Annotated in this window: 225 protein-coding genes and 3 pseudogenes (2 of these 228 running past the window's edge); 124 read left to right on the top strand and 104 right to left on the bottom strand. The window is 49.1% G+C overall.

The genetic code is table 11. The annotated features are described in order from the left end of the window. The 4 genes from virB11 to mobC all read left to right on the top strand — a co-directional run. Positions 1-905 carry the 3' portion of a P-type DNA transfer ATPase VirB11 gene (gene virB11, locus AB8809_RS08400; protein ID WP_349856204.1) on the top strand. 112 nt of this gene lie to the left of the window's left edge, so only the last 905 of its 1,017 coding nucleotides appear in the window; the start codon falls outside the window, past its left edge; its stop codon occupies positions 903-905. 43 nt (positions 906-948) lie between these two features. Further along, the gene (locus AB8809_RS08395; RefSeq protein WP_349856205.1) at positions 949-1,251 is read left to right on the top strand and encodes a TrbM/KikA/MpfK family conjugal transfer protein; all 303 of its coding nucleotides are present in this window, start codon (positions 949-951) and stop codon (positions 1,249-1,251) included. Positions 1,252-1,976: 725 nt separating this feature from the next. Next, positions 1,977-3,839 (top strand): type IV secretion system DNA-binding domain-containing protein, encoded by a 1,863-nt coding sequence (locus AB8809_RS08390; protein ID WP_349856207.1) that lies wholly within the window; start codon positions 1,977-1,979, stop codon positions 3,837-3,839. An 8-nt stretch (positions 3,840-3,847) separates the two neighbouring features. Beyond that, a complete protein-coding gene (gene mobC, locus AB8809_RS08385; RefSeq protein WP_349856208.1) occupies positions 3,848-4,594 on the top strand; it encodes a MobC family replication-relaxation protein in 747 nt (248 codons plus the stop codon). Between the two features lie 163 nt (positions 4,595-4,757). On the opposite strand, the gene AB8809_RS08380 is transcribed toward mobC, so the two are convergent. Next, complete coding sequence (locus AB8809_RS08380; RefSeq protein WP_349856209.1) at positions 4,758-5,477, bottom strand: hypothetical protein; 720 nt, start codon at positions 5,475-5,477, stop codon at positions 4,758-4,760. A gap of 18 nt (positions 5,478-5,495) precedes the next feature. Further along, positions 5,496-6,173 carry a hypothetical protein gene (locus AB8809_RS08375; protein ID WP_349856210.1) on the bottom strand — a complete coding sequence of 226 codons (678 nt, stop codon included), beginning with the start codon at positions 6,171-6,173 and terminating at the stop codon, positions 5,496-5,498. A 289-nt stretch (positions 6,174-6,462) separates the two neighbouring features. Here AB8809_RS08375 and AB8809_RS08370 point away from each other — a divergent pair. Further along, positions 6,463-6,609 (top strand): annotated as a pseudogene (locus AB8809_RS08370) (mobilization protein mobC); the annotation flags it as partial. 93 nt (positions 6,610-6,702) lie between these two features. On the opposite strand, the gene AB8809_RS08365 reads toward AB8809_RS08370, so the two are convergent. The 3 genes from AB8809_RS08365 to AB8809_RS08355 form a co-directional block, all read right to left on the bottom strand. Beyond that, positions 6,703-7,017 carry a CcdB family protein gene (locus AB8809_RS08365; protein ID WP_323665784.1) on the bottom strand — a complete coding sequence of 105 codons (315 nt, stop codon included), beginning with the start codon at positions 7,015-7,017 and terminating at the stop codon, positions 6,703-6,705. 2 nt (positions 7,018-7,019) lie between these two features. After that, positions 7,020-7,256 carry a type II toxin-antitoxin system CcdA family antitoxin gene (locus AB8809_RS08360; protein ID WP_029729596.1) on the bottom strand — a complete coding sequence of 79 codons (237 nt, stop codon included), beginning with the start codon at positions 7,254-7,256 and terminating at the stop codon, positions 7,020-7,022. Between the two features lie 327 nt (positions 7,257-7,583). Further along, the gene (locus tag AB8809_RS08355; RefSeq protein ID WP_349856211.1) at positions 7,584-8,528 is read right to left on the bottom strand and encodes a zincin-like metallopeptidase domain-containing protein; all 945 of its coding nucleotides are present in this window, start codon (positions 8,526-8,528) and stop codon (positions 7,584-7,586) included. Between AB8809_RS08355 and AB8809_RS08350 the strand changes: the two genes are divergently transcribed. The 3 genes from AB8809_RS08350 (at position 8,527) to AB8809_RS08340 (ending at position 12,669) form a co-directional block, all read left to right on the top strand. Then, positions 8,527-8,676 carry a hypothetical protein gene (locus tag AB8809_RS08350; RefSeq protein WP_323665782.1) on the top strand — a complete coding sequence of 50 codons (150 nt, stop codon included), beginning with the start codon at positions 8,527-8,529 and terminating at the stop codon, positions 8,674-8,676. The genes AB8809_RS08355 and AB8809_RS08350 overlap by 2 nt on opposite strands. 394 nt (positions 8,677-9,070) lie before the next feature. Continuing rightward, positions 9,071-10,996: an AAA family ATPase gene (locus AB8809_RS08345; RefSeq protein ID WP_349856212.1), complete on the top strand. Its 1,926-nt coding sequence runs from the start codon at positions 9,071-9,073 to the stop codon at positions 10,994-10,996. Next, entirely contained in the window at positions 10,993-12,669 is a 1,677-nt protein-coding gene (locus AB8809_RS08340) for an ATP-dependent helicase (RefSeq protein WP_323665780.1), read from the top strand. Before AB8809_RS08345 ends, AB8809_RS08340 begins: the two co-directional genes overlap by 4 nt. Before the next feature lie 280 nt (positions 12,670-12,949). Here the strand turns inward: AB8809_RS08340 and AB8809_RS08335 are convergent. From AB8809_RS08335 to AB8809_RS08315, 5 genes are all read right to left on the bottom strand, one after another. After that, positions 12,950-14,061 (bottom strand): IS3 family transposase gene (locus AB8809_RS08335; RefSeq protein ID WP_369987348.1). Its coding sequence is split into 2 segments (ribosomal slippage): positions 12,950-13,800 and positions 13,800-14,061, totalling 1,113 coding nucleotides; the frame shifts between segments, so codons are not numbered across the junction. Beyond that, positions 14,054-14,911 (bottom strand): ATP-binding protein, encoded by an 858-nt coding sequence (locus AB8809_RS08330; RefSeq protein WP_349856214.1) that lies wholly within the window; start codon positions 14,909-14,911, stop codon positions 14,054-14,056. Before AB8809_RS08330 ends, AB8809_RS08335 begins: the two co-directional genes overlap by 8 nt. A gap of 343 nt (positions 14,912-15,254) precedes the next feature. Beyond that, positions 15,255-16,520 carry a DUF4427 domain-containing protein gene (locus AB8809_RS08325; protein WP_349856215.1) on the bottom strand — a complete coding sequence of 422 codons (1,266 nt, stop codon included), beginning with the start codon at positions 16,518-16,520 and terminating at the stop codon, positions 15,255-15,257. Between the two features lie 248 nt (positions 16,521-16,768). Beyond that, positions 16,769-18,085 (bottom strand): hypothetical protein, encoded by a 1,317-nt coding sequence (locus AB8809_RS08320; RefSeq protein WP_323665777.1) that lies wholly within the window; start codon positions 18,083-18,085, stop codon positions 16,769-16,771. A gap of 11 nt (positions 18,086-18,096) precedes the next feature. Then, complete coding sequence (locus AB8809_RS08315) at positions 18,097-19,140, bottom strand: hypothetical protein (protein ID WP_323665776.1); 1,044 nt, start codon at positions 19,138-19,140, stop codon at positions 18,097-18,099. A 690-nt stretch (positions 19,141-19,830) separates the two neighbouring features. Here AB8809_RS08315 and AB8809_RS08310 point away from each other — a divergent pair. From AB8809_RS08310 to AB8809_RS08300, 3 genes are all read left to right on the top strand, one after another. Next, entirely contained in the window at positions 19,831-21,108 is a 1,278-nt protein-coding gene (locus tag AB8809_RS08310; protein WP_349856216.1) for an integrase arm-type DNA-binding domain-containing protein, read from the top strand. Between the two features lie 19 nt (positions 21,109-21,127). Then, a complete protein-coding gene (locus tag AB8809_RS08305; protein ID WP_349856217.1) occupies positions 21,128-22,678 on the top strand; it encodes an SEFIR domain-containing protein in 1,551 nt (516 codons plus the stop codon). 564 nt (positions 22,679-23,242) lie between these two features. Continuing rightward, entirely contained in the window at positions 23,243-23,422 is a 180-nt protein-coding gene (locus AB8809_RS08300; protein WP_119880498.1) for a hypothetical protein, read from the top strand. Positions 23,423-23,570: 148 nt separating this feature from the next. On the opposite strand, the gene AB8809_RS08295 is transcribed toward AB8809_RS08300, so the two are convergent. From AB8809_RS08295 to AB8809_RS08270, 6 genes are all read right to left on the bottom strand, one after another. Continuing rightward, positions 23,571-23,780, bottom strand: coding sequence for a DUF4926 domain-containing protein (locus AB8809_RS08295; protein WP_349856218.1), 210 nt, complete (start codon positions 23,778-23,780; stop codon positions 23,571-23,573). Positions 23,781-23,797: 17 nt separating this feature from the next. Beyond that, positions 23,798-23,992, bottom strand: a complete 195-nt coding sequence (locus AB8809_RS08290) for a CPCC family cysteine-rich protein (protein WP_005969660.1) — start codon at positions 23,990-23,992, stop codon at positions 23,798-23,800. After that, complete coding sequence (locus tag AB8809_RS08285) at positions 23,989-25,704, bottom strand: type VI secretion system PAAR protein (RefSeq protein WP_349856219.1); 1,716 nt, start codon at positions 25,702-25,704, stop codon at positions 23,989-23,991. The genes AB8809_RS08290 and AB8809_RS08285 overlap by 4 nt, the downstream gene beginning before the upstream one ends. A gap of 188 nt (positions 25,705-25,892) precedes the next feature. Next, positions 25,893-27,377 carry a shufflon system plasmid conjugative transfer pilus tip adhesin PilV gene (gene pilV / locus AB8809_RS08280; RefSeq protein ID WP_369987342.1) on the bottom strand — a complete coding sequence of 495 codons (1,485 nt, stop codon included), beginning with the start codon at positions 27,375-27,377 and terminating at the stop codon, positions 25,893-25,895. Between the two features lie 117 nt (positions 27,378-27,494). Next, entirely contained in the window at positions 27,495-28,043 is a 549-nt protein-coding gene (locus AB8809_RS08275; protein WP_349856220.1) for a type 4 pilus major pilin, read from the bottom strand. Between the two features lie 78 nt (positions 28,044-28,121). Further along, positions 28,122-28,358, bottom strand: a complete 237-nt coding sequence (locus AB8809_RS08270; protein WP_349856221.1) for a hypothetical protein — start codon at positions 28,356-28,358, stop codon at positions 28,122-28,124. A 102-nt stretch (positions 28,359-28,460) separates the two neighbouring features. Here AB8809_RS08270 and AB8809_RS08265 point away from each other — a divergent pair, with 102 nt between their 5' ends. Beyond that, positions 28,461-28,862: an H-NS family nucleoid-associated regulatory protein gene (locus AB8809_RS08265; RefSeq protein ID WP_349856222.1), complete on the top strand. Its 402-nt coding sequence runs from the start codon at positions 28,461-28,463 to the stop codon at positions 28,860-28,862. A 59-nt stretch (positions 28,863-28,921) separates the two neighbouring features. Here AB8809_RS08265 and AB8809_RS08260 read toward each other — a convergent pair whose 3' ends face one another. From AB8809_RS08260 to AB8809_RS08250, 3 genes are all read right to left on the bottom strand, one after another. Continuing rightward, positions 28,922-29,401: a DUF2501 domain-containing protein gene (locus AB8809_RS08260; protein WP_249642808.1), complete on the bottom strand. Its 480-nt coding sequence runs from the start codon at positions 29,399-29,401 to the stop codon at positions 28,922-28,924. Between the two features lie 197 nt (positions 29,402-29,598). Continuing rightward, positions 29,599-29,883 carry a conjugal transfer protein TraD gene (locus AB8809_RS08255; protein ID WP_349856223.1) on the bottom strand — a complete coding sequence of 95 codons (285 nt, stop codon included), beginning with the start codon at positions 29,881-29,883 and terminating at the stop codon, positions 29,599-29,601. After that, a complete protein-coding gene (locus AB8809_RS08250) occupies positions 29,880-30,134 on the bottom strand; it encodes a hypothetical protein (RefSeq protein WP_349856224.1) in 255 nt (84 codons plus the stop codon). Before AB8809_RS08250 ends, AB8809_RS08255 begins: the two co-directional genes overlap by 4 nt. 509 nt (positions 30,135-30,643) lie before the next feature. Between AB8809_RS08250 and AB8809_RS08245 the strand changes: the two genes are divergently transcribed. Further along, a complete protein-coding gene (locus tag AB8809_RS08245; RefSeq protein ID WP_349856225.1) occupies positions 30,644-31,330 on the top strand; it encodes a hypothetical protein in 687 nt (228 codons plus the stop codon). Between the two features lie 43 nt (positions 31,331-31,373). Here AB8809_RS08245 and AB8809_RS08240 read toward each other — a convergent pair whose 3' ends face one another. Continuing rightward, a complete protein-coding gene (locus AB8809_RS08240; RefSeq protein ID WP_349856226.1) occupies positions 31,374-32,126 on the bottom strand; it encodes a hypothetical protein in 753 nt (250 codons plus the stop codon). A gap of 640 nt (positions 32,127-32,766) precedes the next feature. Here AB8809_RS08240 and mobQ point away from each other — a divergent pair. From mobQ to AB8809_RS08225, 3 genes are all read left to right on the top strand, one after another. Then, positions 32,767-34,164: a MobQ family relaxase gene (gene mobQ, locus AB8809_RS08235; RefSeq protein ID WP_349856227.1), complete on the top strand. Its 1,398-nt coding sequence runs from the start codon at positions 32,767-32,769 to the stop codon at positions 34,162-34,164. A gap of 463 nt (positions 34,165-34,627) precedes the next feature. Then, complete coding sequence (locus AB8809_RS08230) at positions 34,628-35,551, top strand: S-4TM family putative pore-forming effector (protein WP_349856228.1); 924 nt, start codon at positions 34,628-34,630, stop codon at positions 35,549-35,551. 140 nt (positions 35,552-35,691) lie between these two features. Continuing rightward, the gene (locus tag AB8809_RS08225; protein ID WP_349856229.1) at positions 35,692-36,564 is read left to right on the top strand and encodes a hypothetical protein; all 873 of its coding nucleotides are present in this window, start codon (positions 35,692-35,694) and stop codon (positions 36,562-36,564) included. Between the two features lie 145 nt (positions 36,565-36,709). On the opposite strand, the gene AB8809_RS08220 is transcribed toward AB8809_RS08225, so the two are convergent. Both AB8809_RS08220 and AB8809_RS08215 read right to left on the bottom strand, forming a co-directional pair. Then, positions 36,710-37,366 carry a hypothetical protein gene (locus tag AB8809_RS08220; RefSeq protein ID WP_349856230.1) on the bottom strand — a complete coding sequence of 219 codons (657 nt, stop codon included), beginning with the start codon at positions 37,364-37,366 and terminating at the stop codon, positions 36,710-36,712. Between the two features lie 16 nt (positions 37,367-37,382). Beyond that, a complete protein-coding gene (locus AB8809_RS08215) occupies positions 37,383-37,937 on the bottom strand; it encodes a lipoprotein (RefSeq protein WP_349856231.1) in 555 nt (184 codons plus the stop codon). 632 nt (positions 37,938-38,569) lie between these two features. On the opposite strand from AB8809_RS08215, the gene AB8809_RS08210 reads away from it, so the two are divergent. Further along, positions 38,570-38,947, top strand: a complete 378-nt coding sequence (locus tag AB8809_RS08210; protein ID WP_349856232.1) for a hypothetical protein — start codon at positions 38,570-38,572, stop codon at positions 38,945-38,947. Positions 38,948-39,181: 234 nt separating this feature from the next. Here AB8809_RS08210 and AB8809_RS08205 read toward each other — a convergent pair whose 3' ends face one another. Beyond that, positions 39,182-39,916, bottom strand: a complete 735-nt coding sequence (locus tag AB8809_RS08205; RefSeq protein ID WP_349856233.1) for a hypothetical protein — start codon at positions 39,914-39,916, stop codon at positions 39,182-39,184. 98 nt (positions 39,917-40,014) lie between these two features. Between AB8809_RS08205 and AB8809_RS08200 the strand changes: the two are divergent. The 3 genes and pseudogenes from AB8809_RS08200 to AB8809_RS08190 form a co-directional block, all read left to right on the top strand. Beyond that, a pseudogene (locus AB8809_RS08200) lies at positions 40,015-40,250 on the top strand (hypothetical protein); the annotation flags it as partial. Positions 40,251-40,399: 149 nt separating this feature from the next. Next, positions 40,400-40,609, top strand: coding sequence for a hypothetical protein (locus AB8809_RS08195; protein ID WP_127158138.1), 210 nt, complete (start codon positions 40,400-40,402; stop codon positions 40,607-40,609). A gap of 28 nt (positions 40,610-40,637) precedes the next feature. Beyond that, positions 40,638-41,117, top strand: a complete 480-nt coding sequence (locus AB8809_RS08190; RefSeq protein WP_127158139.1) for an Hcp family type VI secretion system effector — start codon at positions 40,638-40,640, stop codon at positions 41,115-41,117. A gap of 330 nt (positions 41,118-41,447) precedes the next feature. Here the strand turns inward: AB8809_RS08190 and AB8809_RS08185 are convergent, their stop codons facing one another. The 3 genes from AB8809_RS08185 to AB8809_RS08175 all read right to left on the bottom strand — a co-directional run bounded on the left by AB8809_RS08185 (position 41,448) and on the right by AB8809_RS08175 (position 44,031). After that, on the bottom strand, positions 41,448-42,182 hold the full coding sequence (locus tag AB8809_RS08185; RefSeq protein WP_349856234.1) for a hypothetical protein: 735 nt from the start codon (positions 42,180-42,182) through the stop codon (positions 41,448-41,450). Between the two features lie 242 nt (positions 42,183-42,424). Beyond that, positions 42,425-43,105: a hypothetical protein gene (locus AB8809_RS08180; protein ID WP_349856235.1), complete on the bottom strand. Its 681-nt coding sequence runs from the start codon at positions 43,103-43,105 to the stop codon at positions 42,425-42,427. A gap of 68 nt (positions 43,106-43,173) precedes the next feature. Then, complete coding sequence (locus AB8809_RS08175; protein ID WP_349856274.1) at positions 43,174-44,031, bottom strand: hypothetical protein; 858 nt, start codon at positions 44,029-44,031, stop codon at positions 43,174-43,176. Between the two features lie 1,603 nt (positions 44,032-45,634). Between AB8809_RS08175 and AB8809_RS08170 the strand changes: the two genes are divergently transcribed. The 3 genes from AB8809_RS08170 (at position 45,635) to AB8809_RS08160 (ending at position 48,339) form a co-directional block, all read left to right on the top strand. Next, complete coding sequence (locus AB8809_RS08170) at positions 45,635-46,369, top strand: DNA-binding protein (RefSeq protein ID WP_349856236.1); 735 nt, start codon at positions 45,635-45,637, stop codon at positions 46,367-46,369. A gap of 24 nt (positions 46,370-46,393) precedes the next feature. Further along, positions 46,394-46,621: a hypothetical protein gene (locus AB8809_RS08165; protein WP_349856280.1), complete on the top strand. Its 228-nt coding sequence runs from the start codon at positions 46,394-46,396 to the stop codon at positions 46,619-46,621. Between the two features lie 344 nt (positions 46,622-46,965). Next, positions 46,966-48,339, top strand: coding sequence for a hypothetical protein (locus tag AB8809_RS08160; RefSeq protein WP_349856237.1), 1,374 nt, complete (start codon positions 46,966-46,968; stop codon positions 48,337-48,339). A 171-nt stretch (positions 48,340-48,510) separates the two neighbouring features. On the opposite strand, the gene AB8809_RS08155 is transcribed toward AB8809_RS08160, so the two are convergent. The 8 genes from AB8809_RS08155 to AB8809_RS08120 all read right to left on the bottom strand — a co-directional run bounded on the left by AB8809_RS08155 (position 48,511) and on the right by AB8809_RS08120 (position 51,941). Next, positions 48,511-48,909, bottom strand: a complete 399-nt coding sequence (locus tag AB8809_RS08155; RefSeq protein ID WP_349856238.1) for a hypothetical protein — start codon at positions 48,907-48,909, stop codon at positions 48,511-48,513. A 49-nt stretch (positions 48,910-48,958) separates the two neighbouring features. Continuing rightward, positions 48,959-49,201 (bottom strand): DNA-binding protein, encoded by a 243-nt coding sequence (locus tag AB8809_RS08150; protein WP_349856275.1) that lies wholly within the window; start codon positions 49,199-49,201, stop codon positions 48,959-48,961. Between the two features lie 69 nt (positions 49,202-49,270). Continuing rightward, positions 49,271-49,621, bottom strand: a complete 351-nt coding sequence (locus AB8809_RS08145) for a hypothetical protein (protein WP_349856239.1) — start codon at positions 49,619-49,621, stop codon at positions 49,271-49,273. A 39-nt stretch (positions 49,622-49,660) separates the two neighbouring features. Next, positions 49,661-49,897 carry a hypothetical protein gene (locus tag AB8809_RS08140; protein ID WP_349856276.1) on the bottom strand — a complete coding sequence of 79 codons (237 nt, stop codon included), beginning with the start codon at positions 49,895-49,897 and terminating at the stop codon, positions 49,661-49,663. Between the two features lie 79 nt (positions 49,898-49,976). After that, entirely contained in the window at positions 49,977-50,273 is a 297-nt protein-coding gene (locus tag AB8809_RS08135; protein WP_349856240.1) for a hypothetical protein, read from the bottom strand. Positions 50,274-50,352: 79 nt separating this feature from the next. Then, positions 50,353-50,667 (bottom strand): hypothetical protein, encoded by a 315-nt coding sequence (locus AB8809_RS08130; protein ID WP_349856241.1) that lies wholly within the window; start codon positions 50,665-50,667, stop codon positions 50,353-50,355. A 30-nt stretch (positions 50,668-50,697) separates the two neighbouring features. Next, positions 50,698-50,916, bottom strand: a complete 219-nt coding sequence (locus AB8809_RS08125) for an AlpA family transcriptional regulator (RefSeq protein ID WP_349856242.1) — start codon at positions 50,914-50,916, stop codon at positions 50,698-50,700. A gap of 149 nt (positions 50,917-51,065) precedes the next feature. Continuing rightward, positions 51,066-51,941: a DUF6387 family protein gene (locus AB8809_RS08120; RefSeq protein WP_349856243.1), complete on the bottom strand. Its 876-nt coding sequence runs from the start codon at positions 51,939-51,941 to the stop codon at positions 51,066-51,068. A gap of 325 nt (positions 51,942-52,266) precedes the next feature. Here AB8809_RS08120 and AB8809_RS08115 point away from each other — a divergent pair, with 325 nt between their 5' ends. Together AB8809_RS08115 and AB8809_RS08110 are read left to right on the top strand one after the other, a co-directional pair. After that, positions 52,267-52,977 (top strand): hypothetical protein, encoded by a 711-nt coding sequence (locus AB8809_RS08115; RefSeq protein WP_349856244.1) that lies wholly within the window; start codon positions 52,267-52,269, stop codon positions 52,975-52,977. A gap of 925 nt (positions 52,978-53,902) precedes the next feature. Further along, positions 53,903-55,075, top strand: a complete 1,173-nt coding sequence (locus AB8809_RS08110; RefSeq protein WP_349856245.1) for a CocE/NonD family hydrolase — start codon at positions 53,903-53,905, stop codon at positions 55,073-55,075. Between the two features lie 120 nt (positions 55,076-55,195). Here AB8809_RS08110 and AB8809_RS08105 read toward each other — a convergent pair whose 3' ends face one another. From AB8809_RS08105 to AB8809_RS08090, 4 genes are all read right to left on the bottom strand, one after another. Next, complete coding sequence (locus tag AB8809_RS08105) at positions 55,196-56,419, bottom strand: multidrug effflux MFS transporter (protein ID WP_349856277.1); 1,224 nt, start codon at positions 56,417-56,419, stop codon at positions 55,196-55,198. Between the two features lie 115 nt (positions 56,420-56,534). After that, positions 56,535-59,624, bottom strand: coding sequence for an efflux RND transporter permease subunit (locus tag AB8809_RS08100; protein WP_349856246.1), 3,090 nt, complete (start codon positions 59,622-59,624; stop codon positions 56,535-56,537). Further along, a complete protein-coding gene (locus tag AB8809_RS08095) occupies positions 59,621-60,730 on the bottom strand; it encodes an efflux RND transporter periplasmic adaptor subunit (RefSeq protein WP_225182316.1) in 1,110 nt (369 codons plus the stop codon). The genes AB8809_RS08100 and AB8809_RS08095 overlap by 4 nt, the downstream gene beginning before the upstream one ends. Before the next feature lie 75 nt (positions 60,731-60,805). After that, positions 60,806-61,420, bottom strand: coding sequence for a TetR/AcrR family transcriptional regulator (locus AB8809_RS08090; RefSeq protein WP_349856247.1), 615 nt, complete (start codon positions 61,418-61,420; stop codon positions 60,806-60,808). Positions 61,421-61,507: 87 nt separating this feature from the next. Between AB8809_RS08090 and AB8809_RS08085 the strand changes: the two genes are divergently transcribed. The 6 genes from AB8809_RS08085 (at position 61,508) to AB8809_RS08060 (ending at position 69,037) form a co-directional block, all read left to right on the top strand. Continuing rightward, positions 61,508-62,980 carry an efflux transporter outer membrane subunit gene (locus tag AB8809_RS08085; protein WP_349856248.1) on the top strand — a complete coding sequence of 491 codons (1,473 nt, stop codon included), beginning with the start codon at positions 61,508-61,510 and terminating at the stop codon, positions 62,978-62,980. A gap of 72 nt (positions 62,981-63,052) precedes the next feature. After that, a complete protein-coding gene (locus tag AB8809_RS08080) occupies positions 63,053-63,379 on the top strand; it encodes an EthD family reductase (protein WP_349856249.1) in 327 nt (108 codons plus the stop codon). A gap of 188 nt (positions 63,380-63,567) precedes the next feature. Then, the gene (gene lepA, locus AB8809_RS08075; RefSeq protein WP_349856250.1) at positions 63,568-65,367 is read left to right on the top strand and encodes a translation elongation factor 4; all 1,800 of its coding nucleotides are present in this window, start codon (positions 63,568-63,570) and stop codon (positions 65,365-65,367) included. A gap of 171 nt (positions 65,368-65,538) precedes the next feature. Then, positions 65,539-67,038, top strand: coding sequence for a SulP family inorganic anion transporter (locus AB8809_RS08070; protein ID WP_349856251.1), 1,500 nt, complete (start codon positions 65,539-65,541; stop codon positions 67,036-67,038). Positions 67,039-67,235: 197 nt separating this feature from the next. After that, entirely contained in the window at positions 67,236-67,814 is a 579-nt protein-coding gene (locus AB8809_RS08065; RefSeq protein WP_349856252.1) for an alpha/beta fold hydrolase, read from the top strand. A gap of 41 nt (positions 67,815-67,855) precedes the next feature. Continuing rightward, positions 67,856-69,037 carry a mandelate racemase/muconate lactonizing enzyme family protein gene (locus AB8809_RS08060; protein ID WP_015840886.1) on the top strand — a complete coding sequence of 394 codons (1,182 nt, stop codon included), beginning with the start codon at positions 67,856-67,858 and terminating at the stop codon, positions 69,035-69,037. Between the two features lie 57 nt (positions 69,038-69,094). On the opposite strand, the gene AB8809_RS08055 is transcribed toward AB8809_RS08060, so the two are convergent. The 3 genes from AB8809_RS08055 to AB8809_RS08045 are packed head-to-tail and all read right to left on the bottom strand — an operon-like array spanning position 69,095 to position 74,099. Next, positions 69,095-72,175: an efflux RND transporter permease subunit gene (locus AB8809_RS08055; protein ID WP_349856253.1), complete on the bottom strand. Its 3,081-nt coding sequence runs from the start codon at positions 72,173-72,175 to the stop codon at positions 69,095-69,097. After that, positions 72,175-73,257 (bottom strand): efflux RND transporter periplasmic adaptor subunit, encoded by a 1,083-nt coding sequence (locus tag AB8809_RS08050; protein WP_181844648.1) that lies wholly within the window; start codon positions 73,255-73,257, stop codon positions 72,175-72,177. The genes AB8809_RS08055 and AB8809_RS08050 overlap by 1 nt, the downstream gene beginning before the upstream one ends. Positions 73,258-73,283: 26 nt before the next feature. Further along, on the bottom strand, positions 73,284-74,099 hold the full coding sequence (locus tag AB8809_RS08045) for a MipA/OmpV family protein (protein ID WP_349856254.1): 816 nt from the start codon (positions 74,097-74,099) through the stop codon (positions 73,284-73,286). 153 nt (positions 74,100-74,252) lie between these two features. Between AB8809_RS08045 and AB8809_RS08040 the strand changes: the two genes are divergently transcribed. The 3 genes from AB8809_RS08040 (at position 74,253) to AB8809_RS08030 (ending at position 77,328) form a co-directional block, all read left to right on the top strand. Next, positions 74,253-74,942, top strand: coding sequence for a response regulator transcription factor (locus AB8809_RS08040; protein WP_015840890.1), 690 nt, complete (start codon positions 74,253-74,255; stop codon positions 74,940-74,942). 5 nt (positions 74,943-74,947) lie between these two features. Then, positions 74,948-76,147, top strand: a complete 1,200-nt coding sequence (locus tag AB8809_RS08035) for an ATP-binding protein (RefSeq protein ID WP_349856255.1) — start codon at positions 74,948-74,950, stop codon at positions 76,145-76,147. A gap of 347 nt (positions 76,148-76,494) precedes the next feature. Next, positions 76,495-77,328, top strand: a complete 834-nt coding sequence (locus tag AB8809_RS08030) for a transporter substrate-binding domain-containing protein (protein WP_015840892.1) — start codon at positions 76,495-76,497, stop codon at positions 77,326-77,328. 35 nt (positions 77,329-77,363) lie between these two features. On the opposite strand, the gene AB8809_RS08025 is transcribed toward AB8809_RS08030, so the two are convergent. Then, on the bottom strand, positions 77,364-78,773 hold the full coding sequence (locus tag AB8809_RS08025; RefSeq protein WP_349856278.1) for an MmgE/PrpD family protein: 1,410 nt from the start codon (positions 78,771-78,773) through the stop codon (positions 77,364-77,366). A 150-nt stretch (positions 78,774-78,923) separates the two neighbouring features. On the opposite strand from AB8809_RS08025, the gene AB8809_RS08020 reads away from it, so the two are divergent. The 6 genes from AB8809_RS08020 to AB8809_RS07995 all read left to right on the top strand — a co-directional run bounded on the left by AB8809_RS08020 (position 78,924) and on the right by AB8809_RS07995 (position 88,540). Continuing rightward, positions 78,924-79,601 (top strand): amino acid ABC transporter permease, encoded by a 678-nt coding sequence (locus tag AB8809_RS08020; protein ID WP_181844644.1) that lies wholly within the window; start codon positions 78,924-78,926, stop codon positions 79,599-79,601. Between the two features lie 8 nt (positions 79,602-79,609). Continuing rightward, entirely contained in the window at positions 79,610-80,275 is a 666-nt protein-coding gene (locus tag AB8809_RS08015; protein ID WP_015840895.1) for an amino acid ABC transporter permease, read from the top strand. 23 nt (positions 80,276-80,298) lie between these two features. Continuing rightward, a complete protein-coding gene (locus tag AB8809_RS08010) occupies positions 80,299-81,111 on the top strand; it encodes an amino acid ABC transporter ATP-binding protein (protein WP_349856256.1) in 813 nt (270 codons plus the stop codon). Positions 81,112-81,133: 22 nt separating this feature from the next. Next, the gene (locus AB8809_RS08005) at positions 81,134-82,051 is read left to right on the top strand and encodes an aminotransferase class IV (protein WP_349856257.1); all 918 of its coding nucleotides are present in this window, start codon (positions 81,134-81,136) and stop codon (positions 82,049-82,051) included. 103 nt (positions 82,052-82,154) lie between these two features. Then, positions 82,155-84,209: a hypothetical protein gene (locus AB8809_RS08000; protein ID WP_349856258.1), complete on the top strand. Its 2,055-nt coding sequence runs from the start codon at positions 82,155-82,157 to the stop codon at positions 84,207-84,209. A 494-nt stretch (positions 84,210-84,703) separates the two neighbouring features. Further along, positions 84,704-88,540 (top strand): DNA-binding protein, encoded by a 3,837-nt coding sequence (locus AB8809_RS07995; protein ID WP_349856259.1) that lies wholly within the window; start codon positions 84,704-84,706, stop codon positions 88,538-88,540. Between the two features lie 109 nt (positions 88,541-88,649). Here the strand turns inward: AB8809_RS07995 and AB8809_RS07990 are convergent. Further along, a protein-coding gene (locus AB8809_RS07990; protein WP_349855655.1) for an IS3 family transposase occupies positions 88,650-89,770 on the bottom strand; the annotation gives its coding sequence in 2 pieces (ribosomal slippage) (positions 88,650-89,512 and positions 89,512-89,770; 1,122 coding nt in all). A 12-nt stretch (positions 89,771-89,782) separates the two neighbouring features. Between AB8809_RS07990 and AB8809_RS07985 the strand changes: the two genes are divergently transcribed. Beyond that, positions 89,783-90,316 carry a DUF4238 domain-containing protein gene (locus AB8809_RS07985; protein WP_349855657.1) on the top strand — a complete coding sequence of 178 codons (534 nt, stop codon included), beginning with the start codon at positions 89,783-89,785 and terminating at the stop codon, positions 90,314-90,316. A 188-nt stretch (positions 90,317-90,504) separates the two neighbouring features. Here AB8809_RS07985 and AB8809_RS07980 read toward each other — a convergent pair whose 3' ends face one another. Continuing rightward, complete coding sequence (locus tag AB8809_RS07980; protein WP_182099918.1) at positions 90,505-91,854, bottom strand: phospholipase D family protein; 1,350 nt, start codon at positions 91,852-91,854, stop codon at positions 90,505-90,507. Positions 91,855-92,345: 491 nt separating this feature from the next. Here AB8809_RS07980 and AB8809_RS07975 point away from each other — a divergent pair, with 491 nt between their 5' ends. Then, complete coding sequence (locus AB8809_RS07975; RefSeq protein WP_349855659.1) at positions 92,346-92,966, top strand: TauD/TfdA family dioxygenase; 621 nt, start codon at positions 92,346-92,348, stop codon at positions 92,964-92,966. Positions 92,967-92,969: 3 nt separating this feature from the next. Continuing rightward, the gene (locus AB8809_RS07970) at positions 92,970-93,923 is read left to right on the top strand and encodes a hypothetical protein (RefSeq protein WP_349855660.1); all 954 of its coding nucleotides are present in this window, start codon (positions 92,970-92,972) and stop codon (positions 93,921-93,923) included. A gap of 161 nt (positions 93,924-94,084) precedes the next feature. Here AB8809_RS07970 and AB8809_RS07965 read toward each other — a convergent pair whose 3' ends face one another. Then, entirely contained in the window at positions 94,085-94,708 is a 624-nt protein-coding gene (locus AB8809_RS07965; RefSeq protein ID WP_181845305.1) for a histidine phosphatase family protein, read from the bottom strand. Positions 94,709-94,906: 198 nt separating this feature from the next. Continuing rightward, positions 94,907-95,251 carry a DUF1294 domain-containing protein gene (locus AB8809_RS07960; protein ID WP_182100281.1) on the bottom strand — a complete coding sequence of 115 codons (345 nt, stop codon included), beginning with the start codon at positions 95,249-95,251 and terminating at the stop codon, positions 94,907-94,909. 215 nt (positions 95,252-95,466) lie between these two features. Between AB8809_RS07960 and AB8809_RS07955 the strand changes: the two genes are divergently transcribed. Both AB8809_RS07955 and AB8809_RS07950 read left to right on the top strand, forming a co-directional pair. Further along, a complete protein-coding gene (locus tag AB8809_RS07955) occupies positions 95,467-95,922 on the top strand; it encodes a GNAT family N-acetyltransferase (RefSeq protein WP_349855661.1) in 456 nt (151 codons plus the stop codon). Between the two features lie 104 nt (positions 95,923-96,026). Beyond that, the gene (locus AB8809_RS07950; protein ID WP_349855663.1) at positions 96,027-96,422 is read left to right on the top strand and encodes an Imm63 family immunity protein; all 396 of its coding nucleotides are present in this window, start codon (positions 96,027-96,029) and stop codon (positions 96,420-96,422) included. 209 nt (positions 96,423-96,631) lie between these two features. Here the strand turns inward: AB8809_RS07950 and AB8809_RS07945 are convergent, their stop codons facing one another. Then, on the bottom strand, positions 96,632-97,540 hold the full coding sequence (locus AB8809_RS07945; RefSeq protein WP_349855665.1) for an SIR2 family protein: 909 nt from the start codon (positions 97,538-97,540) through the stop codon (positions 96,632-96,634). Positions 97,541-97,880: 340 nt separating this feature from the next. Continuing rightward, entirely contained in the window at positions 97,881-98,708 is an 828-nt protein-coding gene (locus tag AB8809_RS07940) for a LysR family transcriptional regulator (RefSeq protein WP_182099916.1), read from the bottom strand. Between the two features lie 8 nt (positions 98,709-98,716). Here AB8809_RS07940 and AB8809_RS07935 point away from each other — a divergent pair. Further along, positions 98,717-99,295 (top strand): annotated as a pseudogene (locus AB8809_RS07935) (SMP-30/gluconolactonase/LRE family protein); the annotation flags it as partial. Positions 99,296-99,385: 90 nt separating this feature from the next. On the opposite strand, the gene AB8809_RS07930 reads toward AB8809_RS07935, so the two are convergent. Continuing rightward, entirely contained in the window at positions 99,386-100,774 is a 1,389-nt protein-coding gene (locus AB8809_RS07930) for an ATP-binding protein (RefSeq protein ID WP_349855667.1), read from the bottom strand. Beyond that, positions 100,774-101,451: a response regulator transcription factor gene (locus tag AB8809_RS07925; RefSeq protein WP_015840899.1), complete on the bottom strand. Its 678-nt coding sequence runs from the start codon at positions 101,449-101,451 to the stop codon at positions 100,774-100,776. Before AB8809_RS07925 ends, AB8809_RS07930 begins: the two co-directional genes overlap by 1 nt. Before the next feature lie 204 nt (positions 101,452-101,655). On the opposite strand from AB8809_RS07925, the gene AB8809_RS07920 reads away from it, so the two are divergent. Next, positions 101,656-102,492 (top strand): MipA/OmpV family protein, encoded by an 837-nt coding sequence (locus tag AB8809_RS07920; protein WP_349855669.1) that lies wholly within the window; start codon positions 101,656-101,658, stop codon positions 102,490-102,492. A gap of 256 nt (positions 102,493-102,748) precedes the next feature. Here the strand turns inward: AB8809_RS07920 and AB8809_RS07915 are convergent, their stop codons facing one another. Further along, positions 102,749-102,940: a hypothetical protein gene (locus AB8809_RS07915; protein WP_349855670.1), complete on the bottom strand. Its 192-nt coding sequence runs from the start codon at positions 102,938-102,940 to the stop codon at positions 102,749-102,751. A 129-nt stretch (positions 102,941-103,069) separates the two neighbouring features. On the opposite strand from AB8809_RS07915, the gene AB8809_RS07910 reads away from it, so the two are divergent. The 5 genes from AB8809_RS07910 to AB8809_RS07890 are packed head-to-tail and all read left to right on the top strand — an operon-like array spanning position 103,070 to position 106,135. Beyond that, the gene (locus AB8809_RS07910; RefSeq protein ID WP_349855671.1) at positions 103,070-103,876 is read left to right on the top strand and encodes a MipA/OmpV family protein; all 807 of its coding nucleotides are present in this window, start codon (positions 103,070-103,072) and stop codon (positions 103,874-103,876) included. Positions 103,877-103,887: 11 nt separating this feature from the next. Next, the gene (locus AB8809_RS07905; protein WP_349855672.1) at positions 103,888-105,003 is read left to right on the top strand and encodes a serine hydrolase domain-containing protein; all 1,116 of its coding nucleotides are present in this window, start codon (positions 103,888-103,890) and stop codon (positions 105,001-105,003) included. After that, positions 104,990-105,337, top strand: coding sequence for a hypothetical protein (locus AB8809_RS07900; protein ID WP_182099910.1), 348 nt, complete (start codon positions 104,990-104,992; stop codon positions 105,335-105,337). Before AB8809_RS07905 ends, AB8809_RS07900 begins: the two co-directional genes overlap by 14 nt. A 25-nt stretch (positions 105,338-105,362) precedes the next feature. Then, positions 105,363-105,896: a DUF2975 domain-containing protein gene (locus AB8809_RS07895; RefSeq protein WP_300993301.1), complete on the top strand. Its 534-nt coding sequence runs from the start codon at positions 105,363-105,365 to the stop codon at positions 105,894-105,896. A 2-nt stretch (positions 105,897-105,898) separates the two neighbouring features. Beyond that, the gene (locus AB8809_RS07890; protein WP_015840905.1) at positions 105,899-106,135 is read left to right on the top strand and encodes a helix-turn-helix transcriptional regulator; all 237 of its coding nucleotides are present in this window, start codon (positions 105,899-105,901) and stop codon (positions 106,133-106,135) included. 204 nt (positions 106,136-106,339) lie between these two features. Here the strand turns inward: AB8809_RS07890 and AB8809_RS07885 are convergent, their stop codons facing one another. After that, positions 106,340-107,191, bottom strand: a complete 852-nt coding sequence (locus tag AB8809_RS07885; RefSeq protein ID WP_349855673.1) for a hypothetical protein — start codon at positions 107,189-107,191, stop codon at positions 106,340-106,342. Positions 107,192-107,431: 240 nt separating this feature from the next. Between AB8809_RS07885 and AB8809_RS07880 the strand changes: the two genes are divergently transcribed. Beyond that, complete coding sequence (locus AB8809_RS07880; RefSeq protein ID WP_300993309.1) at positions 107,432-107,908, top strand: GNAT family N-acetyltransferase; 477 nt, start codon at positions 107,432-107,434, stop codon at positions 107,906-107,908. Positions 107,909-108,146: 238 nt separating this feature from the next. On the opposite strand, the gene AB8809_RS07875 is transcribed toward AB8809_RS07880, so the two are convergent. Then, on the bottom strand, positions 108,147-108,914 hold the full coding sequence (locus AB8809_RS07875; RefSeq protein ID WP_349855886.1) for a helix-turn-helix transcriptional regulator: 768 nt from the start codon (positions 108,912-108,914) through the stop codon (positions 108,147-108,149). Between the two features lie 116 nt (positions 108,915-109,030). Here AB8809_RS07875 and AB8809_RS07870 point away from each other — a divergent pair, with 116 nt between their 5' ends. Continuing rightward, positions 109,031-109,756: a type 1 glutamine amidotransferase gene (locus tag AB8809_RS07870; RefSeq protein ID WP_349855674.1), complete on the top strand. Its 726-nt coding sequence runs from the start codon at positions 109,031-109,033 to the stop codon at positions 109,754-109,756. 123 nt (positions 109,757-109,879) lie between these two features. On the opposite strand, the gene AB8809_RS07865 is transcribed toward AB8809_RS07870, so the two are convergent. The 3 genes from AB8809_RS07865 to AB8809_RS07855 form a co-directional block, all read right to left on the bottom strand. Then, the gene (locus AB8809_RS07865; protein WP_014915971.1) at positions 109,880-110,356 is read right to left on the bottom strand and encodes a nuclear transport factor 2 family protein; all 477 of its coding nucleotides are present in this window, start codon (positions 110,354-110,356) and stop codon (positions 109,880-109,882) included. Positions 110,357-110,542: 186 nt separating this feature from the next. Continuing rightward, complete coding sequence (locus AB8809_RS07860) at positions 110,543-111,112, bottom strand: TetR/AcrR family transcriptional regulator (RefSeq protein ID WP_181847807.1); 570 nt, start codon at positions 111,110-111,112, stop codon at positions 110,543-110,545. A 233-nt stretch (positions 111,113-111,345) separates the two neighbouring features. Next, positions 111,346-112,434: an NADH:flavin oxidoreductase/NADH oxidase gene (locus tag AB8809_RS07855; RefSeq protein WP_194430442.1), complete on the bottom strand. Its 1,089-nt coding sequence runs from the start codon at positions 112,432-112,434 to the stop codon at positions 111,346-111,348. A 95-nt stretch (positions 112,435-112,529) separates the two neighbouring features. On the opposite strand from AB8809_RS07855, the gene AB8809_RS07850 reads away from it, so the two are divergent. From AB8809_RS07850 to AB8809_RS07840, 3 genes are all read left to right on the top strand, one after another. Next, positions 112,530-112,835 carry a helix-turn-helix transcriptional regulator gene (locus AB8809_RS07850; RefSeq protein ID WP_043881797.1) on the top strand — a complete coding sequence of 102 codons (306 nt, stop codon included), beginning with the start codon at positions 112,530-112,532 and terminating at the stop codon, positions 112,833-112,835. 162 nt (positions 112,836-112,997) lie between these two features. Continuing rightward, entirely contained in the window at positions 112,998-114,545 is a 1,548-nt protein-coding gene (locus AB8809_RS07845) for an FGGY-family carbohydrate kinase (protein ID WP_349855675.1), read from the top strand. After that, on the top strand, positions 114,542-115,570 hold the full coding sequence (locus AB8809_RS07840; RefSeq protein ID WP_349855676.1) for a 2-hydroxyacid dehydrogenase: 1,029 nt from the start codon (positions 114,542-114,544) through the stop codon (positions 115,568-115,570). The genes AB8809_RS07845 and AB8809_RS07840 overlap by 4 nt, the downstream gene beginning before the upstream one ends. Before the next feature lie 31 nt (positions 115,571-115,601). On the opposite strand, the gene AB8809_RS07835 is transcribed toward AB8809_RS07840, so the two are convergent. The 6 genes from AB8809_RS07835 to AB8809_RS07810 form a co-directional block, all read right to left on the bottom strand. Continuing rightward, complete coding sequence (locus AB8809_RS07835; RefSeq protein WP_349855678.1) at positions 115,602-116,543, bottom strand: sugar kinase; 942 nt, start codon at positions 116,541-116,543, stop codon at positions 115,602-115,604. Positions 116,544-116,587: 44 nt separating this feature from the next. Then, positions 116,588-117,586, bottom strand: a complete 999-nt coding sequence (locus tag AB8809_RS07830; RefSeq protein ID WP_320703767.1) for an ABC transporter permease — start codon at positions 117,584-117,586, stop codon at positions 116,588-116,590. Further along, positions 117,583-118,575 carry an ABC transporter permease gene (locus tag AB8809_RS07825; RefSeq protein ID WP_349855680.1) on the bottom strand — a complete coding sequence of 331 codons (993 nt, stop codon included), beginning with the start codon at positions 118,573-118,575 and terminating at the stop codon, positions 117,583-117,585. The genes AB8809_RS07830 and AB8809_RS07825 overlap by 4 nt, the downstream gene beginning before the upstream one ends. Beyond that, positions 118,572-120,119 (bottom strand): sugar ABC transporter ATP-binding protein, encoded by a 1,548-nt coding sequence (locus AB8809_RS07820; protein WP_349855681.1) that lies wholly within the window; start codon positions 120,117-120,119, stop codon positions 118,572-118,574. The genes AB8809_RS07825 and AB8809_RS07820 overlap by 4 nt, the downstream gene beginning before the upstream one ends. Before the next feature lie 3 nt (positions 120,120-120,122). After that, positions 120,123-121,052 carry a sugar ABC transporter substrate-binding protein gene (locus AB8809_RS07815; RefSeq protein WP_349855683.1) on the bottom strand — a complete coding sequence of 310 codons (930 nt, stop codon included), beginning with the start codon at positions 121,050-121,052 and terminating at the stop codon, positions 120,123-120,125. A 254-nt stretch (positions 121,053-121,306) separates the two neighbouring features. Further along, complete coding sequence (locus tag AB8809_RS07810; RefSeq protein WP_349855685.1) at positions 121,307-122,032, bottom strand: helix-turn-helix transcriptional regulator; 726 nt, start codon at positions 122,030-122,032, stop codon at positions 121,307-121,309. A gap of 131 nt (positions 122,033-122,163) precedes the next feature. Between AB8809_RS07810 and AB8809_RS07805 the strand changes: the two genes are divergently transcribed. From AB8809_RS07805 to AB8809_RS07575, 47 genes are all read left to right on the top strand, one after another. Beyond that, complete coding sequence (locus tag AB8809_RS07805) at positions 122,164-122,418, top strand: helix-turn-helix domain-containing protein (RefSeq protein WP_181846673.1); 255 nt, start codon at positions 122,164-122,166, stop codon at positions 122,416-122,418. Then, positions 122,415-124,427 carry a transposase domain-containing protein gene (locus AB8809_RS07800; RefSeq protein ID WP_349855686.1) on the top strand — a complete coding sequence of 671 codons (2,013 nt, stop codon included), beginning with the start codon at positions 122,415-122,417 and terminating at the stop codon, positions 124,425-124,427. Before AB8809_RS07805 ends, AB8809_RS07800 begins: the two co-directional genes overlap by 4 nt. A gap of 16 nt (positions 124,428-124,443) precedes the next feature. Continuing rightward, positions 124,444-125,400: an AAA family ATPase gene (locus AB8809_RS07795; RefSeq protein ID WP_349855688.1), complete on the top strand. Its 957-nt coding sequence runs from the start codon at positions 124,444-124,446 to the stop codon at positions 125,398-125,400. Then, the gene (locus tag AB8809_RS07790; RefSeq protein WP_349855689.1) at positions 125,397-125,648 is read left to right on the top strand and encodes a hypothetical protein; all 252 of its coding nucleotides are present in this window, start codon (positions 125,397-125,399) and stop codon (positions 125,646-125,648) included. Before AB8809_RS07795 ends, AB8809_RS07790 begins: the two co-directional genes overlap by 4 nt. After that, the gene (locus AB8809_RS07785; protein ID WP_369987311.1) at positions 125,596-125,883 is read left to right on the top strand and encodes a host nuclease inhibitor protein; all 288 of its coding nucleotides are present in this window, start codon (positions 125,596-125,598) and stop codon (positions 125,881-125,883) included. The genes AB8809_RS07790 and AB8809_RS07785 overlap by 53 nt, the downstream gene beginning before the upstream one ends. Continuing rightward, a complete protein-coding gene (locus AB8809_RS07780; RefSeq protein WP_349855690.1) occupies positions 125,868-126,095 on the top strand; it encodes a hypothetical protein in 228 nt (75 codons plus the stop codon). The genes AB8809_RS07785 and AB8809_RS07780 overlap by 16 nt, the downstream gene beginning before the upstream one ends. An 11-nt stretch (positions 126,096-126,106) precedes the next feature. Next, positions 126,107-126,721, top strand: a complete 615-nt coding sequence (locus AB8809_RS07775; RefSeq protein WP_349855691.1) for a DUF3164 family protein — start codon at positions 126,107-126,109, stop codon at positions 126,719-126,721. 2 nt (positions 126,722-126,723) lie between these two features. Then, positions 126,724-126,918 (top strand): hypothetical protein, encoded by a 195-nt coding sequence (locus AB8809_RS07770; RefSeq protein WP_349855693.1) that lies wholly within the window; start codon positions 126,724-126,726, stop codon positions 126,916-126,918. 86 nt (positions 126,919-127,004) lie between these two features. Continuing rightward, on the top strand, positions 127,005-127,559 hold the full coding sequence (locus tag AB8809_RS07765) for a regulatory protein GemA (RefSeq protein ID WP_349855695.1): 555 nt from the start codon (positions 127,005-127,007) through the stop codon (positions 127,557-127,559). Beyond that, complete coding sequence (locus AB8809_RS07760) at positions 127,556-128,086, top strand: hypothetical protein (RefSeq protein ID WP_349855696.1); 531 nt, start codon at positions 127,556-127,558, stop codon at positions 128,084-128,086. The genes AB8809_RS07765 and AB8809_RS07760 overlap by 4 nt, the downstream gene beginning before the upstream one ends. After that, positions 128,076-128,471 (top strand): Mor transcription activator family protein, encoded by a 396-nt coding sequence (locus AB8809_RS07755; RefSeq protein WP_349855698.1) that lies wholly within the window; start codon positions 128,076-128,078, stop codon positions 128,469-128,471. The genes AB8809_RS07760 and AB8809_RS07755 overlap by 11 nt, the downstream gene beginning before the upstream one ends. 8 nt (positions 128,472-128,479) lie before the next feature. Continuing rightward, complete coding sequence (locus AB8809_RS07750) at positions 128,480-128,992, top strand: hypothetical protein (protein ID WP_349855699.1); 513 nt, start codon at positions 128,480-128,482, stop codon at positions 128,990-128,992. Positions 128,993-129,082: 90 nt separating this feature from the next. Next, on the top strand, positions 129,083-129,664 hold the full coding sequence (locus AB8809_RS07745) for a glycosyl hydrolase 108 family protein (RefSeq protein WP_349855701.1): 582 nt from the start codon (positions 129,083-129,085) through the stop codon (positions 129,662-129,664). After that, positions 129,664-129,900, top strand: coding sequence for a hypothetical protein (locus AB8809_RS07740; protein ID WP_349855887.1), 237 nt, complete (start codon positions 129,664-129,666; stop codon positions 129,898-129,900). The genes AB8809_RS07745 and AB8809_RS07740 overlap by 1 nt, the downstream gene beginning before the upstream one ends. Then, positions 129,875-130,249 (top strand): hypothetical protein, encoded by a 375-nt coding sequence (locus AB8809_RS07735; protein ID WP_349855702.1) that lies wholly within the window; start codon positions 129,875-129,877, stop codon positions 130,247-130,249. The genes AB8809_RS07740 and AB8809_RS07735 overlap by 26 nt, the downstream gene beginning before the upstream one ends. After that, a complete protein-coding gene (locus AB8809_RS07730; RefSeq protein ID WP_181846687.1) occupies positions 130,237-130,845 on the top strand; it encodes a hypothetical protein in 609 nt (202 codons plus the stop codon). The genes AB8809_RS07735 and AB8809_RS07730 overlap by 13 nt, the downstream gene beginning before the upstream one ends. Continuing rightward, a complete protein-coding gene (locus tag AB8809_RS07725; protein ID WP_369987309.1) occupies positions 130,838-131,068 on the top strand; it encodes a TraR/DksA family transcriptional regulator in 231 nt (76 codons plus the stop codon). The genes AB8809_RS07730 and AB8809_RS07725 overlap by 8 nt, the downstream gene beginning before the upstream one ends. Beyond that, the gene (locus AB8809_RS07720; RefSeq protein WP_349855705.1) at positions 131,049-131,351 is read left to right on the top strand and encodes a DUF2730 family protein; all 303 of its coding nucleotides are present in this window, start codon (positions 131,049-131,051) and stop codon (positions 131,349-131,351) included. Before AB8809_RS07725 ends, AB8809_RS07720 begins: the two co-directional genes overlap by 20 nt. Positions 131,352-131,361: 10 nt before the next feature. Continuing rightward, the gene (locus tag AB8809_RS07715) at positions 131,362-131,649 is read left to right on the top strand and encodes an ArsR family transcriptional regulator (RefSeq protein ID WP_339097228.1); all 288 of its coding nucleotides are present in this window, start codon (positions 131,362-131,364) and stop codon (positions 131,647-131,649) included. A gap of 2 nt (positions 131,650-131,651) precedes the next feature. Then, positions 131,652-131,927, top strand: coding sequence for a hypothetical protein (locus AB8809_RS07710; protein ID WP_349855706.1), 276 nt, complete (start codon positions 131,652-131,654; stop codon positions 131,925-131,927). Beyond that, on the top strand, positions 131,917-132,492 hold the full coding sequence (locus tag AB8809_RS07705) for a DUF3486 family protein (RefSeq protein WP_349855708.1): 576 nt from the start codon (positions 131,917-131,919) through the stop codon (positions 132,490-132,492). The genes AB8809_RS07710 and AB8809_RS07705 overlap by 11 nt, the downstream gene beginning before the upstream one ends. Beyond that, positions 132,492-134,063, top strand: coding sequence for a hypothetical protein (locus tag AB8809_RS07700; RefSeq protein ID WP_369987581.1), 1,572 nt, complete (start codon positions 132,492-132,494; stop codon positions 134,061-134,063). The genes AB8809_RS07705 and AB8809_RS07700 overlap by 1 nt, the downstream gene beginning before the upstream one ends. Next, positions 134,063-135,643 (top strand): DUF935 domain-containing protein, encoded by a 1,581-nt coding sequence (locus AB8809_RS07695; protein ID WP_349855711.1) that lies wholly within the window; start codon positions 134,063-134,065, stop codon positions 135,641-135,643. The genes AB8809_RS07700 and AB8809_RS07695 overlap by 1 nt, the downstream gene beginning before the upstream one ends. 87 nt (positions 135,644-135,730) lie before the next feature. Further along, positions 135,731-135,949 carry a hypothetical protein gene (locus AB8809_RS07690; protein WP_349855712.1) on the top strand — a complete coding sequence of 73 codons (219 nt, stop codon included), beginning with the start codon at positions 135,731-135,733 and terminating at the stop codon, positions 135,947-135,949. Positions 135,950-136,053: 104 nt separating this feature from the next. Further along, on the top strand, positions 136,054-136,896 hold the full coding sequence (locus AB8809_RS07685; RefSeq protein WP_349855713.1) for a phage minor head protein: 843 nt from the start codon (positions 136,054-136,056) through the stop codon (positions 136,894-136,896). Positions 136,897-137,107: 211 nt separating this feature from the next. Then, on the top strand, positions 137,108-138,073 hold the full coding sequence (locus AB8809_RS07680; RefSeq protein ID WP_349855714.1) for a phage protease: 966 nt from the start codon (positions 137,108-137,110) through the stop codon (positions 138,071-138,073). Next, positions 138,073-138,972 (top strand): Mu-like prophage major head subunit gpT family protein, encoded by a 900-nt coding sequence (locus AB8809_RS07675; RefSeq protein ID WP_349855715.1) that lies wholly within the window; start codon positions 138,073-138,075, stop codon positions 138,970-138,972. Before AB8809_RS07680 ends, AB8809_RS07675 begins: the two co-directional genes overlap by 1 nt. Before the next feature lie 64 nt (positions 138,973-139,036). Then, positions 139,037-139,510 carry a hypothetical protein gene (locus AB8809_RS07670; protein WP_349855716.1) on the top strand — a complete coding sequence of 158 codons (474 nt, stop codon included), beginning with the start codon at positions 139,037-139,039 and terminating at the stop codon, positions 139,508-139,510. Further along, positions 139,510-139,944, top strand: coding sequence for a DUF1320 domain-containing protein (locus tag AB8809_RS07665; RefSeq protein ID WP_349855718.1), 435 nt, complete (start codon positions 139,510-139,512; stop codon positions 139,942-139,944). Before AB8809_RS07670 ends, AB8809_RS07665 begins: the two co-directional genes overlap by 1 nt. Next, positions 139,944-140,486, top strand: coding sequence for a phage virion morphogenesis protein (locus AB8809_RS07660; RefSeq protein WP_349855720.1), 543 nt, complete (start codon positions 139,944-139,946; stop codon positions 140,484-140,486). Before AB8809_RS07665 ends, AB8809_RS07660 begins: the two co-directional genes overlap by 1 nt. Then, complete coding sequence (locus AB8809_RS07655; RefSeq protein WP_349855721.1) at positions 140,483-141,106, top strand: hypothetical protein; 624 nt, start codon at positions 140,483-140,485, stop codon at positions 141,104-141,106. Before AB8809_RS07660 ends, AB8809_RS07655 begins: the two co-directional genes overlap by 4 nt. Further along, positions 141,087-141,293: a DUF2635 domain-containing protein gene (locus tag AB8809_RS07650; RefSeq protein ID WP_349855722.1), complete on the top strand. Its 207-nt coding sequence runs from the start codon at positions 141,087-141,089 to the stop codon at positions 141,291-141,293. Before AB8809_RS07655 ends, AB8809_RS07650 begins: the two co-directional genes overlap by 20 nt. Positions 141,294-141,296: 3 nt before the next feature. After that, entirely contained in the window at positions 141,297-142,775 is a 1,479-nt protein-coding gene (locus AB8809_RS07645) for a phage tail sheath subtilisin-like domain-containing protein (protein WP_349855724.1), read from the top strand. 10 nt (positions 142,776-142,785) lie between these two features. Beyond that, positions 142,786-143,136 (top strand): phage tail tube protein, encoded by a 351-nt coding sequence (locus tag AB8809_RS07640; RefSeq protein WP_181846702.1) that lies wholly within the window; start codon positions 142,786-142,788, stop codon positions 143,134-143,136. A gap of 3 nt (positions 143,137-143,139) precedes the next feature. Next, complete coding sequence (locus AB8809_RS07635; protein WP_349855726.1) at positions 143,140-143,523, top strand: phage tail assembly protein; 384 nt, start codon at positions 143,140-143,142, stop codon at positions 143,521-143,523. Between the two features lie 98 nt (positions 143,524-143,621). Next, a complete protein-coding gene (locus AB8809_RS07630; RefSeq protein ID WP_349855727.1) occupies positions 143,622-145,397 on the top strand; it encodes a phage tail tape measure protein in 1,776 nt (591 codons plus the stop codon). After that, positions 145,397-146,656: a DNA circularization N-terminal domain-containing protein gene (locus AB8809_RS07625; RefSeq protein ID WP_349855729.1), complete on the top strand. Its 1,260-nt coding sequence runs from the start codon at positions 145,397-145,399 to the stop codon at positions 146,654-146,656. Before AB8809_RS07630 ends, AB8809_RS07625 begins: the two co-directional genes overlap by 1 nt. Next, positions 146,649-147,728 carry a phage baseplate assembly protein gene (locus AB8809_RS07620; protein ID WP_349855731.1) on the top strand — a complete coding sequence of 360 codons (1,080 nt, stop codon included), beginning with the start codon at positions 146,649-146,651 and terminating at the stop codon, positions 147,726-147,728. The genes AB8809_RS07625 and AB8809_RS07620 overlap by 8 nt, the downstream gene beginning before the upstream one ends. Further along, positions 147,719-148,258 (top strand): phage baseplate assembly protein V, encoded by a 540-nt coding sequence (locus AB8809_RS07615; protein WP_349855732.1) that lies wholly within the window; start codon positions 147,719-147,721, stop codon positions 148,256-148,258. The genes AB8809_RS07620 and AB8809_RS07615 overlap by 10 nt, the downstream gene beginning before the upstream one ends. Continuing rightward, a complete protein-coding gene (locus AB8809_RS07610; protein ID WP_349855733.1) occupies positions 148,255-148,704 on the top strand; it encodes a phage GP46 family protein in 450 nt (149 codons plus the stop codon). Before AB8809_RS07615 ends, AB8809_RS07610 begins: the two co-directional genes overlap by 4 nt. Next, positions 148,694-149,767 (top strand): baseplate J/gp47 family protein, encoded by a 1,074-nt coding sequence (locus AB8809_RS07605; protein WP_349855735.1) that lies wholly within the window; start codon positions 148,694-148,696, stop codon positions 149,765-149,767. The genes AB8809_RS07610 and AB8809_RS07605 overlap by 11 nt, the downstream gene beginning before the upstream one ends. Beyond that, a complete protein-coding gene (locus AB8809_RS07600) occupies positions 149,752-150,336 on the top strand; it encodes a YmfQ family protein (RefSeq protein ID WP_349855737.1) in 585 nt (194 codons plus the stop codon). Before AB8809_RS07605 ends, AB8809_RS07600 begins: the two co-directional genes overlap by 16 nt. A gap of 2 nt (positions 150,337-150,338) precedes the next feature. Further along, positions 150,339-151,097, top strand: coding sequence for a tail fiber protein (locus AB8809_RS07595; RefSeq protein ID WP_349855739.1), 759 nt, complete (start codon positions 150,339-150,341; stop codon positions 151,095-151,097). Continuing rightward, a complete protein-coding gene (locus tag AB8809_RS07590; RefSeq protein WP_349855741.1) occupies positions 151,097-151,981 on the top strand; it encodes a tail fiber assembly protein in 885 nt (294 codons plus the stop codon). The genes AB8809_RS07595 and AB8809_RS07590 overlap by 1 nt, the downstream gene beginning before the upstream one ends. Positions 151,982-151,989: 8 nt before the next feature. Next, positions 151,990-153,975, top strand: a complete 1,986-nt coding sequence (locus tag AB8809_RS07585) for an SGNH/GDSL hydrolase family protein (protein ID WP_349855743.1) — start codon at positions 151,990-151,992, stop codon at positions 153,973-153,975. Positions 153,976-154,320: 345 nt separating this feature from the next. Beyond that, positions 154,321-154,842, top strand: coding sequence for an acireductone dioxygenase (locus AB8809_RS07580; protein ID WP_015840923.1), 522 nt, complete (start codon positions 154,321-154,323; stop codon positions 154,840-154,842). A gap of 84 nt (positions 154,843-154,926) precedes the next feature. Further along, positions 154,927-155,391 carry a DUF1456 family protein gene (locus AB8809_RS07575; RefSeq protein WP_015840924.1) on the top strand — a complete coding sequence of 155 codons (465 nt, stop codon included), beginning with the start codon at positions 154,927-154,929 and terminating at the stop codon, positions 155,389-155,391. Between the two features lie 104 nt (positions 155,392-155,495). Here AB8809_RS07575 and AB8809_RS07570 read toward each other — a convergent pair whose 3' ends face one another. The 8 genes from AB8809_RS07570 to AB8809_RS07535 form a co-directional block, all read right to left on the bottom strand. Next, on the bottom strand, positions 155,496-156,440 hold the full coding sequence (locus tag AB8809_RS07570; protein ID WP_181845319.1) for an Rpn family recombination-promoting nuclease/putative transposase: 945 nt from the start codon (positions 156,438-156,440) through the stop codon (positions 155,496-155,498). Between the two features lie 156 nt (positions 156,441-156,596). Continuing rightward, positions 156,597-157,430 (bottom strand): uroporphyrinogen-III C-methyltransferase, encoded by an 834-nt coding sequence (gene cobA / locus AB8809_RS07565; protein ID WP_180777658.1) that lies wholly within the window; start codon positions 157,428-157,430, stop codon positions 156,597-156,599. A 25-nt stretch (positions 157,431-157,455) separates the two neighbouring features. Then, a complete protein-coding gene (locus AB8809_RS07560) occupies positions 157,456-160,164 on the bottom strand; it encodes a nitrate reductase (protein WP_349855744.1) in 2,709 nt (902 codons plus the stop codon). Then, complete coding sequence (gene nirB / locus AB8809_RS07555; RefSeq protein WP_349855889.1) at positions 160,161-164,348, bottom strand: nitrite reductase large subunit NirB; 4,188 nt, start codon at positions 164,346-164,348, stop codon at positions 160,161-160,163. The genes AB8809_RS07560 and nirB overlap by 4 nt, the downstream gene beginning before the upstream one ends. 19 nt (positions 164,349-164,367) lie before the next feature. Then, positions 164,368-165,162 (bottom strand): ABC transporter ATP-binding protein, encoded by a 795-nt coding sequence (locus AB8809_RS07550; protein WP_015840929.1) that lies wholly within the window; start codon positions 165,160-165,162, stop codon positions 164,368-164,370. Between the two features lie 10 nt (positions 165,163-165,172). Further along, a complete protein-coding gene (gene ntrB, locus AB8809_RS07545; protein WP_181845407.1) occupies positions 165,173-166,087 on the bottom strand; it encodes a nitrate ABC transporter permease in 915 nt (304 codons plus the stop codon). Positions 166,088-166,099: 12 nt separating this feature from the next. Then, complete coding sequence (locus tag AB8809_RS07540; RefSeq protein ID WP_256554549.1) at positions 166,100-167,359, bottom strand: CmpA/NrtA family ABC transporter substrate-binding protein; 1,260 nt, start codon at positions 167,357-167,359, stop codon at positions 166,100-166,102. 932 nt (positions 167,360-168,291) lie between these two features. Next, a complete protein-coding gene (locus tag AB8809_RS07535) occupies positions 168,292-169,581 on the bottom strand; it encodes a nitrate regulatory protein (protein ID WP_180777655.1) in 1,290 nt (429 codons plus the stop codon). Positions 169,582-169,881: 300 nt separating this feature from the next. Between AB8809_RS07535 and AB8809_RS07530 the strand changes: the two genes are divergently transcribed. From AB8809_RS07530 to AB8809_RS07500, 7 genes are all read left to right on the top strand, one after another. Continuing rightward, complete coding sequence (locus AB8809_RS07530) at positions 169,882-171,717, top strand: phage tail protein (protein ID WP_349855747.1); 1,836 nt, start codon at positions 169,882-169,884, stop codon at positions 171,715-171,717. Further along, positions 171,717-172,334, top strand: coding sequence for a tail fiber assembly protein (locus tag AB8809_RS07525; protein ID WP_015840935.1), 618 nt, complete (start codon positions 171,717-171,719; stop codon positions 172,332-172,334). Before AB8809_RS07530 ends, AB8809_RS07525 begins: the two co-directional genes overlap by 1 nt. A 534-nt stretch (positions 172,335-172,868) precedes the next feature. Next, entirely contained in the window at positions 172,869-174,446 is a 1,578-nt protein-coding gene (cydA, locus tag AB8809_RS07520) for a cytochrome ubiquinol oxidase subunit I (RefSeq protein ID WP_181828986.1), read from the top strand. A 14-nt stretch (positions 174,447-174,460) separates the two neighbouring features. Next, positions 174,461-175,600, top strand: a complete 1,140-nt coding sequence (cydB, locus tag AB8809_RS07515; RefSeq protein ID WP_349855748.1) for a cytochrome d ubiquinol oxidase subunit II — start codon at positions 174,461-174,463, stop codon at positions 175,598-175,600. Between the two features lie 19 nt (positions 175,601-175,619). Beyond that, positions 175,620-175,724: a cytochrome bd-I oxidase subunit CydX gene (gene cydX / locus AB8809_RS07510; RefSeq protein ID WP_010278781.1), complete on the top strand. Its 105-nt coding sequence runs from the start codon at positions 175,620-175,622 to the stop codon at positions 175,722-175,724. 139 nt (positions 175,725-175,863) lie between these two features. Continuing rightward, positions 175,864-176,229, top strand: a complete 366-nt coding sequence (locus AB8809_RS07505) for a YidH family protein (protein ID WP_043881955.1) — start codon at positions 175,864-175,866, stop codon at positions 176,227-176,229. 3 nt (positions 176,230-176,232) lie between these two features. Continuing rightward, a complete protein-coding gene (locus AB8809_RS07500; RefSeq protein ID WP_349855750.1) occupies positions 176,233-176,553 on the top strand; it encodes a DUF202 domain-containing protein in 321 nt (106 codons plus the stop codon). 88 nt (positions 176,554-176,641) lie between these two features. On the opposite strand, the gene fdhE is transcribed toward AB8809_RS07500, so the two are convergent. From fdhE to hutW, 8 genes are all read right to left on the bottom strand, one after another. After that, positions 176,642-177,571 carry a formate dehydrogenase accessory protein FdhE gene (gene fdhE, locus AB8809_RS07495; protein ID WP_015840940.1) on the bottom strand — a complete coding sequence of 310 codons (930 nt, stop codon included), beginning with the start codon at positions 177,569-177,571 and terminating at the stop codon, positions 176,642-176,644. 235 nt (positions 177,572-177,806) lie between these two features. Next, positions 177,807-179,258, bottom strand: a complete 1,452-nt coding sequence (locus AB8809_RS07490) for a PLP-dependent aminotransferase family protein (RefSeq protein WP_349855752.1) — start codon at positions 179,256-179,258, stop codon at positions 177,807-177,809. Between the two features lie 108 nt (positions 179,259-179,366). Continuing rightward, entirely contained in the window at positions 179,367-180,089 is a 723-nt protein-coding gene (locus tag AB8809_RS07485) for a glutamine amidotransferase (RefSeq protein WP_349855753.1), read from the bottom strand. Between the two features lie 226 nt (positions 180,090-180,315). Then, positions 180,316-182,745: a membrane-bound PQQ-dependent dehydrogenase, glucose/quinate/shikimate family gene (locus AB8809_RS07480; protein WP_180777649.1), complete on the bottom strand. Its 2,430-nt coding sequence runs from the start codon at positions 182,743-182,745 to the stop codon at positions 180,316-180,318. Between the two features lie 513 nt (positions 182,746-183,258). Further along, positions 183,259-183,735 carry a YlaC family protein gene (locus tag AB8809_RS07475; protein WP_225182289.1) on the bottom strand — a complete coding sequence of 159 codons (477 nt, stop codon included), beginning with the start codon at positions 183,733-183,735 and terminating at the stop codon, positions 183,259-183,261. Positions 183,736-183,896: 161 nt separating this feature from the next. After that, positions 183,897-184,526 (bottom strand): NAD(P)H-binding protein, encoded by a 630-nt coding sequence (locus AB8809_RS07470; RefSeq protein WP_349855756.1) that lies wholly within the window; start codon positions 184,524-184,526, stop codon positions 183,897-183,899. Next, on the bottom strand, positions 184,523-185,023 hold the full coding sequence (gene hutX, locus AB8809_RS07465; RefSeq protein ID WP_015840946.1) for a heme utilization cystosolic carrier protein HutX: 501 nt from the start codon (positions 185,021-185,023) through the stop codon (positions 184,523-184,525). Before hutX ends, AB8809_RS07470 begins: the two co-directional genes overlap by 4 nt. 14 nt (positions 185,024-185,037) lie before the next feature. After that, on the bottom strand, positions 185,038-186,351 hold the full coding sequence (gene hutW, locus AB8809_RS07460; RefSeq protein ID WP_349855758.1) for a heme anaerobic degradation radical SAM methyltransferase ChuW/HutW: 1,314 nt from the start codon (positions 186,349-186,351) through the stop codon (positions 185,038-185,040). Positions 186,352-186,759: 408 nt separating this feature from the next. On the opposite strand from hutW, the gene AB8809_RS07455 reads away from it, so the two are divergent. Both AB8809_RS07455 and AB8809_RS07450 read left to right on the top strand, forming a co-directional pair. Continuing rightward, positions 186,760-188,928, top strand: coding sequence for a TonB-dependent receptor (locus AB8809_RS07455; RefSeq protein WP_349855759.1), 2,169 nt, complete (start codon positions 186,760-186,762; stop codon positions 188,926-188,928). Between the two features lie 17 nt (positions 188,929-188,945). Continuing rightward, on the top strand, positions 188,946-189,770 hold the full coding sequence (locus AB8809_RS07450; RefSeq protein ID WP_349855890.1) for an ABC transporter substrate-binding protein: 825 nt from the start codon (positions 188,946-188,948) through the stop codon (positions 189,768-189,770). 239 nt (positions 189,771-190,009) lie between these two features. On the opposite strand, the gene AB8809_RS07445 is transcribed toward AB8809_RS07450, so the two are convergent. Continuing rightward, on the bottom strand, positions 190,010-191,602 hold the full coding sequence (locus tag AB8809_RS07445) for an ABC-F family ATPase (protein ID WP_349855761.1): 1,593 nt from the start codon (positions 191,600-191,602) through the stop codon (positions 190,010-190,012). Positions 191,603-191,719: 117 nt separating this feature from the next. On the opposite strand from AB8809_RS07445, the gene AB8809_RS07440 reads away from it, so the two are divergent. The 4 genes from AB8809_RS07440 to treC all read left to right on the top strand — a co-directional run bounded on the left by AB8809_RS07440 (position 191,720) and on the right by treC (position 197,028). Next, positions 191,720-192,616: a PhzF family phenazine biosynthesis protein gene (locus AB8809_RS07440; RefSeq protein WP_181828997.1), complete on the top strand. Its 897-nt coding sequence runs from the start codon at positions 191,720-191,722 to the stop codon at positions 192,614-192,616. Positions 192,617-192,628: 12 nt separating this feature from the next. Further along, positions 192,629-193,189 carry a GNAT family N-acetyltransferase gene (locus AB8809_RS07435; protein WP_349855762.1) on the top strand — a complete coding sequence of 187 codons (561 nt, stop codon included), beginning with the start codon at positions 192,629-192,631 and terminating at the stop codon, positions 193,187-193,189. 699 nt (positions 193,190-193,888) lie between these two features. Next, a complete protein-coding gene (gene treB, locus AB8809_RS07430) occupies positions 193,889-195,307 on the top strand; it encodes a PTS trehalose transporter subunit IIBC (RefSeq protein ID WP_349855764.1) in 1,419 nt (472 codons plus the stop codon). 29 nt (positions 195,308-195,336) lie between these two features. Further along, positions 195,337-197,028, top strand: a complete 1,692-nt coding sequence (treC, locus tag AB8809_RS07425; RefSeq protein ID WP_349855766.1) for an alpha,alpha-phosphotrehalase — start codon at positions 195,337-195,339, stop codon at positions 197,026-197,028. Positions 197,029-197,076: 48 nt separating this feature from the next. Here treC and elaB read toward each other — a convergent pair whose 3' ends face one another. The 15 genes from elaB to lrhA all read right to left on the bottom strand — a co-directional run bounded on the left by elaB (position 197,077) and on the right by lrhA (position 214,394). Further along, positions 197,077-197,388, bottom strand: a complete 312-nt coding sequence (gene elaB, locus AB8809_RS07420; protein WP_015840956.1) for a stress response protein ElaB — start codon at positions 197,386-197,388, stop codon at positions 197,077-197,079. Between the two features lie 224 nt (positions 197,389-197,612). Next, positions 197,613-199,070: an NADH-quinone oxidoreductase subunit NuoN gene (gene nuoN, locus AB8809_RS07415; RefSeq protein WP_349855767.1), complete on the bottom strand. Its 1,458-nt coding sequence runs from the start codon at positions 199,068-199,070 to the stop codon at positions 197,613-197,615. A 6-nt stretch (positions 199,071-199,076) separates the two neighbouring features. Further along, positions 199,077-200,612 (bottom strand): NADH-quinone oxidoreductase subunit M, encoded by a 1,536-nt coding sequence (nuoM, locus tag AB8809_RS07410; RefSeq protein ID WP_015840958.1) that lies wholly within the window; start codon positions 200,610-200,612, stop codon positions 199,077-199,079. Between the two features lie 100 nt (positions 200,613-200,712). Further along, complete coding sequence (gene nuoL, locus AB8809_RS07405; RefSeq protein ID WP_015840959.1) at positions 200,713-202,560, bottom strand: NADH-quinone oxidoreductase subunit L; 1,848 nt, start codon at positions 202,558-202,560, stop codon at positions 200,713-200,715. Then, complete coding sequence (nuoK, locus tag AB8809_RS07400) at positions 202,557-202,859, bottom strand: NADH-quinone oxidoreductase subunit NuoK (RefSeq protein WP_005969835.1); 303 nt, start codon at positions 202,857-202,859, stop codon at positions 202,557-202,559. Before nuoK ends, nuoL begins: the two co-directional genes overlap by 4 nt. Continuing rightward, positions 202,856-203,416, bottom strand: coding sequence for an NADH-quinone oxidoreductase subunit J (gene nuoJ, locus AB8809_RS07395; protein ID WP_015840960.1), 561 nt, complete (start codon positions 203,414-203,416; stop codon positions 202,856-202,858). Before nuoJ ends, nuoK begins: the two co-directional genes overlap by 4 nt. 9 nt (positions 203,417-203,425) lie before the next feature. Further along, positions 203,426-203,968 (bottom strand): NADH-quinone oxidoreductase subunit NuoI, encoded by a 543-nt coding sequence (nuoI, locus tag AB8809_RS07390; protein ID WP_015840961.1) that lies wholly within the window; start codon positions 203,966-203,968, stop codon positions 203,426-203,428. A 17-nt stretch (positions 203,969-203,985) separates the two neighbouring features. After that, on the bottom strand, positions 203,986-204,960 hold the full coding sequence (gene nuoH, locus AB8809_RS07385) for an NADH-quinone oxidoreductase subunit NuoH (protein ID WP_015840962.1): 975 nt from the start codon (positions 204,958-204,960) through the stop codon (positions 203,986-203,988). After that, positions 204,957-207,683 (bottom strand): NADH-quinone oxidoreductase subunit NuoG, encoded by a 2,727-nt coding sequence (nuoG, locus tag AB8809_RS07380; protein ID WP_349855770.1) that lies wholly within the window; start codon positions 207,681-207,683, stop codon positions 204,957-204,959. Before nuoG ends, nuoH begins: the two co-directional genes overlap by 4 nt. Positions 207,684-207,871: 188 nt before the next feature. Then, a complete protein-coding gene (gene nuoF / locus AB8809_RS07375; protein ID WP_180777642.1) occupies positions 207,872-209,221 on the bottom strand; it encodes an NADH-quinone oxidoreductase subunit NuoF in 1,350 nt (449 codons plus the stop codon). Then, positions 209,218-209,733: an NADH-quinone oxidoreductase subunit NuoE gene (gene nuoE, locus AB8809_RS07370; RefSeq protein ID WP_015840965.1), complete on the bottom strand. Its 516-nt coding sequence runs from the start codon at positions 209,731-209,733 to the stop codon at positions 209,218-209,220. Before nuoE ends, nuoF begins: the two co-directional genes overlap by 4 nt. Positions 209,734-209,735: 2 nt before the next feature. Continuing rightward, positions 209,736-211,535, bottom strand: coding sequence for an NADH-quinone oxidoreductase subunit C/D (nuoC, locus tag AB8809_RS07365; protein ID WP_015840966.1), 1,800 nt, complete (start codon positions 211,533-211,535; stop codon positions 209,736-209,738). A 98-nt stretch (positions 211,536-211,633) separates the two neighbouring features. Beyond that, positions 211,634-212,308, bottom strand: coding sequence for an NADH-quinone oxidoreductase subunit B family protein (locus tag AB8809_RS07360; protein ID WP_005969846.1), 675 nt, complete (start codon positions 212,306-212,308; stop codon positions 211,634-211,636). A 17-nt stretch (positions 212,309-212,325) separates the two neighbouring features. After that, positions 212,326-212,766: an NADH-quinone oxidoreductase subunit A gene (locus AB8809_RS07355; protein ID WP_015840967.1), complete on the bottom strand. Its 441-nt coding sequence runs from the start codon at positions 212,764-212,766 to the stop codon at positions 212,326-212,328. A gap of 677 nt (positions 212,767-213,443) precedes the next feature. Then, positions 213,444-214,394 (bottom strand): transcriptional regulator LrhA, encoded by a 951-nt coding sequence (gene lrhA / locus AB8809_RS07350; RefSeq protein WP_015840968.1) that lies wholly within the window; start codon positions 214,392-214,394, stop codon positions 213,444-213,446. Between the two features lie 501 nt (positions 214,395-214,895). On the opposite strand from lrhA, the gene AB8809_RS07345 reads away from it, so the two are divergent. Both AB8809_RS07345 and yfbR read left to right on the top strand, forming a co-directional pair. Beyond that, positions 214,896-216,110 carry a pyridoxal phosphate-dependent aminotransferase gene (locus AB8809_RS07345; RefSeq protein ID WP_014916029.1) on the top strand — a complete coding sequence of 405 codons (1,215 nt, stop codon included), beginning with the start codon at positions 214,896-214,898 and terminating at the stop codon, positions 216,108-216,110. A gap of 144 nt (positions 216,111-216,254) precedes the next feature. Beyond that, positions 216,255-216,854 (top strand): 5'-deoxynucleotidase, encoded by a 600-nt coding sequence (gene yfbR / locus AB8809_RS07340; protein WP_015840969.1) that lies wholly within the window; start codon positions 216,255-216,257, stop codon positions 216,852-216,854. Positions 216,855-216,883: 29 nt separating this feature from the next. On the opposite strand, the gene AB8809_RS07335 is transcribed toward yfbR, so the two are convergent. The 4 genes from AB8809_RS07335 to yfbV form a co-directional block, all read right to left on the bottom strand. Further along, positions 216,884-218,716, bottom strand: coding sequence for an SLC13 family permease (locus tag AB8809_RS07335; RefSeq protein ID WP_043881801.1), 1,833 nt, complete (start codon positions 218,714-218,716; stop codon positions 216,884-216,886). A gap of 176 nt (positions 218,717-218,892) precedes the next feature. Next, on the bottom strand, positions 218,893-219,549 hold the full coding sequence (locus AB8809_RS07330) for a sugar phosphatase (protein WP_043881802.1): 657 nt from the start codon (positions 219,547-219,549) through the stop codon (positions 218,893-218,895). A gap of 21 nt (positions 219,550-219,570) precedes the next feature. Next, positions 219,571-220,065, bottom strand: coding sequence for a YfbU family protein (locus AB8809_RS07325; RefSeq protein ID WP_010295396.1), 495 nt, complete (start codon positions 220,063-220,065; stop codon positions 219,571-219,573). 165 nt (positions 220,066-220,230) lie between these two features. Further along, the gene (gene yfbV, locus AB8809_RS07320; protein WP_320703712.1) at positions 220,231-220,686 is read right to left on the bottom strand and encodes a terminus macrodomain insulation protein YfbV; all 456 of its coding nucleotides are present in this window, start codon (positions 220,684-220,686) and stop codon (positions 220,231-220,233) included. A gap of 457 nt (positions 220,687-221,143) precedes the next feature. Here yfbV and ackA point away from each other — a divergent pair, with 457 nt between their 5' ends. Together ackA and pta are read left to right on the top strand one after the other, a co-directional pair. After that, entirely contained in the window at positions 221,144-222,346 is a 1,203-nt protein-coding gene (ackA, locus tag AB8809_RS07315) for an acetate kinase (protein ID WP_015840972.1), read from the top strand. Between the two features lie 79 nt (positions 222,347-222,425). Next, positions 222,426-224,564, top strand: coding sequence for a phosphate acetyltransferase (pta, locus tag AB8809_RS07310; protein WP_015840973.1), 2,139 nt, complete (start codon positions 222,426-222,428; stop codon positions 224,562-224,564). 104 nt (positions 224,565-224,668) lie between these two features. Here pta and yfcD read toward each other — a convergent pair whose 3' ends face one another. Beyond that, positions 224,669-225,319 carry an NUDIX hydrolase YfcD gene (gene yfcD, locus AB8809_RS07305; protein WP_015840974.1) on the bottom strand — a complete coding sequence of 217 codons (651 nt, stop codon included), beginning with the start codon at positions 225,317-225,319 and terminating at the stop codon, positions 224,669-224,671. 121 nt (positions 225,320-225,440) lie between these two features. Further along, positions 225,441-225,992 (bottom strand): phosphodiesterase, encoded by a 552-nt coding sequence (yfcE, locus tag AB8809_RS07300; protein WP_181829002.1) that lies wholly within the window; start codon positions 225,990-225,992, stop codon positions 225,441-225,443. A 248-nt stretch (positions 225,993-226,240) separates the two neighbouring features. On the opposite strand from yfcE, the gene yfcG reads away from it, so the two are divergent. From yfcG to AB8809_RS07285, 3 genes are all read left to right on the top strand, one after another. Next, a complete protein-coding gene (gene yfcG / locus AB8809_RS07295; protein WP_225182274.1) occupies positions 226,241-226,867 on the top strand; it encodes a GSH-dependent disulfide bond oxidoreductase in 627 nt (208 codons plus the stop codon). Between the two features lie 123 nt (positions 226,868-226,990). After that, positions 226,991-227,362, top strand: a complete 372-nt coding sequence (gene folX, locus AB8809_RS07290; RefSeq protein ID WP_015840977.1) for a dihydroneopterin triphosphate 2'-epimerase — start codon at positions 226,991-226,993, stop codon at positions 227,360-227,362. 19 nt (positions 227,363-227,381) lie between these two features. Then, positions 227,382-228,287: a TIGR01777 family oxidoreductase gene (locus AB8809_RS07285; protein WP_015840978.1), complete on the top strand. Its 906-nt coding sequence runs from the start codon at positions 227,382-227,384 to the stop codon at positions 228,285-228,287. Between the two features lie 49 nt (positions 228,288-228,336). On the opposite strand, the gene hisP is transcribed toward AB8809_RS07285, so the two are convergent. The 4 genes from hisP to AB8809_RS07265 form a co-directional block, all read right to left on the bottom strand. Then, positions 228,337-229,110, bottom strand: a complete 774-nt coding sequence (hisP, locus tag AB8809_RS07280; protein WP_015840979.1) for a histidine ABC transporter ATP-binding protein HisP — start codon at positions 229,108-229,110, stop codon at positions 228,337-228,339. 15 nt (positions 229,111-229,125) lie between these two features. Continuing rightward, positions 229,126-229,842: an ABC transporter permease gene (locus tag AB8809_RS07275; protein ID WP_015840980.1), complete on the bottom strand. Its 717-nt coding sequence runs from the start codon at positions 229,840-229,842 to the stop codon at positions 229,126-229,128. Further along, positions 229,835-230,524, bottom strand: coding sequence for a histidine ABC transporter permease HisQ (locus AB8809_RS07270; RefSeq protein ID WP_180777638.1), 690 nt, complete (start codon positions 230,522-230,524; stop codon positions 229,835-229,837). The genes AB8809_RS07275 and AB8809_RS07270 overlap by 8 nt, the downstream gene beginning before the upstream one ends. Positions 230,525-230,651: 127 nt before the next feature. Further along, on the bottom strand, positions 230,652-230,686 hold the final stretch of the coding sequence (locus AB8809_RS07265; RefSeq protein ID WP_015840982.1) for a lysine/arginine/ornithine ABC transporter substrate-binding protein. Its footprint extends 745 nt past the window's final position; the window shows 35 of its 780 coding nt (coding positions 746-780); the start codon falls outside the window, past its right edge; its stop codon occupies positions 230,652-230,654.

Below are 230,686 nucleotides of genomic sequence, written 5' to 3'. Positions count from 1 at the left end.
CCAAAATAAACGGTCGATGGCAGAAGCATGATTCTCCGGTTACGTTGCGTCAGTGTCATGCTTTTGCCAAAGCGTTGGCCTCATGGAATGAGGACAATATTGATGATACCTCCCCTATCCTTTCCGCCACATTGGGATCAGGTGAACGTGTCCAGACCATTATTCCCCCGGCCTGCGAGCGGAATACCGTATCTATTACGCTGCGAAATCCGTCATTTGAGCAGAAAACACATCAGTCCTGGATTGATGCCGGGTTTTATAACCGGATAGCGGGTAAGGAGAGAAACGAAAGCAAAGATGATGAACTGATCCGCTGCTATGACAATGGTGATATTCCCCACTTTATCGAAAAGGCCGTCGAGTACGGCAAAACCCTCTTTATTGTGGGTGAAACCGGCTCCGGTAAAACCACCTATATGAAGACACTGCTGCACTATATTCCAGCACATCTCAGGCTGACCACTATTGAAGATAACCCCGAAATCCGGTTTTACCGTCACGCCAATTATGTGCATTTGTTTTACCCGGCAGATGCCGGAGACGAGGCGATTATCACACCCGGAAGACTTATCAGAGCGAATTATCGAATGAATCCAGATCGGATTCTGCTGGCGGAAATTCGTGGGCGGGAAGCGTGGGATGCGCTGAAAATTATCGGCTCTGGGCATGAAGGTCTTATCACCTCCCTGCACGCAGGCAGCCCGGAAGAATGTATTGAAGGGATCATTGACCGCTGTTATGAAAATCCAGATTGCAAAAATATCCCGTTCGATGTGCTGTTACGCAAGGTGCTTAAATGCGTGGATATCATCGTCAGCGTAGATATTCACGGTGATATTCGTCGGATGGGGGATATTTATTTCAAACCGATACACCTTCATCAAATGCAGAAAGCATTCAGATAGACGAACAATTAAATCCTCCTCACTCCCAACAAAGGTATTTAATATGAAAACGGTCCTATTCACCGCCTGTCTTTTCTGCATGAGTTTATTACTTCCCTCTTCCGTAATGGCCGCTGATGCCTGCGAGATTGTTTTATGCCTGTACGGTAAAACAACCGGTAATGGCGGAGGAAATGAATGTCAGTCTGCTGAACGCTCTTTCTTTAATATTGTAAAAAAGAACAGACACGGATTTCACCCCAACCGTACCGCCGACGCCCGAAGAAACTTATTGATCGAATGCAAATCAGCCGACCCGAAAATTATCAACCAGATAATTAATAAATTTGGCCGCGTGCGTAATTGAAATCAATGAAAAACGGTAATAACAATATCCGGATTATTACCGATTCCCCTGTCAACTCAGGATGGCAAACTCGGCACTGGTCGTGACGGTTTTAGGCTTTTAAATTTATGCGAATAGCAGAAATTTAAAAGTGGCGTAAGGCAAGTAAATTCAATTTCAAAGAAATTGCTAATTTGCGTCGCCGAACCCATCTGCAAACAGCCGCGCCCACGCGGATTTTGCAGACCGGGGGGAGCCGAATAAATTTCGCCGCCCCAGCGAGCGAAAAGCTATCGCCCACGATAGCGGTTTATTTGGGGGGCTTGCCCCGCACACCGTCGCAGCTAAGTCTCCGGCCAAAAGCCGGTAGCGTGGCGCGACCACCCGCTTTGAAGGCGTTTTCCCATTTTTTCGCTTGGCCGGAACGGACAAAAGAAAAAATAGGCGAAAAACGGCGTCTCAAAGGGGGTGGTCGCGCGTAGCGGGCGACGGTGTGCCGCCGTTAACCTTGGGGGTTTTGGCGCGGCGTCCAGCAGCGACATTACCCCCATGCGCCAGGCAATAAGGGCGTCCAGCCCGCATGAACTGGCGCACACTGTTTCGTGTCAGGAAGCATGCTTTCTGACACATGACCGCAGAGCGGTCACCTTCTTCGCCCCAGACGTTCGCCCCGCCTTTTCGCCCAATACCGTGGGGCGAATTGATGGGGCGATGCGTTGGGGCGAGTCTCTGGCGAAGGAGGCATCATGATGTTAAATAAGCTTGCCGTTTCACTGTCGCCGATAGTGAATGGTGCGCTGGCCTTTATTGATGTTATGCAACAGCATCAATTGATGCTGGCGCTATTATCGGGCCTGACCCTGCCATTTTTTGCCTCAATGAAAAACGATGAACGGCAGAAAGCTCCGCTATGGAAAAAGCTGATTATCAGTTTTTCCCTGCTGTGTTTTCTGTTTGGCACAATGGGACCATTACTCATTAGTGTTTTTCAGTGGCTTTATAACGGTCGGATACTGACCCGCACTCCCATTCTGGACTGGTCAATATTAATTATATTTACCGTGGCCGGGTTTATTTTACATATTCTGCTGCGCAGGGTATTAACCCCTGAATTAGACAAAATAAAGAAACGCCTCGTCAGAAAAACCACGCTTGAACGGGAATTGCGCACCGATGTCCGCACGGTGAAATCGCTGCTGCCGGAAACACTGCATTATGACCCACTGGATTACATCGATCTAAACAAGGGCATTTTTATCGGGATAGACCGTGATGAAAAACCGATGTATCTGCCGTTAGGAGACTGGCAAAAACAACACGCGGATATTATCGGCACCACCGGGGCTGGTAAAGGGGTTGCAACCGGTATATTGCTTTACCAAAGTATCCTTGCAGGTGAAGGGGTATTTATTATGGACCCCAAGGATGATGAATGGGCACCGCATCTTTATCGGAAAGCCTGCGAGGATGCAGGTAAACCCTTTTGCTTAATTGACCTGCGAAAACCGCAATACCAATTAAATCTGATTGAAAACATTACGCCTGACGAGCTGGAAGAATTGTTTGTTGCGGGATTCAGCTTGGCGGAAAAAGGTCAGGAATCCGATTTTTATCGTATCGACGACCGAAAAGCGGCACGTATGGCGGCACAATTTGTCAGCAGTCATCCCTCTTCTACTATCCGCAATATTTATAACGGCGAATATGTTCAAGGTATCGCGGAGGATATCAAAGCCTTTTTCGGCAAGATTGAAGAGCTGGCATTGCTCAATGCCATCAACGCGCCGACAGGATTTTCACTCCAATCGGTTTTTGATGAAGGTGGCTGCTGCTATGTCATCGGCTCAATGCGCAACAGCAAAATCATTACTGCGCAGCGTATGCTGCTGGTACGTCTGTACCAGTTAGCAGAACGGCGCGACCGGGTAAAAGAAACGCCCCGCCCCATAGCCATCTTTCTCGACGAACTGAAATACCATCTGTCAAAACCAGCACTGGAGGGGTTAGGCGCAGCACGGGATAAAGGCATACATATCATCATGGCCCATCAGTCCGTCGCCGATTTGAAAGACTGCCCGGCGGATTTAAAAGGCGATGCGGTTGTCGGTGCGGTCGTTGAAAACGCCAAATTCAAGCTAGTTTACCGCGTTATGGACCCGGATACGGCGGAATGGGTGGCGAGAATGTCCGGCACCATCTTAGTGGATGATGAAATCCGCAAAGCCAAAACTGATGTCGTACTGACGGAAACCATCGACGGTGAACGTACGATTAGACAGGCCGAGCGTTTCTTTATCGACAGCAATATGATCCTGAACCTACCCGATTTTGTCAGCTTTATCTTTACAACGAGAACGCTTCCCTCAGCCTCACTGATTTCCCCCATCAAGGTACAAAAACGCGAGCTGGAGATTTATTCCGTGTCTCCGGATATTTCCGCGTCGGCAACACCGGTAAAAATTGCGCTGGACTTCGACGAGGAAGAAGAGCCTCCCGCTTCAACGCCCACTGTCACGGCAACCCGGCCAGAACTTTTCTTTGAAGAGGAAAGTAAATCAGCAAAACCGAGATCTGATGATGACGAAACACCGTCCTTGCTCAATTTTTAGGAGGTTTCATGCTTATCGCAACGTATAGCGAGCGCATCGCTCGCAATAGCGAGAAGATAAAAAGGCTGCTGAATTTCCTGAAGGAAGAAACCTACAGCGACTTTAAAACACTGATGCTGCTGTTTGGCTTCAGGGATCATAAATCGCTGTATACGCTGCTGACAAAAATTGAGCGAATGGGGTTAATACAAAAGTATGTATTTGAATCACGGACGATGAAAATGTCATTGTGGGGCATAACCAGCGACGGACTGGCCGTCGTTTTAACGCCGGACGATGATATTTTCCCCGCGCGCTTTGAACCCTCAAAAATTACCGGCTGGACACTGGAACACCATCTTGATAATCAGGTGGCTAGGCTGCTCCTGGAGAAAAAAGGCGCATCCGGATGGATAAACGGCGATCGCTCAACCTTCCTAAGCCAGTATCAGGTCAAACACCGTCCGGATGGACTCATCACACTCCCTGACGGACAGGTCATCGCAGTAGAAACCGAGCGTCGCCTAAAGACCAAAGCACGCTATCAGTCAATCATCGCCAGCCATTTGCTGGCCCGGACACAAAAGCACTGGATTTACGTCTTTTATATCGTACCGGACCTACAGAAAAAACTCGCTCTTGAACTACTGTTCGCCAACATCAAACACGTCATCGTTAATCATCAACCTATCTCTCTGGAAGCACGTCACCGCAATGTTTTTCGCATTTATACTCTCGACGAGTTGCGGCAACTGGAGTTGAGGCAATATTCATAAGCTGAATCTGGCGTTGCCAAATCTCATGGTCGGCTAAGAGCGAGGAGCGGACGTTACTTTAGATGCCTATTCCTCCAGATGCGACATGACTTGTTTCACGTGTAGCAACTGATTGTAGCGGCCTTCCTTGTCATTGAGCACCGTTATAGTTCAAATGAAACAGTCAGTCGTATATATCGGTATTTTTTTTCAGAAGCAAAAGAGCTTCATCCATATGCTTCTTATGAAAGTTAGCCTTCCGCATAAACTCAATGAAGGAATCGGCTTCAAATCGGTTGAAATCATTATCCAACCCATCAAGCAGCCTTGAAAGCTGGGACTGGTTCAGTCGTGCGAGGAAAGCCCGTGCCCTTATTTCAGGAATAGGACGTGTAATATGGCAGGTAGAACACAGCGCCCGAAATGCACTAAGTGGATACTCCCATGGCTCATAACCCAGACTCATCGTCGTGTAATAGCAGTGATGAGCTTCGAGACATACACGCGCTCCACAATCCTCGCACCGGTGTCCAGCCTCATCCTTAACTAGGACTGCTTTCCTTAACCATCTCGGATCCCGAAGTTTGGATGTGTAGGTACCACTTAGCCTGCTGTAATCATAATTGTCAGTAGGGTAAAAGCCCAGGCTCCAGCTATACCCCTGTTCATACCAGAAGCCAAAGGACTCAACTAGATCCTCAAATTCGGTTGTGTCACAACCGTTGTTCAATAAACTAAATAACCCGCTACCGTCAATCACTAGGACCAGTAGTGCATCGTTATGGAGTTTTTCTCCACGGTCGTTCCATTCCTTCTGAGTAAAAAAAGTAGCATCATCAAGCATGCTTTCTTTGATAGCCCATTCCGTAAGGGCATGTTTCATCCTCGCTAAATTTTTAAGCATGTGGGCCTCATAATATATTCAGTTTTGTGAAATTATTATATAACCTTCAGTAGTGAGAAATGGGACCTCTCCGGCATGACAGAATAGATTGAGTTTATCTATATTATTTGCACTGGTATATGTTTCATCTAAAGTAGTAATACATTCTTTGGTCGAAAGCTCGGGTATGTCACGACAGATGTCAGCAATAATATTTGTAATGTTATAAACGCATTTGTAAATGTCAAACCCTGGATAGTATTTTTTATCTTTATTAATGAGATGTCGCTCTTCAGAAAAAAACGAAGCCCTCTCTGAAATATGCTCAAAGTTATCGATGAACTCTGATATTTCTTTGATCTCCTTTTCTCCAATAGGTCTTTTTTTTGCGTTAACAATCGCTTTAGCAACTACGAATAACGGGATAATAATCATCTCAGAATGGCTAAATGAAAATTCATTCCTAGTATTAAAAACCCTGAATTCATCAACGTCGCCGACGTGATGATGATAGTTTCTGATTATTCGCAGTAATTTAAACTCTGGGTGCTGTGAAATAGTTTTTCCAAACTGCTCACGGACTCTGTCCTGTAAGGAGTGTAAATTATTTAGAAAGCTGAATAATGTATTAATATCACGCTCACCAGTCTTCCTGAAATCTGTGAGCTCATAGCTGCTGTGGAAAAATCGGTCAACAAAAGTGTTCTGCTCCATCATCGTATACCCTAACTGAACTCTATGAACCATTTTAACCCATTACAAAAAACAGTGTTGTTTCTCAGAAGCAACCGAATGCTATCAGTGTAGGCTCAAAGATTCGACCCAAAAATGAAAGTGAGCACATAAGTCCGTTCTCGACTATGTGTTCTGAGAAGAGTCTGCCAAGACCGGATCTTCAAACTGATTCTCAGTTGGAGTGGAAGGCGGGTTGTTTGTTCCTGACCGACTAATGCAAGCAAAGCTTGTAATGTCTGCTCCTGGCACGGAGCGGACAGAGAGTAAAGTCACCAAGCACCTTGAACAGCGCCGTCTGATGCTGCAATGGTGGGCTAATTTTCTGGATGCTAACAGCAGCGGTCTGGTTAGACTGTTTGACAGTAACAGGACGGTGGTAAGGAACGGAATTTCGGTTCCTTTTGATGCGAAAAACTAGGAGATGTTTCTCTTCCGCACGATAGACGAACTTGAACAGATGCCCGCAAGCCACGATTAAAGGCATGCCTGTTTAACAGCATAGAAAGAAACGTCAGAACCCGTCGATGAGGAAGTCTATTGCAGCCTTTACCTGAGTACGGTACTGCGAAGCATCACAAAACACCGTACCCAGAGCCTGGACAGGGATACTTGCCAGTTCGTGGGTCATTACGGCGTATTCTTTGCCGTCCGTCAGCCTGACGACGGGGACAAGACGATCTGGTCGGCGGCCTGCCGGATACTTTTCAATTGGGAGCAATGGGATCATTATCCGACGATTCAATTGCCCAATGATATCGCTCGTGACATCGAGCAACAGCGGGTAAACGACGCTTTTCCCGGTATTACCGTATACAGTGAATTGCATGGTTAAAACGTCCTGTATTCATCGCTGAAACAACCCTGCTCATCATGAAAACGATTGAGTGCTGCGAGAGCCTCCCTGTTTTCTTCCTGCCATTTTTTCGCTTCATGAGAGCGAAGCTCTGCATCCAGAGCGGTTGTCAGGGTAGCACTCAGATTGATGCCCGCTTCACGCGCTCTTACCAGTAAGGCACGCTCTACTGTCATGGTCACGCTCTGCGTGTTGCGTTGTTTCGCGGTCATGGTTTCTCTCCTGTATGAAATACGTGTGCATTACACGGCATAATACACTTATCATAACACCAATGACAGGCTCTGCTACCCTTGCAGTCCTGCAAACTTCACAGCCAGTCGTCATACCTGAGCCGTCGTTTACAAAAATTACCGCTGTACAAACGCCGTTTGCGGGATGCGCGGGCTCTTTGCCGCCCGCACCCGCAGCCTGCGAATTTTCCGGGCATTCGATGCCCAGAAAATTCGCAGGGAAATTAATCTCCTTGAGACTTCTGTCACTCTGCCGCCCCGCAATAAGGTTAAAGCCGCACTCCTTTGCGGCTTATCATCTCCGACTCAAATTTTATCCATCAGGTAACGATGCGCTTTTGAGGCGGCACTGGCCGCTTTGAAAACATAGCGCTTGTCATTTTTCAGCGCCTGAAGCCATGAGGCAATATAGCTTTCATGCTGCACCTCTCCAACAATCCCCAAATCCGCCATCAGAAAGGCACTTCCCAGCTCCGCCACTAATTCCTCCTCCGCATAATCTGCACTGCCAAATTTCCCTTTCATTTCACGGTTAAGTCGTTTTTTACCACCACTCCAGTGAACCAGCTCATGCAAGCCAGTAGCGTAGAAATTAGCTGCATCTGAAAACAGATGGCGCTCCGGCAACCAGACCTCATCAGTTGAGGGTCTGAAAAAGGCGTTTTGTCCTTTCTCAATGATGTTTGCGCCGCTCTTCTGGAACAGATTTTCAGCCTCCGGCAACGGGTCAAAGGTTGCTTCCGGGCTGACTGTTTCAGTTGTCAGAGGCAAACCGTCAATTTGCTGAACGTTAAACACGTTGAAAGTTTTCAGCATCGGGATCTGGTCGATTTCGCCGTCTTCGTTTTCCTTCTCTAAGGTTGTATAGAAAATGGCTGTCGTGCCGTGTTCACCTTTTCGAACCTGCCCACCTACTGCCTGCGCCTGTTTGTAGGTCATCCAACGTGAATCACCGAAACCCTGTTTTGACGCACTGCACCACAACAGCATGATATTCATTCCGCTATACGCGATTCCGGTTGCGAAGTTGGAAGGCAACCCAGACATGCCTGGCACTCGTTGCCACGGACAAGACCACGGTTTTACACCAGCTTCAAGCGCTGCAATGATGTTGTCTGTTACGGTCTGATAAATATCTGTTGGGGTTTGAGAAAATTTCGTTTTTGAGGAGCCTGACTGCTCCAGCGGGGATACGCTGGTCGCCGCTGCGGTGTTAGTGGCGCTAGTCTGGGTATGCAGGGAAATGATCATGTTTTTCTCCGTCAGTGGTGTGATTTTCGTCTTCGTATCGCCTGACGGTTCGCTTTCCCGACATCGTTCCGGTCAGCAAGGGCGCAGAATGCGTGCCATTTACCCTTGCGGAACGGATTATGTTGGGGAACGATTAGCCGGAAGCTGATACGGGGAACGGAAAACGCGCTGGTGAAAAAAACTGACCCTGCATAGTCGGACGTAGCGCCCCTTAGGCCGCAGCGGTGAAACAGTTTTTGGAGTTATAGCGGTTTAATGAATTTCGGCATAATGTAATGTTCTCAGAGCAAACTAAAACTGGTCATAGATTTACAGTTTTTCAGCACAATTTTTCTTTATTGCATCAGACACAATTACAATCGCAGGGATCGTCACGGAATGAATAGCAGCCAAAACCCCATAGCCTCGCGACGGGCTTTGCCCATTAACAACTATCTTTAAAGTCTACATGAGAGCAACGACAGAATGGCTACCGTATTATTGGCAACAAATGAACTAACTCATCAATTCATTGGATAACTTGTACTAAGGGAGGAGCTAGAATGAAGCTTGAGGCAATTCGATTATCTGGTTTCCAGTCATTTGGCAAAGTACCAACCGAATTGAGCTTGGAAGATGTTACCTATCTCATTGGTCCTAATGGATCTGGTAAAACAGCAGTACTTCAGGCTTTATGTCGACTTTTTGCGTTTGAACCAACATTGCGTCGTGTCCAACGATCAGATTTCCATGTCCATTTTGATGAAGGTGAAGTTCCTCCTGAGAGACAGTTGTGGATTGAAGCCGACTTCCTGTTTCACGAGCTTGCTGAGGATGAGGATAACAGTACCGTGGCTCCTCATTTTGGTCATATGCGACTTGATGAGCCAGAAGGTATTCCACGTGTGCGTTTTCGCCTCACTGCAACTATGGGAATGGATGGGGATATTGAGGAAAACTTAGTATATGTATTGGATGTCAATCCTGATAGTTCACCTCAAACCACAGCTCAAGTAACAAGGGCAGAGCGTAATAATATCCAAATTCACTATTTGCCAGCCAGACGAGATCCTGCAGACCATATTGCTTACGGTGCTAACGCATTACTCGGACGTTTACTTCGTGCAGTACGTTGGGATGATGAGCGTACAGCGATTAAGGAATTAACCAAGCAGATAAGCGAGAGCTTAGCAGCTAACCCCTCCATCAATGCTTTCAGTGAAAGTTTGAAATTAACCTGGGCAACACTACACAAAGGCAAATTTTTCTCTGATCCTAAAATTACATTTGTGGCTTCGGAGATTGAAGCATTACTACGACATTTATCGGTTTCATTTACTCCCGGCCATGATGGCTCGCTTGTCGATTTTTCTCGGTTGAGCGATGGTCAAAAATCGATGCTTTACCTTTCTCTTGTTCTGTCATCTCAAGCGATCGGTAGAGCTGTGCTCGCAGAGGAAGATGTTACATTTGATCCCGACAAGTTACGCCCTCCGATTTTTACGCTGGTCGCAGTAGAAGAACCGGAGAATAGCCTTTCCCCCCATTACTTGGGACGTATTGTCAGTGCCTTGAATACCATGGCAAAGAATATTGATGCGCAAGCCTTAATTGCTACTCATGCACCATCAATGTTACGAAGAGTTGATCCTAAGTTTATACGTTACCTAAGACTTACTGAGGAAAGAAAAACACGAGTTGCGTGTATCAAATTGCCACCTAAAGCAGATGAAGCACATAAATTTGTGAGAGAGGCTGTACAAGCATTCCCTGAGATTTATTTCTCACGCTTGGTTGTTCTTGGCGAAGGAGATAGTGAAGAAATAGTGCTGCCGCGTTTGCTCCAAGTTAAAGGTACTCCTGTTGATGAATCAGCTATTACAGTAGCACCATTAGGTGGTAGGCATGTAAATCATTTCTGGCGGTTGCTTTCCGCACTGCAGATTCCTTATCTGACTTTGCTTGATCTGGATGTAGCTCGGTACGGTGCAGGATGGGGGCGAATTAAATACGTTAACGATCAGCTTGCTGCATTTGAGCCGGAGAAAATACTCCCTACAGAATGGAAAATTACAAGATGGAATGATGAAGCTACACCAGTAAGAACTCACCATTTTTTTAATAAAGGCACACAAGACATTTTTGAAGAACTTGAAAACAGATCTGTGTTTTTTTCCTTTCCCATGGATTTGGACTTTTCCATGTTGCTAGCTTATCCCGAAGCTTATGGAGTGGAAGAAGATGAGCCGGACGAGTCAACAATAAAAGCAGTCCTTGGCAAAAACTATAACAATGTTTCTCAATATAGTGCAGATGAACAGAGCTTGTTCGCTACTTACCATCAACGTTTTAAATTAGGTAGTAAGCCAGCCGCACACATTGATGCTTTAGCGAAACTAAGCGACAGAGAATTAATTGCGAATATTCCAGAATCACTGAATAGACTAGTTGATGCCGTTATTGCCAAACTTGGAGAATTACCTGAATGATTCCTATTGAAGCATGGCAACCCGCCGATGGATTAACACTGGAACCGAATGCAAAACGAGCAGCAAAAGCCCGTAACCGTTGTTTAGCTCTTACCGCGGGTCCTGGCGCTGGTAAAACTGAAATGCTAGCACAGCGGGCAGATTTCCTATTACGGACAGGCACATGTCGGTATCCGAAGCGGATTCTCGCTATCTCCTTCAAAGTTGATGCAAGTAGAAATTTAAAAGAGCGCGTCGAACGGCGCTGTGGTGCAGACCTTGCCTCCCGTTTCGACAGCTATACTTTCCATGCATTTGCCAAGCGAATAATCGATCGCTTTAGACCAGTCCTGAAAGGAAGAGATGCATTGGATCCCGGCTATACGATCGTTGAAAAGAAAATCGGTATATCTAGCACCCAAATAGAGTTTAGTGATCTTGTTCCATTGGCTATCAAGATATTGCAAAACTCAAGTATTGCCCGTAATGCAATTCGTCAGGCTTACAGTGATATTTTTCTTGATGAATTTCAGGATTGTACAAATTTGCAGTATGAATTAGTTAAGCTTGCTTTTCTAGGGACTAAAATCCGCCTTACTGCTGTAGGCGATACTAAGCAAAAAATTATGGGTTGGGCGGGAGCGATGGATGGGATTTTTCAAAAGTTTACTAATGATTTTAATGCAGTACCACTAAACATGTACCGTAATTTCCGATCAAAACCGCAATTACTAAAAGTCCAGAACGAAATAATTCGGGAGCTTGATCCGACCTCAGCCATGCCAAATGAACAACTGAATGGTGACGGAGGTGAGATTCATGTCGAGAGTTTCGAAAACAGCCAAGAAGAAGCCATTTATTTAGCGAATATTATTAATAACTGGATCAATAAAGAACAATTACCACCAACCGAGATTGCTGTCTTAGTTTCTAAACAGTTAGATCTCTATGCTGACCATTTAATGATGGAGCTGGAATTACGTGGTATCCCATATCGAAATGAACAGCAAATGCAGGATATTACTGTCGAGCCCGCTGCACGTTTAATCGTAGATTATCTTTCATGCCTCTATGGAAAACGTGAACCTAAGGCTTGGATCCGTTTGATGAATCAGTTGATTCCTTTTGCCGATGAAGAAGTACAGTCTAGCGCGCGAAAGGACCTTGATCGTTTGTTAAAAAAACAGCGCAAAGAAGCAGCTAGTGCTGAACAGCTTGATTCACCTTTTTCTTGTTGGTGGAAGTTTGTGAAGGCGTTTTTAAAGCATATTGGCTCTGATACGATCGTAGCCTTATCACCTGATTACGAATCCCACAAACGTTTACAGGAAGTTTTTCGTGATACCAAAGCACGGATTGAGGAGTTGCTTAAAATTGAATCAGATTTGCCGCAAGCGCTCGGGCGATTTACGGATGACCAAGCAGTCCGGATTCTGACCATTCACAAAAGCAAAGGACTAGAGTTCGATTCTGTAATTATAATGGCGGTTGAAAACGAGATTTTCTTTGGTGACCAAGATGACAATCGATGTGCATTTTTCGTTGGTGTTTCACGTGCGAAAAGACGATTGATATTAACGCATGCAGACGAGCGACAACGTCCTGCTAACGCCAAACGTTGGGATGTTCACAGGACCGCTCAATCTGAGTATTTTAGTTATGTTACACCGTTTATAACAGCAGCAATAAAGTGAAGAATTGATATGCCACATTGATTAATTTCATAATATTTCTCGTATTGTTAAACTCGCAGTTGCCATTCGATTTGCTTTCGAGCGGTTGAAATAATTTGATTGAATAGCATAACACTCACCTCAGGTTCTCGATTATTAACAGGAAAGTCAGGAGAACGACTCCCACCAACAAGCAAAACCTTTATAGGTAAATCCACATATTTTAACAGTTCATGTCTATAGGCTATAGCTTGAACATAGTCTCCATGGTTAAGTGCATGATCATGTAAGTAGACCCATTTTAGTTCCACACACTTTTTGAGGTTTCCGGTTTTTCAGCCATCAGCCGGTATTCTTCCGGTGTCAGGTTATTCAGGGATTCATGAGGCCGCTCGCTGTTGTATTCCGTCAGCCAGCGCTCTGTAATTTCCCGTGCTTCATTCAGCGTTCTGAACAGATAAAAATCCAGGATTTCTGTCCGGTACGTCCGGTTAAAGCGTTCGATAAAGGCATTCTGTGTCGGTTTGCCTGGCTTGATAAATTCCAGCATCACGCCATGGTCCTCAGCCCATTGTGCCAGAGTCAGTGATATCAGCTCCGGTCCGTTATCCATCCGCATCTTCACCGGATATCCACGGTTTGCCACTATCCTGTCCAGCACCCGCACAACCCGCTGCGCCGGGATATTCAGGTCAATTTCGATGGCCAGAGCCTCGCGGTTAAAATCATCCACGACGTTGAAGGTCCGAAAACGTCGACCACATGTCAACGCGTCGTGCATAAAATCAATCGACCAGCTCTGATTGAGTGCTTCCGGCGTCGCCAGCGGAACCGGATTGCGCACCGGCAGGCGTTGCTTTCCCTTACGACGAAAATTGAGTTTCAGCAGGCAGTAAATCCGGTGTATACGCTTGTGGTTCCAGACGTGTCCCTGCCTGCGAAGCACCTGAAAAAGCTTCTTAAATCCGTAGCGCGGATAGCGTTCTGCCAGTTCAGTCAACGCCAGGATCACTGGTTCATCACGCCGGGTATCGGTCTGATAAAAATACACCGTCCTGCTCAGCGATACTGTCCTGCATGCCTGGCGGATGCTCATGGAAAATTGTGTAGTCAGATAGCTGACAAGCTCCCGCTTTATCGCTGGTTTTAGAGCTTTTTTTCGATAACGTCCCTCAGCGCCCGGCATTCCAGACTCAGATCGGCAAACATCTGCTTCAGACGACGATTCTCGTCCTCAAGATCTTTGATTTTTTTGATATCAGCGGCTTCCATCCCGCCATATTTCGCCTTCCAGTTGTAGTAGCTGGCTTCGGAAATAGCGGCCTCGCGACACACATCTTTGACGGTGCGCCCGGCTTCGACAGACTTCAGAACGGCGATGATCTGGTGCTCAGTGAATCGGATCTTACGCATAGCTATCTCCACAGGTGACATAATCAGTATGTCGGAAGATCTCTAAAAGTGAATGGGCCGTTTTGCCGGGATGCTTACAAAAGAATCTTGGTCGTCCAACAGACTTTCCATCGACACGTAGTGTCACACCCGGCTGACGTAATCCAGCTTTAGCATCACTGATAGTAAAACGCAGTCTAACACTACCAACATTTGCGAGTTCAGTCTCAAATTCTGCGTAATTACCCGATACATCATCAACATCCAGGTATTTTTCATTAACATTGATGGAAAAATCGTCTTGACGTCCGTAATCCTGTAGGAGGATTTGACGTAGTTTATTAGCATCAGGAAAACTTAGGCCCTGATGCAGTTCACTCAGGGTAATCGTTGTTCCATGCTGGTTTACATCACATGAATCACTGTGCAAGTCGATATTTAGCCTCTCAATATCATCTACCTGCGAAAGCTCGTCCAAACGCAATATAAAGCGGCACACACGTCCACGAGCTCGGGTTTCAAGAGTCATGACTGATGCAGCCATCAAACCAGCAAACTTACCTATACCCTTTCGCCCTTTAACCAATCGATTTTTTAAGGCGGTTCGTTCGCCGCGATGTGAACGTCGGTCAGTTGCAATGAATAAATAATGTCGCCTCAATTCCTCTTCAGTCATGCCAGTGCCATTGTCTTTAATGACAATGGGGTCGCCACTGAGTGGCTTAGGGAGCAGGATAGTGACACCTTCTGCATCTGCATCCCATGCATTGTCTACAAGCTCCTTCAATGCACGTTCAGAGGACGGATATTCCTGACTTAATAAAGTGGCAATACGAGAATCAACCTGAAATCTCAAATGAGACTTACTCATATCAAAACCTCTCTGACCGATAGTAACTAAAACCTGAATACTACATTTTCATTACAACTCATGTTTACCTTGCTTATGAAAACCACGAAAAAATTCTATAAATATTAATTTAATGAACATTTTCATATATTTATTATTAGAAACTCTTTGAGTTGATTTTTTCATCTATCTTTAAATTAGCATCGCTCCCCAATTTTAACCCTGCGAGAACTTACTTCACTACTCGTAACTTAATTACTATTCTATAAATCCCTAAGACATTAATCATTTAGAATATCAATTTAATTTATATCACTAGTAAAAGTGAAAACCGGAAATTTAAACTCACCACTTAATCCTCGAATTACCAATCGACAGAAATTGTTTCATTATAGAATGGGTGTTCTTCGTCTAACGAATCAACATAATAAGGTAGTTCATCGAAATCATGAGAACCAGCAACAGAAAATGACGTTGCAAGAAGCCCAAACCTATTGTTTATCCATTCTGCAACATGGTTAGCAAAATCTTCCTTTTTGCGAAGGGACCAGCCTTTTTCATTTAATTTAATATCTATCAAGTAACGCCCCTCCTTATTAACAGAGATTATACCTGATTGAAGTAATACCCTAACAAATGCAGATTGATTATCTTGAACCCAGATCCATGAATTCCCATATTCGTAGGGATAAGAACTGCTTAGAAAATATTTGTCTTTATATAGTTCATCTACATAATCTAATAGTGGTTTGACATAAAGATTAACTTCATCAGATGAAAAATTGAAATATCCATCAAAATCAAAAGCACAACTATTAATATGATTTGACAACTCTAACGGTTCTAAAATCTGTGAAAATGAACTTATATTTTCAATTGCTATTATAAATTTAAAGAAATTCTTATGTATTACCCCTCTATCAATAAGCGTTAAAATATCATGGGAAATAATAGAGACATCATTTGCATAAGGAACAATTACGCCCGCACCTCCCACATCAACTTTACTAAAGTCCAACCCGGGTATATTAGAAATGTCATCTATGATACCGAATTCCTTAATCATTTTATCTAAATATTCCGTATCACCGCGGTACGGCCAACGCCATTCTCTTTCATGAGTCCAGTCAATGCGGTTAGGAACATACGTAACATATCTATATTGCTCAATTAAAGGAAGAACATCAGTATTTATTATTCTTTCATCGCCAAAATCAGAATCGAAACAAATTGAATTATCGGAATCGAGAGCATAAATAACTGGCCTTGCTCCAACCTGAAACATTTTATCTTTCGGAAAAACAAGAGCATATAACCCAATATTTTCCCTATTATTCATGCGATTAAAACCCGACTCCAGATAAGCAGAAATCGGCATGTCCGTATAACAAATTGCGGGAGAGCAACCATAAATAGTTCTTATATTATTTCTATAAGACCACGAGGCCGATAATTTATTGTTACGCAATGCCAAACGAAGTAAATACCTAGCATCAATTAATGTATTATGATGATTACAGTTAAATCCGCAATGCTCTGGTAATAATATGTGACTACCGCTATCTAAATTAACATCACGGTAAAAATGAATTAAATAATCTGACAAATCAAACCTTATGTTGTTCTTCATAAATAACGCCCTAAATTAAATTATATTTAACCATGCGAGTTATAGAGGAGTGCACCAAGATACTTGTATATATATCTTGATAAAATCAAAAATGATAAAAACGCACTTACACAAAGCAACCTTGAGTATTCCATTTGAATTCAATGAAACTAAAAATATATTACAACCACACCCATAAGGCGTGGTTTCAGGTTAATTTTTAATAAAATACCATAATGACATTCTTGAATTAAGAAATATTTCTAAGTTCATTTTCGCATATCCGACAGTAATTTTTCAGCGGATACTCTTATCCCATCACTATCACCTTTGATACTTGCATCTAGTAACTTAGTTAGATTTCTATTTTTAAAACTCTTTGATGCAAGGTCAAAATCTTTTACAAGATTAGCCCACCTAGATTGAGGTTTACCATACCATGCTAATTTTTGTAGAATTAACTCATCTCCTGGTAAACATTCCTTCAGATAATACTCCCACTGATTGGCAGTTAAACGTTCTAACAAGTTAATAGCATCAGTCTGAGCTGCTGTTGATACCCCATAATTATTGCCTAACCGAACAGCTAAAATTGCAGACATACTGATTGGAAAAGCAGGCCATGGTATAGTTGTTCCTAATTTTGCAAGTGCGGTTATTGCCGCTGGTTCATTATAAAAATTATTCATCTCGGTATGAACACTAATAACATTTGATGCCGCTGCTGCAAATGTCTGGGAACGTAATGATTCAGGTACGAAATCAAAACCTTGAGTAGCCGTTAATGCCTTTTTAAGTGCAGTAACTGCCGGAGAATGACCAGAATTCACTGCTTCAGCATAAGATTGGCCGATCGACCATTTCTCTGCATCTCTTAAACTTTCCCAAAGAAAAGGCACAAGTACTACTATATTACCTAAGGTATGTTCAAACTGAGCCCCAGTCTTAGATTTAACTCCTGAAAGGAGAATACTTAGTGTGGTTTTTTTAAAAAAATAAGGTGCTGCTTGTAACGTAGCAACTTCTGCATCAGATATTTTAAACGTACGACCTTCAAGTTCTGAACGAAAATCCATAAATTCTGCGGGAGCGATATTTCCATTTCTACCTAGCACAGCATTGACGCATGTTCTCAAAAAAGAGAGAGCCTCTTCCCTAGACATTTCTTCTGCTTCTGAGTCTTCTATATTTAGACTATCGAAATGAGCAAGTAACTCTAGATGTTGAGTTAAACGTGTTGCGTCAGTAGAGTTTATTAGTCCTAACTCTCGGGCTAGAGTAATTGCTTCATAGTTTGAGATGCTTACGGTCGGTACAGAATCTTCAGTAAGATCTGCTCGTCCAAGCATTTCCCCCACAAATGCCATACCAAGAGAAGCAAGGGCTCTTTTGAGCTGTGATAATGCCTTATTAAGCACAAATCCAGCCATCATCTCATAAGCATCAGAATTAAATGCAGTTACAATTTGTTTTTGATCTCGGGTGCTTAAATTCTGGGCAACCCTAGTAATATCAATAGCTGTAGAGGCAGCTTTGGGGACTATTGCTCCGATAGGTTCACGCCAAATAACAACGGAATTACTCATTTTCACTAACCTCAATATATAGTATGAAGATCAGTACGCCCATCTTGAGAACGAAAAAAGGCCGCTGATAATTCTGATCCAATAAGTTGCTTCATCGATTCAAATGCGCGACTTCTCGCCCCACCAGAAATATTGGACATTTCATCATTACGAATAAAAGCTCGATATCCTAAAACACATCCCGATTTGTTAAATATAGTTATGCCATCACTGTTAATAAATCCCGATACTAATTCCGCTGCTGCTTGTAATCTGCTTACGGAGATCGCTGTTTTCCCTTCGTCAGTATGTAATTTGACCTTATCAAAGAGATTTATTGAAGGACTCAGAAGAACAGCATCTTGCAGTGATACTGGCAATATATCTGTATCAGAAGAAATAACTGCAATTAATGTCCCATGGCTGTTGTTCACAGCAGAACTTAGCAATCTTTCAACGAAGCTTGAGAAGATTTCAGAATCGTCGCCCAAATTAGCCGAGATGGCATTTGCAAGTCCATGTATATGAGCTTCAGAATTTAATTCTGACATGTCATTATCATTATTAAAGCGGAACTCTATTTTGCTACCTGAATTTGTTCTGACTTCAACTTTATTGACTGCGCTTTGTGCAATTTTTATTACAGGGAAACCATGCGAAAAACTATCTAATACAACCTCATCAACAGTTAAAGATGAAGGGTCACTACTTCCACAAAAAACACCGAACTTGCACGTTTGTCCTGTGCTAGAGCGTTCGATATATATTCTCCAGTTATCGCGGCAAAGAGGTGCCGCTGCCTTTAGTATTTTAGGGCCAGCAGTATCACTCGCAATATCACCTGAAAGAGGGATATACTCGCCCACACCAGCTCTTTGCAATAAAGCCGAAATTGAGTTACATATAAAAACAGCAGGTTTTAATGGCACCCCTTCTTCTGTATAAGCGGCTAGTTGAGATACGATCCCTGAAATTAATTTAGAAGTTAAGCTACATTCAAGATCAATTTCAGCCATAAGATCTAATGTATTAGAAAGTAGGTGAGTCCTGAAAGATACACTTTTAGATGAAGCCATTTATATTGCCCCAACAAAATATAATACATATCATTTTATAAAATGAAGCATAGAAGACAGGCATCCCATACATCCTCTAGTCAGAATTGCAAACCACATTACGTGAACCACATCTCTAGAATATAACCTTACCATTAGAAATCAATAAATTATTGAAAATTAATTTGACCACCACCCTGCTAAGACGTACGCCAAAGTTCTAGACACTACGTGTGGCACCGTTGACGAGGTCGCCGTTGATCACCGTATTGTTACTTTTGGAACGAGCAGACAGTTAGACCTCTTTAGAGTCAGTTCCATTAGGATAGTCTCGTCGTTGCCCTCTCTAACTGTTCTTCCTTTTCAGGGAACACCATAATAACGATCATCATATGCCGTGGATTGCTCAAACAAAATTTATATAACCCACAACTACTGGTGGTCATTCTGGTGGTCTTGACAGAAAGTGAATTCAGGTTTAGCTTAATTATTAGCCAGTTACTGGCAAAGGCGATCCCAGTCAGAGGAGCCAATTTAAAGAAAGTAGACGTTCACTGACGTCTGCTTTTTTGCTTTTTATCAATTGGTTATCCCCTTCTTCAGGTTCGCCCTCGTTCACTCAAAAACACTCGAAGCCATACCCTTTTGCTGGTAAAAATACTGGTAAAGCTGGTTCGATTTCGTTTTTACCAGCAATCGGAGGGAGCCGTCATGTCACTTACTGATACTAAAGTAAAAAATGCCAAGCCGTCAGAAAAGGTGGTTAAGCTCACTGACGGGTTCGGCCTCTACTTGCTGGTACATCCCAACGGTTCCAAATACTGGCAGTTAGGCTATCGCTTTGAAGGGAAACAGAAGGTGTTTTCCATCGGCGTCTACCCTGCTGTTTCTCTGGCTGATGCCAGACAACGACGAGATGAAGCAAAAAAGCTGTTAGCGGCGGGAATCGACCCCAGCGCCAAAAAACAGGCTGACAACAAAATCGTTCAAGAGCGGCGTAACAACACCCGCGCTTTCAAAACGGTTGCCAAAAGCTGGTTTGCCACCAAAACCAAATGGTCGGAAGATTATCAGCGTTCGGTCTGGACACGACTGGAAACCTATCTGTTCCCTGACATTGGTGAAAAAGATATTGCTGAACTGGATACAGGCGACCTACTGGTTCCCATCAAAAAGATAGAGAAGCTGGGTTATCTGGAAATCGCTATGCGGGTGAAACAGTACGCCACAGCCATCATGCGTTATGCCGTCCAGCAAAAGATGATCCGTTTCAATCCTGCCTATGATTTAGAAGGCGCGGTTCAGAAGCCCCAGACCGAACACCGCCCCGCTATCGAACTTGAAGAGATACCAGTCCTACTGGAACGTATTGAATCTTATAGAGGCCGTAGCAGACTGACCCAATTGGCGATAAAACTCAATTTGCTGATTTTTGTCCGTTCCAGTGAACTCCGCTTTGCCCGTTGGTCAGAGATCGATTTCAAAAGTGCTTTATGGGTTATCCCTGAACAACGTCAATCCATTGAAGGGATCAAGCATTCAGGCCGTGGTGCAAAAATGCGCAGGAAACATTATGTTTCTCTATGCGATCAAGCACTGGCAATTTTGGAAGAGCTTAAAGACCTCACCTATGATGTTAACGGTGATGACGGCTTTATCCTGACTGGCTGTTATGATGCGATGAAGCCTATGAGTGAAAACACCATCAACAAGGCACTGCGCAAAATGGGCTATGACACCAAAATCGATCTATGCGGTCATGGTTTCCGAACGCTGGCGTGTAGCGCACTAATCGAATCGGGTATCTGGCCTGAAGATGTGGTTGAACTTCAGATGAGCCACATGGAAAAGAACAACGTTCGCGCTGCCTACACTCACAAGGCCAAACACCTTGAACAACGCCGCCTAATGCTGCAATGGTGGGCTGATTTTCTGGATGCTAACAGCAACGGGATGGTTAGGCCGTTTGAGTTTGGGCAGAAGGGATAAATTTTAGCTAAGGTCATGGATGACTGATAAAAATCTGTTAATGTTATTATCAAGAAAGGCTCATGATATCAACCGTTACAACTCACAGCACACTAACGGCAAAGTTATCCACTCATTAAGGATTTACGCACAAATGGAAAATCCCAAATTATTCATTTCTTATAGTTGGTCTAACCCAACCCATGAACAATGGGTAATTGATTTGGCTAATGAGCTAACAGAATCTGGTATCCATGTAATTCTTGATAAATGGGATCTAAAAGAAGGCCATGACTCGGTTGCCTTCATGGAAAAAATGGTTACAGACCCCCAGATAACCAAAGTAGCAATTATATGCGATGAAATTTACGCATCAAAGGCAGATGGTCGAGCTGGTGGTGTCGGTACAGAAACCCAAATTATCTCACGTGAAGTTTATGAAAATCAGGAGCAAGGGAAGTTTGTAGCAATTATTTCAGAAAAAGATTCACAAGGAAAAGCATTTCTACCCACTTATTACAAATCACGTATATATATTGATTTAAGTGAACCAGATAACTATACCGATAATTTTGATAAATTATTGCGCTGGATATACGACAAACCCTTATATACTAGACCAGCGATAGGAAATCGCCCTTCATTTTTAGATGAATCAGATAGTATATCTCTGGGAACAACTGCTATATACAAAAGAGCCGTATCAGCTATCAAAGAAAACAAAATTTTTGCTTCGGGTGCCTTAGATGAGTATTTATCTACATTTGTTAGTAACCTTGAGAGATTTAGAATTACCGAAAAAGAAGGTGAGTTTGATGATCAAGTTGTTGAGAATATAGATAAATTCACGCCATACAGAAATGAAGCAATTACATTATTCATTACTCTCTCTCAATATGCATCAACAGAAGAAAATATTCTCAAATTACATCGTTTCTTTGAAGCCCTGATCCCATACATGAGCAGACCAGAAAATGTAAGCAGTTGTAGTACGTGGGATTTTGATAATTTTAAATTTATCATTCATGAACTTTTTCTATATGCGGTTGCCATTTTAACGAAGTATGAAAGATTTAGAGAAGTTAACGTTTTATTGACACAACAGTATTATATAGCAGGGAGAAATGATTATGGAAAGGATGCAATGGTTGGATACGAAGTTTTTCGAGAGTATTTACGCTCTTTAGAACATCGGAATAATAGATTAGAGCTAAGGCGTTTATCTATCCATGCGGATTTACTTGAGCAAAGAAGTAAGACTTCTGGCATAGAATTTCGCTATTTAATGCAAGCTGACTTTATACTTTTTCTGCGAAATGGTATACATCAAACTGATTCTTATACCAGTTGGTTTCCAGACACTTTACTGTATGTTGGTCATTTTCATAGTGCATTTGAAGTTTTCGCAAGGTCTTCATCAAAGTCATACTTTGAAAAGGCAAAATATGTTTTAGGCATAGATAAACTATCAGATCTTAATGAATTGATGAACGCTTATAATACTGGCCGGAAAAAGTTACCAACATGGCAGTTCGAGTCATTCAGTCCTTCCGTATTACTTGGCTTTGAACGACTAGCTCAGAAGGTATAATTGAGATGTTGCTATCGGATAATTTTTATTGAATCCAAAATATTTTCAAAGCACAATCGTAGCATCTGATTTATCCATAGCAGCCTGTAATGACAGGTTGCTATTTTATTGATATCCCTTCTCTCCGCACCATTTTCTATAAATAATCCTAAGCCAGAAAAATACGCCGTACAATCTTTTTATTTCCTGTAGAAGTAACTCATTGAACCAGTTCCCCCAGACTCATACCTGTATTCGTATTCGCCTCATCCAACTGTTCACGTAGGTCTGGGACTATATGTACCAGAAAGCTTTGGGATTTACCCGACGTGGATTTTTTGTATCACGTTTAGCAATTGACTAGCACCAATCCTAGCTTTACATTGCAGCCAAGCAGGTACACACCTTAACACAAAGCTATTCATCAAATAATCGCCCCTGAAAGGTACTTGCAATACCAGACAAGGGCTAACCTCAACGTTATAAGGACTAACGCTATGGCTGTCTGTCAGTTTACCTATTCCCTTCCTGAAAATCTGCATCTGGCTACTGCTTTTTTGCCATATCCAGCAGCGGGGGCTTATCATGTTCGATAACACCCCACTGGAACTGGAAGAAATCATCGATCAGTGTCGGGCATTAATTTACGCCGTTGTTGAACTGGATGAACCCAAGGCAAAAGAGATTTTGATCTTCGTTCTTTGGGAACGACTTGATCTGTTATTCCGTACTTTTCATACGCCAGAAGTGATTCCAGTAGGCTAAGGAAACGGGCATGAGGATTACGCATTAAGGCCACGGCTTTAATTGTGTGGGAAGTTGAGCAGCACATACAGATAGTTGTGCTGCTATTTAATTTTTTGATTACAGTTCATCGTTATGAGATTTTTATTTTAATGAGTGAATCATCAAACTATTTTTTAAAATCAACATTACTAAAACAGTCTGGTTTTAATGTGATACAGGCCAGTGTCTCACCATTATCATCACAAAATTCTATCTCATATGCAGGGAATGGCTCATTATAAATGTGAACAATAGTCCCTAACATTCCTTTTTTTAACCCTTTATCTGGAAGATCATTTTTTAAATAAATAACATCAAATAAAAAACAACTCGCCATGTATCCCTACTATTACATCATTTAATTTTTTGGCCATTTTTAAAAGCTTCTCTGGCTTCATTTAAACTCATCTGATTTGCCCCTCCTGCACAATCAGGTTCTCGCGACTGCACTGGGTCATCTTCCCAATTACATACAGGACAAATTTCATAATCGCCCAAAGCGTAAATTGTTCTCTCCCCACAACATGGACACAAGAATTTGTTGCTCATTGCTTCTCCCAATATAACATTTTATTCTTTGGCTTAAACATTGTCTTCGGAACACCATGTTTATTCATTACAGCGAATGTATTTGATTCTGGATGATAATATAAAGTATCACCATTGCCACGTTTTTTTATTAAAACCCCCGCAGGAGGATTGTTAACAAAATCATGTGTATCGTTAACATATTCCTTAGAATTGTTATAGTTTTTTTCAGAAAACTCCTTCCGATGTTTTATCCAATGCGTATAAGCATTAGATACTGGGGTTAAATCTTCCGTTTTTGTCCAAATAGGCGTATCAATCTTTTTACTCAAATAAACATAAATCGGTGGAAACGCATTCTCTGGGAACACCAGAATGTAGTCCCGAAAATCCTTCTCGTCCGGCATCGGTGTTGCAAGAATGCTGACATCATCCATTTCGGGAATTTCAAATCCCGGCACTGCTGACGGAATAACAGGCTGTTCACCGTGTGCCGTGTCTGTAGGTAATTCCATACCCGGATTATCCGGTGTCCATAAAATCGTCGGTCCTGTTGCGCCCTCTTCCCAGAACTCGTAACGGTTATTGGGGAAATCATGTTTCAGTAATCTGACGCGCACCTGATCGCGACCACTTTCCATACTGGTGTGGTAGCCAACCACCTTCAGCCTGCCTGTTTCCTCATCTTCCACCCACTGATAGCGAACACGACTGGGCACCGTTCCCTGTTTCTTCGCTACCTCCAGTAGCTTTTCCTGTGTCAGCAGATCGTCTTTTTCACCTTTCAGATGGTGCTGAATCAACGCTCCCATCAGCAAGAAACTTTGCGCCATCTGCAACTGGCCTTGCCAGATTGATGGACCAGAAAGGCGTTTCATCTGATGTGTCAGTGCCTTTGCTGCATCCTGATTGGCCTGCGCTACAGCGCCACCCGTAGCAGCGGTCGCACCCGCCTGTGCTGCCGTACCTGCCATGACCACTTGTTGAGGTGGCGGCAACATTGCCGCATCCGCTTTACCCACTAACAGGTCGAATACCGTTTTATACCACGGCTCCATCGGGGGTATCTGAGGCTTGTTAGTCGCACCAGACGGGGTGTTGGGTAACGGTTCGTTTTTTCCGGCAAATGACTGAGGAGGAGAAACAGCAGAAGACGAATTTTTCTTTTTCGCCGCCTGCGCATACTGTTTCACTTCACCCGGTTTATCAGCCGGAGTGATAGATTTACCAACAGGCTCGGCGACATAAAAGCTCATCTCCCCGATATTGCCCTGTGGCTCTTCTTCCTTTCCCGCACCAGTACAACCCGCTCCACGTAAACAGGATTTGGCAAAAACAGGCTCAACTGCCAGCATCGGTGTTAATGCCAGCAATGGCGCACGGGTTAATGCTGCCTGTTTAGCGCATTCCTGAACGGGAGAACGATGGGGTGTATCACCAATAATGACGTTGCCACTGCCGGAGACAATGACACCACCGCAATTGATACCATCTCCAATACGCGCAGCAGGTTTACCGTTAATAATGACGGTGGATGAACCTTCGGCGATTTTTCGGGAATGAACACCATGTGGTGCATTGGGACAGGGACAACCGTGAAGCAGAACAGCATCACCTTGTCGGGCAGCAGGCTGACCATTAATAATGACATCAGAACTGCCTTCGATTATCGGGGTTTCAGGGAAACAGTCATGACCACTTCCGATGTCATTAAGACGGGCAGCACCCGGCATTGTCATTTTCCTTTGACAGTAAAACATTCCTTTGAGGGCTGAATGTTGGGCGCTTTTTATGGATGATTCAATACCGAAACCCGTATCAGGCGTCGATACAGAAATGATGAATGAGATTTTTATTTAGGGTCAGATATTATTTCTTATTAAGTCATAAACCTGTCAAAAAATCCCTATTCCCCCTACGCTTACTGAGATAATGAAACGCTGATATCACTGCTGCTATGAAATCCAGCACTTGCCATAACCACCTGAACAACATCGCCCTGTTTTACTGCTGTCGCAAACATACGCAATGTCGCGCCCGTATTTTCATAACCCCAGTAATGTCCACGACTCCCCGCTTTCCAGACCGTAATTGAAGTCGTGATTTGTCCCACCATCTTGCCCCCTACCAGAACATTAAACGTAGCTGAACCGGTGTGTGTACCATCTGCCGGATAAAATTTTGACGCCACAAACACATTAAGATAGTTAAAATCCCCCGTGGACTGAAGACGTAAACTGTCAGTGGCTGTTCGGGTGATACTTCCTCCTCCGATGCCCCTCCATTCCCCATTCTGGCAGTATAGGATTGATCCCTCACTATTTTTACTTATCAATCCGTCTGAAGCGCACGATGATCCGGCTACAGATGTTGATGTGGGTTGAAAATATTGACCAGATACCGTTCCTGATGAAGTTATGTTTCCACCTGCTGAAATATGCCTCGAAGCGCCGATATCTCCATGACTATTTAAGTAAGATTTAATTGTTTTATCAGAACCTGTTGCTATAGTTCCAACGGCATAAATATCCCATGTTCTTATACCACCTCCCCATCCATCAGGTAAATCATGAGGATTTAATCCATTAGTAGCGATCCTACCACCAAAATAACCCTCATTTTTTACAGTTAAATGATTATTAGAAATAAGTTCTTGTCCAGCAGAAACCACACCAGCAATACTTAAGCTTCCAGAAGCTGTTATATCTCTTGCGTTATTAATACTATGACCTCCCATATTCAGATCACCCGTCATTGGTAATGTTCCATCACGACGTAGATAAACCGAATACATAGAACTGTCATATCCAACACGGTAGGCCAGCAATCCTGCTGCATTAATCCCACTGTAGCTATTTTGGTTCTCAGCCCATTGGCCAGCGGTTCCAGATGCCACCGTAGCGGATTGCGTCATACCACTATCAATGCCAGCCGCCTGCATAGCACGGCCTAATAAGTCATAGCGAACACGGTTCCCTTCTGACCACGGCAACGTAGTGATAACCAGCCCGTTAATAACGTAATTAGGTGAACCCCCATCGCGCTTTAACAGGATCTTGTAGGAAGAATTCTGCGCGTTTACACCCGTATAGGTAGAGGGTAATAGCCCTTCATTTACCAGCGTCTGATACGTAATTTCACAACCATTAGCCGAACAGGTTCGTGGTCCCGGATCGCTGCTCTGGCTACTACTGGAAGTCAGGGTTGAAAGTTTGTCATATCGAATGCTGATATAACGATTAACCGCCTCACCCATCTGTTTCATTTGCTGACCAACAGCAGAGGCCAGAATATTTTCTTGTTCTGTTTTCATATCCTGAAACTTAATGAAAGTCATTGCTGTGCCGATACCTAACACCAGTGTTATTTCCAATAGGGAAAACCCTTTTTGATTTGTTATTTTCATTTTCATCGTCCTTTTTTATTTACATGCATGTTAATTAGCAAAAATAAAAAATCGGTCAAGATATCATTTATCTTTATTGACCAAAGGAGGAACATAGAAAATATTAATAGCAGTTAATTATAATGAAATGAATGTGATCCTGTTGCTTGTTGTTGAACTGCATCGCCTTGAAGAAAATTCATAATCGTCTTGAGGAACAGCTACCCTGTTTATCAACACAGAGTAAAAATTATTGCGAACAGCATAAATCAACCTGATACATTCAGCACTTGGTACACCATAATAAGTTATAGAAAAAGCAGCATCGGCAATAATATTGCCATTCTGATTGATCCCCGAAGCAACCAGCTCAACATCACCGTTGAATGAATTTACAACCTTTCTTTCATCTCCCTCACTACTTAACATGCTGTCAGGAAAAATACTGGCATTAAGCGCAACGGTATTGTTCAATCCACTGTAATCAGGCGCAGAGGCATAGAATGCTTTCACTCCGGCTTGAATTGCAGCGATGTTCTTACTTTCCATTTCTACACGTTGTGCTGCCTGAACCTTAGGGTAAACAATAAACGCACTGACAACCAACCCGGCAACAATACCTAAAACTAAAAGCAACTCCAGCAGAGAAAACCCTTTTCTATATTTTCTGTTTTTTAATAGCACCATGTTTAACTCCTTTTCACCGAAACGATGAAAAACAGATAAACGATTACATAGGATAAGACAATAGATAGCGGTATGTAATTAGCGGGTTAACTGACGAACGGCTGATGCGAGAGAAATAGGTTCTATATTCAGATTTTTCACACACTCTATTCTTCCATCAGGATACACTTTTACCAGTTTTCCTTCTGAAATACAGTGGATAGGCATTCCAGCCCTGAATGCCTCGTTGATCGCTTTCTGTGAGGCGTTTTTGGCAATTCGACTTAACACTGCCGTATCCTCAAGCGGATTTTTCTTTAATTTCTTCTTTTTCATTATTTCCTCCGTCTCCATACTGATATATAATTTATTATTGACATGTGTCAAATTTCGATATACCCCATCAATGATTCTTTATCACCATCAGGATAATAAGCTATGAGTGAAGCTCTCAAAGTATTAAATAACATTCGTACCCTGCGTGCTCAGGCACGAGAAACCGATCTGGCGACACTGGAAGAAATGCTGGAAAAGCTCACCGTTATTGTTGAAGAGCGCCGCGAAGAAGAAACCAAAGTTCAACAAGAACAGGCTGAACGTCTGGCAAAAATTGAAGCCCTTCGTGCCAAACTGTTAGAAGATGGTATCGATCCGGCTGAACTGCTTGGTTCTGTTTCTGCCACTAAGTCAGCAAAATCTAAACGTGCTCCTCGTCCAGCCAAATATAAATATGTCGATGAAAACGGCAGTGAAAAATTATGGACAGGTCAGGGCCGTACACCAAAAGCTATCGCCGCTGCACTTGAAAATGGTAAGACTTTGGAAGATTTTGAAATTTGATCGTTTCTACTTCGCTAGAAATAATAAGGGCCAACCAATTGAAATGGCCCTTAAGCATGTCAGGAAATAAATTTTATCCCCTGCTTTAGCACCAGATCGCAAGCCTTGGTTTTGACTTTTTCAGCCAATGGCGTATTTCCGATATTGTTCAGGTTCAACTGTTTTCCATCACGGGTATTCAAAAGGCCAGCCAGTCCCTGTGTGTAATCTGTCTGTTTTTTCTCATCCTGAGAGCTTAAACCAAGCTTGTCCAGCAATTGATTTTTGATATTTTCCGTGTTGGTTGCAGAAACCAGTTTCTGTTTCAGGCAATATTGCAAAATCCCAGCAGCATTATTCATATTGCCAGCACTCAGCGCCTGATTACCGTTTGTAAGAAGTCCAGAAAGTCCACTCAACGCTTCAGATGAAGAGTTATTTTGACTGAATTGACCAACTGCATTGGAAAGCGAGTCCTGTAGACTTGCTGCCTGAACATAACCCGACACTATAAAAGTAGCCAAACCAACGACACCTACTGCGTTTCTGACTGATTTCATGACACTCTTGCTCTCTGCTTGATTAAGATACCGTAAACGATATCGCGAAGTATATTACTGAAAAAGTAGAAACCTCTGTGTTTTTTATATCTTTTTATTTAAATTAGCTACCGCGCCCTCAGGGGCTTGCTCAACAGTTCACCGACCTAAAAACAAGTTTTAGGTCGGCTCACCGTTCGGACGTGAAAAAGGAAAATTTACTGTTTGGATTTATTTATAACATTTTCGATATAAGTTTGGCCTTGTGCTTTATACCTTTCAATATCGCTTTCATGAAGATTTGGGATATCAAGCAGAATCCCAAAGACCAATTCCTTATCTACATAACCAATATCACATCCTAATACTTTGGCAACCTCTGCACCGAAAATAATTTTCTGACGTGTGTTTTCTTTTTTTGTTTGTTGTTTCTTTTTTGCTTCCAAGAAGTATAAGCGTTCTTGTACTGAAGCAATTTGTTGTTTAATTGTTTTTGTTGTCATATGTCATTCCCCCAATATTTTCTATTTTTATCATAAGGAATATTCGCATAGTCATCATTATTCAGTTTTTTCTTGATTGATTTTATCTTCAATTTAAATTGCTGTTTAACCTGATACTCTCTGAATTTATCCCTTATCTTATTCACTCGTTTTTCTGCTTCTAAATAGGCTTGTTCTGTATCGGTATAAACACCTTCATCAAGCAGTTTTTTCGCTTCCCAATCAATGGCTTCATCGTTATTTTTATACATTACACCTCCTTGTATTTGTTGTATATTCTCCTTTACCATATTTTTAATAATTATCAATACAGGCAACTCATTTTATTTTATAAAAAAACTCATCAAACCGATGTTGATACCCCACATAACAGCATTAATACCTATCGAAAGGCTTTGTTGAATAATTCCCTTTTTCTCGATTCATGAAGCAAATAGCACACTGCTAACAACGACAGATCAATCAGTTACAGAATGCCACACATCGTTAGAACGCTCTAAAATCACGGGAATTCGATTTACTCAACAAAGCCCTATCGAGATTAATATTATTTCATCCAACTAACCTAAATAGCTTTTCACATTGATGCTTCACTTCTCATCGCGCGAGGCGAAAACTTATACGTGAGAGCTATCAACCTAAAATCATGTTATTTCCATTTTAAGTCTGCTATTATTCCTGATGTTTCAAAACATATAAACTATCACAAGCATTTAACAACAAGTAGAAAATTGACACTCATAATTATTAAGGACTATAAATGAGTTACGAAAGGCTAAATATTTCTATCGATGACTACAATGAATTAAAAACGAAATTACATGCTGAACTTACAAAAATCACTAATATTTTTACAAGGGAAAATTATAGACAAGAGGATGATTTCTTCGCTGCATTTTGCGCTGGGTTATCATTAGCAGAGATATCTTTTGGTAATGGATATTATTTACGCTTTAAGACATCAAAAACTGCACATAAGGGAAAAAATTCTCCTGAACACAGATTCGGATGTGATTTTGGGATTAAGATAGAATGGATTTCTACATCCGATAAAAGCCTTCAAAAAGGTATCATAGGTCAGGCCAAAAATAACACGTTAAAAAGCTCTGATACTAAAGATCTCTCAGTACAATGCGCGAAGATGGCGAGAGTCACTGAACATTATATCGTGATTTTAAGATATAACAGCCATCAGATTCCTGTCGTTCATATAGGAGATCGTGAAAAGAAGTATTTCCATGAAGATAGTATAATTTTCGATGATTATCTTATAGACCATGTTATGGCTTGTTTACATGGAGAAACTAATACAGATGACATTGATACAATGTTAAAAAGTGGTCTTGATGAGTTCAATAGGTTTCTTATCGAGATAGAAACAAACTTACCTAAGCCAAAAATAACGCTAAAACCTAAGCGTCAGAATAAACCTAAAAATAGGCCTTAACGCATAGAATATGCATGGCAACATCAACCGTTGCCATGTTCAATTATCGCCCATTTGACTCGAATAGCCCCCACGAAATCTTATCATTTTTAGTCAGGAGGTTTTCCTTTTCTAAGTAAGCCTTCAATATATCGAATCCATACTCACCATCAGAGCGGGAATAAAAATCCCACCTCGGATATTTAACTCTTAGCTTGAAATATTCAGGTTTAACTAAATTACCATCAAAAAAAGAACGAATGATATCAAATGTGTCACGGCCTTTAAGATCAATAACCTCTACATTTTCATCATATAATGCATTTATATTCTTAAGTTCCTTGAGCTTAAGAATATCTCTTAAATAAACGAAAGGTACATTATGAGATAAGCGAACAAGATCACTCTCTGTAAACATAACACCCTCTTTAAGCATTTTTATGACTATCGGATTAGACATTAGGTTGTAAGTCAAAAAATGCAAATTGCTTGAAAAGTCGCTCACCGAAAATGCCACATTTTTTCTATAATCAAAGAAGTTGATTCCATACCAGACAGGAGCTAGAAAGCTATTCCCACACACATAATCAAACGTTGTCTTTGAGAACCTTCTTTCAAATTTATCGATAACATCATCCCTGCTGAGTTTCATGTATTTCCTTTGAGGTGATATTTTTATGCTTGGAGAAATCTTTTTCATTTCCTTAATAAAATCATCTTGTCTCAAGACAAGGTTAAAGTCATTGTTGGTATAGTGCCTAAAGCTTACAACTGTACCATCTTTAAGGCGTGCTGCTGTTGTTATCAACCCTCCCATTCTGAATCCTCTCTTGTTAATTAATAATTGTTATATATTAACTATTCTATTTTTTATTCTTTGTCAAAAATCATAAAAAACCCACAAAAGCAAAGTAAAATAAAAATCAACAACACAACATGATAATAACCACTAACTATTTCATCTAATACTCTCCGCGTTACTTATTTTTGTTTGTTAGTAATTTTCATTTCATCTGTTAAATTTTCACTCTTATTTTTATGGTTAACCTGTGAATTGTGCAACAGGGAAAACCACTTATAAAAGCTACTATTTTCTTGTTTTAGTGCTTTCCCGCCTTACGGCGGGATAAATTAACACTTTTCTTGTCCTTCGGACGCTATCTAAAACCCATTCATGTAATATCGCGGAATACTTCAGCCGTTTATCCAGATTGCGCCGCTTAATTTGGCGTTTTGTTTGGCTCTGATTTTACAGACGTTAATATATTTCGTATTAATTAAGTAGGGATTTTACATTGTTCAAAAAAACAATGCCCACTTATACACTCACTTCGTGAGCGTGTGGGGTCTACCGACGGTTGCCTGCCGCAGGCTAAAAGAAAAACCAAGGTCAACACATAGAGTTTTTCTTGCGAAAAACTAACAGCAGCATAGTTATATTTGAGGGTATTTGTTATATGGCGATTTTTCATCTGGAGTTTAAAATTGTGAAGCGCTCTGAGGGCATGTCTTCCTGTAGGAAAGCTGCTTATCATGCGCGTTGCAGAATAACAGATGATCGCACTGGAAACACATATGATTTCAGCCACAGGACAGATTTATTCCATCATCAGATATTAGCGCCCGTTTCCGCACCTGCTCATATTATTGAAAGCTCTACCGCTCTTTGGAATGAAGTCGAAAGGGTTGAACGTCAGAAAGACGGTCAAACAGCCCGTTATTTTGATGTCGCTATCCCTTGTGAGCTTAACAATGAAGATAAGATAAAACTGGTTGTTGAATACTGTCAGAAGAATTTTGTCGATAAAGGCATGATTGCTGATATCGCATATCATGATCTCAATAGTAAAAATCCCCATGCTCATGTAATGTTGACATTAAAACCGATCACCGCTGATGGCTTCGGTAAAAAAGAAAGAAGCTGGAACGATAAGAAGAACGTAATCCTTTGGCGCGAATCATGGTCAGTGATTGCCAATCGCTATCTTACTGCTGCTGGCAGTAATGAACGTATTGATCATCGTTCTATTGAGGCTCAACACAATGAAGCCTTGGAAAATGCCGCTATTACCTTGGATGTTGAAGAAAAAGCGCTATGGCTTGCCAAAGCAACGTTAACCAGTCGTCCGCCAATGCAACGTGTTCATCGTGCCAAGTGGAACAGTAAGAGCGCTCAGAAAAAACGTGCTGCTGAACAGGCTGTTTGTCATGAGATGAAACAAGAAGCTCAGGCCACATATGGTGTCTTCAAAGATTTGGATCTACAGATCGTTGTTGACCTTAGAAGCTTCACCGTATCAGAAATGCCTGAGCCTGTTGAAATCGTATTACCGAAAACGGGTTCGCAGTCGTCGTCATCAGAAGATCAACATCCTGTTCTGGTTGCCCCTACGCCTCATACACGCACTAAATTGAAAACCCCATCATCTCCAACTGCCAGAGCGGATAAACGCGCTCCTGTTAAAAGTAAGAGGAAGCAAGTTAAGCCTTATCAGACTGGTTTGTTCAAGCGTTTCACCCTACTGGTGGTTGAATATATAAGGGAGAAATTCGTCTGGGCCAAGAAGAAGCCCGTTGCCTCTGATGTTGAGCACGATCAACGTATTTCAGAAAACTACGTGTTTGATGAGGTGCTGGGTATCTATGTGCCACGCGCTGAGCACGAAAGACGCGCAAGGTTTAACAGTGATACTTATAGTCCAACCAAAGAGGAGATCGGGCGTTTTCCAAGTCGTCCGCAGCACAAACAGTCAGAGGCCATGATTGTCCCCGACCTCACTCTATCTAAACAACCAGAAAATCTCAAGAAAGGTAACACGTATAGGTTTAAACCACCGGGTTATCGCGAAAGCTAAAGTAAATCTAAATAGCTTTGCACAATAGCGCTACACTTGATGAAGGCAGTCCCTGCCAGTACTAGCCGCCTTGCACGATGAGAAGTGAAGCATCAATGTGCGTAGTTATTTAGGTTATACAGCCTACTAATAGTTTTACATGATAATGCTGGGTAAGATCATATCTCCATATTGGTAGCACTCGCTTCACGTAATTAGCAGTTAAGAAACAATGTGAAATTTATTTTTCACTCATTCATTGACAAACCTAATGCTATTGTGTTCATATTTAATAAATTTGTGATTTAAATACCATTGTATATAATTTTTTATTTGACAACACAAGATGATTTTTCACAAAGATCTAACAATTTAGAGAATATAATGATTATTCTCATTACCCTAAAAGACCAGTCTGACAATGTCAGTAGCTTTTGATAAAAACTAAATCTTTTATTATATAAATCATTATGAGATTTTGAATATGGAAATCAACTCTGTTTATAAAAAGCAAAATAAAAACGATAATATTGAAATGTTAATGGCTGTCAGGAGATTATATTCCAAGGCTAAGTTTATTAACAAAATTAATTTCTTATTCAGTGTGATTGTTCCAGTTGTTATTTCTCTAGTAAAAGTTTTCATCGATAAATATGAGCTATTACAGATTAACAAATTCATACCATATTTAGGTTATTATGGTATTGCAATATTAGCCTTTACAATTATTACAAATGGGATGGTTTCAGATCTAAAAAAGAAAGCGGCTCTAATCCAAGAGATGTTCGACTGCGATGTTTTATCAATCAGATGGAATGATATCAAAGTAGGGAAAAAGCCTAGTTACAGTATAATATATAAATCATCGCTCTATCACAAAAACAAAAATAGACATAGTGAGTTCCAAAATTGGTATTTTGATCAAGAGTATAAATTCAAAACCAGCACTGCTGCTATTTTGTGTCAAAATGAAAATGTAGGTTGGGATCTATCTCAGAGAATTGTTTTAAGCAAAATTCTTATTTCAATATTATGTCTATCTTTCCTTTCGCTACTGGGTGTAGGATTCTATTTCCAAATGAAGGTAGATGAGTTTTTTTTCTACATTGTTTTTTTACTACCTTTACTTAGGCATTTTTATATACAATTTAAAGAAAATAAAGCCACGATAGAAAAATGCACTCGAATTAATGAAGCTATTGAGAAAGTAATCGACACATTGGCATCCCAAAAAGAAATTGAAAATCAAGAGTTAACATTTACCATTAGGACCATTCAAGATGAAATATATTCTCATAGAGCTAGCAATCAACCTGTACCTGATCTAATGCACAAATTATTTCGGAAAAAAAATGAAGAACAATATAAAAGACATTTTAATTATTATCTTGATAAACTAGATTGTTAATTATTAAACATATCTTTATATAGAACAAAGAGATAAAAATAAAATTTCCATAGAAGAAATTGATAAGAATGTTTTTTATAATATATCTTCACCCACTAAGTAATTTTATTATTTTTCTAACCTAGAGTAGAGGATAAAAAATGCCGCGAACAATAGAAGAGGGATTCAGTGATTTCCATGATAAACTTAAAACTACGGCTGCTGAAACCGCAGCAGCAAAGTCACACAGAGCATCAATAGAGTCATGTTTAAAAGATAAGTTTAATTTAACACAATTCTTCAGAATAGGTTCATTTGGTAATGGAACTAATATCTCAGGATATAGTGATGTTGATTATTTAGCCAGCATCCCAACAGAAAATTTAAAAAAAAGATCCTCGGTATCTCTCAGTAATGTTAAAGAGGCATTAGCCACCCGATTTCCTAACACAGGAGTAAGAGTGAGTTGCCCAGCCGTTGTCTGTCCTTTTGGTAAAGACGGTTCAGAGACAACTGAAATTGTTGTTGCTGACTATATTAAAGAAGAAAATAATTTTAGTGTATATGAGATTGCAGATGGCAATGATGAATGGATGAGAATTAGTCCAGAAGCACATAACGATTATGTGAGAAAAATTGATAATAAACACGATGGAAAGGTGAAAAAGTTAATTCGTTTCATCAAAGCATGGAAATACTTCCGGGATGTTCCTATAAAATCATTTTATTTAGAAATGAGGGTTGCAAAATATGCGGAATCTGAGCAATCTATTGTATTTGATATAGATGTTAATTGTATTCTAAATTTACTTTTAAATAGCGAACTTTCTGCAATGCAGGATCCAATGGGAATAGCTGGTTACATATACCCATGCCAGACAGATTCACAAAAGAATGATGTCATATCCAAGTTAAAAACTGCTGTTTCGAGATCAGAAAAAGCAAGGAATTTAACTCGAGAGGATAAAATACAAGAAGCTTTCGAGTGCTGGCGATTGCTTTATAATGATAAGTTCCCAAGTTATTATAGGTAGTCTTAAAATATTTAACGTAAATATATCGTTCGATGATAAAAAGCGACGATTTTAATCGTAATACATTTATAGTTAATAGAAAAACAATGTATGGATAGTTTAATGCATCGAACTATCCATATATGTTAATCCCACATGATGATTATTAACCGCCGGGGTGTGTTTCATCTAATCTATCTTGATAACGCTGCCGTTCCACGATACTCAGATTGGGATCAGACAGAACGCTCCGCCCCTTCACAGCAATATCATAATCGATTTGTGATTGTGTCTCGTACTCTTTGGCCGGTTTAAAATAATCTGATTGCGGTACAGATGACGGCGCAGAATAACCAGAATATGTTTTACTCCCAGTACAACCGAGAGAAGCCAACAGGCAGGCAAACAGAAAGAACAATGTCCACACCGTATTGTATCCATTAACTGTGTAGCCACTGCCGTTCACATCTGAAAACACGCCATGAAATCTGACGGCATAGACAATCAGGAATGATGACAGGATAACAGCCCTGCTTTTACCTACGGTTAAATACTTACGTATAAATTTTATCGTTGGCACCAGCGTGACCGCAAACAGCCCAATAGCAGCAACAACCAGCCATATAGGGAATAGTCCGTATTTTTGCGTGGTGTTCTGCGATACCGTCACAACAGAAAGTACCAAGAAGGCATTCAGCAGAAAAAGTCTCAGGGCCATCGATACCTTCACCTTCTTCGATATCTTATGTAGAAACAGCACCGGAGCCAGTGATGGTATGTTTATCAGCAGACCGATGAAAAACACCCAATAGATAGAGTTCATAGCATTCTTCCTGTAATTACCGAGCGGCCCAGCCGTTATTGGTTTTCACCAGAACAATTTTGGCCTCTTCTGGTTCAGCCATTCCCCTGACGCCAGAAAAGGCTTTCTTATCAACCCAACCCGGAACGCCATCGAGCTTCCACGTATAGGTCACTTGCGTGATTTTAGCACCAGCTCCATCACTCGGTTCAGTCCAGCTTGTGATCTCAGCAACAACACGATGACCAACACAGGCACCTTCCTCACGGTCCCAAAACTCAACTTGTTGGCCTTTATCGGTAACTTCCAGAACATCAACACTGCTAAATCCGTTAGGCTGCTGCGAAACAGTGAGTAGCCCCTGTTCAACAAGCCCGTTCAGGATTTCATCACTGGCATTGTATCCGGCAGAACGGTAGCCATGATTAACTTTTACCGGAAAACCTTTGTTGAACACAATGTCATTATCCTGCAGTGAGTAGCACACCTTTGATTTTGAAATTTTCGCATTTATCACTTTTTCAAAGTCACCTTTCTCACCACATCCCGCCAACAAAAGAGCAGCAGAAGCAACGAGTAAAATCTTCTTCATCTTCCTATCCATCCTGATAATCATAAAAGCTGTTATGTTTTGATGCCTTTCGGGTTGCCTGAAGACGTTACAGCTTGCTCTTACAGGACGACCACAGAAAAGCCACCTGATTAACCAATTGATAGGATTCAATTATTTTTGAGGGTCGTCATATCGTTTGTAACGATCAAAAACAAAATAATAATAGTTAATATCTATCAAATATTATTATTCGATCGATTAAATCAATTAAAATGCCGATCGATAAAGCATTATCAATCGCTATAAACTATTAATATTAATTTATCGATCTGTTATATCGATCATTTTCTTGCTAGAAGAATCGTTACTGGATAAAGTGAGAGGAAGAGCCACAGAGCTGTTTACGAGTGGGTTCAAGGAGATGGAGCTACTGGCCGTAAGACAAACGCCTAAAGCTGTTTTATGGCATTTGCGCCGCTTCTATTAATGCTACATCAGGGAAAACAACCATGAGGGATGCCGTTAGCGGATTAGATAAAAAGACTCACAACATCTGATAAGCGGCTTTCTTCGCCAGCCATTAACACAAATTGTAATAGCCAGATTCGACATACCTCTGGCCCCGGCTTCTTTACGCCTGTTTCTACGTTTACTGTTTATATGGAGTTAACATGAAAAAAATGTTTATCGCAGCACTGGTGATCCTGCCTCTTTCCGCCTGCACGACTTATGGCAATAAATCCCTGAAAGACGAATCCCAACAAACCGTAAAAACCAAAATCGTTAAGGGGAAAACGACACCGCAAGATGTTATTAACGCATTCGGGGAACCACAAACACGAGCTACAAATGATGGTCAGGAAATGTGGTCCTACTCCAGCATGTCAGGCGAGAGTCAGATCTCGAACTACATCCCCGGTCTGGCCCTGCTGAAGAACAGCAATACCGCTCACATGAAATCCTTAGACATTTGGTTCAAAGGGAATGTTGTTGACCGATATAATTTCAGTCAGACTGCGAGTAAGGTTTCGAAAGGATTGTTGGATTAACGAATAACAACAAAATATATTTTGGCTTTTTTATCAGGTTTTATTTATTGGTGCCTTTAAAATGGCACCTATCTATTTCATTACTTTATGGAATAATTTATTACATGCCCAATGACCTCAAGATGTAGGTTTATTTGGTATATACGTATAAAAAAGCCAGAAGATAAACTCTGGCTTTTTAAACATAATTTCTATTATTCTATACTTTAGTAATCGGTATCAAAAGGGAGCAATCTATGCAGATATCCCCTCATCATTTTCAGTATCCTTTTTGATCCTTATTGCCAGTTCGACAATTTCTTTGAGGTATAACTGATGATTCGCGACTTTCTTCAACATTAACGCCCCTAGCGATATTCCTAGCAAAAGTGCCAATCCGAACATGATAAAAACATTAGTAGTATCTGAAGAAAAATAACCACTAGTGAATATTTTACTTAATTTATTAAAGCCAATAGATGATTGTACTGCTGAATAGCAAAGCCCCAATATCGATAATACTGCCGTCTTTTCACCGAAGAAATTACTAACCCTTATAATTATTCTGTTTACCTTCATTTGTAGCCAATGAATTGCGTATAATAATTCTTTTTCTGAGTAAGCTAAGAGAAGCCTCGCATTTTCCTCATCATGAGATATTTCACAAACAAAATCGTTAAATGCTTCTCTTTTCCAATATGCCAAGTATTTTATTGCTACAAAATGAGGTAATATCATAATAATTACTCCTGTTAGCGTCGTAATAAAATACATAAAAAAGATGGCGTATATAATAAAATCTGTTTTAAATAAATTAGTCAATTTATAAAAAATGACTAATAAAACAAGTGCAGACATAAATACAAGCCCAACCATTACTAATCTACCATGTATCTTATCTATCACTTTTTCCGTTTTGCTTTTGTATGTATGAGGGGCATACGGCCTTATATCACTAAGAATTTTTATTATCTGATTAATCCTTAACACTTTATCTCCTAGCTAATAATTTATATGAATATTTCAGATCCCATTTTTACACAATATTAGAATTGATAAAATAAAAAACATCTAACCAGAAAAACACCTTAAATAGCTTCGGTGAGCTAAAAACACGAGCAACCAATGATGGTCAGGAGAGCTGGCCCTATTCCAGTATGTCAGGCAAGGATCAGATTTAGAACTATATTCCCGATCTACCTCTGTTGAAGAACAGCAACACAGCTCACATGAAATCCTTAGACATTTGGTTCAAAGGAAATGTAGTTAACCGATATAATTTAAGCCAAAGGAGAGTAAGGTTTTTCGTAGACTACTGGATTGAATGAATATTGAAAAGCTCATAATTAAGTTGTACTATTGAAACCTGAGAGCGAGAACCAACTCGTATCAATCATCAGACTGCATTTTACTCCGTATTTGGGATAGCTGATTTTAAGTTAGGAATAGTGGATTAACACATGGAGAGAGAATATGGGAAATAAAGAAGAATTAACTACTCAACTTAATGAACAATTAAAAAGCAGCCTTCTTAATAGTTCATTACCTCCTGAAGAAATATTAGCATTGATGATGAGGTTATGCCTTTCTCTGATGCAAGTTACCCAAAGCAATCTTGTTGAAATGAAAACATCAGATGGGCGAAAACTTTCACTCAAGCTTGATACACCATCAATACACTAATAAATTTACTTCTTGAGGTTATTGAAAAATGTCTAGCATTATTTATTTAGAACTTACAGGTGATAAGCAAGGATTAATTTCTTCTGGTTGTTCATCACTGCAATCAATTGGCAACAGAAGTCAACTCGGTCATGAAGACCAAATACAAGTATTGAGTCTCAATCACTCAATGAGTTATGATGATAACCTGTCCTGTCACCCTGTTGAGTTAATTAAATTTATTGATAAATCATCGCCGTTACTTGGTGTTTCAACCTCTTCAAATGAGCGGTTAACAGCTAACTTTTTCTTATACAGAGTGAATGCCGCTGGTCAATTGGAACTTTTTTACGAAATTAAATTAACAGATGCGCGTATTGTTGACATCTCCTGTAATTACCCACACTCAATAAATAACAATGAAATGATGCCATATGAAAAAGTGCATCTAAAATACGGCTCTATATCATGGGAGCATAAGGTAGCAGGAACATCTGGCTATAGTATCTGGAATGAAAGTATTTTGTGATTAAATAAAAACACAGGCACAGATAATCATTTTGTTAGTGTCTGTGCCTTATTTTTCCTACTAAGTGATAATTTATCTAAAGTGATAACATTACCCCCCCAGAAAGACATAAAAAAATCTACATTTTGAACATTATTCATTTATCTTAGTTTATTTATTAATCGATTGCTAAGCCAAAATGAGAATATCATGCCAAATACGGATGATGGAAATAAAAAATCTTCAGGAAAAATCTTCCCACAAATGTAAATTGATAGGATTGAAAAAATTATTGTCAGAAAAATAGCAGCAATGTCTAAAAATACCGATCTTATTGATTTTAACATGACATCACCAGTCGTAGAAAATATCAGCAAGTACATTTATAAGTTCATCAGCGTTAGTATGATCGTTTAATTTTGTCACAACAATCAAAGGATCTATTTTTTTCGCTACGATGAAGTAAAACATTTCAGTATTTTTTGAGTAAAGCATGTTATATATTACTCTATCATCACGTCTTAATTTTCGTGCGGATTGAGCTGCTTTTTCAACGTAACTATATATTTGAAATGCTGTTATGACACCTTTTGACATTTGATCGGCAGTGAGTTTTGTAATTGGTTCATTTGATATTTTTGTTGCAATTAATTTTGACAACCCTTCAATTATTGCTATTTTCGTAGCTTGTTTAATAGCCTGCTCTGCGATTACATTGGATACTTTACTACCCAACTCCCGATATCTCTCCGATAGGTTTCTTTGTGTTTTTTCTGGCATTTTTGAAAATAAATAATCTACAATGGTTTTTACCATATCATAAATTAAATTAGGGTTTGCGATCAGAGATAAAATACAAACCATCATTCTTTTATCTTCCTGAATGACTAAATGTCTAAATTCTGAAATTAATTTTGAATACTTTGGATCTACAGATAACATTGCATTTGGTGATATCCAAACTGACATTCTCACTGCACCCGTGCCAATATCCTCTGCCGTTTCCTGAATGATACCACTTGTTCTTTTTATAAAAGCATCATAATATCTGGCAAGAACTTTATTAGATGATTCGATATATTCCATTTTCATCATTCTCCATGTAAAACGACTTCATCGCTTGTTAGCTTCTTTGTTGTTAAATATCACAGCAATGCTAAACATAACGCATTACCTGTATTTTTAAAAGCATATAAATAATAAAAATGAGGAACAACCAAAGAAAATAATTTGCACGATAATTATTATTTAGCGTATTTTAACGACTCTAATTATTTTCCACTACCAATAGATAAAACATAAGGAGGGAAGGATTTCACTTTAATGACTCATTCATTCTCATACAATGCAACAGCGATCTTAAACCTATCAACAGCCTGAGATAACGCCTCATAGAGATCGCCCTCAAACTCATGCTCGAACTCACCGTTCCTGAACATTACCACATAGCCATTGGTCAGCATATGGGCAAAGCTTATCGGTTCTATAGCTATTCTGATGTCTGTACCTTTGTATTCCGCTACTGGATACCCCCTGTCAATGTGAAGCACGATACCGCCAGAGACTTCCAGTTCAGATAAGAAGTTATCTTCAGCTATCACTTCACGCAGATCCTGTAGGCCAAGCGCATTCATCAATGCGGGTTCATCTGAGGTATTGGCTTTCACCCTGCCACAGTAATAGTAATCATCCAGAACACTAACGGGCGTGTTGGGATGCTGACTGTTATAGGCTTTGGTTTCTGACATCAGAGATCTTATTGTTTCTTCGCTTACTTGGCTGAGTTCAGAAATCAATCTCCCATACACATTTACCATTCGTCCTTTATCGCAATCATTTGCTGATTCAGACAGGAAGAAAGAATCGTAATCTTTAACATAAATGTTATTGTTGTTTTCGAGGGTAAGCTTTATCCCATATTCATTCTCTTCAACATCTTTAACAACACAAGTCATAAATGGTATTTTATCATTAGTATTAAATAGTGTGATGATTTTAATATTAGTCATTATTTATTTTCCTTTTTGTTTTATTTTTAATACCATATTTATTTTAGGGAAATCAAATTTAACCCAGCTCATTTAAATAATATTTCCCTTGAGATTCCACTTGAAATATTTTCATGCATCATATTTACTGAATCACTGAACATCATCTTTGTAAATGAAACATCGCCCTGAATATTATCCCAATCTAACGGCTCTTCTGGTGGTAAAAGAGTTACTTCTTCAGTAGCGGCACATCCATCCATGTTTTTACTCATCATTCTCGCTTGGGATTTCTTAGCCTGTAATCTTGCGATTAACAAATCTATGTCTTCTTGGTTATTCACGTCTTCTATGACTGACTCAATTGACTTGTTTTTTCCTTTAACATTTCTACCACCATTACTGACCATGCTTTCGGGTTGTTCTTCCATTGCTTCTTTCTTTTTTATAATCTCTGAAACAAAGCGAGCACGATCACCATTGAAGACAATAGCAGGGTTTACGAAATACCAGTTTTTCTCATTGGTTTTCGCAATAATACGTTTTTCGATGAGTTCTTTTATCCCTCTGTAAAAGATTGATTCAGACAAGACGAAATGATCTATCTTTTCCGCAAGCGACATCGCTTTTTTACAACTCAGATAAAAGTGATCTTTTCCTATCGCATCCTGATAAATACGTAAAAAGATAAAAAATACTTTATAGGCGGTTTTCGTGAGATCAAAGTACGCTTTTATCTGAGAGGTATAGAGTTTAATAAACTCTTCTTTATCGACCTCTTGTGTATGTACGATATTGGCGAAGTAGCTTTTACTGGTATCTTTTCTTTCAATAAGTTCCGTTCCTCTTGAAACGGTCAGATTTTTCTTTCGTGTTTCAATCTTTAACTCGGTCTCAAAACAAAAAGGATTTAAGCCTAAATCCAAGTCAACGTCTATTTCATTCATCATGTATTTCCTCTTGTTATTTTATTTATAATAAATTAAATACCATGCACAAAATAGATATCAAGTTTTTTGCATATTTTTTTGCGAAAATATTTTAAAAATCGCAACTATTCCAGTGACGATAATTTAAATCACTGTCGTTTTTAAGCTATAAAATGACATAGAAACTGACTGCAAAGTCAGGAAAGCTGACCACGCAGTCAGGAATACTGACTATAGAGTCAGGAGCACTGACTGTACGGTCAGTCGCCTGTTTTCGTTCTAGTCCTTATACTACAAGGGCTACAGGCTGATTTTTCTTAATTTAATTTTGCAAGAAGTAAGAGATAATACTTAATAGGATTAAAAGAAACCGGGCGATTTTTATGATCGCCATGAGGGGTTTCGACATTAAAAATGATTAGTTGTTTATGAATGAAGTTTATATTTTTTATTGTGAAGCTTTCCTTCTTGTTTCATTAAAACCCTTTTTTGAAAATCACTGCCCTCTATGAGCTAACGCTCATGTGCTGTCGAAAACGATGAACCTGTATTCATAAGCACGGCTACGCCCTAACTCTGAAATATGTATTTTTATCTTGATGAAGTACGTTTTTAGTATTGATAGCAAAAAGAGGAAAGATGTTTTTCAGATCGTTTAATCATAAAAAACAAAATTGATCTTATTCTTGAACACAGAATTACCGCGATAACATATAGCATTTGCTCTTAAACGTATAGAAAAACTATATTCAAAGAAGCAGCACTGAGTGATTGTCCAAAAAAATCACATTGCTGAAACAGGGTTCATCCCTGTTAATGATGGATTTATCCATAAATAATTTCGGCGATAGCCGATAAAGAAGAAATAGTATGATTAATCTTACGACTTCATGTACGGTTTAGTTTTTAAGATATTATATATACCAGATTTACCCTATAATTAATTAAAACTTCATATTGAAAAACAAATCCTTTCTTATGAGCTATCGCTCATGGCTTCGCCCTTTGTCATTATATTAACTAGAAATTCATCAAGGCTATAGCATTTGCTCTTAAACACATAGGAAAACTATATTCAGATAAGCAGCACTAAGTGATTGTCCAAAACAATCACATTGCTGGAACAGGGCTTGCCCCTGTTAATGATGGATTTATCCATAGAGAATTGCGGCGATAGCCGCCAATATAATATAAGAAAAACAATTGCAGTATCCCTAAAACACCAGCAGCGCTTCGTGATTGTATGAAACAATCACGAAACTGAAAATAAGTATCAAGAAAACCACATATTCGCACGTAAAACACCCTGCATATAAGAAAAAAGGAAAACTGGACTCTCTTAACTTCTTACTAATTATTTAATTATAAGCACTGTCCCAGCCCAATGAAATCAAGGCTTCACAACTTTTTTTGCTATGTTCGAACATAGCAAACTCCTATGTGCGCACATAGATCCGTCCTATGTTCGAACATAGCAAGATCTATGTTTGAACATAGGTTTTTTAACATATAACAATAGCATAATAATAAAATCCCTATTTTATTTATAGTTTAACTATTGACTTTTATTTTTCTGCATAGTATTTAAAATAACATAATAAAAATTATAAGAGAGAATAATATGAATACTAATGACACTGAACTACTTAGCCTATTTGAAACATTAACCACTGAACAAAAGATTGATATCGCAAGACACTTACTACAAAACAGAGATATAAAATCGACCACTGTTATTGCAACAGAAGAAGATAAAGCAATCTCATTTGCACAGCCTTATGTTTTTGCTTTCACTTCCAACTTTCGTGTTTTTTCTGATTTGGATATATCTAAGAATGAATTCCGTGTCTTGACTTATATCTTAGAATATATGGAGTTTGGAAACCTTATCAATCTGTCGCAATCATCACTCTGTAAAGCATTGAATATCGCATCCGGCAATATGTCCAACATATTCAAAAAGCTTAAACAGAAAGGCATTCTCGTTGAACATCATGGGCATCTGTATATTAATTCGAACATTTTCGCCAAAGGTCTAAGCCATCAACTTGATGAAAAGCGTAAAGAGCATTTAAGCAATGCCAGAAGTCTTCATGCTGAGCTTGAAAAATATCCAGAAAACTATACTGATTACTCAAAACAAGAAAGACGAAACCTAGCTTTAGAAAGAGAAACGAAAGAGATCTACACGGATGCTTTTATTTTTAGTAAGAAGAAAAAGAATAATGCTGTTCCTAATGCTAAAAACAGTATCAAGATCGATAAGCCCCGAAAGGTATACAAACGAACGAAGGAAAATGAAGCGGCAAGAAAAGACTTAGCTGATGCCACAAACCATTTGAAAGCAGTATCATGATAAAAATAACAATAAGGAAAAAAAATGAAAAAACTCCCCGGTTCACTTGAAATCAAACTTCATGAAAAACTATCCAAAAATGACATTCTGAATGTCTTAGCAGAACAGATGACTATGCTTGAGGATACATCACCCTCTGTCAGTATAGTTGACACCCTATCGCAAATGCTAATGACAAGGTGGGGTCAGAGCGTGAAGCGTATTGCACCAGAACGTAAATCAGCCTCACCAGCTAAATTACTACCGCCCTAGAACATGACCATCGCTGCCGTTACACAGAGAGAAGTAGTATCGGAAACGCCTCTTAATCAGGCAAAAGCAGAGGGGAAAAGTGATTCTTTCGGACGGTCGTTCACGCTTCACCAGCACGTTTACCGCAATCATAACGTAGCGAAGAGGTATTTGGGCTGATTAAAAAACATCAACGGATTGGTACACATTACGATATAATTACGAGGAATTATATATCGATGATGAATTTAGACTACATCCAACCCTTTTACAAAAAGATGTACAATTAAGGGACTCAGCCTAGTAGTATAGGTAATTAAAAGATCTTGATTTTATATACCACTTCAAAAAAATGAGGCTTTTGCATGAATAAACTCACTAAGGGCGAAGACATGAAGAATAAATTCAAACCTTTTAGGAATTTCTGGACGAGATTTCCTCCAGAGTTCATTGTTCTCATTCGCCACCTAATGGGCCTAATTAGGGGAGAGAAATCTGAAATTTTAGAAAAAGAACAAGATGTTATGTTAGATTATGAGGCTTGCTTAAGTAACTGGAAGATAGCACAGAAGATAATGTCATTTGAAATTATTTTCCGATTGGATGATATTATAAAACTGGAAGCGAAAAAAAAGGAACATCACCGGAATAGGAATAAAGAAGAGAAAGTAGCATGCATTTATGCAGTTACTTTAAGAAAGAATGAGATATTGGTTTTACGCCGTTGCATTGACTCACTGATATGGAGCATGCTGGACAATGAACCTTCTTCAATACGACGCCTTCCTATCACCCCACATACAGACAATCTTTCACGTATAAACATCATTGACTCTATGATTGCCGCAGACCTGATTAATGAGCATAAACATAAATTGGCTGTCGTCACGGACATGAGCACATTTGTTCATATAGGTGATCTAGCAACATTCTCACTTCAAGAGGGTTTCCAGCTCATTGAAGTCAAAACGGGAAAAAGGAACCATGAACTGTATGAAGCAGCCTTAAAATCTTTCACCTCTGACCACCCCACCCCTGAAGATCACCATATAAATAATATGTCTGAAAAAGATGTAAATCAGTTTAACAGGATAAAAAAACAAATTGTTAGGGGAAATAATGTACTAAAAGCAATTTATACAGGTGAAGGATTTGATAATCTTTCCCAATCACCAATTAAAATTTATGACAGAAACTTCGTCCCTACATTTTATAATAAAAATCTGATTCACCTCTGGGAAACTATTTGCTCAGGTAAAAATTGGGCAATTGATGTTATTGATGATTGTCTTTACCTAGGTGCCTATCGTGATGCTGAAAAAGGCTTTTTGGCTTTTAGTACGTGGATGGATGGCATAGACATAAAAAGCAAGGTAGTTAATATCAACTACAGCTTTTTCGATCCCTTGTCACGGCCATTTATGAGCCTGAATCTTCCAACAGAATTGCTTTTTGATATCATTTCGGGTGAACTGATTATCATTATGTGCTTCGATCATCAGCAATTTTTCAACCGAGCCAATAGTAGGTATCCGGGGTTGTTTTATCTGAGTGATGAGGAAGAATCTACTGAAAATACACTTTTTGTTGGCAATCAAGGCATCGCATCAGATGTTGACGGATGCTGTAGTTTTGTGGGGAACGGTTATAAAATTCGTATTCTATTTGACCTACAACGCCCAGATAACCTGATTGATTGGAGCTATGAATTGAGTGATCTGAAAATAAAAAAACAGTAATATCAAAATAGTTTTTTAATATTCCACTTGCGAAAAGTGTAATTTTTATTCCATACTTATTAAAACAAATAATTAACCTTATTGGTCATAACAGTAAATTTGCATCCATAAATTTAAACATTCAGAGAAACTAAATGTTAAATTAAGCAATCATCAGTATGTTATATTAATTTAGTATTTGAATTTTGAAATTAACTTATTCCAAAAAGAATATTTTTTAGCAGCGGGCGATAGGTTCCCCCATGATGGGTTTATAAGGTCACTTGGTAATAAATATTTATGACCATCGTCATCGGCAACAACTGCCCCTAGCTTGCTAGCGATCTGCAACATCTTGCAATAAAGCGCCTCGTCAGGATGTTTAGTTGAAATCCTTCCATCATCCCAATCAAGCCAAGGTTCATCGTGTTCACTTTGACCACTCCATATAGCAAAAAACTCCCCATTCTTGCGATCTATTGATAGTTCTTTATCATGATCAACAAGCTTGAGCCATTCCTCACTACTGATTGGATTACTTGCGCTATCGAACCAATTTTCTGTTCTTGCGATGTGAAGTTCCCAACCCATAATGACCTCGATTACTTGATGAAGCATACATTATTATGACTGACTATTGTCAGTCAATCAGCGCATCTGGTAAAATCCTGTCACGCGCCATTTGCTCACGTATTTTTTTCATCCTATTTACCCTTAATTTACGCGCCTTCTTCTCACCAATCTCCTGATAGTATTCTTCACGACGCTCTGCTACCACTTTGCGGAACTTCTTTAACAGTTGATTCAATGTTTTGATATCAGTAGTAGCGGCTTCAGCTTGGATTTTTCTATACATATACATTACGTGGAATTCATCAATCATATTATAACCCTTAATCTTATCATTCATGTTATTTCCCTCTTTCGAGGAAATACTCATTACATCTGAATATCAAACAACTGACATTTTTAACTTCCAATAAACAGGGTCTTGATTTTCATCCTGATTTATATTTTTAAACACGAGTTCAATGATATGCTCCAGATGCCAATGTAAAATATCTTCCTTCAAATCATTTTTATTGATACCAGATATATTGTTGTTGATAGAGTATTTTATTATCTCACGAGTTATCACCACATCATAAATAACTTCTGAAAGTTTCCCCCAACTCATAATATAGATTGCTGTTTCAGGATCTTTTTCATAAATGGCATATATCTCATCACAGAACCCTTGTAAGATGTTAGCAATAAGATGGTTTTTTGTTTTATCATGGCTGTTCAATGTAATCTCTTTCATCTTTAATCCTTTTATTATGTTAATAGTTAGTAAAAATAATTAGTTGTTATAAAATATGTTAACAATAACAGAGCCATATTCCAGATCTAACTCATCAACTAAATCGTTATTGATATGTCGATTTAAGGCATCAATCAAACCCTTATTCTCTATCATTTCTTCTACTGAATACCCGCTAAGGGCAACAAACACATCAAAGCTTTCTTGAATAGTATTCATTACTTTAGGAGTTCCTTCACACAGCATACTGACTACTACAGATATTTTATTTGTCATAGAACTTTGTTCGTTGTTGTTTACCATTTATATTTTCATGTATTACTGATGTTAGCCCCTTGCGGGGCAAGATTTTTTATTATTTCCTGAAACTTTCTGAATACCCGACTAACATGGCAGCAACCTGTTCAAAGTTAACTTGATTAATATCACCATTATTTCCTTCTTGGGCAGTGAATCTTTCAAAGTTGTTCTGGATATGATCAATAACATGGATAATAAATGGACTCATAAAATCCGGGTCATCTAAATAATCATTAGCATCCCCATCTCCATTAACTTCCATGAACATATTCCAGCTTGCGGAAAACGATCTACATGCAAGGTCATAGAACAGTTTGGTTGATTTATTAACACCTATCTTCTCTTTAGACATATTTACACCCTCATAGTTAAATGCTTATTTAATTCACTGTGTTTTTTATTAGCCCCTTTCGGGGCCGAATACGCTGTTGTTAACTCATACTAAAAAGTAATGCTTGAGTATGAACATATCTCATTTCACACATGACTTTATCCATATCAACATAGATAAGTCTTTCTCTTTTACCCGCTTCTTCCATATATCCATCAAAACGCTTAGCCAGATGATCTTTAACATGTGAAAGATACGATTCCGTTCTATTATTATCTAACATAATAGATGCGACTAACTCATGATCTCCTTGCTCTTTATATATCAGCATTCCAGCCACATAAAGATACTTTGTCATATCATAAAATGTTTTTGTGGATAACTTCTTGATACTTTCCATTTCTTGATTATTCATGTTATTTCCTCTTGTTGTTATTAATATGTTTTATTCAGATACAGGACGTGAATCAGAAATGATTTCCTCAATCCATGCATCAACTTCACTTTCAATAAAGGCAACTGCTCTTACACCAGTTTTCACCTGTGAAGGAAAACGTCCAGATTTAATAAGCGCATAAATCCACGTCTTCCCAAAACCTGTTCTTCTTTTTACTTCTGGTAAACGAATAAGGCGGTGTTGTTTATTTTCTACGATTTGAACCATATTTATCTCCTGTGCATTTGATGGAAATAATTGTATGGATAACTCATGTGAGAAACTAGGTTGGTTCACCAGCCCTGAACAGGCGGGAAGTTCAGGGCTGGTGAATTTAGGGGATGTTTATGGGAGGTGAATACAGGGGACGTTCAGGCTTAGCGACTTTCCCTTGTTTTCTTCTTGTCTTCAGGTTTGTCATTCATGTTGATGACTTCAATAATATTCGAACTCTTTATGAGCATGTTTTTTATGAAAAAATCATTTAACGACTTGAAATAATTGTCATTATTCAAGAAATCATAGGCCAGAGGGTAATCAGTGTCTTTGATTTGCTCGCTGCCTCTGGCATAACGTATATCGGGGTGCAGGAGGCCAGCCAATACAGGATACGGGATTTTCTGATTGTTGAGCTGTTCCCAACCAATGAGATCCATAAGAGGGATGATTTTGTAATCGAGTATCTTCTGGAAGGTTTTATGACCAAAACGGAAATCTTTTTCCGGTGGCTTAGGCACTTTCAGGTGCTTCTGCCATTGAGTGATAAGCACTTTTAAGTGTTCTGCCAGATCGTCACTGCTGGCTTCATCCAAATCAATTTCGATCAGCATCTTGTTAGCAGGGTTCAAACCGCCCTGCTTCAGATATTCAGAGATATATTCCGAACTCACTGAAACATCATCTTTAGGCGCGTTATTTTCCAGCCGATACATTGCCCGTCCATAGTTGAACAGTGAATTCCTTGTCATTGGCCTGACAGCATAACTGTGTGCCAGCATATGGCTGTCAGAGACCCATTTAGTCTCATGTATGACCTTACCAGAACGGATCAGAGCATCATGGTATATCGCCAGAATTTGGTTCTCTTGACCTGCTGTTTCCCACTGCTGTCTGGTTTTATAGGCAAAGATACGCCTCTCCAGCTCGGCATAGATTTGTTCTAGCGTTAAGTCTTTCAGCACATCGTAACGGCTTACATCAAACCACTCGCTCAGTGCTTCAACTATCTCCGCTTTAGGCATCTTTTTTGTCATTGTTTTCTCTATAAATGTTGTTTTTAATGTGTAATAAAGCTATCTCATTCAACAGCATAGAGAAAGTGAAAAAGATGTCAGTCTCTGCAAGATAGGGGCATTGAAGTCGATAATGCGTTAGAGATATCTGAATCGATTGAGTCTAAGATTGTCAGGGCTGCAACAGCAACCCTGTGCCAGAGGCAGACATCACGAGGATAGGTAGATGTTACTCACGAAGGAGCAGGCCTTGGTGATTCGGGGCCAGTGTAAAATTAGTACTTTAACAAGCTAAAAAAATGTAGAATTGGACTTCCATTCGCTACTAAAAACATATAAGTGTCATATGAATAACCCTTTCACATTAGAAATACTTCAGGCTATCAACGATTGGCAGCGCGGGACCACTACAGCTCGTGGAAAAAAATTAGAAGAGCTATGTGTAAACCTTCCCGATAAATACAGAACGGCTGAGTTTCCTTGTTACAGGAAAATAAATTTGAAGAAGGATGGTGTGTTTAGCATTTTTGCGCACTTTTGTCTTCCGGAACGAATTTCCTCATGGTCTTCTTCCGTTGACATCGTGAAGAGTTTTAAACACGGTGTATCGCTTAAAATCGGCGAACAATCTTTTATCTATCAAACTAATCCAACTAAAAATGAAGTCATTCTTAATCTTATAGCAGTTTACAAATCCTGTGATTTTCATAATGCCCTCAATCGACATAGGGAAAATATCAAGAATGTTAATCTAGGTATCGATCGCTATAATGATAGCCAGTCTGAAGTGGTGTTAAAGAAGGAAGTGGTTACACATAAGGATATTTACATGCTAGGCGGTCGCTCTGCTGCTTTTTGTATATCTCACGCTTATGACATAAAAAGTTTGTCATTAAGCAACTTGGTTTACGATATCACAACAAATACAATTATCGTTTTTAAATGGTTAAGTCCTGAAAAAACAAGTGAAGTCATTGACAGGGTGCTAAGGAAGTCCCCACAACCTTTCAATGTTTATAGTATGAATTACGGATATGTAGCCTCTAAGAAGAAATAGAACGAATGTAGAATATAACTTGCTAGTTTGATGTGGTAATATCATATGCAGCCGCAGCCTTTTTGATTACTCTGTTCGCTTTTACTTTCCTCCAATAATTAATACACCGGAATAGTATTACTGTCATCTTGGACGATGGTCACAATAGCCAGCATCCGCACCTCGCTCGAAGCAGCCTGTCACATAGCATGTAGGTGTTTCGGATTTTGCTGGTGCTAACCAACCGGATGCCGATTTTCACAAATAGTGAATCCAGCTTCAACCTGTATCAAGCGCAATCAGTGGACAATGTTAAAAATGGAGTTTTCATTCCATAATTATCTGTTTCTAAAGCATAAAATCATAAAAACACTGACAATATGATATTGATCATCAAAACTTTCCAAGGCATCAATAGACAACAGATTATGACAACAACCAATTGTTTTTAATTGACATTTTATGGTTGTAGATTAAATAATGACGGTAAAAATGCTGGTAAAAAATCGCAGTATTTGTATTAATCCACTAATAGTAGGAGTTACAGATGAAGTTCGAGTCCAGTCAGAGGAGCCAAATTTAGAAAATCCCGCTTAAGGATACTTAAGCGGGATTTTTGCTTTTACCTTTTTATTCAATATGTTCGCGTAAAAACGCTCCAACACATATTCCCTTTACCCTCAACACTGGAAAAGCAGGTGATCAGATTTGGGGCCAAATTGGTTAGCTATCTGCGTTCCCCCAAAATGCCTCTTGGCGGCGTGAAAATCCGCAGCCTTAAGCTTTCTGACAGCCCCTCCACGCTTCCGATGCATTCAGCCTGGGCTTATTTAAACCACCGTTAAATAGACTTTTAGTTGCTGTTGATGCTTCGATGAATACCTGATATTCATCGAAGCGTGTTGAACAAAAACACATCACCACATACCAGACAAGGTTAACAAGAATGCGACATCACTCGGTGGCCGATCTAATCAGAGTAACCGTCATTACTGCATTGTTTTGTCTTACCTTTTCTTCCATCGCTGCTCTACCGGATGTTTCGCTCAAACACCAGCAATTCGAAGGACTAATCAGAGAACCGCTTTCATTACAGGTCACACTGAATAATGGTGAGCCAGCACTACTCGATGCATTCGTCACCCGGCCAGTCAGCCAAGCGAAACTCCCGGTAGTGGTGATTACTAATGGCACCGTGGGTACTGCTGAGTTTGATCGCTGGGAAATGAACCCAAATCGTGAATCGTCCACAGCGCTTGCCTTTGCGCGCCACGGTTATGCGGCGGTTACCGTTCTGCGGGAGGGATACGGTTATTCAAGCGGCGGAGCTGAATATTCAGGCGGCTCCTGTAAACAGCCTCTGCATAAGCTGGCAGGTGAAAAAGACACAAGAGATATACTGGCCGCGCTTGCCGCAATAAGGCACCAGCCCTGGGCCTCTCCAGATAAAGCAGTTCTGGCAGGCATGTCAGCAGGCGGTTTTGCTGTTCTGGCAACCAGCGCGGTTAACCCGCCCGGTGTTCAGGCTATCATCAATTTTGACGGTGGTAGAGGTTCCATCGACGGCAAATCACTTTGTGATAGATCCGGTCTGATTAACGCATTCACCACGTATGGCCTCACTGCTCGCATCCCTTCACTGTGGCTCTATTCCAGCAACGATCAATCTTTCACGCCAGAAATGGGCAGAGCATTTTCTGAGGCCTATCGTAGCGGTGGAGGTAACGCTGCATTTATTGAAATGCCTGCTTTTGAAAAAAACGGACACGTATTTATGGATACGGCACCGGAGAATTTCTGGTGGAAACGCGTGGCTGACTTCCTTGCACAGCAGCACTTGCCAGTCAATGAAGTCGTCTCCTTACCGACAGTACACCTTACTTCCCCCGCAAACCTTAATAACCTTGCGGGCAAAAAAGCGTTCAGGAAATACGAAGCGGCACGGCTTTATGAGAAGGCATTTGCGACAGGAAAAGACGGGGCATGGGGAACGGCATATTGGGCACGGAACGGCCATGAAGCGGCTGATACCGCCGTCAGAAACTGTGAAAAATTCCAGCCAAAAGGAGCTGCCAACTGTACTGTCTATGCCATCAATGATGTGGTGGTAACACAGTAACGCTGCCGCCAGTCCTTAATAAAGCTTAAGGACTGGCGTTTTTTTCGTGGGTATTTCCCTTTCAATCTATTAACGAGAAAGCCTTCTCCGATCATCCCCCCTCTTTTGGGCTGGGATTTTCTATATAATTTCCCTTGAGCGCGTATTCGCTCTCACGAATGCGCTACAGCAAAACAATACCAGTGCAATCAAACAGGCTGTTGCCTGTATACCACCTAGCGTGGTGACAGGGGGAAACGGCAGCACAGAGCCCAGCCAGGTTGTCATCGCCGCCATTCCCATCGTCAAGAAGCCAAGTAGCGCAGACGCCAGACCCGCTTCTTTCCCGAAGGGCCCCATGGTTATTGCCGTTCCCAGTGGATTGGCTAAGCCCATTCCCCAGAGGAACACGATCATGGAAAAGGTATACCAACTCAGACCTGGAGCCTTCGGCCCAAACAGTAGCAAACTCCCGCCGGCTAACGCGATAGCGAGCCCCACCGACGCTATTCTTCGCGGCCCATAACGGTGGGCCAGTCGCGGCGCGGCCATACCCGCACCAAAGACAACGAACACGGTGGAGGCGAAATAGAGCCCGGCCTGAAATGACGATAGGCCTATCCCACTCATCAGAATCGCGGGTGCAGCACCGAAAGAGGCAAACAATCCACTCATCAACAGACTCATTGACAGTGCCGGAAGGATAAATGCCCCATTCACTACCAGCTTACCGTACGCCAATATCACGTCTGGAACCGAGTGTGGAGCCCGACGTTCAGCAGGATGTGTTTCTCCCAATCCATGAGCATAGAAGACCGCGATGGCAAACGCGGCAAGCCCCACCAGTATAAAGATCGCTCGCCATCCCAGAGTGGTGGTCAGCACGCTTCCCAGCAGCGGTGAGAAGCCTGGTGCCGCTGCCGTGGCGATCATCGTCAGGGAGAGCGCCCGCGCCAACGTTTCACCGTCAAATAAATCACGTGCAATTGCACGGGCTAGCACTGCGGCAGCGCATATCCCCAACGCCTGAATAACTCTTCCAACAATCAGCGTTTCAAGTGAACCAGCAAGGCCGCCGACGACCGTACCAACGATGAAGACGGAAAGTCCTCCCAATACGAGCGTCTTGCGTCCATAGCGATCCGATAACGGGCCAACAACCAATTGAGCCAGCGCGAAAGTAATGAAAAAACTGGAAAGCGTCAGACCAAGTTCACGGGGAGATGCCCCAAGTTGTTCTCCGATATCGGGGAAAGCCGGAAGAATAATGTTTGTAGACAAGATGCTAATGGCCGAAAGCCCCGCCAAGAGCGCAACAATTTTTCCGGTTAATCGTGGGGCTTCAAAGGAATACGTTTTCGCCATAATGACAGTACTCATGGTGGTCTTACGGTAATGACGGCGTGGAAATATGTGCCACGCAGCAGACGGGATAACGCTCGCCACCTTATGTGACGAGCGTTTTTATAGGGATGACGGCTTACACCGATACGGGCTTATCGATGTGCTTCTTATTCTCTGGGTGAATTTTGAACCAGATGGCATACATCGCTGGCAGAAACACCAGTGTGATGATGGTGCCGCCAAACGTTCCACCAATCAGGGTATAAGCCAGCGTTCCCCAAAACACCGAGTGAGTCAGCGGGATAAACGCCAGAATGGCGGCCATTGCCGTCAGCAACACGGGGCGGGCTCGCTGCACCGTCGCCTCCACCACCGCATCGAATGGCGAGAGCCCTTCTTGCTCGTTGTGATGGATCTGCCCGATAAGGATCAAGGTATTGCGCATCAGGATACCGGAGAGCGCAATCAACCCCACAAGCGCATTGATGCCAAACGGCTGATTGAAGAGCAACAGCGTCGGCACCACACCAATCAGCCCCAGTGGTGAAGTGAGAAACACCATCACCATTGCCGACATTGAGCGCACCTGTAGGATGATGATCAGTAGCGTGATGGCAATCATGATCGGAAACAGCGGCGCCATCGCCTGAGTGGCTTTCCCTGACTCTTCAATCGGGCCAGCCTGTTCAATTCGGTATCCGGCGGGAAGCGTATCAATGATGGGCTGTAGCTGTTTCAGGATCGCCATAGAAACATCCGGCGGCTGCAGGTTTTCAGCGATATCGCCGCGCACGGTAATGATCGGTGTACGATCGCGGCGGCGCAGGATCGGGTCTTCCATCTTCACGTCGACCTCCCCTATCTGTGACAGAGGAATGCGCTGACCGGCAGAACCCACGAGCGTGAAGCCTGCTATTTTTGCTGGATCAAGGCGGATATCCCCGGCAGCGCGCCCCATGACCTGCACCGAGCGGATGTCTTCACGTACCGATGTGATCGGAACACCCGAGAGCATGAACTGAAGCTGCTGAGCGACCGCATTCGATGTCAATCCCACCGCCTGTAAGCGATCTTGATCGAGCGTGAAATGCAGCGCTGGCACCTGCGGCCCCCCGTCGGCGTTGACCGTCCTCATCATCGGGTTTGCCAACATCACCGCTTTCACCTTGTCTGCAATCTCACGCAACGTGGTCGGATCCGGCCCTATAACACGGTAGGCCACCGGATAAGGTGAATTGGGGCCAAACACCAGTTGAGTCACCCGGACAAGCGCTTCCGGAGCCAGGCCGTTGGCCGCCGCTTCACGCAATCGAAACTTGAGCGCCTCACGCGCTTCCTGACTGTCCGTCAGCACGACAATTTTTGCAAACGATGGATCGGGCAGTTCTGGCGACATAGCCAGAAAAAAGCGCGGCGAACCCTGACCAATGTAAGACGTAACAATTTTTGCTTCTTCCTGCTCCAGCAGCCAGTTCTCTACCTTCGCCGTGGCCGTGCTGGTCTGCTCAATAGACGTCCCATAGGGCATCTGTACTTCTACCAGCACTTCAGGACGATCGGAGGTCGGGAAGAATTGTTTTTTAACCAGCGCCATACCTAAAATCGCTACGCTAAAGGCAGCCACCACGGTACCTGCTACGATCCATTTCCGCGCGATAACACGCGTCAGTAAACGGCGAAATCGGTTGTAATGGCGGGTGTTGTAGATGGCAGCGTGTCCCCCCTCTACGGTTTTGATTTCCGGCAGCATTTTCACCCCTAGATAGGGAGTGAAGACCACCGCAACAACCCAGGAGGCAATCAGGGCAATGCCGACAATCCAAAACATGTTGCTGGTGTACTCACCTGCAGTAGACTGCGCGAAACCGTTAGGCATGAAACCCACGGCGGTGACCAGCGTACCAGCAAGCATCGGTGCAGCCGTGTGACTCCAAGCATAGGCAGAGGCTTTGACACGGCTATAGCCCTCCTCCATTTTCACCTCCATCATCTCGATGGCGATAATGGCATCATCGACCAGCAAACCCAGCGCCAAAATGAGGGAACCCAACGTAATACGGTCAAAGTTTTTGCCGGAGGCCTCCATCACCACAAAGACTATAGCCAGCGTCAACGGCACCGCGGCAGCAACGACAACGCCCACGCGCCAGCCCATGCTGATGAAGCAAACGACCAGCACGACAAGCAACGCGACGAAGAATTTGATCATGAATTCGTCGACAGACGAACTGATATTCACAGACTGATCGGTGACTTTCGTCAACGTCATGCCGAGCGGCATACCCTCATTGATTTTGGCTGTCTCGGCATCCAGTGCTTTCCCTAAATCCAGACCATTCCATCCTTCACGCATCACAATGCCCAGCAACAGCGCCGGTTCACCCTGATTGCGGACCAGAAAGGTCGCAGGATCTTCATAGCCACGTTCAACGGTTGCCACGTCCGAGAGCTTTAGCGTCCTGCCCTGTACGACAATCGGCGTTTCACGGATCTTTTCCAGCGTGTCGAAAGCGCCATCCAGACGAATAAAGACCTGCGGCCCGCTCGTATTAATCGAGCCGGCCGGCGTCAGCACGTTCTGGCTGTTCAGCGCGGAGAAAATATCCTGAGGAGCAATACCCAGCGTCGCCAGCCGGTCATGCGAGAACGAGACAAAGATGCGTTCCGCCTGCTCCCCGATAATATTGACCTTCTTCACGCCCGGCACATGCAACAGACGTTGACGCAGCGATTCGGCATCACGCACCAGCAACCGCTGCGGTTCGCCCTTTGCCTTCAGCGCAAAGAGCGCAAAAGTCACGTCCGAGAATTCGTCGTTCACCATCGGCCCAATCACGCCTGCCGGCAGGTTTTTAGCCTCATCGCCGAGCTTTTTACGCGCCTGATAGAATTCCTCCTGTACTTGTGAAGGCGGCGTACTATCGAGCAGTGACAGCATGGTAAAAGCCAGTCCAGGACGCGTGTAAGTCTCACTACGGTCATACCACTTGAGCTCCTGCATGCGCTTTTCCAGCGGTTCGGCCACCTGATCCTGCATTTCCTGAGCGGTCGCTCCCGGCCATGCAGTGATAATTGTCATCTGTTTAACCGTGAACGGTGGATCTTCGGCCCGTCCCAACTCAAAGAACGAGAGAATGCCAGCGACGGTAATCAGGATAATAAGAAACAGCGTGATGGAACGCTCGCGGACAGCAAGCGCCGAAAGATTGAATCTTCCTTCGCTCATGGTTGACTCCCAGCAACGCTGGCGCCACGTGGTTCAATCACTCGAACCGCTTCGCCGTCATGCAGCAGGTGCGCGCCCAAAGCGACGACCTGTTCCCCCGGCTTAAGGTTTCCGGCCACCCTTGCCCTATCGTCGCTAAGGCCAGACACCTGAACGGGTTGCCATGATACTTTGGCTGGGTCACCGGAAATACGCCAGACACCCGGCCCTTTCCCCGAATCATAGATTGCCGCCAGCGGCACCTGCAGCATCTGGCGGGATGCATCCTCTTTCTCAATATGGAGCGTAACGGTCGATCCGAGCGGGGCACTCGCCAGCGCGCCGTCAAGCACATACCTCGCTTCAAAGGTACGCGTCAACGGATCGGCCGCATCGGAGAGCACCCGCAGTTTCGCGGAAACACGCTGTTGTTCGGTGCCATAACGGGTTGCCTGCGCTTCGCTCCCAACCGCTGGGCGTAGCGTTTCAGGCAGTTGCACGATGGCCTCGCGTTGCCCTGCCCGAGCCAATCTGACGACAGGTTGTCCTGCACTCACCACTTGGCCGGGTTCTGCCAGCGTATCCATAACCACACCGTCAGCATCGGCCAGCAGCACGGCATAGCCTGTCGCGTTTTTCGCTACATCTGCCTGAGCCTGCGCGGCACTCAGTTCCGCTTTCGCCGTCTCGGCAGCGGACTTGATCTGATCGTAGGCTGAAGCGGATACCGCACCTGCAGCAACCAGACCACGATAGCGAGCTTCATCATCGGTCGCCTGTCTGGCGCGGGCGCGAGCCGCGGTAACAGCCTGCTGCTGGGCTTGTGCCTGCAGGCTGAGATCGATAGGGTCTAAGCGCATCAAAGGCTGACCGCGTTTCACGGTCTGCCCGGTGTCCACCAGACGTTCAAGGATTTTGCCTTGTACCCGAAAACCCAGATCGCTTTGGATTCGTGCGACAACCACACCAGTAAATGCGCGCGAGGCATCAGCGGCGCTCGCCACGGTAGCCGCTCTCACCAGCGGGGGCTGATTGCGAGGATCGTCGACGTCAGAAGCATCACCGCACGCCACCAGGGCGAGAGGCAACAGGCAAACAGCAATAGTGGCAGAGTTGAGCCGAAGCATGGGTTCCCTTATCACATTAACAGGACAGAAACCGCATTCTCCGACTTGTGACCAATTTTGTCAATGGTCACAATTTTATGGTGCCAGACTACGCAATATCAACGACGGCAGTAACACCGCAGCGGACGCTGACGAATCCAGGTTATATTGCAGTTGAATAGGGCAAGCGTAAGGGCGCATCACCAGATAGATGGCATCTGCCGCCTCATCCAGCGGCGTCTTGCGTTCAAATTCCCCGGACTGTCGTCCCTCGAGAAGAATTTTCTGAACAAGCTGGCGTAATTTTTCTTCATACGCAACGGCTGAAGGCCACCGTTCGCGCGAGGATACCGCGGCGATCTCATAAAGCTTGCGATCGTGAAAAAATAAATCGCTACCCGCTTCTATCAAGGCCTTATACAGACGTCTCAGCTTTTCTGAAGCCGTTGGCGCATCCACCATCGCGGCGTTGACAATATCCATAATCGTTGCCAGTCGGTTAGTACAAATCATCTCTCCGATGGCCTGTTTGGAATCAAAAAACTTGTAGATGTATGCCTTAGAAAAGCCAATCGCTTTGGCCAGATCGGATACGGTTGTCTTCTCATACCCAAAGTGTCCGAAGTGCTCAGTAGCCGCTTCCACAACCTGATCTCGAACGCTATGGTCCGACGGCCCGCGTGGGGACGGAGTATTCATATGTTTAGTCATTTCTCAAGCTTAGCTCACCGAGCGCTAATTGACAACGAGTGACCAATATGTAATATGGTCACAACCTTTTTGACTCAAGGAACTACTATGTTATCCCTCCGTACCCTTGCCTTGGTGGTAACGACTGGAGCAATAGCGGGTTGCGCGGTTGGACCGGATTATCACCGTCCGGACGCGCCACTCACGGATCGTTATCAGACGCAATCTGCCATAAAATCGTCTTTAGCAGAGCAGGGAAACGTCACTCAGGCAGCCAACCTTGCCGTCTGGTGGGAAAGCTTTAATGATCCCTTACTGAATGAGTTAGTTTCAAGAGCACTTGCACAGAATCTTGATTTGGCTCAGGCATCCGCACGGATGAGTCAGGCACGCGCCGGACTTGGCACAGCAACCGCGGCGCTGCTGCCCTCGGGCAACATCAGCGGACAAGCCGCCCGCGCCTACCAGTCGGTTGAAACCGCGCAAGGCCAGCTACTCAACGCGGTTCCTGGCTATAACCGTTACGGCAATGCTTATGAAACCGACCTCAACGCCAGTTGGGAAATTGATGTATTCGGTGGGCTAAGACGTGATCATCAGGCCGCGCTGGCTGACTATCAGGCTTCAGAAGCCGGTGTCAGCGCCACTCGTCTGGCCGTCGCCGCTCAGACAGCCGATACCTATATCACCCTGCGTGGATTACAAACGCGCCTGGCGATCGCCAACAGGCAGGTCAATACACAGCAAGCACTGCTGGATAAGGTACAGCGACTCCATAGCAAAGGGCTCGCCGCCGAGTATCAGGTTCGTCAGACGGAGGGCGCGCTTTCGCAGGTTCAGGCCACCGTGCCTGCGATCCAGACCGGGATCGATGCCGCAATGAACGCGTTGGATGTCATACTCGGTACGCCTCCCGGTACGCATCAAGTCCAACTGTCTGCCTCAGGTGACATTCCACAACCGCCCTCGCTCATAGCAACGGGTACACCTGCCGACCTGCTACGCCGCAGGCCGGATATTATCGTGGCCGAACGCCATCTCGCGGCGTCCAACGCCCGCATCGGGGTAGCCATCAGCGAGTATTACCCTAAATTCTCACTCAACGCACTACTCGGCAGCGCCACATCGGTGTCGAGCGGCAACCTGTTCTCCAGCGGCGCCAGCCAATCGGCAGGCGTATTGGGACTACGCTGGCGGCTCTTCGATTTCGGCCGCATTAACGCTCAGATCGATCGGGCTAAAGGGCAGGAAGCCGAAGCGCTCGCGGCTTACCGCCTGTCGGTATTACGCGCGACCGAAGATGTGGAAAACGCCTTGTCGGCCGTAGTCAATCGCGAGGCCCAGTCCGCAACGTTAACCGCAGGGGAAACCGCGTTGACCAGCGCGCGGCAGTCGTCCTTTATCGCCTATCAGAAAGGGACTGCCAGCCTGATTGATGTCCTCCATGCCGATGAAACCCTGCTGCAAGCTTCCGATGCTCGGGCTCAGGCCCAAACAGAAGCGGCGCGCGCGGCCATCGCCGCATTCAAGGCGCTCGGCGGCGGCTGGCAGCCTCCGGAAACCACCGCGAAGACGTCATAACCCCCACTGAAAAGAATAACGGCCTCGGCCATCACAGGAATGGTCCAGCTTGCCTCTCTACCGGAGAACACGATGTCAGCAGTAACAGGTTTTAAACACGTGGGTTTTATTACCCGTAAACAAGATCAGAGTTTTGAGGAATTCGTCACGCACTGGAATGAGGTTCATACCGCAATCGCCCTGCGCTTGCCCGGTTTAAGGGGGTACGTTTTGAACCCTATCGATCGGGAAAAATACCCCGACTCGCCGGTGGATGGTTTTTCAGAGCTATGGTTCGACTCAATCGACGACGCGATGGCTGCCTTCAACTCGCCAATGGGTAAAGCCGCATTTGAGGATGTTCCCAATTTTGCCGAGCACGTTGCCGTCACGTATATCACTGAAATAAGAAAGCGCTGAGCTTTCGGGAACAACGCCCCTCAAACATCATGACTTGCCGCAGCAAAATAAAACGCGCTATCATCGCTGCGGCTATTCACTTTTACATCTTTTGATTTTCACCTTCGCTGAATTTTTTTCAGCGCGAATTTCTCTGCCTGCTCCCGACAATACCGAGTCAGGCATTATGATGTGAAAGGCCTTGTTCTATGTGTACACCTCAGATTCGTAATTTCTGCATTATTGCCCATGTCGATCATGGCAAATCCACCCTCGCCGACCGTTTTATTGAAATGACCGCCACCGTCGCTCAACGTGACATGCGTGAGTTGCTGCTAGATTCGATGGAGATAGAGCGGGAACGCGGTATCACGATCAAATTGCAAACTGTGTGCATGAGCTATCAGGATGAACACGGCCAGCCGTATCAGTTCAATCTGGTGGATACGCCGGGGCACGTCGATTTTTCTGCGGAAGTCTCCCGTAGTCTGGCCGCCTGTGACGGCGCCATTCTCCTGATTGACGCCACGCAGGGCGTTCAGGCACAAACCATCGCCAACCTCAATCTCGCCCAACAAGCTGGGTTAACCATTTTGCCCGTCCTGAACAAAATCGACAGCCCACAGGCCAACGTGCCGCAGGTAATGCAGCAATTAGCAGGTATTCCTTCGCTGGATATCACTACCGTGCTGTCCGTTTCGGCCAGAACCGGAGAAGGCGTGGCGGCGGTGCTGAGTGTTGTTGCTCACCGCTTCCCGGCGCCAAAAGGGATCGCTAATGCGCCGCTGCGCGCGCTGGTGTTTGACTCACATTACGATCCCTATCAGGGCGCAATCATGCACGTTCGCGTGGTGGATGGCAGCGTTCAGGCAGGCTCAACGCTGTGTTTTATGTCATCCGGCACGTGTTTCGACGTCACCGAAACCGGCGTTTTTTCTCCCCAACGCCAGCCTCGTCGCGTCTTGAGAAAGGGTGAGGTGGGTTATCTCGCTGCCGGATTGAAAGATGCCGCCGCGATTCGGGTGGGCGATACGCTAACCTTAGCCGATCGCCCCGCGACAGAACCGGTTGCACGCTATCAGGAAATAAAACCTGTCGTATTTTCTGGGCTTTACCCCGATGCGGACGACGATCTAAAAAGCCTGCGCAACGCCATGAATAAGCTGTCGCTTAATGACGCGGCGTTGCACATGACTCCCGATGTGTCCGCCTCACTGGGTGCCGGTTTCCGCTGTGGTTTTCTTGGGATGTTACATATGGATATTGTGCGCGAACGGCTCAAACGCGAGTACGGCATCTCCGTGATCGCCACCGCGCCCAGCGTGGAATATCGGGTTACATTGCATAACGGCCAGTGCCAGACCATCGATAATCCGGCACATTTCCCCGGTGAAGAGACGTTAAATTTTGTCGAAGAACCCTACGTTATCTGCACGATTCACTCACCCCAGCGCTACGTTGGCACACTGATGGAATATGGCGCATCGCGGCGCGGGGAATTTATCGATATGCAATACCTTGATAATGGTCTGGTGGCACTCAACTGGACATTGCCGCTTAGCGAAATGGTCTTTGGCTTCTTTGATGCTCTGAAATCACTGACACAAGGCTACGCGACCTTGGACTATGTGTTAGATGGCTACCGACGTTCCGATTTGGTGCGTTGTGATATTTATCTTGATAGCCAGTTAGTTGATGCTTTCTCTTTCATCATTCCCCGTCACAAGGCCTGGCCGCGAGCAACCGAGATCGTGAAAACGTTGAAGTACGTGATTCCACGCAAGCTATATCCCGTCCCTGCTCAGGCCAAAATAGGCAATCAAGTCATCGCTCGCGAAGATATTCCCCCGCTACGCAAAAGCGCATTGGCACAAGGCTTTCAGGGTAGCCTGTCGCAAAAACAGCGCCTGATCCGTAAACAGCGGGAAAACAAAAAACACAATACTGGGTTCTCAAAACGAGATATTCCGCGTGAGGCATTTATGGCTATTCTGGCACTTGATGCCTAGTTATTGACGACGAAAACACAGCAATTGGGCGGATATCGCGGCAAGGATATCCGCCCCTTCATTTCTCCGCAGACTTTTCCCTGCCCGCCGATGAAGGACAGTATCTTTTATCCTGCCGATAATTTATCCTCTCCCGCCTTTTGTTATGACATAAAAATTAAGCCTGCATATATGATCTCATCACCCGACGCAACGCCGACGCCAGCGCCCTCTGCGACGTCAACGCTTGCTGTATTACGCTCGCCCTCGCTGCTAATGCGCGAGGTTTTAGCGGGCACCATCACCGCGCTGGCGCTTATCCCAGAGGTGATTTCCTTTTCCATCATTGCGGGTGTTGACCCCAAAGTCAGTCTGTTTGCTTCCATCGTATTATGTTTCACCATGTCCTTTCTCGGCGGCAGACCGGCGATGGTGACGGCGGCGGCGGGTGCCGTGGCGCTGGTTATCGGTCCGATGGTGCACGCGCACGGCGTGGCCTATATTCTGCCTGCGGTGATCATGGCTGGGATTGTTCAGATTCTGTTTGGGCTGGCCGGGTTGGCGAGGATGATGCGCTATATTCCCCGTTCGGTGATGATCGGCTTCGTCAACGCGCTGGGCATCCTGATTTTTGCCGCGCAGGTGCCGCATGTTTACGGACAATCCTCGCTTGTCTGGCTGCTGTTTGCGCTGACGCTCGCGATTGTTCTGCTGCTGCCCTATGTGGTGAAAAGTATCCCCGCGCCGCTGGTTGCCATTGTGTCGGTGACCGCGATTGCGATTTTTACCGGCATCACGGTGCCTAACGTCGGCGATGCTGGGCCGATGCAGCCCGGATTGCCGGAATTCACCCAGTGGCTGGTGCCGTTCAATCTTGAAACACTGCACATCATCTGGCCAACCGCGCTGAGTATCGCCTTTGTCGGGCTGATGGAATCACTGTTAACCGCCAAACTGGTCGACGATATCACGGATACCCCGTCCAGCAAGCGCCGTGAGTGCTGGGGACTGGGCGTTTCCAATATCTTCGCCGGATTTTATGGCGGCATTGCCGGGTGTGCGATGATCGGGCAGACCGTGGTCAACGTGGAATTAGGCAAAGCGCGCACGCGCATTTCCACTCTCGCCGCCGCGCTGGTGCTGTTGCTACTGGTGACCGGGCTGAGCGAAATCATGGCGAAGATTCCGATGGTGGTACTGGCGGGCATTATGATGATCGTCGCGCTGAAAACCATGAACTGGCATAGCCTGCACCCCGCTACGCTGAAACGTATGCCGCTGTCGGAAACGCTGGTGGTCATCGTGACAGTTATTGCGACCGTCTCGACGGGCAACCTCGCTATCGGCGTGGCAGGCGGCGTGATCTTTGCCATCCTGCTGTTTGCACGCCGCGTGGCGCACGTCATTCACGCGGAGCGTCAGGTGAGCGAAGACGGCCAGTCGGTACACTACACGGTACGTGGGCCGCTCTTCTTCGGTAGCAGCAATGATCTCTTCGAGCACTTTCTCTATGCGCAGGACCCACAGAACGTCACCATCGATCTGACGCACGCTCAAATCTGGGATGCCTCCAGCGTGGCGGCGCTCGACGCAATCGAGACCCGCTATCATCGCTACGATGCGAAAGTCGCGATTGTCGGGTTAGATACTCATAGCACCAAAATTCACCAGCGCCTGTCCGGGCATCTCTAATCACTTCCATTCCCTTGGCTACGGCCAAGGGAAAATGTCGGTATATCTCTTCTGTGGATATGAATACCAGGAATCAAACTAAAGCGTGACGGGCAGATGCTTTATCTTATTTCCTCATAGAAAGGAGGAAAGCATGCCTGCAACACTTATTCCGCAAGAAAGCTCCCACATATTCTCTAGCGCATCAGAGAATAGCGATGTCAGCTGATACACCGACCACCCACTTCGTATTGATACACGGTGCCTGGCACGGCGGCTGGTGCTGGTCGCGTGTGACCGAACGGCTTAATGCTGCGGGTTTCGCCGCCACGGCCCCGACGCTGACCGGGCTGGCAGAACGCCGTGACGCGCTCTCGCGCGGCATTAACCTCTCCACCCACATTAACGACATTATCGCCGCTATTCAGCAACAGGGCGGGCATAACGTCACACTGGTCGGCCACAGCTACGGCGGGTTTCCCACGACGGCTGCCGCATATCACTTGCCTGACATCGTGAGCCACCTGATCCTGCTGGACGCATTTTTACCCGCACCGGGTGAGAAGTTGCTGGACCACGCTCCCGACCTCATCACAGCCTACCAGACGCTGAAAAAGACCTACATCCGCTGCACACGTGCGGCAGGAAACTATCTCACCACTTCGATACAGCGTGCCCAAACCGATCCAACCTGGCGTTTTCTCACGCTCGACAGCGACCACGATGCGATGATCGATGCGCCTGACGCGCTCACCACGCTACTGACATCATCGTTGACAACCCGCACACCTCTGTGATTAGACTCAATGATAAGCAGGCTAACTTAAGGAAAGGGTTGATGAAAATTACCGACGTGCGCGTGATTCTCGCGAATCGATATATGTTTGTTGAGGTCACCACCGACGAAGGGCTAACAGGCATTGGCGAATCCGGTGCCTGGGGCTTTCTTGATGCCTCAAAAGGTGCCGTCGAGGCATTGCGCACGTATCTGATTGGTCAGGATCCGTTGCGTATCGAACACCATTGGCAGTATATGTACCGCTGCTGGCATTTCCGCGGCGCCGCCATCATGGGTGCGATCAGCGCCATTGATATCGCCCTGTGGGATATCGCAGGCAAGTATTACGACACGCCGGTTTATAACCTGCTGGGCGGGCGCTGCCGCGACAAGGCGCGTGTTTATGCCCATGCAGGCGGGCGCACTACAGAAGAAACCATCGCTAACCTGAAACAGGCCAAAGCTGACGGCTTTACCGCGATTGGCCATCTGACGCCTTTTCTGGATGAGTCGCGCGACGCGCCCTACTTCACTACTCACGCCAAAGAGATCGGCGAAGCCATCGAGCGCATCGGCCTTTATCGGGAAGCGGTCGGTAACGATGTCGACCTGTGTATCGAAGTTCACCGCCGTCTGAAACCCGCCGATGCCGTGGTGTTCGCACGCGGCATTGAGCCGTTTTATCCCTATTTCATTGAAGATCCTATCGGCGCGGATAACTTCGATTCTATGGCTGAAGTGGCCGACAAAATCAATATTCCTATCGCCACCGGTGAACGCCTGAATAATCCACAGGAGTTCGCGATGCTGATTCGCCGCAACGCAGTCGCCTATGTACGCCCTGATGTCTGCATGTGCGGTGGGATTACCGGTGCGAAAAAAGTGGCCGCGCTGGCAGAAGCCAACGATTTAATGGTGGTGCCACACAACCCGCTCAGCCCGGTGTCTACTGCCGCCTGTTTGCAGATCGCCGTCAGCATTCCCAACTTCGCGCTGCTGGAATATCCGGGAGATGACCAGCCGGCACTGTCGGAAAAATTTGGTGCAACCGGCGTAGAGAACGGCGTGCGGAAAAAAGACGTGGTGAAGAACACCTTCAAGTGCGTGGATGGATTTATGGAGATCCCGACGCAATCCGGCATCGGTATAGAGCTGGCGGACGATCTGGAGAACCGCTTCCCTTATCGCCGTCGCGGCCTGAAAACCCGACTGCACGTTGACGGTTCCGTCGTCGATCAATAACCGTGTTTCGGTAGGTCGTGGCTACCAGATATCGCGCCACGACCTGCCGTGTTGCTCTTAGGGTGGTGTCTGATTTGCCATTTTCCGTCCTTCCCACTGCATCAGCAGACTCAGCGCCGCAGGCAGAGCAAGCAATGTCAGCAGCGTCGCGACCATCAATCCGCCGATAATCGCGTAGGCCATCGGCCCCCAAAATACCTGATGTGCAATCGGGATCATGCCGAGAATCGCCGCCAGCGCCGTCAGTATAATCGGGCGTGAACGGTGACTGGCCGCATTCACGATCGCCTCCACCACAGGCTGTCCGTTTTTCACGTTCAGATCGACCTCACCAATCAGAATCACCGCATTACGAATGATCATCCCTGCCAGCGCAATTGCCCCCAGCAAAGCCACGAACCCCATCGGTGTACCCGTCGGCAGCATGGCCGCAACGATACCAATCAGGCCAAACGGCGCGGTAAGGAACGCCAGCACCATACGGGAAATCCGCTTCAGTTGAATTATCAATAACACCAGCATCACTAGCAGCGTCACTGGCAGCACTGCATACACGGAACCATTACCCTTGTCGGACTCCGCCGCAACGCCGCCTTCCGTGATGTGGTAACCCGCAGGTAATGAGGCGCGATAACGTTCAATGTCAGGTGCCAGTTTTTCAGACAGCGCAGGTGCCCGCACGCCCGGCGCCATATCCATTTGCACCGTAATAAACGGTTCGCGCTGACGACGCCAGATAATCGGATCCTCAACGCCATACGTAACGGTCGCAATCTGTCCCAGCGGTACGGAACGTCCATCCGCAATCGGGATTTGCAGATTGGCGATCGTCGCAACGTCTCTGCGCTCCTGCGGTGTGCCGCGAACGACCACATCCACCAGCCGATTGCCATCACGCACCGACGTCAGCGTCGAACCGGAAAATATCGCTGCCAGCATACTCGCCACATCCTGCGAACTGATACCCACGGCGCGCGCTTCCGTCTGATTCAACACCACGTTCACGGTGCGTTCAGGTTCACCCGCCGTCAGATTCACCTCACGAACGTCGGTTTGCTTCCCTACCAGACTGGCAAGCCCCTGCGCGATGTCGCGGACACGTTGACTGTCCGGCCCCGTCACCCGATATTTAAGCGGCCAGCCCACTGGCGGCCCCAGCTCCAGTGCAGACACGCGCGCCACAATAGAACTAAAATCCTGCGCCAGCACCTGCTTCAACCGTGCAGCCAGCGCATCCCTCGCATCCAGATCTTTTGCCACCACCACCAGCTGCGCGATATTTTCGTGGCTCAGCAAGACATCCATCGGGAGATAAAAGCGCACCGCGCCCGATCCGACATACGTGGAAAAATGGTCAACATCGGGATCGTTTTTCAGCACGGCTTCCAGCCGTTTCGCCTGCGTTTCCGTCGCCGCCTGTGAGGCATTCGCCGGTAGCGTCAGGCTGACCAGCAGTTCCGGCCTGTCGGATGCAGGAAAAAACTCGCCCTCCAGTCGGGTGGCACCAAACAGCGAAATGACCAGAAGAATGAGAGTGATAGCCAGCGTCATTCCCCGGTGCGCCAACGCGTGCTGAAGCCACTGGCGATAGAGTCGCCCCAATCGTCCCGGCTCGTCGTGATGGTGGCTAAACGTTTTTGGCAACAGCCAGACACCGAGCAACGGCGAAAAGAGAATCGCGACAATCCAGGAGCTCAGCAACGAAATCAGAACCACGATAAAGAGCGAAAAACAGTATTCCCCCGCGCTGGATGCGGCAAATCCAACCGGAATAAACCCGGCGATCATCACCAGCGTCCCCGTCAACATCGGAAATGCCGTGCTTTCATAAGCCCAGGCCGCCGCGCGTTTGCGATCCCAGCCCTGCTCCAGCCGTGACACCATCGCTTCCACCGTAATCATGGCATCATCCACCAGCAGCCCCAGCGCGATAATCAGCGCCCCCAGCGAAATGCGCTGTAGCCCGATACCGGTGATTTCCATACCGATGAAGGTCATTGCCAGCACAATCGGGATAGAGGCGGCCACCACCAGTCCCGCTCGGCTACCGAGCGACACAAACGACACCGCCAGAACAATGGCAACGGCTTCCAGCAGCACTTTAACAAAGCCACCGACGGCCCCCTTCACCACCTCGGCCTGATCGGCCACGCGTGTCATCTCAATCCCATGCGGCAGTTGCGCAGAGAGCGTATTCATTTTTTCGCGAATCGCCTGACCGAAATGAAGCATGTTGCCAGTGGGTGCCATTGAGATCGCCAGTCCAATGGCCTTCTCGCCATTAACCCGAAACGTCGGCGACGGCGGCTCGGCTGTTTCACGATTAATCGTGGCGATATCGACCAGCGGGACAAATTTTCCGCCGATGCGTAACGTAATCTGACGCAGGCTCTGCTCGGAGGTAAACGCGCCGCTGACGCGCACGGCGATCTTCTCATCGTCGGTGCGAATAATACCGGCGGGCGTGACCGCATTCTGCGCTTTCAGTGAATCGATAACCTGCTGCGCATCAATCCCTAATCCAGCCAGTCGTCGGGGAGAAAACGTCACCACAATTTGTTCTTCTTCCACCCCCAGCATATCGACCTTACCGACATCCGGTACGCTCAGTAACGCAGAGCGAATATCCTCCACGCGATCGCGCAGCTCTCGCGGCGAGAATCCCTCAGCGGTGAAGCCATAAATCGTACCGAACGTGTCATCAAACTCGTCATTAACGGCAGGTGGGCTGACGCCATCAGGGAGCGAACTGGAAATATCCGTCATTTTCTTACGCACCGTATACCAGATATTCGGCACGGCAGACGGCGGCGTATCATCACGCAGGTTAACGAAAACGACCGACTCCCCGGCTCGGGTGTAGCTCTCGACATAATCGAGATACGGCGTTTCCTGTAATTTTTTCTCCAGCTTATCGGTGACGAAATTGACCGTATCGCCCACCGTCGCGCCCGGCCAGGCGGCAGACACCACTGCGGACTTGATGGTAAACGCCGGATCTTCGTTGCGGGGCAAACGTTGATAACTCATCACACCTGCCGCCATAATGACCAGCATCATAAAGGCGACCAGTTGCTGATTCGCTAATGCCCAGGCGGACAGGTTAAAACGTGCTGTCGATTGCGGTTCTTGTGCCATTAGCGACGCCCCTCTTCATCCAGCCGAATTTTCTCATCCGGCCGTAGTTTGCTGACGCCAGCGGTTACCACGCGGTCGCCTTGTTCCAGTCCTCCGGAAAGGAAGATCGCCGTGTCGCTATAGCGGGCAACGGTAACTGGCTGCAAACGTACCGTCTGAGTCGCAGAATTCACGACATAGACAGCAGGTTGATCGCCCTGTCGGGTGAGCGCAGAAGCGGGCAGTTCAATGACGGCAGTATCGGACTGCTGTATCGCGCCATTCACGCTGGCACCCAAGACCATCGCAGCGGGCGGCGAGGTCAACGTGACTCTCACTCTGAAAGTACGCGTAACGGGATCGGCTTGCGGACTGATATCGCGCACGCGTCCCTCAGCCTGAACGTTCGGCTCAGACAACAGCGAAACGCGGATAACGCGCGAGGCAAGTGACTGATTGACCAGCCGCTCCGGCACGTCAAACACCGCATCACGTCCGCCCAGAGAGGCCAACTTCACCACCTCTTGTCCAGCGCTCACTACCTGACCGGGGTTTGCGCTGACCGTCGTGATGACGCCGTCCTGCGCGGCTGTGAGTTGCGTATAGCCGAAGCGTTCCTGCGCACCTTTCACCGTTGCCTGCGCGCTTTCACGACGGGAAGCCGCTGCATCCCAGTTTGCCTGCGCTTCATCAAGCTGTACCCGCGCAATCGCCCCGCCCGGCGCCAGCGCCTTCATGCGCGAAAAGTTGCTTTTCGCCAGCCGTTCCGCCGAGATGGCGCTGGCTAAATCCGCCTGCGCGCTACGCAGCTGATTTTCACTGTCGCGCGCATCAAGCGTCGCAATCACATCGCCCCGCTTCACCGACGCCCCCACATCCACCAGACGATTAAGGATGCGGCCATCCAGCCGGAAACCTAACGCCGTTTCTTCATGTGGGCGAACTTCCCCCGTTAACGTCACGGGTTCCCGGTTCATCGCAGGCATAACCACCAGCGTTTTCACCGGCCTGACGGGCGGTGGCGCAGGTAAATCATCGGCGCTGTCGCAGCCGCTAAGCAGCAGGGCTGACAGCAGACAGAAGGCAAAACGACTGACCATCATCGCATCCTCTCACTCATCAGATAACATCAGAACGAATACAGAACGGCCAGCGTGGCGCTGGTATCATTCCGTCGTTCCACCACCTGACTATCGGCAACCTTGTCAGTGAGCCAGGTTGAGGTCACTCCGACGTTCGTTGACCAAGCGGGGCTAAATTGATGCGTCCAGTTCGCGCCCAGCGCATAGCCGTAAACGCCTTTTCCAGCATGGTACGCGGCAAATCCAGAGCGCTGACTCTGCTGCGGCGTCACGCCGTAGTAGGTTTGGTTAAAGCGAGCATCCCCCATCAGCACGTCCGCCGACAGCGCCAGCACATCGTCTTTTGTCGTTGACTGCCATACCGTGCTCTTTGCTCCGACGCGGTACTGGTTTCCCCTTTTTGTTTCACTCAGCGCAAATTCGCCGCTCGCTTCCAGCGCCAGCCACGGCGCAAACTGATACCCCGCCGTTACGGTGGTGGTTACCGATCCTTTAACCTTACCCATTCCTTTCAGTCGGTTTGAGCCTGCGCGCCATTGGCTGTTTTTGTCATCCCTTCCCATGTCGTAGCCAATCGCGTGATCCAGATAAAACCCAGAAGGCGATTGGTATTGCCAGCCAATGCCGTGCGAGGAGTCGAAATAGAGTGGGCCGCGCTGAATGGTCAGTACAGGCAGAGCGTTGGTTTGACGAGCTTTACTCCCTCGATAACGCGGCGCATTCTGGGCGGCAACGCCCACGGTCACATCCGTGTGATCGCCCAAAAGCGAGGGCGACGATGCTTCCGACTCCGCAGCGAATGCAGTGCCAGATAGCACGATAGCGGACAGACTGGTGGATAAAATCATTGTTGTTATGTTCATACATCCCCTCTTTAACGCGATAATCTTGCACTGTGGTGTTTCCCCGGCGGGTGCAAGGTAATTGGTGTTGGCTTTTCGGCACCGTGGCGAATTATGCTGATGCTTAGTCAAGAAACGATTTGTGGTTTTTTAAGATTTCATCAAGAGGTCGTGATGGCAGAAAAACGGGTGTTAATTATTGAAGACGATATGGACGCCGCCAGCGTGCTCGAAGCTTATCTGCGACGCGATGGCTATCAGGTTTCTATCGCGTCTGATGGACAAAAAGGTCTGCACATGGCGCTGACCAGTAAACCCGATTTGATTTTGCTGGATGTGATGTTGCCGAAGATGAATGGCTCTGAGGTGCTGTCCGCCCTGCGTCAGCGCAGTAATATTCCGGTGATTATGGTCACCGCCATCGGCGACGAACCGGAAAGAATTGGCGCACTGCGCTACGGCGCGGATGATTATGTCGTCAAGCCTTACAACCCGCAGGAAGTGGTGGCGCGCGTGCAGGCCGTGCTTCGGCGCACCGGCTACGCCATTCGGGAAGAGGCGATCCTGACATTCGAAAATTTATCCGTTGACCCGAGTTCCGTGACGGCAAGCATCGCGCTATCACCATCCGAATCCGTGGTTCTCGACCTTACTCCCACTGAATTTAATATTCTGGTGACGCTGCTCAAAGCGCCAAACCGCGCCTTTACACGGGGCGAATTACTGGAAGCCAGCCTGCCGGAAAGCGACGCGCTGGAACGTGTGGTGGACACTCACGTCCACAATCTCAGGAAGAAGCTCAACCAGCACAACATCATCAATGTGCTTGTCACTGTCCGTTCTGTCGGCTACCGATTCCGGTGAACCTGATGAAAAAATCGATCTTTCTGTCAGAAAAAATGTCGCTGTGGCGCTGGCTGTGTTTCCGTATTATTTCTCTGCTGCTCGCCACCCTGCTCATCATCGCTACCCTGATGTGGCTGCGCTTCGCCGTCAACAATGTCTACGTCGAACAGCAGATGCCGGATGAGGTGCGGGCTGAGTTTCAGCTGTTAAGCAAACAGAAAGATTACGGTAATCCTCGCTATCAGCAGATTATCAATCAGTATTACGGCCCGGATTTCTTTGTGCCGAATATTGCCAGCACCGACTGGCTGGTGCTCTCGATCATGGTTCTGATCGCCTTGCCCATCGTCGTCGTCGTGGTTTTGTGGCGGGCGAGGCCGCTGTCACAGCAATTTTCCAATATTGCCAGCGCCGCACGCGACGTCGCTCAGGGAAAGTTTGACACGCGCACGCAGCTTGTCGAACAGGCGCCGATGGAGCTGGTGACGCTGGCAGACGACTTTAATAACATGACCGCACAGCTGGAGCGCTACGAACGGGAACTGCGTGAATCCAGCGCGGCGCTGGCTCACGAACTGCGTACACCGTTAAATGCAGCGATGGGTCGCGTTCAGGGCATGCTTGATGACGTCTTCCCACGAGATAAATCACAGCTGACAATGGTCATCAAACAGCTCGAACAGCTCAACCACGTCATTCAGGATCTGCACTTCCTGTCACTCGCCAGAGCAGGACAGCTGCAACTGGTCCATACCCCTTTCTACTTCGACGAGCTCATCACTGAGCGACTGACCTGGTATCGGCCGCAGCTAGAACAAGCCGGGTTCCAGACGCATACGTATATTGAACAACGCGACTTTTGCTTTGCCGACCGCGAACGGTTAGGACAGGTGTTCTCGATTTTGATTGAGAATGCATTAAGTTACGCCAGCGATGGCCGCTATCTGGCAATTGATGTACGTGAAACGACGCTGCGTGAAAACGCGCCGTGCTGGCAGATTACCGTTTCCGATCGCGGTCCGGGGATTGAGCCAGAATCATTGCCCCTGCTTTTTGACCGCTTCTGGCGTGCAGAGCATTCGCGTGGACGGCACTCCGGCGGCAGCGGGCTTGGGCTATCTATCGCGTCAGCCATTATCACTGCACATGGCGGCACTATTTATGCAGAACACAGCAAGAACGGCGGACTTGTCATCATAATGACGCTGCCTCGTAGTACCTGAAAGAACAGTACCTGAAAAAACGGTGCCTGACAGAACGGTGCATTATCAGTAATTGCCAATAGTTAAAAAGCATAGCGAAATTATTGCTATGCCTTCCCTCCGGGAAAAAACATGGCAAACCGTGGCAATACTCATCGGCTACATGACGGGGTAAATGGAACAACTCCAGACGCCACGCCCTGTAGCGAGACAGGCCGCGTACCAACGCGGTTTTTCTTCCGCGCTATTCTTATATTTATCTGGAATGAGATAAGACGAAAAAAACTAATTTCATTATAAGTATTTCGCTACTCTGCATGAGCGAAATATATCGCCTCGATTAAAACTCAATCATCAAGGTAACTATAATGAAACGTTCACTTCACCAGGTATTCATGGCGATCACGCTGATTAGCGCCTCCTTTTTCAGTCAGGCCGCCGACACACAAACCTCGACATGGCAACACATCAAACAAACCGGTGAGTTACGCATCGGTGTGGCACAGGGCGAGCCCTGGTATTTTAAAAATCCGTCAACCGGAGAATGGGACGGCATCGGCTATAACATCGGCAAAGAGCTGGCAAACGATCTTGGGGTAAAACTGGTGACGGTGGAAACCACCTGGGGCAACGCCATCGCGGCCTTACAGACTGGTCAGATCGATACCATGTTAGTGCTCGACCCAACGGAAGAGCGGAAAAAAGCGGTCGATTTTCCTGAGCAGCCCTTCTTTTGGTATGCACAAGGCGTGTTGATTCGCGATGGCATCGCCGTCACCAACTGGGACGATCTCAATCGGGAAGATGTTAAAATCGGCGTCACACTGGGCTCCAGCCCCGACCTGATTCTGACCAAACGTCTGCCAAAAGCGCAACTGGTGCGTTTCCCTAATATGGATGAAGGCGTAGCCGCGTTCTACGCTGGCCGGGTCGATGCGCTGTCCTATTTCCACCCTGCGCTGGCGCTGCAACAGGCTAAAGTCGGCAAGGGCAATCTGATTCTGCCGAAGCCGATTATTGAGGTCAGCACGAGCGGGGCAATCCGTAAAGAAGCCGATCAGACCTTCCATAACTTCCTGAATGACGAGTTTGCCAAGCTGTATAAGTCCGGTAAAACGCAGCACTACTATGAGCAGGCGCTCAAACTGCGCGGCGTAGACGTCAGCAAAGTGCCATCGGTCATTAAAGAAGACTGGAAATAAGCCCGAAGCGGTTAAAGCGACAGTCCTGAACGGATTCAGGACATCTGCATTAGCGGGGTCAGCAGCGCGGCGACATCTGGGCATTGCTCCAGTTCGGATAACGCCGCCGTTGCCTCCGCAACCGTTGTTGGGGCAAGTCGGGACGAGAGATTCTCCGCAAATTTCGCCATGATGCGGCTTTCCGCCAGCGGGTGTTCTGCACAGCCGAGGGGAAACGCAATGCGCTCACCACTCACAACACTTCCCCGCGTGACGACATCAACCTGCAGCACTGGCCGACGTGCCTGCGCCATCAGCTGGTCAAGTTCGGGAGAAACCTCAACGTGAACCTTATCGGCCAACGCCAGAAGTTCCGGATTGGTTAACGTATCGTCCGCACTCCAGTGATGGCGCGGAATGCGGTAGGCCAGACACGCCAGCGTAAACGGCAGGCTGAACTGCGCATCTGTCGCATTTTGCGGACGTGCATCCATAAAATCAGCGGCCAGCCTCTGGCTTCCTTTGACCCGAATCTGCTGAATATCCTGCGGCGACAGCGCCAACTCATGCTGCATGCGTTCGAAGGATTCCAATGCGGTATGTATCCAGCGACAAGCCGGATAGGCCTTGAAACTGGCGTGCTGGATCGCCCACTCCTCTCCCAAGTCAGCAATCAATGCCGCTTCATCAAAGCGGTCAGATCCCATCATGCGCCAGAAACCCTGCTCGCCGGACAGCACATCCCGTGGCCCAATAATCCCGCCGCGATGTAGCTCTACCCCACGGACGCCGGCTTCCGCCGCAGGCGCGTTGTAATCCTTAAAAGACACCAGCGGCCGCTGCTGCCAGTTGTATTTGTGCAAGCTGGGCAACGGCGTCAGCGACGCCGCCAGACCGATAGCGTTCTCTAACCCTGTGGCGTCACACTCCGTGAGTAAACCGTAGGCCACCGCCGCCCCGATCGATTCATGTTGGCACACGCCATAGACCTGCTGAAAACGCGCCGGATTCGGTTGCTGAGACTGAATGATCCGGCCATTGATTTCATACGCGGCGGCCAGCGCGCAGATCAGCGTTTTGCCGTCGATCGGACGTGCACCGACTGCCGCCAATGCGGCGGCAACCAGCGAAGCGCCGGGGTGTCCCATACCGCGTCCGGCAACCTCATAGCCATCATCGTAATCCAGCGCATTGATCGCTGCCGCATTCAAAAACGCCGCTCCAATGGCACCCAGCGGTGCGCCACCGTCCAATATCGGGCTGTTGCCTGCCGCATAGTGCAGGCGAGCAACGCGGGCGCAGTCTTGCACCACCTGGCTACCTGCACCGGCAATGCCGCAGCCCAGACTGTCGATAAAATGCAGCACGATTTTTCTTCTTAACGCAGCGGGAATGTCCTGAATCGTCAATCGGTGGGCAAAGGTCGCGAGGCGCAACGTCAGAGGGAGTTCAGCAGCGTGAGACATCGGCATACCGCCATTCTTTTATAAATAAAAGGAATATTAGCACCACGTTTTATTATTTATTTATCATTTTTTCGACCTGCTAAGATGCATCGGTTCTAACAAAATAAGAAATGTATTTCCTAATTACGTTGTTTCCAGGGGCGCTATTTTATGTCTTATCAGTGGGATTTTTCCGCCATCTGGCCTTACCACCAGTTGCTGTTGGAGGGGCTATGGGGAACGATAAAGATCGGTGCCACCAGCATCCTGATCGGGATGGTGGCTGGCATGGTGCTTGCCGCCATGAAAATGTCGCCCCGGCGGCTCTTGCGCCTGCCCGCCGCGATGCTGATTGGCTTTTATCGTAATACGCCCGCGCTGGTGCACTTCTTCTGGATTTACTACGCCCTGCCCGTCATTACGCCGTTAACGTTTTCGCCTTTCACCGCCGCCGTGATCGCGTTGTCCGCACAGTCCGGTGCCTTTTATGCAGAAGTGTACCGTGGTGCGATTTCCTCGATTCACGCGGGGCAATGGGAAGGGGCCAAAGCGCTGGGTATGCCGAAATCGACCGCATTGCGTCGGGTTATTCTGCCGCAGGCGTTACGCCGGATGATTCCCCCCTTCATTGAGCGCTCGTTTGAACTCATCAAATCGACATCACTGGCGTCCTCTCTGGCCTACAGCGAGCTGCTTTATCAGGCGATGCAGATAAACAGCCAAACCTACCGACCGCTGGAAGTCTACAGTCTGGTGGCGGTGATGTATTTCACCCTGCTGCTGCTGATTAGCCTGTTCAGTCAACATATTGAGAAACGGCTGTCGCTGGCAGACCGTCGGCTCGCGTAAGGAACATCATGCACTATCAATGGGATTTCTCGCTGGTCTGGGACAACCTTCCCGTGCTGCTGAAAGGCCTCGGCGTCACACTCGAACTCTGGCTGCTGGCCGGTGTGTTGGGAACCGTGCTAGGGCTGGTTTTCGGTCTTTTTCGCGTATTTGGCAAACGCTGGCTGTCACTGCCCGCCAGAGTCTTTGTCGAAATCTTCCGTAATACGCCCGTCCTGATCCAACTGATCTGGTTTTATTACGCTTTTCCGGTTCTGGTCGGCATACAGTTCAGCACCTTTGCCGCCGCGGCGCTGGCTCTGACGCTGTATAGCGCGGCGTACTGTACGGAAATTTTCCGCGCGGGGCTGCAATCCATCGATCACGGACAGTGGGAAGGCGCAAAAGCGCTGGGCATGCGGCAGGCCGTGATCCTGCGCCGCGTGGTTCTGCCACAGGTGTTACGCAATATGCTGCCCGCCCTCACCAACCGGATGATCGAACTGGCCAAGGTGACCTCACTGGCTTCCATATTGGCCGTCAACGAACTGATGTACCAAGGCCGGCTGCTGAGCAGCACCTATTATCGTCCGCTGGAAATCCTGACGGTGGTCGCGCTGCTCTATTTCATTTTGATCTGGCCGGGGAGTTACCTTGCCGCACGACTTGAACGTCGTTTCCGTTCAACCCCCTAGTCTGACAGCGCCACAGGATTGCTATGAGTGAAACTATTACCTTGAATGAAAACAGTACTTTGAATGAAGATATCGTCCTGCGCATTCGCGGGCTTCAGAAACGCTTTGGTGCCGTTGAGGTCTTAAAGGGGATCGATCTGGATGTACGCCGTGGCGAAAAAATTGCCATCATCGGCGGCAGCGGATCGGGAAAAAGCACCCTGCTACGCTGCCTGAATTTTATGGAGATCCCCAGCGCCGGCACCATCGAACTCGATGGCGTGGTTCTGGGAAAAACCAATTCGCAAGGCCAGCGTGATTATCCCGAAAAGCAACTGTGCGCCGTGCGGGAACGCGTGGGCATGGTGTTTCAGCAATTCAACCTGTTTCCCCATCTGACCGTGCTGGAAAACGTGCGTGAAGCGCTGGTGTCGGTGAAGAAAATGCCGCGACATGACGCGGATATCATCGCCAAAGCCCAGTTGGAAAAGGTCGGGCTGAGCAACAAGCAAGACGCGCGCCCCGGTAGCCTATCCGGCGGTCAGCAGCAGCGGGTGGCAATTGCCCGTGCGCTGGCGATGTCACCGGAAGTCATGCTGTTCGATGAACCCACATCGTCACTGGATCCAGAATTGGTGGGCGAAGTGCTGCACACCATCCACGCGCTCGCGGAGGAAGGCCGTACCCTGCTGTTAGTCACCCATGAACTGGGATTCGCCTATCACTTCGCCGACCGCGTTATCTTTATCGAAAATGGCGTGATCCACGAAATGGGCAGCGCCGAGCAGGTGCTCAAAAATCCGCAGCAACCCCGTACCCAAGCCTTTCTCGCCCGCTTTGCCGAGCGCGCCTTTTAACTCATCATTCAGGAACAGCACGATGCAACCCACCTTATCCAGCCAAAGCAGTCAGGCTTATTTGCAAGATCCGCGTAACCGCGACGTACAGGTGTATGTGAATGGGGAATTTGTTCATCGCGACAACGCGGTGGTGTCGATTTTTGATTCCGGCTACGTGTGCGGCGACGGCGTATGGGAAGGCTTGCGTCTGGTTAATGGTCGCCTGATTGCGCTGGATGCCCATCTCGATCGCCTGTTTGACGGCGCTGCCGCGATCCAACTGGATATCGGCCATAGCCGGGAAGCGCTGACTGATATTCTCCATAAAACACTCGCCATCAACGGCATGACCGATGGCGCGCATATTCGTCTGATGATTACCCGAGGGAAAAAGCATACGCCAAATCAGGATCCCCGCTTTATTATCGGCGGCGCCACCATCGTGTGCGTGGCGGAGTATAAGGTCGTCGATACCGCGGCGAAAAAGCGTGGCCTGACGCTGTTTACCTCCACCTACCGCACCAGTACGCCAGACGTCTTCGATCTGCGGCTGAATTCGCACAGTCGGCTCAATCTTATTCAGGCGCTGCTACAGGCGTTGCAGGCCGGTGCCGATGAGGCACTGATGCTGGATCCACACGGTTTTGTCGCCAGCTGTAATTCCACCAACTTTTTTATCGTCCGCCGCGGTGAACTGTGGACGTCATCAGGCCGCTACTGTTTCAACGGCATTACCCGCCAGACCATTATCAACCTTGCAGAGGCCAATGGACTGAAGGTCAAGGCTCAGGATTTTACATTGGCAGAAGCCCTTACCGCTGATGAAGCCTTTGTCACTGGCACGCTGGCAGGCATCACCCCGGTAAAAGCGCTGGACGGTCGCCCGTTTAACGCCGAACACCGCCCAGTAACCGAGCAGCTCAGCCGCTGGTATGAGGCGTATTTGCACGCGCAGTGATTGAGGCGCTACGTTCAACAACGAATTGATTCAACGAAATATTAACCGTCAGAAACATTTCATGTAACCTAAGCGCCACTTTTTCAGAAGAGCAGGTCAGGGAATGAAAGCCGTAAAGTTACTGTTTGGCATCCTATTACTGAATATGGTCATAGGGGTCAGCACGGCTATCGCTGCCCCAGACGACACCGCCCCCCCTTTTTACGCGGGTAAAACGCTGGCGCATCCGATTATTTCGGGCGCACGCGACAACAGCGCCCTTCTGGTTTTCATTCAGGAAAACCAGGTGGTCAAAGGCTATTATTGCTTCTGTAGCGAAGAGGAACATAGTGCAGATCACCTTCCCCACCTGCTCGGTACCTTCCCCGATTCCACCATCGAATCCGTATTTTATGCCGACGTGGACCAGGCTGGTCAAATCACGCTGGTGTTGAGTAAAAGCCACGGCAAGTTCGCCCTGCGCGGCTGGCGTTACATTGAAGACGGCAGCTATATTCCGGTGCTGAGTTTACAGCCAGTTCTGGACAAGCTGGTTCGCGAAAATAAGGATCTCAATTCAACGTCGATAAAACGCGCCCTCGCCAAGCTTCCGCCTTATGACTACAGCGCGCAGTACCCTAAGCTCGATAATCACGATTTCGATAACATCGACTTTACTCAGGGCGACGTTGTCGGCTGGTATCTTGACGATGGCACACCGTCTCATGCTGCGAAGCAGCCAGCAGACAACGTCTACGCCTATAAAAAAACCTTCGCGGAAAAAGACGGTTTATTTCTTACCGTAACCTTCCGTCGCGTGGAAGACAGCGCAACGCCCGGATTTCGCGCGACAGCCATCAGTTGGCAAGCTGACCCGGCTAAATTCAGCGGCAGCGAGAATGGGCCTTATGTCTATTACTCGCCGCAATATGGCTTAGTAAAAGGTTTTTTCCTACATGGCGTTCCTGACGGAAAATGGACCACCGTCGGCGAGAACTTCGCCAGTTCAGGTAGCTATGTAGCGGGACAACAGCAAGGCCAGTGGACCATCAGCGATGGGCAAGAAACGGCAACGGGATTGATGAAAAACGATGAACGTGAAGGCCGCTGGGAGATCGCCGACGGCATGGATGGCAATACACCAGAGCTAAGTGGCTTCGATACTTACCTCAATGGCCAGCGTCATGGCCCCAGCGAGCGCCGTCTGGCGAGTGTGCTGCGCTCGAAGGGCGATTATGTTGATGATCAGCCTGAAGGCATGTGGATCACCGAAAACGGCGAAGGCCCGTTTGTGAAAGGCGTGGCTAACGGGATGTGGAAACTCAAGACGGCTGACGGCGAGATCCAGCAGGTCGAACTGATCGCTGGCGTAAAGCAGGGAGAACTGCGCTGGAGTGATAAGCAAGGCCGTCTGACACAACTCATTCATTATAAAGATAATCTTCCTCACGGCGTGTACCAGAAGTTCAACGCTGCCGGAAAAATGGTGTATCAGGCTGACTATGCCATGGGCAAACTGGAGGGCCGTGAAATCGAATATTATGACGATGGCACAACTCTGCGCGCCGATCGCGGCTACCGCAATGGTGAACTCGACGGCCTGTATATCTATAATTTCCCTGACGGAAAACCGAAGTCCATATCAACCCTTGACCACGGTTATGAAGTCGGACTGATGCAGGAATTTACCGCCACTGGCGTCAAAATTACCGAACGTAATTACTGCCCTCTGTCGATGAGCGGTCGTGGCTACTGCGGCAAGCAGCAAACCTTCAACCCTGACGGCACGCCCCTCACCGAAACCGATTATCTGTTCAACCGCCAGCAAACCAATAATACCTGGTATGCGAACGGTCAGCGTCAGGATGAAACGCGTATCGGCACCGATGACAGCTACACCCAAATCAGCTATTACCCTAACGGCCAGATGCAATGCATTAGTCGCGCGCAGGGTTTCAAGCCGTTGGTGGTCAATGGCAAAGAGTACAAAGATTATCAGGGCGCGCTGCGCCAGGGCGAAAGCGCCTGTTATTACCCCGATGGCAAAGTCAAAAGCAGCGGAGTCTGGAAAGACGGCAGACTAACCACCGGCTGTGAAACCCGTTTCGATGAGAACGGAAAACAAACCGCCCCCGGCCCTAAAGGCTGCGTGATTCCGAAATGGGAATATGAACGCTGATATCCCACACAGGAGAAACGCTCAGTAATCTATGATTCTGCACGGGTGTGCGGGTGATTCATATCCTTTCGAAAGTGGCACCGCATTGAGTGAGGTTATAGGGAGGCAGTTGCTTTCCATTACTCACTCACCGGAATAACGATAAGCCCCGACGTCTGCTCGGGGAAATTGAGTCGCCGGGGTTTATAGGCCGTCCAGCGGTATTATTCAGCGACGCCTCAGGTTTAAGAGCTCGTTTGGGATTGTCTGCTTTGGCGAGGTGCGGACTTTTCTAAATCTATCCGGAAAGCAGATGGCTAAGGCAATGTCACAATCCTCAGAGAGGCCTTCTCATACATCTCAAATGTGAATTGCGCACGAATAAATTAAAAAAGAACATGTTTTCATCGTGTTGAAACGCTACGATATAGCCATTAAGATTATTCTGAATGTCACTAAATACAGTTGGGAATTTCCGCTTATCATATCGGGTATTGGCAAAATGGAGTCGCTGAATGAGGGTGTTGAGCTGGGCAATAAGCCTGTGCAGGAAGACGGAAGCATGGCTGGTTAAGCACCAGGCAAAGGATCAGGTACAATGCGCAGAGCAGCGGCTGGGTTTGACGGAAGGAGAGTCAGGCGATCACTATGACACTTTAGCACCAAAAACCATCAATGATGCAAGTATGCGAGAGTATTTCGTTGCCCTGAAATACGCCTTGTCTCAGAAAGATGTGAGAAACATTGCCATTACAGGGAGCTACGGCGCAGGAAAAAGTACGGTTATTTCATCATTTATGAAATATCACTGCGATGATAAATACATCAATGTATCTCTTGCGGGATTTGATATGACTGAAAATGAAACAACCGTCAGCCCGACTCACCAAGAGGTTGAACTCAGTATCCTGCAACAAATTCTTTATAAAGAGAATAGAGAGAAGCTTCCCGACTCAAGGATAGACAGAATAATCAACAGGGGCCCACACTATGTCAGAGGAACCTATTGGGCCTTACTTAAAGTCATTGCGCCCATCGCAGTTGCCGCATTTATTATCTATTTCAAAATGATTTCTGAGTTTCTAAGCCTCCCACCTTCCTGGACGGAGGTGTTTAATACACACTACATTATAAAAGGAATTGCATTAGTTTTTCTGGCCTTTACGGCGCTGTACTTTGTAACTGCCAGCGCATCTCGAATAGGTATTTTTGATAAGAAAATTAAGCTCAGCAAGATCGCCCTTTTAAGCGGAGATGTTGAGGCAAGCAACCAAGAAACACCGTCCTTATTGAATAACTGCCTTGATGAGATAGTGTATTTTTTCACCAGACTGGAATATAAGGTGGTAATCTTTGAAGATCTTGACAGACTAGGAACGCCTGAGATTTTCGTTAAATTGCGCGAAATTAACAAAATAGTTAATAACAATATTGTTGATGGCAACCCGGTCAGATTTGTTTATGCGGTAAGAGACGACTTATTTTGGGGCGCTGATGCCAGAACTAAATTCTTTGATTTTATCCTTCCCATTATTCCATTTATGGATAGTAGGAATGCGTTTACTTTATTAAAGAGAAAGATGTCGTTTGATACGCATAACGATAAATATCTGAAAGATATTTCGGCATATATAAACGATATGCGAAGCCTGCAGAATTTGGTCAATGAGTACCATGTATTCAGCAATATTGTTGATAACGGCAAAGATAAAATTAAGCTGTTATCGCTCGTATTTTATAAAAATATCTATGCCTTAGACTATTTTCTTACCGATAAGAAAACAGGGGTTTTATATTCTTTTATTCGCGACTATCGTACCCGCGAACTTCACCGTAATCATTTTGACTCTTTGGAAAAAAAACTAGGTATTTTACAGTCTGAAATAGAACATCTTAATCATGAGCCAATGTATGATGATAGGGGAATTAGAGAGGATATCGTATGTAGATATCTGCCGAAAATACTCTGGGATCGTGTATTTTTTGCAACAGTGTATGGGCGCGGTAGTTTTAATAATGTTTCAACTTCGAGTTTAATTGAAGGTGAAAAGGAATTTTTGGATTTCTTATCACTCGGCGAGGATATTTATATTGGTTACTCTCATTACAACGAAAACAAATTTTCACTCTTTGATAGAATATTAAGAGAAAAATTAAAACAAGAATATCTAAAAAGAAAGTCTATATTGGGTAAAGATAAAAACTCAGCGTTCAGAGAATTACAAATAAAAACAAAGAAAATTAAAGAATCAATAAAATTAAGAAACGCAATTTCACTGCGAGAACTTACGACGAACATTGGGCGTAAGAAATTTGCAGAAATTGCACAGGTATATCTTGAGGAGATGAATAATCATGACTTCGTCTCTGAGCAGCAGCTCCATGCTTTGTGCACTGATATGCGCAATGGTGGGTTAGATGCCTTGTATCTGCTGCTGTCTGATGGTCTGGTGATGCAGGACTTTATGGTATACCGCTCTATTTTCCATGAAGGATCGATGACCGTAAATGATAACGACTTCCTGAAAGCCGTCGGTCAGGATCTGGACTGTGCAACCTCAAACGGTGAATATTTTATCGATGATGAGGAAAGAGTCATCAGTGAACTGGTTGAACATAACCGTATTTATGCTGATGGCGCACTTCATCATCAACTAATGACTCATTTGATTGATAACACGAATGAACATCTGCCGAGTATGATCGCTTCGCTATTCAGCAAGTCTGATGAACATATCCTTGCAGTTTTTTCCGAACTTTATAACCGATTTGGCGAACCCGAAACTTTCAATAAATTAACCGTTATCGCACTGCAAAAAAATGGTTATCTTGACAAAATGATTGCCGTTCTCGTTGGCCAACCCAGTGATAAATACTCCAACGATATTGCGATCAGTGTCATATCCTGCGTATCTCCTGAGCATGCGCTAGATAAATTGCAATACCTTCAGCTAATTCATTCGCTGGGTAGCCGCGTTATTTCTCAGCTCACCGAGGAAAATCAGGAAGAATTCATGTGTCATGTACAACAAGCGGACATATGCTATGACGAGTTGTTTGAACCGCTGACGCCAACAGAGCGGTATTGTGTGCAGTTTATTGTGCAAAACAGTCTTTATCAGTTAACCCGACATAATGTTGGCATTGCTGTTTCGTGTCTTATTGAAAACATAACGCCTGAAGAGGCGGAAAGGAAACCCTGGACGCTTGCCTATGAGCATAAACTCAGTGCGGTTTCTGATTACTTCAGTCAAAACATCGATATATTCGTAAGGGATGTGTTTATCTCCTCCGCTGAGGATGCTGGCTGTATCCGCTACGTTCTAACCCGCACCTCTCTAAGCGACACTTTAAAAGGCGAAATTGTTAGAAAAATGACCTTCGTTTTTACAGATCTGTCCGGTGTATCGGCCAAAGCAGAATTTAACGAAGGCCAGCTAACGCTCTCCTATCACGATCTGTTCTACCGTTATGACCGAGTCGCACCGGAATGGGGAGTCCTATTAGATTATATCTGTGAAGACTGCAACATGGAGACACTGACTGCGTATGTAACAAAGCATGCGTCTGCATTCGGCCAGTCATCCCCTGAAGTCTATGACAGCGACCGCTATGACATGCTGTATATGAAAATTATCTGCAATGATGAGCTGGATGAGCAGGCTTATCAGAGCCTGGTTGCACCGCTTGAGATTAACACGCAGGAAATTGATGAACAGCTTAGCGCGCGTAACTTCTGCACCTTGATAGCCATGTTGAAACTGCCACTCGAGGCAACAGTGTATGAAAAAATTGTGGCTCAATACATGGTTCAGGATGAAAATATTAGGGATGCCCTAGTCTATTGGTTCAGTCAGAATAAAAGCGAATTTATTGCGCAACCCGAGTTCTATCTCAGAAAAGAAAAAGATGAGCACTTCTTTAAAGTCATGCTCACAAAAGTCATGGTCTACGCGCTCTTTACTGTGCAAGAGAAAGCGGATCTGGTGTCGCTATTTATTGATTATTTCATTGAGTCTGATATCACCGATCTCAATTTACCTAATGATGTCCTGCTGCTGGTATTTAACAGTACCAGCAATGAAGAATTCAAGGTAATGCTATTCACACGATTTATTGTGACAGGACTGAATAAGCATCAACTAGCCGGGCTTTGTCATCAGTTGGGTGAAGATGAATTGAGAAATATATTCATCAATCGAACCAAAGCGACAATTTCTGTTGCAAACAGGGACCGCGTGATATTAATCCTTGAGCATCTGCAGGCAGTACGTATTATCAAAGATTTCCAAGAGCGTGAGGATGGAAAATTCTCAGTCGCTATCGGACCCGGCCTGGATGTTGAAAACTAGCGATTTAGCCTCTTCAGGCCGAGACCGACAGGTTTCTGCCTGATTTTGTTAATCTGTTTATGAACTTAAACTCCCAATATTGACCTGCCCCCAGTATTAAACACAATAATCAGTTAGTAATGTCGGTTGATTTACTCCCGTATTCTCCGTTTCGCCATCCCGCTGCAAACTCTGAAGGGGTCTGATAATTCAACGAAGAATGAGGCCGACATTCGTTATAGTCCTGCCGCCATGCGCTTATAATTTCTTTTGCATGAACAACATCGTGGAACCAGTGCTCATTCAGGCATTCATCGCGAAAACGACCATTAAAACTCTCGATAAAGCCATTCTGTGTCGGCTTGCCCGGCTGAATAAGCCGCAGCTCAACATTATGTTCAAAGGCCCACTGATCCAGCGCACGGCAGGTAAACTCAGGCCCCTGATCTGTTCTTATCGTCGCCGGATAGCCACGAAACAGCGCAACGCTGTCCAGAATGCGTGATACCTGAACGCCTGTAATCCCGAAAGCAACGCTGATCGTCAGACACTCCTTCGTGAAATCATCAACGCAGGTCAGGCATTTAATCCGGCGACCACTGGCCAGCGCATCCATGACAAAATCCATTGACCACGTCAGGTTGGGACCTGCCGGACGCAACAGCGGAAGCCGCTCAGTTGCCAGCCCCTTACGGCGCCGTCTGCGTTTTACGCCCAGGCCATTGAGATGATAAATGCGGTAGACCCGTTTGTGGTTAACGCAAAGGCCTTCACGACGCAGAAGCTGCCAGATACGCCGGTAACCGAAACGTCGGCGTTCCATTGCCAGTTCGGTGATACGTGCAGACAGATACGCATCAGTAGCCGGGCGGTGCGCATCATAACGGCAGGTCGACAGAGACAAACCTGTCAGCCTGCAGGCACGCCGTTGCGACAGACCTATTGCTTTGCACATCACTGTCACGGCTTCCCGCTTCTGGTCTGTCGTCAGTACTTTCGGCCCAGAGCCACCTGTAGTGCCTCTTTATCCAGCATGGCTTCGGCGAGCAGCTTCTTGAGGCGGGCGTTCTCTTCTTCAAGTGACTTAAGCCTTTTTATTTCAGGTACTTCCATGCCACCAAACTTCTTACGCCACGTATAAAACGTGGCGTCGGAGATGGCGTGCTTACGGCAAAGTTCGCGGGCGGAAACACCCGCCTCGGCTTCGCGAAGAATATTGATGATCTGTTCGTCGGAAAAACGCTTCTTCATGGGGTTGTCCTCATGTTGCTGATGAAGACATTACTAACATCGTCGTGTGTTAATCAATGGGGAGCAGGTCAACCTTTGAGACATGCACAAAGAGTAGCAGAGTCGATGAAGGATGATTATGATAAAAATGGCATAGTGTTAAACACCTCGGCAACAAATTACATTAAAGACGACATTATAGAATACGAGCTTAAGCAAATTAAAGTTGCTGCATACTATTTTTCTTTATTCCAATTTTCACTTATAAAAACACTTGCCCCTTTCAATGCTATTACAAGTGATGCACCTCTTATTTTAGCTCATAATAAATTGCACACATTTGGCTTAGGGTCGACCGGGACAATGATATTAACTCCCTTAAATAAAAACACATTTCTTTTTGGCAGCAAAGAAATAAAATTACCTAACCTACATCAGGCATCAATAAATGAAGTCGCTAATTTTAATACAATTATTATGAATGCATCGAATGAAAAATGTTTTTCTAATAACGACCATTTTTTCATACTTGATGACCATGAAAAAACAATTAAGTACCCCAGATGAATTTATAGCCCTGGAGACATTTAATTCAATCAACAGGTTAGCTAACACAACCAAATACATTATAATATTTTCAAGAAACCCTTAGGGGTGTTGGCTACGCTTACTTACCCCAGTCACTTACTCAAGTAAGCTCCTGGGGATAAACTCTCTTGCCGCCTACCCACAACTCGAATTATTTTGGGCATAGGTTATATATTAATCTTTACTGGGTAACCTAGGGCTCTTAGAGCCTTATTCGTTCGACCATTTCTGGGTGGAGTATCTTCTGGCTTCGCCCAACCAGCAACTTCAGCAATTGAGTTAATACCATAATGAGCAAATTTATAATCCTCATGCTTACCAGCAAGATATATTCTCTCCCACATATTTTCAGCTTTACCACCATACAAAACAAAATCGAGTAGTTCGAGTATAGTCTGACCATTAAGGTTGCGTTGGTTGATTAACCACTCAGCGAATAAAGGTACACGCTCTTCTCGTGACAAAGATTTTTGATTCGGTTTTCCCAATGACTCTGTACTCATTTTTATGAGGTGATCCATCGTCGCATGAGTTGCACGCAATATTCCCTGTAAATCGTCTTTCTTTAGGGAATGGATATGTTCACGTTGTAGACATCGCCGAATAAGTGGAGCATACACTTGTAAATTATAAGCTTCATTCGATGGCGGTGCTGGTAATTCTATCCACCAAGACAGCATTGACATTAGAGCCGATTGAGGATCTTTGCAGTTGGCCTGGTAGTACTCTTCGTAAGGATAGGTATTGTTGTGCTGTTTAACTTGATTGTAATAATAAGCATGTAAAAATTGGTCCACTTGCCAAAAAACTGGTGTATCTACGTCAATCCAGATTGGTCTAAAATCTTTGATCTGAGAGGCAATATGTTTAATTGTTGAAAGAGTACTCTCCCATTCTTTTCTGAAACTATCTTTTATCTTGTCTTTCGATTTTCTGTCATCAGAAAAACTCACACCTTCCCAAACTGGAATACTTCTTTTAGTAACTCTTTCATTTTCTTCTTTCCTTCTCTTCTTGTTAAGCCCAAGAAATGATTTTTGTTCTTCAATGATTGTCTCATTTAAATCAAAACAGACATCTAAAGACTCAAGGTTATCAAAAAATTCTGTCAGTTGTTCAACCATTCCTGAATTAAATAAATCACTTTCACTAAAAAAAACACCAGCTTCAATATTACTATTCCATGCTCGATCTGTAAGGTTTGCAGAGCCAATGTAAGCGCCGTAGCCTTTCCACCAAATAATCTTACTATGTAATGAATCTGGTACTAATTTGCAAAAAACATTATTTTTTGCACTACTCAACAATTTAGATAAGAAACCAGGTGAAACAGGCACTGTATGGTCATAGCGCATCCAAATATCTAATCGATATTTGTTATTTATACAATGTTGTAACAGCTCAGTTCTGTCATCACCATACGCAATTGCTGCAACAACCCCGTCCAACTCAGTTCCCGAAGGGGGTAACAGAGACCTAAAAAACTGCTTATTTAAACCATTTGCAACCAATTTCATTTTAATCCTCAACGGTTAATCAAATTAAGCAACACACTTTTTGCGGTTGGTTGATAAACAAACTGCTCTGTTATAAGCATTGTCGAGTTTATCTTGGAATGGATGCGGGCATAACTATCTAAGTTTAAAAGTATGATCTGTTCCCCAGATAATAAATACGCTGTGATGTTAGGATCGTCTGCTCCTGGCACACAGCAGACAAGTACGTGACGCTGAAAGTCTGCTGAGAGCGAGGAGCGGACATAGCTATGGGCATTCTATCTAATCAACTGGGAGCAGGCCAGAGCGGCTATGAGTGAGGAGCTGGCGTCGGATGTTTAAGATAGAAAATACTAAATCTCTTTATCGCAACGCTGAAAGTAATACCACACTGATAGAATGTTGACCTGTTTTATAACCATGATAGGATGGATAATCGCAATTAGAGTGTCAAACTGGTGAATTTTATAACATATATCGTTTTTTTAACGTCTATCACTATGTGTTTTTATATGAATAAATATAATATTGTAGAAGAATGCGATTCAGTAGAGAGCTTTCTATCGTTGGCTAAGAGTTTAGGTGAAATAATTCCTCACCCTAATGGCGAAGTATACGATGTGATTATAGCAAATGACGGTGTTAATGCCAAAACAGGTTCTTTCAGTCAAAATTTCGGTTTTGCCGAATTCCCATTACACACCGATACTGCCTTTTGGGCAATACCAGCAAGATTTTTAATAATGTGGTCACCCGAGGCTAGCGCAACATCAACAACCATCTTGTCGTGGAGAGATATAGTAGACGCTTTCTCTGAAAGCGAAAAGAAAATCATTAATGATGCTATATTTAAAGTTCATACATATGAAAGTGTAAACTATCGAGGTTTAAAATTTTCTTCTCCATTAGGAAATGGATTCAGATTCGACCCGAATATAATGACACCCGCAAACGAACAAGGTAGGAAGTTTATAGAGATATTTCATGAGGTAATCCGAGGAATGAATTTAATTAATTTTAATTGGTCGGGTTCAAATGCTTTGGTTCTTAATAACTGGAACATGCTTCATGGAAGGAGTAAGGTCGAGAACAAGCATGAAATCCGAAAAATATTTAGAGCTTACGTGAGGTGAAAAATGAGTTGGGATAATGATTCATTGTGGTCAAAAAGTAAGGTTTATTTTCAAAGAGCATTTAATGATGACAGAGATTCAGAGATTTTTGGGCTATGGTGCGCAATGGGGCTTGAGTTACTTTCACGGTCAACTATCTCACACTTTAGTCCGTGCTTACTTGCTGAGCCTGATAAAGATCAAAAAAATCTCCTTGCAGCTTTAGGTCTTAACGCGAATATCTCGCAGGCTAAGTCTATATCTACATCTCAGGTATTGAAACTTTGCAAAGATTTGATTCCAGATTTCAATGAGGAGGAGATCACGATAGCTTTGGCTTTGGCCGGACGTAGAAATGAAGAGGTTCACTCAGGCACCGCCGCTTTTGTTGAATATAAACCTCAACAATGGATTGGGGCATTTTATAAATGTTGTAGAGTGTTATCACAAGCGCAAGATAAAAACCTAGAAGAGCTGTTTGGTGAAGATGAAGCAAAAGCGGCTCATGAAATTATTACTGAACTTGATAAACAGGTCAAAAAACATGTAATAACTCAAATCAATGCTTATGAGAAAGTTTTTAATGATAAATCATTGGAAGAGAAAGAGGCAATAAAGATAATCGCTGAAAAGCAAGGCGAAGATCTTTCTCATAAAAAGCATCACAAGGTGAAATGTCCAGCATGTTCTTGTACTGCTACAGTTCATGGGAATGAATATGGGAAAGAGCAAGTGGAAAACAAAGGGACAGAGATAATAACTAGGCGATCAGTAATTCCAACTGTATTTTCATGTCCAGCTTGTGGATTGAAACTAAATGGTTATGCTCAATTAGCTGCGGCCGGGGTAGCAGATCACTACACAAACAGAACACATTATACCCCTCAGGAGTATTATGAATTAATTGACCCGAATGATCATGAATCAATGGCCTCATATGCAGAGGATCATGGGTACTATCACTTTAGTAATGATTGACCTGCTCACAGCTTCTCCACATAAACTGTTGTTAGCTACTTCCGCTGTTGGCACGAAGCGGATCATTTGAAGAGCCGTGTGGTCTGCTAAGAGCGAGCAGGGAACCTTGAACTTTTATCAAGCTGGCTTATCAGGAAGGACTTCGAATATTTGAAAGTCATCTACCTTTCAAGTTGACGTAAGTGTGTAGCAATCCCCCACCTGAGATCGATACATTTCCCATTAATCAGATCGATAACAGAATAACTCGCGTTGGGTTGAGCATACCGAGCGAAACTCTTGACAGTCCCTTCTTTAAACATTGCCAGAATGCCCTGACTGACGTGCCCGTGAGACACAATACATATTGTCTGATGATGTGATGATGTATCTTCCAGGCTTTGTACAAAACGTATAACCCGCTGAGAAGCGTGTGCCAGTGACTCACCACCTGGTGGACAATATTCTGCATCAAGCCTGAATAACGCATTTGCATCGTTCGGATGCTTTTGTCTGAGCAGTTCTAGTGGCATCCCTTCAAACTGACCAAAGGCCTGCTCTTTAAGGGCCGGTTCAGCCGTCAGCGAGCAGCGAAAATATTCAGCCAGGCTCTGCCCCATTTGCCAGGCACGTCCAAGCGGAGAAGCGTAAACACGTTCTACTTGGTACTCACTTTCAGTAAGTGCATCCAGTAAGGCGGATGTTTCACGCAAACCGCGACGAGTCAAAGAGCTATCACAGTGTCCCTGAATAATTCCTTTCAAATTCCACTCGGTTTCCGCGTGTCGAACAAGTATCAATTTCATTGTTAGAGGGTCATGCTCGTTGTTGATTTAAATGCCCAACACTGTGCGATGTCGAATACTACCAACTGACGCAGCGGAATACTTTTCTGTTTTGGAAAATATGAATAAGTGCAGCGGATTGCCGTTACGCCGTGTCTCTAGAGAGAAGTACTGAAATTTATCCGCAGATAACGTCTGCTTCTGGCACGAAGCAACACCTCAGGAAGGAGGAAATGGATAGAACAGATAAACCGCCACCATAACTGAGATACTCAATATTATGCTGACGATGAAGTATGTTTTAAATGGCTGCTTTTGTGTTTTATGGCGAAAGAGTTGTTGACCCGCCATCGCGCCAACCCACCCACCGACAACCCCAAACACCAGCAACGTGGATTCAGGCACTCTGCGCCAGGCCTTACGCGCCGCCATTTTATCAACGCCGTAAATCACCAGCGTCAGTACATTGGCGAGCAGGAGCCACATAGCAAAGGGGTCAGACGTCATCGTGCTACCGATCGCCGCAAAGACCAATAGTAAATAACAAAAGTAATTGAGACTCATACCATTAGCCACAGTAATTTTCAGAGTGTATAGAAGCTGTATTATACGCAGTACATGCGGTGGGAAGAAACCGCTATCAGTATGGATTGGCGCGGAATAGGCCGTCGTGGCCCCGGATAGGTGGCATTTAGCGATTTACTCTCACCTATTTCAGGATGATGCCTTTTCCATCAGGATATTCTATGCTGGCGATGACTTAGGCAAAAGGCATAACCATGATAACAGTAGAGAAATCAGATCCATCTGCTCCAGAATCTCATTATTTAATCGAAACATTGTCATCAGAACTTGCTGCTATTACCGGTGATAGTGGCAAAAGCAATTTCACCGTTGATTCAATAGATAGGGACCGATCACTGTGGGTATTAGCAAAAAACACTCATGGCGATGCGATAGGATGTGGCGCTATTCGCCCATTAACGCAAAATATCGCTGAGCTTAAAAGGATGTTTTCAGACCGAAGCGCGCCAGGTATTGGCAGAGCTTTACTCACTTTTCTAGAAGTATCGGCAAAGAATATGGGGTATATCGAGCTCAGGCTTGAAACCCGGCACGTTAACCACAGGGCTGTACATTTTTACGAAAAAAATGGGTATGTACGTATTGAGAATTACGGCCCCTATATAGGCCGGGAAGAGGCGGTCTGTTTTTCAAAGATATTGCAGGAGTGACATACGTTTCTTGCCAGAAATATGATGGAAAAACGTGGCTATTCGGGTATTGATACAGAAAATATATGGAATGGGTGGTTAGCATACAAGATGAATAGAATGTCATGAAAACTCTCGAAGAACTGAGGGCAGAGCTTCTTAGTATTGGCGTGCGACTTGGTTGTGGTGTCAGGCCTAACCATTACTTCATCATCCCCGACCAACCTGATGGCGTCGCGACTCCCTATCTGGAAATTTACAGGCAAGAATACCATTTCGTTGTGAGTGAACGAGGCATGGAAATCGAGCGTAAGGTTACCCTTAGCGACGACGAAATCCTTTATTGGTTTGCAGATTGCGGTGTTCGAGCTTTAGCTTCAGATTATGCTGCATCGAAGGTATCCCCTGACAAAAAATTCAGGGATATATACTTCCGAAGACAATTTTACTTAATGCTCTCAATCAAGCCCGAATGGGCTACGAGAAAGAAAAAAGAATTCATGCCCCTTATTCAGTCATAACGATTTTTCTGTATACATACCACATTCTACTCATTAATAGCCGATCTAACCTGCAATGGCATCCCTGTCCTGTGAGAAATCTCTGCTTCCAGCACTGAGTAAACATGCTGAAAAGCTATCAGGTCTGCTATGAGCGAGAAGCGGACTAAATGCTCATCTCAGCGGTCAAAGAATAGTATTCTTTGACCATTCTCTTTATAGAGAAAAGATTATCTATTAGTTTTACTCTGAATGTCTTTGATTACCTCGAGGTAATACTCTTTTTCCTTCCCTTTGAACACTAATCCGAACTCATGATTAATTATAATCCCAACACTTTCCAAAAGATCGATTTTTGGTTTGGAAGCAGCATCATTATAATAATAACTAGGAATGTAATATATTATCTCATTTTGTAAGCTTATTTTCTTTTCAATTTTATATCTTTCTCTAAATGTAAGTAACCACCAAAGATCAATTTCGACAAAATCCAAGCTCAAGCCTAAGATATATACATCATTAGTAAAAAACTCATCGATCCAGCTATTACCAATATCATTTTCTTGCAACCGTTTTGTAAGTGGCTCGTTGAACGATTTATTGGAATACTGACTCCCGGTAGTTGTATACCCCCGCATACTTTGCAAATAACCACTGTAATGTTCATAGCCAAGGATTATTGAGCTTGGGTTATTCACTGCTCCATGTATATGCCATATTTTTTTGCTTTTCACCTTGTGATGCCTGAAGATATTGTATTTACTTTCTTTTATTACACCTTCATTTTTTAAATCCTCAGGCCTGATGTTGTCATCTAAACAATATTCAAAAGCCAAGTCATAGTTTGTTGTTAAAATATTATTACATTCCAACCCTATTATTTCTTTATGAATTTCATTTGGTTGTATTGTATTTATCTTTGATGCAATCGAATCTTTTATTTTATTTTCTGAAAATCCATTAATTTTTTTATTTGAAATATTAAAATAAATCTCTTCATAGGCTAGTGGGAATGGTTTTTCATGTGTGTCAATTGTTATCCCATATGTTTCCCCTAGATTATTTAAAACATCAAGCCAAGAATTTCCATTTGTAATATTATTTATGCCATTTCCAATAAGTAGTGAATAATCGCGCATTTCCATCCCTTATGTTAGATACATTTCTTACACCATACTACTGATATTTATTCTAATACCAGTCATTGGCATGTTTGACACCGATGAGTGTGATCTTACCTAGCATCTAGTGTTTTCGAATAAGCCCCCCATGAAAGTCTTAGACAACTATACCTATTAATATCCTACAGAGTGATCTTCGTAGTCAGAAAATGAGAACGAGATAACATCAGCTCATTGGTTTACTCCCTACGCAGTTTGTGAGTTAGCAACGTCCGCTTCTGGCACAAAGCAGTCATTGCGAACGGGGCACGGTCCGCTTTGAGCGGGAAAAGACATTCATAGCGCTGGCACGTGTGCTTCATAGAATAGTGGCAACCCAGTCTGCAAACGCGCGAACGGCCGGAGAAAGAAAACGCTGATGTGGGTAAAGTAATATGACCGGAACTGATGGCGGCTGCCAGTCAGTCATAACCTCAACAAGTTTCCCTTCCTGAAGATTCTCAAAGACGATGCTTTCAGCAAGCTGTGCCAGCCCAAAACCGTCAAGACACATTTTAATATAGAGCCCCGTTTCATTAACGGCGGCATTTCCCTTTACTGGCACGGACAACGTCTCAGCGCCACGCAGGAAATGCAGTTCATCCGCGCGCCTGGCAGAGCCGGAAAAGTAGTGAATGGCCCGATGCTGTGACAACGCTTCTGGGCTATCAGGAATACCATACTCCCTGAGATAGTCCGGTGATGCGCAAGTGATCCACCGAAAACGGCCAAGCGGACGGGCCACAAGCGTAGAGTTATTCAACTCCCCCGTCCTGATTACGCAGTCCACGCCCTCCTGAACGAGATTGACCTGTCGATCGCTTACCCCAATCATCAGGTAAATATCCGGATAAAGCCGGTAAAAGTCTTTCAGGTTTGGCATAACGATAAAATGGGCTATCCCACCCGGCATATCAATTCGCAAACGCCCCTGTGGTCGCCTGACGGAATCCTTCAGGCCGGATTCCGCATGTTCGATTAATGAGAGAATTTCCCTGCACTCACTGAGATACTGCAAACCTTCTGGGGTAAGGCTGACCCGCCTCGTTGTCCGGTTAAGCAGGCGCACCTGCAGATATTTCTCAAGACTTTTAATGGTACTGGTAACCGTTGAAGCAGGTAGTGAAAGCGCTTCTGCTGCCCGCACGAAGCTTCCGGCTTAATGACGGCCGCTGCGATCGCGCAGGAAACTTCGTATTTAGCACGATGCACGACGGCTATCCGGTGGAGCCCATCGGTAAATTTCACAGGCTAAATTCTGTCAGTCTGGAAACGGAAAAACTCGATCTGCCCGCTGTTGCCATTCCTAACAGCATCTGCTTCAGCCCGGATGGGGGCACGATGTATTACAGCGACTCCATGCAGGGACGAATCTTTTGCTGTGATTATCCTTCGCTCGACAATCAGCGAATCTTTACGGAAGTCGAAGGCGGCGGCGCGCCTGATGGTTCCTGCATTGATGCACAGGGTTATCTGTGGAACGCCGAATGGGGCGGCAGTCGGGTTGTTCGTTACAGCCCAGAGGGAGAAACGCACAGTATTCTGTCTGCTCCTGCCATCCAGACTACCTGCCCGGTGCTCGGCGGTTCGTCACTGAACACGCTTTTTTGCACCAGCGCACGTGTTGGACTTACTGAGCCAACCACCTATGACGGTGCACTTTTCAGTATCCGGTCACCCTTTTTTGCCGGATTGCCAGAAAGCCGCTTTGGCTTAATCTCATCCAGGCGTTGAAGGCGGAAGCGGATGAGGCACTGATGCTGGATCCGCAATGCGCGACTGATTTCTCAAGTAATAAGGAAAAGGACAACATTGTGTTTTCTTTCAGGCGGAATTGTGGTGTGGAAAGTCAACCGTTACCATGAGCCCGCCTTCTGCAGACGTACTTAGGTATACGTTGCTGTTGTGTTGCTGCGCAACCGCTTTGACGATTGCCAGTCCCAGCCCACTCCCGCTTTGCATCTGATTGGGATCGCGAAAAAATCTATCGAACACGCGCTCCCTCAATTCAACGGGAATACCGGGCCCTGCATCTGAGACACGTAACTGCGTGGATTGATCTAATGATCGTACATCTACCTCAACCCGCCCGCCCTCAGGACTGTACTTCACGGCATTTTCAATGACGTTGTCAATCAGCGACATCAGGCGTTCCCTAACAGCGGTAATCCAGATTTCATCATGGGAGTAAAATTCAAGTTCAATCCTGCGCCCAGCCGCTAGCGGTGCCAACGCTGCCATCCGCTCTTGTATGAGCGTCGTCAGCGGCACAGGCTCCATAACCGTGTCAATGCGCGCTTCGCTGTGCATCAACAGCAGCAGTTGATTAACGAGACGAGCAGCACGGCTATTGCTGCGAATAATCCCCGCGAGCAACGCCTGTTGGTTATCGCTGCTTATATAGGACTGCAAAGCCTCAACATTGATACGCATCGCAGCCAGAGGGGTACGCAGCTCATGAGCAGCATCTGCAATGAAAACCCGTTCCCTTTCAGCACTTTCTCGCACCCTGGCAAGAAATATATTAATAGCGTCCACCATTTGGCGAAGCTCCCTGTGCTTTGGTACTTCTTTTAAAGGAGAGAGATCTTCTGGAGTGCGTAAGGCAATTTCATTGACCACCTTGTTCCAGGGGCGCATTGCAATGCGGATTGACAGCCACGCGGGAAACAAAAGAAAAGGAATGCATACCAGCAGCGGCAATATGTAGTATCCACGCGAGTTCAGGTATATAAAGAAGTTCCAGCCTCCGGCAGGGGTGACCAGCGTTACCTCCGCGTCGGAGTTCGCGGACTTTAGCGTACGGCTAGTCCAGGTGCGGCCATCACTCTGAATGCTCTGAATTTTCTCATATCGGGTGTTTCTCACCACCGCAGGAGCACCGTCAGATGAATAAATTATCTCTTTATTCTTCCGAACGATTAGGCTGATTGACAGTGCTGGATCTTCCCCTCCGCCATAACCTTCCTGCAACGCCTTGCTAAACTTTTCCAGCACATCGGTTAGATCCTGCGGGCGATCCCCCATACGATCAACCAATGTAAGAATGGTTTCGTAAGTCTTGTTGCCCAATAGCATAGCGGGGCTGCGCAAGTTCTCCCATAAAACGTAGGTCAGAAAAAGACACCAAAGCAGTGTAAGCAATAGCATTTGGGCGATAATAATTCTCCGTACGAGCGTTGGGATTCTCAGGTGGCGCCAAAAATTGCGCATCAACCTGCCCCCTTCTGAATCGGTACGGTATCAATGACATACCCTACGCCTCTCACCGTTCGCACATAGCCCTCGCCGATTTTGCGACGCAAATTGCCCATATGCACATCGAGAGGATTGCTCATGTTTTCTTTTGCACCAAATATCTTTTCTTCCAGAAACCGTCGTGTAAGCACGCGGTCAGTGCGCAGCATTAACGTTTCAAGCAGCGCGTATTCACTCGCCGTCAAATCAACATTACGTGTACCCACGGCCACGCGTCGAGTCGGCACATGGAGAGATAATCCTCGAATTTCTATCACCTCATCCTGAAAACCGTAACTGCGCCGCGCAAGTGCTCTCACTCTGGCCAACAACTCGGCGAGAACGAAAGGTTTGACGAGATAGTCGTCCGCACCAGCATCCAGCCCAGTCAGGCGATCTTGCAGGGTACCTCGGGCAGTCAGGATGATAACGGGGATCCCCTTGAGCTGCTGACGCAGACTCGCCATCAGGCTCATACCATCACCGTCGGGCAGACCGAGGTCGAGCAATACAAGTTCTGGCACGCAGAGATCGAGTTGATGCAGCGCATCCACTTTACGGCGCACCCATATAACATCTAATCCTTGATCTTCAAGAGCAATACGTACGCCATTGCCAAGATCGAGGTCGTCTTCAATTAGGAGAATGTTCACAGTAGTTACTTTATCAACAGTGAATGAAGAACGTCTGAAGAAAAAAACGGTATCAGGAAATCGACCAGATTTGCAGCACAGTACTGACTTCAGCATTTCTTCACTTTTGGCTCATGAGAACTTCAGGGTGAGCATTCAAACTGCGCGTTCTGGTGTTTAAAACCGCTTGTATCGTAATCAGTTGAATCCACAAGGACTTCTTTAATGAGAAACATCGAACTGCGTCATAAGTTCCTCCATTCGCTCTCGGGGCGTACCCTGAAAAAACTATTGTCGGGAGCTGTCCTGGCATTACTGGCCACCCCAATACTGGCAGCAGAACAGAAACAGGGCAACGAGTTGACTCTGGGCGGAGGCGTGGATGTTGCGCCACGTTATTCTGGTTCGGATAAAAGCCGCGTCACCACTGCCCTGGTGATTGATTATTCTATGGTAAATGGTTTCTTCGTCAGCACCACACGTGGTATCGGTTACAGTAACAACATCGGCAAGTTGGATTACAGCGCTGCGCTGAGCTATCGCGCAGGTCGTAAGGATCGTGACGTGGACAGCGACTCGATCAGCTACGGTAGCGACGACTTGCGAGGTATGGGTGACGTCAAAGGATCGGCTATCGGTCTGCTTGGTCTGGGGTATAAGGTAACGGACTGGCTTAATTTGCAATTGCAGGCTGAGGTGCCGGTTTCTCAACGAAGCAATGGTGAAGCCCTGCATTTTGGCATTATCAGCCCGCTCTATACCTCATCGAAAAATTCCGTCACGCTGGCGCTGACCAGTAGTTGGGGGAGTAGCGAGTACATGCAGACTTACTACGGGGTAAATGCATCACAGTCGGCCGCATCGGGGTTTGCCCAACATGATGTCGGATCTGGGATTTATGCCTATTCACTGAATGCTGACTGGACGCACAAGTTCAACCAAAACTGGAGCATGATTGCCACAGCAGGCTTTACGCAATTGACTGGCGATGCACGCAATAGCTCAATTGTTCAACGAAAAACATCGCCTACCGGAAGCCTGAAGGTGACATATAGCTTCTGATCGTTGTTAGACGTGTGCTTACAGGCTGCTTGTGGCTATACACTGTCAATCAATACACATTCGAACCGCCCTAGTTCAGATGATGGGGCGGTGCTCAGTTCACCCACTCGCTCTGCTTATGCCCTGTTAATCAGAGCATCTGCCTCATCTCAGGGGCCCATCAAATAAGGTTTTCTGAATATGACCTGAAGTCACGCTCTCTGTCAGACGTGTTATCTCCCGTCAAACCGCACCATCCGCTTTTGGCAAATCGGCTCTAACTCACCGTGATGTTCACAGCGTTCGCTTCTGGCACCACTGTTTTGTATAAAGCTGCCGTTCCAGTTTTTGCACATGGCGTCCGGTCATCATGACCTCCTCTTTCTTCGACAATGCGTTTTGTTCCTGCCAGACCAATACCACTACTCACACCTGTAATTACAAATTTCTCATCCGAGAACCGTGCCATTGTGCCTTCCTTAAATCATTTTCTCGCCTAATTTGTTTAATTTAAAACAATAAAATTTTATTGTAAAACGATAAACAAAAGACTAACCTGCACACGCTACAACCCACCCTTTGCCAAGAGAGGCATCGAATGAAAATAAGTCTGCAATATGGCGTTTCGCTTGCGGGAATAGTGTGTTGCGCTCCCTTACAGAGTGCAGAGCTGTCCGGGTACGCGGGTCTGGGCGTTGCCGTCAGCCCTGTTTACTCAGGATCACAGCATTCTGCGCCCGGTCCGTTGCTCAAAGCTGGCGTAAGCCTAAGGAGTGAAAGCTGGGGGCTTTGGGGCCTGTCAACGGAGGGACTAGCGTGGACGCTGCCATCCGATTCCCCGTTTACCGTGAGCCTGCTGTTAACACCGGATGAGGGGCGAAAAGAGGTGTTCAGCTATCCATTTTCCACCCGAAAAAACCGAGATCTGCAAGGAATGGGCGATCTTCCCGACATGCTCATGGCGGGTGCGGAACTGCGCTATCAACATGGGGACTGGGCGTTATGGCTGCGCGCATTAAGCGCAGCGCAAAAGCACCCGTACGGTGGCGAAACGCAGGCTCTGGCTATGACCCTGAACAGCGGCGTAAAGACAACCCTGTGGCGCTGGCGGGACGCCGATTTGTCGGTCGCTGGCGATATCAGTTGGGCAAACAGCAGTTATCAGCAACGCCATTACGGGGTAACGACAAGCCAGGCACAACGCACTGATTTTGCCTCTTATTATCCCTCTTCGGGTTTTCAGCAAGGTGGGGTTTATACCGAACTAGTCTGGCACATTAGCGAAAATCTGGCGGCAGGGGTGACCGGTCGCGCGGCATACCTGCTTGATGAGGCGGGCAAGAGTCCGCTGGTAAAAAGCAGAATGCAGTACAGCCTGTCATCACTGATCCAGTATACATTCTGAGGCGAACAACAATGAACAGGCAATATGTGCGCAGTCGTGCGCGATTGTTAGCCGCAGGCACGGTTTTTATGTCGCTGATTACCGCGGGCATCTACCTGCAACCGGGTTTTAGTACACCTTCTCAGCACCAGGAGGGAGATGCAACGGTGGTATCGTTTTTAACGCCATTACTGAGGGGATCACGGAGCAGCGTTGCCGCCGCATTTATCACCCCGCGAGGCGTACAGTACGCCCTGTGGAACAGTGATTATGCAAAACAGTATGAGATCGCCAGTCTCACCAAAACCATGACCAGCAGTCTGCTGATTGAGGCGCAGCGGCGTGGCGAAACTACCGCGCAAACCCGTGTAGGAGAACTCGTCCCGGAAATCACTGGTCCAGCGAGCGACATTACACTTGCACAACTGGCGTCACATCGCTCCGGCCTGCCACCACTAGCGACATCATTACGACAGAAAATTCAGGTACTCAAGGCAATTATCCTGCGTGACAATTTTTGGGATTACGATGAAGAGACATTAATAGATATGGTGAATAATACCAGCGTCAAAAGGCCCGCCGGGTTTGATTACTCCAATACTGGTTACGCTCTGCTGGGACTGGCGCTGGCGCGTGCATCACATCAACCTTTTGCCACTTTGCTGCAAACGCGGATTTTTGCGCAGGCGCAAATGACAGGATCCGTCGTCGCCAGTGATTCGACACGCGACACGCCCGCATTCAGCCACGGTTGGTCAGCTTCCGGACTCAGCGAAGCGCCGTGGGTATTGCACGCATTTACCCCTGCCGCAGGTGTGCGATCGACCATTGTCGATATGGCAAATTATGCTCAGGTGTTACTGGCAGGAAAACTCGCAGGGAGCGAAGCGATGTCGCCGCAATTTGCCACCGACGATCCCGATTCACGCGTTGGCTATGCCTGGTTTACCACCCGCATACAGGGGCGAGATATCACCTGGCATGACGGAGAATCCTCGGGGTTCGCGACCGCTATCGCCTTCGATCTGCAGCGTAAAAGCGCCGTTGTGATCCTCTCTGACACCGCATGGCCGGTGATTGGCCCGGCAATACGGTTGTTGCTAACCCAGCCATCTTCTGAAACAGAGGCACACCGTGAACTGGATTGATATTCTCTGGGCGGTACTCACCGTTGCGTCGGTCATCGTGTTTGTTTGCGGAACGTGGACTTCACATTACAAACTTCGTTTAGTGAACTATATCCTGACCATCAGCATTATTATTTACGCTGTAGAGATGATGCAGACAATAACTCATCTGAGCAAGTCAGGTTACTTATTCAGAATGTTGACCTGGACGATTCAGGCGTCATATATCGCTTGCAGCGTTTACAGAGTATGGCGAAAACCCTGGCTGAAACACGGCCCTAACAGTCTGAACGGCGGCAAGATTGCCATCGCGCTGATGCTTATGTCATGCTTGAGCATGCTGGTCTTAAAATAATGCCTGATATTCAGGAAGGTTAAACGTGAAAGGTGTGCGAAATAAACTCAGTCTGGCGCTCATCGCAGGGGTGCTGCCGTTATTTCTCATTCTGGTGTTAATTACACCGCTGTGGATGTATTTCACTGGTGAGTCATTTTTTATTTCCAGTATGCTTAAGTTCGCCGAGGCTCAGAGCGATAATCTACCGATCACGACGGTTTCGCCGCTTCGCCAGATGCTATTACTGGCAATTATCTATTTCCCGGCAGGGTTGTTCGCTTTTGCTATCTGGCAGGGTATGAGAGTCACGCGACTGGTACGCCAAAAACAGATCCTCACTCAGGCACTGGCACGCAGTGTCCGCAAAATTGCGATGGTGATGCTAAGTCTGGGGATCGTGTTGCCGGTGTGCCGCTTTTTGATCCCTCTGGTGGTTTGGTGGCCGGAACATTACTACCAGGCCACTCTGTTGATTGGGGATGTTGTTCTGCTCTTAGCAGGCGGCTTGTTACTTGTGACGTTTCACTCCCTCCTCGAGGGGATCAGAGCGGAAGAAGAAAATAAGGAGTTTATCTGATTATGGCTGTCGAGGTTCATCTGGACAAATTGTTGGTAGAGAAGAAGATGACGTCCAGAGCGCTGGCAGCCTTTGTGGGGATCACCGAGCAGAACCTGTCGCTACTTAAGTCTGGGAAGGTTAAAGGTATTCGTTTTGATACGCTGGCGAAAATTTGCGAGGCGCTGCAGTGCCAGCCCGGCGATATTATCTCCTGGAAACCGGATAGCCCGCCAGCCGTGTCGGATGACACGCTCTGAAAGCAAATTAAGCTGTATCCTGTACGCTCAGTTTCTCCGACAACAGAAATACGAATGCATCTGGCCGGTATTTTTAGGGGCGAGCAAGCCAGCAATGCGGTAGTTTCTCGCGGGGCAGTGATGAGCGGACATAAATACGCCGGACTCTTAAATCTTTTTGATATGTGATTTTATAAGTGATTACTGTCTATCTTTACATTCAGCTTATACCAACGTCGGAGGGTGTACTTCTTTGAATATAAAACATCCCTCATATTGCTTTTTGGGTGTTATTGTTTCGCGTTCGAAAGCGTGATGCCATGTAATGCAAGCATCCGGTATTTTTGACTCTGTAAGTAAAATACAGTTAGCCGCTCCTGAGTAATTTTCCAGAGAGAATGGGTCATTTATTTTAAAACTGAATGGCGTTAAATCATTGTGTAAAGCAGTACCGCCTCGTGCGAGTTGAGCAATAGAGTTGCTTTGCTGAGGGAAAAAATCCTCGAAGTATTCCCGTACTGATTTCAACCTCAGATCTCCCGTCTCCTGGCTACCAAAGCGTTTTATATGCAGATTATGGAGCATGATCAACATGCGATACTCCGGATAGCATGAGGCTAACTTAATCAATTGGTTAGCCATTCGGATGTCACGCCATTCAAAAAAAGTTTGTGATGACTTAGCCTTAAGATAATCATCAGTTTCTCGCATGCGTGTCGCATGCCATTCCCGAGGAAATTCAGTTAAAGAACGACGGGGAATACAGTCAATACCAAGACAGGGAATTTTTCTGCTTATAGCCCAGGTGAGAAAATTCCACATCTCTTGAGTCCGCATAATGCGTGGGAAGTTTTCAAGACGAGAACTGGCATCTTCATTGTGTTGATGCGAAAACAGCATCCCGCTGCTATCGGCTTCAAATATCAAAACCGTTAGATTGCGGAAATAGCATTCTGCAATTTCCATCCTCAATCTAGAAAATTCTGACACACCGTGTATAGCTTCACCCAGAAAAAGAAAACGCGTTCCTGAGAAAAGCGTTGATTCTTCAAGAGCATACTCCATAATCTTTTTCATAAATTGATGCGCTCTAAAAGATAAATTTCATCTAATACATATAATTTCATTAGCAGCTATGAGCAAGCAGCCGTTAACTTGAATCTTGAGACCTGTTAACATGCGTTCGTGTATATGCCCCGGAGGAATGTCCGTCAGCTGTGCTGATTAATAATTTAACTGATCGTCCACGACGGATGTCGGCCCCTGACAGACCGGCTTTAAAACTACCCCTTCTTCATATACGCAATGGAAAATCATATGCTCATTAAAGCAGCTATTCCTGCTAATGCTACAGAACTTGAACAAATCTATTCATTATCGTTTGAATCAAACGCCTCTTTTTTTCCTGATAATATGGAGGAAGAAGATGACGAGGGAGAAGATGATTTTTCATTTGAGTCCGCAATAATGATGCCTGACAAAACAGTGCTGGGATTATGGGTAAAGGATCGCCTCATCGGCGGTGCTGTTATTTCCGGCAATTCTATAGGAATACACACCCTTGCCAGATTATTCATTCTGCCTGAAGAACAGGGCAAAGGTTACGGTTTGCATGCATGGATGGAAATTGAAAAAATGTATCCTGACGCTAAAGAATGGACACTGAGAACCCCGACATGCCTGATTAATAACGTGTGTTTTTACGTAAATAAGTGCGGTTTTACCATTGTGCGCGTCGAGGACATGGGAAATGATGGGGTTGGCATGTACGTTTTCTCGAAGAAAGCGAGCTAATCTTCAGACTTTTCAAGCATAAACCAGCGCTTGCTGCTCAATAATCACTCTATTGAGCAGCCATCTCCCTCTCCAAAGCATGTCAACTCCTCTGATGACAAACGCAAAAAGATGTATGAAATGTCCGCTCCTGGCACTTAGCAGTCAGGTAAAAAGACCGCTCCGTCAGTTAAGAGCGAAAACGAAAACTTGTATCCACTGCGAGTGAATTTATTAAGTAGAAACACTCAAGGCCAGGTTAGAACTCGCTTGGGGTTGTCCCTATCACGGAACGAAATGCAGCAGAAAAAGCCGCAGGACAGGAAAAGCCGAGTTGGTAGGCGATCTGTTTAACGGATACATCATTAGAGAGAAGGTCTAATGATGTATATATTCTGGCTCTCTGTTTCCACATTCTGAAGCTGAAACCTGTGTCATGTAAAAAACGGCGGGAAAAAGTACGTTCCGACATATTCGCAATATCAGCCATGTCCATTAAGGTCGCTTCCCACCGATGGTTGAACACCAGTTCCCTTGCGGCACGAAATAAACGTTCATCACGTGGCATAGGGAGTTCCGCAGGCACGGATGGCGCTTCACTAAGAATTTCCAGTAGTAAAAGCGCCATTTTTCGCTTAGCCGCACCGTTGTATTCATCAGTAAACAGACCCGCGATTAACGCCTTCAACAGCACTGTCGCGTTAATGACATGAACCTGACTGTTCTTCGTAAAATTTGTGCACTCCGCAATAAGGCTGCGACTGACGTAGATAGCACGTAATTCTGTATGGGACAGAATACTGTAAGAATGAATCATCAACGGTGGGATCCACAGCGCACGCTGAGGAGGGATAACCCATCGCCTGTCTGCGGTTTCAACAAGCATAACCCCCTTGGTGGCAAACAATAGCTGCCCTTCAAGATGGTAATGGGGGGGATCGACCTCTCCACGTTGATAGGATATGGCAGTCCCTGACCACCCCGTCGCCTCATCGTGTCTTGGCGCTTTATCTATACAGACTGGCATCTCAGATTGAAGCCCTTTGTTTACCATGAGTTAGCTAACACTGCCCGACTGATCATTTTGGCAGGGTAACGCGTACTGAATTAAGGTTGTAACAAGCATTACAGGAGCATACGCCAATGCGAGTACATTTTATTGTGCATGAAAGTTTCGAAGCGCCCGGCGCTTATGAAACCTGGGCCATGAGTCGTGGTCATGAAATAACGTTTTCCCGTGTTTATGCGGGTGAAAAACTGCCGCAAGATGCCCAGAACATCGATTTGTTGATCGTGATGGGCGGCCCACAGGATCCTGCCGTCACCATAGATCAATGCGCCCATTTCGATTCAAAAGCTGAGCAAGCGCTGATTGCCTCTGCAGTGAGTTTCGGTAAAGCCATCATTGGTGTCTGTCTGGGTTCTCAACTGATTGGCGAAGCGCTGGGTGCCCCGTTTGCCCACAGTCCGGAAAAAGAGATAGGCGTGTTTCCCATTTTTCTGACGGATACTGGTACCCAAAGCGAACTGTTCTCTCACTTCGGAAATCGACTCAACGTAGGTCACTGGCATAACGATATGCCAGGCCTGACACCTGAGGCTAAAATTATCGCCTACAGCGAAGGATGCCCACGCCAGATAATTGCTTATTCCGAACGGGTTTACGGCTTTCAATGCCACATGGAACTCACGCCGGACGTCGTCGAATTATTAATTGCACACTCAGATAAGGAATTAAGTCAGGCCGAAAAATATCGTTTCATCAACACCCCAGAAGAACTGCGGACTCATGATTACAGTGAAATGAATAGAGTTTTATTCACGTTCCTCGACAAACTGGAATCATGCTACTGTCGGTCAAAAGGGTAACGAAAATAATCTCATCCGAATGACATCAGTAGTGCGATAAATAGATGCCGTCATTTTTAAGTTGAGAAAAAGCCCCCGACTGAGACAGTTGTCGGGGGGCTTAGCGGAAGAATATTTAGAACGTTACAGGCCCAGCTCCGACAGACCTGGATGATCATCCGGACGGCGACCCAGTGGCCAGTGGAACTTGCGTTCACTCTCTTTAATAGGCATGTCGTTTATACAGGCGAAGCGGCGGTGCATCAGGCCATCTGCTTCAAATTCCCAGTTTTCATTGCCATAAGAGCGGAACCAGTTACCCGAGTCATCATGCCATTCATAGGCATACCGAACGGCGATGCGGTTATCAGTAAACGCCCACAACTCTTTAATCAGACGATACTCAAGTTCTTTTTTCCACTTCCGCGTGAGGAAACCTTTGGCCTCTTCACGATTGGTTGCAAACTCGGCGCGATTACGCCATTTGGTGTCCAGCGTGTAGGCCAGCGATACCTTTTCGGCATCTCGGCTGTTCCAGCCATCTTCAGCGAGTCGCACCTTCTCAATCGCCGTTTCGCGAGTGAACGGAGGAAGTGGCGGGCGAATCTGTTTATCGGACATGGTAGAGCCTCCAGAAAATTTGGATATTCCCGTAATACTTCAAGCTGCATGTGCGTTGGCTGCGTTCACTCACCCGAATCACTTACCTGAGTAAGCTCATCGGGATTCCCTCTCTTGCCGCCTTCCTGCAACTCGAATTATTTGGGGGTATACATCAGTAGAACGGAATTTTTTGAAACTCAGGCCCTAGTGAGAGGCCTGCTTCAACAACAGTTGCGCCACTTCTCTTGCGCTATCGGCTGCGCTGTAATCACCCATCACGTGTGATGTGGTGATGGCACCCTCTATCAGAATCAGCAACTGTCTGGCTAAGGCTGACGGCTGCTCGATGTTTAATTGACTGGTGAGTTCAAGCGTGTAATCCAGCAATTTTTGTTTATGAAGCTTCGCGATCTGGCGAACGGGATCGGCAGGGTCACCGACTTCTCCAGCCGTGTTAATAAAGGCACAACCACGAAAGCCCTCTGACTCAAACCAGCTTTTGAGTACAGTGAACATATTCAGGATGCGATCCTGAGGGGTATTGCCTTTATCACATTCCGTTCTGAACCAGTGCATCCAGCGTTCATCACGTGCATTCAACGCCGCGGCTGCCACGTCATCCTTGGTCGCGAAATAGCGATAAATACTTTTCCTTGCTACGCCAGAGGTCTTGACCAGAAGGTCCATGCCAGTCGCATGAATGCCGTTCTGATAGATAAGTTGCTCAGCGGTCGCCAGGATTTTTTCTCGGGTGTCGTTTAGTTTTTTGTTCATGAATAAATGGTAGAACGATCGTTCTACCTAGTCAAGCGTTAGTCTGAAAACATTTTTCAAGAAATGAAGAGTGCAGTTCATGTGGGGGAGTGAGTTCCCCTCTCCTAAATCAATAGACTGCGACATAAGAACGTTCGTTTCTGGCACAACGTTGGACAAATAAGGAGGGTGAAGTCGGTTAAGCGAAAGGGTTGCTACAGGCGGCAAAAGCCGCCTGCAATCGTGAGTCGTGATTAATAACGTTCCAGCCAGTGGGCGTAAGGCGTTGGCAGCGTCCATGAGGCGCGATCGATACCCAGTTCGCGGGCGGCCTGATAGCTCCAGTGCGGATTCGCCAGATGCGCTTTACCCACCATCACCAGATCCAACTGGCCCGATGCGACGGCCTGCTCGGCCAGTTCCGGCGTACCGAAGCCCCAGGCGGAAGAGACAGGAAGATCGGCCTGCTCACGTACCTGCTGCGCAATCGGTCCCATAAAGGCAGGCGCCCACGGAATATTAGCTTCCGGTGTAGAGAAACCAATGCTGACGCTCAACATATCTAACCCAGCAGCTTTGAAGCGGCGCGTCAGTTCGATGGATTCCTGCAAGGTTTCCTCATCGCGACCGTCAAACTCAATCACGCCGAAACGAGCGGTCAACGGCAAATGTTGCGGCCACACGTCGCGAACGGCAGCCAGCGTTTCCAGCAGAAAACGGCTGCGGTTGTCAAAACTGCCGCCGTACTGATCGTTACGTTTGTTGGAGTGTACGGAGAAGAAACTCTGTGCCAGATAGCCGTGAGCAAAGTGCAGTTCCAGCCATTCAAACCCAGCGTCCAAAGCACGACGAGCGGCAGCGACAAAGTCATCACGCACGCGGGCGATATCTTCCAGCGTCATTTCCTGCGGCTGCTTAGGCAAATTCGCACCGAAAGGCACCGCGGAAGGGGCAATAGTCTGCCAGCCGCGTGGATCGCCAGCAGGGATATGGTCGTCGCCTTCCCAGGGAACATTGGCGCTGGCTTTGCGTCCGGCGTGTGCAATCTGAATGCCCGGTACGGACCCTGCGTCCTTAATGGATTTGGCGACCTTGGCAAACGCCTGCGCCTGCTCATCGTTCCAAATTCCAGTACAGTGCGGAGAAATGCGGCCCTCGGGGGCAACCGCCGTCGCTTCTACGATAACCAACCCGGCACCACCACGCGCCAGCGAAGCATAATGCACCTGATGCCACTCGTTAATCAGGCCGTCATTCGCGGAATAGGTACACATCGGTGGAACGGCAATACGGTTGCGTAACGTGATGTCTTTCAATTTGAAGGGTTGAAACAGTGCGGACATAACATTTCCTATTTCATTTGTTAACTTCGATAATTCGATAATTCGATATTAATCGAACAATGGATTTTAGACAACCCTATCGCTATAATTCCCCTATGAGACCTTTTAAGCACCCATCCCCCGAAGAATTTACCCTTGAGCGCGTCCTGTATGCCTTGAGCGATCCGTTACGCTTATCCATTGTGCGTTGTTTATCCGTACAAGAAGAAGCAACGTGTAGCGAACTTGATGGCGGCCGTCCGAAATCCAGCGTATCGCACCATTTTCGCGTGTTGCGCGACTCGGGCTTGCTGCATACCACCAACATCGGTACTACGCACATCAACCGACTGCGCCGCAGTGAAATGCAACAGCGCTTTCCCGGCCTGCTCGACGCCATTCTGTCTCAACCTGTCGAGTAAATTTTTAGCATTAATGGCGGTCGTTCCGCCATTGCACACGCCCCTCCATTATCCCTTTCCTGCTATTCCAATATTGCTTCTTTGCTTTGCATTTCTATGAATATAGCGGCCGCCATTTTTCCATTACTCTGATGCTGATACGGGTTTTATGAGGCTGCGTGGATGGATTACTACATTGGCATTGATATCGGGACCTCAAAGGTCAAATCGGTGTTATTCGATGCCGATTTCAACGAACTTCAGATTGCATCAGCCAATACCGTTACTTACTCTCCGCAGCCCGGCTACGCCGAGCAAAATATGCACCATGTATGGGACGGCGTACTTTCCACCCTGAAAACGCTGGCCGCTTCGCCGCTGCTTCACCACGGGCGTGTGCGAGCCATCGGGCTGACTGGCCAAGGCGAAGGTGTCTGGCTGAGCAATCGCCACGGGCAACCTATCCGGCAAGCCATCCTCTGGAGCGATACTCGGACGGCGGAACAGGTTCATCAGCTTAAACAGCGCCCGAATCTGGAAGCGACGCTCTTTCCCGAAACCGGTTCTCCCCTGCTCCCTTGTAACAGCGCGCAGCAGTTGCGCTGGCTGGCACAGCATCAGGCGGATGCGCTGAACAATGCCGATTACTTCTTTTTTGCCAAAGACTGGGTTCGCTTTCGACTGACGGGACAGGCGAATCTGGAACTGACAGATGCTGGGACGTCGCTGCTGGATCTACATAGCGAAACGCTGTCAAAAACCGTGCTGGATAAGCTGGACTTACACGCCATCAGACCACTTTTCCCGCCGCTGCTTTATCCCGATGACATCGCCGGCACGCTCAGCGACGCCATCGCCGCACAAACGGGTCTGCCTGCGGGAATTCCCGTCTGCGCAGGCGCACTGGATGTGTCCGCCGCCGCGCTGGGCATCGGCGCTATTCATGACGGCGATATTTTCACCATTCTCGGCACCACCTGCTGCACTGGCATTGTCTGCCAGGGTTTAACGCAGGTGAGCCTGCAAACCCGGTTTGTCGCGCACGCCTGGCCTGGACACTATCTCAACCTGTTCGCGATGCAGTCCGGCACGCCAAATATTGACTGGGCGCTGAGCACGCTAACCGATGATGCCGATTTTCAGACCATCAACGCACGCATTGCCCGCGTGCCGCCCGGCAGTGGTGGCGTTTTCTATCAGCCTTACCTTAATGGCGAGCGGGCACCGTTTTACAGCACCTCAGCACGAGCGGGATTTTTTGGTATTGAGCAGTCCACGACTAACGCGCATCTACTGCGCGCGGTCTTTGAGGGGCTCGCCTATGCGATTACCGATGCGCTCAGCGGTTACCCTGCTCACGGCGATCTCTACATCGCCGGTGGCGGCGCCGCTTCAGCGATTTGGCTGCAAATCATCGCGGACTGCACCGGCCGACGGGTGATTGCCAGTTCGGTCAAAGAGCTGAGCGCATGCGGTACCGCGCGCCTTGCCGCCCTGTCCATCGGAGAAAGTGCCAACCTGGTTCCTTCCGCCAATGCACAGGCCTCAACGTTTCTCCCTGATGCTGACGCCCATCAGCAGTATCAGACTCTGTTTCCGATTTTTCGCCAACTGCGCGACCAGCTACAGCCGCTCTGGCAGGCACGGGCTCAGGCGCTTAATGCACTCGACAATCACAACGCGGCGCGTTCGTACACGGCTCCTAGCTCACAGGAAAGTCTTGCCTCATGAAGATCGTATTTACCGCCGAATACGGCGGCAGCCTTGATGCCTTTAAGGCACTGGGGGAATTGGTGGTAGACGGCTGGGCCATCGGTCAGCCCAAACTGAGCGAAGCGGCGCTGATTCGACTGGCGGAGAACGCCGACGTCATCGTTACCAGCTATGACGATATTACCGCCCGCGTCATTGAGGCGTGTCCTCACCTACGGGTTATCGCCTGTACCCGCGCCAACCCGGTCAACATCGATATCGAGGCCGCACGCCGCCGAGGTATTCCGGTGCTTTACACGCCCGGACGCAATGCCGATGCTGCAGCAGAATTAACGCTGGCGCTGATGTTGAATGCCACCCGCCACATCCCTCAGGCTCATAGCGCGCTAAAGCGCGGCGAATTCACGCGCGAAACCCACACAGTGACACAGACACAGGACGGGTTACGGCAGGATGTAGTGTGGGACGTAGACAAAGACAGCCCGTATGAAGTTTTCAAAGGCGGCGAACTGCGTAATAAAACGCTCGGTATTATCGGCTATGGCAGTATTGGTCATCGTGTCGGGAAGCTGGCGCGTGCCTTCGGTATGCAATTGCTGATAGCGGATCCGTATGTCGCCGCCGAAGAGATCGACGAACCGGGCATACGAAAAACCACGCTGGACGAGCTGTTTTCACAGTCCGATTTCGTCAGCCTGCATCTGAACAGCACGCCGCAGACTAAAGGGTTGGTCAACCTCGATAGGCTCAGAACCATGCGTCCTACCGCCTATCTGATCAATACCTCGCGTGCTGCCGTTGTTGTCGAAGCCGATCTGATCGCAGCGCTACGCGAAAAGTGGCTGGCGGGTGCCGCACTTGATGTTTACGACAGCGAACCGCTCTGGCGTCATCACCCGTTCATTACCGAATTTGATAATGTGGTACTCACGCCACACATTGCCGGCGCGACGCGGGAGACGCTGATCAAGCACACTGCGATGATCGCCGCCGACCTGCAGCGGTTTATTCGCGGTGAACCGCTGCTTTACGAATGGAAATAGACGCGGCATCGATCTCGTCGGTCAGCGTCTCTTAATAGGTAGGCGCTTCTGCCATAAACTTCATCGTATCCTCCCAGTCAATCACGCCCGCATCAGATCCCAAACCGGTGGCGACCAGTCCTGAAACGGCCGAGCCAAGCCGGCAGGCTTGTTCCAGCGCCCAGCCTTTCGCCAGACCAGCAATAAAGCCGCCGCAGTAGCTGTCGCCGCAGCCCGTGGTATCCGATACCGCCACGCGGTAGGCGGGAATGTGCCGCGTGACATCCTGGCCGAACACGTAAGATCCGGCGGCACCCGCTTTGAAAATGCAGGTGCCGACGCCGCGATCGAGAAAGAAAGCTGCAATCTCCACCGGTGTAGTCAGGCCGGAGATAAACGCGGCCTCGTCCAGCGACGGCATAAAGTAATCTACATCTGGCAGCAACGGCGTCAGCAGCGCCAGCGTCTCCGCATTTGGCGCGATAAGATCGAAACTGGTCGTCAACCCCTTCGCTTTGGCGTGTCGAAGCAGACGCGCACTCTGCCCCTGATCCATTTTCGCCAGCAGCCCCGTGCCACCGTGGTGTAAGAAACGCGCATTGCACACGGCGTCAAAGTCCTGCTCATCGATGAACAGGTGATCTGACGCACCGCGATAGTGCAGCGCCGGACGCTCGCCGTCCGGCCGAATGGTCAGAATAGTCGCAGAGGTCGATGCCGCTGTCGTTCGCTGTATTAGCGAACAGTCGATGCCCAGCTTGCGATAGGTCGCCAGAATAAAGTCGGCTTTTTCATCTTCACCGAGACAGGCAGCCGTCGCCGTACGAATACCGAGTTTGGCTGCATTCATCGCCGCACCGCTGGCCGTACCGGCGGGATTAAGGCGAATTTCATCGATAAAGTGGACACCACCGCCTTCGGGCAAACCGGTTACGGGTCGACCAGCGACATCCAGAATGGTTAATCCGACAAAAACCGCATCAAATTGGCTCACGCTAGCTCCCTCTTCACATTCTGTTTTGATTCGTGTTCGATTCATTATTGCCGTTGACGCAGGCGCCCCTGCAGGAAAGAGAGCGCTAACGCCAGCACTAAAATCACGCCGCTCAGCGCATCTTTTACGATGAAATTCAGCCCCATCAGGTTCAAACCATTGGCGATCATACCGAGAAATAGCACGCCGATTAGCGTCCCCGCCACGTTGGGCCGCCCCTGAGCATGAAACGCGGTGCCGATGAACACAGCGGCAATAGCGTCCATCAGGTAAGCCTGTCCGGCCAGTGGCGTAAACTGACGCAGATTGGCGGATAACACCACGCCGCCGATGGCACATGTCACCGACGTGACAATCAGCAGCCAGAACATCGTGCGCTGCACGTTAACCCCGGCAATCAGCGCCGCTGGCGCATTCAAGCCCATCGCGTGAATACGTTTACCGGCAATCGTCCGTTCAAATAACAGGTAGTAGGCAAGCCACAGCACAGCCACAATCACGATCGGTACCGGAATGCCCCACAGGTCACCCACGGCCAGTTCGTGGTACTGCGGCGCCATCCGGCGGTAAGCGATCGGCCCGCCGCCTTCGGTGTAGATACGTTCGATGCTGCTACCGATAAACCATGTCCCTAGCGTCGCCAAAAACGGCTTAATTCGACAATGAATAATCAGCACCGCATTAACCAGCCCTACCAGCGCGCCCCCCGCCAACGCGGCCAATACTGCAGCCTGCCACGGCAGACCATAGACTTTGAGCGCCACCAGCGCGAAGGCAGCGCCAAAATCCAGCGCAACGCCCACGGACAGGTCGATCCCACCCGCTGTCACCACCAGCGTCATGGCCAGTGCCACAATCAGCAGCACCGCGCTGCCCTGCAGCAGGTTCCCCCAATTGCCTAACGTCAAAAATATCGGGTTTTGCAGTGAGAAAAACACCAGAAAGGCCAGCAGAATGACCAGAAAACCATAGCGGATAAAAAACGACAGCCCTGGCTTGTTACCCGGCAGCACAGGCTGCGCCGCCAAAGAAGAAGGTTTCACGCGTGACTCCTTTGCCTGCGTAACGAGGCAGCGGTGAGCACCACCAGAATCAGTAAGCCCTTAATCGCGCCAACCCAGAAAATATCGACTCGCAGCAGCGCCATGCCGTTCGACAGAGCATTAACCAACAGCGTGCCCAGCAACGCCCCCCAGATGGTAACCACCCGGCGGCGAGAGAACGCCGCGCCAAGAAACGTCGCCAATACCATCTCCAGCAACAGCGGTTCTGCCGTGCCGGGCGAGCTGCCCGATCCTTGCGCTACCAGCGTCAGCGAGGCCAGCGCCGCCGCCAGTGCCCCTAACAGATACGAACCAATAACCAACGGCGTATGGGAAATGCCCGACAGTTGCGCCGCTTCGCGGTTTCCTCCTGCGGCCTGCAAATGCTGGCCCCAGCGGCTATGGTGGACGATAAACTGAAACAAGACAAAAACCAGTAACATAAACCAGACCGCCAGCGGTAACCCGAGCAGGCTACTATCACGAAACGCCACAATCACCGGATCGCTAACGCTAATGCGCCGCTGCTGGGTGAGCAAATTGGTGAGTCCAATAACCGCCACGGAGCAGGCTAACGTCGCCAATAGTGGCGGTAGCCGAATCGCCACCACCAGCGCGGCATTCACCGCCCCCGCCATTAGCGCCGCCCCCACCACCAATGCAATCAACCACGGATAGCTGAACCCTGCGTTCGTCAAACCATCGCTGATTATCGCTACGGCAAGTACCGCAATCGCGGGCAGCGAGAGATCGATACCGCCGGAGACAACATCATCACCGCCGCCCGTAATGACGCAGACCAGCCCAAAGCACAGAATTGCCAGCGGCGCACTTTGTCGCAAAATAATGGTGATATTTTGCCAACTGAGAAAGTAAGGTGCGCTCAGGCAGAGGAATAGCAATAGCGCGGCAAACAGCAACAAGGGAATATGATTGAAAAAACTGGCTAAATACGGCGTCGCTCGAAGGGATTGTAAGGCTCGTGTCATACCGCCTCCTGCGTTCGGCCGCTGCTAGTCAACGCCAACAGGCTATCCAGCGAGAGGCGTTCCGTCGGCACATCGGCGATGAGTTCGCCGCGCCACATCACCAGAATGCGATCGCACAGCCCCAGAAGTTCGCCGTCATCGCTGGAAGAGACGATAACGGCCCGCCCTTCCGCCGCCAGTTGCCGGGTGAGTTGATAGATTTCCGCCTTCGCGCCAATATCAACGCCCAGCGTCGGCTCATCAAGAATAAACAGTCGGGTGTCCGTCTTCAGCCAGCGCGCCAGTATTACCTTCTGCTGGTTGCCGCCGCTTAAATTGCGCACGGGTACGCTGACATCGCGTGGCCGGATATCCAGCATCTGCGCCAGATGATTCGCCTGCGTAGTGGCTTTCTTACGCAGCAGCCAGCCACGCCAGGCGACAGCAGGCAGGGAAGCCAGATTGATATTGTCCGCCACGGATAGCGGTAAAATCAGCCCGTCATGGCGACGATCGCGCGGCACCAGCGCCATACGCTGCGCGATGGCCTGTACCGGAGAACGCGGGCGCAGCGTCTGACCCTCAATCGTAATATGTCCTTCACGGGCGGGCGCAATACCATAGAGTGCATCAACCAGCGCCTCACGCCCCGAACCTAACAGCCCCGCGATACCAACAATTTCTCCTGCCGCCACCTGAAAACGGATCGGTTGGAAATGCTGCCGATCTGTGAGCTGTTCAACCTGTAGCAGCGGCGTCTCACTTTTCTCTGTCTTGCGTTTCCCGTCAAACAGGCTGGCAATCTCTCGGCCCACCATCAGGCGAATCATTCCATCGATATCCTTCGTCTCAGGATCGTCCAGCGTCGTCACGCCCCGACCATTGCGTAACACGGTGACGCGATCGCAGATATCTGCAATTTCATTGAGATAGTGCGAGACATAGATAATGGCGATACCACGCTGTTTCAGTGTCTGGATCGTATGCAGTAGCTGCACGGCTTCGCGTGCTTCCAGCGGCGCGGTTGGTTCATCAAACACCACCAGCCGTGCCTTGCCGTCAATCAGTGCCCTCGCAATCTGTACCAGTTTGCGTTCCGCCAGGCTTAACTCGCGAATCAGCCGGTTAGCGTCTATCGATAAATTAAAGGTGTGCTGAAAAAACTGCTCCGTTTCACGCCGCATCGCCCGACGATCGACACCTCGCCAGCGGTTCACAGGCTCCTGTCCGAGAAACACCGATTCCGCCACGGTAAAATGGGGAATCAGATGCAGTTCCTGATGGATAAAACGCACGCCGTGCGCGTGGATAACCGCTGGCGTCACGGTGCTCAATCGTTGCCCATCGATAGCGATTTCACCGCCATCTGCGGCATAGACCCCAGCCAGCACCTTGATTAAGGTCGATTTCCCCGCGCCGTTCTCCCCAATCAGACCGAGAATTTCTCCTGGCCGGACCGTTAGCGATACGTTGTCCAGCGCGGAAATCCCCGCAAACTGCTTGCTGATGTGCGTCATTGCCAGACCGCCGCCAGATGGCGACGGGGCTGAATCATATCCCGCCATAGATTATTTCAGGTCGCCATAGCCAAGCTGTTTATAGACCGCCTTGGCTTCTGCCTCTCCTTTGACGGGCAAGACCGGCACAAACGTCTGCGGCAGCAGCGTGGCACCCGCGAAATAACGGGCAACGTTTTTCGCCGATGTTGTACCGATAAGACGCGGCTGCTGCGCAACGTTGGCAACAAACGGACTGCCTTTTTCCGCCATAATTTCCAACGTTTCTGGCCCAGCATCAATCGCGGTGACCTTCACGTCCTTGTCACGCCCGGTTTCTTCCAATGCCTGCACCACGCCGATGGCAGGCTGATCCCAGCAGGCGATGTGGATCGCATCCAGCGTGCCTTTCGGATGCTGGCTCAGCAGTTCAAGGGTTTTCTTGCGCGCGTCTTCCGGTGAGTTGGAATATTGTTCAGCCAGTTCAGGCTGAATGATTTTGATCCCCGGATAGTCTTGCAGAACGTATTTCCACAAGTCATAGCGAATACCGCAGATACGCAGCGCGTTGGAGAAGGCGTTGAAAACGGCGATATTCCCTTTTCCACCCAGTGCATCCGCTGTATAACGCCCGATCGTCGAGCCGATCGCGTAGTTATCTGACGTCGTGTTATTGATGGAATAAGACGAGACATGATCGACGGTAAAAACCGGAATCTTTGCCTCACGCAACGCTTTAAACTTCGGCTCTACCGCGCTGTCGCCGAGAATGCTGATCACCGCATCGACCTTGCGCGCCAGCAGAATATCGTGGTTATTGGCATGAACCTGATTATCACGCCCTCCATCCACTCCCACGACCTGCCCACCGAGTTTCTCAATTTCTTCGGTTGCCCCTTTGTAGGCCTCACGGTCCCAAAAGTGCTGTGTTCCCACCACGGCAACGCCAATGGTTTTTCCCTTCAATGACAATGTCTCATCCGCTGCCTGAACCGAGGTCATTACCCCTGTAGCCAACACGCATGCAGTGTTATGGGTCAGTAAGAATTAAAAAGATTAATTAGGGAATTGGCGGAATTTTTCGGGAACTCGCGGGATTGCGTAGGCCGCACCACTACTGGGCTAAGCGAACCTTAAGCGAGTAAAACTCAAAAAAACGCCAGAAAATTGAAAATGAAAAACGTCGTGCGGATCTAGATGTTTGTTCGTTTAGTTTGATAAAACCCATCGTTCTTAATTTGATGTTTAAACCCCGTTTAAACCCCCACATCCTTAGAGATATGGACAACCTGGCCTATAACCTCAAAGTTGGCCATATCCTCGCGCTTTATTTCAATTGGCGGGTAGACAGCCTGGTTATCGCTTATCAGTAGCCACGCTCCAGGTTGAACCTGCACCCGTTTTGCCCATAGGTTATCTTCATGACGAATTACATAGATATTCCCATCAATAGGCTTTGTCAGTGATGTGTTTACTACCAGAGTGTCATTGTTCGAAATTGTTGGTTCCATTGAGTCACCCTTCGCCCACAACAAGATTAAGTCTTTTTCATTAAATCCCCTATAAGACAACCATTTACGTCTAAATGCTAAATGACGAGACGGTTGTCTCTCATCTAATGCTATTGTTCCGTTCCCTGTTGACACTTGCACGTCATAGCCTGGGATTAGGGCAAAGTCGTCTAAAAATGAAGATGGCTCTTTTTGTTTTTCTTTATCACCGCTTCCTAGTGCTAGCCACTCAATGCTTACCCTCATTGCAGCAGATAACATAATCAGATTATCCAGGGTGGGTTGTGTTGTGCCCTGCTGGTACTTGTAAAACGTGCTGTACGGAATCCCCACTTTTCGAGCAAATGATCGACCCGATTCAGAACCAACAAGTAGGTTCAATCGCTCTGCAAATCCGCTTCCTTTCGAACTATCATCAATCGGATCATGATTCCTTTTAGGTTCATTCTCTTCCGATTTCCCATATGTCATTGTTTTATCTCCAATAAATACATGATTTGCTGAACCGCTATTTTGAACCAAAAAGGAATCGAACGGCTTGACGTGCTTCCTTTTTGGATCAATACTGTACCCACAGTGAATAATGATTTGGTGTTATGACTATGAGTAATAGCGTAGCTTCTCAAAATTTGATTCCGAATGGAAGCGATTGGCATCGTGCCGATATCGTTGCAGCCGTGAAGAAAAAGAAAACGACTTTAGCCGCTTTATCACGCGAGCAGGGTTGGCATGCCAGAACGTTGAACAATGCGTTAGATCGTCATTGGCCAAAAGGTGAGGCGATCATTGCAAATACTATCGGCGTCAGTCCTGCTGATATTTGGCCGTCTCGATATAACGATGGCGGTGTGCAATGAGTACCGCCACCGCCAGTGCAGCCCAATGGCTAACTATAGCTGAAATTTTAGGTGCGCCAGGCTATCCGACAACTGAACGCGGTCTCAGAATGACAATGGATAAACAAGCAGCTATCCAGCCGTCAATTAGAAGAAAGCGTCAGGGAACTAAGGCGTTTGAATACAACATATCGACCCTCACCCCTCTTGCTAGAACTTATGTTTTAAGGCAGCGAGGGGAAGTTCATGTTGGTGATAAATCATACAAAATACCGTGTGAAAATGGTTCAACCGCAGATTATTGTCGCGAAGTGCTTTGGCACCGATGGGAATCAGCCACAGAAAAACAACGGCTTGCAGCGCAGAAGAAAACTGAATCCGTGATGGCGGTATCTGCGCTAGTAGATACTGGTATTGATGTTGTCACGGCGTTTGATGCCGTAGCCGAAACACACGATGCGTCTGTTGCTTCCGTCCGCCGCTGGTACTACACCGCACGTAAATTTTCGCGTGAGGACTGGATGCCGTCGCTGTTAGGTCAGTATGGCCATAACCTCGAAACTCGCCGCAAAAAAGAAGCTGATTGCGATCCAGTGGCGTGGGATTTCTTCATTGCAGATTACCTGCGCCCTGAGCGTCCAGCGCTTAGAACCGCTTACGCCCGTCTTGAGGAAGCTGCCGCCGCTAATCGTTGGGCTATCCCTAGCCTTTCTTCCGTTCGTCGCAAACTGGAGCGTGAGATACCCTGCGAACAGCGCGTGTTGTTACGCGAAGGTGAACATGCCGCTATGCGTCTGTTCCCGTCACAAGAGCGTACTGTTGCCGATTTGGCGGCAATGGAGTGGGTGAACGGCGATGGCTATCAGCACAACGTGTTTGTGCGGTGGTTCAATGGTGAAATCATTCGTCCAAAAACATGGATTTGGCAGGATATCCGCACTCGTAAGATTCTGGCATGGCGTACCGATGTCAGTGAAAACAGTGATTCTATCCGCCTTTCTCTGTCGGACATGATTGAGCGCTATGGTATTCCGCGCCAACTGACCATCGATAACACGATGGCGGCAGCAAACAAATGGACAACCGGCGGTGTTCCTAATCGCTATCGCTTCAAAGTTAAAGAAGATGATCCAAAGGGGATCATTCCCTTACTTGGCATCGAACTGCATTGGACGAGTGTCATGTTTGGCCGTGGCCATGGTCAGGCGAAGCCTATAGAACGTGCCTTTTCTCACGGTGGTCTGGGTGAAACCGTTGATAAACATCCTTTACTTGCCGGAGCACATACCGGGCCGAATCCCATGGACAAGCCCGATAATTATGGTGACCGAATCGTTGATGCTGATGTTTTCCTGAAAGCGTTGGCTGAGGGGGTCGCGTTCTGGAATCGTCGCCCTAATCGTAATACTGAAGTGTGCCGAGGCGTGATGTCATTCGACCAGGCATTTGAGGAAAGCTATCAGCAAGCCGCTATCCGCAAAGCCACTCCAGAACAGCGCCGCCTGTTACTGCTGCCTGCTGAAGCGGTACGCATCAGTGAATCCGGTACGTTTGTAATGGAAGCTGGCGGAAAAGTTCATGCCCGTAAAAACCGTTACTTTAACGAGCGTTTACTCGGCCTTAAACCCAATAAAGTGGTGGTGCGTTTCGACCCGCAAAACCTGCATCAGAGCGTACTTTGTTACACGTTAGATGGCCGTTTTATCTGTGAAGCGACCTGTATTGAGAAAACCGGATTCGGTGATACTCAAGCTGCGCGTGAGCATAAACGTAATCGCACTCAATTTGTTAAACGTACAAAAGAAGCGGCTAGTGCTGCCCGTCGTATGTCGGCATTAGAAGCGGCAGAGCTTATGCCTGATACAGTCCCATCAGCTCCGCTTGAATCGCGTGTTGTAGAAATTCTGCGCCCTGCTGGGAATACCATGCAACGGCATATTGTTGAAGAAGAAATTGACGACGATTCTGACGAGGCGTTCGGCAATGCTGTCAGTCAGCTTTATACCGCATTTCAAAATAAACAGATTTAACGGAGATAAATAGATTATGACTAACGTAATTGAATTAGACCAACAGCAAGAGACTATTAATAAAGTTCGTGCCGACGTCCGAAATACCGTTGAGAACTCAGATGTGACATACGCAGCGGTCGCACGTGAAATTGGTGTATCCAGCGGCCAGCTTTCACAGTTTATTAACGGTGCGTATCGTGGTGATAATAACTCACTCGCAAATAAATTAACGGTTTGGCTTGATAATCGCTCTCGCCGGACTAATGAAATGCCTGTTGCCCCGGACTTTATCGCCACCCGCACAGTGAAACAAATCTGGAATGCGTTGCAATATGCACAACTGGCGCAGTGTATTACTGTTATTTATGGTAATTCTGGCGTGGGTAAAACTCGCGCTTTGCAACAGTTTGTCGCTGAACGTCCGAACGTCTGGTTGATTACCGTTTCCCCATCGCGCTCCAGTCTCAGCGAATGCCTGTATGAGCTTGCGTTAGAGTTAGGGATCGGCGATGCGCCGCGCCGTTCTGGTCAGTTGGGTCGCGCTATTCGCCGCAAGCTGCGCGGCACAAACGGTATTGTGCTGATTGATGAAGCCGATCACTTGGATTATTCAGTGCTTGAAGAGCTGCGGATTTTGCAGGAAGAAACAGGCGTAGGGCTGGCGTTAATTGGTAACCATCAAGTTTATGGGAAATTAACGGGTGGTAATAGTCGAAACATGGACTTTGCTCGTTTGTTTAGTCGTATCGCTAAAAAGGTTTCTATTCTGAAAACCAAAAAGGCCGATGTTGACGCGATAGCCGATGCGTGGGGCTTAAATAAAAATGCTGAACGTGAATTAATTCATGCGTTATCAGAGAAACCCGGCGCATTAAGAACGATATCGCATACCCTGCGTTTAGCTGCAATGTTTGCGCACGGTAAAAAAGAAACGTTATCTGAAAAGCATATTCGTGAAGCAATTAAAGACCTAGAAGGGTTCTCATCATGATTAATCCAACAAAACTGGTTAATACGCTGGGTTGGTTGCAACGTCGAAATATTGAAATCAAAAATGTCAATGTTAGTCGTTCACGTCCAATCGTAGAAGTATCAGCGCCTGATGCTGATTTGTTGCGCCGCTCTCACGATTATCATGCTGTATCGGCTGCATCTATTCAGGGTTGCATTATTTATTGGAGACAGGATGGAGATAACCGCGTACGCATGGGCCAGCGGCGTTATTGGTTTTGGGCGTAATGTTCCAGAATATGCGACTCCCATACTCTCAGGGGATAGAGATCAGGTATTTAAAGTAATAAATAAAATCGCATTAACACTGCCAGGCAGTGAGAAATTAGTTGTTTCAGATATGTACTGCGCAAGTAGCAGACGAGCAGCGTATCAAGCGTTATCACGTTTTATTAAACGGGCTAATGAAGCCTATAAACTTCAACCAGTAAAAGAAAGGCGGAAGAAATGGCAAATCGGGTAATGACGTTAATCATGGTTATCAGTTCAACTGCCAATGGCTTGGTGGCCGATGTTGATATAGAGGGTGATTCACGTTTCGGTGATTTCATCGATAAATATAAAGAGCTGCTGGAAACGTTTCATGCTGATGCCGTTGAAATCTGTGTTGATCATGCAAATCAGCAAAATTTAATTGAAATACCTATTAAGCAAAAACCACGTTATTTGAATTGAGGATGTTTATCATGAATAAAACGACTATTCCTGACGGCTACCGCCTGAACGCACTTGGCCATCTGGTGCCAGAGGACTTAATCAAACCTATCGATAAGCTACGTGACGATGTGGTAATGAACATCGTTAATAAAGCTAAGGCACAACGTAAAGCCATGGCTGAGTTTAAGATTGAATCCATGGCTGAAATCGCCGATTTTGTTGACTTGTCCGCGAGTGAATATGGCGTCGAATATGGCGGTGCGAAAGGCAATGTATCGTTGCCTAGTTTTGATGGCATGTACCAAGTACGCCGCGCCGTTGGCGATCATCGTATTTTTGATGAGCGTATCCAAGCAGCCAAAAAGATTCTGGATGATTTGGTTATTCGCTGGGGTGCCGATGCTGACCCCAAAATAAAGGCCATTATCAACCATGCGTTCCGGGTGAATAAGCAGGGGCGGATTGACGTTAATCAGGTGCTGAGTTTGCGCCAGATTGATATAGACGATCCAGAGTGGCAATCGGCGATGTCAGCTATCGCTGATTCTATTCAGGTATCAAATACCAGTCAGTATCTGCGTGTCTACGAACGCCAGCCCGATGGCCAATATCAACAAATCGGACTGGATATTTCGAAGGTATAACTATGAACGCGAAAGAATTTAATCGGAAATATGCTGTCGGTACGCGTTTTATTTATCTAACCGGCCCAGATAGTTTGGGCGGTAAGATAGTTAGAACCAAAGATGTTGCACGGGACTTTGAAAGATCAGGGGCAATTGTTGAAATTAGTCTGGCACCGTTTTTTGTGCGATTGTCTTCATTGAAGCCGACAGATTAATTAACCCCATATTCCCACTGTGATTTATATGGCGTAAACCCGTCAGCACTGGATTACGCCAAAATCAATATTTAATGAGGAAGATAATGGACAAACAACAATTAATAAGACTAATTCATGTGGCGAAAAGTAAGTTAAAAATTGATGATGATACATACCGAACATTGCTTGCTAACGTTGCGAATGGCAAAACCAGTTGTAGCGAAATGAACCACAAAGAATTAGAAAGTGTTTATTCTGCCATGCGTGAAAAAGGATTTAAACGCAGTTTTAAAAAACACTCACCGCGAGTTAAACCTGATTCAAAAGGCCGTAGCAGAGCTGAAGAAATCCCTAAAATTCGCGCGGTATGGATAACTATGCACCAGCACGGTTTTATTAACAGCAGTGATGAGCGTTCACTTAACGCGTATGTGAAACGCATGACTGTTAAGTTGAATAATGGGAAAGGTGTCGACGAGCTGGGCTGGTTGGATTCATCGTTAGCTTATCGCGTTCTGGAATCACTTAAGCAATGGCATATAAGGTTAATGCTTCAATCCATGCTTCTTGATCGTTTAGGTTTTGTTATTAACCCAAGTACCGGTAAAGCGTCGCGGGATTACAGCGTTATTGTATGTGTGTATGAGGCCAAACGATGAAAATTTCACGCTGTCCTATTTGCCATTCTGACCTGCATCTTGATGCAATTCTTGAAGATGACGCAGCGCGGGAGCTGCTTGCCGTATTAACTAAATTGCCAGGCGGTGCGGGAAAAGCGATGGTGGCCTATATCGGCCTGTTCCGCCCTGAAAAGTCGAATCTGTCGAACTCCCGTGCTGTGAAGCTGGTTAACGAAGTGTTAGAACAACATCAGCCGGGGCGCGTTTTGACCCATGCATTGAGTGAAACAGTTGAGCGTATCCGGGCAAAACGAAATAACGGGGATAAAAAGCCACTCAGTAATCACAGCTACTTACGTGAGGTCTACCGAACGTCCGAACAACTGTTTGCACAGAGCAGTAGCGTAGCGGTACGAGAAAAAGACGCTGATAATCGTGTTATAGACCAAGAACGCGGGCGCGATGAATATCTATCCCACATGCACAGCCTGGGACAAGATGTTTCAAAACTGCCCGGCGGCATTGATTGGCTGGAACGTAATAAAGGGGCTAAAAATGTCGGATAACTTGGATATGTTTGATGATAAACAGGATGATAGCATCCTGGATCATCTGGACGAAGCCGACGGCGAACGCTCCCGTTTTCCTGCCTTACTGTCAGAGTTGAATGCGTTGCTACGGCAAGAACTGGAGCGGCTGGGGTGTGACCCTCGCGTTTCACTGGAACTTGTTGTTGCTATCAGTAAACAGATCGGCGGTATGCAAGTTTATTTTCCACGTGGACAGACGTTGGAATACCTGGTGCGTGATATGAAAATCTGGCGTGATTTTGATGGCCACAACGTGCCGGAACTTGTTGAACGCTATCATGTGACCTATAAAACGGTGTATAAAGCTATCAAAAGGATGCGAAAACTTGAGCATCGTAAGCATCAGATGCCACTTTTTTAAGGAATAAAATGCAGAAAATACTTTTAGGATTATTGCTTTGCGCATCGTTTTCAACCTTTGCCGCGACATCGTCAATCAAAGAAGACGCCAAAGCCTTACTGGAAATGTATGCACGGATAGATTCTGTTGACTGGTATAACAAGGGTGACACGGCTTTTGCTGAGAACGATGGATTTATCGGTGTTTATCGACATGTAAAAGCATCAGTCCGTGATGATGAAGTTAACATCAAGATGGAATTTGTATCCGGTTCTAAGCGCCCAGATAGTGATGAATTTAGCCGAGTCACTACAGGAGTATGTCGTTCTATCATTTCTGAACTAATTCATCCGTCTCCGAAAGACGCAGAACCAGTATCTTGGGATGATGAGTCACAACCTAAAAACGACCCATTCAATTTTATGCGTGAAAGCAAGCTAGATAAGGTTCATAACGAAAAATTTGAAAAGGTTATTGATGGTTGGAAAGTCAGCATTTATAGAACCGCCATGTTAACAACTTGTTCCGCCAAGAAAGCCTAACTCCCATTTCCAATGAAGCCGGTTAATCCGGCTTTTTTTATGCCCGTAGCACTATGAAACCCTATCTAATTAGCGTTTCAAGGTGCAGTAGTGAATCAATTTATTCCCTCCCCATCGTTTACCCATGCAGTGGCTTTTGTCCTCGCCAAAGAAGGCGGCTATGTCAATGACCCTACTGATAAAGGCGGCGAAACCAAATTCGGTATTTCTGACCTGCGTGACGGGATCAAAGATGGCATGACTGACATTGACGGCGATAAAAAGCCTGATGTGCGTATTAAAGATTTAACACTCGAACAAGCCAGCCAGATTTATTACCGCGAATATTGGTATCCATCGTACTGCAAAGAATGGCCGGACGGTATTTCACTGATCGTCTTTGATTCTGCTGTTCAGCATGGTGTCAAAAAGGCGATTCAACTACTGCAATCAGCCGCCGGTGTTGATGACGATGGAATTGTTGGTAAGGACACGAGAGCAGCGGTTAACAGCGCAGACCCTGAATGGTTACTGACCCGTTATCTGTTACGTCGTGCGCGTTATTACGCCGACATCATCAAGTCAAACTCCTCCCAGGGTAAATACCTTAACGGCTGGTTTAACCGTCTCGACAGCGTAACTAATGCTGCCTGGGAAGTAGTCGGCGGTTCAATTTCTGTGAGCCGTGCGTGATGGGAAAAGGCTGGGATGAGTCCATGCGCCAGGGCCGACGTGATCGCCTTAAACGCGAGGTTTTGCAAAGAATGGCCAACGGCCCGAAGGCTGAACCAACGAATTACTGTGGCTGCGATGGCACTCATGCCGCCTTTTACATGAAAGGTTGGAACTCTGTAGACCTCAGAGACATCGTTTTTCAATGTCAACGTTACAAGGAAATACAACGTGAACGTCAGAAGCACTCTCAGTAATAAATGGTTTTGGGCTGTGTGCAGCGCATTTCTTGTTATTACGATCATCGCTGGAATCGCCATCTACGGCTATGCCGTGGCGATGATGGCGGTTTGCTGCATCATTGGTGTAGTTATTTTTTTCTATAGTTTCAAACACCCTAGTTTTCTACCCGATACGCCAGTTTGCCTATATGTGTATCAGTTTTTATTGGGTGCTCTAGGCTGTGCGATGTTTGTAACTGCCTGGTTCCTTTCATTGATCAATATCGGTTCCGCTATTGGCCCACTCTTCTTTTTGCTGTGCGTATTTCATCCTGCCTCTATTTACAGGACGTTCATTGTATGGGGTGTGAAATGGATCCGATAACGCTGTCATCCATTGCCTCTGTTCTTCTCAATGCTGGCCCCGCTCTGGTACGCACCGTTGGCGGGTGGTTCGGTAGTGACACAGCTAAAGCCGCTGATTCTGTCGCGGGGATTGTCGAAAGCGTCAACAACGCAATCAATCCGCAAGACAAGCAGCGTGTACTGGAACAAGCGCTGGCAAAACTTCCCCCAGAACAATTGGTTCAGTTGGAATCATTGAAAGTCCAATTGCAACAAATTCAGCTCGAACGGAAAAAGGCTACTCTGGCAGACCAACAGGCCGCGCATCATGAGCAGCAGGAAACTATCAGGAATGGGGACAACGCTACGGATGAATATGTCCGGCAGACGCGGCCAAAAATGGCCCGTCTGTCGCTGTATAGCGCCATCGGTTACGTGCTGTTGATGACGATTGGACAACAAGCCGGTGCTATCGCTGCCGCGTCTGGCCATGTGATTAATATGCCCGAGCCAGATTGGGATATTGCCTTGATGCTATGTACCCCTGCGCTGGGTTATTTGGGATTTCGGACGCTTGATGGCTTTGCCCGTTATAGCAAATCCAGCAAACACAAGGTGCCAATTAATAATGGATGATTTTGAACGCGCCAGCTTGCTGGAAATTGATGAACGTGAACGGGCGTTAAACGCCCATGTAAACCGTATTAAAGAGCCAGTTATCGAATACGGATTTTGTAATGACTGTGGACATGAAATCCCCGCCATGCGTCTGGCCGCTCAACCTGAAGCCGTTTGCTGTGTGACATGTCAGGAAATTAGAGAACAGCGGGAGGCACAGCGTGGACTGGCAAAACATTAAAGAATATTGGGGGATGATCTGGGCATTGGTGATGACAGCCGTAAACCTGGTGATGTTCCTGCTTGCAAAAACATATGTGAAACGTGAAGAAGTTGATGCGTTAAAACAACGGGTGTGGAGCATGGAAAATGCGCTGGCTGGAATGCCGAATCAAAAAGAACTTCACGCGCTTCAGCTTGAAATGAGCAATTTGCGCGGTGACTTAAAAGAGCTGGCACCGAAGTTGGCACAAGTTCAACGGATTAGCGATTTACTTCTTGAAAACGAACTGAAGGATAAGTGAGGCGATGGCCATGCGTGAAATTTTAGATAGCGATCAGCGATTAGTTATCTTGCGCTCACTGCTTGAATGCGGCGATAGCGCCAACGAATCTGTATTACAAACCTGTTTACTAGCCTACGGCCACCGCGTTTCCCGTGATGCAGTGCGCACCCATTTAAGCTGGCTTTCTGAGCAGGGACTGATTGACCTTGACGACGTAGCCGGGTGTTTTGTCGCAGCAATCACCGGGCGCGGTGACGATGTGGCGCGTGGGCTTGCAACGGTGCCTGGCGTGAAGAAACCACGGGCGCGGGGGTAATTATGGCTACTGTTAAACCGTATACCCCTGCAACCCGCCGTTATATTCATCAGCTTGCGGCCGTTATGGTTTGTCTCGAAATTGAGCGTGAAGTTATTGCAGGAGCTGTTGAAAAGGCTACAGGGAAACCGTATGACAGGAACGCCCCGGACAGCTTCAGTAACACGTTTTTTTCGGCTAATGCCGAGTATGACCGAGCTTGGAAAGCGCTAAGCCGTGCCATCGATAAAGAGCGTAAGCAACAGCTACTGATGGCGAGGAACAAACATGGCAGATGAACGCCCGACCCGTGGCCGTCCTTCCAAAATCGACTTGTTGCCACATGCTATTCGTGACGCCCTTCATCAGATGCTGCGTGATAAGCAGTACACACAGGAGCAGATCCGCGAAGCCATCAACGAGCTGATTGACGATCACAATCTTCCTGGTGATATGCAAATTAGCCGTACTGGTTTGAACCGATACGCCAGCCGTATGGAAAGCGTGGGTTCTAAAATTCGCGCATCGCGTGAGATGGCGGAGATCTGGGCGGCTAAGCTGGGTTCCGCGCCCACTTCCGATGTCGGCAAATTGCTGATGGAGTTTGTGAAAACTCTGGCGTTTGAAACGTCAATGTCTCTAGCCGAACAAGACAAAGCCGTTGAGCCGAAAGCATTGGGGCAACTGGCATTAGTTGCACAGCGTATTGAATCCGCGCAGATGGTCAGCCACAAACGTGAAAAAGAGATACGCCAGGCATTCGCCGAGGAAGCAGCGGCGACGGCAGAAAAAATCGTTTCACAAGCGGGGTTATCTGCTGACAAAGCGGCTGATATCAAGCGGCAGATATTGGGGATTGCATGATGCTACTTGCCAGTCTAAACGTCATAGCAGCCAGTATTATTGGTGGGGAGGACTTCGACGAGAATGAAGTCCTCCTTGGTTATCAACGGCGCTGGATCGCAGATGAGTCACCGTTAAAAATTGCTCAAAAATCGCGTCGTACCGGTATCACATGGGCGGAAGCTGCCGATGCATCGCTGACGGCCGCAAAGGCGAAATCAGCGGGCGGGACTAACCATTTCTATGTCGGTTCTAATAAAGAGATGGCCCGCGAGTTTATTGACGCGGCGGCAATGTGGGCCAAAGCCTATGACCTGGCGGCTGAAGATGTTCGTGAAGAAGTGTTGGTGGACGATGACAAAGACATACTGACCTTTGTCATTTACTTTGCCAGTGGCTTTAAAGTCCAGGCGCTATCAAGTAACCCCAGTAACTTACGTGGTATGCAGGGTAACGTCACGATTGATGAAGCCGCGTTCCATGAGCGTCTTGCCGAAGTGCTTAAAGCGGCGCTGGCGCTCACGATGTGGGGGGCAAAAGTCCGTCTTATCAGTACGCACAACGGCACCGAAAACCTGTTTAACGAGCTGATACAGGACAGCTTAGCCGGGAAGAAACGCTATTCCGTTCACACAATTACTCTCGATGATGCCTGTCTTGATGGGCTGTATAAGCGTATTTGCCAAGTAAAACGGATGGTGTGGAGCCAAGAAGCGGAAGACCAGTGGAAAGCCGATCTTCTGCGCGACACCGCGACCCAAGACGACGCCCTCGAAGAATACTATTGCGTTCCCAAAAATGGCGGCGGCACCTATTTACCGCGTTCAATCCGGGAGCGTGCCGCACGGGGTGAAGGCCCCGTGCTGCGCTTCACTGGTACAGCGGAATACAACGCACTCCCCGAATCCTATCGCGCATTAGATATGCAGGAATGGTTAGAGCAAAGCGTCTTGCCGGTGCTCAATCAGCTACCCCGCGAACAACGCCATGCCCTGGGTGAAGACTTTGCCCGCTCTGGCCACCTTACTGTATTCGCGCCTATCACTATCAACGACGATACCACGCGCACGGTGCCGTTCCTTGTTGAGCTTGCGAACGTGCCGTACAAGCAACAAGAGCAGGCGCTTTACTTTATCTGCGACCGTTTACCTCGCAGGGACGGCATCAAGCTAGATGGCCGGGGGAACGGTAACTATCTTGCTGAGCAAGCGGCAGAACGCTACGGCAATGAAGTTGAAGTTGTGATGCCTTCCGTCGCTCACTACCGCGAAAACATGCCGAAATTCAAAGCCGCGTTTGAAGACGATGAACTTGTGGTGCCAAAGCATGAGGACGTCATTAACGATCTGGGTCAAATTGTCGTCTTGCGCGGTGTGCCTGGCATTGATGATAAAGAGAACAAAGGGAGCGATGGCCATAAACGGCATGGTGACAGCGCCTATGCCATCTTCCTTGCGTTTCTCGCCAGTAAAGAAGACTGTCGCCGCTACGAGCTGCATCGATTAAATAAACCCGAACGGCCAGACGAACGTGAAGAACGCCGTCAAATGCGGATCACCCGTGGGCTGAAGAACCAGGGAGGAATGCTGTAATGTTAAATAAACTCACCGTCGCAATTCGTAAGCTGATCCACCCGGACACCGGTGAAACTGTGTCTGTAAGCAAAGAGGAATTGCAACAAGAGCAGACCCGCGCACGCTCTACAGGCATTCGTCGTGCTAATGCTGGTATCAGCGTAGCGAGTACACTTACACCCCGCCGCCTGGCCGGAGTGCTGCGTAACGCCGCTGACGGCAACCCACGGGACTACTTTATTCTGGCTGAAGAGATGGAAGAGCGCGACCTCCATTATTCAAGCGTTTTGCGCACACGTAAGCTAACCGTCGCAGGTATAGATCCAACAATAGAAGCTGCGTCCGATGAAGAAAGCGACGTTAAGCTAGCGGACGCGGTGCGAATCATGATGGAACGGCCGCAAATCCCCGAACTGTTATTTGATTTGCTGGATGGCTTGGGGAAAGGAATAGCTGTGGCGGAAATCCTGTGGGATACGTCCACGGTGCCGTGGATGCCGCGGGATTATTCGTGGGTTGATCCGCGCTTTCTCAAGATGGATGCCGACACATTGCGCCAAGTGCATGTGTTAACCGAGGCGGAGCCATTCAACGGCGAACCGTTAGCAGCATACAAGTACATCATTCACCAGCCCCGCCTGAAGTCTGGCCTGCCATTACGTAATGGCCTGGCCCGTTTGGTCGCAGTCATGTACATGCTGAAATCCTTTACCGTCCGCGACTGGTGGGCATTCGGCGAAAAGTTCGGCTTACCCATCGTCATCGCTAAATATGGGCCTAATGCGAGTCCGCAGGATATCCAAACCCTGATTGATGCGATTGCGTCTCTGGCGTCTGACGCCGGTTGTGCTATCCCACAATCAATGCTGATTGAGATGAAGGAAACCGCCAGCCGCCAGGGCGGCGGCGATCTGTTCGAGGGGATGGCGGAATGGTGCGATGCACAGACCAGTAAAGCCGTGCTGGGCCAGACCATGACAACAGATGACGGCAGCAGCCAGAGCCAGGCTAATGTACATAATCAAGTGCGGATGGATATCGCAAGATGGGACGCAAGGCAGTTAGAGAACACGCTCAATGAGTTTCTGGTAAGGCCGTTCGTCATACTCAACTACGGTGTGCAAGAGAAGTACCCGCGCGTTCGTTTGCGTATCAATGAACCGGAAGACCTTAAATCGCTTGTTGATTCAATCATCCCGCTGATTGATCGGGGTATGAAAGTGCAGATGTCGGAGCTGCGCGACAAGTTTGGCCTGGCAGAACCGGAGAAAGACGCGGAAATTCTTCAGCCAGCGAGTACCGCCGCCAGCAATTACGCGATGTTACCCGCCTTGAACCGCGAACAAATCGCGCTCAACCGCACGTCTCCACCGGACGATATCGACCAGCTTACCGCTTCAGCGATCAGTGACTGGCAGCGCGTCGGCCCCGCGTTTACCAATCCGGTGTTAGCCCTGGCTAATGAAGTGGATAGCTATGAATCGTTTCTTGCACGGTTGCCGGAATTGCAAGACAGCCTGGACGCTGGGGAGTTTGTTGATCAACTGGCGCGGCTCTGTTTCCAAGCGCGTGGGCTGGGGGATGTGAATGATGCCTGAGAAGATAAAATGCCGTCGTTGTCGCAAGGTTATGAATAAGACCGAACTGGTCGATAAGTGGAACTCTCGCGGAAAATGGACGGACAAATGCTGTCCGAACTGTGGATGCAAAACCTTTACGCCAGTTGGCGGGGGGGAATAATGTTGAATGCGACTAAAGAACGCTTTACCGAATTAGTGAATGACCCTGAACATTTGCGCCGATTAGTGATTCTATGGCCTGAGAATCACTTAATTCATCATTTAGCAAAAGCGCACCTGGAAGCGCTGGAAAAGCTAGTGAAGGAATCCGCTGATGCGAACTAAATATGTACGCCGTGAGCGGCTTGATTTCCACCGGCCCGAATATTGGCCAGTGAAACATCATACTTATTTTGCTCAAGTCCATGGCTATTACTACGGTAGAAAGCATGTCTAATAAAATCCCCGATATCATCCCGAAAGAATCCCTTGCCTGGTTCAAAGCGAAAAAGCTGAGACCAGGCTTTGACTATCGTGACGTCTGGCTCGAAGAGCATAGCGCCGCGTTCACCGTGGCCAAGATGACCAATCTTGATCTGCTTAATGACGTGAAGGAGCTGCTAACCCAGGCATTGGAAGAAGGCCAGACATTTCGGGAGTTCCAGAAAGCATTAGAGCCGCGCTTGGTCAAACGAGGATGGTGGGGCGTGCGTGAAATGGTTGACCCGCTTACCGGTGAAAACAAGCTTGTGCAGCTCGGTAGCGATCAACGACTGCGTACAATCTACGACACAAACATGCGTACCGCTCGAACGGCTGGCCAGTGGCAACGTATCGAGCGAACTAAACGCGCCATGCCGTATCTGCTGTATACGTTGGGGCCATCACGTGAACATCGAGTTGATCATCTAAAATGGGCGAATACTTGTTTACCTGTTGACGACCCTTTCTGGTTGACGCATACCGGCCCCAATGGCTGGGGCTGTAAATGCGGCGTTCGCCAGGTCAGCAAATACGAGTATGACCAAATGGTGAAGAATGGCGTTACATCCACGTCGCCTGTATATGAAGATGGACAGCCCACAGGTCAAGTAAGCCGCGAGAAAGTTCCATTGAAGACCCAGGCCCCGCAGATGAAAAACGTGAGGTGGCTGAACAAGCGGACTGGCGAAGAAGAGCTAATTCCCGAAGGGATTGATCCGGGTTGGAATTACAATCCTGGCATCAATCGCAATGCCGCACTTGATCGTCAGCTAAGCGCCAAGCAAATGGCATTTAATGCTGACCAATAATATTATCATGTAGGCCTTATAAAACCGCCGTAGTGACGTTATCACCGTCTGTGATACGATGGCGCATGGAAATTTTGTTAAACGTTTCTGTTCGCTTTTAAACGTGGTTTAAACGCCGTTACATCCCCCAGTTAGAGTGAAGCCGGTTAATCCGGCTTTTTCTTTGCCTCCCGCACACTGTCCGTCAGTATTCCTGATTACGGACGACCCTATGAATTCCAATCTTGAACTGTTGGCACTGTGCTTTGAATTGCCGCAGTTTGATAACGATAAACTGCCGGAATGGCTTCCTGTTATTCCTGCTGGTCAATTCACCGGCCGTGATGGTCGCGTGTGGGTGACCAGCAATCCGGCTGATGTGATTACGGGCTCTTTCCGCTATCCAAAATTACCGATTGATATTGAGCACGCAACGGAGCTTAAAGGCCCGAAGGGTGACCCTGCGCCCGCTTATGGCTGGATTGATGCCCTACGCCAGCGTGATGACGGCACTATTGAGGCACACGTTGAGTGGACGGCCGATGGCGAAGCCCTTATTCGTGGCAAAAAATACCTCTTTTACAGCCCCGCTTTTTTCTTTACCGCCGACGGTCAGGTGACCCGCTTATCCAGCGTCGGACTAACCAACAAGCCTAACCTGGCTTTTCCCGCTCTTAACTCGGAGAACAACGATATGACCATCCCTGTCCAGCTTGTGACAGTGCTGGGATTGTCTGCCACCGCGTCAGTTGATGATGCCGTGAAGGCTATCCAGCAAATTCAAACCAGTGAACAAGTGGCGCTGAACCGTGCCGAAAATCCTGATGTGACAAAATTCATTCCTATTGAGACGCATCAACTGGCGTTAAACCGGGCGACGGAAGCTGAAGGCAAGCTGAAGGTGCAGGCCGACAACGAAATCGAAGCCCTAGTTGATTTAGCGATCAAAGAAGGGAAAGTTGCCCCAGCAAACAAGGATATGTACCTGGCCACGTGTCGCAGCGAGGACGGCCGTAAGCAGTTTACCGAGTTCGTCAAAGGTGCGCCGGTGATTGTCAGTAACGACCCGAAAAAGAAACCAAAACCTGAAACAAACAATCAGGAACTGACAGAAACCGAACTGGGAATGTGCCGCAGTATGGGTATCACGAAAGAAGAGTTTCTTGCCGCTAAACAATCAAATGAGGAGCAGCAATAATGCCAGCACCATCAGCAGAAGTTTTACACGCGCTCACTACGTCGCTGAGCGCCTCCTTTACAGCAGGACTGGCCGGTGTTAAGCCCCAATACCTGCGTATAGCCACCGAAGTACCGAGCAGCACTGCATCAAACACTTACGGTTGGCTGTCCGATTTGCCAGGGATCAAAGAGTGGATTGGTGAACGTCAGCTTGCCGTGCTGAGCCAGCGTGGTTACAGCATTTTCAACAAAACCTGGGAAAGCTCAATCCGTGTAAAGCGGGAAAATATTGAAGACGATCAGATTGGGCAATACAGCATTATTGCTAAAGGATACGGCCAAAAAGTCGGTATTTTCCCGGATACGCTGTCATTTAAGTTGCTGTCAGAAGGGTTCACCACACAGTGCTTTGACGACCAGTATTATTTTGATACCGACCATCCCATGGCGGGCGGCACATACAGCAATATCGTGGGCGATGGTACTGAAACTGGTGAACCGTGGTTCCTGATTGATGAATCACAGGTGCTGAAACCTATTCTGTACCAGAACCGCCGGCCGTTTAAATTCACATCCATGGATGACCTCAACAACGAACACACGTTCAAGAATAACGAATTTCTGTATGGGGTTGATGGCCGTAGCAACGTCGGCTTTGGCTTTTGGCAAACCGCAGTTGGTTCGCGTGCGCCCCTAACGGTAGCAAACTACGAGAAAGCCGTTGATATCCTATCGGGTATGAAGCGTGACGACGGTGAACCACTGGGAATCACCCCAACTACGCTCGTGGTTGGTCGCCAAAACCGCGCCGCAGCAAAGCGCATCATTGATGCCATGCTGGTCGATGGTGGGGACTCCAACATCTATTACAAAGACGTGGATATTTTAAATAGCCCGTTCATCGTGACCCCGGCATAACCCGAAGGCGTTCGTTTACAGCGGGGTTAAACCCGCTTTAAAGACTTCTCAAAGAGGATGGAAAATGCGTGGAACGAAAACAAAGACAGCGAGCCAGAAAAAGCCTACGGATAGCACTGGCGCGGCATCATCGACGTCGGTGGCATCGCTTAATGAAAGCAACAGTAACGGACATGAACCGGAAATTTTGTTGCCAGGGCATGACATTATCACCGGCACCGACCCCGTAGATGACCCATTGCTGTCAGCCGACGTTGCTAGCGCGATGGGCAAAGAATGTCTGTGGGTTCAAGCCGTATCAAAGAATGGTTTCTATCGGTGTGGCTGGTTCTGGCCGTTTGATGGCGTGCATGTATTCGTCAGTGATGATCCGGACGGCGACAACGCCGACTGCGTTGCTGACTCCCTCAAAAGTTATTTCGGCGTGACACCATCGCAGCCCTTTATAAGTGTGGCGACTGCTGCACGGCTGAAAGCTGAACCGCAACTGCGTGTGACCGTGATCCAGCCCGTCACGGCTGAAAGCCAGGGGGAATGATGGGCTACGCCACGCGCCAGGATTTGTTGGTTGCCGACGGTTCTTATCTTTGGAATGTCGCGATCAAAAGGGATACGAATGAACTGGATGAAGCCGCTATTGCTCAAGCGCTCGAAGACACTGATGAAGAAATCAATTCGTTGCTGTCCCGCAGATACAAGTTGCCGCTGGAAACCACGGTTCCACGCATTCTGAACCGTGTGGCCGTGTCTATCGCTTTCTATTGGCTGGCTGACCGCGACAACCAAGCCACGGAGCTTGTGCGCAAGCGCTATGAAGATGCCATCAATACGCTAAAAGAAATCGCCAGCGGTCAGCGTGATATCGGCCTGCCGACGCTGGAACAGCCGGCTGAGGGCGACGGCGGCAAGGTCATCATGGTTGGCGATAACACGCGCTTGTTCACCCGTGACAGTCTGAAAGACGTTCTGTAATGGGTATCCAGGTTGAGATGATGGGCGCGGAAAAGCTCGCGCAGATCCGCCAGGCGATGGAGAAACTGGCGGATAACAGCTTACGCACAGAATTGCTGGAAAGTATCGGTGCCATTGCTGAATCACAGACCCGCCGCCGTATCACCGATGAGAAACAATCGCCCGGTGGAACGGCCTGGCAAAACTGGTCTGAAGGCTATGCCAAGACCCGACACGGCAATCAGAGCCTGTTGCAAGGCAATGGTGATCTGCTAGACAGCATCACCTTTGTAGTTGAACGCAACCTGGTGCGCGTCGGCTCTCCTCTCGGGTATGCAGGCGTTCATCAAGATGGATTCAGCGGTAGCGTTTCCGTCGGTGCGCATCAGCGCTTGATTAAGCAAGCGTTCGGGCGGGTACTAAAACATCCGGTCTGGCAAAGCGTGAAGGAGCATAGCCGCATGATGAACATTCCCCAGCGTGAGTGGCTGGGCCTGTCGAGCAGTAACAGCGACGAGCTGTTGCACGTTATTGGCGACTTTTGGAAAGAGGTATTGCCGTGAGTCAAGAACGTCCGAGCCTGGTCACCGTGGGCAGCACTGTAGCCGCCGCCGAGCGGATTGTTGCCTGGCTTCAGCCGGTTCTACAAGGGAACAACCCCGACCAGGTTCCGGTCGTTGAGCGTCATATCGGACAATTCAACACCCCGGAAGAGGTCAAGCGTCATCTATCCGACAAATGCGGCTGTATCCGCATCGCAGCCCTGCGCGTGCGGGACATTAAACACCAGGCCGGTGGCGTGGTTGGGACTGTGACCTGGTGCGCGTATGTGATGGCTACAGACTACTGGGGCTACGGCCGCGATCTGCGTGCTGAAGTCATGGTGTCGAAGCTGGCTAAACGTATTGCTAACCCGCAAGCAGCAAAAGAAATGGGTGCGGAGCGCAAGGCCGACACTTTATCTGCGGACAACATCTACAGCGGTTCCCTTGACAATCTGGGGCTGACGATGTGGGCCGTGATGTGGAGCCAAGAATTCAAGCTGGATGAAGAAACGGATATCAGCGAATTGCCTGATTTCCTCCGAATGGGAATGACCGCAACGCCACGCGGCGGCGTCCCTGTAATTGAATCTGTTATCAACGTAAGAGAACAGGAAGACGATGAAAACCAAACATCTTAAACCTAAAGGCGGCGTCAAGGTGCGCAAGCCTGATGGGGCTTACTTAAACGATGACGGAGAAGATTTACCGCTGTCATCGTATTGGTTACGCCGCATCGCGGAAGGTGACATTGCTGTAACTGACATTGCTGTAACCGACGTGGCCAGCCAGCCAGCCGCCACTAAATCAACCAAGGCGGAGAAATAAACCATGGCGTTAGGCAATATTCCCAATGATATCCGGGTGCCGCTGGTCTATATCGAAATTGATAATTCCCTGGCACTCGACAGCGCCCCGGCGCAACAACACAAAATTTTGGTCATTGGTCAGCAACTGGCTACCGGCACTGCCACAGCGTTGACGCAAAATCGCATTACCAGCGACAGCACAGCCGATAACCTTTATGGGCGCGGCTCGATGCTGGCGGACATGCTGAAGACCTTGCGCAAAGGCAACAGCTATACCGAAACCTGGGCGATGGGTATTGAAGACCTTGCTGCTGGCAGCGCGGCCAGCGCGGAACTCGCGGTGACCGGCACGGCTACCGCCGCTGGTACGCTGGCGCTGTTGGTATGTGGCGTCACGGTGCAGGTTGGCGTCAGCGCAGCGGATACTGATGCAACTGTCGCTACGGCGATTGTGACCGCCATCAATGCTGTAACCACGCTACCGGTTACCGCCGCCGTGAAAGTTGATGCGTCGGGTACGGTGGTGCTCACGGCAAAATGGAAAGGCCAGACAACCAACGATCTGGATGTGCGCGTCAATTACTACGTGGGCGAACAGACACCGGCGGGACTGAGTATAACGACGACGGCGTTTACCGGTGGCACCGGCACCCCGGATATGTCAACTGTGGTTGCTGCCCTTGGTGATGAGTGGTTTAACCATATCGTTTGCCCGTTTAACGACGTCGCCAGCATGAACACCCTGCGTGATGAATTGCTCAATCGCTGGGGGCCGCTGAAGATGATTGAGGCCATCGCATACACCGCCGTTCGTGGTACTCACGCCGCGACAGGAACATGGGGCGGCAATCGTAACGACTTCTTGATCACCGCCATGGGAACCAACATTTCCCCGCAGCCTGCGTATCTTTGGGCAGCAGCTTACGCGGGGATTGCTGCTTATTATCTGGCGATTGATCCAGCGCGACCACTTCAGACGCTAGCAATGCCCGGCATTCTGGCACCGGCCAAGGAAGTGCGCTGGGATATGGTCGAGCGTAATCTGCATTTATTTGACGGTGTAGCAACGCATTATGTTGATGCTGGCGGCAACGTCTGCATCGAGCGGGAAATTACGACGTATCGCGTCAATCGTTTTGGCGATGCTGACACGTCTTATCTTGATATCACGTCCCCAGCGACGCTGGGCCATATTCGTTACGTCATCAAGAACCGGTTCACCAACCGCTATCCCCGCCACAAACTCGCTGATGATGACGTGCTGGACGTATTGGAACCCGGCCAGCACGTCATGACACCGAAGCTGTGTACGCAAGAGCTGATTGATATTTTCCTCACCGAGCTGGAGCCAGCAGGATTAGTCGAAGACTTTGACGACTATAAAGAAACGCTATCGGTGGTGCGTGACACCGCAGACCGCAACCGGCTGAATTTTATTATCCATCCGAACATCATTAACCAGCTCCGTGTCCTGGCTGGTCTGATTCAGTTCAAGCTCTAAAGGGGGCAGCATGATTTTAGGCGAAGCCGCCATTCGCGTGAATGGCCGTGAAATTCAAACCCAGGGCGCATCTACCCTGAACCCTGGCGGTTATGCCCGCACCGCACATAATGGCGCGGGGAAGACGTGGGGGATGTCGCGCAAGCGGGTTAACCCGTCTATTCAGTTGACGATTGCCGCCGCTGAAAACGTTGACGTGATCGAGATCAGCGGCTGGGAAAACGTCACTGTGATGTTTGAAGGCGACAACGGCTTGAGCTACATGATGACTGGCGCAGCGGCGGAAAACCCCGCAGAGCTGGCGGAATCAGACGGTCAGGTTTCAGTCACGTTTATCGGCGCTAAATGCGTGAAGGTGTAACACATGGCCAAGATGACAGTGACATTGATCCACGGCCTTGTGACGGGAAAAGGCACCAGTGATGAAGCCCGACATATGGTTGTCGAGTTGCGCGAACTGGATACTAAAGATGTCATCGATTCACAGCTTGCCGCAGAGCGGGTTGTGATCGGTGATAACGGCAAGGCTCATGCGTATTGCTCTGAGGTGATGATGGGGCTGGAAATGCTGCGCCGACAAATTGCATCAATCGGTGATATCCCCGGCCCGCTCAGTCTCAAGCAGCTTTACCAGCTTCACCCCAAAGATTTGGATTTACTGACGGAGAAGGCCAGCGATATGGATGACTTGCTGACGGGGGTAAGCAACCGGGGGCGAGCTGATGCCGTTGGCGACGGCGCTGACTAACCTTCTCGTCAATCTGTCATCACGTTTTAGCGTGTCATACCTGGAACAGTTGCCGCTACGGCAACTGTTCCGCATCACCGAGCAATTGAGGAAGCAGCATGGCCAAGCGCCTCGACACTGAGATTATCATCAACCTAGCGGGAAACCTTACAGCCAAAGCCCGCCAGTACGGGGCCAATATGTCGGAGTTCGCGCGCCGAAATGAGCGTGCAATGTCTGTCATCAAGTCGACAAGCGCAGCCGCTGGGCGTGGCCTGGATATGCTTGGAAATCGCTATACGGGCATGATAGCCGGATTCGCCGGTGGTGCTATGTTGCGCGAATTCACACAGCTAGATCGGCGTATGACTCGGATTGGTATTGCGGCCGAAAAAACACGCGACGAGATGGCATCTATGCTGGGCGGTATGCAAGATGCCTCTATCAAATTCAGGGTTGATGATAGCGAAGTGGTTAATGCTATCGAAAAAGTGGGTACGGTCACAGGCGATATTGACTTTGGCTATAAAAACCGTAATGCGATCGCGGCGTCTATTGCAGCTTCTGGCGGTACTGGTGAATCAATAGGCGGGCTGTTTGCTAACTTCACAAAGTTCCAGGTACAGACGGAAGAAGAAGCGATAAAAGCGATGGATACGCTAAACAAATTGGGGAAAGAAGGCGCATTTGAGCTGAAGGATATCGCTGAAAAAGGCGTCAGGGCTTTCTCAATGTATGCAGCAGCGGGAGGAAAAGGGGTATCAGGGATAAAAGATGTTGGTGTTGTTCTTGAGTCAGCGATTGATGTGACGGGTGATCGAGACACAGCAGCTACAGCAACAGAAAACCTCATTCGAGACTTACAGAATCCGAAGGTTGCTAAGGCGTTAAAAGCAAACGGCATCAATGTATTCGATAAATCTGGGAAAATGCGTGAACTACCTGTTTTATTAGATGAAGTTGCTAAACGTTCGGGAAGGAAAGGCGCAGAGAAGCAAAATGCTAACTTGCTAAATGCCGGTTTTAATCAAGACAGTATTCTGTTGATAAGTAGTGTCACATCAGGAAAAGGCGCAGAGAACTTGAAGCGTTACCAAGCTGTTGTTGGTGACGGCGTCGGCATCATGAAAGATGCTGAGTATGCTGCGAAAGACTTTACGTCTGCTATGCAAAGCATGAATACCACATGGAATAAATTCGCAAATAGCCAGCTGGCAGCGCCGGTGCAAGAGCTGGCAGATGCGCTTAACTCTGTAGACCAAGAAACCGTGCAAAACTGGCTGGAAATCGGCAAGAACGTTGCACTAGCAACAGGTGGATTACTCGTCGCACGTAAGGCCGGGCAAATCGGTAAAGGCGTTTACGACTTCCTACGCCCCGGTAAAAAAGGCGTTCCACCGGGTGTTACTGACGTATTCGGCAGCGGTGTAATGCCGGTTTACGTTGTTAATATGGGCGGCAGTGGTATGGGGGGCGGTGATGTGCCAGGCATCCCAGATAATCCGCAAAAAAATAAAAGTAGCACTGGTGGTTTGATCGGCATGGCTATAAACACAGCATCAGAGATAGCCTCACTTGTACCATTCCCGAAAAATGATGAAGAACGCGCCGCGCTCATCAAGCGTGCTCAGGATAATAGCAACAGAAAAACAATGTGGGATGACGTCAAGAACTGGTTAACTTCCGCACCAACTGATATTGATCCACGTCCATGGTCAGCGATGCAACCTCAGAATCAGTCAGCATCACAATACCCTTTCATCCCCCAGCCGCTTCAGGGCGAAATCGAGGTCACGGTTAAAGATGACCGGGTACAGGTCAGCAAGGTCAAAATCAATACGCCAGGCGTAACGATGAGTGCGCAAACCGGCATTCGCAATGTGGAGCAAGACTAATGGCCACAACCAAATGGGAAGACCTGCGCGATGCGTCGTTTCGTAACGTCCCTTTCTACTTTGTTGACGTGGAAGGCACCGGCGGACGCCGTGCTATACCTCATGCGTACCCGAAGAAAGAAGTCGGTTGGACTGAAGACCACGGCGCGGTACTGACACAGCAACAGATTAACGCCATCCTGCTGGGTAGTGATTACCAGACTCAACTTAATCGCCTGCTTGCAGCGTTGAATACGCCAGGGCCGGGAGAGCTGGTGCATCCATGGTTTGGCGCGCAACAGGTGCAAGTCGGTAAGGTCTCGCACAAACTCAGTACGGAAGAAGGCGGCATTGCTTATGTGTCGTTCGAAGTATTCGAAGCGGGTGAGCAACTTTTTCCGACGCAGACCGAAGACACCACAGCGACGACGCTCAGTGCTGCCGACCGCGTAAAAGCAGCGCTGGCCAACGGCGACTACTTTGCTGCCCTTGATGGTGTCGGCAATATGGTTGATACGCTGTTGGATGACCTAGACGGGCTTATCACTAATCTGCCCTCTATCCCAGATGCAGTAACAGAATGGATGGATAGGCTCAATCGTTTTAAAGACCAGGCAGGCATCATCGCCGCCGCACCAGGTGAATTGATCCGCGATGTAACAGGCATTATCAGCGACATAAAAGACCTGGTCACAGAACCACCATGGGCATTAAACGTTTATGACCAGTTGCGTGATAAATGGGACGGTGACCGAGCGGCTCATGCGGCGACAAAATCCCTGGCTGATAACATCGTAGTTGACGTTGAAACCGGCGTTGCCAGCAGCGTAACTCGTTCGTCGACGATTGAAATTTCAGATGCCATGCAAGCCAATATCGATGAGTTCCATCGCCTGGTGATTGTCTCCGCCCTTGTCGCACAGGCCGAAACCGTAGCTAGCATGACATTTGAAACCAGTCATGACGCACAAGGCACAGGCGATGCGCTGGCGGAACGGCTGGGCGAGCAAGCGATAGATGCCGTTGAATCCGGTCAGCGCGAGCTGTGGCGCTCGCTGCGTGATTTGCGTTTTGCCGTTGTTAACGATGTGCGCATTCGTAGCGTCCAGCTCCCGGAGCTGAGGCGCATATCGACCCGACAAACAACACCGGTCATGCTATTAGCATGGCGTGAAACTGGCGATGCCGAACAGAGTGATGCACTGGTTACACGAAACCGTCTGCGTTACCCGGCATTTATTAAACCGTCCCAAGTCATTGAGGTAATCGACAATGAGTGATGACGTGGTACTGAACGTGGACGGTAAAATCTGGGGAGGTTGGACGGAAATGACGGTCAATCGTTCACTGGACAGCATTGCCGGAGAATTTGACCTCACTATCACTGCACGCTGGTCAGCGGCCGCGCCACGCTCTATCAAGCCGGGTATGGCGTGTTATGTCGCTATCGGTAGTGACCGTGTATTGACAGGCTATATTGATGACTTCATCCCCAGCTATGATGCGGAGAATGTTTCACTGCGCGTGATGGGGCGTGATAAAACCGGCGACCTGGTTGATAGCTCTGTTGTCGATAAATCCGGGCAATGGAAAGGTCAGCGCCTGGAGCAACTGGCGGCGACTATCTGCAAACCCTACGGTATTGAGGTTATCAACGAAACTGATACTGGCGAGACATTTTCCAGCATCACGTTGGAACAGGGAGAAACGGGGTTCGAACTGCTTGATCGCTTGGCAAAACAGCGCGGTGTACTGATGACGTCCGACGCATGGGGACGACTGGTGATCACTCGTGCATCAACGACACGCGCCGGTGTATCCCTCATTCTTGGTGACAACATTCTGGCGGCGCGTGGCCGCTTCTCTTGGCAAGGCCGAGCAAGTCAGTACATCGTCAAAGGCTCTGCGGCTGCCGGGGGATCGACGTGGGATGACCAGCCAGCCAAGGTAGTCGGTGGTCGCCAAATCATCGTCGCTGATTCCGAGATAACCCGCTATCGTCCAAAGATTTTAGTCAATGAGGACAATCTGACCGTCGGCGGGGCCAGCGCACGGGGTGAATGGTATAAAGCCACAGCGTTGGGCGAGGCCAATACTACCGAGATTACTGTCGCTGGATGGCGAGAGAACGGCACGACAGGCCCGTTGTGGCAGATAAATTGCCAGATTCAAGTCAAGGACGTGATCCAGCAGCTTGATGTGACCTGGCTGATTAAGACGGTTTCGTTCATGGAAGGCGATAACGGCCGGGTGACGGTGCTAACACTGGTCCCGCCAGAGTCGATGGATATGCCGTCTCAGAAGGCAAAAAAGAAAGGCAAAAAATCCAGTGTGGGGGTGACATGGGACTGAAAGAAGGCAATTTTTCCCGTGCTATCAGCGCCATCGGTCGACGTCTGCGACTGATGGTTGATCGCGCAAAAGTGCTTATTGTGACCGATAGCCTGGGGCGGCAAAACCTTCAGGTGCAGAGCCTGGCAGATGAGACGGATGATAACGTCGAACGCTTCCAAAATTATGGCCTGTCGTCCGTACCGCCAGTGGGGGCTGACGCCGTGGTGGTTGCCATTGGAGGCCGACGTTCTGGCCTGGTGGCCATCGCTGTCGAAGACAAATCCTGTCGCCCAAAAGGACTAGACCCCGGAGATGTTTGCGTGTATCACAGTGAGGGCCACACTATTACCCTCAAGAAAGATGGCGTCATAGAAGTAAGGGGGAAAAAGGTTAATCTGGTCGCTGAAGATTCCTGTGACATTGTGAGCAAACTCATTAATGTCACCGGCCCCGCAGTCTTCAGTGAAGATATTCAGGTTAAAGGAAAGAGCTTCCTTGACCACATTCACATTGACGGTGACGGTGCGAACACAACGAAACCGTTATGACCATCAGAGTACGTTGGCACCTACCCGAAGGCGGTGATATTGAAATAGAGCACAATGGCCTTTCGTCTGACGAGGGCCTTGTTTCTTTAGTGCTGATTTGCTTATTCACCGATGCCCGCGCTGCTGACAGTGACGAGATACCCGACGGTACTGAAGACCGTCGCGGCTGGCCCGGTGATTCTTTTAGTGATTTCCCTTGGGGTTCCAAGCTGTGGCTGATTGAGCGTGAAAAGCTCACTGAGGCCGTGCGTATGCGTGCCGAAAACTACGCCAATCTATCCATGCAACCGTTAATCCGTTACGGCTATACCCGTGCTGCGCAGGTTATTGCGACTATCCCACGTATGAATTGGCTGTCGCTGAGTATTGTGCTGACGCGGCCTAATAATTCAGCGCTAACGGTTGAAATAAATAAACGCTGGGAGGCAATAGAAAATGGCGTATAGCGTTCCATCAACCCGCCACATTATTCGCACCGGCATTCAAGACCTTGAGATTGAATTAAATCAGAAGTTGCCGATTGTCGGTATTGAGCGTGCGTTAAATACGGCATTCAGCGGCGCATTACGCGATTTATATGATTATCAGACGTGGATTAAGAACCAGATTATTCCGTCTGATAAATCAGATGATGAAACCATTATTGATACCGCACGAAATGAAGGCGTTATTCGTAAGTCGGCGTCGTATGCATCCGGCTCTGTCATATTCAACGGCACGAATCCGTTACCGATTGATACTGAAATGCAAACGGATGATGGCGTTGTTTATTACGTTACCGCGACAGAAGACCCGGATAACGGTCAGATTAGCGTAACTGTTCAGGCGGCAGACGTCGGCACTGGTGGCAACCTGGCAAGCGGCGAGATGCTAACGTTGATCTCCCCCGTTCCCGGCGTTAACAGTGAAGGCACTGTGGCAATCGGCGGGCTATCCGGCGGCGCGGATATTGAAACCATCGGTGAACTGCTGACCCGTCTGTTATACCGCAAACGTAACCCGCCATTGGGCGGCGCATTACATGATTACGTTATATGGGCCACTGAAACCGCAGGCGTAAGCCGCGCATGGGCGTTTGATGCCTGGCACGGATTAAGTACAGTTGGCCTGGCATGGGTGTATGACCAACGTACTGACATTATTCCGACAGTGACGGACATCGCTGTGATGCAAGCCTATCTATTCCGCCATCAGGATCCGGCCACCAGTGATTGGGTGGGCAAGCCCGGCGGGATTGAAGTCTGGTCAATTCCGTTAACTCTTAAGCCCATTGATATGGGAATTCGTATCGTACCCGATACGGAAGCCACCCGTCAGTCAACGATGCTGAATCTTACAGCGCTGTACCGCTCTGTTTCGCCCGGAGACACATTACTGCTGTCTTCTATTCGTACGGCTATCGGCTCAGCAACCGGCGTGACGGACTACGAGCTAGACCTTACGACAAATCAGAGCAGTGCAAACTATGAGCTGATTACGATGGGGGCGATCACATGGCGCATAGTGTAGACGAGTGGCATGACGTTCTTCAGCAATTGATGCCGCGTGGTAAAGCGTGGCCACGTGACCAGACGGCGGCTTTAACTTCCCTTTTAAGGGGCTTTAGCGCCCGTTTACACGCTGCTGAAGCGAATGCCGACTTGCTGCTTAACGAGATGCGCCCAGAAACGACAGAATTAATGCTGGCCGAGTGGGAAGACTATTTAGGATTGCCCGAGTGCAATGCTATCCCTGATGGTTTTGAGCGCCGTCGCGATGTTGTCGTAGAGAAATATCACCGCAAAGGCGGATTAGCGCCCTGGCAAATTGAACAAGCGGTTAAAGATGCATTGGGTTTCACTATTCAAGTCACGGAAATATTACCGCATCACGTTCTACGAAATATTATGCATCCCATTTATTCCAGAAAATACCGTTTCATTATGCAAGTTACGGTTACCGATATGCCGATGATCCGATTTAAAACGATTAGTAATGTATTGACGCCATTAATCAGTTATCAGGCTCAAATTTTGGAGTGCTTTTTGCGGCGTTATCGCTTGGCCGGACACGACTATGATTTTCAGTATGAGGTTTGATTATGTATTGCTTGGATAATGAATCTAGTGTTGTCGATATGCCAAAGACCGCGCCTGTCTTATATACGGATCCACGCTGGTTTACTGAAGGTGGTGACGGAATTCAGCCGAGTTACCCTGGCGCAGACTGGTTTAATATTATTCAAGCGGAAATGATGAATGTGTTGTCGCTGGCAAATATTACGCCGGATAAAATGCAGCATGACCAGTTCGCGCAAGCTATTCGATTTTTTTCGTCTGATTTTATGATTCCTCCCGGCATTCCGTTGCCATGGCCTTCAGATATTTTGCCATCGATGATGCCACAGCGATTCGCCTTTATGGTTGGTCAGTCATTTAGCGCTACTGCATACCCTAAATTGGCTGAAGCATATCCAAATTTAATTATTCCTGATATGCGGGCACTAACGATTAAGGGAAAACCGATTTCGGGGCGTGTTGTTCTGAGTTATGAGGCTGATGGTGTAATAAAGCATGGACACCCAGCAGAAATTTCAGATGTGGATTTGGGAACAAAAGCAACAACAGAGAATGGATTACACCATCACACATTTGGCACCCGTGGGTTAGCTATGTCGATAGATGATGTTGGTGTTGAAACTATTATTGATGGCACTAATAGAACAACCAGCACAGATGGAAATCACATTCACAGTATTGAGTTAGGTGCTCACAAACACGTAGCAACAATAATGGAAGTCGGCAACTCTGAAAACACTGTAAAAAACAGAGCATTTAATTATATTACGAGGCTATATTAATGTCCGCATTTGAACTATCCGCAAATCCGAAGGGAATGTGGATTTATCAATATGACCATTCTGGGGTTTATGTCGGTAATAGTTTCTATAGTGTCCCGGCGTGGACTGGATTACCGGCTAATTCAACGCATATAGTATGTCAGCCAGTGGCTGGTAAAACTGGCGTTTTCAATGGCAATACGTGGGATTATGTTGATGATCCGCGTGGTACACAGTATTGGAATGTGCGTGGTGTTGGATATGTTATTTCGACTATTACAGAATCATTGCCAACATGGGCAATCATGACGCCGCCGCCCACGCCGGATAATGGTTATGTACTGCTATTTGTAAATAGCGAATGGACGCAAATTGAAGATAAAACCGGACAGTATTATTACGATAGCATGGGAAATAAAACCATTGTCCCAGATGCATACTTTGTGCTGCCAGATGGCTATACGTTCGTTTCTCCGCCAGATGCTAAGCCAACGTTCGTCACGAAATGGAACGGTGACGAATGGGTATATGTGAAGGATTTGCGCGGGAAAGTAGCTTATTCAACAGAAACAAAAGAGACGAAAGTTATTTCTGAGTTGGGGCCATTGCCAGATGGCTATACGCTGTTACCACCTTCAACCCAATTTGATGAGTGGAACGAATCCGTATGGGTGAAAAATGAAAGTCAAGAAAAAGCCTATTTGGTTAATGCAGCCCAGCAGGATAAAGAACGGCGTATATCAATCGCGACTGAACAAATTTCAATCCTCAGTTACGCTGTGAATAATGGAATTGCATCGGAAACAGAAATAAATAAATTGCCGCTCTGGGAAGCGTACCGTGTCGAGTTGAATCGTGTCGATACATCAACAGCGCCGAACATCAACTGGCCAGAAAAACCGTAGGAGTCGCCATGTTTCATTTGGATAACACCAGCGGCGTTCCTGAAATGCCGGAAGTAAAACCACTACAAAGCAATGCTACGCGCTGGTTCGGTGAAAGCGATGAACAAGGTGGCATTAGTTGGCCCGGTGCTGATTGGTTTAATATTGTTCAAGCTGAATTGTTGAACCTGTTAAAGTCATCTGGGGTAGATCCAGATAAGTATAAAAATAATCAGTTAGCTGAAGCAATCAGCTTACTTATTAGACTTAATGACAAGTCAATGACTTTAAATGAGGCAAAGTCATACCAAAAGTTTAATGAAGGACAGCGTGTTTTTATTAATGATATTGGTTATTTTTTTAAATTCAATTCAACGCGTACTATCATTCCCGGTCATCAATTGTCTGGAATAGCTGATGATGATGAGTTACATAAACTGGTTTCATCTGGAGGAATGCTGGAATTTGATGATTACAGTAAATTGCGTGAATTAGAATCGAGTAACTACTCTAAATATCTGTCCCGACTGCGTACGAATAAAACTATCGCGATGGTTGCGTACGGCGACAGTATCACATGGGGACTTCGACCAGACGGCGGGCAATACCCTCTTAACTATCCCGTCCAGATAGCAAAAACAATGTCTACTCGCACACAGAGCGTGTGGACTAGCCAAAACATGGCGTCTTCAGGTGATCGCGCACTGACAAACTACGTGCGAAATATCAATGACGGCACGGCTGGGCATATTTCTACAATTATGTTGGGCGTTAATGACATTAAAGCGGCAACGAATAACGGAAATAACCCCGACGACATAGCAGGCGATACTCTGTACGGCGTCAAAAACTATGCAGTAGTGATGCGTAAATTTATCGCCCGCGAGCTGCTGCGCGGCCGCTGCGTTGTTGTGTTAGGCATGACGCAATGGGTTAGCGGTGCTAACCTGTCCCCGATGGGGAATATGACAGAATGTTATCTATCTGAGACGTACAATGCCGCAGCTAATGCTGTCGCTAGTGAATTCGGTTGCATGTTCGTAGACACAATGCGCGATGTCATTCAACAGTATGGCATCAGTGAAAGTTGTCACGATGGTATTCATCTTCGCGAAGATTTTCTTGAAATAATCGGCAAAAGGTTTGCGTGCGTATTCATGCACATAGACTATAAAAACCCTCGCAAGATCCGCACCGGTGATGTGTTTATACCCGGATTTTTTCAGAATCCAATATCATCAAATCGCACGATAATACGCAGCACTTTTAAAAACGGATCATCGCCACCGTTCGGCGGCGGCACAGACAATCCTGAATCTATTGGTGTAATGCTGCCGAATGACGATCTTGGCGGCAGTGTGACGTTCGCAATTTATGTTGATGAAGATAACGTTGTGGCATTTCCATCGATAAATCCCGATGGGGAGCCTTTTTCAATGGGGATAATAGGCGACGACGGCGCTAAACAGCCAGACTATCCGTCTAACGTTGAAATCATTCCTATTCTGCGTGATCGACAATATATCGTATCAGGGCGTTCTATTAGCGGATCAGGGCCGCGTAATCGCACAACTGAAAAATACACAGTGGGACGGCTTGACGGATGTTATATCCATTTTACGACGCGTGGATGGCATATGCTGACGTTCGCCGTTGGGCAAAACGCTGGCGTTGCTGCTGTGGAAGGGGTCGTTTTTGACAGTTGGTCGAACGTGAGAAGTAACGATGTATATGGTGGCGTGTCTGGAACCCTTTTCAAACGGGGTGTCGAAAGCACAGTGACCGGATTTGTGAACGCCTGCACGTCAGAAGCTACAGGAGTTTTTGATGTAGCTATTAGCCATCTAGCTCCTGAAAACTATAGCGTGGACGTAGAGTACACAGAAGACGATTATTTCATACAGCATCGAGTGATATTCAAAGCTGAGATGTCATTTCGCATCAGGTTCTATAACGCAGCTAACGTTCCGATCAACCCGACATCATTTAAAGTGACTGTCGTTGGCGGCAGGTAGAGTTCATTTATTTTGATAAACAAGGCGCGTTTTCATTTTTCATGACGCGCTTTTTCATTTTTCGCGGCGCGCTACATGCAGCCAGGTGAGAAAAGCGCGTCTTCATCATTTTTATCCCGATTTTTATAAAATTATTAGCAGGGAAAGAGATTAGCAACGGGAAAAGTTAAATCGAAATAACAAAAATGATAATGGCTAGTAATTAAATGGAAATAGCGTTGATCGGCAGATGTAATGATTGTTAATCATTGAATTAGCAGGAATAAGTTATAAAAAAAGCATCTTGTTTTTTGTCCCCATAAAGGGAATGGTTAAGGCTCTTCTATCCTGATGAGAAAAACGGCCATGACAACGCTCTCGATTTATCACCGCCCGCACATCACACAGCCCGTCCAACAGCTCACCGCGTTTACTGACATCGCTTCCCTGCTCGCCAGCGCCGGGATCCAGTTGGAACACTGGCACACTGACGCACCGCCGCCTGACGCCAGCAACGAAACCATCTTGACGCAATATCATGCCGATATTGAGCGTCTCAAACAGCAAGAGGGCTACACCTCTGCCGACGTGATCAGCCTGACGCCGGATCACGCCGAGAGACTGGCGCTGCGGGAAAAATTTCTTCAGGAACACACCCATAGTGAAGATGAAGTGCGCTTCTTCGTGCGCGGCAGCGGAAGCTTCTTTGTGCCGATTGGCGAGCAGGTTTTCCAGCTTACCTGCGAGGCCGGCGATCTCTTACGCGTTCCCGCCAACACGCCGCACTGGTTTGACTGCGGCGAATTTCCTGATTTTGTCGCGATCCGCATTTTTACTAATCCAGAAGGCTGGGTTGGGCACTTTACCGGACGGGAGACGTTTCACTAATTCCACGATCGTTTCTGCATTTCTCCGCCGTTCCCTTTATACTGTGCGTTTTGTACCAAGACGAACGGCGAGACCCCTTCTGTAATGATGAACAACGATGTCCTGCGCAGCGTGCGCTATATGCTGAATCTGAATAACGACCACCTGCTGAAAATCCTGGCGCTGGTGGAGATGACCGTCCCTCCCCAGCAGTTGGCGAGCTACGTCAAAAAAGAGGGTGAGGAAGGCTATCAACCTTGCCCGGACATCGTGATGAGTTATTTCCTGAATGGGCTGATTCTGCAAAAACGTGGCAAAGATGAAAATCAGCCTGCACCTCAGTTTGAGCGCAAGATGACCAACAATATTATTCTGAAAAAGCTGCGTGTCGCATTCTCGCTAAAAACGGATGATATTCAGGCGATCCTGCTGGAACAAAATTTCCGCATTTCAGTGCCGGAAGTCACCGCGATGATGCGCGCACCTGACCACAAAAACTATCGCACCTGCGGCGATCAGGTCATCCGCTACTTCCTGAAAGGGCTGACGGCGCGAGTACGTAAAGGCTAACGGCAACGCGTTAGCGAAAGGACGTGAGCGTTGCCTGACTGGCCTTTTTCCATCACAGGCATCAGCAACGCTCGGTTTTTAATACGGTATCTTTTAATACGCTATTAGTGCTGTGTTTCATGCAGGATAGCCGTGACCAACTGCTCCAGCTCTTCGTTTTCAAGTCGGGTAATTTGCCGCACTTTTTCCTTATCCATACCCGTTAACAGCAACTCTCGGGCAATTTGTCTGGCGCTGCTTTTCATCCCTTGTTCAATACCCTGCTCCAATCCTTGCTGAATACCGCGTTGGATGCCTTCCTCGAATCCCATTTTTTTCAATTGTTCTGCAATCGTCATAATGTCCTCCTGACCGGTTGATAGCGGTGCAGCCAGTGCGTCAATGAAGTCTGCGGGTTTGGATGTGTTTCCCACTTGTGCAATATAAAATAACAGCGCCCGACGCTGAGTCAGCGGCACCGACCAGCGTTCAAATAGTAACCCAATCTCACGCGCCAGCTCCAGCATATCACGGGTACGAATATGCTTCTGTACCAGTTCCAGTAACGCCATACGTCGATGCGTGCGAATCTCATCGTCCGGCATGACGGTTAAATCCACCAGTGGGAAAGGCTGTTCATACAGCGCTTGTGCCAGTACGGGATCGGCAAAGCTGTCCAGCCAGCGAAGGGGGTAGGGATAAGGACGGGTCTTACCGTGATAAAACAGCAGCGGTACCACCAGCGGTAAGCGATCGTGTCCCTGATCCAGATGTTGCTGCATGGCAGCCAGACAATAACGCAGCAGTCGGAAAGCCATCTGCTTTTCCGGGCGGCTTTGGTGTTCAATCACACAGTAAATGTACCCTTTACCTGCGGTGGTACGCAGCGAGTACAGCACGTCCGATATCCGCGCACGCAGCTTTTCATCAATAAATGACGCCGACTCCAGTTGCAGCGTGCTGAAATCACAGCGCTCGCGGATTTCATTCGGCAGATGAATGGTCAGAAAATCCCGTGCGACGGCGATGTCGCTCAGAAACTGTTTAAAGATCGCATCGTGCGATGGCATCTCGCCCCCTTCCCTGTCAGACGCTGGCTAAAAATTCAGTAGGGAGAGTAACGGGGACGCGATGATAAAGCAGAAAACAACGTAGAAAGTGGAAAGCGCCTCGAAGAAAAAACGGTTTATGTCGAGGCGCTGGCTATAGTCAGTGAGTCGTTACCGTCAGGCGGCTTCATGCTTTTCCATCGCCAGCCGCGCAGGAGCCGCGTCGACGTGCAACGCCGGATGACGGCAGAAGCGGACCACGTCACCAACCACCAACAGACTGGGCGACTGCGGCTGATAGCGTGCCAGTAATGCAGGTAAGGTTGCCAGCGTTGCAGTCAATAGCCGTTGATCCGGCTGGGTGCCGCGTTCGATAATCGCAACGGGCGTTTGTGCTGACAACCCATGCTCAATCAGGCGCTGGCACAGTCGGCTGCTGTGACTCAGCCCCATATAAAACACCAGCGTTTGCTGGCTGTCCGCCAGCGTCGGCCAGTCTAGCTGGGGTTCGCCATCGCGCGAATGACCGGTCACGAAACGTACCGACTGTGCACAGGCGCGATGGGTCAACGGTAACCCCACGGCCGCCGCACAGCCTGTCGCGGCAGTAATACCCGGCACCACATGGCAGACAATTCCGGCCTGCTGAGCATAGTCCATCTCTTCGCCACCGCGACCAAAAATAAAGGGATCGCCGCCTTTAAGACGGATCACCCGTTGCCCAGCCTGCGCCAACTCGACCAACAGCTGATTGATTTTTTCCTGTGACAGACGGTGGCAGCCGCGTGTTTTCCCAACGTCGATGCACAGCGCCTGCTCCGACACCAGATCCATTATCTCCGCCGACACCAGCCGATCGTAGACCACCACATCTGCCTGCTGGATTGCCCGCAGCGCCTTCAGCGTCAGCAGTTCCACATCGCCCGGCCCTGCGCCCACCAGCCAGATTTCACCGCCGAGTACAGGCTGACGCCGTTGGCCCTGCGCCAATATTGATTGTGTTGTCATCATGTCACACCTCATTACGCCGTGGCGCTCAACCTGCTTTCTTCAATTCATTGACCGTTATTGGCACGTGCTGACTCAATAACGCCTTCAGTTCGGGGATACAGGAACCGCAGTTAGTGCCACATTTCAGGGCTCCCCCTAATGCCGCGACGCTGTGGCACCCTTGACGAATCGCATCGACAATGATCGCTTCACCAACGCTATAGCAACTGCAGATCGTGGCTCCCTGCTGCGCCTGCCCCTGCGGTGCCTGACCCGCCAGTAGTGCATGCCGTTCGTGCGGTCGCTGCGGTGGCGTGATAAACGCCTGACACACCGCATCGCTGTCGATGCGTAGCGTCTGTGCGCTGACATAGCAGGCCAACACTACGCGGCCCTCGCGCCAGCCAACCAGGTGAAATACGCCGTTGCCCTGCGCAATCTGGCACTGCATATTTTCTAACCCATAATGTTCCGTCAACCACGCCTGCCAATCGTCCACTGGCAAGCGGTCGGCAAACAGGTACTGCGTCACACCCGCATGCGGAATCTTGCTCCAATACGTTGCAGGCGGAGGCAGAACATCATGCTCCGCGGGTAAGGTTAATGGTGCTGAAGCCGATTCATCGGCAAAAAATAGCGTTGCCTGCCAGGCGGTATGCCAAGGCTGGATACGTACCCGGCTGTGTTTGCTTTCCGGCTGGCCAGAATGAGGATCGGTAATCGGCGGGACTAAGCTGTCTGCCCGCGCCTGTGCGCTGAACTGCTGATTCCAGTGCATCGGCACAAACACGCTGCCGCGCGCCTGTCCGGCGTCAATCCGCGCCCGCGCCAGCATCCAACCGTGCACTGACGATAAGCGCACCAGATCGCCCGCCTGAATATCATGCATCTGCGCATCCTGCGGGTGCAGCTCGCAGTAAGGTTCGCTGATATGACGCATCAGGCGAGCCGCTTTACCGGTGCGCGTCATGGTGTGCCACTGATCGCGAATACGCCCGGTGTTCAGCACCAGCGGATATGCCGCGCTCCACGGACTTTGCGGCAGCGATGGGGTTATCGCCACCAGACGTGCTTTGCCATCGGCATGCCAGAATCGACCATCGTCACTCAGTCGGGCACGTCCGCGTGGGAATGCCGCGTTCACTGGCCACTGTATCGGTTCCAACTGCTGCCACTGCTGATTGCTAAGCGCCGCCAGCCCGCTGATATCAAACGCACGACTCCCGTTATTCTCAAACCCGGATAGCGCTGCATGTTCACGAAAGATGTCCGCCGGATGCTGATAGGTAAATGCCTCGGCAAATCCCATACGCTGCGCCACCTGGCTCAGGATCCACCAGTCGGCTTTGGCTTCTCCGGGTGCAGGTAGAAAGGCACGCTGACGAGATAACCGGCGTTCGGAATTGGTCACCGTGCCGTCTTTTTCCCCCCAACCCAGCGCGGGGAGTAAGATATCGGCGGTTTCTGCGGTATCGGTATGGCGCATCACCTCGGAGACGATCACCAACGGGCAGCGCTCCAGCGCCTGTTTTACCCGATCCGCATCCGGCATCGACACCACTGGATTGGTGCCCATCACCCACACGGCTTTAATATCGCCACGTTCCACGGCGCGAAATAGATCCACCGCATTCAGGCCAGGCTGCGTCGCTACGTTATCGCTCTGCCAGAAGCGCCCCACGCGATCAATATCCTGCGGCGTAAAGCCCATGTGGCTGGCAAGCTGATTAGCCAACCCGCCGACTTCCCGCCCGCCCATCGCGTTTGGCTGTCCGGTTATCGAAAACGGGCCAGAACCCGGCGCGCCGATTTTTCCGCTCAGTAGATGAGCATTGACGATCGCATTGCACTTATCGCTACCCGATGACGACTGATTAACGCCCTGTGAATAGAGCGTGACCACCTTTTCACTCGTGCTGAACAGGTGATAAAAACGCACGATATCGGCTTCATTCAACTGGCAGAAATCTGCCACCTGCGCCACCGACCACATCTGCGCCGACTGTAATGCCTCTTCTACGCCGGAAAAACGCTCGGCCAGTTCGGCGATGTCGACACGCGAGTGCTGCACAATCCACTGCAACAGGCCGTTAAACAGCCCGGCATCACTGCCGGGTTGCAGCGGTAAATGCAGATCGGCGATATCGCAGGTTGCGGTACGTCGAGGATCGACCACCACGACCTGCATCTGTGATCGCTGCTGTTTCGCCTGTACCAGTCGCTGATATACCACCGGATGCGCCCAGGCGGTATTAGATCCCACCAGCACCACCACATCCGCCTGTTCGATATCTTCGTAATTACAGGGAACGGCATCCGCACCCAGTCCACGTTTGTAGCCGATCACCGCCGACGCCATGCACAGCCGCGAATTGGTATCCATATTGGCGACGCCAATAAAGCCCTTCATCAGCTTGTTGGCAACGTAGTAATCCTCCGTCAACAGCTGACCTGAACCATAAAACGCCACCGACTGCGGGCCGTGTTGCTGCATGGTTGCCAGCAGCCGCTCAGCCACCGTATCGAGCGCCTGCTCCCAGCTCACACGACGTCCTTCCACCAGCGGCCACAGCAGGCGACCGTTCAAATCCAGCGTCTCTCCCAGCGCAGAGCCTTTGACGCACAACCGCCCTAAATTCGCCGGATGCACGGGATCGCCGCTGATCTTTACCGCACCCTGCTCGTCGCGCTCTGCCAGCACGCCACAGCCAACGCCACAATACGGGCAGGTTGTCCGACAGACGCGCGCGTTCATGATGCTTTCGCCATAGCAGCGTCTGCCAGACCGACGCTTTCCGGTACGGCCAGCGGCTGACGGCACACCCAAATCTCGTCGTCTTCCACGCGCACCGGCCAGGCGCGCACGTACAGCGCGCTGTCATCTGGGCTCACGCCATCACGCAGCTTGAAGCGTTTCTTGTACAGCGGAGAAATCACGACGGGTTCACCCGCCACGTCGCCTATCAGCCCACGGGACAACACATTCGCCCCGCTGCCCGGTTCATGGTTTTCCAGCGCGTACACCTGCTGCTCGCTCCCCGGCAGATGGAACAGCGCGATTTGCTGCTGTCCGAGGCGTGCCGCCATACCCGCATGACGCGGAATATCCCCCAGCGTCGCCACCTGTACCCATTCCGCTTCATGTGCCGTGGGCTTCAGCGCAACCGGTTCTGGCGATACCGCTTTCTCATGATCCTGTGCCGGACGAATCTGTCCACGCTCCGGCACCATCACCACCGCTTCATCCGGGCTATCGCTGTTCAGGAAGCCGCGGAACAGCGCCAGACGTTCCGGGCTTTCCAACGTGGTTTGCCATTCACACTGGTAGGCCTCCACCACACGCTGCATCTCTTTATCCAGCTCTTCACCGATATTCAGGCTGTCTTCCAGAATCACCTGACGTAAATAGTCGATACCGCCCTCCAGATTATCCATCCAGGTGCTGGTACGCTGGAGGCGATCGCCGGTGCGGATATAAAACATCAAGACCCGATCGATGGTGCGCAGCAGGGTTTCCGTATCCAGATCGCTGGCGAAGAGATCCGCATGGCGCGGTTTCATACCGCCGTTGCCGCACACGTAAAGGTTCCAGCCTTTATCAGTGGCAATCACGCCGATATCTTTGCTCTGCGCTTCTGCACATTCGCGGGTACAGCCAGACACCGCCATTTTGATCTTATGCGGTGAACGCAGCCCCTTGTAACGGTGTTCCAGTTGAATCGCCAGCCCGGTGGAATCCTGCACGCCGTAGCGGCACCAGGTCGAACCCACGCAGGATTTCACGGTACGCAGCGATTTACCGTAGGCATGGCCGGTTTCAAATCCAGCGTCGATCAGCTCACGCCAGATCGCCGGCAGTTGTTCCAATCGTGCACCGAATAAGTCCACCCGCTGGCCGCCGGTGATCTTGGTGTACAGGTTGTAGCGCTGCGCCACCTGACCGATGGCGATTAACCCTTCTGGCGTAATTTCCCCTGCCGGCACGCGTGGCACCACGGAATACGTACCGTCTTTTTGGATGTTGGCGAAGAAACGATCGTTGGTATCCTGCAACGGCAGGTGCTGCGGTTGCAGCAGATAATCATTCCAGCAAGACGCCAGCATCGACCCCACCAGCGGCTTACACACTTCACAGCCCAAGCCGTGGCCATAACGCTCAAGAAGGCTGTCGAATGAACGGATTTCGTGCACGCGGATCAGGTGATACAGCTCCTGACGTGAGTAGGCGAAGTGCTCGCAAATGTCCTTTTTCACTTCGACGCCCAACTGCGTCAGTTCATATTCCATCACCTGTTTAAGCAGCGGCACACAGCCGCCGCAGCCTGTTCCCGCTTTAGTGCAGGTTTTTAGCGCGCCCAGCTCGCCGCAGCCACCCGCTACCGCCGCAGAGATATCGCCTTTGCTGACATTATGGCAAGAACAGATCTGTGCACTAGCGGGTAACGCCGCCACGCCCAGCCCTTTCGGCGCATCGCCAGAACGTGCAGGTAAAATCAGGCTTTCCGGCTGTGCGGGCAACGGCATATCGTTGAGCATCATTTGCAGCAGCGTGCTGTAATCGCTGCTATCGCCAATCAATACCGCACCCAGTAAATGCTTGCCGTCGGCAGACACGACGATTTTCTTGTAGATCTCGTTCGGACCGTCCGTCCACTGATAACTTTGGCTTCCCGCCGTTCGTCCGTGCGCATCACCAATCGAGGCCACGTCAACACCCAGCAGTTTCAGCTTGGTGCTCATATCAGCGCCGGTAAATGGCGTATCCCGCTGCGCCAGGGTATCGGCTACGCTGCGTGCCATCTGGTAGCCCGGTGCCACCAGTCCGAAAATCTGGCCTTTCCATAGCGCACATTCGCCGATGGCAAAAATTGCGTCATCGGAGGTTTGACAATGGTCATCAATCACAATGCCACCACGTGGCCCTTTCTCTAAATCACAGCTATCCGCCAGTTTGTCACGCGGACGAATCCCGGCGGAAAACAGCACCAAATCGGTTTCCAGTACGCTGCCGTCAGCAAAGCAGAGACGATGCAACGCCTGCTCGCCGTCGGTAATTTCTCGCGTTTCTTTGCTGACATGAATCTGTACGCCCAGCGCTTCAATCTTGCGCCGCAGCATGGTGGCACCGCCGTCATCCAACTGTACCGCCATCAGGCGCGGTGCAAATTCCACCACATGAGTGTCCAGCCCCAATTGACGCAGGGCATTGGCGGCTTCCAGCCCCAGCAAGCCGCCACCGATTACTACGCCGGATTTAGCCTTTTTCGCCTGTGCCGCAATCGCGTCCAGATCGTCCAGTGTGCGATACACCAGACAGCCGGGGCGCGTATTGCCGGGAATCGGCGGAACAAATGCATAAGAGCCCGTCGCCAGCACCAATTTGTCGTAGGCGATTTCTCTGCCCTGCGCGTCAGATACGCATTGACGTTCCCGATCGATAGCCACGATCTCACTGGCGTTGCGCAGCTCAATACCGCTCTCGGCAAAAAAACCCTCTTTTACCAGCGACAGCGAGGCGGCGCTGCGCCCTGAGAAATACTCGGAGAGATGCACGCGGTCATAGGCTTCATGGCGTTCTTCGCCAAAGACGACGATGTGGTAGTGCTGGTGCAAGTCGCGCTCGACCAGTTGTTCAAGAAAATAGTGGCCGACCATACCGTGGCCAACGACCACTAAAATAGGTTTGCTCATGACAGGAATCCTTACAGCTTCAGGCTGTGAGTCAGAATCGGGGGAAGAAAAGCCAAAAAGCAGCGAGGCAGGCGGAATCGTCTCGCCTGCAGTTGCGCGATCCATTGCGGCCAGCAGACGCTGGCTGTCGTCGGTGTCGCCATACAGCAGAACACCGCTTAGCCGCCCGTCGCGCAGGAGCAGACGACGATAGTGCTGCGTCTGCGGATCAAAAAGGGTGTACACCTCATCATCCGGCGCCACGTTAATATCGCCGCCGCTGACCACGCCAATGCCCGTAACTTTCAGCCGCGTCGCCGCCTGTTCACGCTGATAATCTTGCGGTGCGTGTCCGGCCAGACGCTGCGCCACCAGCGTGGCATGGGCAAAACACGGGGCAACCAGCCCGACGACTTCACCGTTGAGCTCGCAGCATTCGCCGATCGCGCTGATATAGGGGTCGGCAGTTTGCAGTTGACCGTCCACCAGGATGCCGCGGTTGCAGGGTAATCCGCACTCGCGTGCAAGCTGGCTGGCGGGGATCACGCCCGCGGTCACCACCACCAGACCGGCGGGGATCGTGCGGCCATCCGCCAGTGCAACAGCCGTGACGCCGTGTTCATCACCGTGCAGCGCCACAACCTGCACATCCGTCTCACAGGCAATACCGCGTGCGCGCAGGCTGTCGCACAGCAGATCGCTTGCCATAGCGTCCAACTGCCGCTCCATCAAAACCGGAACGCGATGCAGCAGCGTGACGTCAGCGCCGCGCAGTTTCAGCGCCGCTGCCGCTTCAATCCCGAGCAAGCCCCCGCCAATCACCACCGCAGGAACGGACCGGCGGATCGTCGCCAACATCAGCTCGACATCATCCAGCGTGCGGAAGCCACACACACCCGCCAGATCGATACCGGGCATCGGCGGCATAAACGGCGTGGAACCTGTCGCCAGCACCAGATGGTCGTAATGCAGTTGCCGTTGCGTCGTTGTCACCTCACGCTGCTGGCGATCGATATGAGTTACCCGCTCACCCAGCAGAGTGTTCACCGGCAGCGCCGCATCATCGTCGATAGCTGCAGGCGTCAGCAGCGTATCCGTAAACGCTTTTTCGCCGCTCAATACCGGCGACAGCAGAATGCGGTTATAGCTGGCGCGCGGTTCATCACCAATCACGGTGATGCGGTAGCGCGTCGCGGCCAGTTGACGCAGCACATCGACGAATCGTGCGCTTGCCATCCCATTACCAATCACAATCAGATGCGGTTTCATCATCGTTCCGGCCTCGCTATCAGGCTGCTTTAGGCTGTTTTTCATATAAGAAATGCAGCACCTGCTGACGGTAGTGGTGGTAACGCGGATCGTCGGCCAGTGCGACGCGCGAGCGTGGACGTTCCAGCTCGACCGTCATGATTTCACCGACCGTCGCCGCCGGGCCGTTGGTCATCATCAGCACACGATCCGATAGCAACACCGCCTCGTCTACGTCGTGAGTAATCAGCACAATCGTGGTTTGCAAACGCTGCTGAATCTCCATGACTGCATCCTGAAGGTGCGCGCGAGTCAGCGCATCCAGCGCACCAAACGGTTCATCCATCAGCAACACTTTCGGCTTCATCGCCAGCGCGCGGGCGATACCCACACGCTGCTTCATCCCGCCGGAAATCTCATTCGGCCGCTTGTTCAACGCGTGCCCCATGTGCACCAGTTCCAGATTGTGGGTAATCCATTCGTGCATCTCGTGCTTATTCATCTGCCCGCGAAATACCTGGCGTACCGCCAGCGCAACGTTTTCGTAGGTGGTCAGCCACGGCAGCAGCGAGTGGTTCTGAAAGACCACGCCGCGCTCCGGCCCCGGTCCGTCGATTTCACGGTTGTCACACAGCAGACCGCCGCTGCTCGGCAGCGTCAGACCGGCGATCAAGTTCAATAACGTGGACTTGCCGCAGCCGGAGTGGCCGATCAGGCTGATCGTCTCACCGGTATGAATGTCAAAACTCACCTGATCCAGCGCCAGAAACTCACCGCTGGCGGTGTTGAAACGCTGGCTCACCTGCTGCACTTGAATAATCGGTGTTGTACGCATCGTCGGCTCCTTAGCGGTTGTCATAGCTGAAACGGTTAGCAATCCACACCAGTCCCTGCTCAAGCAGCAGACCGATAACGCCAATCACCACAATGGCGATGATGATGTTTTCTACATTCAGGTTGTTCCACTCATTCCAAATCCAGAAGCCGATCCCGACGCCGCCGGTCAGCATCTCCGCCGCGACAATGACCAGCCAGGCAACGCCAATCGACAGACGTACGCCGGTTAAGACGTTAGGCAGCACCGCGGGCAGCAGAATTTTGCGCATGATGGTGAATTCGGAGAGCTTCAACACCCGCGCCACGTTCAGGTAATCCTGCGGGATGCGACGTACGCCTTCGGCGGTGTTGAGGATCATCGGCCAGATGGAGCAGATGAAAATAGTCCAGCTGGATGCCGGTTCAGCGCGCTGGAACAGCAGCAGCCCGATAGGCAGCCACGCCAGCGGACTGACCGGGCGCAGCAGCGAAATAATCGGGTTGAGCATATTGGCCAGAAACGTAAAACGGCCAATCAGGAACCCCGTAGGAATGCCGACCAGCGCCGCCAGCCCGAAGCCAATACCCACGCGTTGCAGCGAGGCCAATACGTTCCAGCCGATACCCTGATCGTTCGGTCCTGCGATATAAAACGGATCGGCGAAGAGGCTGAGCGCCGCAAGCCAGGTCGCCCACGGCGTCGGGAAGTTTTCGCTGTTGAGCGCGGCAATCTGCCAGACCGCCACCAGCAGCCCCAACCCCAGTACCGCTGGGAAAAGCGGCTGAAACAGCTTACGCAGCAGCGGGCGGTAGGCGAAAGCAGGCGTTGCCGGTGCTTTTTCAGGTGCTACCGGTTTGGTTGGCAGCGGCATAATTTCAGCGCTGTGCACGGTTTCCGGAGCGTTATCCGCAGTAATCGGAATGATTTGGGCCTGGTTTTTCATCATCAACCTCACTTATTTCTTCACGCTAAAACTGTTGGCATAGCCCGCCGGATCGCTACCATCCCAGCGGCGGCCATCGATAAGCACACTAGTGCGCATGTCGCTACCGGGTAACGGCACATTTCCCACGGCCTCGGCCGCCTGCTTGTAGATATCAATCCGGTTAACCTGCTTCGCGACGGCCAGATAGTCCGGCTCTTCGGTGAGCAAGCCCCAGCGTTTATGCTGGGTGAGGAACCACATGCCATCGGACAGGTACGGGTAGTTCACGGAACCGTCGTGGTAGAAACGCATCGCGTGTTCGTCTTTCCAGCTTTTGCCCAGCCCATTTTCGTATTGGCCCAACATGCGTCCAACGATGGTTTCTTCTTTAGCATTGATGTACGCACGTCCGGCAACGACACCTGCCGTCTCACGGCGGTTGTCGTCCGAGGCATCAATCCAGCGCGAAGCATCGAGAATCGCGGCGGTCAGTGCACGGGCGCTGTGTGGGTTGGCGTTCGCCCAGTCAGCGCGGGTGCCCAACACTTTTTCGGGGTGATCCGGCCAAATGTCTTGCGAGGTAGCAGCGGTAAAACCGATTTTTTCGCTGATGGCACGCTGGTTCCACGGTTCACCGACGCAATAACCAACCATGTTGCCGATCTTCATGTTCATCACCATCTGCGGCGGCGGCACCACCACGGTGCGTACATCGTTCAGTGGATGAATTCCGGCGGAGGCCAGCCAGTAATAGAGCCACATGGCGTGCGTACCGGTCGGGAAGGTCTGCGCGAAGGTATAGGTGCCCGCCGGGCTGGCGGCGATATATTTTTGTAGCGCAGCGAGATCCGTGACATTGGCTTCACGCAGTTGGTTAGCCAACGTGATCCCTTGTCCGTTCTGGTTGAGCGTCATCAGCGCCGCCATGTTGCTCTGCGACCCGGACAGCCCCATTTGCAGACCGTACAGTTGCCCGTACAGAATGTGTGCGGCATCCAACTCGCCCGACACCAGCTTGTCGCGCACCGCTGCCCAACTGGCTTCTTTGCTGGGCACGATAGTGATGCCATATTTCTTATCGAAACCTTTTACTGCCGCCATCACGACCGAGGCGCAGTCCGTCAACGGGATAAAACCGACCCGGATTTCCTTTTTCTCCGGTGCATCGGAACCCGCGGCCCAGGCGCTATTCATCAACCCTGGCAGCATCAAGCTGCCTCCCAGTGCTGCACTCCCCAACAGAAACTGGCGGCGAGAGACGGTCATGCTTTTGGTTTTGGAATCACTCATCAACGACACCCTTGCGCAAAACACCTTTTCAGGCGGGAAAAACAAAAACGGCGTCCACAAGCCCATGCAGAATCTGCACGCTTATGGACGCCGTTGTCCGATTAACACCTTCCGCACCGCCGTTGGCCCGAAACGCGTTATGAATGTTTGGTTGTTGCTAATGAATTAAAGCAAGGTTTGTGCCAGATGTCACAGTTTTGCGAACCTTCCCTTCTCAGGGGCGGTTTCTTAATCACCTATCTATACAGGTTCGGAGATAGTTTCGTGCGCCATACCCCCACTATTATATTCAATATCTCACACACGCCCGACGCAGGGCGCTCAAGCGCCGCAGCCCTGCGAACCCTGGCTTCCGGCTAAATTATGCCGCTACGCGGTGCCATCGGTGAACATGACCGCTAATCGAGCCGCCAGTGACGCGTTCCCTACGCGGCACTGGCTTTCGCGGCATCCATGCCGCTCACTCGGCGGTCACGCCCACCGCTGCATAATTTTTACGCCATGCAAAAGTAAGATATTAATAAATAGTGAAATTTTACAATTTATGACCACAGCAGAAAGAGGGTAATAGTGGTTTATCTTTTCTGTCGCGTAAATTACGCTGAGGAGAAATCAGTCTCCAGGATGAGCAGCATGGACGCTGCGAAAGTGGCTGCCGCGCCGGGAGCGCGTCAGCTACGGTCCGTCAGGTGACTGATTTTCCGAAGGAACCGCGCAGCGGCGTAATTTCCCGCGAAAAAGCCTCGGGTCACGGGGCGGCGGCGACTGAGCGCCCCGTGTCGTGCGTGTGCTACGACGTAGCATAGAAATAGCGATCTTTGTACGCACGAAACCACTTCACACCGTCAGTGACTCAGCTATTTTCCCACTCACAAGACAGAGTTTTGCACCGCTAACTGGCAGAACACGCACAGTTCATGTGCATATACCTCTTAAGGGGTATCCCCGAATACGTCTGCTACTGCGAGCATCGCTGTTGCGATATCAATCAGCTTTTTATTCTGACTCATCGCCATGCGGCGCAGGGTTTTGTAGGCCTCTTCTTCGCTTAATCCACGGTGTTGCATCAGTAAGCCCTTCGCGCGATCGATCTGTTTTCTTTCATTTAACGTCGCTCGTAGTGCAGCCAGTTCATGATCCTGCGCCTGTAAGCGCCGCGACTGTTGCTGCACCAGCGACAGCAGCGAGCGTCCCAGTTGTGGACTGACGCCATCACTATGTAGCCAACCGGGAGGGGCACTCTGCCCTTCCACGTCATGACCGGCGACAAATATCGAATAACCGGGATCGTCATTCTCCTGCTGCGCCATCAGCTCTTCGAGATCTGCCCGCTGATCGCTGCACGCTTTCTCCGCCGCCGCAATACGAGTCCGACAGCGCTGCATCAGCGTCTGCTCCAGTTCATCTTCCATCTGTTTCATTTCATCGATGCGTCGCGTGGCAATCGAAAACCAGTGCAGGCTGTCGGCTTCCGACAGTTTTTCTATCGGGCTACGGGTGCACACGATGCGACGCAAGCGTTCAAATTCACTGTCTACCGCGATAGCACGCCAGCACTGCTGGTTTTCTTCATCGCTAAAACTCAGAAAAGTATCGAAACAACGCTCTTGCCGCTCAATCAAATCCAGCAGCTTTTGCCGGGTGTCCTCATCGACACTGCCTGCTGCATAGGCCGCCGCACCAATAGCCCGCTCCTGCCCCGCCAGTTCTTTCCCCTGCATAAAGCTGAACATGGCAATCAGCGCGCGGGAAATCCCTGGATCGGCCGCCGTGTCAGAGACCTCAAAAACCAGTGCCAGCAGGTTACGAACAATATCGTTGAAAAATGTCATCGCCTGTGGCTGAGGCAGCAAACGCTGGCGAATCTGCTGGCGCAGCGCGGGCAGCAGACTCAGCGCATAGACCACGCTGGCGACACGGCTGAACAGACGGCTCGCCTGCGGCAATTCTGCCGTCATTTTTTCCAATCCGGCCAGATGCGTCATCAAGTGTGCCTGCGCCGCCTGCACATCTTTCTCACGTAGCGCCAGTTCGTCAGCGAAAAATCGGCCATCGGAACAAAGAAACAGGTTGGCCGTTCCCCGTTCGCGCTGCAACAGATGCACAAGCTGGCTGATTTTCCCCACCAGCTCACCACTTTGCAGCAGGTAGCGCAGGCTGTTTAGCTCACACTGGCGCGAGGCAAGTAAAAATCGAATTGTCGTTGAAGGCTCCGCCACCATCGCTGTCTCTCCTGAAAAAAACCACTGCCAGAAAGATGCAATTAGCGCGCCAGTTACCTCAGCTCAGTGCGGCAGGAAGAAATGACATGTACTCCGCACGATGACTGCCACTTGCGTACACGTTTCACTTCCATTTTTAAACTCCGTTACTAAACCCGCCGCACCGCAAAAGGTACTCTCATCATCGTTACTAAAACTGTTTTATAGCCATCGGCACGATGCTGACATCGGCGCGGAAACAGAAAAAATCGCTGTAAAAACCGCATCGTAGCGACGACACAACCATAGGAAGGCATGAACATGGCAAATTTATCTGAACAAGAAAGCTGGATTGATGGAATTTATCAGCTTGAGACATCGGATCCCGTTGTCGCAGGTCCAGGAGGAATCTCCAACCGTCAGGCAGAGCAGTTAGCCAGCCGCACGGCCTATCTGAAAAAAATGCAGGAAACCACGGGCAAGAGTTTGCAAACCCATCTCGCCGCCAGCGATCCGCATTCGCAATATGCCCCCAAAAATAGCCCGGCGCTGACGGGGACGCCTACTGCACCTACCACAGCGCAGACGACAAATAACACGCAAATTGCCACTACGGCATTTGTGAAAACGGCCATTGCCGCACTGATCAATGGCTCTCCTGCGGCACTGGATACACTGCAAGAGTTGGCAAATGCGTTAGGCAACGATCCGCACTTCAGCACAACCATATTGAATGCGATTGCTGATGTGAAAACTGATGCGGCCAATAAACTGAATGCCCATGCTTCCGTCCTCGATGCACACCCTCGATATGCCCCGAAAGACAGCCCTGCGTTCACGGGTACCCCAACAGCGCCGACGGCTGCCTCCAATTCTAATAACACGCAATTGGCGACGACCGCCTTTGTGAAAGCCGCCGTAGCAGCATTGGTAAACGGTTCACCTGCCGCGCTTGATACGCTGCAAGAGCTGGCGGCGGCGTTAGGTAATGATCCGAACTTCTCCACCACGATACTGAATGCGTTAGCCGGAAAACTGTCGCTGACCGGGGGTAAAATGTCCGGTCGTCTGGAGACAAACGATATTGTAAAAGTAACCGGAAGGGGGACTGAATTACCGGATTCTCAAGGCGCGTTTTTATGCTGGAATCGCATTAATGGGGAAGGACGTACCGATTTCGTGAATCACCGTGGCAGCGGCGGTGGCGGTTTTTCATTCTGGAACGGCAATCATGAGGCATTAAGCGAACTGGCGTCACTGAATTCTAACGGGTCGTTATATGTTTCCGGCATGCTGCATGAAGCAGGGAAACGGGTTTACAGCCCGAATAATAAGCCTACACCGGAAGACATCGGTACATACTCAAAAGACGAGGGTGATACCCGGTATTTAAAACAATCCGGCGGGGAGGCAACTGGAGAACTACAGCTATCAGCGGCTAATGGATTGCGACTGAATTATGGGGATTATGGCGTTATTTTTCGTAATGACGGTTACCGATTTTATATACTGCTGACAAACAAAGGCGATAAAAAAGGGAGTTTTAATTCATTACGGCCATTTGATATCAATCTTGCCACTGGAGAGTTAACTGCCGGGCATAATGTAAATGTGGTTGGTGCAATCACTGAAAAAGGCCAGCGCATCTACAGTCCCAACAATAAACCCACCTCCGCAGATGTGGGAGCTATTTCCATCAACGATCTAGCTGGCATCCCCCTGCCATTCCCCGGCGCTGTCGCCCCTACTGGCTGGCTAAAATGCAACGGTCAATCATTTGATAAATCACGGTATCCGATTTTAGCATCCCGTTATCCATCTGGTGTGTTACCAGACCTACGCGGCGAGTTCGTGCGCGGCTGGGATGACGGACGTGGGGTGGATGCAAGTCGGGCACTGCTTTCAGCGCAAGGTGATGCTATGCAACCCATAACGGCAAAATGGGTTCTTGATGATCAAGCTGCTGGTGATGGCATTAACTATCCCCCATCTGGAGCTGTATACATCGACAAAACAGCATCTGTTAATTACGACGCACAATCATCTCATGCCAATGGTGGTGCTCGTGCAGTGTTTGATTCATCGCTACAAACGCGCACCGCTAACGAAACCCGTCCACGCAATATCGCCTTTAACTACATCGTGAGAGCAGCATAATGAGCAACTATTCAACACAAATTAAAAACGCAGAACTGAACGAACACGGATTAGCCATCAACACGGGCTGGATTACGGTTTATCACGTGAACCCGACGACGCGGGAATACCAGAGCGCCAGCTATGAATATGTGATGCAAGGTGTTGGCCTGCCCGCCGACAGCTATGCCGACGAACCGCAATTACCGCCAGTTGGCCAAGCTTTGCGCCGTAGCGCAGACGATAAGGCCTGGGAACAGGTGCCAGACTATCGCGGCCAGACGGTTTACAACACAGAAACACGCCAGGCGCAGACGGTGATGCAATTCGGCAATCTGCCTGAAAATATGACGTTTCTGGCTCCAGCAACCGAGTTTGATCGGTGGGATGGAATGACATGGGTGACAAATCGGGAGGCGCAACAGCTTGCCGCAGCCCAAAATGTGCAGCAGGAACTGGCAGCACGACGTACGACGGCAAACACACGCATTACCGAGCTGAGCTACGCCGTGGACTTAGCCATTGCCACAGATGAGGAGCAAGAACGGCTAACCCAATGGAAAACTTATCTGGTCGCGTTGAGCCGCCTTGATCTCACCGCCGCATCAGTGATGTGGCCAGAAGCCCCATCCATTTAATCGGTAACACCAGTAACCATTACACATCAGGAGTGCCGTATTGAGCGTACGGCACTCTCATCATTTCCGTCTCTTTGAGCAGGCTATTCTGATAATCCCCAATTATTCTCCATCAAAAATGTAAATTTAAATAAAAAATGAAACTGTTATATTTATATATTTCAAATCTGTACTATTTAAATTAAAATAAGACACTAACACACGCAACAATCAAGAATAAAAACACAATAAATTTAATTTATGCGAAATTAAAAACCAAGAATAAGATAAAATTGAAAATATAAAACCGAAAAATCAACATTAACGATAAAGACGCCAAATCGAAAAACTGTACTATTTATCCTTCAGTTTTTGCACGGTATAATCCCCGCACGTTTCACTCACTATTTATTCTTATCTCACGTCAATCAGTGACGTTAATTTCCGACGGATGCAAATATCGTCGACGGTAATTTATTCACATTTATTCATCACTATTTATTCCGGCAAGTATCGGAATAACTGCATTTTCCTGCCTGAAGTTAGGAGCGTAACATGTTTGATGTCGTTGAGCTGTCGCGGCTGCAATTTGCCCTGACCGCCATGTATCACTTTCTTTTTGTCCCGCTAACGCTGGGGTTGTCTTTCCTGCTGGCCATTATGAACACCACGTATGTGTTAACCGGCAAGCAAATCTACAAGGATATGACCAAATTCTGGGGCAAGCTGTTCGCCATCAACTTTGCGCTGGGCGTGGCAACTGGTCTGACGCTGGAATTCCAGTTCGGCACCAACTGGTCTTACTATTCTCACTACGTGGGCGATATTTTTGGCGCGCCGCTGGCGATGGAAGGGCTGATGGCGTTCTTCCTCGAATCCACGTTGATCGGCCTGTTCTTTTTCGGTTGGGATCGTCTGACTAAAGTCCAGCATATGCTGGTGACCTGGTTCGTTGCGCTGGGCTCCAACTTCTCAGCCCTGTGGATTCTGGTCGCCAATGGCTGGATGCAAAACCCGATTGCCGCTGAATTCAATTATGAAACCATGCGCATGGAAATGCTGAGTTTCGCCGAACTGGTGCTGAACCCGGTCGCACAGGTGAAGTTCGTGCACACGGTAGCGGCAGGCTACACCGCTGGCGCGATGTTCGTCCTCGGCATCAGCTCTTACTATCTGCTGAGAGGCCGCGATATTGCCTTTGCCAAGCGCTCGTTCGCTATTGCAGCAAGTTTCGGCCTGGCTTCGGTGCTGTCCGTCATCGTACTAGGCGATGAATCCGGCTATGTGATGGGCGACGTACAGAAAACCAAGCTGGCAGCGATCGAAGCCGAATGGGAAACACAGCCTGCACCGGCTTCTTTCACTCTATTCGCCATTCCTAATCAGGAAACGATGCAGAATGAGTACGCCATCCACGTCCCCTATCTGTTAGGGCTCATCGCCACTCGCTCGCTCGACAAACCCGTCGTCGGCATTAAAGACCTGATGGCACAACATGAGATTCGCATTCGTAACGGCATGACAGCCTATGGTCTGCTGGAGGAACTGCGTTCGGGCAACACCGATCCCGCCGTTCGTGCCCAATTTGAGGCTGCCAAGCGCGATCTTGGCTACGGCCTTCTGCTTAAGCGCTATACCGATGACGTCGCCAACGCCAGCGAAAACCAGATTCAGCAGGCAACCAAAGACTCAATCCCGCGCGTCGCACCGCTGTATGTCGCGTTTCGCCTGATGGTGGGCTGCGGCGTGCTGATGCTTGGCATTTTTGCTCTGTCATTCTGGAGCGTGATACGTGGCCGCATGGGACAGCGTAAATGGCTGCACCGCGCCGCGCTGTACGGTATTCCTCTGCCCTGGATCGCGATTGAATCCGGCTGGTTCGTCGCCGAGTACGGCCGTCAGCCGTGGGCAGTCGGCGAGGTTCTGCCTACCGCCGTTGCCAATTCTTCATTGGAGGCACACGACATTCTGCTGTCGATGGGGCTGATTTGCGGACTGTATACGCTGTTTCTGATTGCGGAAATGTATCTGATGTTCAAATTCGCCCGACTGGGGCCAAGCAGCCTGAAAACCGGCCGCTACCACTTTGAACAACCGACCGAATCGTCACTCGCAACACCTGCAAAACCTTAACGGGAGCCATAATAATGCTGGATTATGAAACATTACGCCTGATTTGGTGGGGATTGATTGGCCTGTTGTTCATCGGCTTCGCCATCACCGACGGCTTTGATATGGGCGTAGGCATTCTGCTGCGCCTGCTGGGCAAGAACGATACCGAGCGACGGGTGATGATCAACGTGATCGCTCCACACTGGGACGGCAATCAGGTCTGGCTCATCACCGGCGCGGGTGCGCTGTTCGCCGCCTGGCCGATGGTTTATGCCGCCGCCTTTTCCGGTTTCTATTTTGCGATGATCCTGGTGCTGGCCGCCCTGTTCTTCCGCCCAGTTGGCTTTGATTATCGCTCCAAGCTGGAAAACCGCCGCTGGCGCAATATGTGGGACTGGGGCATTTTCATCGGCAGCTTCGTCCCTACGCTAGTGTTCGGCATCGCACTTGGGAACCTGTTGCAGGGCGTGCCGCTGAGCGTCGATATGTATTTGCGCCTCACCTACCACGGCGGATTCTTTGGCCTGTTGAACCCGTTTGGGCTGCTGGCGGGCATGGTAAGCGTCGCCATGATCGTCGCACACGGCGCGATTTACCTGCAAATGCGCACCACCGATGCACTTCAGCGCCGCGCGCAAAAAACCGTACTGTTTTCCTGTGCACTGATGAGCCTCACCTTCTTACTGGCTGGCTTCTGGGTGCAAACCGGCATCGACGGCTACATGATTACCTCCGTAATGGATAAAGCGGCTCCGTCTAATCCGCTGCACAAAGAAGTGGCGCAGCAGGCCGGTGCCTGGTTAGCCAACTTTACGGCATATCCTACACTGTGGGCGATCCCCGCGCTGGGCGTGATTCTGCCGTGGCTAACCGTGCTCTTCTCACGCCTGAACCGCTGCGGTTGGGGTTTTCTGACCTCGTCATTGACGATTGTCTGCGTGATTCTGACGGCAGGGATTACGCTGTTCCCATTCATTATGCCTTCCAGCTTTGATCCCAACGTCAGCCTGACCATCTGGGATGCCACGTCCAGTCAACTGACGCTTCAGGTGATGACCATTCTGGCCTGTATTTTTGTCCCCACCATCCTGCTTTATACCAGTTGGTGTTATTACAAAATGTTTGGCCGGGTCGATGCCCGCTACATCGAAGAAAATAAGCATTCCGTTTACTAAGGACTTGAGGAGAAAGAAGATGTGGTATTTCGCCTGGATACTCGGCACGCTGCTGGCCTGCGCATTCGCGCTGGTCACCGCATTAGCGGTAGAGAACCATGAAGCGGGAAAAGACGCGTCATGAGAAAACGAAGCGCCCTATCGGCGCTTCATCATTCAGGGCAAATATCGTCACCAGGGCAGACGAAATCAGCCAGGGGCGTTAGAATGCAGAGGCTATGCCCACATCGGATACCCTCTTCAACCTGAAATCAGACGACGACATGACAACACCCAGACAGGACAAAACGCCGTGGTGGAGCCAGGGGAAAACCCCGGACTACCGTTTCTCATTAGCGAATGAACGCACCTTTCTGGCATGGATCCGCACCGCCCTGGCGTTTCTCGCGGGAGCGGTGGGTATCGACCAATTTACCGTGCACATCGATCCGCTGGTGCGTCAGGGGCTGTCGCTGTTGCTGGTGGTCAGCGCGGCACTGCTCGGTGGTCTGGCGTATCGCCGCTGGGTTAGCAATGAAAAAGCCATGCGGCAGGAAAGCGATATGCCGTATACACCAATGCTGCTGATCGTGACGCTGTTTATCACCCTCATCGCTATCGCACTCGCCGCCATGATCCTGTTCGGGTAACACATGGAAACGACACGCGATCCGGGATTACAGCCGCAGCGAACTGGCATGGCCTGGTCACGGACGCTGTTCGTCATGTTGATCAATAGCCTGCTGTGTTTTCGTCTGAGCATGGTGGACGACAGCCGTGTGGTGTTTGCCTGCGCCATTCTGCTCTTGTGCGTTGCCGCGCTGATGTCGGTGCTGGCGATTCTGCGCTACCGTTTTAATGCCTGTTGCCAATCGGTGCTATCACGCGCCAGTCAGGGATTAATCGTGCTCACATCGTCGTCAATAGTGCTCACCGCACTGGTCTTGCTGCTGCATTTCAGCGGCGTGTGGTAGGCCCCGATTTTCTGTACTTTTTTCTGAAAAGAAAGGTTTTCTGAAAGAAAGGCGGTGAAGCCCAAACGCGCTTCACCGATGAGATGGGTTATTCGATCGAACTTTCCGGGAACAGGAAGGGGTTGATGCTACTGCGAGAAAAGCCTTCTTCCTCCATTTTCACATCCAGCACCAGCGAAGCCAGATCGTCGGCGACGGCTTCCACACGGTGATCTTTTTCCTGATATAGCAGCTTCAGATACGTGCCGCAGTGACCACAGCTTTCTGCTTTGATTGCGGAATTTTCGCTATCCAGCGACCAGTAATTGAGATCGCTCGACTCTTCACAGTTGCTGCATTTCACCCGCACCATGTGCCATTCACTCTCACACAAATTGCAGTGCAGATAACGCAAGCCGCTGGACGTACCTAACTGCACCACACCCGATACCGGAATACTGCCGCACACCGGGCAGAACTGACGATGTTCGCCGGGCACGGCGCGCGCTTTACCGGGCAGCAGACTTGCCATCTGTGCCCAGAACAGCGACAGCGCCGCCCAGATGAACGGGGCTTTATCATTGTTTTCAGCATGAAACTCATGTTGCAGCAGCGCCGTTGCCTGTTCTTCCAGCTCCTGCTCCGAGGCTTTTTCCAGATTCTCCAGCGTGGATAATACCTGCCCACTGGCATCCGGCTTCAATTCTTCAATCAGCGCGCGCAGCAGCGTGAGCCAGTGCCTATCGCGTGGGAATACCGCGATATCAAGCGGTGGGCGTTCACCAGACTGAGTCAGCACGTTACTCAGATCAAGCTGCAACGGATGATCGTGCAGCACCTTTTGTTGCGCTTCCACCACGCCTGCGGCAAAGGTGAGATAATCCCCCAGCGGGTGATCAGCAGCTAACTGGCGCAGACGCTCCGCGCGGCTGCTGTACAGGCTTTTTAGGTTGGCAAAAAGCAGTGGAGGGATATGCCCTTCCGGCGTCGATTTTCCATTCTGTTCTAACTGTTCCTGAGGAACAATGCGAATACTCATCAGGGTAGGTTTTCCTGTTGTTTACGTTGTCTATCCGATAGGTTTCGGGGTGCAGGAAGGCCGCCAGCGCGGTCCGAAAGATAGCGGGTATAGCTCACCTTTAGCAGAGATTATACGCACCGTGCCTGATGACTTCCTGATTTCTGGCAAGGTTATGGCTGTTTTTCACTATCGATGCCGTCACCTTCCACGATGACGGAACAGTAGCAGAAAAGCGGCAAGCATCTCCACACCTCTAAAGGGGTGATCGGGGCGGGCGTTCACCTATCTGGGTTCGGATCAGCGCTGCCAATACGATCACGCTTTGTTCACAGCGATCGTCCCACGCATAAGAGGCGTTGAAACGAAAGTAGCGATCGTATTTATCACCAGTCGTAAACATTTTTCCCGGCGCAATACTGACACCCCGCGCCAGCGCACGACGGTATAGCTCCGTGCTGCTGACTCCCTCAGGCAATTCCAGCCAGAGAAAATAACCGCCTTGGGAATGATTAATACGCACGTCGCCCGGAAGGTGCCGGCGTAGCGACTGTAACGCCGCGTGTTTGCGCTGCTCAAGCGCCCGCCGCAGACGGCGCAGATGGCTGTCGTAGCTGCTGGTCGCCAGATAATCGGCAATCGCCAGTTGCATCGGTGCGCTGGTTGATAATGTACTCATCAACTGTAAACGCTGAATGCTTCCCGCATAACGCCCCGCGGCTACCCAGCCGACGCGAAACCCGGCTACCAGATTTTTAGAAAACGAGGAGCAGTGCAGAATCGTCCCTTTTTTATCCAACGCCTTCGCAGGCAGCGGGCGTTGCAGGCCAGCGTAAAGCTCGCTGTAGACGTCATCTTCTACCAGCCCGACACCGTGTTTTTCCAGCATCGCCACCAGTTGCTGCTTCTTCTCCAAAGACAACGTACAGCCGAGTGGGTTATGAAAATTGGTCATCAGCCAGCAGGCTTTGATCGGGTAGTCGTTCAGCGCCTGCTGCAACGCGTCAAGATCGATGCCCTGCTGCGGATCGGTTGCAATCGCAATCGCCTTGAGCTTAAGACGTTCAATCGCCTGTAGCGCGCCGTAAAACGCCGGAGATTCGATCACCACATAGTCACCCGGTTCCGTCAGCACCTGAAGGCTGAGGTTCAGGGATTCCATCGCACCCGCCGTAATCACAATCTCATCGGGCGAGACGGCGATCCCCTGCAAGGCATAGCGCTGGGCGATATTCTTCCTCAGGCTCTCATTACCCGGCGGTAAATTATCCAGTGCGCTTTGCGGCTGCATATGACGCGCTACCGAGGCCAACGAGCGCGTCAACTGGCGTTGTGGAAAAAGCTGCGGGTCGGGAAACGCCGAACCAAACGGCATCACCGCGGGATCTTTACTAGCCTGAAGCACGTCAAAAATGAACGCATTGACGTCGACGTCTTCGGTAAGCTGAACGCGTTCCTGCCCCACGGGCGAATGCAGACTGTCTGCGGGTAATGCGGACAGCTGTGGCGCCGCGTAATAACCCGACTGCGGACGCGACACAATCAACCCTTGGCTTTCCAGTAGTTGATAGGCGTGCAGTACAGTCATCAGGCTCATACCCGAATGCAGTGATTTCTCCCGCAGCGAGGGCAGTTTGTCACCCGGCTGCCAAATCCCTTCCTGAAGTTGCTCACGAATCTGGTGAGCGAGCTGTTCAAACTTTGCCATAGCGCTACGGTTTCGGTGGATGAAGCTGTCATTATTTTTGGCTCGAACACCACCGACGAGTGACGTTCGAGAAGGATACTTTATCGAGAACAACGCGTTGTTCGAGGACTATTTCGCCGCGTAGCGTTGTACAAAATCCAGCAGGATCTTACGCGCCCAGACCGGTTCCTGTGGAATGTCCATCATTCGGTCGACATCCCAACCGCCCTGTCGCAGCGCCGTTTCATTATGGCGCAGACACGTCAGCATGATGTCCGTGCTGAATTCAGGGTGGAACTGCACGGTCAACACTTTCTCGCTGTAGCGGATAATCTGGCAGCCGTCCATCTCTGAACTCGCCAGCACCTGTGCCCCTTCAGGCGCTTCAAGCACGGATTGCTGGTGGGTCAGGTAAGCACCGAACTGCTGCGGATAATCACGCAGTAAGGGATCTTGTGCTGCGGCTTCATTCGTTGTCACAACCTGAACACCGACTTCCTTGCCGTTCGGGTTATCCCCTACTTTGCCGCCCAGCGCATCGGCCAGCAATTGATGCCCATAACACACGCCCAGCAGTGGAACCTCCGCGTGGTACGCCTCGCGCAACCAACCCGCGGTGTATTCGCTCCAGTCCAGCCGATCCGTGACCATCGACCACGAGCCGGAAATAATCACCGCCGCCAGCGTATCAAACGGTGGGAGCGACTCGCCACGGTCGGGACGCACCACTTGTATCGGTTGCGAATTCCCCTGTACTGCATCGCTAAACCATTTCCCCTGTTGCCCAACCTGAGAGGCAATGCCTTCCGGCGGTTGGCCCAACTGAATCACCAGCAATACCTTTTCGCTCATCGTCCTGTTCTGCCCGTATTCAAAAATCACAAGTTTGAAAAAATCATTCGGCTGAAAAACCACCCGTCAAAAAACAACAAGAACACGACGCGCAGCATCTCCTACGAACGTAGCACTAACGTAATACGATTCCTATCCAAGTCATATGCTGGATAGTAAAAGGCCACCTCAATGACAGGTGGCCTTTCATCTCTACCGTTTTAACGGCGATACCGATCCTTTGGTATCACGGTAACCGATAAGCAATCACATAGTCACCACGGTCCGGTGAGTTACGTGCACCACCAGCCGAGATAACGACGTACTGCTTACCATCAACCGGAGACTTGTAGCTGATAGGTGTAGCCTGGCTTCCTACTGGCAGTCGGGCTTTCCATACTTCTTTACCGGTCGCGCTATCAAAGGCACGCAGATAGTAATCCTGCGTTGAGGCGATGAATACCAGACCGCCCTGAGTCGCGAGCGTGCCGCCAATCGTCGGCATACCGATCGGAATAGGTAATCCCATCTTAATACCGAAAGGCCCCGTATCTTTCACTGTACCAACGGGAACCTGCCAGGCGATTTTCTGCGTTTTTAAATCCACTGCCGTCAGCGTGCCAAATGGCGGTTTCTGGCAAGGAATTTCAATAGGCGACATGAAGCGAACTTTCGCATTAACCGAATACGGCGTGCCATCCAGCGGTACCGGACGATCAATGCTGGCCGCTTCGTTACCATCACTTTTCTTACCTTTATCCTCCGCCGACGTCGGTACGAGTTGAACCTCAAGTCCCACTCTCATATCGTTGACAAACAGGTAGTTATTCACCGGATCGGTAGATAATCCGCCCCAGTTCATGCCACCTAAAGAGCCAGGCAGGTTAAGTGACGGATCGTGACCCGGCGGGGTAAACAGTCCATTGTAACGTTTAGATTTGAAGTGGACGCGGCAGAGCAACTGGTCAAACGGTGTCGCTCCCCACATATCAGACTCTTTGAGGACATCTGCGCCAATCTGCGGCATACCAACGGAAACAGGCTGAGTTGGCGAATAGACTTCGTTCGGGATTTCTCCCTGCTCAACCTTTCTCTCTTCAACTTTAGTCAACGGTTTACCGGTCGCACGATCGAGAACGAACAGTTGACCGGCTTTGGTACCGAACACTAACGCGGGTACGTTTTTGCCATTTTCGCTGGGGAAATTAACGAAAGAAGGCTGCATCGGCACATCAAAGTCCCACAGGTCATCGTGAACCGTCTGGTAGACCCATTTGACCTGCCCCGTGGAGGCATCCACCGCCACCATTGACGCACCAAATTTACGATCCAGATCGCTACGTTTGACGCCCCATAAATCGATGGCGGCGCTTCCCGTCGGCATGAACACCGTATTTGACTGCGGATCGTAGGACATCGGCGCCCACACGTTAGGCGTCGAACGCGTATAGTTCTGACCTTGTGCTGGTTCTGTCGTCTCCTGCGGATTGCCAGGATCAAATGCCCAGCGTAATTTCCCGGTAATCACGTCAAACCCGCGAACGACACCGCCGGGCATATCGATACTGACGTTATCCGCGACCCTGCCGCCAATAACGATAGTCGTCCCTGCCAATGTGGGCGCTGACGTCGGATAATATTGCCCTTTGTCGCTACCTTTGCCCATGTGATCGCTGAGATCCACCCGGCCATTGGTACCAAAATCTGGGCAAAATGCCCCGGTGTCCGCATCCACGGCGATCAGCTCTGGCGTCACGCTATTCATCAGGATGCGACGCTGGCAAACCGCGCCTGCAGGTACTGAAACCTGAGCAACCGGTGTAGATCCTGGAAGATCGGGCTGCACTAGCGGCTGTGTGGCATCAAAATAGGCAAGACCACGACAGCGCATCCATTTTTTCTGGTGCGCGCCGATTTCCGTTTTCCACAGCTGTTCGCCACTTGTGGCATCCACAGCAATGATGTTGTTATGCGGCGTACACAGGAATAAACGGTTACCCACTTGCAGCGGAGTCTGCTGATCTTCAGCACCGCCACCGCCCGGACTTTGCGGCACATCACCAGTACGATACGTCCACGCGACCTGGAGATCTTTCACGTTATCACGCGTGACCTGATCCAAGGCGACAAAACGCGACGCACCAGAAGTGTTACCGTAATTGCTCCAGTCACGCTGCTCTTCACCCGGTTTCACAGGGACGAGCGGCAGTTGAGCACCGGAAGACGGTACTGGCGCATGGGGAACAAACATCCCGCCAACTGTGGCAACAAAGGCCAGTGCCAGCACGCCCGCAGAAAGCCCTGCGGTGCGCCAACTCGTCTGCTTGCCCGCTGAATTACGCAAGAGAGGCAATGACAGTGCAACCAGAATGGCGATCCCTGCCAGCGTAAGCAAACGCGATACCAGAGGCCAAAAATCCAGACCTACATCCCACAATGCCCAAATAACGGTTCCTAACAAAACGGCACCGTACAAATAAGCGCCTAAGACGCTTTTACGCCAGAGAAGTACCCCGGAAATCAGCAGTACTAAACCGGAGACCAGAAAATAGGCGCTCCCCCCCAAACCAATCAGTTTGGCGCCATAATAGGCGAAGAAAGCGCCTATCGCCGTTACGATTAACCCCAAGATCAGCAGCCAGATACCCTGCAACCTGGACACAAGTGGTTTTGCCATAGAAAATTCCATCAATACGAGCAAACCTTATCTTCACATCATTTACCCCACATCTAACACGATGATGGAGAAAGGAATGCATTACGTTAGTGTTTTAGAAAAGCGAGAATGTGGGTCGAGAAACCGCATAAATATGCTGGATATATCGTTTCCACCCCACTTAATAGCGTAGATGCTTTTTAAAGGGTCACAATCATATTGCACTTTCTTAATAAGAAAATAAAATTTCTATAACATTTGGTTTGGTAAGGATTTACCTTTGTCGGATAAGCGATCCGCAAGAAAAAAAGGAATAATAAAAGTTTCTTATTGTGATGATAAATAGAGGGAATATAAATAGCCGAAATTTTATACCCGTCATACTTCAAGTTGCCTATGCGTTGGCTACGCGGCTCGGCACACTTGTGTATGCCTCGCCCTAAAAGACTAACGCTTCGCGTTGTTCAAAACGTTAACGTTTTGCCCTGAAACTCAAATTATTTAGGGTATATCAGGAAAGCTGTTTTATATCGTTCAGGCAGAAGGCTGTTGACGATAGGCCAGAGAGAAAACGTCATAAAAATCTACGTCGCCTTTCGTCCGCTGAATTTTCTCTATTCCCGCTTTCACCGCGGGCGGCACTTGCTCATTGCGTAGCAGCTGATCCAGCGTGTCCTGCGATACGTGGCGGATCGTAAACCACTCGCCGTTATAGCACACACGTAAATCCAGGGTATCAATGTCTTCAAAGCGATAGGTTGGATTAATATCCATCGAAAGTGCCAGCGTCATCACCAGCAGGAAAACGGTAAAACCGATCAGATACGGTAAACCAAAATAAGAGGCATAAAAGAGGATGAGCGCGACCGGCACGTAGCTCACCAGCATCGCGGCAAACAAATAAGGGTGAGACTGCATGAATTTACGGCTGAAACGTATTTTATTGTCGCGTTTTTCTTCCCGGTTAATGCGTTCGATCTCTTCGGTAAGAAGGCGTTTTACTTCGTCCATCGTCGTCACCATCATGCTTAAGGAATACAACACTGCTGGCGTCGATTAGAACATAGCCATATAAGAGATAACAGATACAGTTTTCGACAGATTGACTATAACAGTTTGTCTGCTGCCGGGAGAAAGTATCCCGACAGCATTAGATTACGGCGCAGTAGGGATTACGGAATGGCAGGCATGGTGAGATCGGGATCAATCAGATTATAGATCTGATTGCCAAACACAGGCTGTTGCAGCAGTTGATCAACCGCCAGCGCCACATCCCAGCGGGACACCAGTCCCAACGTCGCCGCGCCTTGCGTCAGTTGCGCATTGTGCGTCGCCACCACGTCCAGCAGACCGCCGGGACGCACAATACAATGATCCAACGAACTGCTTTGCAACCAGCTTTCTGCCAGAGACTTCTCACGTACCGCGAAGCCAAACGCGGCTCTGGCGCGTGGCGACAGCAGCGGCCAGCTATCACCACAGCCCAGCGACGTCACCAGCAGCATACGTTTGATGCCCGCCTGTTCTGCGCCATCGATCACCGTCCGGTGCCCCTGATAATTTACCGTACCACCGCCCATTGTCGATACCACAATGGCAGAAGGGCCAGCCACACGACAGGCTTCTGCGACCGTTTCTGGATCGCAGGCATCGCCTTCCACTACCGTCATCTCCTGCTCACGCCAGTGTTTAGCCTGTTCAGGATTGCGCAAGACGAGTACGACCGCCTGCTCGCACTCAATAGCACGCTCTAATAAACAGGCGCCGACCCCATTGCCCGCGCCGAAAAGTAACCACGTCATACCTGCTCCGGTTGTAATTCACTCGCCAACGTGCGGAACGCCTCAACCTGAGCGCTCAGCAATTGGCGGTGGCTGTCTCGTCCAAGGAAGATTTTAAACATCGCCGCACCGCTGGCATTAAAGAACACCACGGACGCGGTGTCCATCCCCATGAACTTACGCTCGATAAACGCAATATGCTGACAGCTCGTCGCGCGGATGTGTCCACTCAGGCCATTTTTGCCGCGCAAATTAAAGTAACCGTGGCGATGCGTACCGGTTGGCAGTTCACTCTTGAATTCCAGAATTGCGTCCGCCGTATGGCTAATGAGCGTCACTTCACCCCAGGTCGCTATTGTGTCCCACACCTGATCGAAACGATCGCCCGTCGCCAGCGTACGCTGCGCCGCAGGCAAAGCCTCAACGACGGCAAACAGCGAGGTATTGTACTTTCCGGCAATCTCTTCCAATGTGCCATCAGGGTTGGTTGCCAGTAATTCATTCAGTGTCATGGTCATGGTTGCGTCTCCGGTTAGTGCGCATGCTCTTCGGCATTAAGCTGAGGGATAATTTGTTGTAATGCCTGCATCAGGTTGTTTGCCCAGAAGCGACCATCGTTGGTCAGGCGCAGACAGGTAGAATCGTCACAGGTCAGCCCGGCCTGATGCCACTGGCTAAGTAACGGCTGAAGCTCACGGGCATGTTGGGTCAACTGAGGCAGTTTGATGCGGCCCACTTCAATCCCCGCCTGAAGCTGATGCTGCCACGGCCCGGTCGGACTGGCTGGCGTCATCATCATGATCGGTTTTTGCCCCTGATCGATCTGCTGGTAATAGCGTTCCAGACTGCGTTCCATCATGTAGGCTTGCCCGTTGATATTGCCGCCCGCCCCGCTCCCCATTGCCAGACAGTCCGCGCCTTGTTTAATCAGCAGGTTGTACAGATTGCGTTCACGCGTAGTGCGCGCCCAGTGGCTATTGCTGAGCTGATGCCAGCCAGCGTCAGCCAGAAACGCTGCGCCAGTCCGATAGAAATCACGTCGCGCAACCACATCAGGCAATGCCACTCGCTGATTTTCGGCGGCTTTCGCCAGCGGCGTTGTCGGTAACAGATTGAGCGCATACAGATCGACGCCGTCTAATGGTAAATCGCTGACGATGGCTAGATCTTCGCGCCAGATTTCCGGCGTTTGTTCCGGCAGGCCAAACATCAGATCGCACACCACTGCGGCCCTGTCTCGCTCGCACAGGCGTTCAAGGAAACGGATTGACTGCTGTTTATCCGACGTACGCGCCATACGCTGACGAATGCGGGTATCAAACGTCTGAATCCCAATGGAGAAGCGGTTCGCTCCCGCATCCAGACAGGCATCGATCCGCTCATCATCAAAATCCATCGCCCGCCCTTCTACCGTGATTTCACAGTCTGGCGCCAGCGGCAGTGAGGTGCGGATCGCACGAATAATTTGCGACAACTCATCGGCTGCCAGCGCCGTTGGCGTGCCACCGCCAAAGTACACCGCATGAATGGGCGCAGACTGGTGCAGCGGGCTGTCCGCCTCCATCGCCAGTTCCTGCAACAGGTAGCGGGTATAGGTCGCCGTGCTGTCATCACGCAGTTTGTTCTGGTAAAAACCACAGAACGTGCAATGCGTCGCGCAGAAAGGAATATGCAAATAGAGCAGACGTTTACGCGCAGGCACGATTTGCTGTTTCAGCGCCTGCCAACCGGCCGGAATCTGTTCTGGTGAAAGTGGCACATGGTTGCGCCAAGGCATTGCCATACGTCGGGCGCTAAAAGGCTGCTCACCGGGCTCGGCATAATACGGCGTCAAATCGATGTTCATTAACGGCCCCCAAATAATCAATAAAATAAATTAAATGATAATTATTTTTATTTGGCAACCTGCCCGGCAGGCCGAAAGGAGGCGGATTATTCTTTTCGTGTCATTTTCTCTTTAAATTAACCGAGTTGCTTATTTTGTTTAAAATCTCAGGTGTAAATAAACAGGGTTATTTTCCATTATTTTCAGAACATTAATCCCTTGCACTGCCTTTAAATGTTAAATAAATGAAAACAAAAACCACTAAATTAAAATTCGTTAATTTAACAACCGATAAAATATTGCAAGTCCTTATTTAATAACAAATGAGATTGCAGTCACATTTTTTAATATTCATTCAAATTTAATTATCGCCTCCCTCGCCCAAATGATAACGTAAATGAGAATCATTAACTTTTCAGAGAAAAAGCCATGAATAAAAAGACCTCTCGCTGGGCTCTCTTTATGCTGCCTGCTATTTACAGCGGCGCAATTAATGCAGCCACAAACGATTCATCTACAAATCATTCGACCACAAACAGCGATGAAATAACCGTTATTAGTGCAGGGAGAACGGAACAGAATTTATGGGAAAGTCCGGTAACGATGCAGGTTATCGATAATGAAAAGCTGGGTAAATATACCGGCGATTCTATTGCCGAAGCGCTGCGTGATATTCCCGGCGTCGATATTACCGATACCGCATTGGCTGGCCGTAAACAAATACGTATTCGCGGCGAAGAAGCCTCACGCGTATTAGTGTTAATTGATGGACAGGAAGTTACTTATCAACGCGCCGGCCCTAATTACAGCCTCGGATTATTAATTGATCCTTCTTATATCGAACGCATCGAAGTGGTGAAAGGCCCACATTCGGTATTATATGGTTCACAGGCTATCGGCGGCGTTATCAATTTTATTACCCGCAAGGGCGGAGACAAGCCGCTGAGCGGGAAAATCAAAGCCGTTTATGACAGCGCGACCGCAGGCTGGCAGGAGTCGGGTTTAGCCTACGGCTCTATCGGTAATTTTGATTACCGCCTCAGCGGCAGCTATAGCGATCAAGGCAACCGCAGCACACCGGATGGCAGACTGCCGGATACCCACTTCCGTAACAGCGGGCAGTCCGCCTGGCTCGGCTACCGTCTTGGCGATCATAAATTCGGCCTGTCGCTAGACAGCTTCAAACTCAGCACGCAGACCTACACCGATTCGACTGAATACGACAGCTTCAGCGTGCGTATTCCTGAACTGGAAAGAAAGAAGGTCGGCCTGTTTTATGACTGGCAGATCGGCGGCGAGGTGCTGAAAAACCTGCATCTGGATGCCTACCAGCAAAATATCAAACGCGAATTCCGTAACAACCTGTCGCAGAGTGGTAATCCGCTGCGCTATAACAGCATGGCGCTTTATCAGGGCAAAATGGCAATGAGCACGGGAACCGACGACAAGCAGACCAGTCGGGGATTGACCTTACAGACAGATATCACACCATTCACCGATCATACGCTGATTGCCGGAGGACAATGGCTCTCCGATGTGGTGAAGCAAAACGCGTTCTCCGATGTCCGGGTAACGGGATCATTGTCGCCGATGGGCACACCGTCTCTGTCGGTTAACCCCAGCTCGGTATCCAATAACCACTGGCGGCAAAATAGCTGGGCGCTGTTCGCACAGGACGAATGGAAAATAACACCGGACTGGACGTGGACGCTGGGTGCTCGCCAATACTGGGTGGAGTCACTCTCCTACGGTGGCCAGAAAACAGGTACGGTGAGAATGAACGGCATGGTGATGCCGAACAACAGTACATCTGCCGCCGCGAAGGAAAATGACAGCACCTTAGTCACCGCCAGCAGCCTGCGCTATTCCGGCTTCGACAATATCCAACTGCGTGCATCCTTTGCACAAGGATATGTCTACCCTACCCTGACGCATAAGTTTTACGACACCGCAGCGGGTGGGAGCACCACTTACGGCAACGCCAATCTAAAAGCGGAAAAGTCAGACAATTATGAAGTCGGCATGCGCTATAAAGACGACAGTTGGCTGCTGGACAGCGCGGTCTACCACTCGCGCGCCAGAGACTACATCACCACGCTTAACTGCGCCGGTAACGCCGCCTGCTCCGGCAGCACGGATAGCAGCAGCCGCTATTACGCCAACGCCAACCGTGCAACCACGTACGGGATGGAGATGTATGCGGAATACCTCGGCTGGACGCTGTCGCCTTACGTTAACGGCAATATCATCCGCCGTGAGCTGGAACTGCCGACTCGTAGCACCTATCGTACCGGAGAACCCACCTTGACTGGCCGCGTCGGGGTCAAAAACATCACGCTGTTCGAGCGTATGGAGCTGGAATCGGATCTCTACCTCCGGGCGGCTTCACGCGCGAAGGATGAAACGGCAGATACCGCTGTCCAGCACAGCGGCTGGGCAACGGCCAATCTGGAGTTCACCAGCACCTTCGGCAGCGAGAATCAGTATCAGGTCACGCTGGCGCTGAACAACCTGTTGGACAAGCGCTACACCACCGCGCATGAAAGTATTCCCGCATCCGGCTTCAGCACCGCGATTGGCGCGGCATTCTCCTTCTGAGAATGAGGATGAGGATGATGAAGGCGTTTATCGCGTTAATGCTCTTCGGGCTGTCTTCCTTCACCAGCGCGGCCGAACCGCGCGTGGTGATTGCCGGCGGTTCGCTGGTGGAAATCGTTTATGCACTTGGCGCAGGCAATACGGTAGTGGGTGTCGATCAGACCACCACTTACCCGCCACAAACGGTAACGCTACCGAAGGTCAGCAACTGGCAGCAGTTGACGAGCGAAGGGATTTTGTCACTGCACCCCACGTTATTGATGACCTGGCAGGATGCCAACCCGCCGCAGGTGCTTAACCAGCTAGAGCAGGCGGGCGTAACGGTCGCCCGTTTTACCCGCACGCCCAGTACGCCAGCGCAGCTGTTTAGCAATATTCGTCAGGCTGGCACACTGCTCAATCGTTCTGAGGCTGCCGAACAGCTGGCCACGCGTCTCTCTCAGCAGCTCAATGCGGTATCAGAGCGGCTGGCGACGCGAAAGGATCGCGTCAGCGTCGTGTTTTTGCTGAGTGTCGGCAGCAGCGCGGCGCAGGTCGCGGGGAAAAATACCGTGGTGGATAGCCTGATCGCGCTGGCGGGCGGGGAAAATGTTGCTACGCATAGCCAGTATCGTATTTACGGCGGCGAGGCAATGATTGCGGCAAATCCAGAGGTGGTGGTGGTGACCAAACAAAGTGTGGAAAACGGTGTGGAAGCGCTGGCGGCAGTACCGGGACTGACGCAAACCGCAGCCTGGAAAAACCAACGTATTATCGCACTCGATCAGGCGATTTTACTGGGAATGGGGCCGCGCGTTGTCGAAGCGGTTGAAGCGCTGAATCGCGGCTTCTATCCTGACTAAACGAATATATCCCCTAGATAATTCGAGTTGCAGGAAGGCGGCGACACAGTGAATCCTCAGGAGCTTACATCAGTAAGTGACTGAGGTGAGCGAGGACAAGTCGGCTTAGCCGATTTGAACGCCGCTTGCGGCGGCCCTTCAGGGCGAGGCTCAGTGATGAGCCGAGTATTGCCAACGCACATGCAGCTTGAAGTATGACGGGGATTAACGGCCTCAATAATGAGGCCGTAATACAACGCTTACTGAATACCCTGACTGCGCAGGTAATTTTCATAGTTGCCGGTGAAATCGTTCACTTTATTTGGCGTAATTTCCAGAATACGGGTCGCCAACGAGCTAACGAACTCACGGTCATGAGAAACGAACAGCAGCGTCCCTTCGTACATCTCTAGCGCCATGTTCAGCGATTCAATGGATTCCATATCCAGGTGGTTGGTCGGTTCATCCATCACCAGAATATTCGGACGTTGCATCATCAGCTTACCAAACAGCATGCGGCCTTTTTCACCACCGGATAACACCTTCACTTTCTTCTTGATATCATCTTGGCTGAACAGCAAACGACCCAGCACGCTGCGTACCGCCTGCTCGTCATCTTTTTCCTGCTTCCACTGGCTCATCCAGTCAAACACCGTCAGCGTCTCATCGAATTCATATTCGTGATCCTGCGCGTAGTAGCCAATTTTGGCATTTTCTGACCACTTCACGGTGCCGCTATCTGGCTGAAGATCGCCGACCAGCGTTTTCAACAGCGTCGATTTACCAATACCGTTGGTACCCAGGATCGCCACTTTCTCACCGACTTCGATCATCAGACCCAGCTTGCTAAACAGCGGGCCGTTATCAAAACCTTTGCTCAACGCTTCCACTTCCAGCGCATTACGGAACAGTTTCTTATCCTGATCAAAACGGATAAACGGGTTTTGGCGGCTGGACGCTTTCACTTCATCCAACTGAATTTTATCAATCTGACGCGCACGCGATGTCGCCTGTTTGGATTTAGAGGCGTTGGCGCTAAAGCGGCTGACGAACGATTGCAGTTCGGAAATTTGCGCTTTCTTCTTGGCGTTATCGGCCAGTAAACGCTCGCGAGCCTGCGTCGCAGCCGTCATGTATTCATCGTAGTTACCGGGATAAATACGCAGTTCGCCGTAGTCCAGATCCGCCATGTGCGTACAAACCATGTTCAGGAAGTGACGGTCATGCGAAATGATGATCATGGTGCTGTTACGCTCGTTCAGCACCTGCTCCAGCCAGCGGATCGTATCGATATCCAGGTTGTTGGTCGGTTCGTCGAGCAGCAGGATATCGGGATCGGCAAACAGCGCCTGCGCCAGCAGGACACGCAATTTCCAGCCGGGAGCAATCTCACTCATCAAACCATAGTGTTGCTCAACCGGAATCCCAACGCCCAGTAACAGTTCGCCGGCACGAGATTCTGCGCTGTAGCCATCCATCTCACCGTATTGCACTTCCAGATCGGCAACTTTGTAGCCGTCCTCTTCGCTCATTTCAGCCAATGAGTAGATGCGATCGCGCTCTTCTTTTACCGCCCACAGTTCCCCGTGGCCCATGATGACGGTATCCAGCACGCTGTATTTTTCAAAAGCGAACTGATCCTGACGCAGTTTACCCAGGCGCTCATTAGGATCGAGGAAGACGTTACCGCCACTCGGCACCAGATCGCCACCGAGAATCTTCATGAATGTGGATTTACCGCAGCCATTTGCGCCAATCAAACCGTAACGGTTGCCGCCGCCAAATTTAACGGAAATGTTTTCAAACAACGGCTTGCTGCCGAACTGCATGGTGATATTGTTGGTACTTAACACAGCACTTATACTCGAGTCGGAATGTGATTTGGCGCGCATTATGCCACAAGCGCGCGATAGGATCGCGGTTAGTTTTGAGTAATATTTAAGCGATAGCGCATACAGGAGAGAAATGCGATGCCGATAGTACGTCGTTTCAAACAGGTCGACGTTTTTACCCAGCAGCCTTTCAAGGGCAATCCGCTTGCCGTCATTCTGGAAGCAAATGGGTTAACCGATGCGCAAATGCAGAATATCGCGCGTTGGACAAACCTGTCAGAAACCACGTTTGTCCTGCCAGCTACCGATCCTCTGGCAGATTACCACGTGCGCATTTTTACGCCAGAATCGGAAATGCCCTTTGCCGGACACCCGACGCTAGGCACCGCGCATGCCCTGCTGGAAGAAGGATTGCGCCCGAAATCCCCAGGTCAGTTAGTGCAACAGTGCGGCGTTGGCTTAGTTCCGATCAATATTCATGACGATGGCAGTCTGGCTTTTCACGCACCGCAGGCCACCATGGTTCCGTTCGGTGACGAGCATATGCCACTGCTGGAAAAAACGCTTGGCATTACTGGTTCTGATAATGCTGCTATCGATAACCGCTACCCGCCCACCGCAGTACATATGGGAATTCGCTGGCTGGTGATTCGTGTAGACAGCGCCGACACCTGTCTGAACATCACACCCGATGCAGACGCGCTCTCAGCCGTGCAAAACCTTAGTCAGACTAACGGCATCGCCATCTACGGCCCGCACGATAACGCGACGCCAGCCGATTACGAAGTTCGCGCATTCTATATTGAACGTGGCCATCTCAAAGAAGATCCGGTTACTGGCAGTGCCAACGCCTGTCTGGCAGCGCTGCTTCGCCAGCAGCACTCGACCAATAACGTCACCGCGCCACTCAGTTACCTGGCACGACAGGGCACGATGCTGCACTGCGATGGCCGGATTACCGTAACTTATCTGAACGATGAACCTTGGATCGGCGGGCATAGCGTCACGATCGTTGACGGTACCTTGCAAGGGTAAGGGAGGGATTTTATGGAAACGTCGGTTGTCGATCCGTTATTTGCAGACAAACTGTATGAGCTACGTCATCAGCCCCATCTGCGCCTAACGATACAGGAAGAATGCGATGCCGATGCGCTCTTCAACCTGATTCAGCAGGAAAAAGCCCGTCTGCGACGAACGTTACCCTGGCCAGACTCCGTCACGAACGTCGATGACACGCGTGAAACCATTGGCGACAACAGAAAGGCGTTCTTTGACAAAACCTCTGCCGTGTATCTTATCCGCTGGGACGACGCGTTGGCTGGCATCGTCTCCTTCAATACGATTCAGGATAAAGAAGGCGTCATCGGCTACTGGCTCGCCGAAGCATTTGAAGGGAAAGGCATCATTTCTCAGGCCGTCAACACGCTGATAACAGCCTATGCCGATGCCAATCTCGTTGATCGCTGCGTCATCAAAGCCTCAACCGCCAACACACGCAGCAACGCCGTCGCTCAACGGCTCGGCTTCCGTTTTCATCACCTGGAGAAAGATGCAGAGCAGATTGGTGAGCAATGGTTCGATCATAATATTTATCACTATCCCGCCTGACACGGCCTCATCTTGCATTCCCTCACCTGATGCGCAGCGCTATTGGCGCGTATCAGGTTCGTTTCGCTCTACGGCGCACGCTATTTGCCAACTCGTTATATTTTTGTGACTAACATCACAAAAATGTTGAAATCCAATTTCATCTCCGCTACCATTAAAAACGTGATGAACATCACACTTAATTAACCCGTTAGAGGAGTCTGATAATGACTATGTTTCGTAGAATCAGCAAATTCTTTAAAAGAATGGGAGATGTTTATGTCAGCTACTGTGAACGTATTGGGTCAATCATCAGCCCGTTCTGATTGTGATATAAACAATCTCTAAAGCCGCCTCCTATAGGCGGCTTTTGTTTTTCTCCTGCTCCCACATCCTATTCATCTCTCTTTCTTTTTTGTCTACCCGTACGTCACAGATCTGTGCGGCACACCGCATGCCTGAACATTCTCTTTTAAAAACAGCCCAATGCGTTTTCCTTTCACAGCACAATCATCGTTAACAGACTATGCTTTTCTGTAGCTGTACTTGCTTCGCGTCCCTGACGTCTGCGCTAAAAGATATACCCTAAATAATTCGAGTTGCATGAAGGCGGCAACCGAGCGAATCCCCAGGAGCTTACACAGGTAAGTGACTGGGGTGAGTAAGAGCAGCCAACGCACAGGCAGCTTGAAGTATGACGGGTATAAAAAGGACATGACTATGAGTAAAGTTAAGCAACAGGATATTGACCGTCTGATCGAACTAGTTGGTGGACGCGAGAACATCGCGGCTGTCACGCACTGTATTACCCGTCTCCGCTTCGTCTTGCACGATTCGTCCAAAGCTCATCCAAAAAACATTGAAGAAATGCGTATTGTCAAAGGGTGCTTTACCAACGCAGGACAGTTTCAAGTCGTGATTGGCACCGACGTCGACGAGTATTACAAAGCACTGCTCGCCACGACAGGCAAAGGCGAAATCAATAAGGAAGAGGCCAAAGTCGCCGCCCGCCAGAATATGAGCTGGTTTGAGCGCAGCATTTCACATTTCGCTGAGATCTTTTTCCCGCTGCTTCCCGCGCTCATCAGCGGAGGCTTGATCCTCGGTGCGCGTAACGTGATCGGTGATATCCCGATGCGTGACGGGCAAACGCTGGTACAGCTTTACCCTACCTGGCAAACCGTCTACGATTTCCTCTGGCTGCTGGGCGAAGCCATCTTCTTCTATCTCCCCGTTGCGGTCTGCTGGTCAACCGTACGCAAAATGGGTGGCACGCCCATCCTCGGCATCGTACTCGGTATCACGCTGGTATCGCCACAGTTAATGAACGCCTACCTCATCGGGCAGCAAACGCCCGAGGTATGGAATTTTGGCTGGTTCACGATAGAGAAAATAGGCTATCAGGCACAGGTTATCCCTTCCGTTCTAGCCGGGATGGCGCTGGCGCTGATTGAAACTCGGCTGAAGAAAATCGTACCGGATTACCTCTATCTGGTGGTCGTGCCTGTAACCTCACTGATTCTGGCCGTTTTCCTGGCACATACCTTGATTGGCCCCTTTGGCCGTATGATTGGCGATGGCGTTGCCTGGGCCGTGAAAGCCGTCATGACCGGCAGCTTTGCTCCGATTGGCGCCGCGCTGTTTGGGTTCCTTTATGCACCGTTGGTCATCACGGGCGTGCACCAGACAACGTTAGCGATTGATATGCAGATGATTCAGAGTATGGGCGGCACGCCGGTCTGGCCACTCATCGCGCTGTCCAACATTGCCCAGGCGGCAGCCGTCGTTGGAGTGATTCTCGTCAGCCGAAAAGACAACGAACGCGAAGTTTCAGTTCCCGCCGCCATTTCCGCCTTTCTTGGCGTGACCGAACCAGCCATGTATGGCATCAACCTGAAATACCGCTTTCCGATGCTGTGCGCCATGATCGGCTCCGCCGCCGCCGCACTCATTTGCGGCCTGTACGGCGTAACAGCAAATGGCATCGGTGTCGGTGGGTTGCCGGGCATTCTCTCCATCAAGCCACAGTTTTGGGGAATCTTTGCTCTCGCCACGCTGGTTGCCGTCATCATTCCGATTGTATTGACGGCGCTGGTCTATAAACGTAAGAGCCGTAATGGCACGCTGGATCCCGCATAGCGGCCACACATAGATTAGGAGGATTGTTCATGACTACCTCGCTTCCCTGGTGGCAAAACGGCGTAATTTATCAAATCTACCCGAAGAGCTTTCAGGACAGTACCGGAAATGGCATTGGCGACATCGCCGGCATCACTGCGCGACTCGATTACCTGCAACAGCTGGGCGTTGATGCGATCTGGCTGACCCCGGTTTATCTTTCCCCTCAGGTTGATAACGGTTATGACGTCGCCGATTACTGTGCCATCGATCCAACCTACGGCACGATGGCCGATATGGAAACGTTGATTGCAGAAGCGCATCGCCGTCGTATTCGTGTCGTCATGGATATGGTGTTCAACCATACCTCTACGCAGCACCACTGGTTCCTGAACGCACAGGATCGCCGTAGTCCCTACCGACATTTTTACATCTGGCGTGATGGCAATGACGGTGCGCTACCCAATAACTGGCGTTCAAAATTTGGCGGCCCAGCCTGGCAATGGCACGCGGAGAGCAAACAGTATTACCTGCACCTTTTCGCCACAGAACAGGCTGACCTGAATTGGGAACACCCACGTGTACGGGATGAATTAAAGCAGGTCTGTGAATTTTGGTCGGACAAAGGTGTAGACGGACTGCGGCTGGATGTGATCAATTTGGTCTCTAAGCAACAGAATTTTCCGTCAGACGCTCAGGGCGATGGACGCCGTTTCTACACCGATGGGCCATTGATTCATGATTACTTGCAGGAATTCAGCCGGGATGTTTTTCAGCCCCACGGTTTAATGACCGTCGGCGAGATGTCATCGACCTCGCTGGAACACTGCCGTCGCTACGCCGCGTTGGACGGTAGTGAACTCTCCATGACGTTCAATTTTCACCATTTGAAAGTCGATTATCCCAATGGGGAAAAATGGACGCTGGCAGAACCTGATTTCATCCAGCTCAAGCAGATTTTTACTCACTGGCAACAGGGTATGCACAACCATGCCTGGAATGCGCTGTTCTGGTGTAACCACGATCAGCCGCGCATCGTGTCGCGTTTTGGCGATGAAGGCGAATTCCGCGTGCAATCCGCCAAAATGCTGGCGATGGTGCTTCACGGCATGCAGGGCACGCCCTATATCTATCAGGGCGAAGAACTGGGGATGACCAATCCCGGCTATACGCAGATTGAACAATACCGGGATATTGAAAGCCTGAATCAATTTGCTGAACAGCGCGATCGGGGTCAGCCAGATGCACAAACCTTGGCAATCCTCGCCAGCAAATCACGCGATAACGGCCGTACACCGATGCAATGGGATGCCAGTAACCATGCCGGATTTACGACCGGCACACCGTGGATAGCACCGTGTCAAAACTTTTCCCACGTCAACGCAAAGCAAGCATTGGCAGATAAAGCGTCCGTTTTCTACACCTATCAACAGCTTATCGCTATGCGTAAAGCGCTACCACTACTGACATACGGAGACTATCAGGATTTGCTGCCGGATCATCCCTGCATCTGGTGCTATCAGCGTATCTGGGAAGAACAACGGCTTCTGGTGCTGGCAAACCTCAGTAAACAGCCTCTGCGTTGGCAGCCTCCCATTGATATCCACGGCCGCCGGTGGCGACTGTTATTCAGCAATTACTCTGATGCTCAACCTCAACCCGCAGTACTGGAGCTACGTCCGTTTGAAGCCATATATTGGGTACAAGGCATGCAGGAGAAAGAGGATAAGATTCAGGAATAGAGGATTTCGGAGGATGTAGCGGGGAATCCCGCTACATGATGGCAGAAACTAGCGCTTAGCCAGCAGCAATCCCAGCACCAGGCCGACGGTGGCGCCAATACCGATACCGTGCCAAGGTTTGTCATGCACATAAATATCGGCTTTATCGGCCACTTGTTTTGCACGCGCATAATAGCTGTCCGTTACGCCAATGCGGGCTTTAACTTCCAGCAGCGCTTTTTCCGCTCCCTTCTTCAAATCAACATAGGCTTGGTCTGCCTGATCGCCCGTATAGCGCAGTACTTCATCCAGCGTTTCAGATAGAAGTTTTAAATCATCATCGACACGAATTTCTTCAGGCTGTTTTTTAGTTGCCGCCATAAAGTACTTCCTTCTGTTATGAAAAGTCATTAGTTATAAATCGTTGCCTTCTTAACTATAGACAATTTTTCCTGACATCTACGGCTTCAGCAGACCAGATCATTCCTAAAACGTATTTTGCCTGCCCTCACTACCATCCGAGAACGTGGTGATTTTGCTGATAAAAAAACGCCGTTGATTCTCATCAACGGCGTTTCGTCATTCAACCCGACTCTTGTCGGAGGTTACAGCATTGGCTGCGCCAACTGTACCAGAGAGATAAGCGGCTGCGGATACAAACCGAAGAACAGCACTGCGATGGAGGAGATCAGTACCACCACGCCGCCCGCCGTTAAGGCCCAATTGTTTGGCGTATCACGCTGTAGCTGTTGAGGCGCTGTCAGGTACAGGCTCACCATCACGCGCAGGTAATAGTACAAACCAATGGCGCTACCCAGCACGACCGCACCAGTCAACCACCATAGTTCAGCATTAACACCGACAGCCAGCACGTAGAATTTACCGAAGAAGCCCAGCGTCATCGGGATACCCGCCAGCGACAGCATCATCACCGTCATCACCGCGGACAGGATCGGCTTATGCCAGAACAGACCACGGTAAGAGAACAGCGAATCAGCATCCGGGCCACGGTACGGGCTGGACATCAGGCTAACCACACCGAATGCGCCCAGGCTGCTGAACAGGTAACCCACCAGATACACGCCGACAGTTTCCAACGCCAGCTGATGGCTCTGAACCGCGATCAGTGCAACCAGCAAATAACCCAGATGCGCGATGGAGGAGTAACCAAGCAGACGTTTGATATTGGTTTGCGATACCGCCATCACGTTACCGAACAGGATCGATGCGAACGCGATAACGCCCAGCACGATTCTGACAGACTCGCTGTCAGTCATCGGTGCGTACAGGAACAAACGCATTACTGCACCGAAAACCGCAATTTTACCAGCCGTAGCCAGGAAGGTAGAGACTGGCGCAGGCGCCCCCTGATACACATCAGGCGTCCACAGCTGGAACGGCACCAGAGACAGCTTGAAGCCCAGACCGACAATCATCATCCCCAGACCAGCAAGCAGCAGTGGTTCATGGATTTGATGATCGCTCAGGCTCTTACCGAGGCTGGCAAAACTCATATCGCCCGATTCAGCATAAATCAGCGCCATACCAAACAGCAGGAAGGAAGACGCCGCCGCCGACAGCAGCATGTATTTAATACTGGCTTCCAGCGAACGTTTCTGACGGAAGGCATACCCCACCAGACCAAACAGCGGAAGGGAAAGCAGTTCAATCCCGATGAACAGCGACGCCAGATGGTTGGCGCTTGACAGCAGGATTCCACCCAACGCAGCAATCAGCACCAGCAGGTAGAACTCATCACGATTGTCTGGGTAGCCTTGCAGCCACGGATAGGCAAACGTACTGGTTGCCAGACTCGCAAGCAGAACCAGCCCGGTATAGAACATTGAGAAGCCATCAACACGCAGCAGCGGCGTCACGTCCGTTGGGCCAGCCTGGCCGACAAAGTACAGTGACAGCAACGCAATATTCAGACCGATAACCGTCATGGTTGCGTTGACAAAATGGTTGCGTCGCCACGCAATGCACAGCATCACAACCACTACCGTCAATCCGACGATCAACAGCGGCGATAGCGCAATTAGTTGTTGAAGAGTTATTGTCATGGCGAATTACGGCCTTGTTGTTGAAATAATTGAATCTGGAGCAGACGACATAAACCACTGCTGGATATTTGACATCGCGGCACTGGAGGTATCCAGAATCGGTTGCGGGTAAACCCCTAACAACACCAGTAATACCACCAACAGCATCACGATAGACAATTCGCGGATCGACATACTCTTCAATGGCTCATCAGATTTAGGCGCGCCATAGTAAGCACGCTGCATCATGATCAGTGAGTAGACTGACGCAAATACCAGACCGAAGGTTGAGATCACCGTAATCACCGGCACAACCTGATAGCTGCCGAACAGAATCATGAATTCGCCAACAAAGTTGCCCGTTCCTGGCATCCCCAGCGTCGCGACAGCAAAGAACAGAGACAGCGCTGGCAGGTATTTCAAACGCGCCCACAGACCGCCCATTTCACGCATGTCACGAGTATGCAGACGCTCGTAAAGTTGACCGCACAGAATAAACAGACCGGCAGCGGACAGGCCGTGCGCAATCATCTGAATCACTGCGCCCTGATAAGCCAGTTGATTACCGGAATAGATGGCAATCATGACGAAGCCCATGTGGGACACCGAGGTGTAAGCGATCAGGCGTTTGATGTCAGTCTGTTTAAAGGCCAACCAGGCACCGTAGAAGATACCAATCACACCCAGCCACATGGCAATCGGTGCAAAGGCATGGGAGGCATTCGGGAACAGCGGCAGGCTGAAACGCAGCAGACCGTAGGCCGCCGTTTTCAACAGGATCCCCGCCAGGTCAACAGAACCTGCGGTTGGAGCCTGGCTGTGTGCATCCGGTAGCCAGCCGTGCAACGGCACAACAGGCATTTTTACAGCAAACGCGATGAAGAAGCCCAGCATCAACAGATATTCAACACCATACGACATCGGCGTCTTCAGCAGGTCTTCATAGTTGAACGTCCAGACACCGGTGGCATTGTGATGCACAAAGACCAGCGCCAGAATCGCAATCAACATGATCAGGCCACTTGCCTGGGTATAAATGAAGAACTTGGTCGCCGCCGTAATTCTGGTTTTACCGTCAGAGCCTTTATGCCCCCACAGTGCAATCAGGAAGTACATTGGTACCAGCATCATTTCCCAGAAGAAGAAGAACAGGAACATGTCGATGGCAAGGAACACGCCGATAACGCCGCCCAGAATCCACAGCAGGTTCAGGTGGAAGAAGCCCTGATAGCGCTGAATTTCATTCCAGGAACAGAGGATTGCCAACACGCCCAGCAACCCCGTCAGCACCACCATCAGCAGCGACAGGCCATCCAATGCAAGATGGATACCGATGCCGAAGCGCGGGATCCACGGCACATAAAACTCGGATTGCCATTGTGGCACGCCTGTCGGCGCGGTCAGTGAGTAACCGCCTTGCAACCACAGTTGCAGAGACAGTGCGAGTGTCAGCCCCATTGCAATCAACGCTATCCAGCGCGGTACTTTCGTACCAAAACGCTCTAACTGCCAGCACAGCAGACCGCCGATAAAGGGGAGAAGAATTAGCCAAGGTAGTAGCATGGCGTTTTGTGTCCCTAAATTAAAGAAATCTGAAAACTTGCCGTGGCGGGCATCCCTCTCTGCGGAATGCCCTGCCTTTCATACGTTACCGGATGCCGCGTTACACCAGCAGCAACAAGGCCAGCACCAGCACGGCACCAAAGCCCATAGAAGCAACGTACCAGCGCAATTGACCATTCGCACTAAGTGCCAGCCCACGGTTACCCCAACGGGTAATCGTAGCCGGGATGGTCATCAGCCCATTTAACGGATCACGCTGCAACAGCTTCGCGATAGCCAGATACGGTTTAACAAAGACATGGTCGTACAACCAGTCGAAGCCCCACGCGTGGAACCACCAGGTCGAGAAGAAACGACCCGGAGCACTCTTCGCGATGCTGCTCACCGCCTGACGTTTACCCAGCCACAGCACAGCAGCAAGCAGAATACCGGCAATCGCCACCACGCCAGAGGTAATTTCCAGCGTCATTAACTGGCCGTGTTCAAGCTCAGTCGTCGCCGGCAACACACCGTGCAACGGCGGAACAATCATCGCACCAATAAAGGTGGACAGAACCATCAGCACAACCAGCGGTAAGTGGTGAGAAATGCCTTTTCCTGCATGCGCTTTGGTTTTCTCTTCACCGTGGAACACGATGAAAATCATACGGAACGTATACAGCGAGGTCATGAAGGCACCGACCAATCCAGCCACCATCAGATTGATGTGACCATTGGCCCATGCGCCAGCCAGAATCTCGTCTTTACTGAAGAAGCCTGCGGTAACCAGCGGCAGTGCAGCCAGCGCCGCGCCCCCGACCAGGAAGCAGACATAAACCAGCGGAATCGTTTTACGCAGGCCGCCCATCTTGAAGATGTTCTGCTCATGGTGGCAGGCCAGAATGACCGAACCAGAAGAGAGGAACAGCAGCGCTTTAAAGAACGCATGCGTCATCAGATGGAAAATCGCGGCATCCCATGCCTGAACGCCCAGCGCCAGGAACATGTAACCAATCTGGCTCATGGTGGAATAGGCCAGCACGCGTTTGATGTCGGTTTGCACCAAAGCGGCAAAACCCGCCAGCACCAGCGTTACCGCACCCACAATACCCACCAGATGCAGGACATCCGGTGCCATCAGGAACAGGCCATTGGTACGTGCAATCAGGTAGACACCCGCGGTAACCATCGTAGCGGCGTGGATCAGTGCAGAGACCGGCGTTGGGCCGGCCATCGCATCCGCCAGCCAGGTTTGCAGCGGCAGCTGTGCAGATTTACCGACCGCACCACCCAGTAACATCAGCGTAGCCCAGGTGATTTCCGGTGAACCTTCAGCCAATTTCTGCGGTGCTAATACCATCAGCTCGCGGAAGTTGAGCGTACCCAATTCTTTGTAAAGGATGAACAGAGCAAAAGCCAGGAAGACGTCACCTACACGCGTAACGATGAAAGCCTTCATTGCCGCCGCACCGTTCTTCGGATTGGTGTAGTAGAAACCGATCAGCAGGTAACTGCACAGCCCCACCCCTTCCCAACCGAGATACATCAGCAACAGGTTATCTGCCAGTACCAGAACGACCATACTCGCGATAAACAGGTTGGTGTAGGCGAAGAAACGAGAATATCCCTCTTCCCCACGCATGTACCAGGAAGCAAACAGGTGAATAAAGAAGCCGACGCCCGTAACCACGGACAGCATCGTCACCGCAAGACCATCGAGAGTCAGCGTTACGCTGATGTCGAAATTACCCACGGCCATCCATGTCCACAAATGCTGATTAAAGAAGGTGACGCCGCCGTGCTGTTGGCCCATAAAATCGACCACTACCCAAGCGGTAACCAACGCTGCCAGACCAATCGAGCCAACACCGACGGTCGCGGACGTATTTTCCGACCAGCGACCACGGGAAAATGCCAGCAACAGAAAGCCGAGCAGCGGGAAGAGTATTGTTAAATAGAGTAAGTTCATCCGCGCATCTCACTGACTGTATCAATATTCAGGGTCTGACGACGACGATACATCTGTAACAACAGCGCCAGACCAATACTGGCCTCAGCCGCTGCCAGCGTAATCGCCAGAATGTACATCACCTGACCATCCGGCTGCTGCCAGTAACTTCCCGCGACGACAAATGCCAGCGCGGCAGCGTTGATCATAATTTCAAGACTAATCAACATAAACAGCAGGTTACGACGAATTAACAGACCAGTCAGCCCTAGAACAAACAGGATAGCGGCTAAAATCAACCCATGTTGTAACGGAATCATGCGCGTTCCCCCGTTATTTTCTTCTCAACGTCCTGGTTCGCGCCTTCTTTACTGACAACGTCACCACGTTTATCTTCACGACCAATGTGGAAAGCGACAACCAATCCCGCCAGCAACAGCATTGACGCTAATTCAACGGCCAGAACATAAGGCCCAAACAGGCTGATACCGACGGCTTTCGCCTCAACAGGCGTGCCAGTGATGCCCTGCTCTTTCAGGCTGAGGATTGCATTGACGACAATGACCAGCAGCGCCAGAGAGAGAATGCCAGGCCCAACCCAAGCGCTGGGTTTCAGCCAATTCCGCTCTTGTTCTTCCACGGAGTTGCCGAGGTTGAGCATCATGACGACGAACACAAACAGCACCATGATGGCGCCCGCATAGACGATGATACTCAGCGCACCGGCAAAATTAGCCCCGAGCGAGAAAAAGACGCCCGCAATCGCCATAAGCGAAGTGACCATATACAACAGTGCATGCACAGGGTTGGTATGCGTAATGACGCGCAATGTCGCCAATATCGCAATCAAACCTGTGGTATAAAAAGCGAATTCCATGCTAGCTCCTTAGGGCAACAGGCCTTTGACATCAATAGGTTTGGCTTCGTTTTCCGCTTCGCCTTTGTCTTTCCCATCGATTGCCATACCAGCCATCCGGTAGAAATTGTATTCCGGATATTTACCCGGCCCCGATATCAGCAGATCTTCTTTCTCGTACACCAGATCCTGACGTTTGTAATCGCCCATTTCGAAATCCGGCGTCAGCTGGATAGCGGTTGTCGGGCACGCCTCTTCGCAGAAGCCACAGAAAATGCAGCGTGAGAAGTTGACGCGGAAGAACTCGGGATACCAGCGACCATCTTTGGTTTCCGCTTTCTGCAATGAGATACAGCCGACCGGACAGGCCACCGCACACAGGTTGCAGGCAACGCAACGCTCTTCACCATCAGGATCGCGCGTCAGCACGATACGACCACGGTAACGCGGCGGTGGATTCACAGGCTCTTCGGGATACATTCTGGTTTCGCGCTTCTTGAAAGCATTCGAACCCACCATACAGATACTGCGTATCTGGGTGCCGAAACCAACCACTAAGTCTTTCAATGTCATGGTTTATTCACCCCTTCTTAAGCGTTGTACAAAATGACGGCCGCTGTCGCCAGCAGATTCAAAAGCGTTATCGGCAGACAGACTTTCCAACCGAAAGACATCACCTGGTCATAACGCGGACGGGGTAACGAAGCACGAATCAGGATGAACATCATCATGAAAAAGCCCGTTTTCAGCGCAAACCAGACAAATGGAGGTAGGATTGGACCATGCCAGCCGCCGAAGAACAGCGTCACCATCAGCGCAGAAACCGTAACGATCCCGATGTATTCCCCGACAAAGAACAGACCGAATTTCATACCGGAATATTCAATGTGGTAACCATCGGCAATTTCCTGTTCAGCTTCAGGCTGGTCAAACGGGTGACGGTGACACACCGCCACGCCTGCAATGGCAAACGTAATAAAGCCGAAGAACTGCGGGATAACGTTCCACAGGTGTTCCTGAGAATCGACGATGTCACGCATGTTGAACGAACCCGCCTGAGCAACAACGCCCATCAGCGACAGGCCGATGAACACTTCGTAGCTCACGGTCTGTGCAGAAGCACGTACCGCCCCCAGCAGCGAGTATTTGTTGTTACTCGCCCAACCGGCAAACAGCACTGCGTAAACCGCTAAACCCGCCATCATCAGGAAGAACAGGATCCCGATGTTCAGATCGGCGACACCCCAGGTTGGCGTGATCGGCACAATCGCAAAGGCAATCAGCATTGACGTGAACGCGATCATCGGTGCCAACGTGAAGATCACCTTATCGGTAAAGTTCGGCACCCAGTCTTCTTTGAAGAACATTTTGATCATGTCAGCGACAAGCTGTAATGAACCGCCCCAACCTACCCGGTTTGGTCCATAACGTCCCTGAAAAAGACCGAGCAGTCGACGTTCACCCATACTCATGAATGCGCCACAGGTCACCACAACCAGCAGAATCACGATCGCTTTTCCGACGGTGATCAGAATCTCGGTTAATTCCGGTGTTAACCAACTCATTGTGCGGCCTCCCGCAGATTTTCAACGGTTGCACCCGCCAGTACCGGTGCAATACCCGGCAAGCCCAGCGGTAAACCAACCTGTCCCTGACTCAATTCCGCACTTAAGCGCAGTGGCAGACGTAGCGTTTGTCCTGCACAGGTCAGCTCCAGCAATGTACCGGCGTTCACACCCAGCGTTGCCGCATCAGCCGGGTTTACCATCACGTAAGGCTCTGGCATACGCTGCTGAATCACGTCGGAACGCTGTGACATTTCATCACTGCCAAACAGGTGATAATACGGCGCAACGCGCCATTGACCCGCTTGTGGGACGAAAGCCGCAGGGATGTTGTCGAAATATGTCAGTGAACCTTCTCCGGCTTCGATCATACGCACACCGGGATCGCCATGACGCAAATGTCCGCCCACTTCATCCTGAAATTTGTTCCAGGCTTGCGGTGAGTTCCAGCCTGGTGCCCAGGCAAACGGAATCTGCTGACGATTGGCTGTCGGACTGTTGTTCCCTTCCATTGAGAAGGCGAACATGGTGTCTTTATCGACGGGCTGGCGCGGTTCATGCACGCTGATATTGGCACGCATCGCAGTACGACCACTGGAGCGAATCGGTGAACGCGACAGTTTCTGACCGCGAATACGGAACGAGGCGTCCGGCGCAGCATCTTTGATCGCCGCCAGCTGTGGCAGTGCCGCAGCACACGCATCAATCACATTATCCAACTGCGTCCAGTCAACCTGACGGCTGTTGTAAGTGATATACAGCGAGTGCAGCCAGCGCCAGCTTTCCAGCATTACGACTTTGTCGTTGTAGTACGTTGGATCATAAACCTGGAAGAAACGCTGCGCGCGGCCTTCCTGATTAATCAGCGTACCGTCGCTTTCAGCGAAGCTGGCAGCGGACAGAATGATGTTGGCCTTGTCCATGATGCGAGTACGCTGATGGTCAACCACAATCAGGTTTTCCGCTTTTTCCAGCGCAGCATCAACGCGAGCAATTGGAGCATGGCGGTAGAGATCGTTCTCCAGCACTACCACGCTATCGGCTTCGCCGTTTTCCAACTGCGCCAGCGCATCATCCAGCGAACCACCACCCATGATTGACAGCCCGATGCTGTTGGCAGCGGGTGCAACAAAGGTAATACCGACGTCAGAACCACGATTCTTCAGCGCCTTAGCAACGTTTGCCGCCGCGGCGATCACGTCTTCACTGCCAGCATTGGTGCCGGAAATGATGAGTGGTTTTTTCGCACCGGCCAGCGCCTGTACGATGATATCGACTTTCTGGTCAAGACCCGCAGCCAGATCGGTAACCGCTGGAGCGCTGCTATCCAGACCGTGTGCAATAGCAAAACCAAGACGCGCCTGATCGGCAACTGGCGCACGGTAGTTCCATGCTGCGATGTCGTCCAGACGAGTGCTGTCTACGTTAGTGACAAAGAGTGGGTGCTTGGCGTGTTGACCAATGTTCATGATCGCCGCGATCTGCCAGTCAGCCACTTTCTGCGCTGCTGCCATTTCACGGGCTTTGCCTTTAACGGCTTGACGAACGGCCAGTGCGATACGCGCCCCCGTCTGCGTCAAGTCTTCACCCAGAATCAGAACCGCATCGTAGCCTTCGATTTCACGCAGCGCTGGCGTTCTCACACCACTTTCGCGCAGCACTTTCAGGATCAGTTGCAGACGATTTTGTTCTTCCTGCGCAATACCGGTGTAGAAGTTCTCTGCCCCTACCAGCTCACGCAAAGCGAAGTTGCTTTCGATGCTGGCACGCGGCGAACCGATACCGATCGTTTTCTTCGCTTGACGCAGCACATCCGCCGCACCTTGCAGAGCCTGATCGGCATTCAGCGCGATCCAATCATCACCGCGACGTTGCAGCGGCTGGTTTGGACGGTCTTTCTGATTAACATAGCCGTAACCAAAACGGCCGCGGTCACACAGGAAATAGTGGTTTACACTACCGTTAAAACGGTTTTCGATACGACGCAGTTCGCCATAACGTTCACCGGGGCTGGTATTACAACCGATGCTGCACTGTTGGCAGACGCTCGGTGCAAACTGCATATCCCATTTACGGTTATAGCGCTCGGAGTGCGTTTTATCGGTGAAGACACCGGTAGGACACACTTCAACCAGGTTACCGGAGAATTCGCTTTCCAGCGTGCCATCTTCCGGGCGACCGAAATAGACGTTGTCATGCGCGCCGTAAACGCCGAGATCTTTGCCATCCGCATAGTCTTTGTAGTAACGCACGCAGCGATAACACGCGATACAGCGGTTCATTTCATGAGAAATGAATGGGCCGAGATCCTGATTGCGGTGAGTACGCTTGGTGAAGCGATAACGACGGAAGTTCTGCCCCGTCATGACCGTCATATCCTGCAAATGACAGTTACCGCCTTCCTCACACACTGGGCAATCGTGCGGGTGGTTGGTCATCAGAAACTCAACTATCGTCTTACGGAATAGTTTCGCTTCTTCATCTTCAATCGCGATGAACGTTCCTTCGGTTGCTGGTGTCATACAAGACATCACCAGACGACCGCGGGTGTCTTCCGCGTTTTGATACTGTTTTACCGCACAGAGGCGGCAGGATCCGACGCTCCCGAGCGCGGGGTGCCAGCAAAAGTAAGGAATATCAAGTCCCAGAGTCAGGCAAGCTTCCAGAAGGTTGTCTGCTCCGTTTACTTCATACTCTTTGCCGTCTACATGAATAGTAGCCATAGTCAGCATGCTTCCATAATGGCCCGTGTTGCCACGAGCGCTAATCAAAAATTCTGTATACCCTCATCTTTCAAATCGCAAATGCGTTGGCTACCTGCGCCCTGAAATCTATTGGGTTTATTGAGGGTGGCTTATTTGCGCCACCCTGCGGATACATTCACTGCATCTCGCACATGTTGAGCGATAACTTACCAGCGCTCTTTCAACAGGTTAGGCTGAATACCGCCAATCGCTTTGACGTTGCCTAAATACTGTTTAGAGATACCCGCTTCGAATTCTTCCCGGAAATACTTGATGGCACTTTGCAGCGGTTCGACCGCACCCGGCGCATGCGCACAGAAGGTGTTACCCGGTCCGAGGAAACGGCAAAGCTGTTCCAGCGTTTCGATATCGCCAGGCTGGCCTTCACCATTTTCCAGCGCACGCAGAATCTTCACGCTCCACGGCAAACCATCGCGGCACGGCGTACACCAGCCACAGGATTCACGGGCGAAGAACTCTTCCAGATTGCGCGTCAGCGAAACCATATTGATTTCGTGATCGACAGCCATCGCCAGCGCCGTACCCATACGGCTACCAGCTTTCGCAATGTGCTCAAAATCCATCGGCAGATCGAGATGGTTTTCCGTCAGGAAATCCGTCCCTGCGCCGCCCGGTTGCCAGGCTTTCAGTTTCAGACCATCGCGCATACCGCCCGCGTAGTCTTCCAGAATTTCACGCGCCGTGGTGCCGAACGGCAGTTCCCACAGGCCCGGATTCTTGACGCGCCCAGAGAAGCCCATCAGTTTCGTGCCGGCATCTTTACTTTTACCCGCAGACAAGCCCTGATACCACGCCGCACCGTGTTCGATAATCGCCGGTACGTTACACAGCGTTTCCACGTTGTTGACGCAGGTCGGTTTACCCCAAACACCCGCAGACGCCGGGAATGGCGGCTTCGAACGAGGGTTGGCACGACGGCCTTCCAGCGAGTTAATCAGTGCCGTTTCTTCACCGCAGATATAACGCCCTGCGCCTGTGTGCACGAACAGCTCGAAATCAAACCCGCTACCCAGAATATTCTTGCCCAGCAGGCCAGCGGCTTTCGCTTCTTCGATTGCCCGACGCAGGTGGACGGCAGCTTCGATGTATTCACCACGCAGGAAGATGTAACCGCGGTAGGCTTTCAGCGCAAACGCGCTGATCAACATACCTTCAACCAGCAGATGGGGCTCTTGCTCCATCAGCAGGCGGTCTTTATAAGTCCCTGGCTCCATCTCATCCGCGTTACACAGCAGGTAGCGGATGTTCATGCTTTCGTCTTTCGGCATCAGGCTCCACTTCAAGCCTGTCGAAAAGCCCGCGCCGCCACGCCCTTTCAGGCCAGCGTCTTTAACCAGTGAGACCACTTCATCCTGCGCCATGCCGGTTAACGCTTTTTGCGCCGCGACATAGCCGTTTTTGCTGCGATATTCATCCAGCCATACTGGCTGTTTGTCTGCGCGTAAACGCCAGGTCAGAGGATGCTGCTCAGCAGTCAGAACAATGTTTTTACTCATTGATACTGCTCCAATAACGATTCAATTCCTTCCGGCGTCACATGGCTATGGGTATCGTCGTCAATCATCATTGACGGCCCCTTGTCACAGTTCCCCAGGCAGCAGGTCGGCAACAGCGTGAAACGTCCATCGAACGTTGTCTGTCCCGGTTTGATGCTGAGCTTACGCTCAAGCGCAGCCTGAACGCCCTGATAGCCATTGATGTGGCACACGACGCTGTCGCAATAGCGAATGATGTGGCGCCCAACCGGCTGACGATAAATTTGGCTATAGAATGTCGCTACGCCTTCCACGTCACTGGCTGGAATGCCCAGCACATCGGCAATCGCGTTGATCGCACCATCCGGTACCCAGCCGCGTTCTTTCTGCACAATTTTCAGTGCTTCAATGGACGCCGCGCGCGCATCTTCATAATGATGTTTTTCGTGTTCAATCGCGTCACGCTCGGCGTCGCTCAACACAAAAACGTTGTTATCAGAAATGTTGCGTTCAGAAATATTGTGATCAGGCATAATTAGCGGTCCACATCTGACATAACGAAATCAATACTGCCGAGGTAAACGATCAGATCGGATACCAGACATCCGCGAATAACAGAAGGAATCTGTTGCAGATGCGCATAGCTCGGCGTGCGAATACGGGTACGGTAGCTCATCGTGCCGCCGTCACTGGTCAGGTAATAGCTGTTGATGCCCTTTGTTGCCTCAACCATCTGGAATGATTCATTGGCAGGCATAACCGGACCCCAGGAAACCTGAAGGAAGTGGTTAATCAGCGTATCGATATGCTGCAATGTGCGCTCTTTTGGCGGCGGCGTCGTCAGCGGGTGATCCGCTTTGAACGGCCCTTCCGGCATGTTCTTGAGGCACTGATCCAGAATACGCAGGCTTTGGCGCAGCTCTTCAACCTTCAGCATCACGCGGCTATAGCAATCGCTGATGCCGTCGCCGACAGGCACTTCAAAGTCGAAGTTTTCATAGCCGGAATACGGACGCCATTTGCGCACGTCAAAACCAATACCTGTCGCACGCAGACCCGCACCGGTTACGCCCCAATCCAACGCTTCTTTTGCATTGTAAGCGGCAACGCCCTGAGTACGGCCTTTCAGGATAGTGTTCTGCAATGCAGCCTTAACATAGGTATCCAGGCGACTCGGCATCCAGTCGAGGAATTCACGCAGCAGACGCTCCCAACCGCGTGGCAGATCGTGCGCCACCCCGCCGATGCGGAACCAGGCAGGGTGCATACGGAAGCCGGTAATCGCTTCAACTAAATCGTAAATTTTCTGGCGGTCAGTAAACGCAAAGAACACCGGTGTCATCGCACCAACGTCCTGAATATAGGTACTGATATACAGCAGGTGGCTATTAATGCGGAACAGCTCAGACAACATCACGCGAATCGTTTTGACGCGATCAGGTACCTCAATGCCCGCCAATTTTTCTACGGCAAGCACATACGGCATTTCGTTAACGCAGCCGCCGAGGTATTCAATACGGTCGGTATAAGGGATGTAGCTGTGCCAGGACTGGCGTTCGCCCATTTTCTCCGCGCCGCGATGGTGGTAACCCACGTCAGGCACGCAGTCGACGATTTCTTCGCCATCCAACTGCAGGATAATACGGAAAGCACCGTGTGAAGACGGGTGGTTTGGACCGAGGTTGAGGAACATGAAGTCCTCATTTTCAGTGCCGCGCTTCATTCCCCACTCTTCCGGTTTGAACGTCAGCGATTCCATTTCCAGATCTTCTTTCTGCTTGGTCAGCACGAAAGGATCGAATTCGGTCGCACGCGCTGGATAATCTTTACGCAACGGGTGCCCTTCCCACGTATGCGGCATCATGATGCGCGTCAGGTGCGGGTGGCCGTTAAACGTAATACCAAACATTTCCCACGTTTCACGCTCATACCAGTTGGCATTCGGGAACAGTTTGGTCACGGTCGGTACGTGCAGATCGCTCTCGGCCAACGCGACTTTCAGCATGATGTCGCGGTTACGCTCGATGGAAATGATGTGATAAAAGACGGAGTAGTCGGCGGCAGGTAAGCCTTCACGGTGGGTGCGCAAACGCTCATCCATACCGTGCAGGTCAAACAGCATAACATAAGGCTTTGGCTGTTTTTTCAGGAATGCGACAACGTCCAGTAATTGCTCACGTTTGACCCACACAACGGGAATACCTGTGCGGGTTGCTTGTACAGTAAATGCATCTGGTCCAAAACGGTTACACAGCTCGCCAACGACCGGATCGTCAAGGTGATCGCGGGTTTGCCAGCCTGGCTGAGCGAGATCGTGTGTCGTTAAATCTGTCATAAATATGTCACCACATTAAATGTGCTATTTCTGTATCTGATAATGACCGCACACTATTATCGGGGTATTACACGGTCACCGGGTTTATCATCTACAGGTCAAATCTCATCAGGCGAGCGCAGGTTGGTCACAGCGATTCGCTCGCCGCGTTTGCGTTCACGCTCAGATTGCATATTGGCACGGTAAACGCCCTGTTCACCTACCACCCATGACAGAGGGCGGCGTTCTTTACCGATGGATTCTTTCAGCAGCAACAGCGCTTGCATGTAGGCTTCAGGACGCGGAGGGCAGCCTGGAATATACACATCAACAGGCAGGAATTTATCTACGCCCTGAACGACGGAATAGATATCGTACATACCACCGGAGTTTGCACAGGCGCCCATGGAGATAACCCATTTAGGCTCAAGCATTTGCTCGTACAGACGCTGAATAACGGGGGCCATTTTGGTAAAACAGGTTCCCGCTACGACCATGAAGTCAGCCTGACGTGGCGATGCACGCAGAACCTCAGCACCAAAACGCGCCACGTCATGAACCGCCGTAAATGACGTCACCATTTCTACGTAGCAACAGGAAAGGCCGAAGTTGTACGGCCACAGGGAGTTCTGACGCCCCCAGTTCACCGTATCGTGTAACGCATGTTCCAGTTTGCCCATGTAGACACTGCGGTGAACATGTTGCTCCAGAGGGTCGGAAACGATCTCCTGACGTTGCAGGGGATAACGGTCATTCTCACCGTCCGGCTCTATGCGGGTGAGCGTATAGTCCATCTTAAAATGCCTCGCTGTTACTGCGGATGAGTGTTGGTAGTGTTGATGATGTCTGATTTAACGACTTGTCTCTTGGAACGTACCGGGGTCCAGTCAAGTGCCCCAACGCGTACCAGATAAATCAAACCAGCCAACAGCACCAAAATGAAAATGGTTGCTTCAATGAAGCCAATCCAGCCGCTTTCTTTGATAGACACAGCCCAAGCGTAGAGATAGAGGGCTTCAACGTCGAAGATAACGAAGAACATAGCGACAAGATAAAATTTAGCAGACAGGCGTAACCGCGCTGAACCCACTGAGTCGATCCCGGATTCATAAGGTACGTTTTTAGCTCTGGCTCTGGCTCTCCCCCCCAGCAAGAATCCACCGGTCAGCATGAAGACGCAAAGGCCTACGGCAATGATAAGGAATAGCCCAAATGCCCAATGATGGGCGAGGATTTCAGTAGTTGTTGACATTCTCTTTGCTTACTCATCAAAAGTGGCGGGTAACATCCCTGCTCTATTATCGGCAGTTAATGCGCCACATCGATTAAAAGGAAGGATTAATAACCACAAAAAAGCACGGAAACGTATCAGGTAAGCCTTGCTTGGTATGGTTGAGCCCCTAAATTTGTAACCTTTTTTTCAACCTTACTAAAAATAACAGTACATTACTTTACATGCACGCTGTTTTGTTAACATTTTGTGTCCTCACCCATAGCTAAATCGAGTCAGTCCTTTTGTCGGTTAACCAGCGAGCAGCAACACAGGAAGCAAATTCACTGCGTCACTATACCATTTTCACAGAAAATGCCTGTTCCCCCATGTGGTTATTAGGGGTATTTTTTGATCCAGCACACATTTTTACCAATTTAGTTAGTAAAAAAATCAAGATGATGCTGGACAAGACTGGACGTCATTTTCCATAACATAATTTTAAAAAAATAGAACCGGCGTTTTATAAATTAGAGATAACCGTGAATCTCGCTGCGCCTAGCCTGTTGATGTGAAATGGAAAATGCAAAGAGGGGTCGGACTGAAGAAATCAGAGCAATGGGGCTCTACCGATGCGGGTTTAACACCTTAGTCATAAATCATCATCATTCGGGGTGCATCCTTACTCTCCCCGAATGATAGTTAACTACCCATTACGATTAGATCGCGTCCTTCAGCGACGGATCGGAAGACAACGCTTCATTCGTGCTATTTGCTAGCATGCTGACTGGCGTAATGTGAGAGGGCTTCCCTGATTCAATCACATTGAAAATTGCCGTCGCCAGTTCGTTCTCCTGGTTAGGGTTCTGGCAGAGGAAATAACGTGTTTCAGGCAATCTCGGCAACCCTTCCTCTTCGCCCAACACACGCAGTTCCGGGCTCATCATTTCCACCGAGCGCACGGTGATACCCATGCCAGCCTTCACCGCGGCTCGCACAGCAGATAGCGTTGAAGCCACGTAGGCGATTCTCCAGGGAATCCCTGCGGCCGTCAGCTGCTGCGTCGCCAAGGAACGGAAAGGGCTTGGCTCATCCAAAACAACCAAGGGTACCGGTTCTTGCGATCGGAACTGATAATCCGCCGCGCAATACCATAGCGTCGGAGAACTCCGTAATAACACATGAGGAAACACCACACCGTTCATTGTGGTAATGACCAAATCTATTTTCCCTTGATTCAGCATATCCATCATTTCAGCGCTGCGTTTTACGCTGACATTGACGGAGAGCTTAGGAAATACCGATGTCACCCGGTGCAAAATATAAGGAAGGATGGTGTCTGCCGTATCGTCAGACGCCCCGATGGTCAGCGTTCCCTGAATATCGCTGTACATTAATGAAATACAGGCTTCATCATTGAATTGTAATATTTTTCTGGCATAACCCAAAAACTGTATGCCGTGTTCGGTCAGCAATTTATTACGCCCGTGCCGGGCAAAAAGCTCCTTTCCGATGAGTTGCTCCAGCCGCTGCATCTGCTGGCTGACAGCCGATTGAGTCCGATTGACTGCGGTCGCCGCCGCTGCAAATGTATTTAAATCTGCAACGGCAACAAACGTCCTCAGTAAATCAAGATCGAGATTAAGTACTGGTCGATTTACACTGGTCATACGATTTTTCACTTATCTATTTTAATTTTAACAAAATATTCCTGGTGTTTTATTACATGTACAGGTAATGACCGATACATTTAAAGACACTATCGCAGACGCACGATAAGGGCAAAAAAATACTTATATTTCGTTACCCCTATCGCCTTTCCATTGGTAAGACATCACTAATTAAATGGCTCACCAGTCTTAATCCTTCATTCAATAACAACGACACTTTCTCTTTATTTCATCCTGCGAAATAAATACGCTTCACATTTAAATAAACGAGCCTTCCCTGTCACCCTATTCTGGCGCTAAAAAAGTGCGGCATGAATAGTCGTCCGCACCCCTACCATATCGCACCATCCAACGAGTACACAACCATATAGTGCAGATGCGCAACCATTTGCAGCAAAAGCGATAATCATTCTTCAAAAGGTACTACAGGAGGAGTACATTAAGCAGGTTATGCTATTCCGTATGGGAATATGCGCTCTCTGCAGAAGGTTCGTACTATTTATGTCTCCGATTGAAAAATCCAAGAAACTGGAGAACGTATGCTATGACATCCGTGGCCCAGTCTTAAAGGAAGCCAAACGGCTTGAAGAAGAAGGTAATAAAGTCCTTAAGCTGAATATTGGTAACCCAGCCCCTTTTGGCTTCGAGGCACCGGACGAGATTCTGGTCGATGTCATCCGTAACCTGCCCACGGCACAGGGCTACTGTGATTCCAAAGGCCTCTATTCCGCCCGTAAAGCCATCGTTCAGCATTATCAGGCGCGGGATATGCGCGATATTACGGTTGAAGACGTCTATATTGGTAACGGTGTGTCCGAGCTCATCGTGCAATCCATGCAGGCACTGCTGAACCCAGGCGATGAAATGCTGGTTCCTGCGCCAGACTACCCACTTTGGACCGCAGCCGTTTCTCTGTCTAACGGCAACGCCGTTCACTACCTCTGCGATGAGTCCTCCGATTGGTTCCCTGACCTGGATGATATCCGGAAAAAGATCACGTCCAATACTCGCGGTATTGTCATTATCAACCCGAACAATCCAACGGGCGCGGTCTACAGCAAAGAGCTGCTGCTGGATATCGTGGCGATTGCACGCGAACATAACCTGATCATCTTCGCCGACGAAATTTACGACAAAATTCTGTATGACGATGCGCAGCATCACTCTATTGCCGCGCTCGCGCCGGATCTGCTGACGGTCACGTTCAACGGCCTGTCCAAGACGTACCGTGTAGCGGGTTTCCGTCAAGGCTGGATGGTACTGAACGGTCCGAAAAAACACGCCAAAGGCTATATTGAAGGGCTGGAAATGCTGGCTTCCATGCGTCTGTGCGCTAACGTGCCAATGCAGCATGCGATTCAGACTGCGCTGGGCGGCTATCAAAGCATCAGCGAATTTATTCAGCCCGGCGGACGCCTGTACGAGCAACGCAACCGTTCCTGGGAACTGATCAATCAGATTCCCGGCGTATCGTGCGTAAAACCGCGCGGCGCGCTGTATATGTTCCCACGCATTGATGCCAAACGCTTTAATATCCATGACGACCAAAAACTGGTGCTGGATCTCCTGCTACAGGAAAAAGTGTTGCTGGTTCAGGGAACCGCATTTAACTGGCCTTACCCAGACCATGTTCGCATCGTCACGCTGCCGCGTATCGATGAGCTGGATATGGCAATCCACAAATTAGGGCGTTTCTTGGGGCACTATCACCAGTAACCCGACCCAATTGTTGTACCTGTCTTCGCCGGGCAATCATCGCCCGGCGAAAACCTGACCTTCATTTGCATAATCTCCGGCAAATCCTCACAATAGACGCCCACGATATCGCTATTTCACCGTGCTGTTGTCTGAGAGATCGCCATGAATCAGAGCCACTTTTTCGCCCACTTATCTCGTCTAAAACTCATCAGCCGCTGGCCGCTCATGCGTAATGTGCGCACGGAAAACGTCTCCGAGCACAGCCTTCAGGTTGCGTTTGTCGCGCACGCGCTGGCGGTCATCAAAAACCGCAAATTCGAGGGTAACCTGAACGCAGAACGCATCGCGCTTCTGGCGATGTATCACGATGCCAGCGAGGTGCTGACCGGCGACATGCCGACGCCAATCAAGTACTACAACGCGCAGATCGCGCATGAGTACAAGAAAATAGAGAAGATTGCGCAGCAGAAACTGGTTGAGATGTTACCGGAAGAACTCCAGCAGGATTATCGGATGCTGCTGGACGACAGCTACACCAGCGAAGAAGAACGCGCCATCGTTAAGCAGGCCGACGCGCTCTGCGCCTACCTGAAGTGTCTGGAAGAGTTATCCGCAGGAAATGCAGAGTTCACGCTGGCCAAAGCGCGGTTGGAAAAAACATTGCAGCTGCGCCACAGCCCGGAAATGGACTATTTCATGACGGTCTTCGTTCCCAGCTTTAGCCTGTCGCTCGACGAAATCAGCCAAGACTCTCCGTTATAACGCGCATCCGCTATAACGGTCAGAGGTCGTCAGAACGGATACAGCCATGGCACCATCACTACGCTGACCAGCATCACCAGAACGGTAAAGGGGACGCCAACGCGTACAAAGTCCCCGAATTTATAACCGCCAGGCCCCAGTACCAGCGTATTCACCGGTGACGAGACCGGTGTCATAAACGCGGCGGATGCCGCAATTGCGATGATCATCGCAAAGGGATACGGTGACACGCCCATCTGCTTCGCTGCGGCGATCGCAATGGGCGCCATCAACACCGCCGTCGCCGTGTTGGAAATAAACAGGCCAATGACGGCACACAGCACAAACAAACATACCAGCATCACATGCGGCCCTGCGTCCCCGGCAACATCCATCAGCCCTTTAACGATCAGCGTAACACCGCCAGTTTGCTGCAACGCCAGCGCAAACGGCATCATCCCGACGATAAGAATAATGCTCGGCCAGTGAATCGCCCGGTAGGCGCTTTCCATGTCAATACAGCGGAATTTACCCATCAGTAAACAGGCGATCAACGCGGCAACCGCATTCGGTATTTCATCCGTCAACATCATCGCTACCATCAATGCCAGACAAAACAGCGCATGTGGAGCCTGACTTACCGCGGGTGCGACGTCATCAACCTCGGCAGGAAGATTAAGCAAAAGGAAGTCGTTTTTCTGCGTGTGCAACTGCCGAATCATACGCCAGTCGCCCATCACCAGCAGAATATCGCCGAGCTGGAGCGGTTCATCGGCGAGGATACCTTCCATCGCTTCACCTGCCCGGCGGATCCCCACGACACTCAGACCATAACGGCTTCGGAAGCCGACATCGTACAGCGTTTTCCCCAACAGTTCGGAATCAGGAATCAACGAGACTTCCGCCATCCCCACGTCACGCGCCTGTTCAGAAAAATATTCACCGCGCAGCACCATGGGTTCAAGCCGTTGAGCGGTACAAAACTCACGTAAATCCACTTCCGATGCAGACATGTCGATCAGGAGAACATCGTTCAGGCGAAGCTCGGTATTGCCCGCTACGCTGATCATCACGCGGCGAAACTTACGCCAGCGTTCAATCCCCACCACGTTCGCCCCGAAGCGCTGACGCAGGCGTAAATCATCCAGACGGTGGCCGATAAAAGGCGATCCCGGACGAATCGCCAGCCGGCGCGCCCTGCCCGTCAGACGATAATCACGAATCAGATCGCGGAACGTTCTTCTCTTCCACATCTCTTTTGCTGTCGCTGTCTCCGCGCCGCCAAGCCAGTAGCGCGCCACCATCATATACGCCACGCCCAGCAGCAATACCACTATCCCTATCGGCGTCACGCTAAAGAACCCAAAACCTGCCACCCCTTCGCGCATCAGTTCACTGCTCACCACCATATTCGGCGGCGTCGCCACCAGCGTCATCATGCCGCTAATCAACCCGGCGAAACTCAGCGGCATCATTAGCCTTCCGGGGGAAATCTTCATCCGTGCGGAAACGCTCAGCACCACGGGAATAAAAATCGCGACAACGCCGGTGGAACTCATGAAAGCACCTAGCAGCGCAACGGTGACCATCAGCAAGATCAGCATTTTCATCTCACCGCTGCCCGCCACACGAACCAGCCAATCACCGACCTGATAAGCCACACCGGTACGAACCAAGCCCTCACCAATCACAAACAGGGCAGCAATCAATATCACATTCGGATCGCTGAACCCGACCAGCGCTTCAGATAGCGTCAGCGTGCCGCTCAGAACAAACGCGATGATGACCAACAGCGCTACGACGTCCATGCGTAATTTATTGGTGGTAAACAACACAATGGCGATCAGCAACAGGGATAAAACCCAGAGAAGTTCGCTATTCAAAACGGTTCCCCTGACGGAAAAATGCATGTTGAGAGGTGTGGGTTCGCATACCCTGAAAAGGGGAGCCAACGCACAGGCAGCTTGAAGTATAACGGGTATAGTCTGCCATAAAAAAACCTCGCGGATGCGAGGTTTGATCATATTTAGTCACAGTTTTGTCATTATGTTACAGACGCCTACTGGCGCAGAAGCACCTTAGCACCGTTCGGTAAGGGTTCTATTTCTATCTGCTCCAACGAATCAAGGATCAGATCGACCTGATCCAGCTTTGGCGTATCCGCTGGCGCCTTCACCGCAATGACTTTACAGCCCGCGGCCAGACCTGACAGCACGCCCGCTGGCGCATCTTCAACGACAACACACTCTTCCGGTTTCAGCCCTAGCTGCTGTGCGCCAAGTAAGTAAGCATCGGGGTGAGGCTTACCTTTGGCAACCTGCTCCGCCGTAATAAAGGCACGAGGAGCAGGTAGCTCTCCGCGATGATGACGTGCGCTGGCAATCGGCACTGTGCCGGACGTCACAATCGCCCAGGGAATATCCAGTGCATCCAAACGCTCCAACAGCGCCTTCGCCCCTGGCATAGCTACAATACCCTGCGTATCAGAGGCCTCGGTTTTCTCCAGCGCATCGAACTCCTGTTGAATCGTTTCTTCGCTCTGCCCTTGAAGAAAGTGGCGCAGGGACGTGATTGCCTGCTTGCCATGAATAAAATCCAGCACTTCCTGTGGTTCAATACCGTGATCTTTTGCCCAGTTAATCCACGCACGTTCTACAGCCGGCAGTGAATCGACCAGCGTACCATCGAGGTCGAACAGAAAACCTTTACACTCCACAGAAAGCCCCTTATTCATTAATCAGGCGTTGATGATCTGTGCGATCTCCACCGCACTCAAGTGATACTGGCGCGGGCAGGATTGCCAGACAGCCAGCATTCTGTTGTATTTTTCCCACATCTTCGTCTGCGCGTTAAACCCATGCGTGCCTGCATCAAAGTGGGGATAGCGACCTTCGACATGTACCATAAAGCGTACAAAACCGAGGTAGCGCGCTTCCGTTGCGGCATCAAAGCCCAGGAAGGTCAGACGTCGTTCATCCAAATCCTGCTTATCTTTCAGATTGGTCCACGACACCTGAAGAGCGTGGTGCATTTCCATGATGTTAATAATAGTGCGGCAGACTTCTTCGGTCAGTTCACCAAATTCACGATCCAGCTCGCGCATCTGCAAACCATAACCACGCTCAATGATCGTTTGTAACCGGCGATAGCGCTCGGCGTTGTCAGGATCGAGCATCGTCATCATTTTGTATTGGTTTGAAAGGATCAATCTCTGGGCATTCGTCATTTCCATGTTGCTCTCCTGAACCCTCTTTGGTGTAAGCCAATGTCGCTAAATAGGTATTAACCGCAGAATCGCATACTGAATCGTGTCACGATAGCGGTAGCCACCGCTTCTTTGATTTGAAACAGGGGAAAGAACAAAATAGCTATCAACCCTCACACAGCCTGACGCCGATCACAAATCATCAAGGAAGGTTTTATCAAGCTGGCTAAATGCCCGCTTCAGCACATCTGCCAATGATTGGTAAGTCGGCGCTTCTTCCAATGGGGCCAATGCCTGACCTGACTCTAGCAGCTTATGACGAATCTCATGGAACCACTGTGCCAGCGTCGGCGGTAAAGGCGTCACGGAACGGCGGCCAAGCCACCAAAGGCCTTGCAACGGCAGGCTACAGGCAAACAGCGCAGTGGCAATGGCCGGGCCGAGCTGGCCGCCGAGCGCAATCTGCCATGTTAAGGTAAACACCGCCAGCGGCGGCATGATGCGGATGCCAAACCGCGTCGCTCGCGCTACACGGTTTTCAGGAAAGACTGGCGCCAGCTGCTTTTCTACTGGCCACGTTTTCATGTAATGCTGCCCACGTTGGAGTAGCTGTAGCCAACTGATTCTACTGTCTGGTTTCGTCGCCATAGCCACACCTCAACTTTACAGATAAAAAATAAAACTTTTGCACAAATCAACAACTCAAGTTGATAAGGTTAAAATATATTTTGTGTTTACTCTACGCTATCGGTATCCTAGATCGGCCTTTTGGCCGCTGTATACCTAAAGTAGTATGACTACACGCAAGGAGTATAATTCCCTTGCGACACAAGCGCAGCCAACGGCCATAACGCGGTTATTCATCGCTTTAAAAGCTGCGGTTTACATCAGGTCGATGTCACGTTGTTGTAAAGATGAGTTATAGCGATTAATTGTTGTAACGATTACCCGATATAACATACGTCATAGTATCGACCCTATTTCACCATTGTGTCTGGTGTATCACACCAAGGTATGATGTTAATCATAAATGCCAGCGGCGGCATGCGATACGCTATGCCCTGTATGACATTTTTTTAACCATGTATAACAAGTAGGTACTTCCATGTCGAGTAAGTTAGTACTGGTTCTTAACTGCGGTAGTTCATCCCTGAAATTCGCCATCATCGATGCGATTAACGGAGAAGAGTACCTGTCTGGTTTAGCCGAGTGTTTCAACCTGCCTGAAGCCCGCATCAAATGGAAAATGGACGGCGGTAAACACGACGCCGAACTGGGTGCCGGTGCAGCTCACAGCGAAGCGCTGAACTTCATCGTTAATACCATTCTGTCTCAGAAGCCAGAGCTGTCTGCTCAACTGGTTGCTATCGGTCACCGTATCGTTCACGGCGGTGAGAAGTTCACCCAATCCGCGATCATCACTGATGATGTTCTTCAGGGTATCAAAGATTCCGTACCTTTTGCACCTCTGCACAACCCGGCGCACTTGATCGGTATCGAAGAAGCACTGAAATCCTTCCCACACCTGGCTGATAAAAACGTCGCTGTCTTCGACACCGCATTCCATCAGACCATGCCGGAAGAGTCTTACCTTTATGCACTGCCGTACAAACTGTATAAAGAAAACCACATCCGTCGCTACGGTTTCCACGGCACCAGCCACTACTTCGTTTCTCGCGAAGCCGCTAAAGTGCTGAACAAACCTGTAGAAGAGCTGAACGTCATCACTTGTCACCTGGGCAACGGTGGTTCCGTTACGGCAATCCGCAACGGCGAATGCGTTGATACCTCTATGGGTCTGACGCCGCTGGAAGGTCTGGTGATGGGTACGCGCTGTGGCGATATCGACCCGGCTGTGATTTTCCACCTGCACGACGCACTGGGCATGGACGTAGCCAGCATCAACAAATTGCTGACTAAAGAATCCGGCCTGCAAGGTCTGACAGAAGTCACCAGCGACTGCCGCTACGTTGAAGATAACTACGAGACGAAAGCAGACGCGAAACGTGCAATGGACGTTTACTGCCACCGTCTGGCTAAGTACATCGGTTCTTACAGCGCCCTGATGGAAGGTCGTCTGGATGCCGTGATCTTTACCGGTGGTATCGGTGAAAACGCCGCAATGGTTCGTGAACTGTCGCTGAAAAAACTGGGTCTGCTGGGCTTTGACGTCGATCACGAACGCAACCTGGCAGCACGCTTCGGTAAAGGTGGCAACATCGCTAAAGATGGCACCCGTCCAGCGCTGGTTATCCCGACCAATGAAGAATTGGTCATCGCTGAAGACGCTTACCGTCTGACTGCGTAAAACACGTAACTCCCAACACCGTCAGCCAAGGCTGACGGTGTTGTTTTTGACTAACGAGCAACCGTAAAGAGGTTCAGCCGTGTCCCGTATAATCATGTTGATCCCAACTGGCACCAGCGTCGGTCTGACAAGCGTCAGCCTGGGTGTCATCCGTTCCATGGAACAGAAAGGCGTCCGCCTGAGCGTGTTCAAACCTATCGCTCAGCCGCGCAGTGGCGACAATACGCCAGATCAGACGACCACCATTATCCGTGCGAATTCCGCTATCAACGCCGCTGAGCCGCTGGCGATGAGCCGCGTTGAAGCCCTGCTGAGTTCCAACCAGCAAGACGTGCTGATGGAAGAAATCATCGCGCGCTATCACGAAAATACCAAAGACGCCGAAGTCGTTCTGGTTGAAGGTCTGGTTCCTACCCGTAAGCACCAGTTTGCTAACGCATTGAACTATGAAATCGCCAAAACGCTGAACGCAGAAATCGTCTTCGTACTGGCGCTGGGTAACGACTCTCCAGCACAGCTGAAAGACCGCATCGAACTGGCGCGTTCCAGCTTCGGCGGCAGCAAAAACAAAAACATCACTGGCGTAATCATCAACAAACTGAATGCGCCAGTAGATGAGCAGGGTCGTACTCGCCCTGACCTGTCTGAAATCTTTGATGACTCCACGAAAGCCAGCGTTGCCAACATCGATCCTAAGCAGCTGTTCGCTAACAGCCCGCTGCCGGTGCTGGGCTGCATTCCATGGAGCTTTGACCTGATCGCAACGCGCGCGATCGATATGGCGAAGCACCTGAATGCTCGTATCATCAACGAAGGTGACATTCAAACGCGTCGCGTTAAGTCTGTGACGTTCTGCGCACGCAGCATTCCTCATATGCTGGAGCATTTCCGTCCGGGTTCACTGCTGGTGACCTCCGCCGATCGTCCTGATGTTCTGGTTGCCGCTTGTCTGGCTGCCATGAACGGCGTGGAAATCGGTGCCCTGCTGCTGACTGGCGGCTACGAAATGGATCCGAGCATCGCCAAGCTGTGCGAGCGCGCCTTCCAGACTGGTCTGCCTGTATTTATGGTCAACACCAACACCTGGCAGACGTCACTCAGCCTGCAAAGCTTCAACCTTGAAGTACCGGCTGATGACCGTCAACGTGTTGAGAAAGTGCAGGAATACGTTGCACGCCACATCGATACCCAATGGATCGATTCTCTGAGTGCAGAGTCTGAGCGTTCACGTCGTCTGTCTCCACCAGCATTCCGCTATCAGCTTACCGAGCTGGCACGTAAAGCAGGCAAACGCATCGTTCTGCCAGAGGGTGATGAGCCGCGTACCGTTAAAGCCGCCGCTATCTGTGCTGAACGCGGTATCGCTCACTGTGTGCTGATCGGTAACCCGGAAGAGATTCAACGCGTTGCCGCCGCTCAAGGCGTAGAACTGGGCAAAGGCATTGAAATCGTCGATCCGATTGTCGTACGTGAGCGCTATGTTGCGCGTCTGGTTGAACTGCGTAAGAGCAAGGGCATGACCGAAGTGGTTGCGCGCGAACAGCTCGAAGACAACGTGGTTCTGGGTACGCTGATGCTGGAACAGGGTGAAGTTGACGGTCTGGTGTCTGGCGCCGTTCACACCACTGCTAACACTATCCGTCCACCGTTGCAGCTGATCAAAACTGCACCGGGCAGCTCTCTGGTGTCTTCTGTGTTCTTCATGCTGCTGCCTGAGCAGGTTCTGGTTTACGGCGACTGTGCCATCAACCCAGACCCAACCGCAGAGCAACTGGCTGAAATCGCTATCCAGTCTGCTGATTCCGCTACTGCATTCGGCATCGACCCACGCGTTGCAATGATCTCTTACTCCACCGGCAACTCCGGCGCGGGTAGCGATGTTGAGAAAGTACGTGAAGCAACCCGTCTGGCACAGGAAAAACGTCCTGATCTGGTTATCGATGGTCCGCTGCAATACGACGCCGCTATCATGGCTGACGTTGCACAGTCCAAAGCGCCGAACTCACCAGTTGCGGGTAAAGCTACCGTGTTCATCTTCCCTGACCTGAACACCGGTAACACCACGTACAAAGCGGTACAGCGTTCTGCCGACCTGATCTCCATCGGGCCAATGCTGCAAGGCATGCGCAAACCGGTTAACGACCTGTCTCGTGGCGCACTGGTAGACGATATCGTTTACACCGTCGCTCTGACCGCCATTCAGGCTACACAGCTCTAATCATCTTCATGATGACGTAAATGCCAGCCCGAGGGCTGGCATTTTTATTTGGAAGAGCAGGAAAAGACGCCGCGGAGAGAAAGTCGCGGCGAGGCAGGCGCGGATTATTTCTGTGAATCCGTTTCCGATGGAGCAACGTTACTGCCGTTCTCATCATCAACATTGTCATGCTGAACAGCAGATGTCTCAGCAGCTTCTACCACCTCATTCAGTTTGCGTGAAATCGGCTTGCCGTATTCCTGATCGCTATAGCGCGTCAGCCACAGAGACAGGGCTTTGAGGGAATCCGGCGTAAACTCATCGCAGCGCGCGGTGATCTCTTGCGGCGTCAACCAGCTAACCTCATCCACTTCTTCTTCCTGTAACGCGAACGGCCCGTGGGTGACACAGCTAAACAGCCCGCCCCACACCCGGCAATTTTCGCCTTCATAATAGAACAAGCCATGTTCTGCGAACGGCACGCCAGCAATACCAAGTTCTTCTTCCGCTTCACGACGTGCGGATTCCAGCATTTGCTCACCACTTTGCACCACACCACCTGCGGTCGCATCCAGCCAGCCTGGGTAGAAGTCTTTGATCTTGGTCCGGCGCTGCACCAGAATTTTACCCATTCCATCATGCACAACAATGTAAGTAGCACGATGGCGAAGACTCTGCGCACGCATCTGCTGACGACTTGACTGAGCAATTACCTCGTTGTTTTCATTGACGATATCAACCCACTCTGTGCCTGCTGCCTGACTTTGTTCCGCCATCCTCTGAAACCCTTTAGTATTGGCACGTTGCTACGCGCGTCTGTTTTAAATGATCGATTTTGCTGTAAATCTTCCCTGCTACCTTGGCATTATTCAAGGTCAAAAACAGGGTATAGCTAAATTAGTGTCTAATCGCGACCTGCGCAATAGGATCGCCACCGTGTAATGGCAGAACCCGCAGCGTGTCTTGTTCAAGCAACCCGTAGCTCGCGGGGAATCCCCCTTTCGGCAAGCTTACTGAGCCGGGATTGAAGAAATAATATTCTCCGCGTCGCTCAGCAACCGGTATATGGGTATGCCCATATACCAGCACATCCCCCACGCGTAACGGCGGCAGATTATCTGGATGATAAAGATGACCGTGCGTCAGGAAAAGACGATTCTGCGGCAATAGCACATGTTGCCACGGTGCCGTTATCGGGAAGGTCAATAACATCTGATCCACCTCGCTATCGCAATTCCCGCGTACGGCGATGATGCGCGATGCATAGGCGTTCAGCCGAGTCGCCACTTCCGCAGGCTGATATTGCTCCGGCAGCGGATTGCGCGGGCCATGATTGAGAAAATCACCCAACAAAATAAGCCAGTCGGCACGGCTCTGCTCAAAGATCGCCAGCACGCGATCCGTCGCGCTGAGAGAACCGTGTATATCGGACGCAAACATCAACTTCATCGTCATCTCCACAACGTTTATATCCACAAGACGCGTACCTTTCACCAGAAGTAGTCTACCAAAGTTGACCAACCGCTTCCGGTAAAGATCGCCCAACGATGTGCGCCATCGCTTATTTTTCACCCGTAGAAGTGGTAGGGTAAGAACCCGTTCCCCAATACGCTATTCTGACAGCGCATCGCTCTCTGAAGCGATCAACTGCCATACAGTCCATGATGTTTTTCTGAATTAAAACGGAGACTTGATTCATGATTGACCTGTATTACGCACCAACCCCTAACGGACACAAAATCACTCTGTTTCTGGAAGAAGTGAATATCCCCTACCAGCTCCACCGCGTGAATATCAGCAAAGGCGAACAGTTCAGGCCGGAGTTTCTGGCTATTTCGCCTAACAACAAAATTCCCGCGATTGTCGATACGCAGCCAGCGGAAGGCAACGCCCCTATCAGCCTGTTTGAATCTGGCGCGATCCTGCTCTATCTGGCGGAAAAACACGGCGTACTATTAAGCTCATCGCTACGTGAACGCACGGCCACGCTACAGTGGTTGTTCTGGCAGGTCGCCGGTTTCGGCCCCATGCTGGGACAAAATCACCATTTTAACCACTATGCGCCTCAGCCAGTCCCTTACGCCATTGAACGTTATCAGCAGGAGACACAGCGCCTGTATCGCGTGCTGGATAAACACCTGCAGGACAATCCGTGGTTAGCGGGAGAGCAGTACAGCATCGCCGATATCGCAACCTACCCGTGGGTGGTTTCTTATGCCCGCCAGCGTGTCGATCTTGATGATTATCCAGCGGTAAAAGCGTGGTATACGCGCATTAGCGAACGTCCGGCAACGCAGCGGGCCTATCAGCTCGCCGATCAATAAAATTCTGGCATCATCTCATTCGGCCTTTGGGTATCTTCTGCTATGGTAATCAACATATTGTCGTTAACGATACCCTGACGCTGCGGTGTCATCGCAGTCACAGAAGCAACCGAGGGCCGAGCAATGCCACATCACTATTCTGACGCCGTTATTCGTATAAAAAATCTGCGTTTGCGTACCTTCATCGGTATCAAAGAAGAGGAAATTACGAATAAGCAGGATGTGATCATCAACGTTGTGATTCACTACCCAGCAGAGCAGGCGCGCAATAGCGAGAATATCGCCGATGCGCTGAACTACCGCACCATCACCAAAAGCATTATTCGCCACGTAGAAGATAACCGCTTCGCTTTGCTGGAAAAATTAACACAGGATGTGCTCAACATCGCCAGCGAGCACGAATGGATCACCTATGCTGAAGTAGAAGTAGATAAACCGTTTGCCCTGCGATACGCCGATTCGGTTTCTATGACCCTGCGTTATCACAAGGCATAAAGATAGGGAGAGGGGTGCAATGCAACTACTCATAACAGGCGGAACCGGCCTTATTGGCCGCCATCTTATCCAACGATTACAGCTGCTTTCCCATCACATTACGGTACTGACACGCGATCCTGAACGCGCCCGAGGCATTCTCGGCAATCAGGTGGAATATTGGTCAACGCTGAATAATATCACCTCACTGAACGACTTTGATGGCGTCATCAATCTGGCCGGCGAGCCTATCGCCGACAAACGGTGGACGCCACAGCAAAAACAGCTGCTGGCAAAGAGTCGCTGGAACATCACCGAGCAACTCGCCACGCTGATAAAAGCCAGCAGTGAACCACCAGCCGTTTTTATCTCAGGTTCTGCTGTCGGGTATTATGGCGATCAGGGTGAAGCGCTGGTTACGGAAGATGAATCTCCGGTCGATGAATTCACGCATCACCTGTGCGCTCGCTGGGAAGCGCTGGCTCAGTCCGCCGAAAGCGATCAAACCCGAGTCTGCCTGCTGCGCACCGGCATCGTGCTTTCAGCACAGGGCGGCGCGCTGGCAAAAATGCTGCCGATTTTCCGGCTCGGGCTTGGCGGCCCGATGGGCTCTGGCAAGCAATATATGCCGTGGATTCATATTGATGACATGGTTAACGGTATCATTTACCTGCTAGACCAACCGATATTGAGCGGCCCCTTCAATATGGTTGCGCCTTATCCGGTTCATAATGAGCAATTTTCCGCCATGCTGGCACACGTCCTGGATCGCCCCGGTTTTCTGCGAGCGCCCGCTTTTGCGATCAAATTGCTGATGGGAGAAGCCTCGACGCTGGTCTTGGGCGGACAACGCGCCATCCCGCAGCGGTTAGAAGCCGCAGGCTTTGGTTTCCGTTTCTTTGAGCTGGAAGAAGCCCTGCAGGACGTCGTCAAAAAACCGGGCTGACTCAGTGCTGAGAGAAACGTATGGGGCTGATCACCATCAGCCCCAAAACCTACTTCAATGCCCCGGACAAAAACTGCTGCAAACGCGCACTTTTCGGACTCCCGAAAAGCTGATCCGGTGGGCCTTCTTCTTCAATTACGCCCTGATGTAAAAAGATAACGTGGCTGGAGACATGGCGGGCAAATTCCATTTCATGCGTCACCACCACCATCGTTTTCCCTTCCTCAGCAAGCTGCTGCATGATACGTAATACCTCGCCGACCAGTTCAGGATCGAGTGCCGATGTCGGCTCATCAAACAGCAGCACTTCCGGCTCCATCGCCAACGCTCGCGCAATCGACACACGCTGCTGCTGACCACCAGAGAGATCAGACGGATATTTCTGCTGGGCAGAATCGGTGATCCCGACCTTGTTCAGATAGAACACCGCCCGCTCCCGCGCTTCCGCTTTGCTGAGCCCTAATACCTGAATCGGCGCTTCCATCACGTTTTCCAACGCAGTCATGAAGCTCCACAGGTTGAAATGCTGAAACACCATCGTCAGGCGCGTCCGCAGCATTTGAAGCTGTTTTTTATCAAACACCTTCAGCTGTCCGTCAGTATCACGCACCATGCGAATTTCCTGATCGCTGACGTAAATCGCTCCTTCACAAGGTTTTTCCAGAAAATTAATGCAGCGCAGTAAGGTGCTTTTTCCCGAACCGGACGAGCCAATAATTGAAATAACGTCACCCGCTTTCGCCTGTAATGAGATCCCTTTAAGCACCTCATGCTGGCCATAGCGTTTACGCAGTTCCGTCACCATCAGTTTGTTATTCGACATGCTTTTTTCCTGCGCTTAATGAGATGAACGGGTATAAAGATGACGTAACCAGCGCCGTTCCGCCCTTCTGAACAGCCCGATTAACACAAATGAAATCGCCAGATAGATGACCGCAGCAATACCAAATGCATAAAACGGTTGGTAGGTTGCGGCGTTGATATCTCGGGCAATCTTCAGAATATCCGGTACGGTTACGGTGAAGGCCAGCGCCGTCGAATGCAGCATCAGAATCACTTCGTTGCTGTAGGCAGGCAGTGCAATACGCAGCGCTCCCGGCAAAATAATGCAGCGATACTGCTTAAAACGGGAGAATCCGTATGCTCTGGCCGCTTCAATTTCCCCATGCGGCACCGCGCGGATGGCGCCTGCAAAAATTTCTGTCGTATACGCACAGGTATTGAGCGCCAGCGCCAAGATGGCACAGTTTAGCCCGCTGCGAAAAAAGGCATTCAGTAGATCGGTGCCGCGCACAATCTCCAGGCTATACACGCCGGAATAGAACACCAGAAGCTGCACATAGAGCGGCGTACCGCGGAACACGTAAGTAAATAACCACACCGGAAAGCTGAACCGACGTCGAGGCGACACGCGGGCAATCGCCAGCGGCAGCGCCATCAGCCCACCGATGACCACCGAAGAAATGAGCAGCCAGAGCGTCATCGCCAGCCCGGTCAGTCGGTAACCATCGCTCCACAAGAGCGGCTGCCAATATTGTTGCAGGATCTCACTCATAGTTTACTTTCTTGACTCCCTGCGAATAGTGCCTTTCCAGCCACCACAACACGCCGTTAGAAATGGTGGTAAAAATCAGGTACATCGCCCCAGCAACCAGCGCAAAATAAAACGGTTCATGTGCGCCCTTTCCCGCCAGTTGCGTCGCCTTAATCACATCATTCAGGCCAAGCAGTGACACCAGCGCCGTAGCTTTCAGGATCACCTGCCAGTTATTGCCAATGCCAGGCAGCGCAAAGCGCATCATGGAAGGAAACAGAATACGGCGGAACACCTTCATAGGAGAAAAACCGAATGCCACAGCCGCTTCGATTTGCCCACGCGGTACAGCAAGATAGGCACCTCGAAAGGTTTCCGTGAAATAGGCGCCGTAAATAAAGCCCAGCGTGATAATCCCGGCGGTCAAAGGGTCGATGTCAATCTGCGCCATCCCCATCGACTCCGTCACGCCGTTTAAGACGATTTGCAGGCCATAGAAAATCAGCAGCATCAGCACCAGGTCAGGAATGCCACGAATCAGCGTGGTATAGCAGGAAAAACACCCTGCCAGCAGCCGGTTGGAAGACAGCTTCGCCGATGCACCAATCAGGCCGATAGCCAGCGCCAGCACGAGCGAACTCGCTGCCAGCTCCAGCGTCATGATGGCACCATCCAGAATTAGCTGGGAATAGCCATAAAGCATCAATGATATCCGTTGAAATAGCGGTTAATGGCACAGTGCGTCATCGGCAGGAATACGACACAGGAGGAACGGTCCCATGTCGTATGGCCCTGCGATTCCGCTACAGAGTGTGAATCGTTAGGAGAAATTAGCCGCCGTAGACGTCAAAATCGAAGTATTTTT

Source organism: Pectobacterium aroidearum, from assembly GCF_041228105.1.
Taxonomy (GTDB): Bacteria; Pseudomonadota; Gammaproteobacteria; order Enterobacterales; family Enterobacteriaceae; genus Pectobacterium; species Pectobacterium aroidearum.
The sequence above is the reverse complement of the archived record's forward strand: the minus strand, read 5'-3'. Positions and strand labels throughout refer to the sequence as shown.

Coding starts and splice junctions, on each gene's coding strand:
- AB8809_RS08210 (WP_349856232.1), top strand. CDS start 38,570: ATGAAAAAAATGTTTATCGCAGCACTGGTGATCCTGCCTCTTTCCGCC.
- AB8809_RS07930 (WP_349855667.1), bottom strand. CDS start 100,774: ATGCGCAATTTTTGGCGCCACCTGAGAATCCCAACGCTCGTACGGAGA.
- AB8809_RS08185 (WP_349856234.1), bottom strand. CDS start 42,182: ATGGAATATATCGAATCATCTAATAAAGTTCTTGCCAGATATTATGAT.
- AB8809_RS08345 (WP_349856212.1), top strand. CDS start 9,071: ATGAAGCTTGAGGCAATTCGATTATCTGGTTTCCAGTCATTTGGCAAA.
- AB8809_RS07615 (WP_349855732.1), top strand. CDS start 147,719: ATGGGACTGAAAGAAGGCAATTTTTCCCGTGCTATCAGCGCCATCGGT.
- AB8809_RS08230 (WP_349856228.1), top strand. CDS start 34,628: ATGGAAATCAACTCTGTTTATAAAAAGCAAAATAAAAACGATAATATT.
- AB8809_RS07530 (WP_349855747.1), top strand. CDS start 169,882: ATGGCAAATTTATCTGAACAAGAAAGCTGGATTGATGGAATTTATCAG.
- AB8809_RS07690 (WP_349855712.1), top strand. CDS start 135,731: ATGCTGTCCGAACTGTGGATGCAAAACCTTTACGCCAGTTGGCGGGGG.
- mobQ (WP_349856227.1), top strand. CDS start 32,767: ATGGCGATTTTTCATCTGGAGTTTAAAATTGTGAAGCGCTCTGAGGGC.
- AB8809_RS08065 (WP_349856252.1), top strand. CDS start 67,236: ATGTCAGCTGATACACCGACCACCCACTTCGTATTGATACACGGTGCC.
- AB8809_RS07820 (WP_349855681.1), bottom strand. CDS start 120,119: ATGGCGGGATATGATTCAGCCCCGTCGCCATCTGGCGGCGGTCTGGCA.
- AB8809_RS07665 (WP_349855718.1), top strand. CDS start 139,510: ATGGGCTACGCCACGCGCCAGGATTTGTTGGTTGCCGACGGTTCTTAT.
- AB8809_RS07965 (WP_181845305.1), bottom strand. CDS start 94,708: ATGAAATTGATACTTGTTCGACACGCGGAAACCGAGTGGAATTTGAAA.
- nuoJ (WP_015840960.1), bottom strand. CDS start 203,416: ATGGAATTCGCTTTTTATACCACAGGTTTGATTGCGATATTGGCGACA.
- AB8809_RS07785 (WP_369987311.1), top strand. CDS start 125,596: ATGGAGATAACCGCGTACGCATGGGCCAGCGGCGTTATTGGTTTTGGG.
- AB8809_RS08140 (WP_349856276.1), bottom strand. CDS start 49,897: ATGACAAATAAAATATCTGTAGTAGTCAGTATGCTGTGTGAAGGAACT.
- AB8809_RS07635 (WP_349855726.1), top strand. CDS start 143,140: ATGGCCAAGATGACAGTGACATTGATCCACGGCCTTGTGACGGGAAAA.
- nuoL (WP_015840959.1), bottom strand. CDS start 202,560: ATGAACTTACTCTATTTAACAATACTCTTCCCGCTGCTCGGCTTTCTG.
- AB8809_RS08055 (WP_349856253.1), bottom strand. CDS start 72,175: ATGGCACAAGAACCGCAATCGACAGCACGTTTTAACCTGTCCGCCTGG.
- AB8809_RS08035 (WP_349856255.1), top strand. CDS start 74,948: ATGAAAAAATCGATCTTTCTGTCAGAAAAAATGTCGCTGTGGCGCTGG.
- AB8809_RS07740 (WP_349855887.1), top strand. CDS start 129,664: ATGGGAAAAGGCTGGGATGAGTCCATGCGCCAGGGCCGACGTGATCGC.
- AB8809_RS07890 (WP_015840905.1), top strand. CDS start 105,899: ATGGCTGTCGAGGTTCATCTGGACAAATTGTTGGTAGAGAAGAAGATG.
- AB8809_RS07560 (WP_349855744.1), bottom strand. CDS start 160,164: ATGAACGCGCGCGTCTGTCGGACAACCTGCCCGTATTGTGGCGTTGGC.
- yfcE (WP_181829002.1), bottom strand. CDS start 225,992: ATGAAGTTGATGTTTGCGTCCGATATACACGGTTCTCTCAGCGCGACG.
- AB8809_RS08025 (WP_349856278.1), bottom strand. CDS start 78,773: ATGTCTCACGCTGCTGAACTCCCTCTGACGTTGCGCCTCGCGACCTTT.
- nuoC (WP_015840966.1), bottom strand. CDS start 211,535: ATGACAGATTTAACGACACACGATCTCGCTCAGCCAGGCTGGCAAACC.
- nuoF (WP_180777642.1), bottom strand. CDS start 209,221: ATGAGTAAAAACATTGTTCTGACTGCTGAGCAGCATCCTCTGACCTGG.
- AB8809_RS07345 (WP_014916029.1), top strand. CDS start 214,896: ATGTCTCCGATTGAAAAATCCAAGAAACTGGAGAACGTATGCTATGAC.
- pilV (WP_369987342.1), bottom strand. CDS start 27,377: ATGAAAATAACAAATCAAAAAGGGTTTTCCCTATTGGAAATAACACTG.
- AB8809_RS07605 (WP_349855735.1), top strand. CDS start 148,694: ATGGCGTATAGCGTTCCATCAACCCGCCACATTATTCGCACCGGCATT.
- AB8809_RS08300 (WP_119880498.1), top strand. CDS start 23,243: ATGTTCGATAACACCCCACTGGAACTGGAAGAAATCATCGATCAGTGT.
- AB8809_RS08360 (WP_029729596.1), bottom strand. CDS start 7,256: ATGACCGCGAAACAACGCAACACGCAGAGCGTGACCATGACAGTAGAG.
- lepA (WP_349856250.1), top strand. CDS start 63,568: ATGTGTACACCTCAGATTCGTAATTTCTGCATTATTGCCCATGTCGAT.
- AB8809_RS07810 (WP_349855685.1), bottom strand. CDS start 122,032: ATGACATATGGGAAATCGGAAGAGAATGAACCTAAAAGGAATCATGAT.
- AB8809_RS07885 (WP_349855673.1), bottom strand. CDS start 107,191: ATGAAAAAGATTATGGAGTATGCTCTTGAAGAATCAACGCTTTTCTCA.
- AB8809_RS07485 (WP_349855753.1), bottom strand. CDS start 180,089: ATGAGCGAAAAGGTATTGCTGGTGATTCAGTTGGGCCAACCGCCGGAA.
- AB8809_RS07790 (WP_349855689.1), top strand. CDS start 125,397: ATGATTAATCCAACAAAACTGGTTAATACGCTGGGTTGGTTGCAACGT.
- AB8809_RS07750 (WP_349855699.1), top strand. CDS start 128,480: ATGCAGAAAATACTTTTAGGATTATTGCTTTGCGCATCGTTTTCAACC.
- AB8809_RS08130 (WP_349856241.1), bottom strand. CDS start 50,667: ATGAATAATCAAGAAATGGAAAGTATCAAGAAGTTATCCACAAAAACA.
- hutW (WP_349855758.1), bottom strand. CDS start 186,351: ATGAACATCGATTTGACGCCGTATTATGCCGAGCCCGGTGAGCAGCCT.
- AB8809_RS08195 (WP_127158138.1), top strand. CDS start 40,400: ATGGGAAATAAAGAAGAATTAACTACTCAACTTAATGAACAATTAAAA.
- AB8809_RS08120 (WP_349856243.1), bottom strand. CDS start 51,941: ATGACAAAAAAGATGCCTAAAGCGGAGATAGTTGAAGCACTGAGCGAG.
- AB8809_RS07670 (WP_349855716.1), top strand. CDS start 139,037: ATGCGTGGAACGAAAACAAAGACAGCGAGCCAGAAAAAGCCTACGGAT.
- AB8809_RS08080 (WP_349856249.1), top strand. CDS start 63,053: ATGTCAGCAGTAACAGGTTTTAAACACGTGGGTTTTATTACCCGTAAA.
- AB8809_RS08325 (WP_349856215.1), bottom strand. CDS start 16,520: ATGAAGAACAACATAAGGTTTGATTTGTCAGATTATTTAATTCATTTT.
- AB8809_RS08250 (WP_349856224.1), bottom strand. CDS start 30,134: ATGTATAAAAATAACGATGAAGCCATTGATTGGGAAGCGAAAAAACTG.
- elaB (WP_015840956.1), bottom strand. CDS start 197,388: ATGGCGGCAACTAAAAAACAGCCTGAAGAAATTCGTGTCGATGATGAT.
- AB8809_RS07685 (WP_349855713.1), top strand. CDS start 136,054: ATGTCTAATAAAATCCCCGATATCATCCCGAAAGAATCCCTTGCCTGG.
- AB8809_RS08000 (WP_349856258.1), top strand. CDS start 82,155: ATGAAAGCCGTAAAGTTACTGTTTGGCATCCTATTACTGAATATGGTC.
- AB8809_RS08115 (WP_349856244.1), top strand. CDS start 52,267: ATGAATAACCCTTTCACATTAGAAATACTTCAGGCTATCAACGATTGG.
- nuoN (WP_349855767.1), bottom strand. CDS start 199,070: ATGACAATAACTCTTCAACAACTAATTGCGCTATCGCCGCTGTTGATC.
- AB8809_RS08285 (WP_349856219.1), bottom strand. CDS start 25,704: ATGCCGGGTGCTGCCCGTCTTAATGACATCGGAAGTGGTCATGACTGT.
- AB8809_RS08220 (WP_349856230.1), bottom strand. CDS start 37,366: ATGAACTCTATCTATTGGGTGTTTTTCATCGGTCTGCTGATAAACATA.
- nuoH (WP_015840962.1), bottom strand. CDS start 204,960: ATGAGTTGGTTAACACCGGAATTAACCGAGATTCTGATCACCGTCGGA.
- AB8809_RS07475 (WP_225182289.1), bottom strand. CDS start 183,735: ATGGACGAAGTAAAACGCCTTCTTACCGAAGAGATCGAACGCATTAAC.
- AB8809_RS08030 (WP_015840892.1), top strand. CDS start 76,495: ATGAAACGTTCACTTCACCAGGTATTCATGGCGATCACGCTGATTAGC.
- AB8809_RS08170 (WP_349856236.1), top strand. CDS start 45,635: ATGAATACTAATGACACTGAACTACTTAGCCTATTTGAAACATTAACC.
- folX (WP_015840977.1), top strand. CDS start 226,991: ATGCCACATCACTATTCTGACGCCGTTATTCGTATAAAAAATCTGCGT.
- AB8809_RS07620 (WP_349855731.1), top strand. CDS start 146,649: ATGAGTGATGACGTGGTACTGAACGTGGACGGTAAAATCTGGGGAGGT.
- AB8809_RS08135 (WP_349856240.1), bottom strand. CDS start 50,273: ATGTCTAAAGAGAAGATAGGTGTTAATAAATCAACCAAACTGTTCTAT.
- AB8809_RS07955 (WP_349855661.1), top strand. CDS start 95,467: ATGATAACAGTAGAGAAATCAGATCCATCTGCTCCAGAATCTCATTAT.
- AB8809_RS08050 (WP_181844648.1), bottom strand. CDS start 73,257: ATGATGGTCAGTCGTTTTGCCTTCTGTCTGCTGTCAGCCCTGCTGCTT.
- AB8809_RS07725 (WP_369987309.1), top strand. CDS start 130,838: ATGGATGATTTTGAACGCGCCAGCTTGCTGGAAATTGATGAACGTGAA.
- AB8809_RS07650 (WP_349855722.1), top strand. CDS start 141,087: ATGAAAACCAAACATCTTAAACCTAAAGGCGGCGTCAAGGTGCGCAAG.
- AB8809_RS07575 (WP_015840924.1), top strand. CDS start 154,927: ATGATGAACAACGATGTCCTGCGCAGCGTGCGCTATATGCTGAATCTG.
- AB8809_RS08380 (WP_349856209.1), bottom strand. CDS start 5,477: ATGCTTAAAAATTTAGCGAGGATGAAACATGCCCTTACGGAATGGGCT.
- AB8809_RS08015 (WP_015840895.1), top strand. CDS start 79,610: ATGCACTATCAATGGGATTTCTCGCTGGTCTGGGACAACCTTCCCGTG.
- AB8809_RS07700 (WP_369987581.1), top strand. CDS start 132,492: ATGCTACTTGCCAGTCTAAACGTCATAGCAGCCAGTATTATTGGTGGG.
- AB8809_RS08060 (WP_015840886.1), top strand. CDS start 67,856: ATGAAAATTACCGACGTGCGCGTGATTCTCGCGAATCGATATATGTTT.
- AB8809_RS07775 (WP_349855691.1), top strand. CDS start 126,107: ATGAATAAAACGACTATTCCTGACGGCTACCGCCTGAACGCACTTGGC.
- AB8809_RS07470 (WP_349855756.1), bottom strand. CDS start 184,526: ATGACGTGGTTACTTTTCGGCGCGGGCAATGGGGTCGGCGCCTGTTTA.
- AB8809_RS07805 (WP_181846673.1), top strand. CDS start 122,164: ATGAGTAATAGCGTAGCTTCTCAAAATTTGATTCCGAATGGAAGCGAT.
- AB8809_RS07285 (WP_015840978.1), top strand. CDS start 227,382: ATGCAACTACTCATAACAGGCGGAACCGGCCTTATTGGCCGCCATCTT.
- AB8809_RS08395 (WP_349856205.1), top strand. CDS start 949: ATGAAAACGGTCCTATTCACCGCCTGTCTTTTCTGCATGAGTTTATTA.
- AB8809_RS08320 (WP_323665777.1), bottom strand. CDS start 18,085: ATGAGTAATTCCGTTGTTATTTGGCGTGAACCTATCGGAGCAATAGTC.
- lrhA (WP_015840968.1), bottom strand. CDS start 214,394: ATGACCAGTGTAAATCGACCAGTACTTAATCTCGATCTTGATTTACTG.
- AB8809_RS08085 (WP_349856248.1), top strand. CDS start 61,508: ATGTTATCCCTCCGTACCCTTGCCTTGGTGGTAACGACTGGAGCAATA.
- AB8809_RS07270 (WP_180777638.1), bottom strand. CDS start 230,524: ATGCTTTATGGCTATTCCCAGCTAATTCTGGATGGTGCCATCATGACG.
- AB8809_RS07975 (WP_349855659.1), top strand. CDS start 92,346: ATGAATAAATATAATATTGTAGAAGAATGCGATTCAGTAGAGAGCTTT.
- AB8809_RS08265 (WP_349856222.1), top strand. CDS start 28,461: ATGAGTGAAGCTCTCAAAGTATTAAATAACATTCGTACCCTGCGTGCT.
- AB8809_RS07630 (WP_349855727.1), top strand. CDS start 143,622: ATGGCCAAGCGCCTCGACACTGAGATTATCATCAACCTAGCGGGAAAC.
- AB8809_RS07550 (WP_015840929.1), bottom strand. CDS start 165,162: ATGCGTACAACACCGATTATTCAAGTGCAGCAGGTGAGCCAGCGTTTC.
- AB8809_RS08155 (WP_349856238.1), bottom strand. CDS start 48,909: ATGGGTTGGGAACTTCACATCGCAAGAACAGAAAATTGGTTCGATAGC.
- AB8809_RS07780 (WP_349855690.1), top strand. CDS start 125,868: ATGGCAAATCGGGTAATGACGTTAATCATGGTTATCAGTTCAACTGCC.
- AB8809_RS07945 (WP_349855665.1), bottom strand. CDS start 97,540: ATGCGCGATTATTCACTACTTATTGGAAATGGCATAAATAATATTACA.
- AB8809_RS07795 (WP_349855688.1), top strand. CDS start 124,444: ATGACTAACGTAATTGAATTAGACCAACAGCAAGAGACTATTAATAAA.
- treC (WP_349855766.1), top strand. CDS start 195,337: ATGACTACCTCGCTTCCCTGGTGGCAAAACGGCGTAATTTATCAAATC.
- treB (WP_349855764.1), top strand. CDS start 193,889: ATGAGTAAAGTTAAGCAACAGGATATTGACCGTCTGATCGAACTAGTT.
- AB8809_RS08215 (WP_349856231.1), bottom strand. CDS start 37,937: ATGAAGAAGATTTTACTCGTTGCTTCTGCTGCTCTTTTGTTGGCGGGA.
- AB8809_RS07505 (WP_043881955.1), top strand. CDS start 175,864: ATGACAACACCCAGACAGGACAAAACGCCGTGGTGGAGCCAGGGGAAA.
- AB8809_RS07640 (WP_181846702.1), top strand. CDS start 142,786: ATGATTTTAGGCGAAGCCGCCATTCGCGTGAATGGCCGTGAAATTCAA.
- AB8809_RS07995 (WP_349856259.1), top strand. CDS start 84,704: ATGAGGGTGTTGAGCTGGGCAATAAGCCTGTGCAGGAAGACGGAAGCA.
- AB8809_RS08270 (WP_349856221.1), bottom strand. CDS start 28,358: ATGAAAAAGAAGAAATTAAAGAAAAATCCGCTTGAGGATACGGCAGTG.
- AB8809_RS07595 (WP_349855739.1), top strand. CDS start 150,339: ATGTATTGCTTGGATAATGAATCTAGTGTTGTCGATATGCCAAAGACC.
- AB8809_RS08040 (WP_015840890.1), top strand. CDS start 74,253: ATGGCAGAAAAACGGGTGTTAATTATTGAAGACGATATGGACGCCGCC.
- nuoE (WP_015840965.1), bottom strand. CDS start 209,733: ATGCCTGATCACAATATTTCTGAACGCAACATTTCTGATAACAACGTT.
- AB8809_RS07960 (WP_182100281.1), bottom strand. CDS start 95,251: ATGAGTCTCAATTACTTTTGTTATTTACTATTGGTCTTTGCGGCGATC.
- yfbV (WP_320703712.1), bottom strand. CDS start 220,686: ATGGCGACGAAACCAGACAGTAGAATCAGTTGGCTACAGCTACTCCAA.
- AB8809_RS08315 (WP_323665776.1), bottom strand. CDS start 19,140: ATGGCTTCATCTAAAAGTGTATCTTTCAGGACTCACCTACTTTCTAAT.
- AB8809_RS08355 (WP_349856211.1), bottom strand. CDS start 8,528: ATGATCATTTCCCTGCATACCCAGACTAGCGCCACTAACACCGCAGCG.
- AB8809_RS08100 (WP_349856246.1), bottom strand. CDS start 59,624: ATGAGCGAAGGAAGATTCAATCTTTCGGCGCTTGCTGTCCGCGAGCGT.
- AB8809_RS08190 (WP_127158139.1), top strand. CDS start 40,638: ATGTCTAGCATTATTTATTTAGAACTTACAGGTGATAAGCAAGGATTA.
- ntrB (WP_181845407.1), bottom strand. CDS start 166,087: ATGAAAAACCAGGCCCAAATCATTCCGATTACTGCGGATAACGCTCCG.
- AB8809_RS07455 (WP_349855759.1), top strand. CDS start 186,760: ATGAATAAAAAGACCTCTCGCTGGGCTCTCTTTATGCTGCCTGCTATT.
- AB8809_RS08070 (WP_349856251.1), top strand. CDS start 65,539: ATGATCTCATCACCCGACGCAACGCCGACGCCAGCGCCCTCTGCGACG.
- AB8809_RS07980 (WP_182099918.1), bottom strand. CDS start 91,854: ATGAAATTGGTTGCAAATGGTTTAAATAAGCAGTTTTTTAGGTCTCTG.
- AB8809_RS08290 (WP_005969660.1), bottom strand. CDS start 23,992: ATGAGCAACAAATTCTTGTGTCCATGTTGTGGGGAGAGAACAATTTAC.
- AB8809_RS07910 (WP_349855671.1), top strand. CDS start 103,070: ATGAAAATAAGTCTGCAATATGGCGTTTCGCTTGCGGGAATAGTGTGT.
- AB8809_RS07905 (WP_349855672.1), top strand. CDS start 103,888: ATGAACAGGCAATATGTGCGCAGTCGTGCGCGATTGTTAGCCGCAGGC.
- AB8809_RS07845 (WP_349855675.1), top strand. CDS start 112,998: ATGGATTACTACATTGGCATTGATATCGGGACCTCAAAGGTCAAATCG.
- AB8809_RS07325 (WP_010295396.1), bottom strand. CDS start 220,065: ATGGAAATGACGAATGCCCAGAGATTGATCCTTTCAAACCAATACAAA.
- AB8809_RS07770 (WP_349855693.1), top strand. CDS start 126,724: ATGAACGCGAAAGAATTTAATCGGAAATATGCTGTCGGTACGCGTTTT.
- AB8809_RS07440 (WP_181828997.1), top strand. CDS start 191,720: ATGCCGATAGTACGTCGTTTCAAACAGGTCGACGTTTTTACCCAGCAG.
- nuoK (WP_005969835.1), bottom strand. CDS start 202,859: ATGATTCCGTTACAACATGGGTTGATTTTAGCCGCTATCCTGTTTGTT.
- AB8809_RS08390 (WP_349856207.1), top strand. CDS start 1,977: ATGATGTTAAATAAGCTTGCCGTTTCACTGTCGCCGATAGTGAATGGT.
- AB8809_RS08095 (WP_225182316.1), bottom strand. CDS start 60,730: ATGCTTCGGCTCAACTCTGCCACTATTGCTGTTTGCCTGTTGCCTCTC.
- AB8809_RS07625 (WP_349855729.1), top strand. CDS start 145,397: ATGGCCACAACCAAATGGGAAGACCTGCGCGATGCGTCGTTTCGTAAC.
- AB8809_RS07675 (WP_349855715.1), top strand. CDS start 138,073: ATGCCAGCACCATCAGCAGAAGTTTTACACGCGCTCACTACGTCGCTG.
- AB8809_RS07765 (WP_349855695.1), top strand. CDS start 127,005: ATGGACAAACAACAATTAATAAGACTAATTCATGTGGCGAAAAGTAAG.
- AB8809_RS07535 (WP_180777655.1), bottom strand. CDS start 169,581: ATGGTGGCGGAGCCTTCAACGACAATTCGATTTTTACTTGCCTCGCGC.
- AB8809_RS08160 (WP_349856237.1), top strand. CDS start 46,966: ATGAATAAACTCACTAAGGGCGAAGACATGAAGAATAAATTCAAACCT.
- AB8809_RS07715 (WP_339097228.1), top strand. CDS start 131,362: ATGCGTGAAATTTTAGATAGCGATCAGCGATTAGTTATCTTGCGCTCA.
- AB8809_RS07870 (WP_349855674.1), top strand. CDS start 109,031: ATGCGAGTACATTTTATTGTGCATGAAAGTTTCGAAGCGCCCGGCGCT.
- AB8809_RS08275 (WP_349856220.1), bottom strand. CDS start 28,043: ATGGTGCTATTAAAAAACAGAAAATATAGAAAAGGGTTTTCTCTGCTG.
- AB8809_RS07800 (WP_349855686.1), top strand. CDS start 122,415: ATGAGTACCGCCACCGCCAGTGCAGCCCAATGGCTAACTATAGCTGAA.
- AB8809_RS07590 (WP_349855741.1), top strand. CDS start 151,097: ATGTCCGCATTTGAACTATCCGCAAATCCGAAGGGAATGTGGATTTAT.
- AB8809_RS08260 (WP_249642808.1), bottom strand. CDS start 29,401: ATGAAATCAGTCAGAAACGCAGTAGGTGTCGTTGGTTTGGCTACTTTT.
- hisP (WP_015840979.1), bottom strand. CDS start 229,110: ATGTCGAATAACAAACTGATGGTGACGGAACTGCGTAAACGCTATGGC.
- nirB (WP_349855889.1), bottom strand. CDS start 164,348: ATGAAACCGCATCTGATTGTGATTGGTAATGGGATGGCAAGCGCACGA.
- nuoG (WP_349855770.1), bottom strand. CDS start 207,683: ATGGCTACTATTCATGTAGACGGCAAAGAGTATGAAGTAAACGGAGCA.
- AB8809_RS07865 (WP_014915971.1), bottom strand. CDS start 110,356: ATGTCCGATAAACAGATTCGCCCGCCACTTCCTCCGTTCACTCGCGAA.
- cobA (WP_180777658.1), bottom strand. CDS start 157,430: ATGATGACAACACAATCAATATTGGCGCAGGGCCAACGGCGTCAGCCT.
- nuoI (WP_015840961.1), bottom strand. CDS start 203,968: ATGACATTGAAAGACTTAGTGGTTGGTTTCGGCACCCAGATACGCAGT.
- AB8809_RS07500 (WP_349855750.1), top strand. CDS start 176,233: ATGGAAACGACACGCGATCCGGGATTACAGCCGCAGCGAACTGGCATG.
- AB8809_RS07875 (WP_349855886.1), bottom strand. CDS start 108,914: ATGCCAGTCTGTATAGATAAAGCGCCAAGACACGATGAGGCGACGGGG.
- AB8809_RS07490 (WP_349855752.1), bottom strand. CDS start 179,258: ATGGCAAAGTTTGAACAGCTCGCTCACCAGATTCGTGAGCAACTTCAG.
- AB8809_RS07915 (WP_349855670.1), bottom strand. CDS start 102,940: ATGGCACGGTTCTCGGATGAGAAATTTGTAATTACAGGTGTGAGTAGT.
- AB8809_RS07855 (WP_194430442.1), bottom strand. CDS start 112,434: ATGTCCGCACTGTTTCAACCCTTCAAATTGAAAGACATCACGTTACGC.
- AB8809_RS07710 (WP_349855706.1), top strand. CDS start 131,652: ATGGCTACTGTTAAACCGTATACCCCTGCAACCCGCCGTTATATTCAT.
- AB8809_RS07705 (WP_349855708.1), top strand. CDS start 131,917: ATGGCAGATGAACGCCCGACCCGTGGCCGTCCTTCCAAAATCGACTTG.
- AB8809_RS07480 (WP_180777649.1), bottom strand. CDS start 182,745: ATGGCAAAACCACTTGTGTCCAGGTTGCAGGGTATCTGGCTGCTGATC.
- cydB (WP_349855748.1), top strand. CDS start 174,461: ATGCTGGATTATGAAACATTACGCCTGATTTGGTGGGGATTGATTGGC.
- nuoM (WP_015840958.1), bottom strand. CDS start 200,612: ATGCTACTACCTTGGCTAATTCTTCTCCCCTTTATCGGCGGTCTGCTG.
- AB8809_RS07540 (WP_256554549.1), bottom strand. CDS start 167,359: ATGAGTGATTCCAAAACCAAAAGCATGACCGTCTCTCGCCGCCAGTTT.
- AB8809_RS08295 (WP_349856218.1), bottom strand. CDS start 23,780: ATGGCGAGTTGTTTTTTATTTGATGTTATTTATTTAAAAAATGATCTT.
- AB8809_RS07985 (WP_349855657.1), top strand. CDS start 89,783: ATGTTGCTGATGAAGACATTACTAACATCGTCGTGTGTTAATCAATGG.
- AB8809_RS07450 (WP_349855890.1), top strand. CDS start 188,946: ATGAAGGCGTTTATCGCGTTAATGCTCTTCGGGCTGTCTTCCTTCACC.
- AB8809_RS07880 (WP_300993309.1), top strand. CDS start 107,432: ATGCTCATTAAAGCAGCTATTCCTGCTAATGCTACAGAACTTGAACAA.
- yfcG (WP_225182274.1), top strand. CDS start 226,241: ATGATTGACCTGTATTACGCACCAACCCCTAACGGACACAAAATCACT.
- AB8809_RS08305 (WP_349856217.1), top strand. CDS start 21,128: ATGACTGATAAAAATCTGTTAATGTTATTATCAAGAAAGGCTCATGAT.
- AB8809_RS07695 (WP_349855711.1), top strand. CDS start 134,063: ATGTTAAATAAACTCACCGTCGCAATTCGTAAGCTGATCCACCCGGAC.
- AB8809_RS08180 (WP_349856235.1), bottom strand. CDS start 43,105: ATGACTAATATTAAAATCATCACACTATTTAATACTAATGATAAAATA.
- AB8809_RS08175 (WP_349856274.1), bottom strand. CDS start 44,031: ATGAATGAAATAGACGTTGACTTGGATTTAGGCTTAAATCCTTTTTGT.
- AB8809_RS08340 (WP_323665780.1), top strand. CDS start 10,993: ATGATTCCTATTGAAGCATGGCAACCCGCCGATGGATTAACACTGGAA.
- AB8809_RS08005 (WP_349856257.1), top strand. CDS start 81,134: ATGCAACCCACCTTATCCAGCCAAAGCAGTCAGGCTTATTTGCAAGAT.
- AB8809_RS08165 (WP_349856280.1), top strand. CDS start 46,394: ATGAAAAAACTCCCCGGTTCACTTGAAATCAAACTTCATGAAAAACTA.
- AB8809_RS07275 (WP_015840980.1), bottom strand. CDS start 229,842: ATGAGTGAGATCCTGCAACAATATTGGCAGCCGCTCTTGTGGAGCGAT.
- yfcD (WP_015840974.1), bottom strand. CDS start 225,319: ATGGCGGAACAAAGTCAGGCAGCAGGCACAGAGTGGGTTGATATCGTC.
- AB8809_RS08125 (WP_349856242.1), bottom strand. CDS start 50,916: ATGGTTCAAATCGTAGAAAATAAACAACACCGCCTTATTCGTTTACCA.
- AB8809_RS08225 (WP_349856229.1), top strand. CDS start 35,692: ATGCCGCGAACAATAGAAGAGGGATTCAGTGATTTCCATGATAAACTT.
- AB8809_RS07610 (WP_349855733.1), top strand. CDS start 148,255: ATGACCATCAGAGTACGTTGGCACCTACCCGAAGGCGGTGATATTGAA.
- AB8809_RS07680 (WP_349855714.1), top strand. CDS start 137,108: ATGAATTCCAATCTTGAACTGTTGGCACTGTGCTTTGAATTGCCGCAG.
- AB8809_RS07730 (WP_181846687.1), top strand. CDS start 130,237: ATGGATCCGATAACGCTGTCATCCATTGCCTCTGTTCTTCTCAATGCT.
- AB8809_RS08330 (WP_349856214.1), bottom strand. CDS start 14,911: ATGAGTAAGTCTCATTTGAGATTTCAGGTTGATTCTCGTATTGCCACT.
- AB8809_RS08145 (WP_349856239.1), bottom strand. CDS start 49,621: ATGAAAGAGATTACATTGAACAGCCATGATAAAACAAAAAACCATCTT.
- AB8809_RS07755 (WP_349855698.1), top strand. CDS start 128,076: ATGTCGGATAACTTGGATATGTTTGATGATAAACAGGATGATAGCATC.
- AB8809_RS08105 (WP_349856277.1), bottom strand. CDS start 56,419: ATGGCGAAAACGTATTCCTTTGAAGCCCCACGATTAACCGGAAAAATT.
- mobC (WP_349856208.1), top strand. CDS start 3,848: ATGCTTATCGCAACGTATAGCGAGCGCATCGCTCGCAATAGCGAGAAG.
- cydA (WP_181828986.1), top strand. CDS start 172,869: ATGTTTGATGTCGTTGAGCTGTCGCGGCTGCAATTTGCCCTGACCGCC.
- AB8809_RS07585 (WP_349855743.1), top strand. CDS start 151,990: ATGTTTCATTTGGATAACACCAGCGGCGTTCCTGAAATGCCGGAAGTA.
- AB8809_RS07850 (WP_043881797.1), top strand. CDS start 112,530: ATGAGACCTTTTAAGCACCCATCCCCCGAAGAATTTACCCTTGAGCGC.
- AB8809_RS08090 (WP_349856247.1), bottom strand. CDS start 61,420: ATGACTAAACATATGAATACTCCGTCCCCACGCGGGCCGTCGGACCAT.
- AB8809_RS07970 (WP_349855660.1), top strand. CDS start 92,970: ATGAGTTGGGATAATGATTCATTGTGGTCAAAAAGTAAGGTTTATTTT.
- AB8809_RS07435 (WP_349855762.1), top strand. CDS start 192,629: ATGGAAACGTCGGTTGTCGATCCGTTATTTGCAGACAAACTGTATGAG.
- AB8809_RS07600 (WP_349855737.1), top strand. CDS start 149,752: ATGGCGCATAGTGTAGACGAGTGGCATGACGTTCTTCAGCAATTGATG.
- AB8809_RS08150 (WP_349856275.1), bottom strand. CDS start 49,201: ATGATTGATGAATTCCACGTAATGTATATGTATAGAAAAATCCAAGCT.
- AB8809_RS07355 (WP_015840967.1), bottom strand. CDS start 212,766: ATGTCAACAACTACTGAAATCCTCGCCCATCATTGGGCATTTGGGCTA.
- AB8809_RS08375 (WP_349856210.1), bottom strand. CDS start 6,173: ATGATGGAGCAGAACACTTTTGTTGACCGATTTTTCCACAGCAGCTAT.
- AB8809_RS07815 (WP_349855683.1), bottom strand. CDS start 121,052: ATGACCTCGGTTCAGGCAGCGGATGAGACATTGTCATTGAAGGGAAAA.
- AB8809_RS07760 (WP_349855696.1), top strand. CDS start 127,556: ATGAAAATTTCACGCTGTCCTATTTGCCATTCTGACCTGCATCTTGAT.
- AB8809_RS08365 (WP_323665784.1), bottom strand. CDS start 7,017: ATGCAATTCACTGTATACGGTAATACCGGGAAAAGCGTCGTTTACCCG.
- AB8809_RS08240 (WP_349856226.1), bottom strand. CDS start 32,126: ATGGGAGGGTTGATAACAACAGCAGCACGCCTTAAAGATGGTACAGTT.
- AB8809_RS08020 (WP_181844644.1), top strand. CDS start 78,924: ATGTCTTATCAGTGGGATTTTTCCGCCATCTGGCCTTACCACCAGTTG.
- AB8809_RS07950 (WP_349855663.1), top strand. CDS start 96,027: ATGAAAACTCTCGAAGAACTGAGGGCAGAGCTTCTTAGTATTGGCGTG.
- ackA (WP_015840972.1), top strand. CDS start 221,144: ATGTCGAGTAAGTTAGTACTGGTTCTTAACTGCGGTAGTTCATCCCTG.
- yfbR (WP_015840969.1), top strand. CDS start 216,255: ATGAATCAGAGCCACTTTTTCGCCCACTTATCTCGTCTAAAACTCATC.
- AB8809_RS07660 (WP_349855720.1), top strand. CDS start 139,944: ATGGGTATCCAGGTTGAGATGATGGGCGCGGAAAAGCTCGCGCAGATC.
- AB8809_RS07360 (WP_005969846.1), bottom strand. CDS start 212,308: ATGGACTATACGCTCACCCGCATAGAGCCGGACGGTGAGAATGACCGT.
- AB8809_RS08045 (WP_349856254.1), bottom strand. CDS start 74,099: ATGAACATAACAACAATGATTTTATCCACCAGTCTGTCCGCTATCGTG.
- AB8809_RS08010 (WP_349856256.1), top strand. CDS start 80,299: ATGAGTGAAACTATTACCTTGAATGAAAACAGTACTTTGAATGAAGAT.
- AB8809_RS08310 (WP_349856216.1), top strand. CDS start 19,831: ATGTCACTTACTGATACTAAAGTAAAAAATGCCAAGCCGTCAGAAAAG.
- AB8809_RS07840 (WP_349855676.1), top strand. CDS start 114,542: ATGAAGATCGTATTTACCGCCGAATACGGCGGCAGCCTTGATGCCTTT.
- AB8809_RS08255 (WP_349856223.1), bottom strand. CDS start 29,883: ATGACAACAAAAACAATTAAACAACAAATTGCTTCAGTACAAGAACGC.
- AB8809_RS07825 (WP_349855680.1), bottom strand. CDS start 118,575: ATGACACGAGCCTTACAATCCCTTCGAGCGACGCCGTATTTAGCCAGT.
- hutX (WP_015840946.1), bottom strand. CDS start 185,023: ATGACCATGACACTGAATGAATTACTGGCAACCAACCCTGATGGCACA.
- AB8809_RS07920 (WP_349855669.1), top strand. CDS start 101,656: ATGAGAAACATCGAACTGCGTCATAAGTTCCTCCATTCGCTCTCGGGG.
- AB8809_RS08350 (WP_323665782.1), top strand. CDS start 8,527: ATGTTTTTCTCCGTCAGTGGTGTGATTTTCGTCTTCGTATCGCCTGAC.
- AB8809_RS08110 (WP_349856245.1), top strand. CDS start 53,903: ATGCGACATCACTCGGTGGCCGATCTAATCAGAGTAACCGTCATTACT.
- cydX (WP_010278781.1), top strand. CDS start 175,620: ATGTGGTATTTCGCCTGGATACTCGGCACGCTGCTGGCCTGCGCATTC.
- AB8809_RS07645 (WP_349855724.1), top strand. CDS start 141,297: ATGGCGTTAGGCAATATTCCCAATGATATCCGGGTGCCGCTGGTCTAT.
- fdhE (WP_015840940.1), bottom strand. CDS start 177,571: ATGAGTATTCGCATTGTTCCTCAGGAACAGTTAGAACAGAATGGAAAA.
- AB8809_RS07570 (WP_181845319.1), bottom strand. CDS start 156,440: ATGCCATCGCACGATGCGATCTTTAAACAGTTTCTGAGCGACATCGCC.
- AB8809_RS07860 (WP_181847807.1), bottom strand. CDS start 111,112: ATGAACAAAAAACTAAACGACACCCGAGAAAAAATCCTGGCGACCGCT.
- AB8809_RS08245 (WP_349856225.1), top strand. CDS start 30,644: ATGAGTTACGAAAGGCTAAATATTTCTATCGATGACTACAATGAATTA.
- AB8809_RS07580 (WP_015840923.1), top strand. CDS start 154,321: ATGACAACGCTCTCGATTTATCACCGCCCGCACATCACACAGCCCGTC.
- AB8809_RS07525 (WP_015840935.1), top strand. CDS start 171,717: ATGAGCAACTATTCAACACAAATTAAAAACGCAGAACTGAACGAACAC.